The 214,100-nt window shown below is 38.9% G+C and carries 157 protein-coding genes, 6 tRNA genes and 4 pseudogenes; 108 read left to right on the top strand and 59 right to left on the bottom strand.

Annotation, left to right across the window (positions count from 1 at the left end; all coding sequences use genetic code 11):
• Positions 1 to 267: 267 nt before the first annotated feature.
• The 13 genes from ACYPZI_RS03045 to ACYPZI_RS02985 all read left to right on the top strand — a co-directional run bounded on the left by ACYPZI_RS03045 (position 268) and on the right by ACYPZI_RS02985 (position 11,326).
• Positions 268 to 340: transfer RNA gene (locus ACYPZI_RS03045), tRNA-Gly, on the top strand.
• A 33-nt stretch (positions 341 to 373) separates the two neighbouring features.
• Positions 374 to 457 (top strand) — tRNA-Leu (locus tag ACYPZI_RS03040).
• Positions 458 to 595: 138 nt separating this feature from the next.
• Positions 596 to 736: a hypothetical protein gene (locus ACYPZI_RS03035; RefSeq protein ID WP_459598461.1), complete on the top strand. Its 141-nt coding sequence runs from the start codon at positions 596 to 598 to the stop codon at positions 734 to 736.
• A 49-nt stretch (positions 737 to 785) separates the two neighbouring features.
• Positions 786 to 1,172 carry a DUF5053 domain-containing protein gene (locus ACYPZI_RS03030; RefSeq protein ID WP_459598459.1) on the top strand — a complete coding sequence of 129 codons (387 nt, stop codon included), beginning with the start codon at positions 786 to 788 and terminating at the stop codon, positions 1,170 to 1,172.
• Between the two features lie 364 nt (positions 1,173 to 1,536).
• Entirely contained in the window at positions 1,537 to 3,267 is a 1,731-nt protein-coding gene (locus tag ACYPZI_RS03025) for a phosphoenolpyruvate carboxykinase (RefSeq protein ID WP_459598457.1), read from the top strand.
• Positions 3,268 to 3,351: 84 nt separating this feature from the next.
• Positions 3,352 to 5,991 (top strand): phosphoenolpyruvate carboxylase, encoded by a 2,640-nt coding sequence (gene ppc, locus ACYPZI_RS03020; RefSeq protein WP_459598455.1) that lies wholly within the window; start codon positions 3,352 to 3,354, stop codon positions 5,989 to 5,991.
• Between the two features lie 550 nt (positions 5,992 to 6,541).
• Positions 6,542 to 7,159: an MFS transporter gene (locus tag ACYPZI_RS03015; protein ID WP_459598473.1), complete on the top strand. Its 618-nt coding sequence runs from the start codon at positions 6,542 to 6,544 to the stop codon at positions 7,157 to 7,159.
• A gap of 12 nt (positions 7,160 to 7,171) precedes the next feature.
• Positions 7,172 to 7,702 carry an MFS transporter gene (locus ACYPZI_RS03010; RefSeq protein WP_459598471.1) on the top strand — a complete coding sequence of 177 codons (531 nt, stop codon included), beginning with the start codon at positions 7,172 to 7,174 and terminating at the stop codon, positions 7,700 to 7,702.
• Between the two features lie 192 nt (positions 7,703 to 7,894).
• A complete protein-coding gene (hisA, locus tag ACYPZI_RS03005) occupies positions 7,895 to 8,626 on the top strand; it encodes a 1-(5-phosphoribosyl)-5-[(5-phosphoribosylamino)methylideneamino]imidazole-4-carboxamide isomerase (protein WP_459598453.1) in 732 nt (243 codons plus the stop codon).
• 61 nt (positions 8,627 to 8,687) lie between these two features.
• The gene (gene hisF / locus ACYPZI_RS03000) at positions 8,688 to 9,440 is read left to right on the top strand and encodes an imidazole glycerol phosphate synthase subunit HisF (RefSeq protein ID WP_459598451.1); all 753 of its coding nucleotides are present in this window, start codon (positions 8,688 to 8,690) and stop codon (positions 9,438 to 9,440) included.
• On the top strand, positions 9,437 to 10,033 hold the full coding sequence (gene hisIE, locus ACYPZI_RS02995) for a bifunctional phosphoribosyl-AMP cyclohydrolase/phosphoribosyl-ATP diphosphatase HisIE (protein WP_459598449.1): 597 nt from the start codon (positions 9,437 to 9,439) through the stop codon (positions 10,031 to 10,033). Before hisF ends, hisIE begins: the two co-directional genes overlap by 4 nt.
• A gap of 46 nt (positions 10,034 to 10,079) precedes the next feature.
• A complete protein-coding gene (locus ACYPZI_RS02990) occupies positions 10,080 to 10,769 on the top strand; it encodes a cell division ATP-binding protein FtsE (protein WP_459598447.1) in 690 nt (229 codons plus the stop codon).
• A gap of 29 nt (positions 10,770 to 10,798) precedes the next feature.
• A complete protein-coding gene (locus ACYPZI_RS02985) occupies positions 10,799 to 11,326 on the top strand; it encodes a GNAT family N-acetyltransferase (protein WP_459598445.1) in 528 nt (175 codons plus the stop codon).
• Positions 11,327 to 11,330: 4 nt separating this feature from the next.
• Here the strand turns inward: ACYPZI_RS02985 and ACYPZI_RS02980 are convergent, their stop codons facing one another.
• A complete protein-coding gene (locus tag ACYPZI_RS02980; RefSeq protein ID WP_459598443.1) occupies positions 11,331 to 11,924 on the bottom strand; it encodes a hypothetical protein in 594 nt (197 codons plus the stop codon).
• A 190-nt stretch (positions 11,925 to 12,114) separates the two neighbouring features.
• Here ACYPZI_RS02980 and ACYPZI_RS02975 point away from each other — a divergent pair, with 190 nt between their 5' ends.
• From ACYPZI_RS02975 to tpx, 3 genes are all read left to right on the top strand, one after another.
• Positions 12,115 to 12,750, top strand: a complete 636-nt coding sequence (locus ACYPZI_RS02975; RefSeq protein WP_459598441.1) for a peroxiredoxin — start codon at positions 12,115 to 12,117, stop codon at positions 12,748 to 12,750.
• Between the two features lie 176 nt (positions 12,751 to 12,926).
• Complete coding sequence (locus ACYPZI_RS02970) at positions 12,927 to 13,370, top strand: MarR family winged helix-turn-helix transcriptional regulator (protein WP_459598439.1); 444 nt, start codon at positions 12,927 to 12,929, stop codon at positions 13,368 to 13,370.
• 49 nt (positions 13,371 to 13,419) lie between these two features.
• Entirely contained in the window at positions 13,420 to 13,923 is a 504-nt protein-coding gene (gene tpx, locus ACYPZI_RS02965; protein ID WP_459598437.1) for a thiol peroxidase, read from the top strand.
• Between the two features lie 82 nt (positions 13,924 to 14,005).
• On the opposite strand, the gene fsa is transcribed toward tpx, so the two are convergent.
• The 4 genes from fsa to ACYPZI_RS02945 form a co-directional block, all read right to left on the bottom strand.
• The gene (fsa, locus tag ACYPZI_RS02960; protein ID WP_459598435.1) at positions 14,006 to 14,662 is read right to left on the bottom strand and encodes a fructose-6-phosphate aldolase; all 657 of its coding nucleotides are present in this window, start codon (positions 14,660 to 14,662) and stop codon (positions 14,006 to 14,008) included.
• Between the two features lie 382 nt (positions 14,663 to 15,044).
• Positions 15,045 to 15,413 carry a GntR family transcriptional regulator gene (locus tag ACYPZI_RS02955; RefSeq protein ID WP_459598433.1) on the bottom strand — a complete coding sequence of 123 codons (369 nt, stop codon included), beginning with the start codon at positions 15,411 to 15,413 and terminating at the stop codon, positions 15,045 to 15,047.
• A 4-nt stretch (positions 15,414 to 15,417) separates the two neighbouring features.
• A complete protein-coding gene (locus ACYPZI_RS02950; protein ID WP_459598431.1) occupies positions 15,418 to 16,170 on the bottom strand; it encodes a hypothetical protein in 753 nt (250 codons plus the stop codon).
• A 4-nt stretch (positions 16,171 to 16,174) separates the two neighbouring features.
• A complete protein-coding gene (locus ACYPZI_RS02945; protein ID WP_459598430.1) occupies positions 16,175 to 17,008 on the bottom strand; it encodes an ABC transporter ATP-binding protein in 834 nt (277 codons plus the stop codon).
• A gap of 259 nt (positions 17,009 to 17,267) precedes the next feature.
• Between ACYPZI_RS02945 and ACYPZI_RS02940 the strand changes: the two genes are divergently transcribed.
• Complete coding sequence (locus ACYPZI_RS02940) at positions 17,268 to 17,498, top strand: hypothetical protein (protein WP_459598428.1); 231 nt, start codon at positions 17,268 to 17,270, stop codon at positions 17,496 to 17,498.
• A 281-nt stretch (positions 17,499 to 17,779) separates the two neighbouring features.
• On the opposite strand, the gene ACYPZI_RS02935 is transcribed toward ACYPZI_RS02940, so the two are convergent.
• Entirely contained in the window at positions 17,780 to 18,364 is a 585-nt protein-coding gene (locus ACYPZI_RS02935; RefSeq protein WP_459598426.1) for an outer membrane beta-barrel protein, read from the bottom strand.
• A 584-nt stretch (positions 18,365 to 18,948) separates the two neighbouring features.
• On the opposite strand from ACYPZI_RS02935, the gene kbl reads away from it, so the two are divergent.
• From kbl to ACYPZI_RS02910, 5 genes are all read left to right on the top strand, one after another.
• Positions 18,949 to 20,145, top strand: coding sequence for a glycine C-acetyltransferase (gene kbl, locus ACYPZI_RS02930; RefSeq protein ID WP_459598424.1), 1,197 nt, complete (start codon positions 18,949 to 18,951; stop codon positions 20,143 to 20,145).
• Positions 20,146 to 20,244: 99 nt separating this feature from the next.
• Complete coding sequence (locus tag ACYPZI_RS02925; RefSeq protein ID WP_459598422.1) at positions 20,245 to 21,195, top strand: NAD-dependent epimerase/dehydratase family protein; 951 nt, start codon at positions 20,245 to 20,247, stop codon at positions 21,193 to 21,195.
• A gap of 229 nt (positions 21,196 to 21,424) precedes the next feature.
• Positions 21,425 to 24,076: a DNA gyrase/topoisomerase IV subunit A gene (locus tag ACYPZI_RS02920; RefSeq protein WP_459598469.1), complete on the top strand. Its 2,652-nt coding sequence runs from the start codon at positions 21,425 to 21,427 to the stop codon at positions 24,074 to 24,076.
• Complete coding sequence (locus tag ACYPZI_RS02915) at positions 24,024 to 24,938, top strand: DUF3316 domain-containing protein (RefSeq protein WP_459598420.1); 915 nt, start codon at positions 24,024 to 24,026, stop codon at positions 24,936 to 24,938. Before ACYPZI_RS02920 ends, ACYPZI_RS02915 begins: the two co-directional genes overlap by 53 nt.
• 819 nt (positions 24,939 to 25,757) lie before the next feature.
• A complete protein-coding gene (locus ACYPZI_RS02910) occupies positions 25,758 to 27,338 on the top strand; it encodes an NAD(P)/FAD-dependent oxidoreductase (RefSeq protein WP_459598418.1) in 1,581 nt (526 codons plus the stop codon).
• Positions 27,339 to 28,002: 664 nt separating this feature from the next.
• Here the strand turns inward: ACYPZI_RS02910 and ACYPZI_RS02905 are convergent.
• Positions 28,003 to 29,025, bottom strand: coding sequence for a threonine aldolase family protein (locus tag ACYPZI_RS02905; protein WP_459598416.1), 1,023 nt, complete (start codon positions 29,023 to 29,025; stop codon positions 28,003 to 28,005).
• Positions 29,026 to 29,791: 766 nt separating this feature from the next.
• Positions 29,792 to 31,444 (bottom strand): DUF6377 domain-containing protein, encoded by a 1,653-nt coding sequence (locus tag ACYPZI_RS02900; RefSeq protein WP_459598414.1) that lies wholly within the window; start codon positions 31,442 to 31,444, stop codon positions 29,792 to 29,794.
• A 249-nt stretch (positions 31,445 to 31,693) separates the two neighbouring features.
• Here ACYPZI_RS02900 and ACYPZI_RS02895 point away from each other — a divergent pair, with 249 nt between their 5' ends.
• The 10 genes from ACYPZI_RS02895 to ACYPZI_RS02850 all read left to right on the top strand — a co-directional run bounded on the left by ACYPZI_RS02895 (position 31,694) and on the right by ACYPZI_RS02850 (position 47,830).
• Entirely contained in the window at positions 31,694 to 32,881 is a 1,188-nt protein-coding gene (locus tag ACYPZI_RS02895) for a lactonase family protein (protein WP_459598412.1), read from the top strand.
• A gap of 417 nt (positions 32,882 to 33,298) precedes the next feature.
• Positions 33,299 to 36,358: a SusC/RagA family TonB-linked outer membrane protein gene (locus ACYPZI_RS02890; protein ID WP_459598410.1), complete on the top strand. Its 3,060-nt coding sequence runs from the start codon at positions 33,299 to 33,301 to the stop codon at positions 36,356 to 36,358.
• A gap of 13 nt (positions 36,359 to 36,371) precedes the next feature.
• On the top strand, positions 36,372 to 38,171 hold the full coding sequence (locus ACYPZI_RS02885) for a RagB/SusD family nutrient uptake outer membrane protein (RefSeq protein ID WP_459598409.1): 1,800 nt from the start codon (positions 36,372 to 36,374) through the stop codon (positions 38,169 to 38,171).
• A gap of 28 nt (positions 38,172 to 38,199) precedes the next feature.
• Positions 38,200 to 38,814: a hypothetical protein gene (locus ACYPZI_RS02880; RefSeq protein ID WP_459598407.1), complete on the top strand. Its 615-nt coding sequence runs from the start codon at positions 38,200 to 38,202 to the stop codon at positions 38,812 to 38,814.
• Positions 38,815 to 39,211: 397 nt separating this feature from the next.
• A complete protein-coding gene (locus ACYPZI_RS02875) occupies positions 39,212 to 41,521 on the top strand; it encodes an alginate lyase family protein (RefSeq protein WP_459598405.1) in 2,310 nt (769 codons plus the stop codon).
• Between the two features lie 228 nt (positions 41,522 to 41,749).
• A complete protein-coding gene (locus ACYPZI_RS02870; protein WP_459598403.1) occupies positions 41,750 to 42,976 on the top strand; it encodes a glycoside hydrolase family 88 protein in 1,227 nt (408 codons plus the stop codon).
• A 25-nt stretch (positions 42,977 to 43,001) separates the two neighbouring features.
• Complete coding sequence (locus ACYPZI_RS02865) at positions 43,002 to 45,467, top strand: glycoside hydrolase family 2 protein (protein ID WP_459598401.1); 2,466 nt, start codon at positions 43,002 to 43,004, stop codon at positions 45,465 to 45,467.
• A gap of 11 nt (positions 45,468 to 45,478) precedes the next feature.
• Positions 45,479 to 46,657, top strand: coding sequence for an alginate lyase family protein (locus tag ACYPZI_RS02860; RefSeq protein ID WP_459598399.1), 1,179 nt, complete (start codon positions 45,479 to 45,481; stop codon positions 46,655 to 46,657).
• 88 nt (positions 46,658 to 46,745) lie between these two features.
• Positions 46,746 to 47,006, top strand: a complete 261-nt coding sequence (locus ACYPZI_RS02855; RefSeq protein WP_459598397.1) for a type B 50S ribosomal protein L31 — start codon at positions 46,746 to 46,748, stop codon at positions 47,004 to 47,006.
• A gap of 158 nt (positions 47,007 to 47,164) precedes the next feature.
• Positions 47,165 to 47,830 carry a DUF2461 domain-containing protein gene (locus ACYPZI_RS02850; RefSeq protein ID WP_459598395.1) on the top strand — a complete coding sequence of 222 codons (666 nt, stop codon included), beginning with the start codon at positions 47,165 to 47,167 and terminating at the stop codon, positions 47,828 to 47,830.
• A 240-nt stretch (positions 47,831 to 48,070) separates the two neighbouring features.
• On the opposite strand, the gene lipA is transcribed toward ACYPZI_RS02850, so the two are convergent.
• Positions 48,071 to 48,916: a lipoyl synthase gene (gene lipA / locus ACYPZI_RS02845; RefSeq protein ID WP_459598467.1), complete on the bottom strand. Its 846-nt coding sequence runs from the start codon at positions 48,914 to 48,916 to the stop codon at positions 48,071 to 48,073.
• Positions 48,917 to 48,990: 74 nt separating this feature from the next.
• On the opposite strand from lipA, the gene ACYPZI_RS02840 reads away from it, so the two are divergent.
• A complete protein-coding gene (locus tag ACYPZI_RS02840) occupies positions 48,991 to 49,155 on the top strand; it encodes a hypothetical protein (protein WP_459598393.1) in 165 nt (54 codons plus the stop codon).
• 199 nt (positions 49,156 to 49,354) lie between these two features.
• A complete protein-coding gene (locus tag ACYPZI_RS02835) occupies positions 49,355 to 51,334 on the top strand; it encodes a DUF4954 family protein (protein WP_459598391.1) in 1,980 nt (659 codons plus the stop codon).
• A gap of 501 nt (positions 51,335 to 51,835) precedes the next feature.
• Here ACYPZI_RS02835 and ACYPZI_RS02830 read toward each other — a convergent pair.
• The 4 genes from ACYPZI_RS02830 to ACYPZI_RS02815 all read right to left on the bottom strand — a co-directional run bounded on the left by ACYPZI_RS02830 (position 51,836) and on the right by ACYPZI_RS02815 (position 54,634).
• A complete protein-coding gene (locus ACYPZI_RS02830; RefSeq protein WP_459598389.1) occupies positions 51,836 to 52,303 on the bottom strand; it encodes a MaoC family dehydratase in 468 nt (155 codons plus the stop codon).
• A 71-nt stretch (positions 52,304 to 52,374) separates the two neighbouring features.
• On the bottom strand, positions 52,375 to 54,105 hold the full coding sequence (locus ACYPZI_RS02825; RefSeq protein ID WP_459598387.1) for a S41 family peptidase: 1,731 nt from the start codon (positions 54,103 to 54,105) through the stop codon (positions 52,375 to 52,377).
• Between the two features lie 169 nt (positions 54,106 to 54,274).
• Positions 54,275 to 54,526, bottom strand: a complete 252-nt coding sequence (gene rpsT, locus ACYPZI_RS02820; RefSeq protein ID WP_459598385.1) for a 30S ribosomal protein S20 — start codon at positions 54,524 to 54,526, stop codon at positions 54,275 to 54,277.
• 36 nt (positions 54,527 to 54,562) lie between these two features.
• Positions 54,563 to 54,634, bottom strand: a tRNA-Glu gene (locus tag ACYPZI_RS02815).
• Between the two features lie 329 nt (positions 54,635 to 54,963).
• Between ACYPZI_RS02815 and ACYPZI_RS02810 the strand changes: the two genes are divergently transcribed.
• A complete protein-coding gene (locus tag ACYPZI_RS02810; RefSeq protein WP_459598383.1) occupies positions 54,964 to 56,556 on the top strand; it encodes a M23 family metallopeptidase in 1,593 nt (530 codons plus the stop codon).
• Here the strand turns inward: ACYPZI_RS02810 and ACYPZI_RS02805 are convergent.
• Both ACYPZI_RS02805 and ACYPZI_RS02800 read right to left on the bottom strand, forming a co-directional pair.
• On the bottom strand, positions 56,553 to 57,689 hold the full coding sequence (locus ACYPZI_RS02805) for an adenylyltransferase/cytidyltransferase family protein (protein WP_459598381.1): 1,137 nt from the start codon (positions 57,687 to 57,689) through the stop codon (positions 56,553 to 56,555). The genes ACYPZI_RS02810 and ACYPZI_RS02805 overlap by 4 nt on opposite strands.
• A 140-nt stretch (positions 57,690 to 57,829) precedes the next feature.
• Positions 57,830 to 58,126 (bottom strand): hypothetical protein, encoded by a 297-nt coding sequence (locus tag ACYPZI_RS02800; RefSeq protein ID WP_459598379.1) that lies wholly within the window; start codon positions 58,124 to 58,126, stop codon positions 57,830 to 57,832.
• A gap of 364 nt (positions 58,127 to 58,490) precedes the next feature.
• Between ACYPZI_RS02800 and ACYPZI_RS02795 the strand changes: the two genes are divergently transcribed.
• Positions 58,491 to 58,880: a hypothetical protein gene (locus ACYPZI_RS02795; RefSeq protein WP_459598377.1), complete on the top strand. Its 390-nt coding sequence runs from the start codon at positions 58,491 to 58,493 to the stop codon at positions 58,878 to 58,880.
• 70 nt (positions 58,881 to 58,950) lie between these two features.
• Here ACYPZI_RS02795 and ACYPZI_RS02790 read toward each other — a convergent pair whose 3' ends face one another.
• Positions 58,951 to 61,281 carry an OmpA family protein gene (locus ACYPZI_RS02790; protein WP_459598375.1) on the bottom strand — a complete coding sequence of 777 codons (2,331 nt, stop codon included), beginning with the start codon at positions 61,279 to 61,281 and terminating at the stop codon, positions 58,951 to 58,953.
• 257 nt (positions 61,282 to 61,538) lie between these two features.
• Here ACYPZI_RS02790 and ACYPZI_RS02785 point away from each other — a divergent pair, with 257 nt between their 5' ends.
• The 5 genes from ACYPZI_RS02785 to sucD all read left to right on the top strand — a co-directional run bounded on the left by ACYPZI_RS02785 (position 61,539) and on the right by sucD (position 67,242).
• A complete protein-coding gene (locus ACYPZI_RS02785) occupies positions 61,539 to 62,201 on the top strand; it encodes a B3/B4 domain-containing protein (protein ID WP_459598373.1) in 663 nt (220 codons plus the stop codon).
• 176 nt (positions 62,202 to 62,377) lie between these two features.
• Positions 62,378 to 63,841 (top strand): NAD(P)H-hydrate dehydratase, encoded by a 1,464-nt coding sequence (locus ACYPZI_RS02780; RefSeq protein ID WP_459598371.1) that lies wholly within the window; start codon positions 62,378 to 62,380, stop codon positions 63,839 to 63,841.
• Between the two features lie 147 nt (positions 63,842 to 63,988).
• Entirely contained in the window at positions 63,989 to 64,450 is a 462-nt protein-coding gene (gene tnpA, locus ACYPZI_RS02775; protein WP_459598369.1) for an IS200/IS605 family transposase, read from the top strand.
• 746 nt (positions 64,451 to 65,196) lie between these two features.
• Positions 65,197 to 66,330, top strand: a complete 1,134-nt coding sequence (gene sucC / locus ACYPZI_RS02770) for an ADP-forming succinate--CoA ligase subunit beta (protein ID WP_459598367.1) — start codon at positions 65,197 to 65,199, stop codon at positions 66,328 to 66,330.
• A 39-nt stretch (positions 66,331 to 66,369) separates the two neighbouring features.
• On the top strand, positions 66,370 to 67,242 hold the full coding sequence (gene sucD / locus ACYPZI_RS02765) for a succinate--CoA ligase subunit alpha (RefSeq protein WP_459598365.1): 873 nt from the start codon (positions 66,370 to 66,372) through the stop codon (positions 67,240 to 67,242).
• Between the two features lie 295 nt (positions 67,243 to 67,537).
• On the opposite strand, the gene ACYPZI_RS02760 is transcribed toward sucD, so the two are convergent.
• The 6 genes from ACYPZI_RS02760 to recR form a co-directional block, all read right to left on the bottom strand.
• A complete protein-coding gene (locus ACYPZI_RS02760) occupies positions 67,538 to 68,104 on the bottom strand; it encodes a pentapeptide repeat-containing protein (protein WP_459598363.1) in 567 nt (188 codons plus the stop codon).
• Positions 68,104 to 68,667 carry an L-threonylcarbamoyladenylate synthase gene (locus ACYPZI_RS02755; RefSeq protein ID WP_459598361.1) on the bottom strand — a complete coding sequence of 188 codons (564 nt, stop codon included), beginning with the start codon at positions 68,665 to 68,667 and terminating at the stop codon, positions 68,104 to 68,106. Before ACYPZI_RS02755 ends, ACYPZI_RS02760 begins: the two co-directional genes overlap by 1 nt.
• Positions 68,664 to 69,200, bottom strand: coding sequence for a GNAT family N-acetyltransferase (locus tag ACYPZI_RS02750; RefSeq protein ID WP_459598357.1), 537 nt, complete (start codon positions 69,198 to 69,200; stop codon positions 68,664 to 68,666). The genes ACYPZI_RS02755 and ACYPZI_RS02750 overlap by 4 nt, the downstream gene beginning before the upstream one ends.
• Before the next feature lie 204 nt (positions 69,201 to 69,404).
• The gene (locus ACYPZI_RS02745) at positions 69,405 to 69,860 is read right to left on the bottom strand and encodes a BT0820 family HAD-type phosphatase (RefSeq protein WP_459598355.1); all 456 of its coding nucleotides are present in this window, start codon (positions 69,858 to 69,860) and stop codon (positions 69,405 to 69,407) included.
• A 9-nt stretch (positions 69,861 to 69,869) separates the two neighbouring features.
• On the bottom strand, positions 69,870 to 70,307 hold the full coding sequence (locus tag ACYPZI_RS02740; RefSeq protein WP_459598353.1) for a hypothetical protein: 438 nt from the start codon (positions 70,305 to 70,307) through the stop codon (positions 69,870 to 69,872).
• A 36-nt stretch (positions 70,308 to 70,343) separates the two neighbouring features.
• Positions 70,344 to 70,967 (bottom strand): recombination mediator RecR, encoded by a 624-nt coding sequence (gene recR, locus ACYPZI_RS02735; RefSeq protein WP_459598351.1) that lies wholly within the window; start codon positions 70,965 to 70,967, stop codon positions 70,344 to 70,346.
• A 179-nt stretch (positions 70,968 to 71,146) separates the two neighbouring features.
• Here recR and ACYPZI_RS02730 point away from each other — a divergent pair, with 179 nt between their 5' ends.
• Together ACYPZI_RS02730 and ACYPZI_RS02725 are read left to right on the top strand one after the other, a co-directional pair.
• Positions 71,147 to 71,509 (top strand): BlaI/MecI/CopY family transcriptional regulator, encoded by a 363-nt coding sequence (locus tag ACYPZI_RS02730; RefSeq protein WP_459598349.1) that lies wholly within the window; start codon positions 71,147 to 71,149, stop codon positions 71,507 to 71,509.
• Positions 71,510 to 71,513: 4 nt separating this feature from the next.
• Positions 71,514 to 72,845 (top strand): annotated as a pseudogene (locus tag ACYPZI_RS02725) (M56 family metallopeptidase); the annotation flags it as partial.
• A gap of 324 nt (positions 72,846 to 73,169) precedes the next feature.
• On the opposite strand, the gene ACYPZI_RS02720 reads toward ACYPZI_RS02725, so the two are convergent.
• From ACYPZI_RS02720 to ACYPZI_RS02710, 3 genes are all read right to left on the bottom strand, one after another.
• The gene (locus ACYPZI_RS02720; protein WP_459598347.1) at positions 73,170 to 73,649 is read right to left on the bottom strand and encodes an LIC11966 family surface protein; all 480 of its coding nucleotides are present in this window, start codon (positions 73,647 to 73,649) and stop codon (positions 73,170 to 73,172) included.
• Between the two features lie 79 nt (positions 73,650 to 73,728).
• Positions 73,729 to 75,345 carry an ABC-F family ATP-binding cassette domain-containing protein gene (locus ACYPZI_RS02715; protein WP_459598345.1) on the bottom strand — a complete coding sequence of 539 codons (1,617 nt, stop codon included), beginning with the start codon at positions 75,343 to 75,345 and terminating at the stop codon, positions 73,729 to 73,731.
• A gap of 123 nt (positions 75,346 to 75,468) precedes the next feature.
• Entirely contained in the window at positions 75,469 to 76,299 is an 831-nt protein-coding gene (locus tag ACYPZI_RS02710) for a TerC family protein (protein ID WP_459598344.1), read from the bottom strand.
• 676 nt (positions 76,300 to 76,975) lie between these two features.
• On the opposite strand from ACYPZI_RS02710, the gene ACYPZI_RS02705 reads away from it, so the two are divergent.
• Positions 76,976 to 78,199, top strand: a complete 1,224-nt coding sequence (locus ACYPZI_RS02705) for an HD domain-containing protein (RefSeq protein ID WP_459598342.1) — start codon at positions 76,976 to 76,978, stop codon at positions 78,197 to 78,199.
• A 104-nt stretch (positions 78,200 to 78,303) separates the two neighbouring features.
• Here ACYPZI_RS02705 and ACYPZI_RS02700 read toward each other — a convergent pair whose 3' ends face one another.
• The 3 genes from ACYPZI_RS02700 to ACYPZI_RS02690 all read right to left on the bottom strand — a co-directional run bounded on the left by ACYPZI_RS02700 (position 78,304) and on the right by ACYPZI_RS02690 (position 82,162).
• Positions 78,304 to 78,495: a hypothetical protein gene (locus tag ACYPZI_RS02700; RefSeq protein ID WP_459598340.1), complete on the bottom strand. Its 192-nt coding sequence runs from the start codon at positions 78,493 to 78,495 to the stop codon at positions 78,304 to 78,306.
• A 1,041-nt stretch (positions 78,496 to 79,536) separates the two neighbouring features.
• Positions 79,537 to 79,607 (bottom strand) — tRNA-Gln (locus tag ACYPZI_RS02695).
• Positions 79,608 to 79,798: 191 nt separating this feature from the next.
• Entirely contained in the window at positions 79,799 to 82,162 is a 2,364-nt protein-coding gene (locus ACYPZI_RS02690; protein WP_459598338.1) for a glycoside hydrolase family 95 protein, read from the bottom strand.
• Positions 82,163 to 82,618: 456 nt separating this feature from the next.
• Here ACYPZI_RS02690 and ACYPZI_RS02685 point away from each other — a divergent pair, with 456 nt between their 5' ends.
• From ACYPZI_RS02685 to ACYPZI_RS02660, 6 genes are all read left to right on the top strand, one after another.
• Positions 82,619 to 84,991, top strand: a complete 2,373-nt coding sequence (locus tag ACYPZI_RS02685) for a cation:proton antiporter domain-containing protein (RefSeq protein ID WP_459598336.1) — start codon at positions 82,619 to 82,621, stop codon at positions 84,989 to 84,991.
• 911 nt (positions 84,992 to 85,902) lie between these two features.
• Positions 85,903 to 86,808, top strand: a complete 906-nt coding sequence (locus ACYPZI_RS02680; protein ID WP_459598335.1) for a sugar phosphate nucleotidyltransferase — start codon at positions 85,903 to 85,905, stop codon at positions 86,806 to 86,808.
• Between the two features lie 117 nt (positions 86,809 to 86,925).
• The gene (locus tag ACYPZI_RS02675; protein WP_459598333.1) at positions 86,926 to 87,924 is read left to right on the top strand and encodes a class II fructose-bisphosphate aldolase; all 999 of its coding nucleotides are present in this window, start codon (positions 86,926 to 86,928) and stop codon (positions 87,922 to 87,924) included.
• 153 nt (positions 87,925 to 88,077) lie between these two features.
• Positions 88,078 to 90,483: a family 20 glycosylhydrolase gene (locus ACYPZI_RS02670; protein WP_459598331.1), complete on the top strand. Its 2,406-nt coding sequence runs from the start codon at positions 88,078 to 88,080 to the stop codon at positions 90,481 to 90,483.
• Positions 90,484 to 90,752: 269 nt separating this feature from the next.
• Positions 90,753 to 91,976 carry a CinA family nicotinamide mononucleotide deamidase-related protein gene (locus ACYPZI_RS02665; RefSeq protein ID WP_459598330.1) on the top strand — a complete coding sequence of 408 codons (1,224 nt, stop codon included), beginning with the start codon at positions 90,753 to 90,755 and terminating at the stop codon, positions 91,974 to 91,976.
• A gap of 147 nt (positions 91,977 to 92,123) precedes the next feature.
• The gene (locus tag ACYPZI_RS02660) at positions 92,124 to 93,773 is read left to right on the top strand and encodes an LIC_10190 family membrane protein (RefSeq protein WP_459598328.1); all 1,650 of its coding nucleotides are present in this window, start codon (positions 92,124 to 92,126) and stop codon (positions 93,771 to 93,773) included.
• Positions 93,774 to 93,867: 94 nt separating this feature from the next.
• Here ACYPZI_RS02660 and ACYPZI_RS02655 read toward each other — a convergent pair whose 3' ends face one another.
• On the bottom strand, positions 93,868 to 94,593 hold the full coding sequence (locus tag ACYPZI_RS02655) for a YebC/PmpR family DNA-binding transcriptional regulator (protein ID WP_459598326.1): 726 nt from the start codon (positions 94,591 to 94,593) through the stop codon (positions 93,868 to 93,870).
• Between the two features lie 248 nt (positions 94,594 to 94,841).
• On the opposite strand from ACYPZI_RS02655, the gene ACYPZI_RS02650 reads away from it, so the two are divergent.
• From ACYPZI_RS02650 to ACYPZI_RS02640, 3 genes are all read left to right on the top strand, one after another.
• Positions 94,842 to 94,915: transfer RNA gene (locus ACYPZI_RS02650), tRNA-Arg, on the top strand.
• A gap of 975 nt (positions 94,916 to 95,890) precedes the next feature.
• Positions 95,891 to 99,622, top strand: coding sequence for a restriction endonuclease subunit S (locus tag ACYPZI_RS02645; protein ID WP_459598324.1), 3,732 nt, complete (start codon positions 95,891 to 95,893; stop codon positions 99,620 to 99,622).
• A 43-nt stretch (positions 99,623 to 99,665) separates the two neighbouring features.
• The gene (locus ACYPZI_RS02640; protein WP_459598322.1) at positions 99,666 to 100,370 is read left to right on the top strand and encodes a hypothetical protein; all 705 of its coding nucleotides are present in this window, start codon (positions 99,666 to 99,668) and stop codon (positions 100,368 to 100,370) included.
• 92 nt (positions 100,371 to 100,462) lie between these two features.
• Here the strand turns inward: ACYPZI_RS02640 and ACYPZI_RS02635 are convergent.
• Positions 100,463 to 100,546: transfer RNA gene (locus ACYPZI_RS02635), tRNA-Leu, on the bottom strand.
• 151 nt (positions 100,547 to 100,697) lie between these two features.
• On the opposite strand from ACYPZI_RS02635, the gene ACYPZI_RS02630 reads away from it, so the two are divergent.
• From ACYPZI_RS02630 to pdxH, 16 genes are all read left to right on the top strand, one after another.
• Positions 100,698 to 101,780 carry a mannose-1-phosphate guanylyltransferase gene (locus tag ACYPZI_RS02630; protein WP_459598320.1) on the top strand — a complete coding sequence of 361 codons (1,083 nt, stop codon included), beginning with the start codon at positions 100,698 to 100,700 and terminating at the stop codon, positions 101,778 to 101,780.
• Between the two features lie 15 nt (positions 101,781 to 101,795).
• Positions 101,796 to 103,214, top strand: a complete 1,419-nt coding sequence (ahcY, locus tag ACYPZI_RS02625; RefSeq protein WP_459598318.1) for an adenosylhomocysteinase — start codon at positions 101,796 to 101,798, stop codon at positions 103,212 to 103,214.
• Between the two features lie 200 nt (positions 103,215 to 103,414).
• Positions 103,415 to 103,966 carry a hypothetical protein gene (locus ACYPZI_RS02620; protein WP_459598316.1) on the top strand — a complete coding sequence of 184 codons (552 nt, stop codon included), beginning with the start codon at positions 103,415 to 103,417 and terminating at the stop codon, positions 103,964 to 103,966.
• Positions 103,967 to 104,177: 211 nt separating this feature from the next.
• Positions 104,178 to 105,107 (top strand): IS1595 family transposase, encoded by a 930-nt coding sequence (locus tag ACYPZI_RS02615; RefSeq protein ID WP_459598314.1) that lies wholly within the window; start codon positions 104,178 to 104,180, stop codon positions 105,105 to 105,107.
• Positions 105,097 to 105,453 (top strand): hypothetical protein, encoded by a 357-nt coding sequence (locus ACYPZI_RS02610; protein ID WP_459598312.1) that lies wholly within the window; start codon positions 105,097 to 105,099, stop codon positions 105,451 to 105,453. The genes ACYPZI_RS02615 and ACYPZI_RS02610 overlap by 11 nt, the downstream gene beginning before the upstream one ends.
• Before the next feature lie 131 nt (positions 105,454 to 105,584).
• Positions 105,585 to 106,130 (top strand): C40 family peptidase, encoded by a 546-nt coding sequence (locus ACYPZI_RS02605; RefSeq protein ID WP_459598310.1) that lies wholly within the window; start codon positions 105,585 to 105,587, stop codon positions 106,128 to 106,130.
• A gap of 96 nt (positions 106,131 to 106,226) precedes the next feature.
• Positions 106,227 to 106,985: a C40 family peptidase gene (locus tag ACYPZI_RS02600; RefSeq protein WP_459598308.1), complete on the top strand. Its 759-nt coding sequence runs from the start codon at positions 106,227 to 106,229 to the stop codon at positions 106,983 to 106,985.
• Positions 106,986 to 107,313: 328 nt separating this feature from the next.
• The gene (gene dapF / locus ACYPZI_RS02595) at positions 107,314 to 108,159 is read left to right on the top strand and encodes a diaminopimelate epimerase (protein WP_459598306.1); all 846 of its coding nucleotides are present in this window, start codon (positions 107,314 to 107,316) and stop codon (positions 108,157 to 108,159) included.
• A 119-nt stretch (positions 108,160 to 108,278) separates the two neighbouring features.
• Positions 108,279 to 109,511, top strand: coding sequence for an LL-diaminopimelate aminotransferase (locus tag ACYPZI_RS02590; protein WP_459598304.1), 1,233 nt, complete (start codon positions 108,279 to 108,281; stop codon positions 109,509 to 109,511).
• A 30-nt stretch (positions 109,512 to 109,541) separates the two neighbouring features.
• The gene (locus ACYPZI_RS02585; protein ID WP_459598302.1) at positions 109,542 to 111,719 is read left to right on the top strand and encodes a glutamine synthetase III family protein; all 2,178 of its coding nucleotides are present in this window, start codon (positions 109,542 to 109,544) and stop codon (positions 111,717 to 111,719) included.
• A gap of 198 nt (positions 111,720 to 111,917) precedes the next feature.
• The gene (locus ACYPZI_RS02580; protein ID WP_459598300.1) at positions 111,918 to 112,421 is read left to right on the top strand and encodes a hypothetical protein; all 504 of its coding nucleotides are present in this window, start codon (positions 111,918 to 111,920) and stop codon (positions 112,419 to 112,421) included.
• A 135-nt stretch (positions 112,422 to 112,556) separates the two neighbouring features.
• Entirely contained in the window at positions 112,557 to 112,868 is a 312-nt protein-coding gene (gene rplU / locus ACYPZI_RS02575) for a 50S ribosomal protein L21 (RefSeq protein WP_459598298.1), read from the top strand.
• 20 nt (positions 112,869 to 112,888) lie between these two features.
• On the top strand, positions 112,889 to 113,152 hold the full coding sequence (gene rpmA / locus ACYPZI_RS02570; RefSeq protein ID WP_459598296.1) for a 50S ribosomal protein L27: 264 nt from the start codon (positions 112,889 to 112,891) through the stop codon (positions 113,150 to 113,152).
• A 193-nt stretch (positions 113,153 to 113,345) separates the two neighbouring features.
• A complete protein-coding gene (locus tag ACYPZI_RS02565) occupies positions 113,346 to 113,846 on the top strand; it encodes a flavodoxin (protein ID WP_459598294.1) in 501 nt (166 codons plus the stop codon).
• Positions 113,847 to 113,859: 13 nt separating this feature from the next.
• Complete coding sequence (locus ACYPZI_RS02560; RefSeq protein WP_459598293.1) at positions 113,860 to 114,201, top strand: DUF2023 family protein; 342 nt, start codon at positions 113,860 to 113,862, stop codon at positions 114,199 to 114,201.
• Between the two features lie 95 nt (positions 114,202 to 114,296).
• The gene (pdxH, locus tag ACYPZI_RS02555; protein WP_459598291.1) at positions 114,297 to 114,935 is read left to right on the top strand and encodes a pyridoxamine 5'-phosphate oxidase; all 639 of its coding nucleotides are present in this window, start codon (positions 114,297 to 114,299) and stop codon (positions 114,933 to 114,935) included.
• 4 nt (positions 114,936 to 114,939) lie between these two features.
• Here the strand turns inward: pdxH and ACYPZI_RS02550 are convergent.
• A pseudogene (locus ACYPZI_RS02550) lies at positions 114,940 to 115,311 on the bottom strand (nicotinate phosphoribosyltransferase); the annotation flags it as partial.
• Between the two features lie 478 nt (positions 115,312 to 115,789).
• Here ACYPZI_RS02550 and yaaA point away from each other — a divergent pair.
• From yaaA to ACYPZI_RS02535, 3 genes are all read left to right on the top strand, one after another.
• Positions 115,790 to 116,551, top strand: coding sequence for a peroxide stress protein YaaA (gene yaaA / locus ACYPZI_RS02545; RefSeq protein WP_459598289.1), 762 nt, complete (start codon positions 115,790 to 115,792; stop codon positions 116,549 to 116,551).
• Positions 116,552 to 116,638: 87 nt separating this feature from the next.
• On the top strand, positions 116,639 to 117,385 hold the full coding sequence (gpmA, locus tag ACYPZI_RS02540; RefSeq protein WP_459598287.1) for a 2,3-diphosphoglycerate-dependent phosphoglycerate mutase: 747 nt from the start codon (positions 116,639 to 116,641) through the stop codon (positions 117,383 to 117,385).
• A gap of 110 nt (positions 117,386 to 117,495) precedes the next feature.
• On the top strand, positions 117,496 to 117,927 hold the full coding sequence (locus ACYPZI_RS02535) for a DUF2147 domain-containing protein (protein WP_459598285.1): 432 nt from the start codon (positions 117,496 to 117,498) through the stop codon (positions 117,925 to 117,927).
• A 62-nt stretch (positions 117,928 to 117,989) separates the two neighbouring features.
• Here the strand turns inward: ACYPZI_RS02535 and ACYPZI_RS02530 are convergent, their stop codons facing one another.
• From ACYPZI_RS02530 to proB, 5 genes are all read right to left on the bottom strand, one after another.
• The gene (locus ACYPZI_RS02530; protein ID WP_459598283.1) at positions 117,990 to 118,163 is read right to left on the bottom strand and encodes a hypothetical protein; all 174 of its coding nucleotides are present in this window, start codon (positions 118,161 to 118,163) and stop codon (positions 117,990 to 117,992) included.
• A 522-nt stretch (positions 118,164 to 118,685) separates the two neighbouring features.
• Positions 118,686 to 119,639: an N-acetylornithine carbamoyltransferase gene (locus tag ACYPZI_RS02525; RefSeq protein WP_459598281.1), complete on the bottom strand. Its 954-nt coding sequence runs from the start codon at positions 119,637 to 119,639 to the stop codon at positions 118,686 to 118,688.
• 70 nt (positions 119,640 to 119,709) lie between these two features.
• A complete protein-coding gene (locus ACYPZI_RS02520) occupies positions 119,710 to 119,892 on the bottom strand; it encodes a hypothetical protein (RefSeq protein ID WP_459598280.1) in 183 nt (60 codons plus the stop codon).
• Positions 119,889 to 121,142, bottom strand: coding sequence for a glutamate-5-semialdehyde dehydrogenase (locus tag ACYPZI_RS02515; protein ID WP_459598278.1), 1,254 nt, complete (start codon positions 121,140 to 121,142; stop codon positions 119,889 to 119,891). The genes ACYPZI_RS02520 and ACYPZI_RS02515 overlap by 4 nt, the downstream gene beginning before the upstream one ends.
• Before the next feature lie 50 nt (positions 121,143 to 121,192).
• A complete protein-coding gene (proB, locus tag ACYPZI_RS02510) occupies positions 121,193 to 122,269 on the bottom strand; it encodes a glutamate 5-kinase (protein ID WP_459598276.1) in 1,077 nt (358 codons plus the stop codon).
• A 733-nt stretch (positions 122,270 to 123,002) separates the two neighbouring features.
• Between proB and ACYPZI_RS02505 the strand changes: the two genes are divergently transcribed.
• Together ACYPZI_RS02505 and ACYPZI_RS02500 are read left to right on the top strand one after the other, a co-directional pair.
• A complete protein-coding gene (locus ACYPZI_RS02505; RefSeq protein ID WP_459598102.1) occupies positions 123,003 to 123,167 on the top strand; it encodes a hypothetical protein in 165 nt (54 codons plus the stop codon).
• 570 nt (positions 123,168 to 123,737) lie between these two features.
• The gene (locus ACYPZI_RS02500; protein ID WP_459598274.1) at positions 123,738 to 125,066 is read left to right on the top strand and encodes a deoxyguanosinetriphosphate triphosphohydrolase; all 1,329 of its coding nucleotides are present in this window, start codon (positions 123,738 to 123,740) and stop codon (positions 125,064 to 125,066) included.
• On the opposite strand, the gene ACYPZI_RS02495 is transcribed toward ACYPZI_RS02500, so the two are convergent.
• The 8 genes from ACYPZI_RS02495 to crcB all read right to left on the bottom strand — a co-directional run bounded on the left by ACYPZI_RS02495 (position 125,063) and on the right by crcB (position 138,622).
• Positions 125,063 to 126,244 carry a hypothetical protein gene (locus ACYPZI_RS02495; RefSeq protein ID WP_459598272.1) on the bottom strand — a complete coding sequence of 394 codons (1,182 nt, stop codon included), beginning with the start codon at positions 126,242 to 126,244 and terminating at the stop codon, positions 125,063 to 125,065. The two genes, ACYPZI_RS02500 and ACYPZI_RS02495, sit on opposite strands and share 4 nt — an antisense overlap.
• 7 nt (positions 126,245 to 126,251) lie before the next feature.
• Positions 126,252 to 127,790, bottom strand: coding sequence for an MBOAT family O-acyltransferase (locus ACYPZI_RS02490; protein WP_459598465.1), 1,539 nt, complete (start codon positions 127,788 to 127,790; stop codon positions 126,252 to 126,254).
• 17 nt (positions 127,791 to 127,807) lie between these two features.
• Positions 127,808 to 129,223 carry a LysM peptidoglycan-binding domain-containing protein gene (locus ACYPZI_RS02485; RefSeq protein ID WP_459598270.1) on the bottom strand — a complete coding sequence of 472 codons (1,416 nt, stop codon included), beginning with the start codon at positions 129,221 to 129,223 and terminating at the stop codon, positions 127,808 to 127,810.
• A 15-nt stretch (positions 129,224 to 129,238) separates the two neighbouring features.
• Positions 129,239 to 130,654, bottom strand: a complete 1,416-nt coding sequence (locus ACYPZI_RS02480; RefSeq protein WP_459598268.1) for a GDSL-type esterase/lipase family protein — start codon at positions 130,652 to 130,654, stop codon at positions 129,239 to 129,241.
• A 165-nt stretch (positions 130,655 to 130,819) separates the two neighbouring features.
• Positions 130,820 to 131,302, bottom strand: a complete 483-nt coding sequence (locus tag ACYPZI_RS02475) for a pyridoxamine 5'-phosphate oxidase family protein (RefSeq protein ID WP_459598266.1) — start codon at positions 131,300 to 131,302, stop codon at positions 130,820 to 130,822.
• A 119-nt stretch (positions 131,303 to 131,421) separates the two neighbouring features.
• A complete protein-coding gene (locus ACYPZI_RS02470) occupies positions 131,422 to 132,084 on the bottom strand; it encodes a murein L,D-transpeptidase catalytic domain-containing protein (protein ID WP_459598264.1) in 663 nt (220 codons plus the stop codon).
• Between the two features lie 193 nt (positions 132,085 to 132,277).
• Positions 132,278 to 138,184 carry an alpha-2-macroglobulin family protein gene (locus ACYPZI_RS02465; RefSeq protein ID WP_459598262.1) on the bottom strand — a complete coding sequence of 1,969 codons (5,907 nt, stop codon included), beginning with the start codon at positions 138,182 to 138,184 and terminating at the stop codon, positions 132,278 to 132,280.
• An 84-nt stretch (positions 138,185 to 138,268) separates the two neighbouring features.
• Positions 138,269 to 138,622 (bottom strand): fluoride efflux transporter CrcB, encoded by a 354-nt coding sequence (gene crcB, locus ACYPZI_RS02460; protein WP_459598260.1) that lies wholly within the window; start codon positions 138,620 to 138,622, stop codon positions 138,269 to 138,271.
• A gap of 170 nt (positions 138,623 to 138,792) precedes the next feature.
• On the opposite strand from crcB, the gene ACYPZI_RS02455 reads away from it, so the two are divergent.
• The gene (locus ACYPZI_RS02455; RefSeq protein ID WP_459598258.1) at positions 138,793 to 140,277 is read left to right on the top strand and encodes a DUF3943 domain-containing protein; all 1,485 of its coding nucleotides are present in this window, start codon (positions 138,793 to 138,795) and stop codon (positions 140,275 to 140,277) included.
• 187 nt (positions 140,278 to 140,464) lie between these two features.
• Positions 140,465 to 141,979: a BACON domain-containing protein gene (locus ACYPZI_RS02450; RefSeq protein ID WP_459598256.1), complete on the top strand. Its 1,515-nt coding sequence runs from the start codon at positions 140,465 to 140,467 to the stop codon at positions 141,977 to 141,979.
• A gap of 188 nt (positions 141,980 to 142,167) precedes the next feature.
• On the opposite strand, the pseudogene ACYPZI_RS02445 reads toward ACYPZI_RS02450, so the two are convergent.
• A pseudogene (locus tag ACYPZI_RS02445) lies at positions 142,168 to 142,377 on the bottom strand (transposase); the annotation flags it as partial.
• Between the two features lie 202 nt (positions 142,378 to 142,579).
• Between ACYPZI_RS02445 and ACYPZI_RS02440 the strand changes: the two are divergent.
• From ACYPZI_RS02440 to ACYPZI_RS02405, 8 genes are all read left to right on the top strand, one after another.
• Positions 142,580 to 143,179, top strand: coding sequence for a riboflavin synthase (locus tag ACYPZI_RS02440; protein WP_459598254.1), 600 nt, complete (start codon positions 142,580 to 142,582; stop codon positions 143,177 to 143,179).
• 4 nt (positions 143,180 to 143,183) lie between these two features.
• Entirely contained in the window at positions 143,184 to 143,735 is a 552-nt protein-coding gene (locus ACYPZI_RS02435) for a nitroreductase family protein (RefSeq protein ID WP_459598252.1), read from the top strand.
• Between the two features lies 1 nt (position 143,736).
• Positions 143,737 to 143,943 (top strand): DUF2238 domain-containing protein, encoded by a 207-nt coding sequence (locus tag ACYPZI_RS02430; protein ID WP_459598250.1) that lies wholly within the window; start codon positions 143,737 to 143,739, stop codon positions 143,941 to 143,943.
• Positions 143,943 to 144,872 (top strand): DMT family transporter, encoded by a 930-nt coding sequence (locus ACYPZI_RS02425; protein WP_459598249.1) that lies wholly within the window; start codon positions 143,943 to 143,945, stop codon positions 144,870 to 144,872. Before ACYPZI_RS02430 ends, ACYPZI_RS02425 begins: the two co-directional genes overlap by 1 nt.
• A gap of 125 nt (positions 144,873 to 144,997) precedes the next feature.
• Positions 144,998 to 145,378, top strand: a complete 381-nt coding sequence (locus tag ACYPZI_RS02420) for a VOC family protein (RefSeq protein ID WP_459598247.1) — start codon at positions 144,998 to 145,000, stop codon at positions 145,376 to 145,378.
• 120 nt (positions 145,379 to 145,498) lie between these two features.
• Positions 145,499 to 146,836: a hemolysin family protein gene (locus ACYPZI_RS02415; RefSeq protein WP_459598245.1), complete on the top strand. Its 1,338-nt coding sequence runs from the start codon at positions 145,499 to 145,501 to the stop codon at positions 146,834 to 146,836.
• Positions 146,837 to 146,845: 9 nt separating this feature from the next.
• Positions 146,846 to 147,976: a tRNA guanosine(34) transglycosylase Tgt gene (tgt, locus tag ACYPZI_RS02410; protein ID WP_459598243.1), complete on the top strand. Its 1,131-nt coding sequence runs from the start codon at positions 146,846 to 146,848 to the stop codon at positions 147,974 to 147,976.
• A 12-nt stretch (positions 147,977 to 147,988) separates the two neighbouring features.
• Positions 147,989 to 149,086, top strand: a complete 1,098-nt coding sequence (locus ACYPZI_RS02405) for an LptF/LptG family permease (RefSeq protein WP_459598241.1) — start codon at positions 147,989 to 147,991, stop codon at positions 149,084 to 149,086.
• 188 nt (positions 149,087 to 149,274) lie between these two features.
• On the opposite strand, the gene ACYPZI_RS02400 is transcribed toward ACYPZI_RS02405, so the two are convergent.
• Both ACYPZI_RS02400 and ACYPZI_RS02395 read right to left on the bottom strand, forming a co-directional pair.
• Entirely contained in the window at positions 149,275 to 151,107 is a 1,833-nt protein-coding gene (locus ACYPZI_RS02400; RefSeq protein ID WP_459598239.1) for a fibrobacter succinogenes major paralogous domain-containing protein, read from the bottom strand.
• Between the two features lie 273 nt (positions 151,108 to 151,380).
• Positions 151,381 to 152,778: a Gfo/Idh/MocA family protein gene (locus ACYPZI_RS02395; RefSeq protein ID WP_459598237.1), complete on the bottom strand. Its 1,398-nt coding sequence runs from the start codon at positions 152,776 to 152,778 to the stop codon at positions 151,381 to 151,383.
• 166 nt (positions 152,779 to 152,944) lie between these two features.
• Between ACYPZI_RS02395 and ACYPZI_RS02390 the strand changes: the two genes are divergently transcribed.
• The 3 genes from ACYPZI_RS02390 to ACYPZI_RS02380 all read left to right on the top strand — a co-directional run bounded on the left by ACYPZI_RS02390 (position 152,945) and on the right by ACYPZI_RS02380 (position 156,280).
• A complete protein-coding gene (locus ACYPZI_RS02390) occupies positions 152,945 to 154,042 on the top strand; it encodes a phosphotransferase enzyme family protein (RefSeq protein WP_459598235.1) in 1,098 nt (365 codons plus the stop codon).
• Between the two features lie 114 nt (positions 154,043 to 154,156).
• Positions 154,157 to 155,590: a PDZ domain-containing protein gene (locus ACYPZI_RS02385; RefSeq protein ID WP_459598233.1), complete on the top strand. Its 1,434-nt coding sequence runs from the start codon at positions 154,157 to 154,159 to the stop codon at positions 155,588 to 155,590.
• 57 nt (positions 155,591 to 155,647) lie between these two features.
• Complete coding sequence (locus tag ACYPZI_RS02380) at positions 155,648 to 156,280, top strand: hypothetical protein (RefSeq protein WP_459598231.1); 633 nt, start codon at positions 155,648 to 155,650, stop codon at positions 156,278 to 156,280.
• Positions 156,281 to 157,248: 968 nt separating this feature from the next.
• On the opposite strand, the gene ACYPZI_RS02375 is transcribed toward ACYPZI_RS02380, so the two are convergent.
• Positions 157,249 to 157,512, bottom strand: coding sequence for a plasmid mobilization protein (locus tag ACYPZI_RS02375; RefSeq protein WP_459598229.1), 264 nt, complete (start codon positions 157,510 to 157,512; stop codon positions 157,249 to 157,251).
• Positions 157,513 to 157,936: 424 nt separating this feature from the next.
• On the opposite strand from ACYPZI_RS02375, the gene ACYPZI_RS02370 reads away from it, so the two are divergent.
• From ACYPZI_RS02370 to ACYPZI_RS02315, 12 genes are all read left to right on the top strand, one after another.
• Complete coding sequence (locus tag ACYPZI_RS02370; RefSeq protein WP_459598463.1) at positions 157,937 to 158,149, top strand: DUF4372 domain-containing protein; 213 nt, start codon at positions 157,937 to 157,939, stop codon at positions 158,147 to 158,149.
• Positions 158,150 to 158,477: 328 nt separating this feature from the next.
• Positions 158,478 to 159,080: an RNA polymerase sigma factor gene (locus tag ACYPZI_RS02365; RefSeq protein ID WP_459598228.1), complete on the top strand. Its 603-nt coding sequence runs from the start codon at positions 158,478 to 158,480 to the stop codon at positions 159,078 to 159,080.
• A gap of 436 nt (positions 159,081 to 159,516) precedes the next feature.
• Positions 159,517 to 160,548: a FecR family protein gene (locus ACYPZI_RS02360; protein ID WP_459598226.1), complete on the top strand. Its 1,032-nt coding sequence runs from the start codon at positions 159,517 to 159,519 to the stop codon at positions 160,546 to 160,548.
• 192 nt (positions 160,549 to 160,740) lie between these two features.
• On the top strand, positions 160,741 to 164,142 hold the full coding sequence (locus ACYPZI_RS02355; RefSeq protein ID WP_459598224.1) for a SusC/RagA family TonB-linked outer membrane protein: 3,402 nt from the start codon (positions 160,741 to 160,743) through the stop codon (positions 164,140 to 164,142).
• 12 nt (positions 164,143 to 164,154) lie between these two features.
• The gene (locus ACYPZI_RS02350) at positions 164,155 to 165,669 is read left to right on the top strand and encodes a RagB/SusD family nutrient uptake outer membrane protein (RefSeq protein WP_459598222.1); all 1,515 of its coding nucleotides are present in this window, start codon (positions 164,155 to 164,157) and stop codon (positions 165,667 to 165,669) included.
• Positions 165,670 to 165,678: 9 nt separating this feature from the next.
• On the top strand, positions 165,679 to 166,503 hold the full coding sequence (locus ACYPZI_RS02345; protein ID WP_459598220.1) for a DUF4843 domain-containing protein: 825 nt from the start codon (positions 165,679 to 165,681) through the stop codon (positions 166,501 to 166,503).
• Between the two features lie 12 nt (positions 166,504 to 166,515).
• The gene (locus ACYPZI_RS02340; RefSeq protein ID WP_459598218.1) at positions 166,516 to 168,024 is read left to right on the top strand and encodes a PKD-like family lipoprotein; all 1,509 of its coding nucleotides are present in this window, start codon (positions 166,516 to 166,518) and stop codon (positions 168,022 to 168,024) included.
• A gap of 99 nt (positions 168,025 to 168,123) precedes the next feature.
• Positions 168,124 to 168,987 (top strand): peroxiredoxin family protein, encoded by an 864-nt coding sequence (locus ACYPZI_RS02335; protein WP_459598216.1) that lies wholly within the window; start codon positions 168,124 to 168,126, stop codon positions 168,985 to 168,987.
• Between the two features lie 73 nt (positions 168,988 to 169,060).
• Positions 169,061 to 171,595, top strand: a complete 2,535-nt coding sequence (locus tag ACYPZI_RS02330) for a zinc-dependent metalloprotease (RefSeq protein ID WP_459598214.1) — start codon at positions 169,061 to 169,063, stop codon at positions 171,593 to 171,595.
• 727 nt (positions 171,596 to 172,322) lie between these two features.
• Positions 172,323 to 173,642 (top strand): BNR repeat-containing protein, encoded by a 1,320-nt coding sequence (locus tag ACYPZI_RS02325; protein WP_459598212.1) that lies wholly within the window; start codon positions 172,323 to 172,325, stop codon positions 173,640 to 173,642.
• 111 nt (positions 173,643 to 173,753) lie between these two features.
• Positions 173,754 to 175,955: a GH92 family glycosyl hydrolase gene (locus tag ACYPZI_RS02320; protein WP_459598210.1), complete on the top strand. Its 2,202-nt coding sequence runs from the start codon at positions 173,754 to 173,756 to the stop codon at positions 175,953 to 175,955.
• 10 nt (positions 175,956 to 175,965) lie between these two features.
• On the top strand, positions 175,966 to 178,059 hold the full coding sequence (locus tag ACYPZI_RS02315; protein ID WP_459598208.1) for a right-handed parallel beta-helix repeat-containing protein: 2,094 nt from the start codon (positions 175,966 to 175,968) through the stop codon (positions 178,057 to 178,059).
• A gap of 162 nt (positions 178,060 to 178,221) precedes the next feature.
• On the opposite strand, the gene ACYPZI_RS02310 is transcribed toward ACYPZI_RS02315, so the two are convergent.
• Complete coding sequence (locus ACYPZI_RS02310; protein ID WP_459598206.1) at positions 178,222 to 179,109, bottom strand: AraC family transcriptional regulator; 888 nt, start codon at positions 179,107 to 179,109, stop codon at positions 178,222 to 178,224.
• 134 nt (positions 179,110 to 179,243) lie between these two features.
• Here ACYPZI_RS02310 and ACYPZI_RS02305 point away from each other — a divergent pair, with 134 nt between their 5' ends.
• The 9 genes from ACYPZI_RS02305 to ACYPZI_RS02265 all read left to right on the top strand — a co-directional run bounded on the left by ACYPZI_RS02305 (position 179,244) and on the right by ACYPZI_RS02265 (position 195,592).
• Entirely contained in the window at positions 179,244 to 180,620 is a 1,377-nt protein-coding gene (locus tag ACYPZI_RS02305) for a sugar porter family MFS transporter (RefSeq protein WP_459598204.1), read from the top strand.
• Between the two features lie 9 nt (positions 180,621 to 180,629).
• A complete protein-coding gene (locus ACYPZI_RS02300) occupies positions 180,630 to 183,935 on the top strand; it encodes a DUF5107 domain-containing protein (protein ID WP_459598202.1) in 3,306 nt (1,101 codons plus the stop codon).
• Complete coding sequence (locus tag ACYPZI_RS02295; protein WP_459598201.1) at positions 183,932 to 185,896, top strand: glycoside hydrolase family 97 protein; 1,965 nt, start codon at positions 183,932 to 183,934, stop codon at positions 185,894 to 185,896. Before ACYPZI_RS02300 ends, ACYPZI_RS02295 begins: the two co-directional genes overlap by 4 nt.
• Before the next feature lie 233 nt (positions 185,897 to 186,129).
• Positions 186,130 to 189,228, top strand: coding sequence for a SusC/RagA family TonB-linked outer membrane protein (locus tag ACYPZI_RS02290; protein WP_459598199.1), 3,099 nt, complete (start codon positions 186,130 to 186,132; stop codon positions 189,226 to 189,228).
• 32 nt (positions 189,229 to 189,260) lie between these two features.
• Positions 189,261 to 191,012 (top strand): RagB/SusD family nutrient uptake outer membrane protein, encoded by a 1,752-nt coding sequence (locus ACYPZI_RS02285; RefSeq protein WP_459598197.1) that lies wholly within the window; start codon positions 189,261 to 189,263, stop codon positions 191,010 to 191,012.
• Positions 191,013 to 191,041: 29 nt separating this feature from the next.
• Positions 191,042 to 191,443: a hypothetical protein gene (locus ACYPZI_RS02280; protein ID WP_459598195.1), complete on the top strand. Its 402-nt coding sequence runs from the start codon at positions 191,042 to 191,044 to the stop codon at positions 191,441 to 191,443.
• A 15-nt stretch (positions 191,444 to 191,458) separates the two neighbouring features.
• A complete protein-coding gene (locus ACYPZI_RS02275; RefSeq protein ID WP_459598193.1) occupies positions 191,459 to 192,448 on the top strand; it encodes a DUF4466 family protein in 990 nt (329 codons plus the stop codon).
• 86 nt (positions 192,449 to 192,534) lie between these two features.
• Positions 192,535 to 194,370, top strand: coding sequence for a glycoside hydrolase family 97 protein (locus tag ACYPZI_RS02270; RefSeq protein ID WP_459598191.1), 1,836 nt, complete (start codon positions 192,535 to 192,537; stop codon positions 194,368 to 194,370).
• A gap of 22 nt (positions 194,371 to 194,392) precedes the next feature.
• Positions 194,393 to 195,592 (top strand): glycoside hydrolase family 88 protein, encoded by a 1,200-nt coding sequence (locus ACYPZI_RS02265; RefSeq protein ID WP_459598189.1) that lies wholly within the window; start codon positions 194,393 to 194,395, stop codon positions 195,590 to 195,592.
• A 486-nt stretch (positions 195,593 to 196,078) separates the two neighbouring features.
• Here the strand turns inward: ACYPZI_RS02265 and ACYPZI_RS02260 are convergent, their stop codons facing one another.
• The 10 genes and pseudogenes from ACYPZI_RS02260 to ACYPZI_RS02215 form a co-directional block, all read right to left on the bottom strand.
• Positions 196,079 to 197,302: a SusE domain-containing protein gene (locus ACYPZI_RS02260; RefSeq protein ID WP_459598187.1), complete on the bottom strand. Its 1,224-nt coding sequence runs from the start codon at positions 197,300 to 197,302 to the stop codon at positions 196,079 to 196,081.
• Positions 197,303 to 197,326: 24 nt separating this feature from the next.
• The gene (locus tag ACYPZI_RS02255; RefSeq protein ID WP_459598185.1) at positions 197,327 to 199,051 is read right to left on the bottom strand and encodes a RagB/SusD family nutrient uptake outer membrane protein; all 1,725 of its coding nucleotides are present in this window, start codon (positions 199,049 to 199,051) and stop codon (positions 197,327 to 197,329) included.
• Between the two features lie 11 nt (positions 199,052 to 199,062).
• On the bottom strand, positions 199,063 to 202,149 hold the full coding sequence (locus tag ACYPZI_RS02250) for a SusC/RagA family TonB-linked outer membrane protein (protein WP_459598183.1): 3,087 nt from the start codon (positions 202,147 to 202,149) through the stop codon (positions 199,063 to 199,065).
• Between the two features lie 138 nt (positions 202,150 to 202,287).
• A complete protein-coding gene (locus tag ACYPZI_RS02245) occupies positions 202,288 to 205,044 on the bottom strand; it encodes an MGH1-like glycoside hydrolase domain-containing protein (protein WP_459598181.1) in 2,757 nt (918 codons plus the stop codon).
• Positions 205,045 to 205,076: 32 nt separating this feature from the next.
• Positions 205,077 to 206,450 (bottom strand): glycoside hydrolase family 28 protein, encoded by a 1,374-nt coding sequence (locus ACYPZI_RS02240; protein ID WP_459598179.1) that lies wholly within the window; start codon positions 206,448 to 206,450, stop codon positions 205,077 to 205,079.
• 2 nt (positions 206,451 to 206,452) lie between these two features.
• Positions 206,453 to 207,301, bottom strand: coding sequence for a TIM barrel protein (locus ACYPZI_RS02235; RefSeq protein WP_459598177.1), 849 nt, complete (start codon positions 207,299 to 207,301; stop codon positions 206,453 to 206,455).
• A gap of 12 nt (positions 207,302 to 207,313) precedes the next feature.
• Positions 207,314 to 208,885 (bottom strand): glycoside hydrolase family 28 protein, encoded by a 1,572-nt coding sequence (locus ACYPZI_RS02230; RefSeq protein WP_459598175.1) that lies wholly within the window; start codon positions 208,883 to 208,885, stop codon positions 207,314 to 207,316.
• Positions 208,886 to 209,030: 145 nt separating this feature from the next.
• Positions 209,031 to 213,095: a hybrid sensor histidine kinase/response regulator gene (locus tag ACYPZI_RS02225; RefSeq protein ID WP_459598173.1), complete on the bottom strand. Its 4,065-nt coding sequence runs from the start codon at positions 213,093 to 213,095 to the stop codon at positions 209,031 to 209,033.
• A gap of 480 nt (positions 213,096 to 213,575) precedes the next feature.
• Positions 213,576 to 213,662, bottom strand: a pseudogene (locus ACYPZI_RS02220) (DUF4134 family protein); the annotation flags it as partial.
• A gap of 13 nt (positions 213,663 to 213,675) precedes the next feature.
• On the bottom strand, positions 213,676 to 214,100 hold a 425-nt coding region (locus ACYPZI_RS02215; protein ID WP_459598171.1), incomplete at its 5' end, for a phage integrase SAM-like domain-containing protein.

The following is a 214,100-nucleotide window of genomic DNA, read 5'->3' as shown; positions in this document are numbered from 1 at the left end:
TATATGGCCCTGAACGGTAGCGGCGATGCAGGTATGGGTGGCACCGACCGTGTCTACGGTCACTCTGTACGGTGTATAGCAGAATAAAAGCGACCGTAGGGCGCGTGTCAGAGCAGATCATACTACGAGAGGCCGGAAGAAATTTCTTCCGGCCTCTCGTGCCATTGTAGTCCCTTTCTTTTTGTAAGAAAGATTTCGAATTGATGAAAAAATAGCGATCATTTTTTTGAAAATATAAAAATAGCCTTTATATTTGCACACTCAATTGCGAAAGTAGCTCAGTTGGTAGAGCACGACCTTGCCAAGGTCGGGGTCGCGGGTTCGAGTCCCGTCTTTCGCTCTGGATGTGACAATAGTCACATTTTTTGTTTTGGCGCACGTGGTGAAATTGGTAGACACGCTACTTTGAGGGGGTAGTTTCCGTAAGGATGTACGAGTTCGAGTCTCGTCGTGCGCACAAAGGCTTTCAAGAAATTGATGGCCTTTTTTTGTTTTGGTAGTTTGATAACCGGAATTTTTAAAAGATGAAATAGTTGTGTAATAACAATATTGTTATTATATTTACAGTGTCAAACAATGAGAGATATTTGAAATTATGAAGAAGAAAAAAAGGAAAGATTTTGAAAAAGATTTACTTTTCTATCTAAAGTACTTCAAGAAATTTCCCCCGGATTCACAAGACAAATTCCAACGAGAGATAGACAAGTTGGTAGAGTTGCTTAAAGAAATGGATTAAAAACAAAAGCCCTCTCAAAGAAAGAGAGAGCTTAAAAAAGTAAACGAAGATGAAGAATAATATCGAAGAATTGAAAGAAAAATTTCGTAATGCAAAAACGGAAAAGGATTTTGCCGAAATAGATAAGGAAATGAATATCCTTTCATCAAAAGACGGATTTGCCGAAAGTATGTTAGATTCTATCAGGGATACAAATAGCGAAATACAGGAAATTCTATTAAGGGAAAAATTGAAGGAAGTACTGCCCGTAATATCTGTATCACATTTGGCAAAAACATATTTCCACAAAACACCCCAATGGTTTTACCAGCGATTGAACGGAAATATAGTGAATGGCAAGCCTGCTAGTTTTACCAAGGATGAATTAAATGTGCTGAAAAATGCTTTAACAGATATTACTAATATAATACAGAAGTCGGTAACTCTTGTTGTTTGACACTACATTTGTTTCGATTTTATCCCCGGAATTAATCATGTTCCGGGGTTTCTTTTTATGCCTTTGATGTAAATCCCAAATTCCTAAGCAAAAGCAAAAATGATTAGTTACTAAGCATCTACAAAACAACAAAATAGGAAAAGCTTGTTTTGAATTTACATTTTATTATAAAATAAGTCATTAATTCATTTAATTGTATAGGTAAGTTTCCGTAAATTTGATGCTGCTAAATTCTCTGTATTATAAAGAGAAAGGATTTGCAATCTCCTGAATAGATTGTTGATAATTCAGGGGGTTGTAAGCGGTATCGCATAATTAGGATTTGAAGAGAAAAAATAATAATATATAACAAATTAAATTAAATATGTTACAAGAATTTACTCTAAGTGAAGGTAAAGCGATATTAAACTTCACTCTGAAGTTTTGCGACACTCGTCAGAAAATACTAAATAGTTTTGGCTTTCATCGGGTTATCGAGGTTTTTATTCAAAAGCTGAAAAAAGATGAAGTAATCATATACAACTACTATATAAAAGAATTTAAAACAGACGAAGAACTTCAAAAAACATTGATAGAGGCTTTCAAATTGCTTACTGTTTGCAATCCTGATGAAGTTCAGACTGTACATAACAAGTATGCTGTATTTTTTAACGACAAAGATTTATTCATCGAATTGATCGAATTATTATATACCTTCTGGCGCAAATTGGAACGTTATACTATTGTACACAATAGCAATATCGGAAGCGGGTTGCAAAGTGTGCGTTTTATGCAGGCGAACGAACTTTTCAATGAACTGGTTCTTTCTATATACCGCCGTGTAGAAGAAACGGTGATGGGTTATCAGCACAGGGTTTATCGTCAACTCACTGCCGGAGCCAATGCCGGACTTACCCTGAGCGATATAACATGGAACTGCCCGGTTGAATATAACGGATTGACTTCTATTCCATTTATAACATCCGTAACTTTCAGGCCTCCGTTTATATCTTATACAAAGAGAAATACACGTGATGGCATCTTTCAGGAACACAATACAAACCCGGTGGAAAATATAGTACTTAATGAAGATGACTGGTTCTTGTACCCGGCTAAGGTGGGAAATATGTTGACTTTCGTCTATTTCCATAAAGACTTTATGGTGCATGGACTCGCTTTGTCTAACTTGTTTGAGTTGGCAAAAGAAAGCGAATATATCGGTAAAAAGCCGGATATCATCTATGTATTTGGATATCCTGACGGACACGAAGAGAAACGCACATTCTATCACAAAGATAAAAAGAACAATATACTTATAGGATATGCTAACCATTGCGATGATATAGACTATTTCGGTTATATGAAAAAAATGCTGCTTACACTTCACAATGTGAAGCAGATGGAATATAATCATCTTCCGATACACGGAGCTATGGTAAACATATTGCTGAAGAATGGAAAAGAAGCGAATATTGTTATTATGGGAGACAGTGGCGCCGGTAAGTCTGAGAGCTTGGAAGCCTTCCGTACCTTGAACGAGAAATATATCAGGCATATGAGAATCATATTCGATGATATGGGATACCTGAAAAAAGAGGAAGATGGAACTATCAAAGGATATGGTACTGAGATTGGAGCGTTTGTACGCATTGATGATCTTGATCCTATGTATGCTTTTCAACAATTGGAAAGAGGGATATACACTAACCCCGATAAGATCAATGCCCGTATCACTATACCTGTAGCTACTTACGATATTATATCTAAAGGGTATAAGGTCGATTACTTCCTCTATGCTAATAATTACGACGAGGTAGACCAAAAATTGAAATTTATGGATGATCTCGACGAAGCTATCAAGGTGTTTGAGGCAGGAACTCGCAGGGCTAAAGGAACAACAACGGAGAAGGGGCTTGTGACATCTTATTTTGCTAACCCTTTCGGGCCTGTACAAGAAAAAGAGCTCGCAGGAAAACTTATTCGGGAATTTTTTACCGATATGAGTAAGAATGGTGTTAAAATAGGAGAGATGTATACATCATTGGCCGTAGAAGGGCATACTAAAGAAGGGCCTCGCATGGCGGCAGAAGAATTATTTACGTTGATAAATGATTAATGTATTAATATTTCTTATAAAGACAACTTTTAAATTAAGCCGGACGTTTATTTGTAATGAATAAACACGAATAAAAATAAAATAATGAATAAAATGCAACAATCATTGATGCATGCCAATATCAAGTTACTTGGCGATATGCTTGGGCAAACTATTAGCGACGCTAAGGGACAAGATATAGTAGACCTCGTTGAAACTATCCGTAGACTTTCAAAAGCTTCGCATTCAGGGGATATCGAAGCTCATAAGTTATTGGTGGAGGCATTGCAAAATCTTAAGGACGAAGAATTTTTGCCTGTAGCCCGTTCTTTCAACCAGTTTCTGAATTTGACAAATACGGCTGAGCAATATAATAGTGTTTCACCTCATGCGCGAGGATCTGAAAATCCTGTAAATTTCTCTGAAATATATCAGAAATTAAAAGCGGCTGGTCTGAGAGACGATCAAATAATAAATGAAATTGAGAATATTTCGATGGACTTAGTATTGACAGCCCATCCTACCGAAATAAACCGCCGCTCCTTAATCAATAATCTCAATCAGGTTGACCATTGTTTAGCTTTACTCGATCATGACGATTTGGCTGAATATAAGAAAGTGCAAATACTGCAAAGGTTGAGGCAACTGATTGCTCAATATTGGTATACAGACGAAATCAGGCAGAATCGTCCTACACCCAATGAAGAAGCAAAATGGGGATATGAAGTAGTCGAAAATAGTCTTTGGGTAGCTGTTCCTGCCTACTTGCGCGAACTTGATGAGCAAATAAACACTGTGTTGCCATACAAATTTCCTATAGATGCGCGCCCTATTCATTTTTCTTCATGGATGGGAGGCGACCGTGACGGTAATCCGAATGTAACAGCTAAAGTGACACATGATGTCCTTTTGGACAGTCGTAGAAGAGCTGCGAAAATGTTTTTGTCCGATATAGAAGTTTTGGTAAAAGAACTTTCTATGGCTACATGTACTTCCGAATTTAGAGACTATATTAAGAATTATGAAGTGCAGGAACCTTATCGTGAATTGATGAAGAAATTGCGGGCACAACTCCGTAAAACAATAACGTATCTGGATGAAAAAATAGAGGGCAAAAATTGTGAATTAGATGAAGATATACTGATTCACAACGATCAGTTGTGGAAACCTTTGCATGAATGCTATAAGTCATTGATTGCTTGCAAAATGGAAATGATAGCTAATGATAAGTTATTGGACACATTGCGCAGGGTTCGTTGTTTTGGCCTGACTTTGACCAAGTTGGATATCCGTCAGGAAAGTACAATACATACGGAAACATTATCCGAGATCACCAAATATTTAGGCTTGGGGGATTATGAAACATGGTCGGAGGAAGATAAACAGGCGTTTCTTATCAAGGAGCTTAACTCCAAACGGCCACTTGTTCCTAATAATTGGAATCCAAGTCCACAGACAAAAGAAGTGTTGGAAATATGCAGGGTAATCGCTGAAACTCCGGCAGGAGTGATACCTACCTATGTCATATCTATGACACGCACCCCTTCTGATATTCTTGCGGTATATTTGTTACTGAAAGAGGCCGAATGTCCATATACATTGCCTGTGACTCCTTTGTTTGAAACGCTCAATGACTTGAATAATGCGAATAGTATTATGCGACAGTTGTTTAGTATAAGCTGGTACAGAGGCGTAATAGAGAATAAGCAAATGATAATGATCGGATATTCCGATTCGGCAAAAGACGCAGGTTCTCTGGCTGCCGGATGGGCTCAATACCGGGCACAGGAAGCCTTGATCAAAACATGTCAGGATGCAGGAATTGCACTCACATTATTCCATGGGCGCGGGGGTACTGTCGGACGTGGCGGAGGTCCGGCTAAAGTCGCTTTATTTTCTCAACCTCCGGGTTCATTGAAAGATGGTTTGCGTGTAACAGAGCAAGGCGAAATGATACGATTCAAACTTGGATTACCGGATCTGGCTATCAGGACATTGTCGTTGTATGCCGATGCTATACTGGAAGCAAACCTGCTTCCACCTCCTGCCCCTAAACAAGAATGGCGCGATTTGATGGATGATCTTTCGGATATATCCTGCAATATATATCAGGGCTTGGTACATCGTGACCCTGATTTTATCCCGTATTTTTATCAGGCAACACCTGAAGCCGAATTGGCCCGGTTACCTCTTGGCTCACGTCCCGCAAAACGGCGTCCCACCGGTGGAATTGAAACTTTGCGCGCTATTCCCTGGATATTTGGCTGGACTCAAAACCGGATCATGTTACCGGCATGGCTTGGCGCAGGAGAGGCTTTGCAACAGGCTATTGATAACGGTAAGATGGATGTGCTGAAATCTATGTATAAAGATTGGCCGTTTTTCGGTACCCGCATTAGTATGCTCGAGATGGTGTATGCAAAAGCAGACCTTCGTATGTCTCAGTATTATGATGAAAGGCTTGTACAGAAAGATCTGCTAGGGCTAGGGCAGAAGATAAGGGAACAGCTTGAAAAGGATATTAATACCGTTCTTCAGATATCTCAAGATAAATATTTAATGGAAGGGCTACCAGAAATAGCTGAAAATATCGCAATGCGTAGTATTTATACGAATCCTTTAAACCTCTTGCAGGTAGAGTTACTTCACCGTACCAGAGCGGAAGGGGAACACTCGCAAGAGTTGGAACTGGCTTTGATGATAACTATTTCCGGTATTGCTGCCGGAATGCGTAATACCGGATGATGCCAGGTCTAGCCAAAAACGAAACATTGTCCGGCGTTAGTTTTATCTATAATAGACAATTTGAAAATGAGAAAATTAGCGAATTTGAAAATTTGAAAATGTGTGTGGAGTTTGTTACATTTTAGTTAAAAAGTTACGAGTAGACGAGATACGAGGTACGAGTTGTTGGCTGTTGACTGATAACTGTAGAAGTTTGTTACTTTTTAGTTAAATTCTGGTTTGTCATGCTGACGACAGGAAGCATCTCCTGTCTCTCGGGGATCGGGATCCTTCCCTGCGGTCAGGATGACAAAGAGGGTAGCCGCGCGAGCAAGGGCTAACGGCTAACAGCTAAAAAATAACTGTAGAAGTTTGTTACATTTTAGTTAAAAAGCAGAGGCCAAGGTAGTAGTTTGTTTACTGCTGACTGCTGACTGTAAGAGTTATCTTTGTTGATTAAACTATGCAGAAAAATAGCTTCTAATAATAAGGAAATTGAGAAAGAGTTTTCAAAAACTACTCAATATGCAATACTAAACCACTATGGATTGGAAATCCATAGTGGTTTAGTATTGCATCTATGCTGTGCGGGGCTTCCCGAACATTAACCGAATTTGTTCTTTTTCGCATCATGCAGGGTATGGCAGGAGCTATGATGACACCGGTAGGCAGACTGGCAGTGCTGAAGACAACGTCGAAAGAGAATCTGGTGGCGGCAATGGCTTATATTACATGGCCGGCTCTGGTTGCTCCCATATTAGGGCCTTTGATCGGAGGATACCTTACAACTTACTGGTCGTGGCATTGGATTTTTTACCTGAATATACCTATCAGTATTATTTGCGTATTGTTGGCTTGGTATCATATTCCTGAAGAAAAAGACGCGAAACCAATAAAGCGGCGATTCGATGCAGTGGGATTTGTATTAAGCGATTTGGCTCTGGCCGGATTTATGTATGGAGTAGAGCTCTTCAGCCGGTCCGAAATTCCCTTTTATATCCCTATCCTCATGCTTATAGCTAGTTTAGGGCTATTGGCTTTCAATGTCAGGTATTCCCGGCATATCTCCGATCCTCTGATTGACTATTCCATAGCAAGGATTCCTACTTATAAGGTTACAATCTTTACCGGTTCTGTATCGCGGATGGTAATAGGTGTCGCGCCTTATTTAGTCCCGTTAATGTTTTAGGAAGGCTTCGGACTGAATCCTTTCCAATCGGGTATGCTTTTTCTGGCGACGATGGCAGGCAATCTGGTTATGAAACCCGCCACTATATGGGTAATGCGACGCTACAATTTCCGCACGGTATTGATTGTCAACGGTGCGCTTATCGCTTTGTTTTCGTTCTTTACATCACTGCTTCTTCCTCAAACTCCTACCGTTATTATTGTGGCAGTCATGTTCTTATCGGGGATGTTCCGTTCCATGCAGTTCAGCGCTATTACTACTTTGGCCTTTGCCGATGTGCCGCAACCGAATATGACAGCCGCCAATACGTTGTATAGCACAATACAGCAAATGTCTATTGGTATGGGGATCGCTATCGGAGCCGTTTTCCTTCGTTTTTCAAATGTTATAAATGGAAGCACGGATCATTACTCTGTCGCAGATTTTCGTCCGGCTTTCATCTTTGTGGGGATATTAGGTTTTCTCTCCCTTTATGGGTTTACCAGACTGACGCCGGATGCAGGCGATGTAGTCAGGGTTAAAAAGCGGGATAGGAATGGATAAGGTGTTTTACAATATTTTTTCCATCACAATATAGTCATATCCATTTTTCCGGGAAGAAGTTACTGTTTCGTTATTATCATATTTATTATTTTCCAGAGGGCAAATAGATGATTTATATGTCAATGAAGAGAGTAAAGCCCGCCACTTTTGCTTATCTTTACGCGATTATCTTTTTGTAACGTTATTTTAATAATGATAGAAATTATCCCGGCAATAGACCTTATAGAAGGTAAATGTGTCCGCCTTTCGCAAGGAGATTACGAAGTAAAGAAAGTATATAACGAAGATCCTTTGGAAGTAGCGAAAATGTTTGAGTCGGCAGGACTTAAACGCTTACATCTGGTCGATCTTGATGGCGCTAAGGCAAAGCATATAGTTAACTATAATGTCTTACAGAAAATAGCCTCGCAAACTTCCCTGGTAATCGATTTCGGAGGTGGGGTACAGAGCGACAAAGATTTGGATATTGCTTTCAATGCCGGCGCGTCGATGATTACCGGCGGAAGTATTGCCGTAAGGAATAAAGATCTGTTTCTTAGCTGGGTAGCAAGATATGGCAGTGAAAAAATTATACTTGGGGCTGATTGTAAAGATCATAAAATAGCAGTTTCCGGCTGGCAGGAATCCACTTCGATAGATATTTTGCCGTTTTTGAATGAATATAGAAAAGATGGCCTGACGAAAGTTGTTTGCACGGACATCAGTAAGGACGGCATGTTGCAAGGGCCTTCTATCGATCTATATAAGGATATCCTATCGGCTTATCCGGATTTGTATCTGATAGCAAGCGGTGGCGTAAGCTGTTTTCAGGATATAGTAGATTTGGAGAATGCCGGACTTCCGGCGGTTATTTTGGGTAAAGCCATTTACGAGAATAGAGTAACACTGGAAGAATTAAGAATTAAGAATTATGAAGAATTATAAATATAATGCTATTCTTCGTTGCTATTCTTCATTCTTCATTTTTCATTCTTAATTAAAAAAGATGCTGGCAAAAAGAATAATACCGTGCCTTGATGTAAAAGATGGCAAAACCGTAAAAGGTATCAACTTCGTCAATTTCCGTGACGCGGGAGATCCCGTGAAATTAGGTGTTCAATATAGTGAGCAAGGAGCCGACGAGCTTGTTTTTCTCGATATTACAGCCTCATACGAAGAACGTAAGACCTTTACCGAATTAGTAAAGCGTATTGCCGCGAATATCAATATTCCGTTTACTATTGGTGGAGGTATCAATGAACTTTCGGATGTAGATCGCTTATTAAATGCCGGAGCTGATAAAATATCGGTCAACTCTACGGCTATAAGGAATCCGAAAATAATTGAAGATATTGCGAAAAATTTTGGTTCGCAGGTATGTGTTTGCGCAATAGATGCTAACTTTGAGGATGGTATTTGGTCGTGTTATACAAGTGGTGGACGAAATAAGACAGACAAAGAGCTATTCTCGTGGGCTAAGGAAGCTGAAAATCTCGGAGCCGGAGAAATTCTCTTTACCAGTATGAATCATGACGGAGTAAAAACCGGATATGCAAATGAAGCTTTGCGTCAATTGTCGGAGTCTTTGAATATACCCATTATCGCTTCGGGCGGAGCCGGATCGATGCAGCATTTCAGGGATGTATTTGTCGAAGGAAAAGCCGATGCCGCGTTGGCAGCCAGTGTGTTTCACTTCGGAGAAATAAAAATTAAGGGCTTGAAAGAATATTTGAAAGAACAAAATATAAATGTGAGATGAATCTTGACTTTGAAAAAGTGGGTGGACTGATCCCCGCGATCATACAGGATAGCGAAACCAATAAGGTATTGATGCTTGGTTACATGAATGAAGAAGCATTGCAGAAAACCCGGGATACAGGCAAAGTAACGTTTTATAGCAGGACTAAGCAGCGTCTATGGACAAAAGGGGAGGAGAGTGGTCATTTTTTGAATGTAGTCAGTATAAAGGATGATTGCGATCACGATACCCTGCTCATTAAAGTGAATCCTGTGGGGCCTGTTTGCCATACCGGAGCCGATACATGTTTTGATGAAGAGAATAAAGAAGATATTCTGTTTTTGAAGTACCTTCAACACTTTATTGAAAAGCGTTATAAAGAAATGCCCGAAGGTTCTTACACAACATCTTTGTTTCGGTCGGGTATAAACCGTATGGCGCAGAAAGTAGGAGAGGAAGCTCTGGAATCTGTTATAGAAGCCTGCAATGGTACAAACGACAGGTTGATATACGAATCGGCCGATATGCTTTACCACCTTATCGTGTTGCTGACATCTAAAGGCTTAAGTATAGAGGATTTAGCAAAAGAACTCCAAAAGAGGCATAAGAAATAGTTTTGCAGAATCGACCGTTGGCTATTAATTCTTTAAAGGAATAGTGATGGACAAAGAAAAAGAAGTAATTGTACAATATGAAGGCGTAGATCTCGGCCGCGACGGGAATACGATACTCAGTGATGTGAATATTTCTATCAGTGAGGGTGATTTTGTATATCTGATCGGAAAAGTAGGGTCGGGGAAAAGTACGTTTTTGAAGAGCATTTATCGTGAAATACCTTTTGAAAAAGGACGAGGACGTGTCTTTGACTATGAATTGGAGAATATAAAGAAAAAACAAATACCTTATTTGCGGCGTAAAGTTGGCATTGTATTTCAGGACTTTCAGCTTTTGACAGACCGTTCCGTGGAGAAAAACCTTGAGTTTGTACTTCGTGCCACCGGATGGAAGAATAAAGGTCTGATCGATATGCGTATCAATGAGGTGTTAACTCAAGTGGGTATGCAAAATAAGGGATATAAAATGCCCCATGAGCTTTCGGGCGGAGAACAACAACGTATTGTGATTGCACGTGCTTTGTTAAATTCTCCCGAAATAATTTTAGCGGACGAACCTACCGGAAATCTCGATCCGGAAATGGGACGCCAGATTGTGCAGCTGTTGCATGATATAGCCGGAGAGGGGACTGCTGTGGTAATGTCTACGCATAATTATGCCATTGTGCAAAAATATCCCGGCCGCATTGCTAAATGTGAAGATGGTTATTTGAAAGAAGTTAAACTGAGTAGTTAAGTTTGACCAACGATAAAACAGTAAGAAAAATGGAACTTAGAAATTTAGATTTGTCTGATATTGAAGAAGTATCATTTGTAGAGAACCTGTATATAGAGTCTTTTCCTCCGAGCGAACGCCGCCCGGTGCAAAAGATGTTGGAACTTTACGAAAACAATGATCTTTTCTTTATTGATGTGGCAATCGAAGATGGTAAATTAGTCGGTTTTCTTACCTATTGGGATATAGATAAATTTACATTCGCCGAACATTTTGCTATTGCGCCTGAGTTCCGGAACGGGGGGTACGGCCGTAAAGCCATGAAGTTGTTTCAAAATACGTCCAAGCCTATTATTTTAGAGGTCGAATTGCCTACTACCATATTGTCTGAACGTCGTATCGGGTTTTATCAACGTTTAGGGTATAAATTATGGGAAAGTGTACAGTATCAGCAACCTGCGTACCTCAGCGACGGGTTGGCTATCCCTATGAAGCTTATGACTTATGGGAATGTGAACGTCGAGCGTGACCTGATAGAAATAAGGAGTAAGATATACAGTATAGTATATAATACCTGAAAGATTATTTTTTTCTTGAATCGTATATCGATTTGCGAGAGAGCAGCTTAACCGGAAATTGAATAGAATCTCTTTTTCCGTATATATCCCCACATACAACATTTAGTGTATGGTCTCCTTCTACAGGATAATAAATTACAGGCACTTTTACTCCCGATTCATTGTTTTCCATTATTGATATAAAGTCCGGAATCGTGATAAGCCTGTTCATCCGGATAATTGTATCTGTCTTTCCAAATATGCCGGCGCCCACAGCAGTAAGTGTATCATTTATCTCTTTCTGACTTTCATTTATCAATTTATAGTATAAATCTACCTTATAGCCTGATAAAGCACGTTCTTTATTGGTAAAAAAACGACCTGACATATATATCACTTTGCCAACTACCAGAGTGTCTTGCCCTTCTTTTGTCAGTGTATCGTTTATTGTTATGCTGGTGTTTTGCCATTTTATTGTGTCATTAAAGTTGAAACGAATACTGAGACTGTCTATAACAGGGGGTATATTGTCGTTGTTATCTTCAGTTTTAGTGCATGACGAAAACCATATCATTGGTATAATGGTGAGGCTTATAAGTAGTAGGCATAGATTTTTCATTCTTGAAATTATTTTGAACAACAAATATAGTAAGTCTGAAATTATTATCCTAACAGGTTTTCAATAGAATGAATTTTATTACTTGGTGTATATAAATTGTATTGATATTTACATAATAAATATCTATTTGATTTATATTTTTAATATCTTTATATTTGTGTTAAAATTAATAATTATAAAAAATATTATCATGGCAGTATTAGTAGGGAAAAAGGCGCCTGTTTTTAATACAAGCGCAGTAGTAAACGGTAGTGAAATAGTGGAAAAGTTTTCTTTGGAGCAGTATAAAGGGGAAAAATATGTGGTATTTTTCTTTTATCCAGCCGATTTTACATTTGTTTGTCCAACCGAAATTATAGCATTTCAGGAAAAAATTGCTGAATTCGAATCACGTAATGTGGCTGTTGTCGGAGCCTCTACCGATTCGGCTTTCTCGCATTGGAAATGGCTTCAGACAGAACAAAACGATGGTGGTATCAAAGGTGTTAAATACCCATTGGTCTCAGATCAGTCACTGATGATTTCTTCAGCTTATGATGTCCTTGCCGGTTCATTTGACTATGACGACGAAGGTGAAGATATGTTTGTGGGCGCACCTCAGGCATATCGTGGGCTTTTCTTAATTGATAAGAGCGGTGTTGTTCGTCATCAGGTGGTAAATGATATGCCGTTAGGCCGTAGCGTTGATGAGATTTTACGTTTAATTGATGCTCTTCAGTTTACAGAAGAATACGGAGAAGTTTGTCCCGCTAATTGGAAAAAGGGAGATAAGGCTTTGAAAGCTACACAGGAAGGAATTTCTGATTATTTATCTCATAAACACTAAGGTCATCGTATCTTGGTATCGATGTGTTTGAGTTGATTTGGTTTTAAAAGAGATGCTATCTGGCATCTCTTTTTGTTTTCTTAATATTCTCTCTTTTTACTTTTTTAACTTAGATTATTGTTGATATTAGATTGTTATATTTAATTTTATACAATATAATTTTGTGATATTTAATTGTGGGTAAAAACTTAAAATTAGAAAATCAACTTTGTTTCCCGGTGTATGCCCTGTCGAGGCAAATAACAAACCTATACCGGCCTCATCTTGAGGAGTTCGGATTGACATATCCTCAGTACTTGGTATTATTGGTATTATGGGAAAGTAATACTGTCACAGTAAAACATTTAGGTGAATTGTTATGGCTCGATAGCGGTACTCTTACGCCATTACTGAAAAGGATGGAAATGAATGGATTAGTTGAGAGAAAACGTTCTTCTAAAGACGAGAGAATTGTAGATATACTGATTACAGATAAAGGGAAAAAGCTGGAAGCGCAAGCTGAGAAAATACCTTTGGCTATTAAGAAGGAATTGAAAATGAGTGATGAGCAATTGATCAAATTACGTAAAAAAATAAATAAAGTATTGAATATTGCAGGTAAGTGCGATGTTGAAGAGTAAGAACAATAAGAACAAATATATATTATTAAATAAATAAAATTAAAAAATTATGTCAACAGTAACATTTAAGGGAGATACTACAGTTAATGTAGGCGGGCAATTGCCGGCAGTGGGAGTCACCGCTCCGGATTTTACTCTGGTAAAGAAGGATTTATCGGAAGTGTCTTTGAAAGACCTTAAAGGGAAAAATGTAGTTCTTAATATTTTTCCAAGTATCGATACAGGTGTTTGTGCCGCGTCGGTTCGCAAGTTCAATAAAGAAGCCGCGGGCTTGCCTAATACAGTAGTGTTGGCTATATCAGCCGACCTTCCTTTTGCGGCAGGTCGTTTCTGTACTGCTGAAGGTATTGATAATGTCGAGCCTGCTTCTGTATTCAGAAACACTGAGTTCGCGAAAAGCTACGGAGTGCTTATGGCTGACGGCCCGTTGAAAGGTCTTTTGGCTCGTTCGGTGGTAGTGATCGATGCCGAAGGAAAAGTAAAATATACAGAATTGGTTCCGGAAATTACAACAGAACCTAATTACGATGCTGCAATATCTGCTATAAAATAATTTAGTTTAGTGTATAGAAATCAAATTGAAAAGGCTCTCGACCAATCGGTCGAGAGCCTTTTTCCTATTCATAGGCTTGTATTTATCCATTCACTTTCTTATAGTCTGCAAGGAAAGTTGCCAAACCACTGTCGGTCAGAGGGTGTTTTAGCAGTCCTTTGATGGCCGGCAGGGGGCATGTGGCTACATCGGCGCCTACCTCGATGCATTGTATAATATGCTGTGTACTACGTATAGAGGCGGCCAGAACCTGAGTATCCATATCGTAAGTGGAATACATGTCTACTATTTTACTGACAAGTTCTATGCCATCACTCGATATATCGTCGAGACGCCCTACAAAGGGAGATACATATGTTGCTCCGGCTTTGGCAGCTAATAGAGCCTGACCCACCGAAAATATCAATGTGCAATTTGTCCGTATACCTTTTTTGCTGAAATATTTAATAGCTTTTATTCCATCTTCGATACAAGGAACCTTTACTACGATATTCGGATGCAGGGCAGCCAGTTCTTTTCCTTCGCGTATCATGCCTTCGTAATCAGTTGCGATAACCTCGGCGCTTACGTCCCCGTCTACTATCTTGCATATATCAAGGTAATGTTTACGTTGATTGTCTATGCCTTTTATTCCTTCTTTAGCCATTAATGAAGGGTTCGTGGTAACTCCGTCCAATACGCCTAACTCATTTGCCTCACGGATCTGATCCAGATTGGCTGTGTCTATAAAGAATTTCATGTTGTTTTTATTTTATTATTTGAATAAGCTTTCGATACCTCTAATATCCGAAAATATTTCGATAAAAACAATAATAATATCAATAAGTAGTCGGTAGTCAGTAGTCGGTAGTCGGTAGTCAACAATCTTTGAATTTTTAAATTTTTAAATTTTTAAATTTTTAAATTCTTAAATCGAATTTATTTCAGAGCCGAACTGATTATTTCAGCTATCTGAATAATCATCACTACAAGACAAATAATAATTGCTGCTATCATAATTCCTAAAGTTTTATTTGCGTATTTTTTCATATGATAATAATTTTGATTTTAGTTGCCATATGGAACTCGCATGATTTTTATTATCATGGACTTTGGTGATTTGACAAAAATCATGCTTCGTTTCATTGTTGTTTCTCCTTATATTGTTCGTAATGCTTCACTATATCTTCGATACTTATATCGAGCAGGTTCATAGATTCGAATGTCACAGGCAGTATTTCGTCGAAAAACTCCTTTTTTTGCAGTATCGATATCTTTTTTCTTGCTTCCGGCGATACGTAATATCCCATACCCCTTTTCAGGTATATAATGTCTTCGGTTTGCATGTATTCAAATGCGCGCATTGCCGTATTCGGATTTACCTGTAATGTAAGTCCCAACTCCCGGACAGATGGTATACGGTTATCCTTAGCCCATTCGTTTGTCAGTATATTCTGGAAGCAAAAATCGACTATCTGCAAATATATTGGTTTGTTTGATTTAAAATTCATAAGTCTAAATTTCTCGTTCTCGTAACTTGATATAACTTAATACCCATAACCCCAAAGGGAAAATAAGCTTGATAATCCACAGGCATATATAGTAAGCAACAGTAGTGCCTGTTTCGATAAAGCTGTCGGTGGTTTGTTGATAAAACCCATTAAAATTCAGAATCTCAAATATATTTAAAGAATCTACAACTCCAATGATTTCGGGGTAGAACTGGCTTATAATCACTTTAGAGAGTATATATGCCAGCATAAACAGCACTGGTATTATAATACCAGACTTTACCAAACTCCTTTCCTTGAAATATATATACCCGAAAAAGAATACAGACTGGAATGCATATATAAAATGTATCCTTTCAGGGATATAGTCAGTACTGATTATTTCATCTAAAGTCTGTATCGGTGATATCTGATCAAGCAGTAATATAGTGCCAATAACTAGTATGGGTGTGATCACAACGGATTTGCACCACATTAATAGCCATTTTTCGAAATTAGAAGCAGGAGTTGATAAAAAAGAAACGGAGTTTGCTTTATTTAGATTTTTATTAATAAAAGGAACTCCACAAACTATCAGTCCGAGACCAAATATGGGTAAAAAATTTGTAAACTTGAATTCCCATGTTGAGTCCAACAGTTTTGCCACTATAAAGTAAACAACTAATCCCGTCACTATATATAAGAATGTCTTCCATGTGTATGTAAACTCTCTTCTTAAGAGATTGCCAAAGCATTTTATATTAAATATCGCGTCCATATGATTAGTCTTTAGCGTTAAACAATTCTTTCACTCTCCCTTTGTTCATCACTACAGCATTAAACAAGGCTTCTATATTTAAGCTGCTCTCTTCTTTGTACTTATTTTCCAAAACAGAAGTGTAACCGAGTATTGTTTGTTCGCAGTACAGGGTGTCGTCCGGTTTTTGTGTCGTATAAGAGAATAGTAGCTTTTCTGTAATCTCTGCTACCGAATTGTTCAGTAAAACCTGATTCCGGTCGAGGATGATGATGGGGTCGATTAAGTTTTCCAGATCACGTACCTGGTGGGTGGAGATTACAATACATTTGTCCTCGTCGAAGGCCGATGCAATTACTTTCCTGAATTGTGCTTTCGATGGAATGTCCAAACCATTGGTCGGTTCGTCCAGAAGAGTGATTGGCGTATTCAACGCGATAGCATATGCGATGATAGCCTTTTTCTTTTGTCCGAAAGATAATTCAGTTAACCGGAGATCATTTTCCAGATGAAAATCAGCGAGGTATGAGTTGAATTGTTCATCACTGAAGTTCGGGTAGAATGCCGAATTGACTTTCACATACTCCTTTATTGTAAGTGGAGGGAGTACAAATTCTTCCGGTAGATAATATAACTGATTCATCATCTTCGGATTTCTGGCAGATGAATCGAAACCGAGAACCTCGCATTTCCCCTCTTTGGCAAAGGACAATCCGCTGATAATATGCAGCAGGGTGGTTTTTCCTACACCATTTTCACCCAATAAACCATAGATGCCACCTTTCATTTGAAATGAAACATGGTCGAAGATTGGTTTGCTCTTTCTGTAATAGAATCTTAAATTTTCAATATTTACCATAGTGTAATAGTATATTAATACACTACAAATGTAAATAAAGATTTTTATTATGCAATAGTTGCAGATATTTTTTTTGAAAAATAATTTTAGCACAAGATAAGGATTCGATAAGTTATCTGTTTGGTTGCCGGTACGGATGAAAATCCGCTTTTTAATTGTTCGGTTATTTTCATTCTTTACTTCTGCGCGCAATCACAGATAGCTTGCGTTCTCAACATATGCTCATCACTGCCGCGCCCTGCCGGGCTTGTCCTTACTTTTGGCATTGCCCAAAAGTAAGCAAAAAGCTAGCGCTTCGTCCCTCGGCGACCCACAACCGGTTTGCCGGCTGAAAGTGACGAACGGGCTATCGCCCCGTCCCTTTCCACGCCGCCTGCACCGTGTGGGTGCCCCGCCTGCGGGACTAATGCGCGGGAGGCTGACGCACGACAAGAGCCTGCCTTGTCAAGCTTTAGCTGCGCCGTTAGCTTCAAGTACGGGGCACCCATAGGACGAAAAAGGCGTTAAAAACAAAAACGTGTCTGAGCTTATCAAATGATTCGTATATTACAAAACCCGGAGCGAGTTTTTTTGTTTAGCCTTTAAGTCCGTTATGGGTCGGACGTTGAAGCGGGGGCGCAAAAGCGTTTTTGGTTCCTTTTGCGGCTTTGGGCAAAAGGGACGCAAGCAATCTGTGATTGCGCGCAGTAGAAAATAACCGAACGTTTTTACACTACAGCAATAACTTTAACTGCTGATAGGCATAAATATGATGTGAAGTCGGTTATCCGATCAGAATCTGGCAAAAAGCCCGGCGCTTATTATCCCCTTATAGCCAAATCCGGCTTCAGCAAAGGCGCCTATGTTTCTACCCAGTTTAATGCCGATAGGCGAAATCTGAAAGTTGAAATGAGCATTGTTGTCGCTCTCATTTTTACTGTTATCGTTAGCCGTGTATTTCTGACTGTATATGGTGGCTCCCGCTCCCAGCAAGCCGTATAGGCTAAAACTGCCGGATCGTACATATTTATATTCGGCTTCGGCTGCAATGGTGTAGTAATTATTACTGAATTTTCCGATTTTATCTTTGTCAAAATATGCATCCGATTTTCCATTTTCATAGATAAATGTTCCTCCGGCTGCAAATCTGTCGGTTATACCATATTTATAACCCAGATGAAAAGCCCCTGTGTAGGACTTGTCAGACGAATAAGCGTTTTGGGTAAGGCCGGAAACAATTACATCCGCAAGGGCATCGACAAATTCACTGGTGGTTCCCAATCCGAAACCGACAGTAACCTCATGTTTCCCTTTCTGAGCTGTGGCTCCTATGGCTATAATGCTCAATAAAAAGACTGTTAAGAATATCTTTTTCATAACGAGTAATTTAAGAATTTATAATAGAGTTTATATCGAATAGATTGATATATAAGTAATGGAAAGTATTTATTACAACATAATTTTCGTTTTTGTCATGCTGAGGAACGAAGCATCTCCTGTCAGTTCCGCTTTTAAGGAACAAGATCCTTCGTGCCTCAGGATGACAAAGAGAATGTTGCATTAATTATCATAGATTACTTATTTAAAATTCAACCATAAATATAAAATATTATACACTTTATATTTATATAAATTTTGTTAAATATAACAGCGGAGGAGAAATTTAGTCCGAAGTCGTCTAGACTTTTTGTAAACTAGGCTTTTTTACTCATTTCTTATCCTCTTTGTCATGTTGAACGATAGTGAAACATCTCGAAAAGGAGATTTTTCGTTCCTCAAAATGACAAAAGAGGGTAAAAGTTGAAAAGTCTAGACGACTTCTTCGTATATAACCGAAATAGTCATAGTGTAACCTGATTATTCTGTATGCTCTATATCTTTTCCTTATATTAACAAAAAAATACGCCTTATTTCCTCTCTCTTCTTAACAATTTAGTACCTTTGCCGTAAATTTTTTAACCATGAATACTTATACAAAATTTCAAAAACATCTTCAAACAGAACTCGCTGATATACAGTCTGCCGGGTTGTACAAACAAGAACGCGTAATCGTTTCGCCACAAGGTGCGGCTATTCGTGTAAGCACAGGGCAGGAAGTTCTCAATTTCTGCGCAAATAATTATCTGGGCTTATCGGATAACCAGGAACTTATCCAGGCCGCCAAAGATGCGATGGATAGCCGTGGTTTTGGTATGTCTTCTGTTCGTTTTATCTGCGGAACGCAGGATATACATAAAGAATTGGAGGCTGCCATAGCAAAATTCTTCAAAACAGAAGATACAATTCTATATGCTGCATGCTTTGATGCTAACGGCGGGGTATTCGAGCCTTTACTGACAGACCAGGATGCTATTATCTCCGACTCATTGAATCATGCATCTATCATTGACGGGGTACGTCTTTGTAAAGCAGTTCGTTACCGTTATGCAAATGCAGATATGGCAGACCTGGAGAAGCAATTGAAGCTTGCTCAATCGCAACGTTTCCGTCTGATAGTTACCGATGGTGTATTCTCTATGGATGGCAATGTAACTCCGTTGGATAAGATATATGAGCTGGCTCAGAAATATGACGCGATGGTAATGATAGACGAATCTCACTCTGCCGGAGTAGTAGGAAAAACAGGTAAAGGAACGCCCGAATTATTTAATTTGGAGGGTAAGATAGATATTATCACAGGTACATTGGGTAAAGCATTTGGTGGCGCTATCGGAGGATTTACTACCGGAAGAAAAGAGATAATAGACATGCTTCGCCAGCGTTCCCGTCCGTATCTGTTTTCGAATTCGATACCGCCGTCTGTTGCAGGCGCAGGTATTAAGATGTTTGAAATGATGGAACGTAACAACGAACTTCAGGATACTTTGCATGAAAATACTGCTTATTTTGTAGAAAAAATGAAAGCCGCCGGATTCGATATTAAACCGACTCAGTCATCTATCTGCGCGGTAATGCTGTATGATGCTAAATTGTCGCAAGATATGGCTTCGAAGCTTCTTGACGAAGGCATATATGTAACAGGATTCTATTATCCGGTTGTACCGAAAGATCTTGCCCGCATTCGTGTGCAAATTTCGGCAGGACATAAAAAAGAACATCTGGATAAGTGTATCGCTGCATTTACCAAGATCGGAAAAGAATTAGGTGTTCTTAAGTAAGAAAATTCATATAGAATTTATGGTTGGATAGTTATTTTACGACTATAAGTTCCGGTTAAATTATATTGGGGAAAAATAAAAAACTAACAGATTTTTCAAATGAAAAACATTCTTATTGTAGGAAGTACGGGTCAGATAGGCTCGGAATTAAGTATCAAGTTACGCTCTATTTACGGCGACAGTAACGTTATATGCGGATATTACAAACCGCCTTATCCGGAGGGCTTTTTCGACTGGGGACCGACTGTAGAAATAGATGCAACAGATGTAAACCAAATAGCAGACGCCGTAAAAAAATATAAGATAGATACCATCTACAATCTGGCGGCTATTTTGTCGGCCACTGCCGAAAAAAATCCAAAACTTGGATGGGACGTAGGTGTAGGTAGCCTGATGAACTGCCTTGATGTGGCGCGTGAATTGAAGTGTGCAATGTTCACTCCAAGTTCTATAGGAGCATTTGGGCCGGACACACCAAAAGATAAAACTCCTCAGGATACTGTGCAAAGACCGAATACTGTATATGGGATAACCAAAGTTATGGGTGAGTTGCTAAGCGATTATTATTATACCCGCTGGGGAGTGGACACCCGCTCGGTTCGTTTTCCGGGTATTATTTCTAATCTGACTTTGCCTGGTGGCGGTACTACCGACTATGCTGTGGAAATCTATTATAAAGCAGTTAAAGGAGAGGACTTTACTTGTCCGGTAAAAGCGGGAACTTTCATGGATATGATGTATATGCCCGATGCGCTGAATGCGGCAGTACATATTATGGAAGCAGACCCGGCAAAACTCATACACCGCAATTCATTCAATATTGCTTCGATGAGCTTCGATCCGGAAATGATTTATACTGAGATCAAAAAGCATTATCCTGAATTTAAGATGAGTTATGATATTGATCCGTTGAAACAGGCAATAGCCGATTCTTGGCCAAACTCGCTTGATGATACTTGCGCCCGTCAGGAATGGGGGTGGAAACCTGAATACGACCTTCAGAAAATGACTGTGGATATGATCAACGTCCTTAAAGAGAAAAATCTGTAAAAAGCAGAATATAAAGATAATGAGGCGGTTTCATTTTGAAATCGCCTCATTTATCATTATGCGATTTATACCTTAGAAGCGTTGTTATACACGGTAATACCATTTTGAAATCACATCAAAAAAAACTAACTTTGAACAAGTTTTAAAATAGCTATTAAAAAATAGATAATAATATATGTTCCCTGAAGATATTATTGACGAACCGGAGGAAGTAGGTGACGAACCAATGATGGAAGATGAAGAGTCCGATAGTGGCGATTCCCATTCCGGTTATAAGCCTGTAAAAGAAGTAGCAGACGCTCAAACGCATCTTTCGGGTATGTTCCAGAATTGGTTCCTCGATTATGCATCCTATGTGATACTCGAACGTGCTGTGCCTCATATTGGAGATGGCTTGAAGCCTGTTCAGCGCCGTATCCTTCATTCTATGAAAAGGATGGATGACGGACGTTACAACAAGGTGGCGAACATCATAGGGCATACCATGCAATTTCATCCGCATGGAGATGCTTCGATCGGTGATGCTCTGGTGCAGCTTGGACAAAAAGACTTGCTTGTGGATTGTCAGGGAAACTGGGGAAATGTATTCACCGGGGATGGAGCGGCCGCGCCACGTTATATAGAAGCACGCCTGTCAAAATTTGCGCTCGAAGTGCTCTTCAATCCGAAGACTACCGAATGGAAGCCTTCATACGACGGACGTAACAAAGAGCCAATAACCCTGCCTGTGAAATTTCCACTCGTATTGGCACAGGGAGCAGAAGGTATTGCCGTAGGGCTTTCGTCAAAGATACTGCCTCACAATTTTAATGATCTTTGCGACGCGTCAATCGCATATTTGCAGGGAGAAGATTTTATATTTTATCCTGATTTTCAGACGGGAGGATATATCGATGTCAGTAAATATAATGACGGGGAGCGTGGAGGTTCGGTAAAAATACGCGCTAAAATCTCAAAGCTGGATAATAAAACGCTTGTTATCAGCGATATTCCATACGGAAGAACGTCGTCTTCTGTAGTGGAGTCTATTTTGAGAGCCAATGATAAAGGGAAGATCAAGATACGCAAGGTAGATGATATTACAGCCCAGAATGTTGAAATACATGTGCATCTGGCTCCGGGCGTTTCGTCCGATAAAACGATAGACGCCTTGTATGCATTTACCGATTGCGAAATAAGCATTTCTCCAAACTGTTGTGTGATAGAGGATAACAAACCTTATTTTCTTACTGTAAGCCATATATTGCGCGATACTACCGATAATACGCAACGATTGCTGCAACTGGAGCTCGAAATACAAAAGAAGGAACTCGAAGAAAGTCTTCATTTTTCATCTTTAGAAAAAATATTCATCGAAGAGCGTATTTATAAGGACAAAGAGTTTGAAAATGCCGCGAACATGGATGCCGCGGTAGATCATATAGACAAACGTTTGGCTAAATATGTTCATCTGTTTATACGCGAAGTAACCCGTGAGGATATACTGAAACTGATGGAGATAAAGATGGGGCGTATCCTCAAATTCAACTCCGACAAGGCGGACGAACTGATTGCCAGATACAAGGAAGAAATAGAAGAAATAAAGCATAATATCGAGAATATTGTAGATTACACTATCTCGTGGTATGTTATGCTTAAAGAAAAATACGGGAAGAACTATCCTCGCAGAACTGAAATCCGCAGTTTCGACACTATTGAAGCGACTAAAGTTGTAGAAGCGAACGAAAAGTTATATATCAACCGCGAAGAAGGATTTATCGGTACATCGTTAAAGAAAGACGAATATGTTTGTAACTGTTCTGATATCGATGATGTTATTATTTTCTATAAGGATGGTAAATATAAAATCGTAAAAGTAAGCGACAAGATGTTTGTCGGTAAAAATGTATTATATCTATACGTTTTCCGCCGCAATGATAAACGTACTATTTATAATGTGGTCTATCGTCATGGAAAGAACGGGCCGTCATATATCAAACGCTTTGCTGTAACGGGTATCACACGGGATAAGGAATATAATGTAACTCAGGGAACGGATGGCTCACGGATAACTTATTTTAGCGCTAATCCGAATGGTGAAGCGGAAACAATACGTGTGATATTGAAGCCGAAACCTCGCCAGAAAATATTAGTATTCGAGAAAGACTTTAGCGATATTGTCATCAAAGGACGTCAGTCGATGGGTAATATCCTCACTAAAGCAGAGATGCATAAAATATCATTGAAACAAAAAGGCGGTTCTACTTTAGGTGGCCGTAAAGTTTGGTTCGATCAGGATGTGCTGCGTCTCAACTACGATGGTCGCGGCAAATATCTGGGAGAATTCCAAAGCGATGATCAGATATTGGTAGTCAATCAGAATGGAGAGTTCTATACTTCGTCTTTCGATGTGACCAACCACTACGAATCCGGAATAATCTTTATCGAGAAATTCGATCCGAATAAGAATTGGACGGCTGTACTTTTCGATGCCGATCAGAAGTATATGTATCTGAAACGTTTTACATTCGAGGTATCGGCCAAAAAACAAAACTATTTGGGAGATAATCCGGAGTCGAAATTACAGATACTTACCGACACGGTTTATCCGCGTATACAGGTTACGTTTGGAGGGCGAGACAGTTATCGCGAAGGTTTGGAGATAGATGCCGAAGAATTTATTGCAGTAAAAGGATTTAAAGCAAAAGGTAAGCGTATCTCTACGTTCGAAATAGCAGAGATAAAGGAATTGGAACCGCTTCGTTTCCCGGAACCGGAAGAAGAGGAAGAAAATAAATTTGAGGTGCAGATAGACGATGATGATGACGTTCCGCTATCTGATATTTTAGATGAGATTACAGGACAACAATCATTGTTTAAGGATGAGGATAAAGAGGAATAGGCTACTGTATTTGTTTTTCAGTCTGTTTGTTTTGTGTAATTTATTTGCACAGAATAGGGTCGATACGGTTTATATCTATAAAGAAACCCCTCCGATGGTTGAGCATATTTTTCCCTATCCTCCAACCAACAACACCATTACAGCTTCCATTGGTTCGGCAAATATGTACGATACCTATTTATCTCCGTTGGAATATAAAGGTACATCCATACGCCTGATGTACGAGCAGATGCGCCGTACTACCTGGTTCAATTATCGTTTTTATAAACAACAGGTTTTCGAACTCGATCTGGCAAAGGGTGATAATCCCGCTAAAAATGCATCGGAATATTGGTTGTTGGCGAATTATCGCATTGGTGGGCATTACAGTCTGTACAGTACAGATGCTTTCCGTCTGGGGCTTGGCGGACTGTGGGATATCAATGCCGGAGTACTCTATAATGGACGGAACGGCAACAATCCCGCGTCGGCACGAGGATATACAAACTTAAACCTTTCCCTCATAGCTTCATATAAGTTTAAATGGTTTGCTGTACGTTGGCAACTCGATAGTCCGTTTATAGGGATGTTGTTTTCTCCTAATTACGGACAGTCGTATTACGAAATATCTTTGGGTAATTCTGTCGGAGTGGTCAATTTTGCATCGTTGCACAATCAACGCGCACTCAGTAGCTATCTGACAGTAGATGTCCCAATAAATAAATATACGATACGTGTAGGGTATCTGGGTTCGTGGTATCAGACCAAAGTGAATGACATTCATACTCATCATTATACAAATGGTTTTGTCATAGGCTTCCCGATAGAAGGGGTAAAGAGACCAAAAGAAAAAGCCCGTAATAACTATTGGAACGGTTATTGATTATATAAATTCGATTTAAAGATTTCAAAATTTAAAGATTTAAAGATTGTTGACTGTTCAAAAATTTATCTCTATGTAGGTACGAGGTACAAGATACGAGGTACGAGTTGTTTACTAACTACTAACTACTAACTACTGTTTACTGTAGAAGTTTGTTACATTTTAGTTAAAAAGTTACGAGTAGACGAGGTACGAGGTACGAGTTGTTGACTGATGACTGTCGCACGTCATTGCGAGGGTTCGCCCGAAGCAATCCATTAATAATCAATACTCTGGATTGCTTCACTCCGTTCGCAATGACGAAAAGGCCTTGCTTACTGATAACTGTTGACTGCTAACTGTAGAGGTTTGTTACTTTTTAGTTAAATTCCGGTTTGTCATGCTGACGACAGGAAGCATCTCCTGTTTCTCGGAGATCGGGATCCTTCCCTGCGGTCAGGATGACAAAGAGAGTAGCCGCGCGAGCAAGGGCTAACGGTTAAAAGCTATCGGCTAACAATTAAAAAATGAGTGTGACTTTTGTTACTTTTTAGTTAAAAAGTTACGAGTAGACGAGGTACGAGTTGTTGGCTGATGACTGCTAACTGTAGAAGTTTGTTACTTTTTAGTTAAAATTTCGAGTTACGAGTTGTTTACTGACTACTAACTACTAACTACTAACTACTAACTACTAACTACTGTTTACTGTAGAAGTTTGTTACATTTTAGTTAAAAAGTTACGAGTAGACGAGATACGAGGTACGAGTTGTTGACTGATGACTGATGACTGTTGACTGATGACTGCTAACTGTCCCGAAGTAATCCGGAAAAAATAATTTTATGCAAAAAGATATAGACTTACGCATTACGCCGGAGCAGGCATCTGATATTGAAGAAGTAAGGCGGATTTTTTCAACTACTGCAAGCATTCCGTTATCGGAAATCTCTTCAGTGCGTATCTTAAGACGTTCCATAGATGCCCGTCAACGAAATATATTCATTAACTTACGGGTAAGAGGATATATAAATGAGGAGCAAAACGATCCTGCATTTATAAGCACATTTTATTCCGATGTGAAAGATTGTCCTCAAGCCATTGTCGTAGGCGCCGGACCGGCCGGACTATTCGCTGCCTTACGGCTGATTGAACTCGGTGTTCGTCCGGTTGTTGTAGAACGTGGCAAGAATGTACGGGACCGTAAACGTGACACCGCTCTGATGAATCGGGAGCATGTAGTAAATCCGGAATCCAATTACTGCTTCGGAGAGGGTGGGGCAGGCGCTTATTCAGACGGTAAACTATATACCAGAAGTAAGAAACGGGGCAATGTGGAGAAAATACTGAACGTTTTTTGCCAGCATGGAGCCGATCCTTCTATCCTCATTGACGCTCATCCTCATATAGGTACGGATAAGCTGCCGGGTATTATAGAAAAAATGCGTGTGCAGATTATCGTTTCAGGCGGAGAAGTCCATTTCGAGACACGCATGGATAAGCTTATCATAGAGGATAATGAGGTTAAAGGTATAGAAACAAATACGGGAAAGACTTTTGGAGGGCCTGTTATCCTGGCGACCGGCCATTCGGCGCGTGATGTCTATTACATGCTGTATGATCAGAAAGTAAAGATCGAGGCTAAGGGATTAGCTATCGGCTTCCGTATCGAACACCCGTCACATCTTATCGACCAGATACAATACCATTGCAAAGAAGGCCGTGGGGAGTTTCTTCCGGCAGCAGAATATAGTTTTGTTGTGCAGTCGGGCGGTCGTGGTGTTTATTCCTTCTGTATGTGTCCGGGTGGAACAATAGTCCCTTCTGCCAGCGGTCCCAGGCAGGTCGTAGTCAATGGTATGTCGCCATCTAACAGGGGTTCGCGCTGGTCGAATTCCGGGGTTGTAGTGGAAATTCATCCTGAAGATTTTCCTGAATATGCTAAATACAATGAGTTGAGTTTACTCAAATTTGTAGAAGATATTGAAGAACAGGCATGGATACAAGGCGGTAAGACTCAGGTTGCTCCTGCTCAACGAATGTATGACTTCGTCAAAGGGCAGAAAAGTACGTCGTTACCCGAAACCTCCTATACGCCGGGTGTGGTATCGTCCTCCCTGCATGAATGGATGCCCGGATTTATATCTGCACGTTTACAGGATGTTTTCCAAAAAGTTGGGAGCAGTTATAAAGGATATTTGACTAACGATGCTATACTTCTCGCAGTTGAGAGCCGTACTTCTTCTCCTGTAAGGGTTATCCGAGATAAAGAGACTATGCAGCATATTGAAGTAGAAAATCTTTATCCATGCGGTGAAGGAGCCGGTTATGCAGGAGGAATCGTTTCTGCTGCTATGGATGGAGAACGTTGTGCTGAAGCTTTGGCTGAAAAGATAGGCGTCTTCCTGAAAAATAATCAATTGTAATTGTATGTATATCATAGAAATATACGTTTCCCTATTTAATTTATATAATTAAATAGCTTGGATATTGAAAGATATAACTAACTTTAAGCGAATTTTTATTAAGCAATTGCGATATGCAGAATATATCGCGATCAAAAATTTAAAAATTTTTCCCCAAAAAAAGTGAGTGTCGTGAGATACTCGCTTTTTTTAATTTTGTACGGTTTTATAATTTTGTCTTGGGGAATTATTAAGCTTGAGGCAAGAGTTTATGGGCTTTTTAGCATTCTATTCAGGATATAAAAGGTAAAAAAATCTATATGAGGCTAAGTCATTTTTAGATTAAATTGTTGTTTTACAGGTGTATAGTATATATCATGAAAAGAAAAATCTATATGCCCCAAAAAAGACTTGAAAAGGTTTAAATTCTTCCTTACCTTTGTTCTGCAAGCTAATTATTCAGGCTTAAATGAAGAGATTTTTATATTGAATTATTTAAAGAAATCAAATCTAAGGAGCCTCTGTTTTACAATCAATCAGATTTACTAATTTTGAGTAAACACGAATGTAGATAGAGTTCTGATAAAAATAAAATGAGTGTGTTTTCAACATAGGCAAAGTTGAAAAATTTTTTGGGAGGTATTGGGAGTGATTCTTAGTGCCTCTTTTCTTTTTATTATATATCCTATATTTGAGATAGATCCTCTATAAATCTATCGACCATCTCTTCCGGAGTAGCCCATGATGTTATCAGGCGGATGGAAGAATAATCCGGATCGATTATTTTCCATATTAAGAATCCATATTCTTGCTGTAATTTCTGTATAACCGGATTAGGTAATACAGGAAAGATTTGATTGGTATCTGAGTCTATAAGCATTGGATAACCGAATGATTTGAAAGCATTGGATAATTTTCCTGCCATAAGGTTTGCATGCCGTGCCAGATCAAATATCAGATTATTTCTCAGTAATTGATCGAATTGCACACCCATCGAACGCCCTTTTGCTGTCAGGGCTCCCCTTTGTTTCAAATGGTATTTGAAATCTTTTTTCAATTCAGGATTTACTATTACTACAGCCTCACCCAGCAAGGCTCCGCATTTAGTGCCGCCTATATAAAATATGTCTGTCAAAGCAGCTATATCAATTAATGTCAAGTCGTTCGAAGCCGCGGTTAATGCCATTGGAAGCCGTGCGCCATCCATGAACAGGATAAGATCGTTTACTTTGCAAAATTTTGATAAATCCGATAATTCCTGCTTGGTGTATACAGTTCCCAACTCTGTTGAATTAGAAATATAGACAGCGCGGGTGCGTACTACATGATGTCCTCTGGCTTTATTCAGGAAAGGTATGATATCTTCCGGACGTAGTTTCCCATCCTCCGAAGGAGCTGCTTCCACTTTGTGACCTGTCGCTTCTATTGCTCCCGTTTCGTTCACGTAGATATGCCCCGTCGTAGCAGCTACTACCGATTCGAAAGGCTTAAGAATAGAGGATAATACAGTAAGATTAGCCAATGTGCCTCCGGCTATCATATGTACATCTACGTCGGCCGCTGTTAGCTGTTTTATAATAGACTCCGCGTTTTTTGTATATTCATCGTCACCATATCCTGCTTGTTGTATAAAATTGTTGCCGGTCAGAGCTTCTAGTATCGAAGGGTGACATCCTTCGGCATAATCATTTGCAAAACTATATATCATATCTTGTTTATTTATATAAATTCTATTTGGCTTACGCCGATTTTAAATTTAAAGATTCAAAGATTCAAAGATTCAAAGATTCAAAGATTCAAAGATTTTGTATATCGGTATAATATAAACGTCTTTTGTGAACCAACGGTTAGCATAGCTAAATATTATTTATTGTAAACTATATATTTTAACTAAAAAGTAACAAACTTCTACAGTAAACAGTAGTTAGTAGTTAGTAGTTAGTAGTTAGTGAACAACTCGTAACTCGAAATTTTAACTAAAAAGTAACAAACTTCTACAGTTATCAGTCAGCAGTCAACAGTCAACAGTCAACAGCCAACAACTCGTACCTCGTATCTCGTCTACTCGTAACTTTTTAACTAAAATGTAACAAACTTCTACAGTAAACAGTAGTTAGTAGTTAGTAGTTAGTGAACAACTCGTAACTCGAAATTTTAACTAAAAAGTAACAAACTTCTACAGTTATCAGTCAACAACTCGTACCTCGTACCTCGTATCTCGTCTACTTGTAACTTTTTAACTAAAAAGTAACAAACTTCTACAGTAAACAGTAGTTAGTAGTTAGTAGTCAGTAGTTAGTCGCCAACTCATAACTCATAACTTTTTTTCAAAAAGTAACAAACTCCACATTCATTCGCTAATTCGCTAATTTTCTCATTCGCTAATTTTCAAATTGTCTATTATAGATAAAACTAACGCCGGACAATGTTTCACTCTTCGTTCTTCGATTCTTCACTTTTTTTTGCCCTGAGGGCTATCCGTTATTATTCGAATATGTCCCTATCTTTCTTACTGTGGTTTCGAAATCGTCTCGCGATATTTTTGTTTTGTTTTTTACTTTAGCCCTGTAATTATAGATTGTATTCACCGAATACCCCAGAAATTTCGCGATCATGGAGCTATCTTCCACACCGAGCCTGATGAGCGCGAAAATGCGCAATTCTGTATTTAACTCTCCTTTTTTAGGTGTGATTTTCTCGTCATCCATCAAAAGGTTATTGAATTCATCTACAAAATCGGGGTATATGTGTAAAAACATTTTGTCGAAATTAGAGAATAATTCTTCCAGTTCAGTTTCTTTCAGGTCGCTAGCTCTGGTCAGTTTTACTAATTCGGCCGTTTGTCCCCCCGATAATTTTTTGCCTACCATTTTACGATAATCGTCAAGCTTATCTATATATGTAGAACATAACCCCAGGAAGTATCCTATATATTTTTCCTTGATATGATTGGCCTCTGACAAATCTGTATTTGTATCGGTCAACTGTTCGTTCATCCTTTTACGGAGGCTGTTAAGGGAGTTCAACTGCTCGTTTATTTCTTTAATTTTTTTATTTGTAGCAAATTGTTTTTTCATTTGCCTGTATATGAAAATCAGGGCAAAAAGCAGCAAGAGCAATAAGGTTGTAATAAAAAAGAGGTAAAGGCGTAATTTTTGAGTCTGGATATCGTTCTGACTTTGGTAAGATCTATTGATAATTCCTTGTGTGCCGAAAATCTCAGATCGTCTCAGTTTGGTGTTGTAATCATTCGCATTTTCCTGCGAAAAGCGGATATATTTATAAGCCCGGTTTATATCTCCCTCTTCATATAAAATATTTGCAAGATTAGATAAGGCCGCGTTATCCTTATTGGACGTTTCGATGTCAGTAAGGGCAGAAAGAATTAGAAATTTTTTCTGCATAAAAACATCGTTTAGTTTCTGATAAATCTGAAATCTATGAAAGGCAACCAGTGCGTATTTAGGCATTCCAGGTTCGGTAAGGCGCAATCGTTTGTCGTTTAGGGCTAATGCTTCCTGCAATCTGTCCGCTCGTCTCAACAGAGTTTCTTCGAGCCTGAGATATTCTTCCGATTCAGGATTTAGTATATTCAAAAGAGAGTCTTGGTAAGCTTTATAAAGTGCTGCGTACTCCTTCCCCCTTCTTTTGTCTTGAGTATAAAAAGAGAGGCCGCTATATAAATATCTTTGGCATAGGTAATAATCTATGAGCTGAGATTTATCAAATTTTTCTCTGTCAATACTGCTTATTGCGTCCACTGCTTCTTTATATAACCCTAGTGAAGTAAATATGGAAGACAGCTCCATATTTGTTTCGTTTATTCTTTCTTTATCGTTTAGTGAATAAGCTATATCGAGGTTTTCGTTTAGATAATGTATTGTCGAATCTGCCATATATGAATAATATTCGGTAGCAAGTTGCCGATTAATCTGATATACGTTTTTTAAAGACATGCCTTTGTCCTGTTTATCTCTTTTCAGATTATTTAGCTTCCTTTCTTTGAATTCTATATATTGATGGTGATTCAGTATACTCTTATCTAACGCGTTTAAGAGGGAATCTAATTCGTTGCTAAATAGAAAAGATGAATATAAGCTGAGTAATAAAGTGAGAAATAATTTCATTTTTGAATGTGATTTTTTCTGATAAATGTGGTTAACTCTCATATATTCAATAGGGAAATGATACTCAATACAGTATTATTTTTACTCGAAATATACAGATATAAAAATAATAAGCCACACGGGTTTTTGGTAAAATTACAATATTTTCTTAAGGGAGCGCCTTTAGTATTAAAAATATTATACTTAAAGTAGTGCATGGAATAGATTTTTTACTTTCTTTTGTCCAAATTAATAATTAAATGGAATTGTATGAAATATATTTTTCTAATCATTGCTGTTACATTTTCTTTTTTCTCGTGTAATAATAAAAATACAAATAAAGCGATTGCGAACGCAAGTGATTCAACAAATATTCAGGCAGGAGAAGTAAATGACGATTCTAGTCTGTATCTGATAGTAGGAACATATACAACAGGTGAAAGTGAAGGTATATATGTGTACCAATTCGATACTGTATCCGGATATTCAACTTATAAAAGTAAAGCAAAAATAACGAATCCTTCTTATCTGGCTATCAGTAAAGATGAAAAATATGTTTATGCCGTCTCTGAAACAGGTGATGATAAAGCTTCGGCAAATGCGTTTGCCTTCGATAAGGAGAAAGGTGAATTATCACTATTGAATACTGAACCAACTAAAGGCGCCGACCCTTGTTATATCATTGTCGATAACGCGGGTAAACATGTTGTTACAGCTAACTACTCAGGAGGCAGCATTACCGTTTTTGAGGTAAAAGAAGATGGTTCGCTGGCGACAGCATCCCAATACATAAGCTTTACAGGTAGAGGAGTAGATCCGGATAGACAACAAAAACCTCATTTGCACTGTGTAACGTACTCTCCGGATGAGAAATATTTATTTGCAAACGATCTTGGTACCGATAAAATACATAAGTTTGATGTGAATCCCAATAAGCAGGGTAATTATCTGGATGCAGGTATACCGGCTGCTTTTAAAGTTGCTGACGGATCGGGTCCTCGACATTTGCAATTTCATCCGAATGGCAAATTCGCATATCTTATAAACGAAATATCCGGCGCGGTTATTGCATTTGACTATAATAGCCATACAGGAGATCTTATCCAAATACAGTCTATACAGGCCGATACTTTAAATGCTAAGGGTAGTGGCGACATTCATATAACCCCTGATGGTAGATTCCTATATGCGTCAAATCGATTGAAAGGCGATGGATTGGCTATCTTCTCCATAAACCAACATAATGGAATATTAACGAAGGTTGGATATCAGGAAACAGGGATTCATCCTCGTAACTTTGTAATCACTCCAAATGGTAAGTTTCTTCTTGTAGCCAGCAGGGATAATAATGTAATACAAGTATTTTTGATAGATAAAAATACAGGGCTGCTGGAAAATACGAATAAGGATATAGAATTGGATAAGCCTGTTTGCTTAAAATTCACTTCACTTCGATAGACATATTTTAATAAGCGACTTTTAATATAAATAATTCTAATCGCCCGTGTTTTATATTTTATTATAACATGGACGGTTTTATTTGTGTGCGAACACATATTTCTGTGTGTGCGCACACTCTGGTTTTGGTTTGTCCACTTTTTTTTTCGAATACTACGCTATTTAATTACTGATTTATTGTTGTTTATCTTTGTTTTATGTTTGTTAAAATCCACTATTTTTACACTTAGTGGAACAAGTGTTGATTTTATGATTAGTTTTGTTGTATCTGAATTGTAAAAATAGTTTTGCAAACATTTCACTAACTTAAATTTTTTAATACACATGAAAAGAAACCTATTTCGAAGGAGAATAGTTCATAGTCTCCTTGTGTGTCTCGCCCTTTTATGTTTTGACATAGGCCTATATGCTCAAAATGTGATTACAGTAGAGGGTGTGGTTGCAGATAAGAATACCAAAGAACCTCTTATCGGTGTGACTGTATCAGAAAAGGGAACGACCAATGGTACAATGAGCGATGTAGATGGGAATTTTACATTAAAAGCCAAACAAGGTGCAGTACTGGTATTCACAAGTATCGGCTATAAACCTGTAGAACATCCGGCTTCTTCCAAAATGAATGTTGTAATGGAAGAGGATTCCAAAACTTTGGATGATGTTGTGGTAGTGGGCTACGGAGTCCAGAAAAAAGTGAACCTGACAGGTGCTGTCGCTGCTATAGATGGTAAGGATATATCTGCCAGAGCTACTACCGATGTGCTTAGCGCCCTGCAAGGTCAAATGCCGGGTGTAACTGTCTTAAGAAGCAGTGGACAACCGGGATCGGAAACGAGCGGTATGCGCATACGTGGTTTTTCTTCTGTTAATGGGGTTAATGCCTTGGTTCTTATAGATGGAATAGAAGGCGATCTGAAGATGCTCAACTCGGAGGATATCGAGTCCGTCTCGGTGTTGAAAGATGCGGCGGCGGCTTCTATTTATGGATCACGCGCTGCCGGTGGGGTGATATTGGTAACAACAAAGAAAAGCGTTTCGCAAAAGCCGAAAATTTCTTATAACGGCTCATTCGGTATCAACCTGCCGGGCTATATGCCGCAACGTATGTCGCCTTGGGAAGAACAGGATTATATCAATCAGGCGCGAAATGCAGATAGGGGAGTTCCCGAACAAAATCCCGAACAAACATCTTGGGTAGGAAATCCTAATTTTAATTATTATCCGAACGGAGCGCGCTGGACATTCCATGGTAATACCAACTGGCTGGATGAAGGTACAAACGATTATACCACACAAACGACTCATTCGGTCGCGGTAAACGGCGGGCAAGGAAAGACTAATTACTATGTGTCGATGGGCTATTATACCAAGAACGGTATGTTGAAGTATAACTCGGATGATTATAGCCGTTATAATTTGCGTGCTACTTTGAGTACGGAAGTAAGTAAATATTTGGATGTCAAATTGTTGGTTTCTTATGAAAGAGGCGTGACTAACCAGAATCCGGTAGGTTCTACAACTATTTTGTCCCATTTATACAATGACCGTGGCCGTCAGGCTATTTATCTGCCGGAGGAGGATACTAATTATACGAACAATCCATATAGCGCCGATTTGCAGATGAATGTTATCGACGCTATGAAAAACGGAGGTAAAACTACTGGCGAAAACCAGTATTTTACAGGAAACGCGAATCTGCATGTTAAGAATTTGGTGAAAGGCCTGACTTTAGACCTCAACCTGTCGCGGAAGGCTGGATTCTATAGCTATGAAGGCGATTACAGTTATCGTCCGTCTATGGGCCGCAACGGAGCTTTCAGGGCCGGATACGATATTAACAATCCGAACCGTGTAGTCAAAACTAAAAACAATAGCTATCAGGATAAGCTGGAAACCCTGTTAAACTATAATGCCACTTTCGATAAGCATTCGTTGCATATACTGGCAGGCGCGTCTTACGAACAATACCTTAAAGACGAAATATCGGGTACAGCCCGTAACCTGTTATCAAACGACTTTTTCAGCTTCGGCTATTATGATAGTACTATAGCTGGAAATGCAGTGCTGAGCGACGCTATATCACCATGGAAAATGGGATCGTTTTTCGGCCGCGTAAACTATGATTTCGCAGGGCGTTATCTGTTTGAAGCCAATATCCGTTATGACGGCAGTTCACGCCTCGACCCGGACAAACGCTGGGGAGCTTTCCCTTCGTTCTCTGCCGGATGGCGTGTAAGCGAAGAATCGTTCTTCGAGTCGATGAGAAAGTATGTGGATAACCTTAAATTGCGTGGTTCATGGGGGCAATTGGGTAACAGTACGATATTTGACGGCAGGTATTATTCATATCTTGGTATAATCTCCAACAAAACAGATGATAGCGATACGAATATACTTAGCGTTATGGGAAATCCGGTTTACCATCAGAAAGATATGGTATCGAAGGGCATTACATGGGAGATTGTGACATCTACCAATTTAGGTATAGATCTTACCATATTGAGAAACAGGCTTAATCTGACCGCCGATTATTACTGGAAAACCAACGATAATATGTTGTCAAGGCCGCGTCCGGGCAATATTGTCGGATATCCTGCGACTCGTCTGGCCTATCAGAATGTAGGTACATTGAAAACCCATGGATGGGAAGTAACGGCGCAATGGCGCGACAAAATAGGTGAAGTGTCGTACAATGTCGGTTTCAATATTGATGACAGTCAGAATAAAGTAATCAGCTATACAGGAAGCACTGTTATTAGTAATGGTACCGTGGATATTCTCGAAGGCTACCCGCTTAACACTATATGGGGGTATAAAACCGATGGTTTCTGGAACAGCCGCGAAGAATATCTTGCATATAAGGCTGCTAACCCTGGTTACGAATCATTTAACGATGCAAAGGTAAGTGGAGGTGATACCCGTTATGTAGCACAGGGTAAAGCCGATCATACAATTGGCGTCGGTGGTGCGACTGTTGATAATCCGGGTGACCTTGTGTATATGGGTACTACCAACGGACGCTACAATTATGGTATTAATATCGGCGTGGAATGGAAAGGTTTCGATTTCTCCTGTTTCTTCCAGGGGGTAGGCAAACGTAATTTCGTTGTCAATTCCGCTACGCTTGCTCCATTGGGCAATTCATACGAAATGCCGTGGACTGTTAATCTGGATTACTGGACTGAAGACAATAAAGACGCTTATTTCGCAAGGCCGTACGAAGGGAATTCTTTCAATTACAATCCTGCCGACCGTTGGGTGCAGAATGGCGCGTATATAAGACTTAAGAATATACAGTTGGGATATAAAGTGCCCATTCCTGCGAAAATCGCGTCTCTGAGAGTATATGTTAATGGTACTGATGTATGGGAACATACCAACGCGCTGAAAGTGTTCGACCCTGAAGTCGGCAATAATAAAAATACCCAGTATTATCCATTCTTCCGTACATGGACAATGGGTGTTAATGTAACATTCTAAATAAACGAAAGAAATGAAAAATATATTATTTTTAAGCATCATATGCATAGCTGTTGTCTTCAACGGTTGTGATCTGGATGTTACACCGAAAACCGATTTTACGGACGATAATTTCTGGAAATCCGAAAACGACCTGAAAGGAGCCTGTAACCGTCTGTATGAACAACTCTCTTTTGCCGGGCATGACACACGTGCCGACGATCAGTTTGGTAAAAGTTCTAATGGTACCAGTGCCGGAAGCTGGTCTGTACCCGGGGAAAGTGGTGACTGGTCGGATCCATATGCACGGATCAGAACAGCCAACAATATTATCGAAAAAGGAGTTAATACTCCTATTACTGAGTCTATACGTAATAAATATTTGGGAGAAGCTTATTTCTTCCGCGCTTATTATTATTTCGATCTGGTATGTAAATACGGGGATGTTCCTCTAGTACTCAAGGTTTATGATAGTGCCACCGATCCTGATCTGAAAATGGGTCGTACACCGCGTGAAGAGGTAATCCGGCAGTGTTATTCCGATCTTGAATTTGCGGCGACTTATTTACCTACCCGCGCTGATTTGCAAGGTGTGGCTGATGAATTCGCCCGTCGTCGTGTAACACGTTCATCCGCGCTGGGTCTTATGGTTCGTATCGGATTGCATGAAGGTACAATGCAGAAAAACCATAATTTAGGTAGCGAAACGCAATGGAAAGCCCACCTGCAAAAAAGTATTGACGCTTACAATCTATTGAAAGCCGAAGGACATGAGCTTTACTCTGCCGGAGGAGCGGCTACTTCTTACCAGGCTTTATTCTTTGATGAAAATAACAGTACTAATAAGGAAATACTGTTTGCAAAGGCATATGGCCCTAATGGTGGTAGCGGTTCGGGTTATACCAACCATAGTTATTCCGGCGATTGTGAAGGCAGTTATGCTATTTCCCGCACGATGATCGATATGTATCTTTATGCCGATGGTCTCCCACGCGAAAAATCACCGCTGGTAGTTTCTCCGGAAACATCATTCAATAACGTATTCGGCTATGAGGCCGATGGTGTTACGGCTATTACCGGAGGTAAAGGAGCCCGTGATCCGCGGCTGACTATGAGTATCTGGCGCATCAACGATCCGCAGGATAATGCGACCACAACAATAGGTGATGCGAAAATAGGTTGGATTAACTCCGGTAAAGGAGCATATAAACCTTTCGATCCGCAGCGTCCGCTGGGCTATCAGCAGAAGAAATCGGCTTCGCAAGACCGCTGGGGTGCAAGCCGGGATTATACCGACAGGATTATTATCCGTTGGGGTGAGATGCTGATTTCTTATGCCGAAGCATTGTATGAACTGAATGGTAGTATTACGGATTCACAATTGGATGAAACAGTGAACGCATTGCGGGCACGTGTAGGATTTACTGCAAAGCTAACCAATAGTTTTGTTACAGCCAATGGGTTGAATATGCGCGATGAAATACGTCGTGAACGTACAGTCGAATTAATGGCAGAAAATAGGCGTTATGCTGATATTATTCGTTGGAAAATAGCTGAGACAGTGCTTCCTAAGGCTGTTATTGGTGCTAAATTTACAATAGATGAAGCATATAATGGAACTTCGCAGGGAGTAGATCCTAAATTTATAGAGTGGCTTACTAATAGTAGTGGACAAGTTTTCAATACTTTTGTATATAGCGAGCCGGGTGTACGTCTGATCGAGAGGGCCGATACCCGCCGATTCAATGTAGCTAAGGATTACTACTATCCGATCCCAGTATATGATATAGCGCAATCTGATGGAAATATAATACCGAATCCGGGTTGGCAGTAAAATAATAACAAGTTTAAAAAGTTAATCTATGAAAAAGATATTATTTATATGTGTAACGGCGCTTCTGTTTGGTATGACCGGTTGCGAGAAAGACAATATTTGGGGCGACGGGCTTCCTGAAATGGAGCATGTCTATTATATTAGTTTCTACAAAACGAATGTCAATACGGATGCGCTCAATTACGAGATTGCAGCGAACGGTGCAGCCCGTTGGCGAATTAATACAGGTACATGGGTGAATACAAATGAAGTGAACATAAGCAGCCCTATTCCGTTGCAATTTTATAGTGAACGGATTCGCTCTTATGACGCAGTAGCTTATTTTTGGGTGACAAATAATAGTGGTTCAACTCTTGTAGCAGGTACGGATTATAGTGTTATTACCGAAAGCGGTACCGTTATTACCCCTGATGCACAGGGCGCGTATGCTGTGACATGGCCGCAAGCCAAGAAGGGTGTGCAAAATATCAAGATTAAGAGACTTACTTCGGCCAAGGGAGTATTAAAGGTAAATACCTTCAATCCTGCTGTTGGTACACCTAATGCGAATGATATTGAAACCACTGTGAATAACAGAACAAACGACTATGAAGTGCGTTTACTGACATTCGATAATAATAAGGTAACAGTGACATTAAATTAAGAATGTTAACAGAATAATCATGCAAAGAGGCAGGACTGGATGTTGTGTCCTGCCTCTTTTTCTTAAACAAATAGACAATGAGGCCATCTTTTTTAAAAGCTACATTTCTTTTATTTCAGTTTCTATTTTTATCTGTAACTGCTTTTGCTCAACGTCAGGAGAAAACCATAAATGACGGATGGCGGTTTATGCGGCAAGATTAAGTTTACCGGTCGATCAGGCAAGGCATATATAAATGGGATAAAAATTCGAAAATTATAGTCAAAACCGGGCTGTAAGGCAATTCTATGTGACCGGTAAAGTCGTTTTGAACATTTTTTACAAATAATTGAGCAATTATAGCAAACAATTTTAACAATAGTATTTTAATTTTGTAACATATATAACCAACCAGACCATGAAAAAAATAATCTTATTCATCATGCTTTGTTTCACAATATCCGTAAACGCGCAATGGATGTGGAATACCGATAAGATGAATGAAATAAAAAACGATCTGCATTCGTTTACTTATTCTAACGCATACCGGAGCCTTATCGACGATGCTGAAAAAGCCCTGCAAAGAGGAACTTATTCTGTTACCTTTAAAGAAGGTTTAGCGCCGAGCGGAGATAAGCATGATTATGTGAGCCTGAGCCGTTATGTATGGCCCGATCCATCCAAGAAAGACGGGCTTCCATATATAACCCGGGACGGAGAATCAAATCCTGAGTTGGAAAAATATGATCGGAATCCTCTGGGAAATATGGCTGGTTCGGTAACTACTCTGTCGTTGGCATATTATTATAGTGGAGATGAGCGTTATGCCCGAAAAGCGGTGGATTTGTTGAGGGTATGGTTCCTCAATAAGGATACAAAAATGAATCCTCATCTGACTTATGCACAATTTGTACCTGGAGTAAACGACAATAAAGGCCGTCCATACGGATTGATCGATACATATTCGTTTGTAGATATGCTTAACGCTGTAAAACTGTTGGAGACGTCAAGTAATTATACATCCGAAGATAAAGAAGGATTACAACAATGGTTCAGCCGGCTCAAAGAATGGTGGCAGACCAGTGAACAGGCGATAGCTGAAAAAAACGGGACAAATAATCACGGACTTGCATATGATGTTCAGCTTGTTATGTATTCATTATTTTCAGGAGATAAAGAAACCGCTTTGAAAGTTATTGATGCATTTCCCAAAGTACGCTTGTTTGACCAAATTATGCCTGATGGCAGCCAGCCTCATGAATTAAGAAGGACACTTGCATACCACTACTCGGTATATAATCTATATTTTATGGTAGATATGGCCGCCATTGCAAAGAATCAAGGGATAGAAATCTATAAGATGCAATCAGCCGATGGCAGGTCGTTATATAAAGCGATTGACTTTCTGTCCCCATATTTGGGCAAGGACAAATCTTCCTGGCCATATAAGCAAATCAGTGGATGGGATGGCGCATTACAATCTTTATGTAAGGAATTGTACAGAGTGAGTACGATCGATCCTTCCCGTCAGGATTATTTGCAGCTATATAAAACTTATAGTAAGCAGGGCTTATCGGATCGTAACCGTTTACTTTATGGTGCAACAGACCCTATCGAAGAAGCTTTTACCTTTGCAGGAAAGCAATTCCAATATGCTTATACATGTGCTGATGATGTAATAGCTAAATCAAAAAATAAGGAAAAGGCTATTCCACGTACTATTAATAAAGATGGAAGTCTCCGCCTGGTCGATTCCCGCGATTGGTGTTCCGGGTTCTTTCCGGGTTCGCAATGGTTTATGTATGCCTATACCAAAGACGATAAATGGAAGGCGGCGGCAGACAAGTACAGTAAGATAATAGAAGAAGAGAAATTTGACCGCACATCTCATGACGTAGGTTTCAAAATGTTCAGTTCTTATGGAAATGGATATAAACTGACAGGTAATGAGTCTTATAAAGAAGTTGTAATTGAGTCGGCAAAAACATTGATCAAACGTTTCAGTGCAAAAACAGGGTTGATACGCTCATGGGATTTCAATCGTAAAGTTTGGCAATATCCTGTTATCATAGACAATATGATGAATCTTGAATTACTGTTCGAAGCCTCGAAATATACCGGAGATAAGATATATTATGATATTGCGGACAGACATGCCGAAACTACGTTGAAAAATCATTTTCGCGACGATTATTCATCGTTCCATGTAGTGGATTATGATACAATAACAGGAAAAGCACGTCTTAAGCAGACTCATCAGGGTTTTTCAGATCCATCGGCGTGGGCGCGCGGACAGGCGTGGGGATTATATGGTTTTACTATGGCATACAGATATACGCAAAAAGCCGGATATCTGAAACAGGCAGAAGGAATAGCCGGTTTTATGTTTACCTATCCTAATCTTCCCGAAGATATGATACCGTATTGGGATTATAATGATACAGCTATACCGAATGCGCCGAGAGACGCTTCTGCTGCTGCAATATCGGCATCGGCATTATACGAATTGGCTCGGTATATTCCTGAAAAGAAAGGTTTGTACATGAAGTGGGCTGATACTATCTTAGCTAATCTCATCCAATATTACGAGACAAAGGTTGGTACTAACTATGGATTTCTACTTCTTCATTCTACCGGGCACAAACCCGGCGGGGATGAAATAGATGTCCCTATCAGCTATGCCGATTATTATTTTCTGGAAGCATTACTCAGGCGAAATAAATTGTGAGATATGTTAGTATTTGAGGGTGTGTCAAAAATATTTTTCACTTTCTTTTTGTCATGTTGAGCGGAGTGAAACATCTCGTTTCTCAGGGTTGAGATCCTTCGTCGCACTCAGGATGACAAAGAGGGTAGCACATTGATAGTGCTGTTCTACTTTCGACACACCCTCTTCCCGCTACAATTTTATTTCTATAAACAAAATATTAAAACTTAAACCTAAATTATTTTTATCATGAAGTATCCGCTTATTATTTGCAGTCTGGTATTTTTATCATTTTTCTCATGTAAAAATCAGCAAAGTAATGAAGATCTTGTAAAAAAAGATTTTGATTTTGCTGCGTCACAGTTGGCTCTTGCAATGACAGAAGTAAATAAGGCTCTGGCTGAGGACAGTACTGCCGCAAGGAAGATGTTAGTCTCTCCCCGTACAATCGAGCCGGACGGCAAACTGAAGCTGGTTGCTTCCCGCGATTGGTGTTCAGGATTTTTCCCCGGTTCATTATGGTACATGTATGAGTATACGAAGGATAAAAAATGGGAAGACGCAGCCCGTAAATATACCGGCCCTTTGGAACGTGAAAAGACAAATGGCGGTACGCACGATATGGGATTCAAAGTATATTGCAGTTTTGGCAATGGATATCGTCTGACAAAGGACGAAAATTATAAAAACATTATGTTGGAAGCGGCTTATACGTTGATAACCAGATATAAACCCAATGCTAAGGTAATCCGTTCATGGGATCACAACGGGGGTAAATGGCAGAACCCTGTTATTATCGACAATATGATGAATCTCGAACTGCTTTTCTGGGCATTTAAAGAAAGCAAAGATTCAACATTTTACAATATAGCAGTTAATCATGCCCATACTACCATAAAAAATCATTTTCGTGAAGATTACGGTACATATCATGTGATCGATTATGATACAATCACAGGTGAAGTCCTTAAAAGAAATACGCATCAGGGATTTGCCGATGAGTCTACCTGGTCCAGAGGCGAGGCTTGGGCTATTTACGGTTATACAATGTGCTACCGCGAAACCAAACTTCCTGAATTTTTGGAGCAGGCAAAACATGTAGCGAATTTTATATTTACAAATGCGAACCTTCCCGAAGACCTTATCCCGTATTGGGACTACAATGCACCGCAAATACCGGACGAACCGCGTGATGTTTCGGCTGCGACAGTTACAGCTTCGGCTTTGTATGAATTAAGTACATACGATACGGAAAATGCCGCGAAATATAAAAAATGGGCGGATACTATACTCGAAAATCTGAGTAAGAACTATATGGCGAAACAGGGAGAAGACAGAGGATTCTTATTATTACACAGTGTAGGCTCCAAGCCTGGTAACTCTGAGGTGGATGTACCTTTGTCTTACGCTGATTATTACTTCCTTGAAGCATTGTTGAGGAAACAAACTCTCGGGCAAACAGGTAAATTGTTTTAATAAGACAAATCTTGAAGTTTAGACAATGAATAAATTATTCTATAAGATAATTTCAATCTGTATCTTTTCCGGTATTAGTTTGTCTGTTTTTTCACAGATAGACTATTCTCAAAAGGTAAGGTTGAATGACGGATGGGAGTTCCTCCGTGAGGACTTAGGCAGCATATGGGAATCGGTAAGGCCTGTGGCAAACAGTGATGCTCCCGAGGCTGTTCCTTTGTGGTCGAAAGTATCTCTGCCTCATTGCTTTAACGCGGAAGATGGCGTCGATCCGGACGTCAATTATTACGAAGGGCCGGGTTGGTATCGCACCATGCTGGACGTAAATAATCCCTATCCGAACGGACGTACTATCCTTGAGTTTGAAGGCGCCGGACAGAAAACGGATGTTTATATATTCACTCAAAAAGTAGGTAGCCATGTCGGTGGATATGATGAGTGGACGGTGGATATAACGGATGCGATTAACGATTTTTTGAAGAGTGGGGATGCAAAACGGTTCAACGGTAAAATACCATTGTCTGTCCGGTGCGATAATACACGGGATACTGAACTCATACCTTCGGATATGTCTGACTTTTCTATCTATGGAGGAATCTATCGTTATCTGAATCTGATTTATACTCCGGCAGTATCTTTTACCGGTATTCATACAAATGCTTCTGTAGACGAAAAAGGAAAGCTTGGAAATCTTAAGATAAGCGGACGTTTTTCTAATAAATCTACAGACAACTCTGCGTCTTTAAATATTAAGGTATTCGATCCAGAAGGCAAATTGGTAAAAGAAGAGAATAAAACGATATCAGGCTTTACCGGACAGGAACTTTTATCTGTTGATATAGCCAAGCCTTTGTTGTGGTCGCCTCAGTCCCCGAATCTTTACTCTTGTGAGCTGACTTTATCTTCTTCGTCGGGAACGATGACTTGTAAAGATGTTTTTGGTTTCAGATATTTTGAGTTCAAAGATAAGGGACCGTTTTACCTGAATGGAGAGCGTCTTCTACTCAAGGGCACACATCGTCACGAAGATCAAGCAGGTGTGGGCGCGGCTATGACCGAAGATCAGATTATACACGAAATGCAGCTGATGAAAGATATGGGCGTAAACTTCATTCGTTTAGGTCATTATCAGCAGTCTCGTATTGTTCTTGAGCAATGTGACAAACTCGGAATATTAGTCTGGGAAGAAATACCATGGTGCCGTGGCGGACTTGGGGGCGATGTATATAAGGAGCAAGCTCGCAGGATGCTGACCAATATGATTGAACAGCATCGCAATCACCCTTCGGTAATTCTTTGGGGATTGGGGAACGAAAATGACTGGCCGAACGATTTTCCTGAGTTTGATAAAGAAAAGATTCGTGGATTCATGAGCGAGTTGCATAATCTTTCTCATCAATTGGATAATACACGCCTGACCTGTATACGTCGTTGCGACTTTTGTAAAGATATTGTGGATGTATATTCTCCTTCTATATGGGCAGGATGGTACAGGGGCTTTTATACTCAGTACAAAGAATTTACCCGGATGGAAATGGAAAAAGTAAACCATTTTCTTCATGTAGAGTGGGGCGGAGACAGCCATGCCATGCGCCATGCCGAATACGATTATTCTGCAATAGAAAATAGTACTGATAAGGATGCGGCTTATGCCGGAATTGCTAAAGCATCGAAAGCAAAACAAGATTGGAGCGAATCATATATAACAGATATTATAGACTGGCACCTGAAAGAACAGGAAACTATGCCCTGGCTTACAGGAACAGCTTATTGGCCTTTCAAAGACTTTTCTACACCGTTGCGTCCTACCAACCCTGTGCCGTTTGTGAATCAAAAGGGAGTGGTCGGCCGTGATCTGGCATTGAAAGAGGTTTATTATGTATTCCAGTCATATTGGACAGACAGGCCGATGATACATATATACGGACATACCTGGCCTACACGTTGGGGTAAAGCCGATGAAGAAAAGATTGTAAAAGTTTATTCCAACTGTGATGAAGTCGAGTTTTTCCTGAATGGAAAAAGCTTAGGTAAAAAGAAACGTAATTCGCAGGATTTTCCCGCGGCAGGACTGCGCTGGAATACCTTGTTGCAAAGTGGGAAAAATACTGTGAAAGCAATCGGAACAAAAGGTACAGGTAAAGCTAAAGCCGTAGTAGAAGACGAAATAACTTTTGAGTACGAAACAAGATCATTTGGTAAACCTGCCGAAATAAAAGTAACGACATCAAAGGCTGATGATAATACTGTATGGGTAGAAGTTGAACTCCGGGATGCCAATGGTATAGTCTCTTTGGAGTCATCGGATTTTATTCGGTTCGAGTCTGCCGGTGATGGACGACTGATAAAGAATCAAGGTACATCTACGGGTTCGGACAAAGTGCAGGCTTACAATGGAAAAGCTAAAATAAAGTTGGAAAAGAATAAGGGCAAATCGGTTGTAGCGGTAAAAGTAGATGGATTGAAAACCGTTTTTGTTACTATCGAATAGGGAATATTGGAATGAAAGTGTTTTTAGGTTATTATATAGTTTTTCTCAGTCTATGTGTATTGCATGTCTCGTGTAATACACATATTGACTGGAATAAAAGTGCGGATATTGTTCTGCATGAAGTAATAAAGCAGAATGCTGCGTGGGCATTGGAACAAACTCCTCAGACAATCACAGATTTCAGATGCGAGCGCAGCGCAGGTGGTGTACATGATTTTTATTCCGAAGGAGATTATTGGTGGCCTGATCCGTCAAATCCTGATGGACCCTATATAAGAAAAGATGGAGAAACAAATCCTGAAAATTTTATAGCGCACCGGCAGGTGATGATTCGTTTTAGTAAGATAATAGGATCGTTGGCCTCGGCGTATGTTACAACAGGTGATGACAAATACGTACAAGCCGCTTTTAAGCACTTGAATGCATGGTTTGTAGATACCAACACTATGATGGCTCCTAATCTTCTTTATGCACAGGCTATTAAGGGGGTAAGCTTAGGCAGGGGTGTCGGTATAATAGACACAGTTCATTTGATGGAAGTTGCTCAGGGTGTTATTTGCATGCAAAACTCCAGATATGCAGATCCCGAAAGCCTGAAAGCCATAAAGCAATGGTTCTCGGACTATATAGAGTGGCTGACTACCCATAAGAATGGAATAGATGAAATGAATGCCAGGAATAATCACGGAACATGCTGGGTGATGCAGGTAGCTTCGTTTGCAAAACTTACGGGAAATGAAAATGTGTTGGAACTTTGCCGCAAACGCTATAAAGAAGTCTTATTGCCAACCCAGATGGCCGAGAATGGAAGCTTTCCCCTCGAGTTGGAACGGACAAAACCTTACGGATATGCACTGTTTAATCTGGATGCAATGGCAACCATATGCCGGATACTGTCTATCGAAAAAGATAATTTGTGGGAGTATACGGCAGATAAGGGGCAGAATATAAAGAAGGGTATTGAGTTTATGTATCCGTTCATCAAAGATAAATCGACCTGGACTTATCCGCAGGATGTGATGTACTGGAATGATTGGCCTGTAGCACAACCTGCTCTTATTTTCGGGGCTGTTGCATATAATAACAAATCATATTTCGATCTGTGGAAACGGTTGGATCATAATCCGGAGATAGGTGAAGTGGAGCGAAATTTGCCAATAAGGAATCCTTTGATATGGTTAAGAAATTAAGGAAAAATTCGGGATATTTTTTGCTTTAATAAGATAAAAGGGTTATCTTTGTCGGCTGAAAAAGAAAAAATAATTAAAAACTATTATAATGAAGAAAGGTATTCATCCAGAAAACTATCGTCCGGTTGCTTTCAAAGATATGTCTAATGATGAGGTGTTTATCTCACGTTCAACTATCAACGCCAGAGAAACTATCGAAATAGACGGCGTTACTTATCCACTGGTAAAACTTGAAATTACCAGTTCTTCACATCCTTTCTACACAGGTAAACAAAAACTTGTGGATACAGCGGGACGTGTTGATAAGTTCATGAGCCGTTATGCAAAACGTACTCAACCGAAAAAATAATAATTGAGTGTAGAAATTACGTGACTACGAAATAAAAGAGTCGACCAATAATATGGTTGGCTCTTTTTTTATAATTATCAGGATTGTAACAGTATATTCAAAAAATATCCGTTAAATTTATCAGGTTATTTATCTGGTTATTAATCAAGGAAATTATCATGCTGAAAGAAGAAACACTTAAATTTATTACAGAACTAAAACTGAATAACAATAGAGAATGGTTCGCGGAAAATAAAGCCGTATACGAAAAAGCCCGCGCTGATTTTGAACAACTGGTGGCGCAGATAATACAGGGAATAAATACTTTCGATCCTGAGTTAGGATACCTGGAACCCAAGAAGTGTATTTTCCGGATATACAGGGATGTAAGATTTTCGGAAGATAAATCTCCCTATAAAACACATTTCGGGGCAGTGTTTCGCCCTAGTGGATTGAATAAAACTTCGGGTTATTATTTTCATCTCGATCCGGATGAGGCTTTTGTATCCTGCGGACATTATATGCTGATGCCTGACCAATTAAAAAAGGTTAGAAGAGGTATTTATAGCGATTTTGAGATGTTCAGCTCTATCATTAATGATAAGAATTTTAAAAAGGAATTTGGCGATTTGTATAAGGATGATGATATGCTGAAACGTGTTCCTAACGGATTCGACAAAGATCATCCGGCTGCTGAATATATGAAACTCAAGCACTTTTATGTCCTAAAATCTCTATCCCGGAAACAATTATTGGATAAGGACTTAGCTAACTATGTGGTTGAGATGTATAAACAAATGTATCCTTTAAGCCAATTCTTAAATGACATTTTGTTAGAGGACTAATAGTTATCGGTTAATTACAACTTATTTTATCAAAAAAAACAGTTACACTGAGTACCACTGAGCAGACACTGAGGTTCACCGAGACTAAAAAAACTCAGTGTTTCTCTGTGTCTGCTCAGTGGTACTCCGTGTCATAAAATATATTTACCGACCTGATTATAAACTATTGAATTGATAAACAATAATATATGATATATTGAAATCTTCCGGCCACTCGTGAATGGAATGAGCCTTTTATTTTTATAAGCAATTTTCCGCATGATAAGAAGATCTGACCAAAGGGCCGCTTTCTACATATGCAAATCCTTTTTCTAAAGCAATTTCTTTGAATCGTTTAAATTCATCCGGATGTATGTAAGCCGAAACAGGCAGGTGTTTACGGCTTGGCTGTAAATACTGTCCTATGGTGAGTACAGAACAGTTTGCGGCTAAAAGATCATCCATTACTTGCAATATTTCTTCTGTTGTTTCTCCTAGACCGACCATTATTCCCGATTTTGACTTTAAACCATTTGCGGCGATACGATTCAATACCGACAGGCTTACATCATATTTGGCGGCGCTGCGAACTAGCGGGGTAAGCCTTTTGACTGTCTCCATATTATGTGAAATGACATTTGGCGCCGCTTGACAGACCATATCTACCAATTCCATTTTTCCCTGAAAGTCCGGTATAAGCACCTCTAAGGTGGTGCCGGGGTTTACCGATTTTATTCTTCGTATCGTCTCCACCCAGTGCGAAGCTCCTTGGTCGGGCAGATCATCCCTATCGACAGAGGTTACAACCGCATGTTTTAGTTTCATCAATTTTATCGATTCTGCTACATTCTGAGGCTCCCCGGGATCGAGAGACAAGGGCCTTCCCGTCTTCGTGTTGCAGAATTTGCATGAACGTGTGCAAATGTCTCCTCCGATCATGAATGTTGCTGTTCCGCGTCCCCAGCATTCGCCCATATTCGGACAACGTCCGCTTGAACAGATAGTATGTAGGTTGTGAGATTTTACGATGTTTTCAGTTTGAGAGAAGTTATCATTCCCTCCGAGTTTTATTTTCAGCCAATCAGGCTTTCTTACATGCTCCATTATATATGTTTAAAATACAAATATAAACCATCAAAGGTTAATAAATGTTCTATAATGGGTGAAAAAAGGCATAGTACATGACAAAAAATATTGCAAAATCTTATATTTCCCTTACAGGGCTCGGTTTCAGGGGATTTCGTTTTCCCACCCAAGGCGTTGTCATTGGGCTATATTATGTAGCCCCTTCAGGGCATCGTGGAAAGAAAAAGGCTGAAAGCCTGATATATTCCAGCCCGGGGTAACACCCCGGTGAGATGACAGACTAGGGAACCGTGCCCTGTAAGGGCAACATAATAAGTCTTTTAAATGTATATAAAATATTTTTTGTCATGTACTATGGAAAAAAGGTTATCTTTTATTTACTGTACAAATTTGTATAGAAAAAGATCTTTATTATTTTTGTTGTAATTTGAACCCTAGACCCCTATTTTAAAAAATTGTATGACTTATAGAAACTTAACTTCTCTTGAAATAGAGAAACTTACCCATCATGGCTGTATTGCCGAAAATTGGGATAATATAACTGTACACCGTGACTTTTCTCCCGAATATATAAAAGCTGTAACTTTCTCGGGAAAAATAAAACTCGGAGTTCTTGAAGAATCCTTTACTCTTCCCGGAGGATTGAAAAAACATTCCGGAATAAATCATGCTTGTTTCCATAATTGTGAAATTGGCGATAATGTATTAATCGAAAATGTTCAGAACTATATAGCGAATTACCGTATTGGCAATAATGTCAGAATACAGAATATACATCACCTTTATGTAGAGGGTGAATCTGCTTTTGGCAATGGTGTGGAGGTCTCGGTATTGAACGAAACAGGTGGGCGCGAAGTCTTGATTTATGATAAGCTTAGCGCTCATTTTGCTTATATTTTGTCGTTCTATCGTCATCGCCCTGCTTTAATTAAGAAAATGCAGGATATGGTGCGCAGTTATGCTGAGAAGCAGGCCTCCTCGATGGGAACAATAGGTGATGATGTTGCTATTGTGAATGCAGGGGCGATAAAGAATGTCAATATAGGGCATTGTGCTGAAATAGAAGGAGCCCGGCATCTTGAGAATGGAAGTATTAATAGTAATCGATATGCACCTGTTCATATAGGTTATAGCGTGATGGCATACGATTTTATAATCAGTTCAGGGTCCCGTGTCGAGGATGGAACAATGCTTACCCGTTGTTTTGTAGGTCAATCTTGCCAATTGGGACATACTTACTCGGCCAGCGATTCCTTGTTTTTTAGCAATTGCCAGGGTGAAAACGGCGAAGCTTGTGCTTTGTTCGCAGGGCCTTATACTGTTACACATCATAAGTCAACGCTGCTTATTGCCGGTATGTTTTCCTTTATGAATGCCGGTTCCGGATCGAACCAGAGTAATCATATGTACAAGTTGGGGCCTATACATCAGGGGATAGTTGAAAGAGGAGGGAAAACGACCAGTAATTCTTATGTTTTGTGGCCTGCGCGTATCGGGGCATTTTCATTAATCATGGGGCGCCATTATCATAATCCGGATACTTCGGATATGCCATTCTCTTATCTGATAGAAGATAAGAATGAATCGATACTGGTACCCGGTGTAAATCTCCGTAGTGTCGGCACAATCCGTGATGCTCAAAAATTCCCTAAACGTGATAAACGTAAGGACCCTGAGAAGTTCGATCAGATCAACTTTAATTTATTAAGCCCTTATACCGTTCAAAAAATGTTTAAGGCTATAGATATATTATCCGGCCTGCAAAATACCTGTGGCGAGACTTCAGCTTTCTATACATATCAGAGTTGCCGGATCAAAGGTACATCCCTTAAAAAGGGGATAGGCCTATACAAGATGGCTATTATCAAATTTCTGGGGAACTCTATTATTTCACGTTTGTCCAATTGTCCTTGTAGTAGCAATGAAGAAATCAGAAATTGTTTAAATCCTGATACATCTGTCGGATTAAACGAGTGGAGCGACATTGGAGGATTGTTAGCGCCACGGTCGGAAATCGACTCTCTGATAAATCATATCGAATCCGGTGATATATCTGATGTTGAGACAATCAATAATGTCTTTGTTCAGCTTCACAAAAGTTATTATTCATTGGAATGGACTTGGGCCTGGGATAAAATACAGCAATATTTTGGAGTTTCGTTACAATCGATTGTTGCTGAAGATATTATTTCTATTGTTAAAAGCTGGAATGAAGCAGTTGTAGATTTAGATAAGATGATATATGAAGATGCCAAGAAGGAGTTCTCCCTCTCTTCTCGTACCGGATTTGGTGTAGATGGTGACCGTTATCAGCAGAAAGTAGATTTTGATCAAGTCCGCGGCGTATTTGAAGAAAATGCATTTGTAAAAGCTATATTACAGCATATTGAAGCTAAGACCAAGCTTGGAGAAGAGCTTATAAACAGATTGAGCCAATAAGCATATTAACTTTTCCGGAGAAAGTTTGAATCATAAAAAAAGAGTCCGCGGTGTCACATCGCAGACTCTTTTATACTTTAACACAAACTTTACAAAACTACATACAAATATAACCGTATTAAATGTCAAATAGTTTAAGTATATTAGTTAAATATGCGTAACAATTCTTGCTTTTATAAAATAGTAACTGTTTCTTCATAGTACATGACAAAAAATATTTTACATATTTAAAAGGCTTATTATGTTGCCCTTGCAGGGCGCAGTTCCTTCGGTTGTCATCTCACCGGGGTGTTACCCCGGGCTGGAATATATCAGGCTTTCAGCCTGTTTATTTCCTTGATGCCCTGAAGGGGCTACATAATATAGCCCAATGGCAACGCCTTGGGTGGGAAAACGAAATCCCCTGAAACCGCGCCCTGTAAGGGCAATATAAGATTTTGCAATATTTTTGTCATGTACTATGCTGTTTCTTCATATGGAGCAGCTATTATTTTATGCAGGTTAGTTATTAAAGTGATATAAAAATATAACAGTCTCCTCCAACGCGCTTTTGGAAGAGTCTTTAATTTCCAACACAACTTTTAATTCTGCTTTTGCTATACCTCGAAGATTAACTAAGGATGCCAGTTTTACATTTAGGCGTACTTCGTTACCAGCAATCACGGGTTGATTAAATTTTAATTTTTCAATACCGTAGTTTATGAGCATTTTAATATTATTTACCTCGATTATCTGATCCCATAAGTAGGGGAGAATAGAGACCATCAGATAACCATGTGCAATGGTGCTCTTAAACGGACTTTCTTCTTTTGCCCTTTTTTCATCAACATGTATCCATTGATAATCCAAGGTTGCTTCGGCAAATTTATTGATGCGTTCTTGCGTGATTTTTAGATAATCGGAAACGCCGATCTCTTTGCCTACATATTGTTCAAAATCCTGATAGGAATTAATAATTACTTTGCTCATAAAAAGTTCGTTACAATTTCAGGATAAAAATACCCATATTGGCTGATATAACCAAATCTGATACTACCATTTTAATTTTCAACAGTCTCTTTTGTCTTATCCGGCGTCGAAAGAGTAACTTTATACAACTGTGGATCGCTCAATACTTCTATCGCTTTACTAACTTCTCTATCGTATTGCAGATCATATTTAGCAACACCTTTCTGATAATAGTATCTTCTGATTATCTCAGTGTTGATCAGCCGTGTGATAGGTTCTTTAAAGGTTTCCATGTCTCTGTCCAGATTTGGAACGAGCTTTGCTTCCAAGGCTTTAAATTCAGCTTCGGAGTACTTCATATAACCTTCAAATTCCATAACCTCCTTCAGGGAAGCTATTGATTTTTCGCTTATACGGTCATATTGAAAGTCTTTCGATTTGACAAATTCTTTGAAATTTTCATAATCCTGATCTGTAATGGAGAAATTTTCAGGACTGCCGATTGTCTTGTGTTTTTGCACCCAATTGTTTACCCAATCGAAGACGATATACTGGTTAGCCAGGTAAAATGTAATTGTAGGAGTTTTCAGTTCATCTAAAGTTATATCAGGAGTAACACCTCCACCATCTCTTACAGGTCTCCCCGCTTCGGTATAAAATACTGTAGTAAGGCTGTCCGGAATACGGCCTACGCTTCCATCGGCATTGCGATGCGAATAGTCGATTGCTTGTACGCATCTGCCACTAGGTATGTAGTATTTAGAGGTGGTGACTTTCAAACCTCCTCCATAAGGCATTTCACGAGGTGTTTGTACAAGTCCCTTGCCAAATGTACGTTCTCCTATCAGCACTGCTCTGTCCATATCTTGCAGCGATCCTGCCAGTATTTCCGAAGCTGAGGCTGAAGATCGGCTTGTCAATATAACTAACGGTATTTCAGTATCATTTGGTTCTAAGGTAGTACGGTATGTTCTATCCAGCTGCTTAAGTTTTCCTTTTGTAGATACTACTATCTTTCCTTTTGGCACGAACAGGTTCACTATTTGCACCGCCTCTTCCAGAATACCTCCTCCGTTTTGTCTCACATCGATGATTATCGATGTTGCTCCTTGTTTTTTTAAGTCAAGAAAAGCGCTTTTTATATCTGAAGATATTTTGTCTGTAAAAGTGGAAAAGTTGATATATCCGGTATTAGGACTTACCATTCCATAGTAAGGTATAATATCGATGGATATTTTTTCTCTGGTAATTTTCAGAGTTACAGGTTTCTTTTCACCCTGACGTTCTACGGTAACTTCGATCGTTGTTCCGGGTTGTCCTTTCAGGTTACTGCTAACATAGCTGTTTAGTGTAAGGCCATATGCTTCTCCATCTACTTTGTCGCATTTGGTCATATCTTTTCCATCTATGGATAATATCTTGTCCCCGGCTTTCAATCCGGCTTTCGCGGCGGGGCTGTTTTCGTATGGTTCTATAACTGTAACTCTATCGTCTTTGTACGAAATCACAGCGCCTACTCCTGCATACTCACCGGTAATTTGGGTGTTGAATTCCTTCATTTCTTCTTCGTTGAAGTACTCTGTATAAGGATCAAGAGTATTGAGCATATTATCCAATCCTGTACGTACGGTCTTACTTACATCGATACTGTCCACATAAAACATGTCTATTTCGCGTAGAGCCGAATTGAATATATCCAGGTTTTTGTTTATATCGAAGTAGCGTTGTTGCTGTTTGTTTTTATCGGGATTGCTTTGAGATTGGATTTGTCCTATTCCGGTGAGTAGAAACGTCAGAATAATTGCAGCTATTTTGTTATTCATTCTATGATATTCTTTATATATTACGCAAAGGAAATACTTTTTTGTTAATATGAGAAATCCGTATTATTATATATCTTGTATTTTTACTAAAAATAACGAAATAAACAAAGGCTAAACTTTTTTAAAGCCTAGCCTTTATCTGTTTTATAATGATTTATTAGTGTTTCTTTTACAAAGAATGTACGTGAGCAGCTAATTTTGATTTTAAATTGCCTGCTTTGTTTTTATGGATGACGTTCTTCTTCGCCAATCTGTCCAGCATAGAACATACTGACGGATATTGTTTTTGAGCTTCTTCCTTATCCGTTAATGCGCGGAATTTTTTTACGGCATTACGGGTAGTTTTAGCTACGTATCTGTTTCTCAAGCGTCTTACTTCGGCTTGTCTGATTCTTTTTTCTGCTGATTTGTGATTTGCCATGATGACTAATCCTTTTTTTGTTATTTATTATTTTCGTAGCCCATAGGGGAGTCGAACCCCTCTTTCAAGAATGAAAATCTTGCGTCCTAACCGATAGACGAATGGGCCATCTTGTGGATTGTTCTGTTTTTGCAGCTTTTATCCCTCGATTGCGGATGCAAAGGTAATCCATTTTTGATTATCTGCAAATATTTATAGTGGTTTTTTTAAGAATTCTTTATTCAGGTTTTAAATATAGTTGATTTTCAGGGATGTTTTATCTGTTATTTTTTGCCGTTTGTTTCTGCCTTTTGTTATAATGGAAAGAAACCATTATTTTTGTATTTACTAATAACACGAACCGGATGAGAAAAATTGTTATACTCCTATTTTACGCATGTTTATTTAGTCACATAATTGCGCAAGATCAATATAGGTCGCCTCTTGATATACCGGTTATGTTAAGCGCTAATTTTGGGGAACTGCGTCCAAATCATTTTCATTCCGGTATTGACCTGAAAACAGCGGGAGTAATAAATAAACCGGTTTATTCCATAGCTGACGGTTATATATCCCGCATATCTGTTTCTCCATCAGGCTATGGATTAGCTATATATGTAACACATGCTACCGGACAGACAAGTGTATATGGGCATTTGAATAAATACGCGTCGAAGGTAGCGGAGTATGTAAAAGCGAAACAATATGAACAGGAAAGTTTCAGCGTTGATTTGAAAGTAGAGAAAGATCTATTCCCTGTAAAAAAAGGCGATCTGATCGCATATAGTGGAAATTCCGGGTCTTCGGGTGGACCTCATGTCCACTTTGAAATAAGAGATACAGAAAGCCAAATGGCTGTTGATCCTTTAGTTTATTATAAAGATGTGATAGGGGATACGCAGCCACCTCATATAAAAGGTTTTGCCGTGTATCCTGTAAACGAAAAAGGCGCGGCCGATTTTAGTCGTGATCCCGCAAGAAGAAGTATATCTATAGAGAAGGGCGGAACATATGCACCTGTTAAAGATACCGTGGAGGTATGGGGTGTAATAGGCTTTGGCGTGTATGCCAACGATCGTATGAATGGTACCGGTAATATATACGGGGTGAAAAAAGTCCGTTTATTTTGTGATGGTGTAGAAATCTATTCTTCCGATATTTCGAGTGTCGATTTTAGCACAACGAGAATGATAAATAGTTTTATCGATTATGAATATTGGGTGAAGAAAAAGGATTTTTATCAAAAAATGTTTGTTGAACCGGGTAATAAATTGCAGATTTATAAGACTGTCAATAATGGATATGTAGATATAAAGGAAGAACGCTTATATAATCTTCGTTGCGAATTAGAAGATTTATATGGAAATCAGACTGTCTACGATTTTTATGTGAAAGGTAGGGAGCAGACTATTCCCCAAAAGAAAAGGTGTATGCAACAGATGAAATGGAATCAGGACAATAACTTCTCCGCCGGACGATTTTCCTTATCTATACTGAGAGGATACCTATATGATGATCTTTGTTTTATTCTGAAAAATAAACCGTCCGGGAAATATTTCTCGGATATATATCGTGTAAACGATGTGCATATCCCTTTACATAATTATTCTGAAATGTCTATTCCGCTGGAGAACGATACCGTAAGCAATAAGTCTCACTATGGTGTGGTTCGAATTGATGGCGCCAGGGAATCATGGATCGGAGGAACATATGAGAATGGAGTGTTGAAAGCCCGTATTCGTGATCTGGGCTATAGTTATGCTGTAAGTACAGATACTCAAGCGCCGGTAATAACTCCTGTACAGCCTGTCAGATGGGTGAAAAATGCGGAAATAAAGATTAAACTGTCAGATAATAAAAGTGGTATTCATTCGTATAGAGGCACCATAGATGGCAACTTCGTATTATTCACGAATGATGTAAAATCTTCTGTTTATATATACAAATTTGATGCAAAGAGACTGAAAAAAGGACAAAATCATAAACTGGTATTTACGGCTGTGGATGGAGCCGGAAATACCGGTAATTATGAGTATATGTTCAACTATTAATCAGGCTTTCGTATTCTTATTTGAATAGCATTTTCAATAGGAGTTTCGCTGACAAATATAAGATATCCGCCGCCGCCTGCGCCGCTGAGTTTCCAACCCATAGCTTGACCCTTGTATTTCTCTAAAGTATTGAGTATGTCGGCTGTCACCATATGAGGATACATGGTTATCTGTGCTTCAAAGCTTTCCTGTACTGATTTTCCAAACATTTGTAAGTCTTTGTCTTTGATAGCATTCCATGTATTTATGGCAGCATCGCTAAGTTTTTTCGCGTGCTCTGCTATAATATTTGTTTCACAAAGAACATCATAGTCATTATGACGAGGGTATAATGGTACAAGCCACAAATGTTTTTCTAACCAAACTAAAGTATCATTGTCAAGTATTCGTTCTATTTCAGATGGCCAGAATTCTCCGTTGTAATGCAGTTTGTTCAGTCCCGGAAGTACAATGCCTAACGCATCCTGCGAACCACTCACATATTTTGTTCCCGGAGGATTTTCATAGCAGAAAAGAGTTCTTGCCAATTTTTCTTTATCTCCTACCGGAATGTCTGTCTGCCACAGCTCTATTGCTTTTTTTCGCGAACTGGTAGACATACCGCTACGGTCATTAAACTCATAATCGGGCTCTATTGATATTGTGAGAACCGGGCCTGGGTATAAAGAACTAACATTGGGTTGGTCGAGCCATCCTCCGGCAAGATCGATGCGGTATGGTATCCGGCATTCCTCACGCAGCGCGGTAGTCGAACGTATAGGCAGATTGGCGTGAGGTATGCGTTGGCTTACCATATATTGTATATTTAACGTTTTACATAGCTGTTCTTTTAAGGCGCTGTGACCATCACTGTTTACAAAGAATATATCCGGCTTTAAAGTTTCAATTTCTTCAAGAAAATCTATAATGCCACTACCTCTGTTTATCCAGGCATCTTTCACAGACTTTAAGGCTTTTACCATATACAAGCGTTCTTGTTCGTTGTTTATGGTTTTTCGGGCTTTTAGTTCGTTGATTGTTTTGTCGGATCCTATTCCTACATATAACTCTCCGTATGTTGAGGCTTCCTCAAAAAATGCTACATGTCCACTATGTAACATATCATAGCATCCGCTTACAAATACTCTTTTCATGTTTTTTATAATATTTTAGTCCACAAATATAGCCTTTTATTCTTTAAGAGTAAATATTTGATCTTGTTTTACCATCAATTATTTATGTGAATCAGTAGTTGAAACGTTCAATTATTTTCATTATTTTCTACTGCGCGCAATCACAGATTGCTTGCGTCCCTCCCGTTTGGCGTAGGCGCGGCTAAAGCTTGACAAGGCAGCCGCTTGTCGTGCGTCAGCCTCCCGCGCATTAGTTCCGCAGGCGGGGAACCCACACGGAGCAGGCGGCGTAGAAAGGGACGGGGCGATAGCCCGTTCGTCCCTTTCAGACGGCAAACCGGTTGTGGGTCGCCGAGGGACGAAGCGCTAGCTTTTTGCTTACTTTTGGGCAATGCCAAAAGTAAGGGCAAGCCCGGTAGGGCGCGGCAGTGATGAGCATATGTTGAGAATATAAGCAATCTGTGATTGCGCGCAGAAGAAAATATTCGAACGTTTTTACACTACAGGAATAACTGTAACTGCTGATTGGCATTAAGTAATGGAAAGTATTTATTACAACATAATTTTCGTTTTTGTCATGCTGACGATAGGAAGCATCTCTTGTCAGTTCCGCTTTTAAGGAAAAGATCCTTCGTGCCTCAGGATGACAAAGAGAATGTTGCATTAATTATCATAGATTACTTATTAATAAATAAAGTAGTAATTTCTTTATTCCATTTTAAAAAGTATTTTTGTATAGCAGTTAACTTTATAAGATGGAAATTGTTTATAATACGATATAGCATATTTTGAATAGATATTATTTGTTTTTATACGACGAATATGGAACCGTATTCTCCATATATAAAAAAATATCTGAAAAAGATAGAAGCAGCAGGCTATTCGATAAATCCGAATGGAAGTCAATTGCATAAATCTATTGGTAACTATGAAGTGATAATAACAGATCTTACTGTAAAGAGTCTTTTTATGATAAAAACGGTATTGGTGTGGATCAAAAATACAGATACTAAAGTGATTGAAAAAGAGCAATTTTTCCGTCATGAAATAATGCCTCTTCCATTTTTCAAAATAGATGACTTTGCAAAAACTGTTATTGCTGACTTGAATGAATCGTGGGAAGAATTGCCGGATTCACAGGATAGCTTTGTAGCGAAAGATTTGGTACATGGTGTAAATATTAGTGATACAACTACCCTTAATCCTTATTAATTATGACTGTAAACTGAAAGAGCCCGACTAGGTTTGCATATAGTCAGGCTCTTTTGGTTTATAGCTTTTCTTATTGATTCTCAGGAATAATATCCTCTACAGTTGTTGCTAATCCGTTTATCCTTTGTTCTAAATTATATTTTCGGATTAACCCTGAAACTTCCGGGTCCAGAGGCGCCCGGTATACTTTGCCCGGATCCATTTCACATGCGTGCATTAAATGATCTATAGCTTCTTGATCTTTTCCGGAACGGATTGATAGTATCGTACGCAGATACTCGTTGTTTCCTGTTTCAGGCAAATTGTCCAATACTTCTTTAGCCTTGGCATTGTACCCCATACATATCAAGCACAAAGCTGTGTTATAGTCGGGGTAATCTGATAATATTTCCAATGCTTTCCAATACTCTCTGTCCTGTAATAGTTGTAGACCTTTTTCATAGTCAGGGCGTTCCTGTACATCTACCATTGTTTCCTCTGTCATATTCGGACGATGCATGTTAAATTCAAAGTCAGCCCTGCTCAACAAAGGGTAAATGAAATCGCGGATGGTTTTATAATCATCTGGGAAATCTTTTTTAATTTGTTTCTCTGTTTCATCCGGATGTATCGCGCTTCCCAGCATTCCTAATATCTGGGTCTTATTCATAATATCATTCCTTTGTTGGATTTGGCGAGCTAAAGTATTCCAGTCCTCTCCCGCGAACTGTATTTTAATAACATCTTCGGCATCCTTTATTTCACCTGAGAGAGATTTTACAAAATAGTTTTTTATAGATTTAGCCCGTTTTTCCGACAAAGTATAGTTATTGTCGTACGGACCATCTAATGCTGTAGTTACTCTTATAACGATACTATCCATCACGAACATGTTATCTTTGGTAAATGCTCTATACGTGTTTAGGACATTGTTTATTTCAGCTTTATTGTCGGCATAATTCAGATTGAAATCAAATTTATCCGGTGCGAATTTAGGATAAGCCGCCAGACGGTTGTATGCATCCCTGTGCAGCTTGGTTCTTTTGAAGATCAGCGAAGTATCGGCAAGCTGGGCTAACGAGGATATATAGTAAGAAATCGTATCGGCAGGAGGCATTACATATCTGCTACGATCCATTGCATCAACATGCGCATCCATTGTCAACCTTAGTTTTTTTAGTCCGACGGTTACAGGATGGTCTTGTTTGTATAAATAGACAAATGCTTTATTTGTTTCTATTATGGTATCCAGCCTCATGCCTTCTTCATATGGGAAAGGGATAAGTTCTTTTTCAACTTCCTCTTTGCGACTCGATTTCATCTCGTTTTCGGCTATAGCCTCAAACATATATCTGTTCGATGCGATTTCGATAGAATCAGCTTCGGTCATAACATTATTCATAATGTCGTCCAATGTGCGGCCTGCTTCATAAGCTTCACGAAACTTAGCAGGCAATTTCATGTAGTTGATTTTGAAATCCTCGTCGTCTAATACCAGGGATTGGGCATTTTTGTTGAACTTCTTCATATAGTGATCAAACAGGCCGAGAGTATCTTTACCCTTAGCCATATCCCTGATCACTTGTTCGCGGGCTTTACGCACGTATTCGTTATAGAATCTCTGACGGTAACCACTCAATTTTGCAAGTTGAGTTGCATCGAACTTACTTTTTTCGGTTTTCCATTTCTCGTATTCCATCTGTTTACTCCACTCCTTATAGTATTCTTCATAATACAAGTTTTGGCGATTTCGGATATCCTTATCTGTACCTGCCTTGTCAAAAAATACTTCGTCATACTGATCCTTGCCTATAATCGATTTCAGGTATTCGTCATAGTCTTTATAGTCCTGTTTTTGCTTAGCGTAAAAAGCCGGGCCTTTTAGAATAACATCCTTTAAGGGAATAATTGAATCATTATGGAGCAGTATTGGTGACAATGTCACCCTCCAGTTTTCGGAGAGAATTTCTTTTGGAACTCTCAATATAAAATCTACGTTAACACGACCATTGCGTTCAGGTGTAAAACGGGACTTTGCTGTAATGACTACCTCCGATAATTGTTGTACATCACTAAGACTGGTCGTTTTATTCGATTGTGTTTCTTCTGTTATTTTTTCGGGGTTTATATATGTTACTTCTTCCGATATAGTCGCAGAGCCCGCTCCAAGTTTGGACTTTTCCTGGAATGGCAATTCTATATTTGCCCGTTTCGACTGCATAAAAAGAGGTTTGACCATTGCTTCTTTTGGCGATTTTGACGAGTAAGAAAACGATGATCCAACGTCTTCTCCCCGGGAGGCTCTTATGTCGCGAACTGAGTTGGATGATTTACAGGAATACATTACCATTATGGCAAGTATACTTATTGGTATACATGCTAGTATAATCCGGGAAAGCGGATTAGGTATTTTTTTTTTCATAAGTTTGTATTTACGATCTCTGCCAATACTGTTGATCTTGTAAAGTTATTTTATTTGTTTTAGACAAAATCAATGCAAATATAATGATAATAGTGTAAATAAAAAGACCTCTCATTAATTTTTAGGTTTAATTATTAACCTAAGTATTAATGAGATCTGCTATTTGTAACGTAGAATAAGTATTATATGTTATTTATTGCTTGAAAACTAAATGTTAATATTAATTATTAACTTTGATGTATTATAAAAATTTAATAATGATATATATACAAGTCTCAGAAGATATAAAGAAAAATTGTCCTGATTTTACGGGTGCGGCTATCTTTGCCCAAGTGATTAATTCCGGTCATAGCGAGGAGCTATGGCGGCAGATCGATAACGAAATCGCATTATATAAAGCGACACATGAAATGGATGATGTAAAGAAAAACACGGCAATATCTGCCACCCGGCAAATCTATAAACGGTTAGGAAAGGACCCTAACCGCTACCGCCCTTCTGCGGAAGCATTATGTCGTCGGATCGTCAGAGAGTTGCCTCTATATCAGATTGATACTTTAGTCGACATCATAAACTTAGTTTCTATTCGTACGGGGTATTCTATCGGAGGTTTTGACGCGGAAAAAATAAAGGGTGACAGACTCGTTTTAGGAGTCGGTGTGCAGGATGAGCCTTATGAGGGTATCGGACGCGGCATGTTAAATATAGAAGGACTACCTGTTTACCGTGATGCCGAAGGTGGTATCGGTACCCCCACCAGTGACCATGAACGTACTAAGATAGACTTAGGAACCACCTGTTTTTTAGCTTTGATCAATGGTTATAGTGGAAAAGACGGTCTGTCTGACGCTGTGGTTTATATGCAATCTTTACTACGTGAATATGCGAATTCGGATGGTGGGACAGTCTTTTATTATTAAAGTAGTGAGTAGTGAGTAGTAAGTAGTAAGTAGTAAGTAGTGAGTAGTAAGTAGTGAGTAGTAAGTAGTAAGTAGTGAGTAGTGTACTAGAAATAATTGAATCTTTAAATCTTTAAATCTTTAAATTTTTAAATCCTTAAATCCTTAAATCTTTAAATCTTTAAAAACCTGATAAGATGAAAATATTAACGGGAACTCAAATTAAAGAGGCTGACCGGTATACAATAGAGAATGAGCCTATCGCCTCTATAGATCTTATGGAAAGGGCTTCCAATGCTATTTCTCATTGGATATCTGTCAATATAAATAAGCAATATCCGTTTTTATTCCTTATCGGAAAAGGGAATAATGGAGGAGATGGCTTGGCTGTAGCCCGTATTTTATCTCAAGAGGGTTATAATTGTTCCGTACTTTTGGCTTTTGATAACGCCGTTATGACGGATGAATGGAAAATAAATCTGGATCGTTTGCCCATGGAGGTAAAACCGGTAGGACCGGATTTTATATCAGCTGATACCATTATCGTAGATTCACTTTTGGGTACAGGAGTGACCGGAGAGGTAAAAGAACCGCTGCTGTCTGTCATTAATAAAATTAATTCATTGCCCAACAAGGTTATATCCATTGATTTGCCATCGGGTATGAAAAGTGAATTTGGGAATAAAAATCAAATAATAGTAAAATCGGATATAACCCTTACATTGGAATTTCCGAAACTAGCGATGTTACTGCCCGAAGCAGGAGGATTTTGTGGGAAAATAGAGATCTTGCCCATTGGGTTGAGTGCGGAATATCTGCGAAGATCCGGCTCTGCTTATACTTATATAACGAAAGAGTTTATCGATAATATAATACTCAGGCGGGATAAATTCGCCCATAAAGGTACTTATGGACATGCCTTGCTTATTTGTGGTTCCAGAGGAATGGCCGGTGCGGCTATATTATCTACCGGCGCAGCGCTCAGGTCGGGTTGTGGATTGGTAACAACGCATATACCCGCGGAAGAGCGATTTTCTGTACAGGCCGCTTACCCGTCCGCGCTTTTTAGTTTAGATGATGAATCTTGTTTCTCAGAATTACCGGATAATATATCTAAATATACGTCAGTAGGTATTGGCTGCGGTTTAGGGCAGTCGCACGATACCGAAGAGGCTTTTAAAAAGTTATTAAATGCTTTCTATAAACCGATGGTTATAGATGCCGACGCCTTGAATATAATATCTGAAAATTCGAAGATGAAACAAAGTATACCTAAAGGCTCTATCCTTACTCCTCATTTGGGCGAACTTACCCGTTTAGTAGGAGTGTGGCATAGCGAGGAAGAAAAAATAGCTTTGGTGCGTCGTCTGGCTTCCAACCTTAAATCGATTATTATAGTAAAAGGAGCGCATACGATGATCTGCCTGCCGGATGGAGAATGTTATTTCAACCCGACAGGAAATAGTGGAATGGCGAAAGGTGGGAGTGGCGATGTTCTGACGGGCTATATTACCGGATTGTTGGCAAGAGGGTATAATAGTTCTCACGCTGCGATTTTGGGTGTATATATTCATGGCTTAGCAGGAGACAGAGCCGCCGAAATCTATGGTATGGATGCTATGAACAGTAAAGACCTTATTGATAACTTGCATTACTGCTGATTTTTCGGCTGTTCAAGATTTATGTTAATTGAACGAACAGATAATACAATATGCGATTTGCCCGTTAGGGCATTCATATCAATAGAAAAAATGCACAACACAACAACGAATCCCCGTAGGGGATTCACAATTTAATACGTTGAAAATATGGCAAATACCTATACGCAAATTTACATTCATTACGTTTTCGCCGTTCAAAACCGGTTGGGTTTGATACAAAACCGTTGGCGAGACGAATTATACAAATACATGACCGGCACAATTACAAACAAAGAACATAAATTGCTCACAATCGGCGGAATGCCCGACCATGTTCACGCATTGGTAAGTATGTCGCCCAAACAGTCGCCGTCAGATTTGATGGCTGACGTAAAACGCAGTTCTTCGTTATGGATTAACGACAAGCGTTTGGTAATGGGTAATTTTTCGTGGCAAGAGGGTTTTGGCGCTTTCAGTTACGGTAAATCGCAAATTCACGATGTTGTAAATTATATAGAAACACAAGAACAGCACCATAAAAAACGGACATTTATGGAAGAGTACCTCGAATTTCTAAAATTATTTGAAATAGAATACGATGAACGGTATGTTTTTAAACCCATTGAATAACGTGAAACCTCTAACGAGGTATTATGTAAAAAGGGGTAGATTATCTTCTATTGATATGAAAATCCTAACGGATTATCAACGCTTTTTGCCCGTCAGGGCATTTATGTTAATCGAACGAACAGATAATACAATATGCGATTTGCCCGTTAGGGCATTCATATCAATAGAAAAAATGCACAACACAACAACAAATCCCCGTAGGGGATTCATACTTTAACAGGTTAAAAATATGGCAAATTAAACCCATTGAATAACGTGAAACCTCTAACGAGGTATTATGTAAAAGACGGTAAATTATTTTCTATTGATATGAATGCCCTGACGGGCAAGAAATTACCCCCGCCGGTGCGATTATGTAACCGTGACCCAGGAGTGGTCGGAAGATTTCAATATATCATATATTGTTGTTTATCAATTCAATAGTTTGTAATCAGGTCGGTAAATATATTTTATGACACTGAGTACCACTGAGCAGACACTGAGGTTAGCTGTCAGCTGTTAGCCGAAAACATTTTATCATTTTCAAATTCGCTCATTTTCAAATTTTCCCTTGTCCCTGCCCGTTTATTATATATCAGGGCAGCCACAAGGGATCGCCCCTACGACAATTGGTATTCGTCTATATAAATATTTTCTATAATGCATATCCTCAAAATATTTGAGTAAAAGGTGGTTTATTAGAAAACTTCCCTGTATTTTTAGCATAAAGATAGTTTCTAATACTCATTTGATTTTTTTTTACATTCATGAAGATACACGAATATCAAGCAAAAGATCTATTCTCGTCTTGGGGTATCCCTGTGAAAAAATATGTCCTGTGCTATCGAGCAGACGAGGCAGCAAAGGCATACGATGAAATAACAACAAAGTGTGTTGTGGTCAAAGCACAGGTTCTGACCGGAGGACGTGGTAAAGCAGGAGGCGTAAAGCTGGCTAAAACAAAAGATGAAGCATTACATCATGCGAAAAATATTTTAGGACTGACCATCAAAGACTTTCCCGTTACAAAAGTTATTGTAAGCGAGAGTGTCGATATAAAGGCAGAGTATTATGTGAGTTTTATTATCGACAGGAACTCAAAGGCAGTCGTATTAATGATGAGTGCCGAAGGGGGAATGGAGATAGAAGAAGTCGCCGCCGAAACACCCGGAAAAATACATAAGTTCGTTATCGATCCTATAATTGGATTGCCTGATTATCTGGCCCGTAGATACGCGTTTGTTTTGTTTGATAACATTGCTTATGTCAATCAGATGGCAGACATTCTGCAAAAATTATATAAGCTGTTTATAGATACGGATGCTTCCTTGGCGGAAATAAATCCGTTGGTTGTTACCAGTGCGGAAGAATTAGTTGCTGTAGATGCTAAAATGACATTTGACGATAATGCATTGTACCGTCAGCCGGATATACTATCGTTGTTCGAACCGACAGAAGATGAAAAGGTAGAAACGTATGCCAAAGAAAAAGGATTCAGTTTTGTTCATCTCGATGGAGAAATCGGTTGTATGGTCAATGGCGCCGGTCTGGCAATGGCTACTATGGATATGATAAAACTGTACGGCGGGACTCCTGCTAACTTTTTGGATATAGGGGGAAGCTCTAATCCGAATAAAGTTATAGATGCGATGAAATTGTTGTTGAAAGACCGAAAAGTGAAAGTTGTTCTGATTAACATATTCGGAGGTATTACTCGTTGCGATGATGTTGCTTCCGGTTTGCTAGCCGCTTTTCAGCAACTGGATACCGATATTCCTGTGATTGTCCGCCTGACCGGAACAAATGAAAAAGAAGGTCGCGAAATGCTGAAAGGGAGTCGCTTCAAGGTTGCCGAAACAATGGGTGAAGCAACACGTATGGCTGTAGAAGCTTCGAAGTAAAAATTTACAGCTCATATTCATAATTAAAAAATCAATAACATGAGTATACTTATAAATGAATCAACACGTTTGATCGTACAAGGAATTACCGGACGGGATGGTAGTTTTCATACAAAAAAGATGTTAGAATACGGTACTAACATTGTCGGAGGTACAACGCCGGGTAAGGGAGGGACCGAAATACTTGGAGTTCCCGTTTTCAATACCGTATACGAAGCCATAGAAAAAACACAAGCCAATACATCCATTATATTTGTTCCTGCCCGTTTTGCGGCTGATGCGATTATGGAGGCAGCCGATGCCGGAATAAAACTGATAATCTGCATATCGGAAGGTGTGCCTACTTTAGATGCCGTGAAAGCATATCGTTTTACCCAACTGAAAGGAGCTATGCTGATCGGCCCTAATTGTCCGGGACTAATGTCTCCTGATAAGTGCCTGGTCGGTATTCTTCCGGGACAGATATTCAGGAAAGGCAATATCGGTGTTATAAGCCGGAGCGGGACGCTTACCTATGAAGTGGTATATCACCTGACTGCTAATGGAATGGGACAATCGTCTGCCGTAGGAATGGGTGGTGATCCTGTTGTAGGCTTGTATTTTCGTGAGCTATTGCAGATGTTGCAGGATGATCCTGAAACAGACGCTATTGTTATGATAGGCGAAATAGGAGGTAATGCCGAAGAATTAGCCGCCGAATATATTAAGAATCATGTAACAAAACCTGTAGTGAGCTTCATTGCCGGACAATCAGCTCCTCCCGGGAAACAGATGGGGCATGCCGGAGCAATAATATCAAGCGGTTCGGGTACAGCTGCTGAAAAAATAGCAGCTTTGGAGGCGGCCGGAGTTCAGGTTGCAAAAGAACCATCGGAGATTCCGTATATATTGAAAGAAAAATTAGGAAAATAACGGTAAATGGCAGGAGTGGTCGGAAGATTTTATAGTATTAGCTATTAGTTAATTACAACTTATTTTATCAGAAAAAAACAGTTACACTGAGTACCACTGAGCAGACACTGAGGTTCACTGAGACTAAAAAAACTCAGTGTTTCTCCGTGTCTGCTCAGTGGTACTCAGTGTCATAAAATATATTTACCGACCTGATTACAAACTATCGAATTGATAAACAACAACATATGATATATTGAAATCTTCCGACCACTACTGGGTAAATGGCCCTTCTCTTTTCGAGAGGGGTTTCTTTTTATTCTTCGATAATAATATCGAACTGATGGAGAAGTCCGGCTAAACCATCTTTGGCAAAACGGGCTTTTTTGATACTGTTTTGACTTAAATCTATCGAATAGTTATAAGCAGATGTAAAATCAGTTTCCTGAATATTCGTATTGTAAAAAATAGCCTCGTTGAGGTCTGTGTTTATGAATTTAGATTGCTTTATATCTGCGTCGCCAAAATCTACACCCTTGAGGGACGAATCTTTAAAAATGGTTTTACTCATCTTCCGTTTCTCAAAAGAGCTGTAATCAAGCATACAGTTATCAAAACGTACTTCGAAGATAAAATCGTGACAATTATTGAACTTTACGCCTAGTATCTTACAGTTTCTGAACTCTGCATTGTTCAGGGTTGACTGGTTAAAGTCTGTCATAGATAAATTGCAGTTGATGAAGGTACAATCGGTGAAGTTGCAGGATGAAATCTTAGCTTCCGAAAAGTTACAGTTAGAGAAAGCGCAGCCTTCGAATACGTCTTTCGTTAATCCCGGCGAATAGGTAACTCCATCGAATATTTTATCTTCGAAAACAGGCATTATTCCCTTATTATCTTTATCTCTCCGCTCTTTCCGAGTTTTATAATACTGGATGCTTTGGCTTTAGCCGTATCATCCTGACGGTATTGAACAATATAATCGACACTGTTTTTTATTTCATCACTGATCTCGCTAAAATTGGTAGGGGAAGGTTCTCCGCTAATATTAGCCGATGTAGATACCAAAGCTTTGCGGAAACGGTTGCATAGCCCTTGCGAGAAAGTTTCTTTTGTTATTCTGATAGCCAGGCTGCCATCTTCGGCTATCAGATTAGATGCCACATTCCGTGCTTTATCGTATATAATAGTAAGAGGCTTGTCAGCCAATTCTATTAAGTCCCAGGCAACATCGGGCACATCTTCGATATAAAAATTCAGCTTTGCAGGACTGTCCAACAATGTGATTAAAGCCTTGCTGTCGGTACGCTTTTTAAGTTCATAAACCCGTCGAACAGCATCTTCATTGGTGGCGTCGCAACCAATTCCCCAGATAGTATCGGTAGGATAGAGGATCAAGCCTCCGGCCACCAACGTGTCAAAGGCTTTTTTTATATCTTCGTTCATTTGCTTTTGTTTATAAGCTGGCAAAGCTGCACATCTTCGAACCTCTCTCCGCGTTGTACCCAGTCTTTCAATATGCCGACATGTTTAAAATCCGCTTTTTCGAAGAGGCTGATACTTTTGGTATTGCTTAGCGATATATAGGCATATATTTGATGCAGGCGTAAAAAATTGAATGCATAATCTCTTGTCAGCTCCAATGCTTGGGTTGCGTATTGTTTTTTACGATAAATCTCATCGATCAATATTCCGATACCGGCTCTACGATTATGTGGATCGATATCATAGAGATCGATAGTCCCGATGGTAATATCTCCATTTTTATCTGTAAGGTCTATCATTAGCCGTAGTTGTTTGCTTTGATAGATATCCATCTCTATAGCATTATTGATATATTCACGCAATACCAGCTTCGAATAAGGAGCAAGAGTATTTCCGTGTATCCATAATTCTGTCGAATTTTCCCATTTATAGAGTATTTCCAGGTCTTCCGGCTCGACGGCTCGAAGGCTTAATTGTGAATTTTTTAAAAGCATATTGTAGTGTTGTTTTTAGAAACTGTTTAAATTTTATTCGTTCAGATTTTCAGAACTATTTTTAGAGTGATTTTTTCTTTTTTGAAGTGCGAATAGCGGGCTATTCAAACTGAAAAAAGGGAAAAATAAGATAAAAAGAGACTGAAAATGAACGAAGATAGTATTATAATAAAATATTCGTATAAAATTTAAACAGTTTCTTAATCAGTATTTGTCTTTTTCGAACATTTCTCCCAAACGGATGAAGAAATTCTTTTTTCTGCGGCGGATGCATTGATTTTCTCCGGACGACATCATTATCTTTTCGAAAGAATTTTCTCCTTTTTCTGTTGCTTTAATAGTATGGTAGATAACACCCCAATCGGGAAGCCCACCTAGATTGCGGTCGTCGATAAAAAGATCTGCATCAAGTTTTCGAGAGGCTTTTGAAGGATCTTCTTCCGGATGATTTCTATTGGCAGCATAAAATTTTACACCATTACTTTCGCAATAGGCCATTGCTTCTTGCAACAAACTCCCACTGCGTACCGACCACAAGAGAAGGGTGTGACCATCTTTTTGTAGCTGTTGTAAGGTTTCGATTGCAAAGGGAATAGGACGCCCTATCTTCGGATATTCGTGTTCTACGATTGTTCCGTCAAAATCTACTGCAATAATCATATTATAAGTTTAATCATTTTCTGACTTTTCATTTTGTAATGCTTGTCTGTTCGGATAACAAAAAAACAGTGCAAAGATAATCATTATTGTCAAATACATTGTATTGTGTGAATTATACAATTGGAAGCCTGTCAGGTTAAGTATAGCTACTATGTCGAATGTGATGAGACGTAAGTAGTAAGCTATTGTATATTTCTTAATAAATTTATCTTGGCTCAAACTTTTTATTTTCTGGTGATAAGAATGAAAAAGTTTCAACGATATTGGTATTATAGCCAATGTAAGAATGATCGCATACCTCTCAAAAGCAATGTTCGTTGTCGGAAAAGAAGCAAAGTCCGGCCCTTTGGCTTTGAGTACAAAGAGCAGAGCGATTGCCAGGAGAATGATATTTACCCAAAAAACTATTATTTGGAGGGTATGTGATTTTTTTATTTGATTACTCATTCATTCATTCATTCATTCATTCATTCGTTCGTTCGTTTATATTCTGTACGATTCGTTAAAAAGGGTACGGTTTAAAATAGATCGTCCTAATGTAACTTCATCCGCGTATTCTATTTCATCACCGATGGAAATACCGCGGGCAATCATCGAAACTTTTACATTGTATGGTGATAACTTCTTGTAAATATAGAAGTTAGTTGTGTCCCCTTCCATCGTAGTACTCAAAGCTAATATTACTTCGTTAATTCCTCCCGTAGATATACGTTCCACCAGGCTCTCTATCTCAAGATCGGCCGGGCCAATGCCATCGATAGGTGAAATAATTCCACCCAACACATGGTAGAGGCCTTTATACTGCATCGTGTTTTCGATAGCCATCACTTCTTTTATATTTTCTACGACACACACCGTGGCAGAGTCGCGGGATTTGTCCTGGCAGGTAGAGCACACCTCGTTGTCGCATATATTATGGCAGACCTTGCAGTATTTTACCTGATGTTTTAGTGATACGAGCGCTTGAGAAAAATTATCTACAGTAGCATCATCCTGCCGCAGCAAGTGCAGAATAAGGCGTAATGCCGTTTTTCTGCCTATACCCGGAAGCTTGGCAAATTCGTTTACCGCGTTCTCTAATAAGGCTGAAGGATACTTCTGGTTCATTATTATTAATTAAGGCCGTAAAGATAATAATTATTGAGAATTTTTCTCTCCATAGAGCGGTTAAAACTACATTAAATACGTTATCAGGATATATCAACTAATAAAAATAGTTTTTTAACTAAAAATATTAGTTTATAAACTAAATTATATAGTTATTTGTAGAAAAATATGATCGGATTATGAAAGACTTAACTGTAAGGGAAGAAGAATTAATGTGTTTCTTTTGGGAAAAAGGTCCTTTGTTTGTAAAAGAAATACTGAGTTTTTGCGATGAGCCCAAGCCTCATTTCAATACATTATCCACTATTGTGAGGGGATTGGAGGAAAAGGGTTTTCTGTCTCACAATACTTTTGGCAATACCTATCAATATTACCCGGTTGTATCTGAAAGCGATTTCAGGAAAGGCACACTAAAGGGTGTAATCAAGAAATATTTTAATAATTCGTATCTCAGTGCGGTATCGTCTTTGGTGCAGGAGGAGGATATTTCTTTGGAAGAGTTGAAGCAGTTGATAAAGGACGTGGAAAATTCTAACAAATAGTGCTATGGGTGATTTCTTTGTATATATATTAAAGTCGGCAGCCTGTCTGGTCGTATTTTATCTGTTCTTCCGTTTGTTGCTGAACAGGGATACATTCCATCGCTTTAATCGTATCGCGGTTCTTTGCATACTGGTTTTATCTGTTATTGTGCCATTTTGCAATATTCATATGGATACTCAGATTCAGGTAAATCAGGCTGTTGTTGAATTTCACCAGTTATTTGTCGAACCGGATAATGTTGCAACTGTTACTCAATCAGATAATTCCTTGACATGGATACACGGGGTGTTAATTGTTTATCTGGCGGGAATTATATTCTTCCTATTTCGGAATGTTTATTTTCTGCTATGTATGCGGCGTTTATTACAACAAGGCAGGGCGGAAAAACCGGATAGCAGGGTTAAGCTTGTGGTACACGATAAAATTATATCTCCATTCAGCTGGATGAATTACATTATAGTATCGGAGAATGATTTAAGGGAAAACGGCAAGGAAATAATGGCGCATGAAATGGCGCACGTGCGTAAACTCCATTCGATAGATATTTTGTTAGCCGATATTTGTATTGTCTTTCAATGGTTTAACCCGGCTATATGGCTTATTAAACAAGAGTTGCAGAATATACATGAGTACGAAGCGGACGAGTATGTGCTAAAAGAAGGTATCGATGCTAAACATTATCAATTATTATTAATAAAAAAAGCTGTCGGCAAAAGGCTCTACTCAATGGCCAACAGCTTTAATCACAGTAAACTTAAAAAACGTATAACCATGATGTCAAAACAAAAATCAAGCCCGTGGGCCAGATTGAAGTATCTTTATGTACTTCCGGTAACAGTAGTAGCAATAACAGCATTTGCCCGCCCCGAAATTTCCGGTCAATTGAACAAAATCGCAGAAGTCAAAGTTAGTGATTTTTCCGGAATGGCAAAAGTAAGTGATGCTGCAAAAAGTAATTTTTTAGTAAATGATACGACCGATGTATTTGAGTTCACAAAAACTCCTGTAAAAAAATCTGAAAAGGTTGAGGTCTCAAAGAAATCGTCTCTTCCTGCAAAAGAAGATGAGGTATTTGTTATGACAAATATTCCGATAAAAGAATCTGAAAAGGAATCTGTAACAAAGAGCGTAAGCGGTATTGTAAAAGACTCTTCAGGTAATCCGGTCGTTGGAGCTTCCGTCGTGATTGTTGGTACAAAAAGAGGTACCATCACTGATATGTATGGTAAGTTTGTATTAGATGTTCCCGATGATGCAACTCTTGCAATATCTATGATCGATATGAAAAGTGCGACAGTTAAAGTTGATAAATCGAATTATCTGACAATAACTTTGAATTCACAGAGTTCTGGTCAGAATTCTGGAGTTTCTTCAATCCCTTTTGAAAAAGAAGGTGACACAACTTTTATAAACTGGATAGCAAATAAAGCGCCTCTAATTGTTATAGATGGGAAGAAGGAACCAAACAATGCTTTAAAGAAACTCAACCCTAATAACATAAAAATAATTACAATATTGAAGGCAGATGAAGCTGTTAAGCTATATGGTGAAGAGGGACAAGAGGGAGCCGTTATTGTTACTACTAAATAATATATAGTCAAACAAAAACAGGCTGATCATTCCGGTCAGCCTGTCCTTTTTTAGAAGCTGAAATTGCAATTATTGCAATTTCATATTTTTTTCTTTCGCAAATTCTTTTTGAACGGCAAGTAAAGCTGCTTCTTTTTCAGTAACATCCTTTACAACATTGTTATACTCTTCATAAAAAGCAGTCGCTTGTTCTTCTGTCGGTTCATTTCCTAGAGAAGATGCTTTCTCTCCTAGAGTAATAATTTTTTTAGCAGATTCAAAATAATCGATAGCTGCTTCTTTAAACTTTTCGCCTCCCGAAGGAGTGTTCAGGCCTTTGATAACTTCGATACTTTTATCCAGTTTTGTTAAAAGGCTATCACTGACAGCTTTAATTTCTGCGAAAGAATTGTTTGTGGCAGCCTGACTCAGTTTATTGCTATAATCTTCTATAGCAGAAAACATCGACGTCTGTTCTTTAATAATCGAATCGTTGAATTTTACTGCATCTGCTCCGCATGATGTAAGAATCAACATCACAACAACTAACGAAAATAATACTTTTTTCATTTTTTTCATTTTTTAGTAGTTTTATAAAAGATTGACAATTAGCAATAAAGATAAGTAAAAAAACATCATATACAAATATTTAGGATGATAAAACTTTCTTTTTAGCCAAAAAGTCTTTTATACCGCCTATATGTTCCCTTACTTTTTTATCTGAAAATTCGAAAACTTTAGTTGCCAGCCCGTCTAAAAAATCTCTGTCATGCGATACTAAGATAACAGTACCATCGTAGTCTAACAGTGCATTTTTAAGGACTTCCTTAGTCTTTAGATCCAAATGGTTGGTAGGCTCGTCAAGGATCAAAAGGTTTACAGGTTCCAATAAAAGTTTTACCATTGCCAGGCGAGTACGTTCACCTCCTGATAGAACTTTCACCTTTTTCTCAGAATCTTCTTTGTTAAACATAAAGGCTCCTAAGATACTCCGTATTTGTGTTCGTATATCACCTTCGGCCACACGGTCTATAGTTTCAAATACAGTAAGTTCCTCGTCTAGTAGGTCTGCCTGGTTCTGTGCAAAATAGCCAATCTCGACATTGTGTCCCAGCATAATATCGCCATCGTACGTAGTTTCTCCCATAATGCATTTCACAAAGGTGGATTTTCCTTCGCCGTTTTTTCCTGCTAAAGCTATCTTCTCGCCACGTTCTATCATCAGATTCGTGTTTTCGAAGACAAGATAATCGTCGTATTTTTTTGTCACCATATCCACTGTCAGAGGATAATTTCCCGATCGTGTTGCAGGTTGAAAACGGATGCGTATCTGCGATTTGTCTTCCTCGTCTATCTCTACCCGTTCCATTTTTTCGAGTTGACGAACCCGGCTTTGTACCAGGACAGCCTTTGCTGCCTGTGCACGGAATCGCTCAATAAACTCTTCTATCTCTGCTATTTGCTTTTGCTGCGCTTCCCAAGCATGTATTTGTTGCAGGCGTCGCTCTTGTCGCAACTCTATATATTTAGAATAATTTACCTTGTAATCGTAGATACGTCCCATAGTCAGTTCTATGGTTCGTGTAGTAACAGCATCGATAAATGCCCGGTCGTGGGAAATGAGCACTACGGCTTTAGCCTGCGTATTAATAAATTCCTCGAGCCAGCCGATCGATTCTATATCCAAATGGTTAGTAGGTTCGTCCAATAACATGACATCAGGGTTTCTCAACAGCAGTTTTGCCAATTCGATCCGCATACGCCATCCTCCGCTGAATTCATTGGTCGCCCTGTCCAGATCGGTGCGTTTGAATCCCAGCCCCAGCAAGGCTTTTTCTACTTCTCCCTCAAAATTAATGCCTTCTACCATGGCCAAGTGCTCGTGCGCATGTGTAAAGTCATCTATCAATTTGGCATAGTCGTCCGACTCGTAGTCAGTCCGTGTTTCCAATTGCGTGTTCATATCTTCGATTTTTGCTTGTAAATCGAAAATATGAGAAAATGCGAGCGAAGCCTCTTCCCGCACGGTACGTTCGTCGGAAACCTTCATTACTTGCGGGAGGTATCCTACCGTAACGCCATCCGGCCCGGTAATGCTTCCTCTGTAATGGGTATTTACTCCGGCCAGGATCTTTAGCATGGTACTTTTGCCTGCGCCATTTTTGCCTACAAGAGCGATTTTATCTTTGTCGTTTATTATATAGCTAATATTATCGAACAAAATCCTGTCGCCTAACTCTACTTTGAGACTATCTATTATCAGCATTTACTTTTTTTATTTTGAAGCCGCAAAGGTAGATAAAATTAGTTATAAGTTATAAGTTATGAGTTACGAGTTGCTGCCGCTTTGCGCCAATTGGCACATTTTCAAATTGGCACATTTTCAAATTTATTCTTCTTCTTGATCTATCAATTGTGAGTCTTTAAGCTTTACAGGTTTTGACTTTTTCCTGAGCTTCATATTTAGAAATTCTACTAATAGAGAGAATGCAATGGCGAAATAGATATATCCTTTAGGAATTTCTCCTACAACAGAGCCTAATATAGACAGATTGGATAAGTGGGCTGCTTCTACGATCAACATTACTCCAATCAGAATAAGGAAGGAGAGTCCCAACATCTGTATAGTGGGATGCTCGTTGACAAATTTACTTACAGGGGCGGAGAATAGGAGCATAACCATTACAGCCAGAACAACTGCTGTCACCATGATCGTCATGGCTCCTGCATATCCAAATTCATTGAAACTGACAAGCCCTACAGCAGTAAGTACACTGTCGAAAGAGAAGACGATATCGAGCGCTACTATCTGTACAATAACGCTGATAAACCCGGTTTTAGATTTTCCATGTATTGCATCACTTTCACCTTCTAATTTGTGATGTATCTCTGTCACACTTTTGTATAAAAGGAATAGGCCTCCAACCAGTATTATTATACTTTGCCCTGATATGGAGCCGTCGATCCAGGATGTGTCGAAGCTTAGTATAGGTTGTGTCAGTTTCATTAGCCACGAAACGCAAAATAGCAATCCTATCCGAAAGAACATAGCAAGCAAAAGACCTGTTGTTCTCGCTTTAGGTTGGTCTTTGGCGGGTAATTTAGCGGAAATGATAGATAAAAACACAATATTATCTATCCCTAATACTATTTCAAGAAACGAAAGGGTTAATAAAGCTATCCACGCACTAGGAAGCAAAAATGTTTCAAAAATTTCCATGTTATACTTTTTGGGCAAATTTAAGAAAGAAATTTCTGAAAAAATAGTTATTTTGCTTTTTCTAAATACTCTTTTATGACAGAGTCCCTGTCGGTCTTAGTCAAACGAAATAGATGCTTTACTCGAGCCCATAGTTTTTTTAGTCGAGCCATTATAATTACTGCTACTTGTTGTCTTGTATTGAAATTTTAAAGGTAACTCTTTTATAATGAAAACCAAGAATAAGTAATCTAAAATACTTACTGTCGCATGTCATCCTGACCGTAGGGAAGGATCTCGACCCCAAAAAGAGACACGAGATGCTTCGTTCCTCAGCATGACAAATACGACAATAAATCGTATCATTTACTTATAAGCTTTTAAATTAGGGTAATCCCTTCAAAATAATACCAATGGGTTAATTGTTTATTAAATAGAAAGATACAGTTAAATAAACACTAAGCTGGATTGCTTCGGGACAAGCCCTCGCAATGACGAGAAAGCTTTACTGTGAACGTCATTGCGAGGAGGCGTTAGCCGACGAAGCAATCCAGTAATTTTAATGTAATCAATAGCTTCGATATTGTAAAAATCAGTATAATATGATATTTTGGATATTTTCGGGTTGCTCTGTTAAATTATTGTATTTTGAGTTCTTTCAAAAGTCTCTATCTTTGTTTACCTAAAATATTGTCAAATGGACAGAAAGAAAATAATCAATGATCCTGTGTTCGGATTTATTACTATACCCAGTAATTTTTTATATGACCTGATACAACATCCTATACTTCAAAGACTGAATCGTATAAAGCAAATGGGTCTGGCGTTCTTTGTATATCCCGGGGCGCAACATACACGGTTACATCATTCCATAGGGGCTATGTACCTGATGAATGAGGCTGTTAGTAATCTGAGGATGAAAGGCCATGAAATTACAAACGAAGAAGCGATTGGTGCAATGGCTTGCATCTTGTTACACGATGTGGGACATGGTCCATTTTCTCATGCCTTGGAACACACGCTTATAAATGGGATACATCATGAGGAGTTATCTCTGGCATTGATAAAATATCTTAATGAGGAGTTATCCGGACAATTGGATACTTGCCTTATGATTTTTCAGAACAAGTATTCCAAAAGATTTTTGCACCAGCTTGTAAGCGGGCAACTGGATGTTGACCGTCTTGATTATCTTAGGCGCGATAGCTTTTTTTCCGGTGTAACGGAAGGAAATATTGGTTCGGCACGTATCATAAAAATGTTGGATGTGCGTAACGATCGTTTGGTTGTAGAAGCAAAGGGGATTTATTCCATTGAAAATTTTCTTACATCCCGACGGTTGATGTATTGGCAGGTCTACTTGCATAAAACAGCTGTAGCTGCCGAAAAGATGCTAATAAAAGTATTGGCCCGGGCAAAAGAGCTTTCAAATGCAGGTACTAAGTTATTTGCATCACCGGCTCTACTTTATTTTCTGGAGAATAAAATAGATAAGAAGTATTATGAAAAAAATAAAGATGAGGTTTTAGCTCATTTTATTAAATTAGATGATAATGATATTTGGAGCGCCTTGAAGGTGTGGGCTGATAGCGATGATATTATTTTGTCCAAACTTAGTTCCGGGTTGGTAAATAGAAAATTATTCAAAATAGAAATAACTGCTCAACCCGCTGATCCGGCATATATTAGCAAGTATGTGGAAAAGTATGTGAAAGAGTTGGGCATAAGTGAATATGAAGCCTCTTATTTATACTCGTCCGATGTAATATATACGAATATGTATAACGAATTTGATGACAGTATTGATATTCTTTACAATGACGAAACAATAAAGGATATATCCGAAGCATCGGATATGTTGAATATCCAGCTTTTATCTAAAACGGTTGAAAAATATTATTTTTCTTATCTGAAATTATAGATTGTGCCTTGTCAGCCGGTCATAAAAAGAATATATGATTACGATAGTAAATAAATAATGCTGGTTCTGTTGACCTTTTTGTTTTGTATCAATACTTTAACTTGTTATATTGTTCTATACCCGGCTACAATTCCTTTGTCTATTAATAATTGAATAATATCATAATCCTTATTTGATTTCGCCCTTTTTCCCCGTGCCAAAGCATGCACTTTAAACGCACTACACCCAAATTGTCTTGCTATTTCTTTATATGTTCTTTTATTTTTACTGAACATATACAGTAAAAAATTTTTCATACTGAAGGCTGTAAAGTATTATCTAACCTAAAAACAACTCTAAAAACAACTGCTGTTACAAATATATTTTATTTTTTTGAAAAAAAAATAACTATTTTATAACTTTAACAGTTAAGGGTCTGTTCCTCAGTTTTTTTTAAGAAAAATTGGTATTGTCAAGATAAGCAGCTTTTCCCTGGTTATATATTATGTTGTTCCTACAGTTTTGTTATTCGATCGATATATCAGCTTCCATAAGCCTGACAATACTCTCTACTAATCTGTACGAAATAAGATTTAAAGATTCAAAGATTCAAAGATTTAATTATTTCCAGTATACTACTTACTACTTACTACTTACTACTTACTACTCACTACTGTATAGATAAATCCGGGATTATAACACTGAGTTACACAGAGAAGACACTGAGAAACACAGAGTTTTTTATAGATTCTCCGTGCGACTCCTTTTACCCCGTGTTTAAAAATTGAGCGCGGGGGAGATGTGTCAAAAGATAGAGTTTTCGTCATTGCGAGTCGGAACCCAATTTTTTGGGCACAATGGTATATGACAGAATGCTAAATCGCTACATTTTTGATATGTTGAATATATTTTCATTTCACTCATTATCAACAGTATATAAAAATATGTCATTGCGGGGAGACGTTAGCCGACGAAGCAATCCGGTAATTATAAGCAATAGCTTCAATATTATGAAAATCAACACAACGATATGCCCAATATTTTTTGTCATGTACTATGATAAAGTGTATTAAATAAGCGACGTTATGTAGTCTTATTTTTTATGACGTGCATTTGGTTTGGGTGCATGGATTGTGTTCCTGTATTGTGTCGTCTGTGAAGACCACACAATACGTTTTTTATATAGCGGCATTATTTCATCCCTCAGTTGCTTGCGCAGACGTCCCGTCTGTGTGTTGCGTAGCAAAGAAGACACGGACTGGAAGTCCGCGCCAGCAGGTGTTGTTGTTTCCAACTCTCCCTAAAACAAAAATAGCCGTATAACTTATTGTTATACAGCTGCTAATTTAGCGTTTCCGTTGTCTCACAAGGATTCGAACCTTGAACGACTGAACCAAAATCAGTTGTGTTACCATTACACCATGAGACAATACCTAAATACTTTATTTCAAAAGCAGTGCAAAAGTATATGAATTTTATTAATAAAACAAGAAAACCGGATGCGATTTTTATTTACATTGTAAAAGTGGTTGTATCCTAATGTTTTATTGACGCATTTTGTGTTGTAGGGGCGAACCTATGTGTCCACCAAATAAAACAGGCGCGTATATAGGTCTGCTCCTACTTGATCTTTATTTTTACTTTGTCGTTTTTCTTTAATGTCAGGTATAATTTTCCGTTCTCTATCCGGTAATTATTTGTTCCTGATATTTCCGGTTTTCCTTCAGGTAGTTTGACGATAAATTTATTATCAACATCAGCCTTTAAGTTTATATCCCGGATATTTCCGTTTTGCCAGTCAAAAGATACTTCTGCGCCCCCTCTTCCTTTCATTCCTTTTACGTTACCGTTTTTCCAACCTTCCGGAATGGAAGGAAGCAACTCAATAAAACCTTCGTGGCTTTGAAGAAGCATCTCACCTATTCCGGCAGAACCTCCGAAATTGCCATCAATCTGCATCGGTGGATGCGCACTGAACAGATTGGGATAGGTGCCCCAATTGTTTTTTGCCGGTTTTAGCAGGTCGCCAATAAGTTTATAAGCCCTGTTCCCGTCTTTGAGCCGTGCCCAGAAATTGATTTTCCATGCCATCGACCAACCTGTGGACTGGTCGCCACGCCTGTTGAGGCTTACTTTGGCAGCTTCCATCAGTTCGGGTGTTTTTTCGTATGTCATCTCATATCCGGGGTATAATCCGTAGAGTTGTGATACATGGCGGTGATGCGGTTCGCTTTCTTCATAGTCTTCGAGCCATTCCATTACTTGTCCGTATTTACCAATTGTAGTAGGGGCAAGGCGTTCTTTTTTTGAAGATATATTTTTGATCCATTTTTCATCTACATTCAACAAGTTGGCAGCACTTTCTACATTGGTAAATAATTCACGGATAATTTGGTTATCCATTGCAGATCCCGCGCAGATGCTTACTACATCCCCGTTCGGCATTTTATAAGCATTTTCGGGGGAAGTGGTCGGCGCTGTTACCAGATAGCCGTTGTTAGGGTCTTCTATCAGCATATCTTCGAAGAATTGGGCAGCACCTTTCATTGTCGGATATACGGATTTCAGGTATTCAATATCCTGTGTGTAGACATAATGTTCCCACAAATCCTGGCACATCCATGCTCCCGCCGTATTGGTCGCGCCCCATGACGGGTGTTCGCCCGGAGATGTGAATCCCCATACATTGCCGAGGATATGTGTGACCCATCCACGGCTGTTATAGTATATCTTCGCTGTTTTGCTTCCGGGTTCTGCCAGTGATTTCACATACTCTATAGTAGGCATATGCAATTCCGAAAGATTGAACATTTCAGCACCCCATAAATTCATTTGCAGGTTAATATTCATATGATAATCTCCGTTCCATGGCGTTTTTATCTGCGGAGCCCACAATCCTTGCAGGTTAGGCGGCAGATTTCCCGGGCGGGTAGATGATATCAGCAGATAACGTCCGTATTGCATATACAGGGCGGCAAGGTCGTAGTCTGTTTTGTCTGTCGCAAAGGCTTCTAATCGTTTATCAATCGGTAGCCCGGAATTTTTGTTTTTGTCTAAAGTAAGGTCTGCGCGGTTGAAAAGCCTTTGGTATGCTTCGATATGATTTTTCTTTAGTTTTTCATAATTATTACCTGCGTTATTCAACAAGCCGGATACCAGTCTTTCGTAGTTCGCGTTGTTGTAATCCGTAACCATAGAAACAAATAAAGTCACTTCGTCGGCATCTTCTACATTTATTTCCTTATTTGTGGTAGATAATTTACCTCCTTTGTTCGCTATCTTTACCATTCCCATATATTTCATTCCGGTATAACCTTCTCCGGCCCTCAACTGTCCGTAAATATATAGAATGTTCCCGCTGGCATAAGTCTCAAAGTTTTCATCACGTTGAAGTGAAACTTTAAGATTCAGCGCCTTCGTTTTATTTGCCGTGTATCTGATTAAGCCTATATCATCAGTAAAGGATGTAAAATATTCACGTTTATATTCAATGTTATTCTTAGTGAAAGATATAGTGGACAAGGCATTATTCATATCCAAAGCCCTTTTGTATTGAATCGGTTCGGATGATTCGGCATAGGTGAAGTCTATATATAGATTTGCGAAATTCTCAAACCTGCCGTAGTCTATACCTTGGCTGCCTTTTCCCTTGCAGGTAAAAGTTTTGTACATCAGTTCCTGGGCTTCTTTATTTCTTTTTTCAAATAATAGTTTCCTTATCTCGCCTAGATGTTTGTACGCATCGGGATTGTCCGCGTCCTGTTTGTTTCCCGACCACATGGATATTTCATTCAGTACGATCCGTTCATGTTCAATACCGCCCCACGGCATCATGCCGATGCGTCCGTTTCCCAGAGGGACAGATTCTTCCCAAATAGTAGCGGGTTTATCAAAATAGTATTGCCATTCGTTTTGTTTATCTTGTGCGAAAAGGTTTATTACTGAAAAAGTAAATAGGAAAAGGAAAATTTTGCCGAGTTTCATATTCTACCTGTTAATCATATAGTTTATACCTTGAATTTGTCCTTTTTCTATATGGTAATCATATCCTGATTTCGTAAGAACAATATCCGTTAATTTGTTCTCCGAAGGTAGGCAAATAAATCCGGTTGCTTTCTCTTTGTTTCCGTAAATTTTTAGTTCTATATCCGCATTAGTAGTCAAGTAGTTATAAGTAGTAAGTAGTGAGTGCTCAGAACTTAAAACTTAAAACTCAGAACTTTTTAACTTCCAAGTTGCTAAGCAACTGATAACTACTTGACTACTTTAACTACTGATTGACATTAATTTTCAGGTCATAAGAAAGTGTTTTTTTGTTCTGCCCCTCAACCGTATTGTTATTTTATTTTCATAACCCATTTTTTTTCGGTATTTTTAACCGCCCAAAAACGTCTCCGGAAAATACTTTCTAATAAAAACGAATAATAAATTTAAATATATATGGCTCATTTACCCGATTTTATAAGCGATCTGGCAATTATATTAATTACTGCCGGCATCATTACTATTATATTCAAATGGCTGAAACAACCTGTGGTATTAGGTTATATAGTAGCCGGATTTATAGCCGGTTTGCATTTTAAGAAATTTATAGAAAGTTCGGTTATCAAAATAAGCGGATTAGCGCCCGAAAAAGTAAATGAAGTCTTCAAAACCTTACCTGAAATATCCGATATGGCAAATGTAAGTATATGGGCCGAAATAGGTGTCATTTTCTTGCTTTTTGCATTAGGACTCGAATTTAGCTTTAAAAAGCTGATGGATGTGGGAGGCAAAGCATCCATCGCTACTCTGATCAATCTGGGGTCTATGATAATTGTCGGATATTTGACAGGGGAGCTGTTTATTGCCAATCTGGTTAACGATTGGACAACGATGGATAGTATTTATTTAGGATGTATGTTGTCTATGTCTTCTACCACTATTATAATCAAGGCATTCAATGATATGGGATTGCAAAAGAAAAAATTTGCAGGTATTGTATTTGGAATGCTCATTGTCGAAGATATTGCGGCTATCATCATGATGGTATTGCTGACTACTTTCGCTGCCAGTACGCGTTTCGAGAGTGGCGAGTTGGCCAATAGTGTGATCAAACTGCTGTTTTTTATGCTGATATGGTTTGTTGTAGGCATATATATGATACCTACCATGTTGAAAAAACTAAAAAAATATCTGAATGATGAGACCTTGCTGATTGTAGCGATCGGTCTTTGTCTGGGGATGGTATACTTTGCTACTGTTGTAGGATTTTCAGCCGCGTTGGGCGCTTTTATCATGGGTTCTATATTAGCCGAAACTGTAGAGTCAAAACACATTGAACATCTCATAGAACCGCTTAAAAATCTCTTTGGCGCGGTGTTTTTTGTTTCGGTAGGTATGATGATCGATCCTGCTGTTATTGCAGAATACGGGATATTGGTACTTATACTTACATTGGTTGTGTTGGTAGGACGTATAATGTTTGCAACTGTTGGTGTGTTGGCCTCCGGTGAAGGTCTTAAGGTTGCCATGCAATCAGGTTTCAGCTTGGCGCAAATAGGGGAATTTTCTTTTATTATTGCTACTCTTGGGGTAAGCCTTGGGGTGATAACGGAATCTCTATATCCGATCATAGTGGCAGTATCAGTGGTGACAACATTTACGACTCCGTATTGTATAAGGTGGGCTGAACCGGTATTTAACCGGGTGGAAAAACTTATACCCGGAAAATGGGAAAAACTAAAACTAGGATATACCGCGAATAGCTACAATACTGTAAATAAACAAAATGACTGGAATCGTTTGTTGAAAAGTATATTGAAACTGGTTGCTATATATACGGCGATCTGTATAGCAATACTCCTTGTTTTCCAGAATTTTATAAACCCTTATATCGTGGAATATGTACCGGGAAGTATTTGGGGGAATATACTGGCTGCTTTGATTACACTCACGCTGATGGCTCCATTCTTACGAGCTATTATGATGAAGAGGAACCGTTCCGAGGAATTTAAGAATCTATGGAAGGATAATCGTCTGAACAGGAGTGCATTAGTCTCACTCATTGTTTTCCGGATTATTCTATGCCTGGCCCTTATATTGCTCGTCCTCATTCCTTTGTTTCCGAGGTTGACAGTTTTGATGGTTATTATATCATTGGTCGTGGTAACTCTTATTATTTTCTCTCAAGGATTTAAGGCACAATCGCGAAGAATAGAAGCGCGCTTTCTTGAGAATCTGAACCTGAAACAGATATTGGATGAGAAAAAGGCCGCGATATTACCGACTGTTGCTAACGACCTTCGCTCTAAAAATATACATATAGAAGAGTTCGAAATATCCCAATCTTCACCTAATATAGGTTATTCGCTTAAAGAGTTGAACTTCAGACAACAAACAGGAGTAAATGTGATAACGATAATCAGAGGCAGTAAAAAGATAAATATCCCTGATGGCAATGAACGTCTTTATCCATTCGACAAACTGGTTGTTTCGGGATCGGACGAAGAAATGCAAAAGTTAGCTCAGTTTTTGGAAGATAAAAAAGCGCTGATATCCCAAATGGAGGAAGAGGCTCAACATCATATAAGCCTGTCCCAGTTTATTGTTGAACCGAAATGTTCGCTTATTGGTAAAACAATAGCAGAAGCAAACATACGAGAAAGAACCGAATGTATGATTATCGGTATAGACCGGAACGGTGAATCTATTATCAACGTAACACCTAATATTGTATTTCAGGAAGACGATGTTATCTGGCTGGCCGGAGAAAAGGACAGGCTAAATTCTTTTGAAGAGAATATCAGTATTCATATACCTCTAAAACTTTAAGCCATGATAGAAAGTTATGAATCGGCAACCATAAAAGTGAGAAGTGAAACATTGTCCGGCGTTAGTTTTATCTATAGATATAGTGATAATTAGCAAATTAGCAAATTAGCAAATTTGTAAATTAGCAAATGGCGCGAAGCGACAGTAACAGTCAACAGTCAACAGTTAACAATGGCGCGAAGCGACAAAGGCTATAAGCTAACGGCTAACAGCTAATGGCTAATTTACTGTAGAAGTTTGTTACTTTTTAGTTAAATTCTGGTTTGTCATGCTGACGACAGGAAGCATCTCCTGTCTCCCGGGGATCGGGATCCTTCCCTGCGGTCAGGATGACAAAGAGGGTAGCCGCACGAGCAAGGGGCTAATGGCTAATTGAGTGTGGAGTTTGTTACTTTTTAGTTAAAAAGTTACGAGTAGACGAGATACGAGGTACGAGGTACGAGGTACAAGTTGTTGACTGCTGACTGTCGCACGTCATTGCGAGGGTTTACCCGAAGCAATCCATTAATAATCAATACTCTGGATTGCTTCACTCCGTTCGCAATGACGAAAAGGTCGACTGTTTACTGACTACTAACTACTGTTTACTGTAGAAGTTTGTTACTTTTTAGTTAAATTCTGGTTTGTCATGCTGACGACAGGAAGCATCTCCTGTCTCCCGGGGATCGGGATTCTTCCCTGCGGTCAGGATGACAAAGAGGGTAGCCGCACGAGCAAGGGGCTAATGGCTAATTGAGTGTGGAGTTTGTTACTTTTTAGTTAAAAAGTTATGAGTAGACGAGATACGAGGTACGAGGTACAAGTTGTTGACTGATGATTGTAGACTGATAACTGTAGAAGTTTGTTACTTTTTAGTTAAAATGATTATCTTTACATCCGAAAACTAATCTAAAAACCAATTTATTTATATTATGAAACCAACCTTGTTTATACTTGCTGCCGGTATGGGAAGCCGTTATGGTGGTCTTAAACAAATGGACGGAATAGGACCCGGCGGTGAAACCATCATGGACTATTCTGTTTACGATGCTTTGAGAGCAGGATTCGGAAAGATCGTATTCGTTATCAGGGAATTTTTTGAAGAAGATTTCCGTAAAAAGATTGTTTCCAAATACGAAGGCCTTGTTCCGGTAGAAGTCGTTTTTCAGGAACTCGACAAATTGCCGGCAGGATTTGCAGTACACCCTGAAAGAGTAAAACCATGGGGGACGAACCATGCCGTGATGATGGGTAAAGACGTCATTAATGAGCCTTTTGCCGTAATCAATGCCGATGATTTCTATGGTCGTGAGAGCTATGCTATATTGGCAGAACAATTAAAGAAAATGGTAGGACAGGAAAACCATTATTGTATGGTGGGTTATCGTTTACATAATACCTTGTCGGAAAGTGGATCTGTAGCCAGAGGTGTTTGTACAACAGACGAAAAAGAATATTTGACAAGTGTGGTTGAACGTACGCATATCGAACGCGTCGATGGCGTTATTAAATATAAAGATGCCGAAAACTATTGGTACGATCTCGGTGAAAATACGCCTGTATCTATGAATATGTGGGGATTCACTCCGGACTATTTCGAGCATTCCGAAAAATACTTTATCAAGTTCCTCGAATTAAATCAGCACAACCTTAAATCTGAATATTTCATACCACTAATGGTAGACCACCTCATCACTACAAAAACGGCCGATGTGAAGGTATTGGATACACCATCGAAATGGTTCGGCGTTACATATGCCGAAGATAGACCGGGTGTTGTGGAGAAATTGCAGGATCTGGTGGATAAAGGAGAGTATCCTACACCTCTGTGGAAATGATAAATAGAAGGTTATTTTACCTTAATAAAGCAACCTTTTGTCGTATAAATTTGTTATTTTTGTAGAGTATTCAAGTGATATTAATAATCACATATAATCAATTATAAATTAAAAACAATGGTTAATTACAAAGACTTAGGATTAGTAAACACAAAGGAGATGTTTGCAAAAGCTGTAAAAGGCGGATATGCGATACCTGCGTTCAATGTTAATAACATGGAACAATTGCAAGCTATTGTACAAGCCGCTTCGGAAACAAAATCTCCGGTTATTGTACAAGCATCTAAAGGTGCGCGTCAATATGCCAATCCTATCTTATTGCGTTACATGCTACAGGGCGCTGTAGAATATGCAAAAAGCTTGGGATGGGAAAAACCTCAAATAGTTTTGCACTTAGATCACGGTGATACTTTCGAGACTTGCAAAGACTGTATCGATTCAGGATTCTCTTCTGTAATGATCGATGGTTCTCATCTTCCATACGAAGAGAACATCGCCCTTACTAAAAAAGTAGTAGAATACGCGCATCAATTTGACGTAACAGTTGAAGGAGAGCTTGGAGTATTGGCTGGTGTAGAAGATGAAGTATCTGCTGAACATCATACATATACTCAACCTGAAGAAGTTGTGGATTTCGCGACACGTACAGGTTGTGATTCATTGGCTATCTCTATCGGTACCTCTCACGGAGCTAACAAATTTACTCCTGAGCAATGTACAAGAGATGAAAACGGTCATCTGGTTCCGCCTCCATTGCGTTTCGACATCTTGGAAGAAGTAGAAAAAGAACTTCCGGGTTTCCCTATTGTTCTTCACGGAGCATCATCTGTTCCTCAAGAGCAAGTGGATACTATCAATAAATATGGCGGCGCGTTGAAAGATGCTATCGGCATTCCTGAAGAGCAACTTCGCAGAGCAGCAAAATCGGCGGTATGTAAGATCAATATCGACTCAGATAGCCGTCTTGCTTTGACAGCAGCTGTACGTGAAGTATTCGCTACTAAACCTGCTGAGTTCGACCCTCGTAAATATCTTGGACCAGCTCGTGACAATATGAAGAAACTATACAAGCACAAAATAGAAGCAGTGCTGGGTAGTGCGGGAAAAGCTGAGTAATCGGTTCCTATATAATAGAAAGGTTGCCAATATATTGGCAACCTTTTTTATTTGCCTTTAAATGTTAATTAACACTTAATTGATGATTATGAGACAAACGATCTTTATCTTTGTAGAAATAAGTCAAATATTAATCTTTAAATCGCTATGCTAATGAAAAGGCTAATTCCTTTATTTTTGCTAATAATAGTGGCTATGCTTATAACTTCGTGTGCCGGTACGGGACAACCTGTTCATAAACCGTATAATGAAGGTATAAATATTACGCCTATGCCACTTGAACTAACACAAAAAGCTGATACCTTCAAACTATCGAAGAGTGTTGTTTTTGTAGCTAATAATCCTGATGTGGAAAAAGTGGCATCATACTTTGCTACGAAGCTTAAAGTATCTACCGGGTATCCTTTCTCTGTAGTGAAAGATAAGCCCGCTGTGGATTATATCAATTTGGCCATTGCTCCTGATATACCGGTTAATGATGAAGGTTATTTGTTGGACGTAACAAGTAAAGGTATCGACATACAGGCAAAAACACCACAAGGATTGTTTTATGGTATGCAAACGGTGATGCAGCTCTTACCTGCTGAAGCAGAGAGCCATATCCCGGTGAAAAACATTGCTTGGAATGTACCGGCTGTGACTGTAAAAGATGAGCCTCGTTTTAAATATCGTGGAATGCATCTCGATGTTTGCCGCCATTTTGTCGATGTAGACTTCATTAAGAAGCAACTGGACGTATTGGCAATGTTTAAGATCAATAAATTTCACTGGCATCTGACGGAAGATCAAGGCTGGAGAATCGAAATAAAGAAGTATCCGAAGCTAACGCAGATGGGCTCTGTGCGTACAGAGGGTGAAGGAAATAAATATGGGCCTTACTACTATACACAAGAACAGGTCAAAGATATTGTAGCATATGCGAAAGAACGTTTCATCGAAGTAATTCCTGAAATAGAGCTGCCGGGACATGCCGTAGCCGCTTTGCATGCATATCCCGAATTGTCATGTACAGGTAAACCTATTGAAGTGAGAAACTACTGGGGAGTATCTAACGATGTGTTTTGTGCCGGAAATGACAGTGTATTCCAGTTCCTGGAAGATGTATTCGCAGAGGTGATACCTTTGTTTGAGAGTGATTATATACATATTGGTGGCGATGAGGCTCCGAAAAGTAGATGGGAAGTTTGTCCTAAATGCCAGGCTCGTATAAAGGAACTAGGATTGAAAGCAGAACAAGGTCACACCGCAGAGGCAAAGCTTCAAAGTTATTTTGTGCAACGCATCGAGAAGTTCTTGTTGAAGAATAATAAGAAAATGATAGGTTGGGACGAAATACTTGAAGGAGGATTAGCTCCATCGGCGACAGTGATGAGCTGGCGTGGAGAAGAGGGCGGTATTGCTTCTGCTAATATGGGGCACGATGTGATAATGACTCCCGGAAATTGGATGTACTTAGATAAGTATCAGGGTGACTCTAAACTTCTTCCTGTTACTATCGGCGGATTCCTGACACTAGAAAAAGTATATGGTTACGAACCTGTTCCTGATCAGATAGCAGCAGATAAGCAGCATCATATTTTAGGTGCGCAAACAAATGTATGGACTGAATACAAATATAATGGAGACGATATGGAACACGATATCTATCCGCGTGTAATTGCTTTGGCTGAACTAACCTGGACTCCTAAAGAGAAGAAAGACTATAAGGATTTTGAACGTCGTATCGAAAACCAGCGTGTGCGTCTGGATATGCATGGTGTCAATTATTATATTCCTGTACCGGAAGATAAAGGCTTTGCTAAAGTGGCCAATTGGGCAGGTGATTCTATTGCCGTACCACCTTCATGCAACTTCGCGGCATTTACCGATAAAGCTACTTTTGAGTTTAAAACCAGCGAGCCTGTAAAAATGGTGTATACAACAGATGGTAGCGAACCTCAAATTGCGTCGCAGGAGTATAAAGATGCATTGATATTCACTGAAAATACAACTTTAAAAATACGTTCAGTGTTATTGTCAGGTAAAATGGGGCCTGTTCGTACAATTACTATCGAAAAACAAACCTATGCGCCTGCTGCAAACAGGGAAGAAAGTACACAATCAGGACTGAAAGCCGAATATTATAAAGGTAGCTTCTTGAAAGTCGCAGATCTGGATGGTAAAACCCCTGACGAAACCGAACAGGTGGCTGCACCTCAGAATTCGAAATACAGAATAATGGATTACAAGGAAGTATATCCGGAAAACTTCTGTTCGACAGTGCTTACCGGTTATATCAATATTCCTGAAGATGGGGTATATTATTTTAATACAGATACTGAGTTTTGGATAGATGGTAAGCTATTAATATCTAATGAGAAAGACAATAAAGGTACAGCGCGGAGATTTTCTCGCAGCGATAAATCTGTAGCGTTGGCTAAAGGTTCTCATCCTGTAAAAATAGTCAGGATCGGCGCTACTTTTGGCGGTTGGCCTACTCAGTGGGATGTTGTTAGTCTTTCGATGCGTAAAGCTGACCAGCCTCAGTTCACATATTTAGATGCAACTTATTTTGAATAGTTCAGAGATATTTTTCATATAAGAAGAAACTCCGGCTTAATCTGCCGGAGTTTTTTATTGACGAAAGAAAATGAACTGCTTATCTTTGTATCAGGTATTAAGTAACAAAAAGAATTTATTGATACATTTTTGTCATCCTGAGTGAAACGAAGGATCCCAGCCTAAACAGGTACGAGATGCTTCCTTCGTCAGCATGACAAAGAGAAAGAAAAAATATATCATTAATATTTATAGAATACTTAAAGGTTAAATAAAGAAGTGAGGAAATAATGAAAGCAGCTATAGTGACAATCGGTGATGAAATACTCATTGGCCAGATTGTGGATACAAATTCAGCCTGGATGGCTCATAAACTTACATTGAGCGGATTCGAGGTTGAAGAAATGCAGTCGATAGGCGATAACGCCCGACAAATCAAAGATACGATAAATGACTTGTTTGAGCGTGTCGATGTCATTTTAATGACAGGAGGATTAGGACCCACTAAAGATGATATAACGAAGAAAACCTTGTGTGAGTATTTTGATACGACCCTTATTTTTGACGACTCGGTTCTGGATAATATATCCAATGTAATATCGCATTTTACTACTCTCAACGAACTTACCCGTAATCAGGCATATGTTCCTGAAGGGTGTACAGTGATCCAGAATAGGGTAGGGACAGCCCCTGTTACATGGTTCGATCATAAAGACAAGGTTTTGGTTTCGATGCCGGGAGTACCCTACGAAATGAGATATGTAATGGAGAATGAGATACTTCCGCGCTTACAGGAGAAGTACGATCCGGAAGCATATCTGAAAAGGGTATTTGTGGTAAAAGGATATACCGAATCAGGGTTGGCGCTACATCTTACCGAATTTGAGGATAATTTACCGGAAGGCTTTGGGCTGGCATATCTTCCTTCGCCGGGATTGGTTAAACTCCGCCTTTTCGTACGGGGAGAGCATCGTTTACCGGAATTGGAAGCTCAGGAACGAAAACTGAAAAATTTGCTGGGAGACGCCATTCTTGTAGAAAAGGATGTTACTGTAGAAAAGCTGTTAGGCGAACGCCTTTTTGAGAAAGGTTTAACTATTGGTACAGCCGAGAGTTGTACCGGTGGTAATATTGCGCATCTGATTACTTCAATCCCCGGATCATCGCGCTACTTTAAAGGTTCGGTCGTTTCGTATGCAAATGAAGAAAAAATCAATATCCTTCATGTATCGGAAAGTGCATTGGTACAACATGGGGCAGTTAGTGAGATTGTGGCTTTAGAGATGGCTAAAGGCGCTCAACGTGTGTTAAATGTGGACTGTTCGATCTCAACGACAGGGATTGCAGGGCCTGATGGGGGAACTGAGGAGAAACCGGTAGGTACAGTTTGGATATGTACTACTTATAAAGATTTACATACGGTTCGGAAGTATCAATTAGGAAAGTACAGGGAGGCCAATATAACAAGGGCTTCTAACCTTGCTATGCTTCAATTGATGGAGATGATGGGGTAAGAAAGTAACCGACGTGAAATGAATAATAAAGGGGCTGTAAAATTAACCTTACCGCCTTATGCTTAGCGCGTCTACCAATTTAATAACCAAACATATGATTTATTTTTTATCTTTACAAAATAAAAATCTCTTTTTAATACGTATTATATGCTTACAATCCTTGCCTTTTGGATTTTTATTCTATCAATTATAGTTCCGTGTGGTTCTTTTTTCACTGATTTGTACAATAAGCTATCTAAGGAGAATAAATACTATTCTTTTTTTGACACCTTTTGGCTAGGTCTATGCTTTTTAAGTATAATAGTTGTTTTACTCTCCCTGATTTTCCCAATTAACATTCATGTATTGGGCTGTATATTTTTCTGTACAACTTTATATACCTTTTTAAATAGAAGGTGCCGGAATATTTATAAAAAGTTATTTTTAGAAATTAAGAACCTGTCTTATTTTTCTTTGATAACTGTTTTTCTGACCCTGATAGTCATATTAATGTTTTCGTGTGCGCCTCCAAATTCCTATGATATGGAATTGTATCATCTACAAAGTATGATATGGAGCAATGAATATAGTGTGGTTCCGGGATTAGCAAATATTCATGGGCGTTTAGCATTCAATCCAAGTTCAATCCTCCTATCAACGCTATTCTCTTATCATCCTCAATACTATCCTGTATTCTTTCCTCTCAATGGATTATGCATGTGTGTATTAGTGGTATTTCTGCTTGTAAAAACCAGATTGATAAAGGATATAATTAAGCAGACTGTAATTATAATCACGATTTTCTTTGTATTATTCCTCTTTATGAAAGAACTTTCGTCTACAAGCACAGATATATTACCTGCTATAGTTATCATTTACCTTATTTATAGGTTTCTGTTAGATGAAAAAAAGGAAAATGAACTAATCTATTTTGCCTTACCATTGTTTTGTTGCACCTTAAAATTATCAACAATTCCTATTGCGATCCTATCTTTATTTGTTTTAGTCGTCTGTTTTAAGAGAAAAGAGTGGAGAAAGATTTTTATTTTGGGGACAATTGCTTGTCTTATTTTTATCCCTTGGTGTGCGCGCTATATAATACTATCGGGTTATTTAGTATATCCTTTCTCAAAAATAGACATTTTTAGTTTTGATTGGAAAGTCCCGATTAAAGAGGTTGCCAGAGAAGAACAAATCACCTACGCATGGGCCAGAATACCCGGAAGGCCTTATCAAGATGTTTTAAATATGTCGCTTAGTGACTGGGTTCCAATTTGGTTCAATGCGAAATATAACACAATTAAATATTTAATTTATCTTACAATATTATCACCATTAGTTATACTATTATCGCTATTTAATTTCAGAAAAAATATAAATCTTATTTTTATATGGCTTGTTGCCGTATTAGGGCTTGTATTTAATTTTATTACAGCTCCAGATCCCCGATTCAGCTTTGGCTTCTTTATTACGGTCATATTTCTTCCGTACTGTTCATTTTCTCTGAAATTTGAAAAAAAAATATATAGTCATTACTACAAGATATTTACCTGTATTATAATGATTTATTTTATTTCAATACAGTATCAGGCATTTAGTAGTAAAAGTGATTTAATTAAACCTTCCACATTAGATTACTCTACAAATGATGTAATATTTGATTTTTACTATTTAGATACTGTCAAGATATATAAACCTACTGAAGGAGATAGATGTTTTGATTACTGTATTCCATGTACGCCATATTTGAATAAGGGTTTGGAGCTGAGAGGGAAGTCATTACAAGACGGATTTAGAACAAACGAATTATTAGAATAGAAATAAATTATAAAAAAGCCGCCCTACTTTCATAAGTAAGGCGGACTAAAAACATGAACTAAAATCAAAAACTGTAACTTACAGTCTTTGATTTTTATTCTTCGATATCTTCTTTCATATTGTGGAAGACATTTTGAACGTCTTCGTCGTCTTCGAACTTATCCAGCAGCTTTTGTATTTGTTCTTGCTGCTCTTTGGTCAATTCTTTCAGATCATTTGGAATTCGTTCAAATTCCGCGCTGTGTATTTCAAACCCATTTTCTTCCAGATATTTCTGAATTTCAGAATATGACTTGAATTCGCCGTATAGTACTATGTCGTCTTCGTCATGTTCTAATTCGTCTACTCCGTAATCTATTAGTTCCAGTTCCAGATCTTCTATTGAAATACCTTCCTTTGGAGCTATTCTAAACACGCATTTATGGTCGAACAGAAACTCAAGGCTACCTGATGTACCTAAAGAACCATTATGTTTATTAAAGTAGCTACGGACATTGGCTACTGTACGGGTAGGGTTGTCTGTGGCTGTTTCTACAACTATTGCAATACCAAATGGACCATATCCTTCGTACACAACTTCTTTGTAATCGGCTTCATCTTTTGAAGTTGCTTTTTTTATCGCCCGTTCGACATTCTCTTTAGGCATGTTTTCCTTTTTTGCCTGCTGTATCAATACGCGAAGGCGAGGATTTGTATCCGGCTCTGGTCCGCCATCTTTCACCGCGATGGTTATCTGTTTGCCAAGTTTTGTAAATACGCGGGCCATATTGCCCCAACGTTTCATTTTAGTAGCTTTACGGTATTCAAATGCTCTTCCCATAGGTATTTATGTAATTATTTAAAATCTGATTTTCGTTATGCAAAAGTATAAAAAATATTACAAAGAGCGAATTTGTCCATGTATTTAAGATGGAATGAATATCTATTTATAAAAGAAAATAATCGGGCGGGAAATGGTACTATTAAACAGATGGTTATATATACAGTCTGAAAAAATGTGATAAAAGCTTCGAAATATATTTGCATAATTAGCAAAACTGTTTTACCTTTGCCACGCAATTAGCAAAAGGCCCCGTAGCTCAACTGAATAGAGTATCTGACTACGGATCAGAAGGTTCCAGGTTTGAATCCTGGCGGGGTCACTGCAAGATCAGAAAGTTGGCCACGACAAAAGGTCAAAACAAGACAAAATCTTCTAAATGACTAATTTAGGGGATTTTTTTATTCCCCTCTTTTGACAACAAACGACAGATTGATAAATATCCCTATTAAAGCACAAAATAGACCTGCTATAAAGAAGATGAATGAAAAATCAAGAAGTCTAGTCTTTTTGCTTACATTTGTTACAGTCAGAGGTAATTTGCTTGACTTTCAGCAATATGAGGAAATTTCGCAGGAAAAAGGCAACGGATAAGTAGATGGGAAAATACTGATATACACTTAGTTTCTCGTGCCTTCAAATAACTCTTTTGGCAAAGGTAAGCAAATAATCCGAATGACTCTAATTTTTATTGCATTATTTCCTATACTCCTCTCTAACTTTTTATGTTGCCTCGTAAAAGTTTTTGACAAACGTATTCCTTTCTAAAAAACTTCAATAAGAAAAATTCTTATTAATGAATACACTTGCATGCACTTTTCTTTCAGAAATGGAAAGACAAGGTTATGGTATTAGTGTCGACAATATGAGGAAGTGAATCCGAAGAAAAAGTAGCTTAAATACTATTCACTTAAAATTGTCCAACAAATAGTTGCAGGTTCACTATTTCCTCAGATAGAAGTAGTATATATATTAGAAATGAAAGTGAATTTATCTTATCAAATAAAGAAGCTTATCGGAAAATAACGTAGACAGGATTTGTTATGAGTAAAATAATTCAACAGCAGATGAAACATACTTTTAAAGTAAAAATTTATAAGACTGAGATTAACTGGTATGTGGATGTTCTCATAGAAATCATTGAGTTATTTACAATGGATTGGACTTTCTTTTTTCAAAAAAAAGAGTAAAGGCAACTATGTCAAACTTTTATTGTTATAAATTTTGAAATGTGACAGATTTTTATATGTAAATTCTTTTTAGAATGCTATCTTTGTCATAAATTAGATTATATCGTATGCAAATTAAAGACATAATATCCAATCTTGGATTTAATCCAAAAGAGGGGACAAGTGGTATATTTGAAAAAAAATACCCCACTTGTGATAATTATGCTATTGAGGTAGATATTCAGAATGAATGCATTATTTATGGAGATAAAATAATCTGTGAAAATAAAACAACACAGAATTTTTCTCAATCAGAAAATTTTGTTGTACTAGAGTGTGTAAACCGCCTATTAGAAAAAGGATATAAACCTCAAAATATAATTCTTGAAAAGACCTGGGGAGCGGGGCATGGTACATCCGGAAGGTTGGATATATGTGTTACTCGTGATGATGGTTCGGAATATCTGTTAATTGAATGTAAAACATTCGGAAAAGAATTTGATAAAGAATTTTCCCGAATGAGTAAAGACGGGGGGCAACTTTTTACATATTTCAAGTTTAGTAATAAAGCAGATGTTTTAATGCTTTATGCTTCTGAATTGAAAGGAAAGAAAATAATATATAAGAATGAAATAGTAAAGATCGAAGACGATTATCGTTCAGGAGATGTTAAAGATTTTTATGATAAATGGAATAAGTTAACTAAAGACAATGGTGTTTTTGATACATGGGTAAAGCCTTATTTCTTTGAAAGCAAGGCGCTAACTATTAATGAGCTTGAAGATATAAAGCAAGAAGATAGTAGCTTTATATTCAACCGTTTCCTTGAAATATTACGTCATAATGTTGTTTCAGATAAGCCCAATGCCTTCAATAAAATCTTCACACTGTTCTTATGTAAAATTTATGACGAAAAAAATAATGAAGGAACTAATAACGAATTAGGATTTCAATGGATAGAGGGTGTTGATGATGATATTTCTTTTCAGTTACGCTTGACAGACCTTTACAAAGAGGGAATGAGGGAGTTTTTAGAAAAGCGAGTAACAGACTTTTCAGAAGATGAATTTGAGCAGAAATATAAAAGTCTAGAAGATTCTGCACGAAAAGAGCTTTTAAAGGACTTCAAAAAAATTCGATTAGAAAAAAATAACGAATTTGCAATTAAAGAGGTTTATGACGAAAAGTCATTTAAGGAAAATGCAAAAGTAGTTAAGCAAGTTGTTGAATTGCTTCAAAAGTACAAAATACGATATGCAAAAAAGCAGCAATACCTTTCTGATTTCTTTGAATTATTGCTTACAACCGGACTTAAACAAGAGTCGGGTCAATTCTTTACTCCTGTACCTATAGCTCAATTCATTATCAAGAGTTTACCAATTGATAGTTTTGTTTCAACAAAGCTAAAAGAGGGTAAACGAGATGAATTATTACCTTATGTTATTGATTATGCAGCGGGTAGCGGTCATTTTATCACTGAAAGCATGCACGAAATTCAACGATTGTTGAATAAATTTGATTTGGCTGAGATTCGTGGTGATGCTAAAAAATTTGTAGAAACGGCACGAATAAGCCACTTTGATTGGGCATTAAGGTATATCTATGGAATAGAAAAAGATTATCGTTTAGTAAAAGTAGGTAAGGTTGGCTGTTATCTTCATGGTGATGGATTGGCAAATGTCATTCATTCTGATGGACTGGCAAACTTCGCCCATTCTGATTATAAGGGTAAACTTAAGAAAAATGATAAAGATTTCCGCCAAGAAAACAAACAGTTTGATATTGTAGTATCAAATCCTCCATATTCGGTTTCTGCATTTAAAAATGCAGCAAGAGAATATTATAAAGATGAAGACTTTGATTTATATAGCCGCCTAACAGATAATAGTTCAGAAATAGAATGTTTATTTATAGAACGTACAAAACAGCTATTGAAGGATGGTGGAGTAGCAGGTATAATTTTGCCAAGTTCGATATTGAGTAATACAGGCATATATACAAAAGCCCGTGAAGTTATACTTCAATATTTCGAAATTATTGGTATTACAGAACTAGGATCTAATACCTTTATGGCTACTGGGACAAATACTGTAGTTTTGTTTTTGAGAAGGCGTAACAACTATGAAAGTATTAATACTAAAAAATCGGTAGATACGTTCTTCACATCATTTAATGATGTGACTATTAATAATATTGAAAGTCCGGCATCTAAATATATAAGCTATGTATGGGAGAATCTTCCGTTTACTGATTATATCTCTTTAGCTAAAAGAACCCCAAGTAAAGCTGTTGAAGAGCATGAGATATATAAAGAATATCGCAAGAAAATAAAAGCAAAAGACGAAGCAGTATTTTGGAATACTGTTATAGATATTGAAAAGGAAAAGCTATATTATTTTATTCTTACTTATTCTCAAAAGGTTGTCTTAGTTAAGAGTGGAGAAAAAGATGACGAGAAACGCTTTTTAGGTTATGAATTTTCAAACCGTAGAGGAAATGAAGGCATACATCCTATCCAACGAGGTAAAACCATAGATGAATGCACTAGACTGTTTGATGCTGAAGTTTTTGATAATCCGAATAAGGCAAGTACATACATCTACAAAGCATATAATGGTAATTTCGAATTTGAGATTGATGAGTCACTAAAGAATAATATCTCTCGTGTAAATCTTGTCGATATGCTGACCTTTGACCGAGTGGATTTTGAGAAATCCATTTCTACGGCGATTAAAAAAAAAGTAGAAATAGAGAGCAGGTGGAAGTTGGTGAAAATTAGTGAATTATCCGAAAGTATAACTGCTGGTGGAGACCTGCCAAAAGATAGATTTTCAAAAGAAAGAACAGACCAGTTTTCTATCCCGATATATTCTAATGGGATAGACGCTGATGGATTATATGGATATACAGATGAAGCGAGAGTTTATAATAATTGTGTAACAGTTTCAGCTAGAGGCACTATTGGGTTTTCTAAAGAAAGAAAAAGGCCATTCGTTCCTATCGTACGTTTGCTTGTAATAGTCCCTAAAGCTGAACAAGCTATATCTAAATATTTAGAGGTTGTTCTTAACACAATAAAATTTGAACAATACGCATCAGCAACACCACAATTAACGGTGCCACAAATTTCTGATTATAAAATACCACTTCCTCCTAAAGATATACAAGAAAAAATTATTGCTGAAATAGAGAAGATTGAAGAACAAGAGAATAAAGCTAAACAAAAGAAAATTGAATTAAGAAATAATATTGAGCAACTGATATTAGACATATATGATAAAGACTATGTGAAAAAACGAATAGGAGATGTTCTTGTAGTAAATCCACCCAAGACCGAATTAAAGGATATTGATGATGCAACTATGATCTCCTTTGTGGAAATGGCATCTGTGAGTAATAAAGGCTACATTGAAACAAAAGTTGATAAAATCTTGAAGGATGTTAGAAAGGGTAGTTATACTTACTTTAAAGAGAATGATATAATAATTGCGAAAATAACTCCCTGCATGGAAAACGGGAAGTGTGCGTTAGCTACAGGCTTAAGAAATGGTATTGCCATGGGTAGTTCTGAATTTCATGTATTCAGGACTAATGAAGAAGTTGATCCAAAATATATTTTCAGTCTACTAAATCGTAAAACTATTCGGCAAGAAGCTGAAATTAACATGACTGGAGCTAGTGGGCACAGACGAGTTCCAATTAATTTTTATAAAAACATAAACATTCCTATTCCTAGTATCGCCGAACAAAAAAAAATAGTTGAAGAAATTGAGATACTAGAAAAGCAGATTACTAAGTCACAAGAAACAATCGACAGTAGTCCAGAATTGAAAAATGCTATATTGAGAAAATATTTATAATTAAAAGGAGGTCATATGATCTCCTTTTTTAGCTCTTTTAACTATGAAAAACCATCTCCCATTTGAGCCGAAATTTCCAGAGGTTGTCGATTGTCTTATTTCAGAGTACGATTGGTTGGAAATTCTTAAAAAGCAAAATAAATCTTATAATGACTTGCTTGATTATTTGATTGAGCTTGGGAAATATGCAAGTATTGATCCAAACGAGTGTTGTGATAGAGAAAGTACCAAAATCAGAACAATTTCTGAGAAGACCAGTATTTCTCCTTCAAAAGTTCGTAACTGGATTTTTAAGGTATATGATGATCTTTTTCATTTAAATATAAATGATCCGATGCTTTTTGCGAAAGAAGGCTGTTATCGTCACGAGCTTTCATTTAGTTCAACTTACGGTTCTTATAGAAATTTTAGCCTTTGGTTACCTTATAGACTAAATCTTTATGATGGCTTTACTTTTCCATTTATAAGAGCAAAAGTGAATTATGATTTTTTCTATGTAAACCGAATCTCGGTAAAGCATGGGTATGGCAAAATCATTATTGATACTGAACTTTGTGATGGATTATACAATAGTTATAGAGAGCTTATTTATGACAAAGCATATTTTCTAGATGTATTATCTTTAAACGACATTATGAATCTAACAGACTTTGATATTGATAAACTATTGAAAGAATATTCTCAAAAGTCACGAATTTCGTATGACTATCGTGAACAAAATTATGGTAGAAAAAAGAAATCTTTTTGATCTTTATCTAAAATGCGGACATGTTGCGGACACGAAGCTGAAAGCAAAAACGCTAAATCATTTATTTGCAATGATTTAGCGTTTGATTTCAGTACCCAGAGCCGGGATCGAACCGGCATGGAAGTGAATCCACTGGTGTTTGAGACCAGCGCGTCTACCAATTCCGCCATCTGGGCTTGTGAGGTGCAAAAGTAAACATATTTTTTATAATTCAAAGAGCCGAACTTAACTTTTTTAAAAAAGTCTTACTTATTTTTTACTGTTATTACGATCTTTTGTTTTGTTTGTATTTTCGGATAATGTAACTTTGTGTAAAATTTGAATGATATGGATAACAAAAACAACTATTGCGTTATTATGGGAGGTGGTATCGGTAGCCGATTTTGGCCTTTTAGCCGCGAAGCCAGACCTAAGCAATTCCTCGATTTTTTTGGTACAGGACGCTCCCTTTTGCAACTGACAGTTGATCGATTCAAGAAGATTCTTCCCGTAGAGAATATATATATTGTCACCAATAAGGAGTATGCCCAAATGGTGCTGGACGAATTACCTGAGCTTAAGCCTAATCAGGTGTTATTGGAGCCTATGCGCAGGAATACGGCGCCATGTATAGCGTTCGCTACATACCATATCAATTCGTTTGCGCCGGATGCAAATGTCGTTGTAGCACCATCTGACCATTTGATTCTAAAAGAAGATGAGTTCTTGAACATAATTCAGAATGCCTTTGCTTTTGTAGAAAAACATAAAACCTTACTTACACTGGGAATCCGTCCGAGCCGTCCCGAAACCGGTTATGGATATATTCAGATGAGCGAGAATAAAATTGACGGAGTACATAAGGTAAAGGTATTTACGGAGAAACCTAATATCGACTTAGCCAAGGTGTTCTTCGAAAGTGGAGAATTTCTTTGGAACTCAGGCCTTTTTATTTGGAATAATAAAGCAATATTGGATGCCTTTCATAAATATCTGCCGGAAATAACAAATCGTTTCGATCAGGGATTAAGCGTATTTGGAACTGAAAAAGAGAAGGCCTTTATTGACGAGAACTTTCCGTTTTGCCCTAATATTTCCATCGATTATGGTATTATAGAAAAGGCTGATAATGTATATGTGCAGGCAGCAGAATTCGGGTGGTCCGATTTGGGAACATGGGGTTCATTATATGAGATATCAGATAAGGATGAAGACGGCAACGCCTCTTTGATTGCTGAGACATTGTTTTTCGACAGTTCGGAAAATATTGTCACATTGCCATCCGGTAAATTAGCCGTTATTCAGGGACTTGAAGGATATATCGTAGCCGAAGCCGACGGTGTACTCCTTATATGTAAGAAAGATGAAGAACAACGTATTAAGCAATTTGTGACAGATGCCAAATTGAAATACGGAGAAAAGTATATTTAATAATTACAATAACAAATGTCTAAGGAACTTAAACCAAACTTGCCATACTTAGTGGCCGATATATCTTTGGCCGATTTCGGAAGAAAAGAAATCGATATAGCTGAGCATGAAATGCCCGGATTGATGGCTCTGCGTAAGAAATACGGAGCTTCGAAACCCTTGAAAGGAGCCCGTATTATGGGATCGCTCCATATGACCGTACAAACAGCCGTATTGATAGAAACACTTAAAGAGCTGGGAGCTGACATACGCTGGGTTAGTTGTAATATTTTCTCAACACAGGATCACGCGGCGGCAGCTATCGCAGCAACAGGGATTCCCGTTTTTGCATGGAAAGGTGAAACGTTGGAAGAATACTGGTGGTGTACAGAACAAGCCCTTTCGTTCCCGGGAGGAAAAGGCCCAAATCTGATTGTTGATGACGGCGGAGACGCTACGTTGCTGATTCATTGGGGATATAAAGCAGAAGAAAATACCGATTTCTTGAATCGTAAAGCAGGAAGTCATGAGGAGCAAGTGATTCTCGATACAATTTCACGTATATTGAAAGAAGACAGTAACCGTTGGCATCGTACAGTAGCTGATTGGAAAGGCGTTTCGGAAGAAACAACTACCGGAGTTCACCGCCTGTACCAGATGATGGAACGCGGCGAATTGCTTATCCCAGCTATCAATGTTAACGATTCGGTTACGAAGTCCAAATTCGACAATCTTTACGGTTGCCGCGAATCATTGGCCGATGGTATTAAACGCGCGACAGATGTGATGATTGCCGGTAAAGTGGTCGTGGTAGCAGGATATGGCGATGTGGGTAAAGGTTGTGCTCATTCCATGCGTTCCTACGGAGCCCGTGTTATTGTCACCGAAATAGATCCTATCTGCGCTTTACAGGCAGCGATGGAAGGCTTTGAAGTAACCACAATGGAAGAGGCTGTTAAAGAAGGAAATATTTTTGTAACCACAACCGGAAACAAAGATATTATTACCATCGAACATATGTCTCGCATGAAAGACCAGGCCATCGTATGTAATATAGGACATTTTGATAACGAAATACAGGTAGATAAACTGAAAGGTTTTCCAAGCATCAAGCACACGAATATAAAACCACAGGTAGATAAATACACCTTCCCCGATGGACATTCTATATTCTTGTTAGCTGAAGGCCGTTTAGTAAACTTAGGTTGCGCAACCGGACACCCTTCGTTTGTGATGAGTAATTCGTTCACCAATCAGACGTTAGCCCAGATAGAACTGTGGGTGAATGATTATGCCGTAAATGTTTACCGTCTGCCGAAACATTTGGATGAAGAGGTAGCCCGTCTACATTTGGATCAGATCGGAGTTAAGCTGACAAGGTTGAGCCAGGAGCAGGCCGATTACCTTGGGGTTCCGGTAGAAGGACCTTACAAGCCGGATCATTATAGATATTGATCATATTAAATTTCTATAAAAGCAGGATTTATACGAATAAAGGCTGTTCTTATGTTGCTTATATCCTCGCTCGCGCGGACATTTTGTCCGTGTGTTGCCCGAAAGGGCAAATCTCTTTTTGCTACGCAACACTCAGACGGGACGTCTGCGCGAGCGGGGGTTAATTTTGAAGAATTACTAAACTTAAAACAAACAATATTATGAAAGATGAACACAGAGAGTATTTAAAATGGCTAACAGAAACAACTAACAAGTATAGAGGGGAATTTGCAAATCAGGCAATTGTTATAGAGCAAATTATAGAAGAATTTCTCTCACATTATTTCATTTCAGATGTAAAAGAAGAGGAGAAAAGGTTGCACTTTCGCCAACTTATATTAGGTTCTATTGATGTAACTTTTAGTCAAAAAATAAACATGATTTCTGAAATAGGAAAGAAATTCTTACCATCAAATTTTGATAAATACAAACCATTATTTAGTAAAATAGATAAATTAAGAAAGAAAAGAAATGAATTTGCACACTCAAAGATAGATGGTCAAGAGAAAACTATTTTACTACATTATCAAGAAAGAGACAAACTCTATTTATTAAAACTTGATAAATACAAAATAAAACAAACAGTTTTTGAAATTAGCATATTAGAAAATCTACTTAAAGATTATTGGGATATAACAGTAGAATTAAACGATATGTTGAATGAATATTTAGTTTTCATAAAGGCTCTCCCGTCCGATATTTCCACTAAGTGACCATATTTAATTTATGTACAATGATTAGATATTGCATTCATTCAACAATAACATTATTCATTTAATAAATATGATGCAATATCTAAAAGTATCAATTCTTAAGCAAAATATTTTCATAAAAATGAGAATTATTTTACATTAATACTTGTTTTGGTGTAATTATATTCTTACCTTTACCATGTAATCATTAACAAAGTAAAGGTAGACCATTATGTTAGGACTTAATTTCAAATCACTGATACAATTAGTTAAAGTATTTAAGGATGAAAATACATGTATGGAACACCTTGAAAAACTTATTTGGAAGGATGGTGTAGTTTCTCCTTTTGACCCTACCTCTAAAGTATATAAGTGTGCAGGTCATAAATATAAATGCAAGAACTCAGGTCGATATTTTAATGTAAAAACCGATACTATATTTGATAGTACCAAAATTGAACTACAAAAATGGTTTATGGCTATTTGGTTAATCACTTCTCATAAAAAAGGTATATCATCTCATCAATTAGCTAAAGACATTGATGTAACTCAAAAGACTGCTTGGTTTATGTTACATAGAATGAGAAATTGTTTTAGCTTCGAAAATAACCATGAATTAGACAACGAAGTTGAAACTGATGAAACTTTTATTGGTGGAAAGAACAAGAACCGACATGCAAGCAAGAAAGTAGAAAATTCACAAGGTCGTTCTTGTAAAGATAAAACCCCTGTTGTGGGAATGGTTGAGAGAAATGGTAAACTTGTTGCTAAAAAAGTTAAGAGTACAAGTTCCGAACATTTAAGCCCCGAAATCATAAAGACAATAAAGAAAGCTGCAACCCTGTATACTGATGAGTGGTTAGGTTATAATGGTATGGATAGATTATACAACCATTTATTTGTAAAACATAATCAAAAGGAGTTTGTATCTGGCAAGATATATACGAATACAATAGAAGGCTTTTGGAGTATTTTAAAAAGAGGAATTGTAGGAATCTATCATTTTACATCAAAAAAACATTTACAATATTATGTAGATGAGTTTGTATTTAGATACAATACTCGTAACTTTGATTCAGAAATGTCAAGGTTCAATTATTTTTTAACATCAATATCCAATAAGTATTTACCCTATAAGAAATTGATTGCAAATGCAATATAATGTAGAAAGAATTTCAAAAATACAAATAGATGATAGACCTATCAATTGTTATATTACAACTGATGGTATTTACTATATTGGAGATGAGATAAAATATTTCCTTTCTGCGAAAAATGATACGATACCTATCACATTATCTTTGTTAGCAGGACATAAAGAGAGAAAGATAATAGGTTATCAATTAGAGGATGTTATCAATAATATGAAACCTAGATTCCTTAAGTATTTAGCTCAAATAGGTCTTACTCGTCTTATTGAAACAGGGAATGCACCTGAAGAAACAAGTCTATCAGAATTTGACCAAGCTCTTTTAAAGGTTATGAGATATAGACCCAATAAAGATTAGGCTAAAATAGTTTATGCAATAATAAATCCCTGAATTAAGATTAGACTAATTCAGGGATTTTTCTATATTTGTATTGATGATATGTATTTGGTGTAAATAGGTATATCGTTACCATATTTTATTTATGCATTATGTGTAAACTTTTGATTCGATATACAATCCTAATGCTGTCGGTGTTATTTGTAACCACATCATGTGGAACTCAGAAAACGGCAGGGAGATTGCTATACAATCCGGAAGAGGTGGCACAATTATCTGATAAATTAGGTGTTGAGTTGAATAACCTGAATAAAGATGATGATCGTAACATGCCGTTATACGCGGAGGTCTCGTTATGGCTGGGCGTACCTTACCGTTATGCCGGCTTGTCACGTAAGGGACTTGATTGTTCCGGGTTTACATATCTTATCTATCAGAAAGTGTACAATAAGAAACTGCCAAGGTCAACCGCTGATTTGGCCGGGATGAAGATGCATCGTGTATCGAAAGGAAATTTACAGGCAGGAGATCTTGTTTTTTTCTCGACATCGAAGAGTCACAGCCGGATTAACCATGTGGGAATTTATCTGAAAGACGGGCGTTTTATACATGCGTCAACATCCCGGGGAGTGATTGTCAGCCATTTGGATGAAGGTTATTATGATCGCACATGGAAAACCGGAGGACGTGTGAAATAGTTGAATAAAGACCTTAAAATATTATAAAAAATACAGTACGTTAGTATTTTATTTGATCGGATTGTATATTTTTATTCGGCTAAAAAATAAAACTGAATGAGAATATCCCCAAAATCATTAAGATTATCAACACTTTTGTTGTTGTTTTCAGTGGCAACAATGTCCATAGCGGCAACGCCTCTGAGAAAACAAAAACCAAATAAGAAAAAGGCAGTTACCAGTTCTGTAGCTCCTAAATCTTTAAAAGTTGTACAATCGACAAATAGTGTAGAGGTAACTACTGATGATGGAAATCAATTTTTACTTCCTAAGTATGAAAAGATATTTGAGGATCAACAGCCCGCATTCCCTACTTCTAATAAATTATTGACTGATGCCGGAGTTAATCTGACTCCGTCTTTGGAGCTAATGAAAGAAAAGATGCTTGAGCAGAAAGAAATGCAGGAACTTTCTTCCAGACTAGGCATCTCTATTACAGAGCCTGCGCATCTTGATCTTTACCGGGAGGTTGCTGATTGGCTGGGTACCCGATACCGCAGAGGAGGTATGAGTCGCGAGGCTGTCGATTGTTCCGGGTTTACCAATATTATATATAAAAATGTTTATGGGATGCAACTGGACAGGGTTAGCACAGCCATAGCGAAAAATGTAAAAGAGTCTGTATCCAAAGACGACTTGGAGCCAGGAGATATGGTATTCTTCTCCACTTTCAAAAAGAAATATATAAATCATGTGGGAGTATATATAGGTGACGGTAAGTTTATACATGCATCTATAAAGCAAGGAGTGATAGTAAGCTCGCTGGTTGAAGGGTATTACAGTAAGGCGTGGCGAAAAGGAGGACGAAATCTATAAAAGATATTAAGATAGAAAGGGAGATGCGCTTGCATCTCCTTTTTTTATTCGTAGACTCTTCACTTAAATAATTATTTGTAGCAAATAGGCCAATATAAATATTAAAGGGATGCCTTAAATAGATAAGTTCTTGACATTTGTCCGTCTTTTAAAGAACTATTTATCTATTTGTCTTGTTTTGCCAGATTGTATGAGACAAAAAGATTGTTTATTGAATTAATAATGAAAAAAATGTTACGTATTTCTTGCGAAATAAAATAATTTGCATGAAATTTGTACCGTGAAATAATAATATAACAAAAATCGAAAAAGTTACAATAATATTTGGATGAAGAATTTGAAATTTACAAAGATGCACGGAGCCGGCAACGATTATATCTATATGGATGGTATTTCGCAGCAGATAGATAATCCGTCGGAGTTAGCCGTAAAGCTTAGTAATCGTAATTTTGGTATAGGATCTGACGGATTGGTACTTATATTACCCTCAGAGATATGTGATTTTAGGATGCAAATGTTCAACTCTGACGGCTCGGAAGCCGAAATGTGTGGAAATGCATCGCGTTGCGTGGGTAAATATGTTTATGATAAAGGTTTGACAGCTAAAGATGAAATAACGCTGGAAACAGCGGCCGGTATTAAATATATCACCTTGCTGGAAGGTGATTCAAAATCACGTAGGGTAACGGTGGATATGGGTGAGCCTATTCTTGATCCCGAATTAATCCCTGTAAAAGCGATAGGAGAACCTGTATTGAATCTTCCACTAGATGTAGACGGAAAGATCTGGAAAATTACATGTGTGTCGATGGGAAATCCGCATGCTGTTATCTTTACAACAAATATAAAAGATTTTGATTTGCCTGCTATTGGTACTAAATTTGAGAAACATCCTGTTTTTCCTCGTAAAACAAATACGGAGTTTATAGAAGTAATTGACCGTCAAACATTGAATATGCGTGTCTGGGAGCGAGGCGCCGGAGAAACTCTGGCTTGCGGAACGGGTGCTTGTGCTGCTGCCGTCGCTGCGGTACTGAACGATCATTGCGATCGTAAGGTAAAAATTCACTTACTGGGGGGAGATCTTGAGATAGAATGGCGTAAAGAAAATAACCACGTATATATGACAGGGGAGGCCGTTACGGTATTTGAAGGAGAATTATTAGCAAATTAGTATATTGGCAAACTTGAAAATGAATTAAAAATAAAATAACTAAAAAGGAGAGAGCAATTTGATAACGTCTTGTAGTATTTGCAAATTTGCTAATCTTCAAATTCTCATATTAAAAATATATGGCATTAATAAACGAAAATTATACAAAACTTCCGGGGGGCTACCTTTTTTCAGATATAGCAAGAAAAGTGAGTGAGTTTAAAGCGGGCCATCCGGATGCAAATGTAATCCGCCTTGGAATCGGCGATGTAACCAAACCTCTTGCTCCGGCAGTTATTTCAGCTTTGCATAAAGCTGTCGATGAAATGGGAGAGGCTTCTACTTTCAGAGGGTATGGTCCCGAACAAGGATATGATTTCTTAGTAAATACAATTGTAGAAAATGATTATAAAGCAAGAGGATTAAATATAGCTGTCGACGAAATATTTGTAAGCGATGGATCGAAAAGCGATACCGGCAATATCGGCGATATTTTAGGCTTAGACAATATAGTAGCTGTTACCGACCCTGTATATCCTGTATATGTGGACACAAATGCCATGGCTGGCAGGGCTGGAGAGCTTTTGCCCGATGGTAAATGGAGCAAATTAGTATATGTGCCTTGTACGAGTGAAAACGATTTTATCCCATCGTTACCTACCGAAAAAGTAGATATCGTCTACCTCTGTTATCCTAATAATCCGACAGGAACCACTTTAACTAAAGACCAGCTAAAGGTTTGGGTCGATTGGGCTATTGAGAATAAAGTATTAATCCTTTTCGATAGTGCTTATGAAGCCTATATAACAGAAAGCGATGTGCCTCACAGTATTTATGAAATAGAAGGAGCCGGCCAGGTGGCGATTGAATTTCGAAGCTTCTCCAAGACGGCAGGATTTACCGGCACCCGTTGTGCCTATACCGTAATTCCTAAATCCGTGATGGGATATACAAAGTCAGGAGAAAAAGTTTCATTAAATAAATTATGGAACAGACGGCACACTACAAAGTTCAATGGTGTTCCGTATATAATACAACGTGCAGCTGAAGCATGTTATTCGGAAGAAGGGAAGGCCCAGGTAAAGGCTGTTGTTGATTACTATCTGAATAATGCGAAAATAATTCGTGAGGGGCTTGCCGGTCAAGGTCTGAAAGTCTATGGCGGAGTAAATTCTCCTTATATTTGGGTGAAAACACCGAACGGTATGACTTCGTGGAGATTTTTTGATTACTTATTGAATGATCTGAATATTGTAGGTACACCGGGTGTCGGTTTTGGTCCTAGCGGAGAAGGATATTTGCGTTTGACGGCTTTCGGTACATTAGAGAACACGAAAGAGGCAGTTGGACGTTTAAAAAAGATTATAATTTAGATTCTTATATAACTCATCAATAAATAGTTTATGACAAAGTTACGTTTTAAAGCAGTAGCATTAGCCTCGGAGCGAAAACCGCTGGAGGTAAAGAAACCGACAAGTAAAACATCGGAGTATTATGGTGAAAAGGTGTTTAATCGCAAAGCGATGACCCAATATCTTTCCAAAGAGACTTTTAAAGCTCTTAATGATGCTATCGATAAAGGACAATCTGTAAATCGTAATCTGGCAGAGCATGTTGCAGCCGGAATGCGTATGTGGGCTCTGGAAAATGGTGTGACACATTATACTCACTGGTTTCATCCACTGACAGATGGTACAGCTGAGAAACATGACGCGTTTGTTGAACATGATGGGAATGGTGGTTTGATAGAAGAATTTGAAGGAAAGCTTCTTGCTCAGCAAGAGCCTGATGCTTCCAGTTTCCCGTCAGGGGGTCTTCGCAACACCTTCGAGGCCCGTGGCTACTCAGCATGGGATCCTTCTTCTCCGGCATTTATTGTGGGAGATACATTGTGTATCCCAACTATATTTATCTCTTATACAGGTGAGGCGCTGGATTATAAAACACCTTTATTGAAGGCTCTGAATGCAGTGGATAAAGCGGCAACGGGTGTTGTTCAATATTTTAATGAGGATGTTAAAAAAATAATTTCTAATTTGGGTTGGGAGCAAGAATACTTCCTTGTAGATGAGGATTTGTTTATGGCACGTCCGGATTTAGCTTTGACGGGAAGAACATTGATGAGTCACGAGAGTTCTAAGAACCAACAGTTGGAAGACCATTATTTTGGTGCAATACCGGAACGCGTACAACGGTTTATGGAAGAATTGGAATATGAAGCATACGCCCTGGGTATTCCGGTAAAAACACGCCATAACGAGGTTGCGCCTAACCAATTTGAGTTAGCTCCTATATATGAAGAATGTAATCTGGCTGTGGATCACAACTTACTGGTTATGTCCGTGATGGATAAAGTAGCGCGTAAACATTCGTTCCGTGTATTGTTCCACGAAAAACCATTCAAAGGAATTAATGGGTCCGGCAAGCATAACAACTGGTCGCTTTGTACAAATACCGGCATTAATTTGATCTCTCCGGGGAAAGATACAGTTGAAAACTTACGCTTTATAACATTTATCGTAAACATTCTGGCTGCGGTTCATAAGAATAACGGTTTGCTGAAGGCTTCTATTTCTTCGGCTACCAATGGTCATCGACTTGGAGCGAATGAAGCTCCTCCTGCAATTATATCTGTATTCTTGGGTACACAGGTAAGTGATGTTCTTGATAAATTCGAGAAGAGTTCCGTGCGAGATGCGATTGTTGTCGATAACAAGAAACAAATCAGTCTTGGTGTAGGACAAATTCCTGAGATTCTATTAGATAATACAGACCGTAACCGTACCTCTCCGTTTGCTTTTACGGGTAACCGTTTCGAATTCCGTGCTGTAGGTTCGTCGGCTAACTGTGCTTCTGCTATGACAGCATTGAATGCTGCGGTTGCAGAACAATTATTTGTGTTTAAAGAAGAAGTAGATACTTTGATAAAAGGTGGAAAGTCAAAAGAGGAAGCTTTATATGAAGTGTTGAAAAAATATATTAAGGAATCTCGTCATATTCGCTTTAATGGGAATGGATACAGTGACGAATGGAAAGTTGAAGCAAACAAGCGTAAGTTGGATTGCGAAACAAGCATTCCTCTGATTTACGATAGTTATACTTCAAAGCAAAGTATTAAAACCTTTGCTGGTATTTTGTCAGAAGTTGAACTTCACGCGCGTAATGAGGTAAAATGGGAGATTTATGCTAAAAAGATACAGATAGAGTCTCGTGTATTGGGCGATTTGGCTCTCAATCATATTATTCCGGTAGCTATCTCATACCAGTCTATACTATTGACCAATGTGTCTAAGCTAAAGGAAGTATCTGATAACTATAAGGAATTGGGTGCAGAGCAACTACGTTTGATAGAAAAGATTTCTACCCATGTGAATGCAATTAATGCTAAGGTGCATGAAATGATCGATACTCGTAAAATAGCTAATAATATTGAAAGTGAACGTGAGAAAGCTCTTGCTTATCATGACAATGTAGCTCCTTATCTGGATGGGATACGCTACCATATAGATAAACTGGAATTGATTGTTGATAACGAAATGTGGCCACTGGCTAAGTACAGAGAGCTGTTATTTATTCGCTAATCAGATACTTACAATAATAACAAAAGTTCCGGTTTAAGATCGGGACTTTTGTTTTATCCGTGACTCTGTTTTGAAAAAGAAAATTGCAATAATTTTATGAGATATTCGTTTTTATTAAGTACTAATTATCTTAAAATATCGTTTTGCCGAAGCTTGTGCTATTAAATTATATATCTTTGCAGAACAAACATATTGCAAATGAAAACAATACAAATTCTTATTCCTTTATTTATATGCTTTTTAATAATCTCTTGCAGTGATGGAGATAATAAAATAGATCCGATAAACGGAACATGGCATACTTTTGAAAGAACTGTTAGGCTGAGTTCAGATACAAAAAGCTCTGATGCCGAATATTTGGAGGAAAGGATTAATATTTATTATGCAGGAGAACTGAACGATTATGATATTACAAAATATTATGACAACGAGCTATTGAAAGTGGTGACTACTTTAAAAACAGACCCTGGCAAGCCGGTAAGCGAATCAGAATCGTCGTACAAAATAGAAGGAGACACCATTACCATAAATGATAAAATATACGGTGCGGTGAAATATGAATGCGTTATTACAAATAAGATATTAACATTGTACGGTACTTTAGACTTTAAAAGGATTACTGATATCGCGTATCAGCTAGGAATAATGATCTCTATCCCGCAAGACATAAAAGGAACAATAAAAATTAAGGATTATCGATAATCTTTCTTCCAAAAAAGATTTGATTTTTTCGCAGCATTGTATTATCTTTGCAACCCGATTGCTAATAGGCTGATAAGAAACCGTATAAAAAATAATGGTTCGCCTCAGGCACATAACCTGTAAATTATAAAACAGATGTACGTAATTGTAGATATTCAGGGACAACAAATGAAGGTTGAAAAAGACCAAACATTGTTTGTTCACAGAATCAACGCAGAAAATGGCTCTCAGGTAGAGTTTGAAAAAGTATTGTTAGTTGACAAAGATGGAGCTGTAACTGTAGGTGCTCCGACTGTAGAAGGTGCAAAAGTTGTGCTAGAAGTTGTATCTCAGGCAAAAGGAGATAAAGTTCTTGTTTTCCACAAGAAAAGAAGAAAAGGACACCGCAAATTAAACGGTCACCGTCAACAATTCTCGGAAGTTATAGTAAAAGAAATTATTGCTTAATCAGTTAAAAACAGAAGAAAATGGCACACAAGAAAGGTGTAGGTAGTTCGAAAAACGGCCGTGAATCGGAAAGTAAACGATTAGGCGTTAAAATATTTGGTGGAGAAATCGTTAAAGCAGGAAATATTATAGTTCGTCAGAGAGGTACAACTCACCATCCGGGCGAAAACGTAGGTATAGGTAAAGACCATACTTTGTTTGCTTTGGTAGACGGTGTAGTATCGTTCCGCAAAAAGAAAAATGACAGATCGTTTGTATCTGTTCTTCCACAAGCAGAAGCTTAAGAATACAGTTTATATATATGAAAGCGAATTGATTTTTTCAATTCGCTTTTTTGTTTTTGTTCATTCCAATAGACATTTACCTATATATAATTAATATTTAATGTAAATATCATTATTATTCGGTATTGTCTGTAGTTCCAAGTTGTTATTTCTTTGTGTATAGAAATTTATAACAAAAACAAAGTTTATAATTATGTCAAGAATAGGAATATATTACGGTTCTACAACAGGCAATACGCAAGATGTTGCAGATGCGATTGCTAAAAAGCTGGGAGTAGAAAAAGCCGACCTGCATGATGTGGCTAAAGCAAAGGCTGACTATTCGGCTTATGATGTTGTCCTTTTTGGGACTTCTACTTTGGGTTTAGGCGATTTGCAGGATGATTGGGAATACTACATTGATAAAGTAAAAGGAGCTGATCTTACAGGTAAAAAAGTGGCTCTGTTCGGGTGTGGAGATTCTTCATCTTATAGCGATACATTTTGCGATGGAGTAGGTAAGGTATATGATGTTGTCAAAGATAAAGGATGCCAACTGATTGGTAAAGTTAGCGCCGAAGGCTATACTTACGATAGTTCCGAAGCCTATGTTGACGGTCGATTTGTAGGATTGCTTATCGATAATGATAATGAGCCCGACCTGACAGATGAACGGATATCCGGATGGATAGAAGAATTGAAGAAAGAAATATAATCATATTTATAATATGAACGTTTTTCATCATCTCATTTACGAATACAAAAAAGGAGTCCGTAGTATGATGCTATGTACCCTTACCTCCGACATGGAGGAAAAAGCCCGGAAAAAGCTGGATAAAAATGGGATAAATTATAGGATACAGCGTTTGAAAAACGGAAATATAAATGTCTTTTTCGGGAAAGAGGAATGTCTGTTGGTTGCCAATAGAATATGTGGAGATAAACCTTTGAATTTATTAACCCCCGAACAGGACTTCATACTTGGTATATTGCTTGGATATAGTGTTAGCGAGCAATGCAACAGGTATTTTAAGAAAGAAAAGAAAGCAAATGTGATTTGTTTGACATAACTTTCTATTGATAGTTTTTTTAGTTGATCCAGATCCTTATAGACGTGATGTCTGTGAGGATTTTTTATTTATATTTGAATTCTAAAATTGATGCTATGGCTGATCTGTTTGATATACGCAGGGACTTTACCTTGAAAGTATTAGATGAAAGTGATCTTTTGCCTGATCCTGTGGAGTTATTTAAGCGTTGGCTAAATGAAGCAATATCTGTAAAAGCGATGGAGCCTAATGCGATGAATTTGGCGACAGCGGATAAGGAAGGAAGACCCTCATCCAGAATAGTGTTGTTAAAACAAATCAAACCTGAAGGTTTTGTGTTTTTCACTAATTATGAAAGTAGAAAAGCTAAACAAATAGAGGATAATAAACATTGTGCGTTAAATTTTGTATGGCACGAACTCGAAAGACAAGTGCGGGTAGAAGGTATAGTTGAAAAAGTACCCGACAAGGAGTCTGATTTATATTTTGAAATGAGACCGGCGAAGAGTAAACTCGGAGCATGGGCTTCATCTCAAAGCAAAGTAATTCCGAACCGGGAATATCTGGAACAGCTTATGGTCGATTTCTCCTCTAAATTTAAAGGAGCAGAAATACCCCGTCCCGAAAATTGGGGAGGATATATATTAAAGCCCCATTTAATAGAGTTTTGGCAAGGAAGATCCGACAGATTGCATGATAGGATACAATATTTACTGACAAAAAATGGCTGGCAAACAGAACGTTTGGCTCCTTAAAGGCTTATTCCAATCCCAGAGTTTGCAAACTTAACTTTATCTCCCTTTCATCGCCGGTATGTTTACCTGAAACATCAGATAGTTTGACCGCTTTCAAAAATTCCTTGTCTTTTTTATCGGGTTTTACGTCTGTCAATTTTATAACGATATTCAGCGGTTTTGCTCCTACATCATTCGAAAAGAATGTGCCTATACCGTATGTATCATGTATGCGTCCGGCAACATGGTCTTTGATTTGCTTTATAGAATCAAGATTTAAGGAATCGCTAAATACGAGGGTTTTTGAGATTGGTTGAATACGGTTCTTTTCGTAAAATTCTATGGATTTATCTGCAAAACACAAAGGGTCTCCGCTATCGTGCCGTACTCCATCAAATAATTTAGCCTGCTTGTTGCTTTTCCACTCCCGTCAAAAAAATTCACATCAAATTTTTCCATTGATAAATCTATTCCGTATACTTGCATAATATATTATTTATTATGCTCCGCACCAAAGTGGCTAAAATCGTGATAATGGGTCCTGCCCTAAATACTCTCTGGCTTTTACCCTGGTAATCTGCTGTACTTAATATGAAGATTAGATCCTGTCTTTTTCTAATTAAAAGTTAATGCAGCAGATGGAGCTTTTTTATCCAGGAAAGATATTCAATTTGGAGTTTCCTTTATCTTTCTTTTTTATAAAATACAAACTAACGATTTTTAATTTTTCATTCTTCACTTTTTTGATGCGGTTGCCCTAACTATAACCGGATTAAATGGATTTGCTTATCTTTGTAGATATCAATACTCATATCTGCTATCCAAACAATAATTAGATTTAGTTGTTGAGAATGTAGTAAATAAAATTTCAGGCTATGATAATAATAATGTCGCCGGCAAAGTTACAAAACTTTGACACTCCGGCTCCGGTAAAAGAGTCTACCACCCCACTCTACCCCAAAGAGGCAAAAATGCTATATAAGTCATTAGAGGCGCTCCCGGCAAGTGATATATCATCGTTGATGAGTATAAATCCTCAACTTGCCCACAATGTATATCAATATATCCATGCTTTCCCGTTAAGCAGGACACCGCAAAAACAAGCAATCTTTGCATACAATGGTATTGCCTATCAGGGGCTCGATGCTCAAAGCTTTACAAAGGAGGATATGGACTTTGCTCAAAACCATTTGGTACATATATCCGGGCTATATGGGATATTACGTCCGCTAGACCTTATTAAACCATATCGACTGGAAATGCAAATACCTGTAGTTAATAATAAAGGGAAAAACCTGTATGACTTTTGGAGCGATACAATAAGTAAAAATCTGGCTAAAAGGATGAAAGCCGATGATAAAACGCTCATCAATCTGGCTTCGAAAGAATATGCAAAGGCTGTAAATCAGAAGTTATTACCAAAAGATAGCAAGATCATAACACCAATATTTAAACAGCATACAGACAAAGGCTATAAGCAGATCGTTGTATATGCTAAAAAAGCCCGGGGTATGATGGCACGTTTTATTATTCAAAATAAACTGACAGAGATAGAACATCTAAAAGCCTTTGACACGGAAGGATATACTTTTGCCCCTCAGCTGTCGGATGGTAGAGAGTGGGTATTTGTCAGATAACTAACAACGTTTGCGACTTGTAACTTGCAAGTATTTTAAATATCTTTGCATTACAATAAAAGTAACAATTAAAACAAGTAAATAAAGATGAAAAAGGTAGTATTAATTCGCCACGGGGAAAGTGTTTGGAATAAAGAAAACCGCTTTACCGGATGGACCAACGTAGACCTTTCGGAACAAGGATTACAGGAAGCTGTAAAAGCAGGGCAGCTATTGAAAAAAGAAGGTTTCAAATTTACACTTGCTTACACTTCATACCTCAAAAGAGCGGTAAAAACGTTGAATAACATCCTCGACCAAATGGATTTGGACTGGATACCTGTAGAAAAATCATGGCGTTTGAACGAGAAGCATTATGGAATGCTTCAAGGCTTGAATAAGGCCGAAACCGCGGAAAAATACGGTGACGAACAAGTCCTTGTTTGGAGACGCAGTTATGATGTTCCACCGGCGCCGCTTGATCCTACAGATCCTCGTTCGGCTTCCCAAGATCCTCGTTACAATGATGTTCCTAAAGCATTCATTCCGGAAACTGAGGCTTTGAAAGAAACAGTAGAGCGCATCCTCCCATATTGGCTGGAGGTAATCTATCCATCGTTGATGTGTCATGATGAAATCGTTGTGGCAGCTCATGGAAACAGCTTGCGCGGTATTATCAAATATCTGAAAGGAATTTCGGACGAAGATATCGTGAGCCTAAACTTACCAACCGCTGTGCCTTATGTTTTTGAGTTCGACGATAATCTTAATCTTGTAAAAGATTATTTCTTAGGAGATCCGGAAGAAATCAAAAAATTGATGGATGCCGTGGCTAATCAAGGAAAGAAGAAATAATTATATAGAAAACAATATAATAAGTAAAACTAAAGAGGCTGTCCCTAAAGTTTGGTTCAGCCTCTATTGTATTTGAATGACAGATTTTTAATTATAAATAAATTCTATATATGAAAAAGATAAAGATACTTTTTTTATTTGCTTTTTTGTCCGGAAGTATTTCTATTTGCGCTCAAAGTGTCACCGGCAAATGGAAAACATTTGATGACAAGACAGGAGATGCTAAATCAATCGTAGAAATTACAGAAAAAGACGGTAAAATCTATGGTAAAATAATAGAGATACTCAACCCTAGTAAGAAGAATGATAAGTGCACTAATTGCCCCGATCAGGATAAAAACAAACCCCTGCAAGGATTAACCATTATAAAAGGTTTAGAGAAGGATGGTAAAGAATATTCCGATGGGAAAATACTAGACCCCGTTTCTGGTAAATTATATAAATGTACCATCTCTTTGGACGGTAACGACAAGCTCAAGGTACGTGGATATGTAGGAATATCAGCTTTTGGTAGGACACAAACATGGAGCAGAGTAAAATAAAAGATTTTTTATCCTAAGCTATAAATCGGAAGTTACCTCTGAATAGCAAAAAAGGATTGAGATTAAAACATTATAATCAATCTCCAGTTTACACTTCTATTTCCATGCAGGGGCATCTTGTTTCCTCTGGAAACGGATAGAGTCGCTGTTTCTAGTGTTCCCATAACTTTCCAAACTCCACTTTTAGGGCATTTCTCGCCTGTACGGGCAGTCATACCAAGACGGGGCTTCATCATAATTATTATCTGTTTTTAATTTTCCAGCAACAAAAGTACGATATTTTTTATATATACCTTAGTATTATATGTCTGCACATTAAGATAAGGGAGAGATAGTTTCTTTATTTTGGGAGTTGATTTTTAAAACAAACCCCGTGTAATATATTAATTTACACGGGATTTTAAAATTGATCTGTGCGATAAGGTATCAGATTATCGAACGCTTATAGAGGACTTTATAAAAGTTATTGAGTTTATGAAGTATATTAATTTTATGGGATTAGTTCGGTAACAAGTTCAGGCTTTTTTGAGGAGATAACCATTTCCATAAGTATGCACTATACTTCACATTTAGCACCTTAAATATTTTTCATTAACTATTTACAATTTCCCCAGTACTTATATATTTAGTTATATATAGATTGTACGATAGTGTACCTAAAAATAATAGAAGTCAAATTTTAAAGTAATGACCAATGACAAAAAAAGAAGGCATCTCGCTTTTGAGACACATCCTTTTTCATATTCTTATAGTAAAAATTACAAATTCTCCAGCATTCTTTTTATTACTGTCTGAGCCGAAATTTCGCGGTTTGCAGCTTCCGGTATTACAATAGATTGCGGGCTTTCTATTACGTCATCGCTAACAATCATATTACGGCGAACAGGCAGGCAGTGCATAAAGTAAGCATTGTTAGTCAAAGCCATCTTTCCGGTTGTTACTGTCCATGAAGTATCTTTGCTCAATATCTTTCCATAATTAGGATCTGCATAAGCTGCCCAGTTCTTCGCATATACGAAATCTGCTCCTGCCAGAGCTTTATCTTGATCGTATTCTATCTTTGCTCCACGAATAAACTTAGAGTCCAGTTCATAGCCTTTCGGATGTGTGATAACAAAGTCAACATCGGCTTCATTCATAAAGTCAGCAAACGAATTTGGAACAGCCTGAGGCAAAGCTTTCGGATGTGGCGCCCACGTAAGAACCACTTTCGGTCGAGCTGATTTCTTGTATTCTTCTATTGTTATCAGATCGGCAAAAGCCTGTAAAGGGTGGCCTGTAGCTGCCTCCATACTGAATACAGGTTTACCGGAATACCGGATAAACTGATTCAATATTTTTTCCTGATAATCATCTTCTTTATTTTCAAATTGGGCAAAGGCGCGTACTCCTATAATATCGCAGTAGCTACCCATCACAGGAATAGCTTCCAGAATATGCTCCGATTTGTCACCGTCCATAATTACACCTCGTTCAGTCTCTAGTTTCCAAGCCCCTTGATTAATATCCAGTACCATTGTATTCATGCCCAGATTCATTCCGGCTTTTTGTGTGCTCAACCGGGTTCGCAGGCTAGAGTTGAAGAATACCATCAGCAGAGTTCTGTTTTCGCCAAGATGCTTGTATGCATACCGGTTCTTCTTTATTTCAAGAGCCTCTTTCACCGCGGCGTTTAAGTCGCCCAGATCTTTTACATTCGTGTACGTTCTCATTATAAGAATATTTTTTGTTATTTATTTCTTGATTGCAAAGATAATAAAGAAAAGAACGGATAGAATAAGGTTATTCTTCCGTATAGTTCTTTTTGTCCCGTTTCCGGTTGTATGTCTTTTTGCTTTGATGTATGTTGGTGATTCGTTTCCATCCTGCCGAGCGAGATAGTTCTTCTTCTCTGTTAGCCTTCTTTACTGCTTTTATATAATCTTCTATTTTGATTTTTCCGTCAGTTTTTTTCTTTTTTTTCATGATCTTATTTGTCCGTCTCCTTCTATAATCCATTTATAAGTACAAAGCTCTTCCAGAGCCATAGGGCCGCGAGCGTGCATCTTTTGCGTACTGATACCTATTTCTGCCCCAAGCCCGAATTGTGCCCCGTCGGTAAACGATGTCGGTGCATTGGTGTAAATACAAGCAGCATCCACTAGCCGTTCAAACAGTTTTGTGGCTTCTTTGTCTTCACTGATGATAGCCTCACTATGTTTCGAACTGTAAGTGGATATATGATTGATGGCTTCTTCTATATTCGATACGGTCTTTACAGCCATTTTGTAATCCAGAAACTCTGTCCCGAAACTCTCTTTATCTGCTTTTTTCAACAGATCGTAAGGGTAATATTGGAACAGTGCTTCATAAGCCGCATTGTCAGCATATATAATGACATCTTTTTTCGCCAGGTCTTCACACAAGTAATTCAGATCATCCAATCTGTCTTTATCGATAATAAGACAATCCAAAGAGTTGCATACACTTACCTTGCGGGTCTTGGCATTGGTAATTATATCCCGTCCTTTTTTTGTATCTCCTTCTTTATGGAAATAAGTATGGCAAACACCCGCACCTGTTTCGATAACCGGAATATGTGAGTTTTTCCGTACATATTCTATAAGTTCCGAACCGCCTCGAGGTATGATAAGATCGACATATTCGCGGGCTTTAAGTAGTTCGCTTGTTGCCGCCCGTCCATTTGGCAACAGGGTGCACACATTAGGATTTACACCATTCTCGTCAAGAACTTTGCGTATAATATCAGTAATAGCTTCATTGGAAAAACGGGCATCGGAGCCCCCTTTCAGGATGCATGCATTGCCTGATTTCAAGCATAGGGAAAAGACATCGAAGCAAACATTTGGCCTTGCTTCGAAAATAATTCCTATAACGCCGAAAGGAACAGTTATTTTAGAAATATTAAGTCCGTTTGGCAAAATCTTATGCATTACTGTTTTTCCTACGGGATAGGGTAGGGAGGCAACGTTACGCATGTCCTTTACGATATCTTTTATCCGGTTTTCGTTTAATAGCAACCTGTCGTATTTCGGATTGCCCGGATCCATTCGTTGCAAATCTTTCTGATTTTCTGCCAGGATATAATGAATCTTAGACTCGGTCTCTTTGGCAATAGCCTCCAGTATTGCGTTTATCTCTGTTTCTTCTAACAAGTTAAGGCTTTTACTTGCCTCTGCCACGAGTTGAAATGTGGGCTGGTGATAGTCATCCATTTTTGTTTATATCTAAATCTATTTAAATAAAGGCGAAAGTTAATGATTATTTATTTCCCGATATACATATAGTCATAATGTATGATGGGTTTATTATTGCTCTTTCCTATTATTTCCCTTGCTTTTTCACTATTATATGAGGTTCGACCAATACCGATTTGTTTACCGGCTTCGTCCATAATGCGTACTATATCATCAGCATCAAAATTACCGGTAATTTTTGTAACGCCTATGGGCAGCAAGCTTACAGCCTTGTCTCCAAGTAAAACTTCTCTTGCGTTAGTATTTACATGTATCTCGCCTTTGGTGAATCCATCAGAGTGAGCGATCCATTTCTTAACGCTCGTAGCTCCTTTCTTGGAAGGAACAAAATGCGTAGAGATAACATCTTTTCCTCTGATTAAATCGACCAGTATGTTGTCTCTGCGACCGTTGGCAATGATTACTTCTATACCTTCTTCGGCAGCTTTGCGGGCAACGTTATACTTTGTTGTCATGCCTCCGCGTCCGGTAGATGATTTGGAAGACCGGATCGAGTTCTCAATATTATCCTTCTGTATATCGATTTCACGGTATATCTGCGATCCCGGCTTGTCGGGTGCATCGCTGAATATTCCGTCGATATTGCTGAGTATAATCAGCTTTTTGCTGTCCATCATTGCCGCAACAAGACCCGAAAGTTCATCGTTATCTGTAAACATAAGCTCATTAACCGAAATAGCATCGTTTTCGTTTACTATTGGGATAACTTTATTCTCGAGCATCACGGTCATACAATTCCGCTGATTGAGATAGTGACGGCGTGTTGCGAAATCCTCTTTTGTCACTAATATTTGTCCGCAGATAATGCCATGTTGGCGAAACAGGTCAGAATACCGGTTGATTAGTTTTACTTGTCCGATGGAAGAATATAGTTGGCGTGCGGATATTATGTCGAGTCTGGCTTTAGCCTTTATCTCGGTCTTCCCCGAAGCTACAGCGCCGGACGAGACGAGTATTACCTCCACATTGCTTTTATGCAGTTCGGCAATCTGATCTACCAAAGCCGACATGCGGGTAACATCGAGCGTTCCGTCTTTACGGGTAAGTATCTGACTGCCTACTTTTACTATAATGCGCTCTTTCATAGAAAAATATTAGTGAAAGCGCAAAGTTATAATTTTATTCTTACTAAAATAGGACTAAAAATAGAAAAATGATATTATATACTAGGGCAACCGCGTCAAAAAAGTGAAGAATTAAGAATGGCGCAAAGCGATGAAAGCGAAGAACGAAGAGTGAAACATTGTCCGGCGTTAGTTTTATCTATAGATATAGTGATAATTTGATAATTTGAAAATTAGCGAATTTGAGAATGAGTGTGGAGTTTGTTACTTTTTAGTTAAAAAGTTACGAGTAGACGAGATACGAGGTACGAGTTGTTGGCTGATGACTGTTGACTGATGACTGATGACTGTAGAAGTTTGTTACTTTTTAGTTAAAAAAGTTACGAGTAGACGAGGTACAAGGTACAAGTTGTTGACTGACTACTGATGACTGATGACTGATGACTGCTAACTGCTGACTGTAGTCGAGATCCTTCCCTGCGGTCAGGATGACAAAGAGGATAGCCGCGCGAGCAAGGGCTAACGGCTAAAAAATAACTGTAGAGTTTGTTACATTTTAGTTAAAAAGATACGAGTAGACGAGATACGAGGTACAAGTTGTTGACTGATGACTGTCGCACGTCATTGCGAGGGTTTACCCGAAGCAATCCATTAATAATCAATACTCTGGATTGCTTCACTCCGTTCGCAATGACGAAAAGGCCGACTGTTTACTGTTTACTGTTGACTACTGAGTGTGGAGTTTGCATAGTACATGACAAAAAATATTACAAAATCTTATATTGCCCTTACAGGGCGCGGTTTCAGGGGATTTCGTTTTCCCACCCAAGGCGTTGCCATTGGGCTATATTATGTAGCCCCTTCAGGGCATCAAGGAAAGAAACAGGCTGAAAGCCTGATATATTCCAGCCCGGGGTAACACCCCGGAGAGATGACAACCGAAGGAAGTGTGCCCTGTAAGGGCAACATAATAAGCCTTTTAAATATATATAAAATATTTTTTGTCATGTACTATGGGAAAATGTTACTTTTTAGTTAAAAAGATACGAGTAGACGAGATACGAGGTACAAGTTGTTGACTGACTACTAACTACTGACTACTGACTACTGCTAAAGGTAGAAGTTTGTTACTTTTTAGTTAAAAAGTCATGAGTTACGAGTTGTTCACTGTTGACTGATAACTGCTAACTGCTGACTGTAGTCGGGATCCTTCCCTGCGGTCAGGATGACAAAGAGGGTAGCCGCGCGAGCAAGGGGCTAACGGCTAAAAAATAACTGTAGAGTTTGTTACATTTTAGTTAAAAAGATACGAGTAGACGAGATACGAGATACAAGTTGTTGACTGATGACTGTTGACTGATGACTGTAGAAGTTTGTTACATTTTAGTTAAAATGAAAGGTAGGGGTCAAAATTTTGATGCGGTTGCCCTGATTATATACAGGCTTATGCTAAAAAAGATTACCTTTGTTTACATCTATAATACTATATATGAACTGGAAGCAACTCTTATCAACTAAACGTTTCGGAATGGAAAAATACCATGATGAGAAGCATCATGACCGTACCGATTTTCAACGTGATTACGACAGATTGATATTCTCATCCCCATTTCGAAGATTGCAGAACAAAACGCAGGTTTTTCCTTTGCCCGGAAGCATTTTTGTGCATAACAGGTTGACACATAGTATCGAGGTGTCGAGCGTTGGCCGTTCTCTGGGGGTTATAGCCGGTCGGGAATTGAGAAAAAAATATCCGGATCTGGACGCTGCCTTGGAAGAGATAAGCTCGATAGTTGCGGCAGGTTGTCTTGCTCACGATCTGGGAAATCCTCCCTTCGGGCATTCGGGAGAGACGGCTATCACAAGTTATTTTGCCGAAGGAAACGGCAAACATCTGAAAGAGGGAATAGAAAAGGAAGGCGGTCGATGGGAAGACTTTACCAATTTTGAAGGAAATGCCAATTCTATACGCTTACTCATCCATCAGTTTAATGGCAGGCGTCCCGGTGGTTTTGTTATGACATATTCCATGCTTGCTTCTATTGTAAAATATCCTTATTCATCTATTGCTACAAATGGTAAAGGCAAATTCGGATTCTTTCAGGCCGAAGAACAGGATTTCAAAAGAATAGCCGATGAACTGGGAATGTTGCCGGTGCAAGATTCGCCGTTGAAATATGCCCGTCATCCTTTGGTATACCTGGTGGAAGCGGCTGACGATATCTGTTATAAAATAATGGATCTGGAAGATGCGCATAAGCTGGGATTGCTTTCAACAGAGCAGACCATAGGGCTTTTTATGAACTTCTTCACAGAAGACAGGCAGGCTAAGATGTATAAAACAATGGAAGTGGTAAGCGATATAAACGAACAAATCGCTTATCTGCGTTCCAGTGTGATCGGTTTGCTTGTTGATGAATGCGTCCGCGTATTTATAGATAAAGAAGAACAAATACTGAGCGGTAATTTCGAAGGTGCGCTTATTAAACATATATCATCCCTTCCCGATAAGGCCTATCAGGAAGCCACCAATATCAGCTATAAGAAAATATATAAAACAAAGGATGTGGTAGATATCGAACTGGCGGGACACCGGATTATCGGGTTCCTGTTGGATACATTTATCGCGGCTATCGAAAATCCCGATGCAAAATATTCTAAATTGATTTTAAGCCGTATTCCCGAACAATATGAGACAGATGCACCTATGCTATATCAACGCATTTTATCCATATTGGATTTTATTTCCGGAATGACGGATGTGTACGCCCTCGATTTATACCGGAAAATTACGGGAATGAGCTTACCCACTGTTTAGTCGATCAGTATGTATGCCCTGTATTTGTTATGCTCTTTTACAGGACATAAAGACAAGTATCCTTTACTTACTTTTCCATTTTGAAATTCGACAGGATATTGTTGTTGCATACTCCTGTGCTGTCCGTATATATTCCCTTCTTCAGGATTGAAATCGATATAAAACCTGCCATGCGAAGTTGGAGTTATATAGTTTTCAAACAATCTCAGGGTAAGGTATCCCATATTGAAACGCATATTTATCTCTACACAAGGATGCAGCTTGTATTCGCCTTCATCTGTATATATCATCATATCCACGCCTATACATCCTTTGTATAACCGGGCATATCTCTCTTTCAATGCAGATGCCAGGACTTGCTTCACTTTGTCGAGTAAATCTTCGGGAATATATTGTATCAGTTCCTTTTCTATATTTTGCTGAGAGGCTATATAATTCGATTCGTAGGCTCCTTTACTATTTGTCGCAAACAGAGAATATCCCGCGAATTGGATAGTACCTTCTCCATCAGACAGGAACTCCATAGCAAAGTCTGTTTCTTTATCCACAACCCGTTCAACAGAAACAGAGCCTTGTTTTTTCAATATTCCGTGCAGTATCTGGTTCTCTGTCCGGGTTAGTCCGCCGGTTGGCAACCAAAGGAGGCCTCTTCCCGAAGATGAATACGGAGCTTTAGCCAACAATTGTTCCGATGAAAGCCTGACAGCATTATCTATTTCTTTTAATTCTGTATAAAACTGAGGTGTAATAGAATCTTGTATTTGAGATATTTGTCTTATTATCACCGAAAGACATTCTTTAGCGTTTAATCTGCTGTTGAGAATTTTATACTCGTTATGCCATTCCGGGATATTTAGACCGGCTTGATATTCCTTATTTAGCATATCGAAAAAATGAATGGCTTGCGGCGATATTCCCCACAAAGAAACATCTGCATTCTGACGTTCCGTGAGTTCACTTTCTGTTATGGCCTGCGGAAGATCGCGGATCTTTTTATTAAGGAACGAAAAATAACTGCTTGGTTCCGCTACCAGTACAAGGTCTTCTTTATTGCCATACCAAGCCGGGAGATAGGCTAATTCCCGTTGCATGATAGCAACATTTGCAGGAACTGTGTAATATGGAGAGCCATTGTGAACAGCCGTTTCGTGTCCCGGATTGAAATAATGAATCTTCATATGGTTGTCAAAACTGGAAGTAGATGAACGGCTGCGGGCCGCTCGAAGCAGTAGCGAATATTGTCCAGAATACCAATCCGGCTATTGCGGCTTTTACTACTAACGGAGTATTGTTAAATCCGGCTTTGACCGAATTTACAAACTTCTCCGGTAGAAAATGCATTATATAACCTATTACCAACAGGATGAATACATTTTTATATCCTGCAAGTATTGTCAGCCATTCATTTGGGGAAAATGAAAGTTTACCGATGTTTAATATTACATTTCCTGCCGATTCGAAACTATCGGCGCGGAAAAATATCCAACAGAATGCTACAAAGTGAAACGTAAACAATATGCAGATAATACGGGTAAAACGGTTATCGGGTACTTTGATAAATTGCTTGAAGAAGCGCTCTACGCCAAGAATACCGCCGTGTAGTCCGCCCCACATAACGAATTTCCACGAAGCGCCATGCCAAAGCCCGCCTATGAGCATAGTCAGAAATAAATTGATATACGTTCTTATTTTTCCTTTACGGTTTCCTCCTAAAGATATATACAGATAGTCGCGTAACCATGACGATAAAGATATGTGCCAACGGCGCCAAAATTCAGTAATGGACTGAGATTTATATGGTGTCAGGAAGTTCGGCGGTATACGGAATCCCATCAATAATGAGAGGCCGATAGCTATATCCGAATAGCCCGAGAAGTCACAATATATCTGGAGGGTATATCCATATACAGCCATCAGGTTCTCAAATGCTGTATAGCTCATGGGGGAGTCGAATACCCTGTCAACAAAGTTGGTGGATATGTAGTCCGAGATTATGGCTTTTTTAATTAATCCTATTAGTATCAGGAATATGGCAGCGCTTGCATCCTCTTTGGTAAGGTGCAGCTTATTTTTCATTTGAGGCAGGAAATCCTTTGCCCTGATAATAGGTCCTGCTACCAACTTAGGAAAAAACGTGATATAGAAACAGAAATCCAATAGCGAACCGGCAGGTTTCATTTGTTTGCGATACAAATCGACAGCATAGCTGATGGCTTCGAAGACAAAGAAAGATATTCCGATGGGTAATATTATATTATGCAAAGCAAAATCGCCATGGAAAAGAGCATTCAGATTTTGAATAAAGAAGTTGGTGTATTTGAAATAGGCCAGCATCAGCAGATTGCCTGCTATGATCAGTATTAACAGAAACTTTTGAGCCGATCGCTTTTCGGTGTAATACATCTTATTAGCCAGCAAATGCGTGACGACCGCGCAGATGACCAGTAATATGAAATAGTTTAAATTAAAGTGGAAGCCGAACAGATTGATCGCGATCGTATCGCCTCCGGCCAGATAATAAAAATATAAAGAGAAGGCAATCAGATACCACTTTCTGAAATGATCATGTTTAGCGCCGGCAACATAAATGATATAAAAAACAAGAAAGAATCCCAAGAAAAAAGCACTATTGAAAAGTAACCGGTTCTCGGGGTTGAATACAAATATATGTCCGAACTCCTGTATCAGATCGTCTATGTAATCAGGTAAGTATATGTTGCTGATTTTGTCTAATAATTCTTTCAATTCTTCGTACTTTTAAAATAGTTGTATGCGTCAATAAAGTCTGATGAAAATAACTGCCCTTGCGCTTCATATCCTTGTGTTGTGTAATGGACATTGTCGCGGGCTATCATCTTCGAATATTCTCCACGTGGCCTTATACCGGATTCTCCACCCATACGAGAGAAAAGATCCCATACGGGTAGGTTAGTCAATCCCATTAGGGCTATACTGTATGATGCTACATAAGGGTTGGTGCGCCGGCGCGGGAATAATGACGGTGGCGGAGTCATAACCAAAATTGTAGCTTTGCTATTCAGTTTTTTTATGTTATTTACAAATTCGGCTAACTGGTATGTATATTCTGTGTCGGAAAGCTTTCCGTATGATTCGTTTGTCCCAAAAGACAGAATAATAAGATCAGGCTCCAAAAGGGGGAGTTGCTTAAAGAAAAGCGGATATTTATTGTAGTCTGACATTTTTGCCCCATTTACTCCAATTGCGTGGTATATTACACCCGGTTTGTCGTTTTCGATAACAAATCCGTTGAGGTTATACATTGCACTCTTTTTGTCGGGTAGTATTGTGATTCTGTCCAGTAAAGAATCGCTGGTGTATGAAGAGCAATATGGTCTGGTTGCCAGATCTACAAAATCAAGTTCTTCTTCTTTTATATTTGTCTCGCGGGTTACGGCTTTCACTACTTTAGCCTTTCCTTTCCCGGGTATTTTAAGTCTTTGTTTTGGTTTTATGAGATTAGACTTCATTCCGTTAGCGGATTTTATCTGATTTATCGTTACTCCATATTTCCGGCTTATAACAGACAGGCTTTCACCACTTTTTACTGTGTGATATTTTATAGCCGTGCCACTCGATATTCCCGATGTGCTCCCTCCTGATACCTCCAGAGCATCGGCTGTCACCGACATCCTGTAATGGGCTTGCTCATCCGGATATATGATTTTTATACGATTAAACTCGTATTCTTCACGAGCAGATAGTTGCAGCATAAAATCCTGAGACGAAGTGTAAAGGGCAATTCCGCTTAATCCTACGCCAACATCGGCTATCGGTGAAATATTCTTAAGGCTTTCCCATGGCGCATTACTGACATATTTGACATAGTAAGTTCCGTTGGTTCTGACCAAGCTGTATGGGAATGTAAAACCAAATCCTCCGTTCCCGAATTTCTCTTGTAAAGCCATTCTGATGGTGTTTGTAAAAAAATCGGCTTGAATATGTGAATCTCCGATGTGCACAATGTTTATTTTGCCTTTTTTATTTTTTTCCAGATTGTAGAGCTTTTCAAATATCGGTGATAGTAACGGCTGGTTAGCAAATATACTTCCCCTGCTATCTTCTTTACTTTGTGCCGTCAAAGGCATTATCGTTGATAGAAGAAAGCAAACAGGCAGTAATTTTTTCAATAACATCATCGGCAAAGTCTTTTCTTACTCTTGTTTAGTTTTATACTTGGCATAGCCCTTGTTTATCTCTCCGTAAATTAGTTTTGCTATTTTTCTCGATCCGGCCATATTGAAATGGGTGTAGTCTTTATTGGCCATCTTATATTCATCCACCCATTTTACCATCGATCCGTTTCCTCCCATCAGATTATACAGGGAAATATAGCCACAACCTGTTTTACGGGCATAGTTACGTTGTGCATTTGCTAAAGGGACTACAGCCGGGGCAGTCTGCATTGTCTGATCTATCTTTGATGCTTTATCGGCCGTAGAGATAATTAGTATATCGGCGTTAGGAAAGCATTGACGCAGATTTGCTACAACTGTTGTCATACTTTTTTCGTACCAACTGTAATTCAGCGAACCGTAGCCAAGTACATTTGCTCCGTACTGAAGAATGATAAGGTCATAATTTAGCACTTTATCAAAAGCATTCATCAATGATGGGTTCAAAATAGAGAGTGGTAATCCCGAATTTCCCCGCATAGAAAAATTGTCGACATGAACACCTTTTCCATCATCGAAGTTGAAACCATAAATTGGTATTGAATCCGTTTTGTGAAAATCGACTTGTAATGATTTAACATCCTGAGATATAACACTAAGTGTGTTCAGAAGATTGTTAGGTGTAAGCGATTTGTTCAATACAGAATCCTTGTTTGCTTTAACAGATATATAAGCATGTTCGTTGTGCGAACGTCCATAAAATAATACGGGATTGTTTAGATCTGTAGAATGTTTTTGAGACTGAGCTTTATATCTCACCCAATACGTCTGGTTAGGATCATCTTTCGCAAAGAATACTTGTCCGTCTATTCCGAACGGACTGGTTGGTTTCTTTATTTTCAAGAATGATTGAACGGTCCAGTTTTTTGAATATTGGTGCGATATGGAACCCCGGGATAGAGCTGATAGAGAGGATATGGCTACAAAGCCGACTCCACGGCCACCATAGTTTTCCTGAAACTCGCTGCGAACATCTTGTACAATGAAGTCCCCGTCGTTCATCGAATCTCCGAAATATCCGATGCGTACTGTTCCCGATTCTTCTTTTTCTAATTTATGCAGTTTTGCATAAAAGCGTACTAAATTTTGGTATCCGTCGCCTTCGATTGATGGATCTATACTTTCATCGATGCTTACTCCTTCTGCATGAACCGAATCCGGCTCTACTGTAGGGTTGTTTTCTACAATATCCAACGTGTCATTTATTGCATTGATCATCATGCTGTCTACAAGGATATTTTCTGTCGCTGCTACTTGCTCAGGAAATAAGCGGTTTGGCAATACGGCTTTCAGTACCAGAAAGCACGTTGTGGAGACTATAATAAATAGAATAACCTTTCCGAAATAAGAATTATTGGGTGCACTCACAATCTGTAAATTAAAGGAATATTTCATCTTTAAAATATAATTCTTGTAAAGATTTGCAAAGCTAGTTACTTTCTTTGTAAATATATATGTGGAGATAAATATTTTAGTCGTTTTGTTTTGTTTTTATTATTTAACTTCACGACCGGAATAACATTTTCAAGATAGTATGTTCTTTTTGATATAATAGAATGATTATGAATACCTGGCTTTGGCTGTGATATGCTCTATTTCTATTTTGAAGACTGCTGTCCTGTCCCAAGACTTGTCCATATATTTCTCTCCGATTTCTTCAAATCCGGGTGAATACTTCTTTACAAGTAATCGTAAGGCTTTTCGTTTTTCATCATCATTCAACTGAGTATTGGCTGTGCCGAATATAATTACACTTTCATACAGTGTGGTAAACTGTTCGGCAATGGGTTTAGTGATGCCAATAATGCAAAAAGAAACCTTATCATTCTTTGCTATTGCATCTAGTTTGTGCCCTTCGGGAGCGCAGTGAAAATAGAGGCTGTTTGCCCACTCATCATAAGCATAGCTTAAAGGTATACCATAAGGATAACCATTCTCGCCTGTTCCGAGGCTGAGGAATCCATATTCCGATTCATTCAATAGTGCGCTTATCCGGTTTTTATCTTCGAGTACTCTGTTTTGTCTTCTTACTTCTCTAAACATGGGAGTTAAAATATATGATAAAAAAATATAAGTACCTCATCATAGCTACATTATAGCAAATAGGACACAAAAGTAAGAAATAATCGAAACTTTGGAAAGGTCTCGGTATATTCATCAATTTAAATATACACCCACAACAATATTGGTTTCTTTACATTCTTTACATTCTTTAGCAACGTATCTACTTGACGCATTATCTCGTTGTTTATTACAGGACAGCCCTGACTCCATCCCAAAGGTAAGTGGTTTGGGTAAATTTCATGATCCGGAACGGGGGTATGTGAATGCAATACTACCCAGCGCTTGAACGCATTACTATTAGTCTTGTCGAAGCCATGCATCTTGTAATGGACATTTATTCCATACTGACTATACGAACGAACCCCCATTTTGTATTTGCCCAATGACGAACAATAGCTTCCTTCTACATTACTGAACACCGGTTTTGCCTGTGTGCTTTTCATCCCGTAACCATGACAGCACAAACTTTCATACTTGATGGTATCTTTCACAAAGTCCCACACGAAAAAACGATTTTTTCCCGAATGGATACTGAAATCGACCAGAAAACAATATTCGGTGTTCAGCCCTTTTTGTTTACAAAATGCCTTAGCTGTATCTGCTTTGGCTTTCAGGCGCGATAGGAGGGCCTGCTTCTCAACTATCTCTTTATTTTCCTTCGTGGCTTGTTCCTGCTTTTGATTTTCTTTATTACCGGCATTGCACATGATAAAAGTAAGAGATAATATCAGGATGATAAATGAGTGTTGTATTTTATCCATAGTTGTGACAGTTTGTAGGATATAAGTAATCTAAATATTTATTGTCGCATGTCATCCTGACCATAGGGAAGGATCTTGTTTGATAGAGGAGATGCTTCCCTATGGTCAGCATGACAAAACGCGGCGACAAATTTTATACAGAACTTAAAACTGCTATCCCATAGTTTATTTTACGGGATAGCAGTTGATAAGATTATTTCTCTTTTACAGTGACTTTTATGCCCTGTGTATGCGATGCAAACTCAGGTGCATACATACACTGGATCGTTGTAATACCATTGGCATATTCTCCGGTACGGTTTACATATACCGGATATTCGAGCACGTACGTGCCTTTTGGCAGGCGGTCGAAATAGAAGTTAGTCGATGCGTCTTTTGTCGATTGGTAATAGATCAGGCTGTTAGCCCATCTGATACCTGAAATTACCTGTTGAGGCTCGAAGCATGAAGCCCGCATATCTTTCAGGTGTACAAATTCCATATCCCTGTCTGCTTTTATGGTCAATCGTACAATTACTTTATCACCTATCGTCAATGCATTTTCCTCTGTGACTTGCGCCAGCCCTTTGCCCGAAGCATCAACTGTTTCTTTGAATAACTGTTTCTCTATATTCAGATCGCCTTTTTGCGCCGTGATCTTGTCCAGACTTTCATAATATTGCCAATATAATCCTCCAAAAGCAGGGTCGGAACCGGAAGTTTTTATCTCTACTTTGGCCATATCTTTATTTATCTCTGATTTATCCCAGCTCTGTTTAAAGTAGCCTGTTCCCAATTCTTTTTTCTCAGGCTCGACTTTTTGTCCACCCACTTTTATTGTTGCCGGAGATGTTTCTCCGGTAAACCAGTCGGAACCTGTACTTAGCAGGGCACTAATGGCATCGATGGATGCGTGGGTTGTTTCCCATACCTGTGTGCGTTTTTGGTTGAGAAGCCAGCGTTTCATCTGATTCATCTCTTCATTGGTAGAATCTGCTTCTTTCAGTGCATCCATAATGAATGTGTGGATACTAACCGCCGACATGGATAAAAACACATTGCCACGGCTATTCGCCCAATACATACCGAGTTTGTCTTTTACAGCGTTTTCTTTGATAGACTTTACGATCTGGTTAGCTGTTGTTTTGTCCCCGTTCCGTTTTAGAACCATAGACAACAGGGCACGTTCATACATATTCAGCTTCGTCCAGTTCTTAGCTGCAATGCCGGTGTAGAAGCGTTCTGCTTCACGGGCTTCTTTACTAACAGGTATATCGCGGTAGAACGAACGTACATAAGCAAATTCGATCTGGTTGGTAGAAACATAGGTTGTCTTTTCCCAGTCTTTATTATATTTTTTCAGGTTCTTGAAGTCCTCATCTATTCCTTTGTCTATAAACTTCAACGCATTCATCTGCATTGTTTTTATTTGCGCGGAATATTCCACCTGTCCTACCTGTTGCAGTTTTGCATATCCGTAAAGAATATATTGCGAGATAGAACGGCTGGGATACAGACCTTTGTACCACGACCATGCATTTTCTTTGTTGTCCATTAGTTCGGCTAATTTCCGTGTAGCGGCATCGGTCAGTTGTTTTGTATTATTCAGGTCGAACAACAAGGATAGCCGTTGCATTTGTTCTGTTTCATCCTTGGCATCCAGCACCCACGGCGTTTCTTCTAAAAGGACAGATTTCAATTCTTCGTCTTTTTGCAGCTTAGAAGCCAATGTTTGCTTGTCTGCTCCTTGTTTTTGCCATGCCTGTATCATTGCCGATACCTTAGGATATTGGCGGACGATGGACGAACCCAATGTATTCACATAGTAACTTGCAAACCAGTTTACCGCATTTTCGTTTGTCGGGTTACTCATAGTTGGTAATGCTTGTACGGCGTACCATGCAGGATTGGAGGCGTATTCCAAAGTCAGGCGATAATTATTTATTGTGGAGGAGTTATTTTGTTGCAATTTGTCCATCGTAAATGTGCTTGTTCCCGCTTTGCGAATGTCTATCGGCATGCTTTCTGTTACGAGCATACGATTCGACAATATGGCTAAAACGTGTTGCTCTCCATCGCTGAAAGTAGCATTTTGGGCAACTATGCGGCAGCCCAACAATTCTATATCGTTTGGCACATCGAATGTCCAGTTAGCCGAAGTTGACGCATCTTTTTCTATTGAGAATGATTGTTTCGGGTTCGGTATGTTCAGATCAATAACTTTATCGGTTACGGGATCGAAGAACTCGATATGTACTTCTCCTGAAATAGTTCCTTCCGACAGGTTCGATATCTTTGTAGAAATATTCGTCTTATCTCCCTGGCGGATAAAGCGAGGCATATTTGGCGTCACCATCAATTCTTTGCGAGTCACCACCATCTGTTCTAATGTGCCTGCACGTGCGCCCTTATCGTGTGCCAATGCACGGAAACGCCATGTAGTATTGCTTTCCGGCGCGGTAAACGAAATAAGTGTTTCTCCTTTTTCGTTTGTCCGCAATTGAGGGTAGAAAAAGGCTGTCTCGTTAAAGTTTTGGCGGATTTGAGGGGTAGAAGTACCTCCATCCATCTGGATTTCTGTCACAGCTTGTGGAGTAGCCATATTTGACATGACGCTGTCATTCAAGACTTCGGCTTTAGCAACTGATTTATCCATAGAGGATACCCCTCGTAGTCTTATGTTACTTACAGCCCCAACGGCGAAAGCTCCAACATAGCCTTTACTTCTGCCTACAGATAACATCCTGTCTTTGTAAGAATAATCGGGTAAATATCCGAACCAATTGATCCGGTCGAAAGTCAAAGACGGTACTTTTAAGGGTTCAATTCTTTTTCCAATAACAAACCATTTGTCTCCAACATAAGAATAGCTTTGTTGAAAATCCATCGGATATAAATACACCTTGTGGATATACGGACGGTTCAGTGCCCAAGCGGTATAAGGATATAATTTATCCAGAGATGTGTCGTACATGGAGGCTAATAATTCAGCTTTTACAGGCTTATTATCCTTGTCTTTAATACTTATCGTCCATGTTTCTTCTTGTCCCGGACGAAGCTTGTCGCGGAATACTTCGAGTTTAATATTCAGGTTGGTATCTGTGGTTTTTTGTTCATTTTTCAACAAAATATTCTCTGTCGAAGATACGCCATCCGATACAGAGGTAAACGACATATATACTTCATCTCCATATTCGGATTTGTACATTACGTAAATCTTCTGATTCTCTTCACTGAATTTTACATAGCGGCGTTCGAATATTTTGTCATTATTGAATAACTGATACAGAATATACCTGTCTTTTTCGCTGGTTCCGTAGATCACTTCCACCGGTTTGTTTCCAAAAATTGTATTCTTCCTGACTATCCATTCGTCTGTTTTTAAAGGAGGCTTTTTATCGCCGTAGGAATAGATAACAAAGTCTTTCTTTTCTGTAATATCATTCCCTGTATTGTCTTTTGCAGTTACTTGCAGCTGATATTTACCCGAAGTCAGGGTTTGCAATCTGTTCTTTAGGCTGGTTTGCTCACCTGTCTTGAATGTGCCGTCAAGAACTTTGTTTTGAATAGCATTGCTGTCATTTAATGCATATACAGAGTATGTCCCTGTTGTTTCTATATCAGTTCCCTGCAGGTTTTTGGCAGCAATGTTCAATTTGTAATCTTCGGATTTTTCCATTTGTTCAGGTATTTCCAAGTCGATTACCATCGATACATTCCCTACGTTGAGGCTGTAATTATTCGATTGTGTTTCACCATTTACATCGGTTACGGTTGCTGTTACGTTAAAAGTATAAATTTGCCTGTCGTTGTAATGGCGCAAGAAACTATTATGCCTGTCGCCGGATTCCGGAGTAAATATGATTTCAAACGAACCGTCGTCATTTGTTTTTACTGTTCCGTCGGTGAAATGCGAGCCCCTGCTTGATCTCCAGAACCAGAAATTGAACTGTTGGCGGGTAATGGTATATTTTACACCGGCATCTTGCAGGCTTATCCCTGAAAAGTTCTTAGCATAGCCTTTTAGCTTTACTTCCTCCCCGAATGTATACGTTTTTTCTACCTTATCGAAAGTGACTTCGAATGTAGGGCGTTTGTATTCTTCTACCGTAAAGTAATTTGTATTTCCATTTACCTCGATATGGTATGAACCGGTCAATCCTGTTGCAGGCAAAGTAAATTCTCCGGCAATAGAGCCATATTCGTTGCTAGTGATATTTTTTTGTGATACAATCTCATTATTCCGGTTATACAGTTTTGCTGTGTAATATTTATTGGTTATTGGCTTAGAGTCGCTGTCTAAAACAATAGCTTTGAAATAAACGGTTTGCCCCGGCCTGTAAATGCCCCTGTCTGTAAAAATAGAGGTTGCTGTAAGCCCGTAATTTGTTGTAGGTTCGGAATTTGTCCAACGGTAGTTGTAGTTGCTATTTATAGTTCCTCTTTCCTGATAAATATCTTTCCCATATTCTACCTGATAGTGATAGTCCGCTATATTGTAACGCCAATTGTCTTTCGGTTTGTTAGTATCTTTATAGACGGCAAATCCCAGATCATTGGTCTTTAAAGTAGCCCGTAATTGATTCTTGTTTTTATTATCGTCGCTTGAATATACTTTAATTGTAGCTCCTTCTATGGGTTTGCCCGAAAGCCTGTCAACAACAAATATTTCATACTCATCTTTATTAGAGCTACGGGTAAATGTTGTAAGAGAAGATACAACAAAGTCGAGCTTGTTGGTGTCCTGCTTTTTTACAGATGGCTTTTCCAGCATATCGGCGGAATATGTGCTGAAGCAATAACTACCGACAGGCAGAGAGCCTATGCTTAGCGATAGAGTGTCGGTGTTGTATGTTTGTTTAGATTTGAGATCGGGGTTGAAACTCTTTATCAAACTATATTTTCCATTTTCTACCCGGTATAGCTTGAATACAGGTTTTGGAGTCAAAGCCTGCGTATTTTTATAAATAACAGATAGTTGTATCTGAGTATCGGGATACATCACTGTTTGTGCCGGGTTAATTCTCAGAGACGGATCTTCCAATGCTTGTAACTGGTTTCTTAGAGAGTTGATTCTTGCATATTTAGGATATTTCTGTATTCCTTTTTTTAGCCAAGTATATTTTTCTTCATTAATTTTCCTCGGATCTCCCTCGTTATATGGATAGGAATTAACGATCTTGTCTATTATTTCTATCGACGTCTCATCTTTTTCGTATAATTTTTCCAAACGGATATATGCATCCTGAATTTCTTGCGCAGACAATGTACCGGAACGACTTCTTAGAAATTCTGCCTTGTCTATTTCCGTAAAGATCAAAGTGGGTATCAGATTCCTGTCTGACAAGTCTTTCATGTATTGCTGATAATACAGCCATACTATTTGTTTTTTATCGATTCCGGCGTCGATATTCAGTTTTATATATTCGCCGGCAGGTAGAATAAGTTGCTCTGCTTTTAGTCCTGTGGATGAAATATCAAACTCTTCATTTCCTATATCTATAGCGCTTTTGGCTATCGTAATAGCTCTATCCATCAGAAAATCGTACAGGGTAGGGTAATATTTCGTTCCGTCCGCGCCTATCAGGATAATATCATCGTACTCTTTGGTCGTATGTTTTTTTAGTTCGGCGACTTCTTTTATAGAAAAGTTGAGGTTTTCAATTATCTTATTGTTGAATATATTACTGCTCCACTCATCCATATCTTCGGGAACGAGGTCAACCAACTTTGTGCGCCGGTTAATATTCCATGGGTCAGAATTATAGGAATCCAGATATAGCTCAGCCAGCATAGAATATAGCAGAGCTTTCTCACTAGGGTTAGTGGCCTGATCTGCCAATACTTGCAGGCCGGTGAAGATCCCTTTGTTGTCATTATTATCTATTTGCCGTTTATACTTATTCTTGTATATCAGGGCCTTTATCACTTGCATATTGTTTTTGTCAGCTATAGCCTTTTCAAGAATTGTATTAACAGTCTGAATAGCCGATTGAGGCAGATCGTTTCGCTCATGTGCTGCCACCTGTTTCCATTCGGCTTCGTATTTATTATTGGATGTTTGTGCCATCATATAGATACTCAATAAAAAGAATAGCCCGGTTAATAAATGCTTTTTCATATTGTTGTATATTTTCTTTACTTATTATAGACGGTTTGAGAAGAATATTTTCACACGGTTATATGTTAATATTCTAAAAAGAGATCATTTTGTAATATACATACCCAGCCATACAGCGCCGATACCCAGAACACAACTCCCCAGGGTATAGAGCAGGGCAGGCAATATCTGATTGTTATTGAACAATGTTAAGGTTTCGCTTGCAAATGTAGAAAACGTGGTGAATCCGCCGCAGAATCCGGTAATAAGTAGAAAACGCATACTGTTTGAGGTCGGAATCAGATTGATAAATAATCCGATGCAAAAACAGCCTATGATATTGATAGCAAAAGTGGCCAATGGAAAAGAATCGGCCTTAACCATAAAGACAGATGTAAGATAGCGTAAAATACTACCCACTGCTCCTCCGGCTCCTACCAATAAAATTTGTTTTATCATATCCACAAATTTACTGTTTATTTTCAGATTAAGGAATATGCGATATTAAAATTATGAATCCCATTATAAAACATAACTATGGATATTTTGTTTATTGTAGTAGGATAAGGTTATCGCCTTTTATTCTTTATATTTGTCGCTCTAATGTTAAAAAAATATATCTTTTTCCGATGTTCAGAAAACTTATATTTATTGTCATACTGTTTATATCAGCAGTGTATGTCTACCCTCAGTTTGCTATACGTAAATCGGTAGTTCCGCCCAAACCGGCAGATTCGCTGGATATTTCCTATTATTCTAAAAAAAACGGATGGGGAGCTGCTACACAGGTGTTTTCCATCAATATGGGTTTATGGGCGTTTAACCGTTATGTCGGTAACAAAGATTATGCCTATATCGATATGAAGACTATCAAGAAAAACTTGACTCATGGTTGGGTATGGGATAACGATGATATGGGAAATAATATGTTCTTACACCCGTATCATGGTAGTTTGTATTTTAATTCTGCCAGGGCTAGAGGTTATAACTATTGGGAATCAGGACTTTTCTCATTGGGTGGAAGCGCTATCTGGGAACTCTTTATGGAAAACGAATATCCTTCTTTCAATGATATAATAGCTACTCCCGTGGGAGGACTGGCATTGGGCGAAACATTATATCGCACGTCCGACCTCGTATTGGATGACAGGCGTGTGGGAGCCAATCGTTTCGGGCGCGAGTTGGCCGGGTTTCTTATCTCCCCAATGCGCGGACTGACACGTATTATAAATGGAGATGCATGGAGAGTACGTCCTGCTACAGGTAAACAATTTGGAATACCTGATGTGGCTGTAGAAATAGCAACAGGTGTTAGAGCTTTAGAACTGAAAGGTGAAATATTGGACAAAGGGGTAGGGGCAGCTATAGATATTAATATCGAATACGGAGACCGTTTTGCCGGCGAAAATGAGAAACCATACGATTATTTCATATTTAAGAGTAATGTGAACATACACGGTTCTCAACCCTTGCTGAGCCAGTTGAATATAACCGGACGTCTTTATGTGACAAACCTCATAGATACTAAGAAAGACTTTCTTAGCCTTGGTTTTTATCAGCATTTCGATTACTACGATTCGGATACGATCTCTGATGTCTCAAATAAAATTCCGTATAAATTTTGTACTCCCGCGTCTTTCGGCGCCGGACTTATATATAAGAGCAATCGGACGAAAAACTTCAGTTTTAATGCATACGCCCATGCTAATCTGGTATTGATGGGTGCATCTCTTAGCGATCATTATGTGGTGGATATGCGTAACTATAATCTGGCGAGCGGTTTTAGCTTTCAATCCGGGTTTAACTGGGCATACAAAGATAAATTCAGCATATCGGGAACATACGAATCTTATCGTATGTTTACATGGAGAGGTTATCCGAAAGATATTGACTGGGAAAATATAGACGTTCACGAGTTCGATTATCAGGGAGATAAATCACAGGCGGTTCTGCATGCAACAAGCCTGAGAGCAGATTTGAAAGTCAGTAAGCATTTGTATTTATCAGGTATTTATTACAATTATATTCGTGATACTAACTACAAATACTTTCCCGATGTTTTTTCAAAGACATCAGAAGGCCGGTTGATGCTGACATATAAGTTTTCTCAGTGAAATAGCAATTATTTTGTGATGTAAATTAAGACTAAAATTTGGCTGTTTAGTCCTAACTGAATTAATTATTTAATTGTAAATTTGTAAGTGCTCTACTGGGTTTATTGCAGACTTAGATTCGCACATGCTTAACTATCTGGTTTAATGCGCGAGATGAAAAAACTAATATTATACAGCTAAGATACTCATGAAAAATAAACTATTCCTATTTCTAATTAGCTTGATTCTTATATCATGTGACAACGATGATAAAGAAAAGTTTTCTATCGAACTAGACAAAAATTCAGTTGTGATTGACACGAAAGGCGGACAAGAGTCAGTAAAGCTCGTGGCAAGCGGAGAGTGGTCTATCACAGATGTACCCGAATGGATATCAGTTAGTCTTTCCTCTGGAGATTACGATGCAGAGATAATGATTGTCGTTACAGAAAATGTAGAATTAGAACGGCGAAAAGCTACCTTAGTATTTGCATGTGGTGATGCAGTTAAGACTCTTGAGGTAGAGCAGTTGGGTGTCTATGATATGGATCCCTTCATAGAGTTTAGTAAAAATTCTTTATCAATAGGTATCATAGGGGATGAGCAAAAAATAAAATTAACAACTAACAGACCTTGGACGATTAAGGATGTGCCTACTTGGCTTACTGTTCATCCTATGTCGGGAGATAAGTCCGCAGAGATAACTATTTCAGTAGCTGAGAATAAAGAACCGATAGGAAGGGGGGCAAGTCTTACTTTCATTGGCGCAGCGAAAAGTGAAATTTTGAATATCAGTCAGTTTGGTCTTAAAGATGTTATATGGACTCCTTCTCTACCAATATTTTCTTTGAAATATGTTAGTTTTACAGGAGCATTGGATAGCTACGACATAAACGTTTTCAATCTGTTTGTAAATCCTGATATTAAGAATAAAATATATTTAGGCAACTTGCTTAGCTATAATGCTGGTTCAGTTACAAATATTCCTGAGTTTACAGGTTATACATTTAACCCGATTACTATCTCAACGTCAGCTATAGCAAGTGGTATAAAATCGAAAACCTATGTACCTTCGTTGAATGAACAGAATGCGTATGCCCAAGAAATAATAAATAAGAAACCGACTCAAAATCTATCTTTTATTTCTGATAATGGAACAATTGAATTTTATACTTATAGGCGATTGTATACCTTAGGCATCGCTAATATGGGAGTAAAGCTAGATGAAGTAGTATCGGGTTCTTCCTATAAAACAGAGAAAATGACAAAGAAATATGGATTGATATTCTCTTTCAAACAAACATGTTTCAGTCTTGATATGGATATTCTGAGCCAATTGATTAAAGAAGAGCTCAAAGAAGTAGACAAAAACAAAGGTGTGGCCTATGTTAGTTCAGTATATTATGGTAGGGTAGGTCTTTTAATTGTAGAGTCAGATACTTATTTCGGGGATGTTAAGTCAGCTATAAATAAAGTAATATCAGGACAGTCTTTATCGGCAGAAGAAAGTCGTCTTATCGATACCTCCGATATTAGTTATGTTTATTTCAATAATGATAATCAGGCACAAATAAAGAAAGGCCATATGGATGCAGTGAATGCATATAAAGATACTCTCGCGAAGAATGATTTCAGTAATGTTTATCCGATAGGTTTTAATTTATCTAGCCTTATAGATCACTCCATAGCTACTATTTCATACTCGTTTAAAGTTTCGAAGTGATTGTGTCAAAAATAAGAATATGAAAAAGGATGTGTCTCAAAAGCGAGATGCCTTCTTTTTTTGTCAGCAGTGTCGATTCCTCTTATATTTGAGATGATATGATGATTAGTTCTTTTGTTATTCATAAATAGTCTACAAAGGGACAGTATTTTAGTCAAAAGTCGATTAAAGACAGCAGTATTCGTCCATTTTCTCAAGTTATGAGCAATAGGCACCAGAGTAAACTCTAATTTCACCTTCTGTAATCCTCTTAACCTTAACCTGTTGAACTGATGATTGTGTTTTATCTGGGCAAATACCGCTTCGGGTTCTATACAACGCTTACCGCGATGGTAAATCCCCTGTTCGGATAAGAGACGTTCCCTTGCTTTCTTTTTATATTCATTCAATTTGCAGTTTAGTTTTAAGCATTTACAACCATTTATTCATTTTTTATAAAAGTACAATAATCGACGGGAATATAAAATACTTCATTATTGAATTCAGTAAAATCAATCCCCGTAGGAGAAAACGAGCATAGGAAATCATTCTCATCGAAATTCTTAAAAGGATAAAATTAATGCGTAACTTTGTACCTATAATATAAAAACAAAAATAATTATGTTTTCAGGTATAGTTGAAGAAGCAGCAACAGTAGTTTCGTTGCGTAAAGAAGCAGAAAATCTGCATCTGACAATGAAATGTTCATTCACTCACGAATTGAAAATAGACCAAAGTGTAGCACACAACGGGGTTTGTTTGACCGTTGTAAACATTGACGATGACAAATACACAGTAACAGCAATAAAAGAGACTCTCGAACGCTCCAACCTCGGATTGCTACAAGTAGGCGACAAAGTGAATCTCGAACGCAGTATGTTGATGAACGGACGTCTCGACGGACACATTGTACAAGGCCATGTAGACCAGACTGCCAAATGTGTGGAGATACGTGAAGCTGACGGCAGCTGGTATTTTAAGTTTGAGTACGAGTTTGACCGCGAAATGGCGAAAAAAGGATATCTGACCGTAGATAAAGGTTCGGTAACAGTTAACGGTGTCAGCCTTACCGTAGTTGTTCCTACAAACAATACATTCGAAGTAGCTATTATCCCATACACATACGAGCATACAAATTTCCATCAGATAAAAGTAGGAAGTGTAATAAATATTGAGTTTGATATTATTGGCAAATATATTAGCCGCATCACTCAGCTTTGATTTTATGGAAAAAGATTTTTACGAATTAGTAAAAAGACGGCAAAGTACCCGTGCATATGATACCAGCCGTGGTGTAGACCGCGAGATTATAGCGCGTATACTGGAGGCTGCACGCCTGGCTCCGTCTGCATGTAATGCACAACCTTGGCACTTTATCGTGGTAGACGAACCCGAATTGAAAAATAAGGTAGCCGATGCGGCATCTGCCCGCTTATTGGGAATGAACCACTTTACTAAACAAGCTCCCGTACACATCATTGTCGTAGAAGAAAAAGTTAACATCAGTTCGGGTATAGGCGGAATAGTTAAAGATAAACACTTTGCATTCCTCGATATTGGCATTGCTGCTACACATATTTGCCTGGCAGCCAAAGCCGAAGGACTGGGCAGTTGTATGCTCGGATGGTTTGCCGAGTCGAAAATGAAAAAGCTTTTAAATATACCAGACAACAGGCGGGTAGTGCTGGATATAATTATCGGATATCCGGCTCAGCCTTTACGCGAAAAGAAACGAAAATCTATAGAAGAAGTTGTATCCTACAACACATACAAATAGTATGGAGAAAAAATATTGCTTTTTCCTCACTATATTTTTTGCTGTTGCCATATGGTCGGGAGATGGAGCTGAAGATTTTTTAGGTATGCAAGGTTACGAGTGGGATACCCAGTCGGATATGTTCTGCGCTATGACAGGAGCTATATGTATGCTCGTTTTCTTCTCGAAACTTCAAAACAAACAAATAAACCAAATCAGTAAAAAATAATGGGAAAGAAACAACAAGGGAATCTTATAATGGTAGTCGTTATATTGATTTTCGGATTGAATATACCCATCAATAAATACTTGTTTGCAGAAGGGCTTCTTACGCCCGTCGCTATGACAGCCTTACGCATGTCGTTTGGGGCATTGGCCTTTTGGTTCGTTTCACTGTTTTTACCAAAAGAAAAGGTAGAAAAGAAAGACCTGCTGATGCTACTGGCCGGAGGATTATGCGGTATGATGTTCAATCAGGGATTGTTTGCCTATGGACTAGGCCTGACATCACCGGTTGATGCCTCTATCATAACAACCAGCAGTCCGCTATTTGCCATGATTATAGCTGCCATCGTACTCAAAGAGCCTATTACGTGGATGAAAGCCGGCGGGGTATTTGTCGGGGCTGCGGGAGCTATATTTTTGGTTTACTCGAGTCATCATGGAGATATTGAACAAGGAGCAAGCATGCTCGGTAATATGGCTATTGCAGGAGCGCAGTTCTTTTATGCGTTTTATCTGGTCATTACACGTCCGTTGTCTGAGAAATACTCGTCTGTAACCATGATGAAATGGATGTTTTTATTTGCATGCATGGCAGCATTACCTTTCAGCTATGGAGAAGTATTCAATGCCCCTCTATTCCGGCAGACAGACATAACACCGTTTTTACTTATATCATTTACCTTGATTGGGGCCACATTTATAGCCTATTTATTAATCCCGTTTGCCCAAAGAAGAATCAGACCGACTACCATATCAATGTACAATAATATGCAACCGTTGATAGCTTCGGCTGTCGCCATTTATATGGGAATGGATAAATTCACAATAGAGAAACTAATTGCCGCTATCTTTATATTCGGAGGGGTATATCTGGTAACTAAAAGCAAGTCCAGAGCTGATATGGAAGTAGCTATACAGAATAGTAGTAAGTAGTAAGTAGTAAGTAGTAAGTAGTCAAGAATCTTTAAATATTTAAATTTGCCAGGCGAGTGATAACTCCTTTGACTACTGATTGATATTTCGTATATTTGTATTTCACTTAAGAGTTAATAAGAATTATGGAAATAAAAGGAAGATTCGATCATTTTAATATCAACGTTACCGATCTCGATAGAAGTATCGCATTTTACGAAAAAGCATTAGGGCTGAAAGAAGTCAGACGTAAGGAGTCATCTACAGGCGCTTTTACACTTGTTTACCTGGGTGATGGCGAAACGTCTTTCTCCCTGGAGTTGACATGGTTAAAAGATCATCCACAAGCCTACGAACTTGGCGAAAACGAAAGCCATCTATGCATCAGGGTAGATGGGGACTATGATAAGATCAGGGAGTTTCACAGAGAAATGGGCTGTATTTGTTACGAAAATCACGACATGGGTCTCTATTTCATTAACGACCCCGACGACTATTGGATTGAAATATTACGCCTTAAACGATAATATGCTACTCATTTGACAATTAAGATGAAAAAGATAATATAAAATAGGATAGATTTTTTCGTTTTTATTTAACGGATATACTTTTATATTATCTTTGCACTATTATCATTCATATAGAATATGGACATATTTCTCTCGGTACTCGTTACTTTCTTTTTTGTTTTTCTAAACGGTTTTTTTGTCGCCGCTGAGTTCGCTATTGTCAAAGTAAGATCTTCTCAATTAGAACTAAAGGCTCAAGCCGGAAGTAAAACAGCAATCTTATCGAAACATATTGTCACACATTTAGATTCATATCTGGCTGCGACTCAATTTGGTATCACATTATCCAGTTTGGCTTTAGGGTGGATAGGCGAACCTGTGGTCTCTAAAATAATAAGGGATGCTTTAGGCCTGTTCGATCTGACAATTTCCCCCACTCTACTTTCTACCATATCCCTGATTTCCGCATTTGCAATTATCACCATATTACATATTGTATTGGGTGAACTCGCTCCTAAATCGTTAGCCATCCAACGTTCGGAGCAAACCACAATGGCTGTAGCCTATCCGCTACATGGTTTCTATTGGATTTGCCGCCCATTTATATGGGTATTGAACGGCGTTGCCAATTTCGTAATAAAAGCAATAGGCTTGCATGTTGTTTCGGAGCAAGAAGTATACAGTAGCGATGAGTTACGCTATCTGGTCGATCAGGCAAAAGAAAGCGGAACGGTAGATAGCGCCGAATTTGACATAATACAAAACGCATTCGATTTTTCAGAACGAACTGCGCGTCAGATTATGGTACCACGCACGCAAGTAGTATCTATAGATGCTAACGACTATGACGAAAAAACGCTGGAATTTGTTATAGAAGAAGGTTATTCACGTATTCCGTGTTACGAAGACAGTATCGACAATGTTATAGGAGTTGTCCACCTCAAAGATATTTTGAAAAAGATGCGCGTTAGCGGATCGGTAGACATACGCTCTATTGTCCGCCCTGTTTCTTTTACTCCTGAGACAAAACGCATTGGTCAGTTGCTTAAAGAGTTTCAGGTAAAACATCAGCAAATAGCAATGGTGTTGAACGAATATGGCGGTGTAGAGGGAATCATCACAATGGAAGATATACTTGAAGAACTTGTCGGCGAAATACAAGATGAATACGATAACGAGATCCCGTTTGTAGAACAGACCGGAGAGAATATCTATTCTGTGATAGCAACCGCTGCCATATCTGATATTAACGATGAGTTGCCACATCCGATTGACAAAGATAAACAATACGACACTCTGGCCGGATATTTAATAGATAAGTTTGGCCGGATACCAAATACCCACGATAAGCTGGAAGCTGAAGATTATCAATTTACGGTTCTGAAAAAGAATAAAACTTCTATTGTAATTGTACAGCTAAAAGACTTAGTATCTACCGAAAGTGAAGATAACGAGCAAAAAACCAGTCAGATCTGATAAAAAGAAATGGATTTTAAACTTCAATATACCGATGGCCTGTCAAAAGCCCGTGCGGGGCTTATTACAACAGACCACGGACAAATAGAAACTCCTATTTTCATGCCGGTGGGAACACAAGGCGCTGTAAAAGCTGTCCATATGACCGAGCTGGAAAATGATATAAAAGCCCGGATTATCCTGGGGAATACCTATCATTTATATTTACGTCCGGGATTGGAAATTTTGCAACAAGCCGGAGGACTTCACAAGTTTAACAGCTGGAATAAACCGATACTGACCGATAGTGGAGGTTTTCAGGTTTTTTCTTTAGCTGAAAACCGCAAATTAACAGAAGAAGGCGCAATATTCCGTTCACATATCGATGGATCGAAACATATATTCACGCCCGAATCGGTAATGGACATCGAGCGTACCATAGGCGCCGATATAATGATGGCTTTCGATGAATGCACGCCGGGTGATGCCGATTATGCTTATGCGAAAAAGTCATTAGACCTGACAGAAAGATGGCTGGACAGGTGCGTTAAACGATTCAATGAAACAGAATGCGAATATGGCTACAAACAGGCCTTATTCCCTATCGTGCAGGGTTGCGTCTATCCCGATCTCCGGATAAGAGCTGCCGAAAATGTAGCATCTAAAGGTGCGGACGGCAATGCGATCGGAGGCCTTGCCGTAGGCGAACCTACCGAAAAAATGTATGAAATGATTGAGATAGTGAACGAAATTCTGCCTGCCGGCAAGCCTCGCTATCTGATGGGTGTAGGCACTCCGGTCAATATACTGGAAGCTATAGAACGTGGGGTAGATATGTTCGATTGTATTATGCCTACCCGCAATGGACGCAATGGGCAAATTTTTACCCGTGACGGAATAATGAATATGCGAAACAAGAAATGGGCAACCGATTTTTCTCCAATAGAAGAAAACGGCGCATCATATGTCGATACTTTATATACAAAAGCATATCTTCGTCATCTGTTTATTACGAATGAAATACTGGCATTACAAATAGCATCGATCCATAATCTGGCATTCTATTTATGGCTGGTAACGGAAGCCCGACGGCACATTATTGCCGGAGACTTTACAATATGGAAGAAAGGTATGATTGAAAACGTGTCGAAACGATTATAATTCCGGATGAATATGAAAATACTGTCGATACTGGATAAGTACATAATAAAGAAATTTTTGGGAACATATCTATTCTCAATTATGCTTATCATATCCATTTCGGTAGTTTTCGACATCAACGAACGTCTCGATAAGTTTTTAACGAACAATGCACCGTTAAAGGCCATCGTATTTCAATACTACCTGAATTTTATTCCTTACTATACGAATCTCTTCAGCGCTTTATTTGTTTTTATTGCCGTCATATTCTTCACGTCGAAGTTAGCCGATAACTCTGAGGTTATAGCTATGCTATCGAATGGGATGAGTTTTAAACGTCTGATGAAACCCTATATGATTTCGGCAGCAGTTATTGCTGTTGCTTCTTTCATCCTGAGCAGCTTTATCATTCCCCCTGCCAATGATTCCCGGATTAAATTTCAGAATAAATATATAAAAAACAAGGAAGTTGTTTCTGCAAACCAGATACAGATGCGCATAGATGAAGGCGTAATTTTATATATAGAGAGCTATCGGAATCAAACGAAGCAAGGTAGCAACCTATCGCTTGACAAATTTGAAGGTAAAGAATTAAAATCGCGCCTTACCGCGAGAAGTATTGAATACGATTCGGGCTATCATTGGGTACTGAAGAACTATAATATCCGCGAGTTCAAAGGGATGAAAGAAGTTATTACCAATGGGGCCAGCCTGGATACTACCTTAAATGTTGTGCCAAGTGATTTTCTGGTTTCGGTAAACGACTTTGAGCAAATGACCACACCTCAGCTATACAAATATATCGAGAGGCAAAGATCTAAAGGGATTGCCAGTGTAGGGAATGTAAGCATTACCCAGTTCGAGATAGAATTTCACAAACGTTTTGCTTCCATGTTTTCGGCATTTATATTGACTATCATAGGAGCATCTTTATCCGCGAGGAAAATAAAAGGGGGGATGGGGCTTAACATAGGAATAGGACTGGCTTTAAGCGTAACATACATCATGTTTCAGACAGTCAGTTCCTCATTTGCTATCTCAGGAACAATGCCGGCATGGTTGGCCGTATGGATGCCCAATATAGTCTTTATATTCATTGCAGCATACCTCTATACTAAAGCTCCAAATTAATCCCATTGATTTAGCTTGTTCAACTTGAACATAAATAGAAGATCAAGCTCTGGGAGCTATCACAAACAACTTACAAGACTCATTACTCAACAAAAGAGGCTCTTATAAGCACGAGAGGCCGGAAGAAATTTCTTCCGGTCCCTCGTATGTATAATCTGCCCTGTCGGGCACGCGCCCTGCGGATGCTTTTATTCTGCAACACACCGTACTGAGTGCCCGAGTGCACGGCTGTAGCTGTTTGCCGGATAAATTTGGGCACTGCCGAAAGAGTTTAAGTAAATGGCATACACCAAGGTATTATAAACCGTACTACTCCAGTAGTCACCGCGGACGTCAACGTTGTTCAGCGTACCTGTATTGTTGCTCCGCGTGCCAGCGGCCGGCAAATATAATGACGAGCCTACCTTATAACCGTCAGTTGTCCAAGTCCATATATTAGGTGACGTCATACTGGTAAATATAGAAGCCCATTGTTTCTGGCTAGGCACTTTCCATCCCGGAGGACATGGGTCGTTAGCAACAACTTTATCCACGTCTTCGTCTTGATTACCATCGCCCCAAAGGTTATCTTTTTGTGTCTGACGCCAGTCGGCTCTGTATATACCATCGTTTTTTATAAATTTATGATAAGCGTCAGAGCTGCTAGAAACCTGCAAATCATTGGCATCCAGATCAGCGTCCGGAACGGCGCCGTTTTCTTGCGAGTCATCGTTAGTCGGATACCTATCGCTGTTACGTTTCTCATGGCCATCAGCCACACGTCCCCACTGATAAAGGTCACCCTTAATATCCCCACCGACATCATCACCGTTCGATTTATAAGTAAACGGATCGAGCATAAAATTAGCCCCGAGGTTATAGCACAGGAAGTTCTTCCAGTCGCCGGATGTGTTGAATGCCCCGCAGCAATTGCAATCCTGAAGGCTGATAGTCAACTCGACAGCACGTTCTGTTCCCGCTCCATTTGCCTTGTCATTGTAAATGGCGTACAATTTGGGCTGAACAGCCTGGTCGCGGGTCTTATTTAACAAGGTTGTCATCAGCTCCGGTTTGTAAATCACTACGGCTTTGCAAGCTGTATTGGCTGCTATGTTTCCGCTATAGTCTGCGTTGTCTTTCGCGGTCATACTTACGATAGCCTCTAAGGAAGCATCCTCCATATAAGTGAACCGCACATTCGATACGGTAGCCGACGGGGTAAAGGTGTACACCTGCCTACCCGAGTAAAGCCAGGTAGCACTCGGATCTGGATCTATCTTCACCGGCGTCCCGTCTGTGGCATCCTGTTCTTGTATTTGCGCAAAATTGGTACTATAAGGCCGACGGGCGGTCAGTTTGCCGTAATCGTCGTTGTTGTTACCCTGCGCGATATCGAAGATGGTTCTGCCGGTGAACTTGACGGTGACACTGCCGGGAACAGTGCTTACAACCGATACTATCGCCGGAGTTGAAGTCGCATCCGAGCAGGCATTTATCGCCTTAACGGTATAGGAATAGGTACCGGCTGCATTGTTCACGCTTTGCGGCACAGTGTATGTATTATCAGTTGTTGTCTCAACCTTCGAACCACCCAGGTACCATTCGTATGAGGTTGCCGTTCCTCCTGTCGCTGTAGCAGTCAGGGTGACGGCAGTGGTTGTTCCCTGGGGGATGGTTGTACCGCCACTGATCGATACGGCTGTTATCTCGTTGCATCCATCACAGAGGGAAATCCATTTCAGGGTGTTCCAGTATTCCATACAGCCGGTGTCGGTATTGTAGATGACAAGCCCCGGAGCGTTCGCCAACTCGGCGGCGGTGATTGTGTTTCCTAAAAAGTAGTCACGCCAGGCGTTACGCTCAATGGTCGTCAGTTGCGGCATGCGCAACCCGCCTTTTGTATTGGCGGTGGAAACCTCCAGTACCGAAAAACTCTCGGGTTTTTTATTCTCGCCTATAGTCACCTGCCCATAGGCCGGCATCGACAATAACGCTAGCAGTATACAGACCGGCAGTAGGATTTTCATTTTCTTTAGTTTCATAAAGCTTTGTTTTTGTGTAAATTATTAATCAGTTATCAGGTCTTTTCGTCATTGCGAGCCGGAACCCAATTTTTTGGGCACAATGTGTATATGACAGAATGCTAAATCGCTACATTTTTGATATGTTGAATATATTTTCATTTCGCTCATTATCAACAGTATATAAAAATCTGTCATTGGTAACGAAACGGACATATTCACTGATAACTGTTTACTGTTTACTGTTCACTGTTTACTGTTTACTGTTCACTGATTACTTACTACTGATTAACATTATTGTGCAAACTTCAATCCATCTAATTTATTCCATGCACCGCGAGTAAAATCAGGTATCTCGACAGGCGCAGAATTATTATCCAATGAAATCTCTGTTAATGGTATTAAACAACACCAATCAGCAAGGTCGTATACATCCATATCAACAGGCAGTCCTTTTTGCAAACAGTAGATCAAACGATAGTCCATGATAAAATCCATACCTCCGTGTCCACCAACTTCTTCGGCTTTTTCGATAAGTGTCTTCTTATCGTCAAACATAGCTTTTGTTATTGGGTGCTGATATTTATCCATCAGAGACTTTCTCAGATTATTCGGTACAAAGCTGTGTGCATTCAAGTTCTCATGATTGCCGGCAACTTCCGGATCGATTTCTCCACCGTCAAGAGCATAGCCTTCTATCGGATATTTATTGGCAAAGCCTTTTGTCCCTGTCAATTGATACATACGGTTATATGGGCGTGGAGACGTTACATTATGTTCTACCAATATTGTTTTTCCTTTCTCTGTTCTGATCAGAGTACTTGTATGGTCACCATTGCGGAAATCTTTCACCTCTTCACCTGTATGCTCCTTTATAAATGCAGGATTACCCACGGCTCTTGTATCTACCGATACAAGGAAATTCATCTTATCGCCGCGATGAATATTCATTGCCTGACATACAGGGCCAATACCATGTGTAGGATACAGGTCGCCACGGTGCTTTCTATTGTAGTCCATGCGCCAGTTATTCCAATATTGGTTCCAATACGGCTGAAGGCCATGAATATAAGCTCCTTCTCCATGAAGAACCTCACCTAACAGACCTTGTTGAACCATGTTTAATGTAGTTAGTTCAAATTTGTCGTATCCGCAATTTTCAAGAGGCACACAATGTAAACGCTTTTGTTCAGCTAAATTGATTAGCTCCCAAATTTCGTCCATATTCATAGCCGATGGCACTTCGATAGCTACATGCTTACCATCCTTCAATGCCTGAATACCTATCTGAGCATGGTGCAACCAGTCAGTAGCTACATAAACAAGGTCTACGTTCGGCAATTTTGTTACTTGGCGCCAGATTTCTGTATCTCCATAAAATTCTTTTGCTTTAGGGAAACCACGCTTCACCAACATGTCATTTACCTTACTTGTGTTCTTTTCCAATACGTCGCATAAGGCTATAATTTCTACTCCGGGAATATGTGTCATCCGTTGTACAGCACCCGGTCCACGCATACCTAATCCAATAAATGCGACCCGGACTGTCGGTATAGGAGCTGTCCTCAGTTCTAAAGCGTCTTTTTGCCCTGCCGGACGAGTTGGTACTGGTGTTTTTATCACTTGTTGCGACCATAAAGCCAGCGAACCCAGAAAAAAAACACTCAATAACAATAACGTAGTTCTTTTCATGATGATTTAAATAGTTTTTAGGTTTTTAGATTATAATAGTTTTATTTAAACTCAGAAATTATATACTTTTACAAAGTAAACAATTAAATCTATCTTGATTTCCCATAACATTGTAAAAAATATTCCAAATTGTAAACATTTTATAAAATTAACCATAAAACACGACATGAAAGAGACCTTATTGGAAATTAGTAAAAACTTCGCTTTCGAAGGTATAGTAAAAGAAATACGCCCATTGGGTGAAGGTTTAATAAATGATACTTTTCTGGTAGAAACAGAAGGGCAATCACCAAACTACATCCTGCAAAGAAAAAATAAAAACATATTCAAAGACGTACCTGCTATGATGGAAAACATCTATAAGGTAACCTCGCACTTAAAGAAAAAAATAATCGCACAAGGAGGCGACCCGTTGAGAGAAGCTCTTACTGTAACCCCTACTATAGACGGACAATTACACTTTAAAGATCAGGAAGATCAGTATTGGGCTGCATGCTTGTGCATAGAAGATACAATCACATACGAATATGCCGATTCTCCGGCTCTGGCCTCACAAGGAGGTAAAGGTATCGGTAAATTTCAGGCGATGCTGGCTGACATGAAAGAACCATTAGCTGATATCCTCCCGGGATTTCACAATATGCGTTTCCGTTTCCGGCAATGGGATGAAGTATTGAAAAAAGATCCGGTAGGCAGAAAAGCCGAAGTGCAGGCGGAAATTGACTGGATAGAAAGCCGTCGAGAAGAGATGTTGGCTCTTTGGGCAAAAGCCGAATCGGGAGAAATACCTACACGGGTAACTCATAACGATACCAAAATAAGCAATATCCTCTTCGACAAACAAGGCAATGTGCTCTGTGTTATCGATTTGGATACCGTTCTTAGCAGTATCGTATTAAACGACTATGGCGATGCGATCCGTTCATATACCAATGCAGGAAAAGAGGACGATGAGAATCTTGACAATGTATATATCAAGATGGATATATTTGAAGGATATACTTCCGGATACCTGTCGGAAACCATTTCGTTTATCACCCCTGCCGAAATAGAGAATCTTGCCTTCTCCGCAAAATATATCACATTTGAACAAGTATTGCGCTTCCTGATGGATTATATCGATGGTGATAATTATTATAAAGTGAAAAACGAAAAACATAATCTTGTCCGTACACATGCACAATACAAGTTGTTGCAATCGATGGAAGAAAACTATGGTAAGATGTGCCAAATAGTAAATGATCTTGTAAAAAAATTGCGATAAGGATTTAGTTAAATATTTGAAGTAGCATAGCTATTTTTTATAGCTATGCTATTTTTATAAGATATTATACTCATAAAATATTTTATCTTTGCACTGGATTTTAGATTCTATTAAATGAGAAAAATATTCTTGGTGTTCCTACTCCTGATGGTTTCTTTATATATTAAACCACAGGGATATACAAAGAATTGTTACTATGGTTTTACCTTTGAAGTAAGCAGAAATTCAAACTGGGGATACGGCGAACTTGTAATAACAAGTGTAGAGCCATATTCTCCTGCCGAAAAAATAGGGATCAAAGTAGGCGACATCATTATGGAAATTAATGGTAAAGCAACCTATTTGCGAGACAATCAAACCATAGCCAACTGGTTATTCAGCGATATGTACACTCCGGAGGTAAAATTTACTATTCGCAATATGAATACTTACTTCAAGGAATATACTTTGGAGAGGAAATGCATAACAGTAAACTCGGTGAGTGAGCGGGAACTATCCAATATATTCTCGTTTTACAGCCTGGAAAATACCAATCAAAGAAGCTTTACCCTGCCTTTATCTGTAGAACCACGCAAAGATGTGGATTTTACAGATTATCATAGTTATGATTTCTATAATCCCGGAGATGAAGTACCTGCCATAGACAAGCAAATCACAGCACTGGTAGAAAAAGAACTACAATCAAAAGGTCTGGTTCGTAACACAGAAGACCCTGACATAGTAGTGCAGATATATTATACTTATGAGCCCAATCCTCGATTTACAGGGTTGAACAATCCCAACTACAGGCCGGGTTCATGGAGGTTTAACACCGAAAAACAACAAATGGCGCTATTGCCGATCTTTGATGCAAAAGACCCGAAAGCCAAAACCGCCGCACAATTTACCGTTGATTTCGGATTCAGCTTCTATGACAGAAAATACATCGACACCGAGAAACTTACTCAAATATGGGATTGTAATATCAAAGACTATCTTTCGGCAAATTATTCTCTCGAAGATTATGTAAAACTACATACCCCACTCATGCTAAAACAATTTCCATATTCAGTAAAGAAAAGTGAAGCAAAATATACAGTGGAATTTAATAAATATAATTATACAGGAATTTATTTCGACGCAGACAATCTGATAACAGTGAACGATGTCGATCCCAATTCCCCTGCATTTATTGCAGGAATACGCCCCGGCTATCTTATCCGGAAAATAAATGACAAGAAATTTAATCAAACAAAAGAAGATTTATCCGCCAGCTATAAAAACTTCATTACCGAAACGATGGTACTGAGAGATCCTACTACACGATTCGTCAATGCCGAAGGCTTTAGTGAATGTATGTTCTGGAATGTAGCATATTACCCTGAAATAATCAAAGAATTCAACAAGCCGGAATATCTCGCGAACTTTTCGTACCTGTATGGTTTCGAAAAATATATAAATCCTAAAAATGATAACCGCCTTACGATAGAAGCATGGGATGGCTTGCGTAGACGTGTGTTCACCGTAACGCCTGAAATACGCAAATCATTATCTGTAAGGATATTATAAACAAAAACATATATAAATATTTTTGAACCATCGTTGTTGCCTAAAAAAAATACGGATATGAAAATAAAATTACCGACAAAAAGAATTACAAAATACTTGCGGGATTTTTCAATCGTTGTGGCCGGTATTGCCGTTACGTTATCCCTAAACAGCTGGATAACCGGCCTGAATGAAAAAAAAGACACTATCCTTTATCTGAATGCGATAAAACTGGAACTGGAAGAAAATTTCAAAGATATAGATAACGATGTTATTCCAAGCATGGAAAAATCAACAAATTACGCCCGGTACTTATTGTCGCATGATAAGAAATCACTGAATCAGGACACAATACAAAATTACAAGTATGTGTACCACAATATCCTCATACATACATACAAGTCGAATGCTTTTGAGATGTTCAAAACGTCTGGAAACATGCGGTTTATAAAGGACAAAGAGGTACTGCGATCTATATGGGAGGCATATTCCGATATGGAACAGTTGAAACTCGTACTCGATATGTATTTCCAACAGAAAAAGGAAGAAGGATTTAAAGAATACCTATTGGAAATGGAAGGAACACCGGTCTCCATACCTATGTATAATTTCTATATGAGTGAATTCGACCTTGAAGTGTTAAGAATATGCAACAATGCATCGGAAAAATTAAAAGCCATATCCATAAAATTAAATAAAAAGGTCTTCTGACATCATATTCGCCGGAGCAAACCATGAAAAATTTATTTCTGTCATTTCACGCGTTTGCAGGAGCAGACTTGTGTGTTTACCCGGAAAGCAGGCGAACACGCAGGTTCGCCCCTACAATTTTAACTAAAAAGTAACAAACTTCTACAGTCATCAGCCAACAACTCGTACCTCGTATCTCGTCTACTCGTAGCTATTTCCAAAAAGTAACAAACTCCACACTCATTTTTTAGCTGTTAGCCGTTAGCCGTTAGCCCTTGCTCGCGCGGCTACCCTCTTTGTCATCCTGACCGCAGGGAAGGATCCCGATCCCCGAGAGACAGGAGATGCTTCCTGTCGTCAGCATGACAAACCAGAATTTAACTAAAAAGTAACAAACTCCACAGTCAGTAGTCAACAGTTATCAGTAAGCAAGGCCTTTTCGTCATTGCGAACGGAGTGAAGCAATCCAGAGTATTGATTATTAATGGATTGCTTCGGGCGAACCCTCGCAATGACGTGCGACAGTCATCAGTCAACAACTCGTACCTCGTATCTCGTCTACTCGTAACTTTTTAACTAAAATGTAACAAACTCCACACTCAATTAGCCATTAGCTGTTAGCCTATAGCCTTTGCCGCTTTGCGCCATTGTTGACTGTTGACTGTTATTGTCGCTTCGCGCCATTTTCAAATTTTAACTACACTTCGTTCCGTTGAACGTTGTTTCAAATTCGCTAATTTGCTAATTGTCTATTATAGATAAAACTAGCGACGATTCTTCACTTTTTTGAGAGTTGCCCTGATAGTATATCGCTTATTTTAAGTATTTTAAATGCGAATATATTGATGACTGGTTATAATTGACGCTTAATATTTAACAAGTGGCAAATCTATATGTCTTTTTTAAACTTATACCGATAAATCAAATACAAAAAATGGTTCTTTTTGTCGGTTAAATCTTTTTTCGGCAAAGAGATCGTCCTGATTTTTTCAATTGATAACGCTTCCGAACAGCATGCTTTTGATAAATTTTGACATTTCATTCATTCCCGATTGAAGGAATAAGGACATAAACCTGACGTTTTCGTCATCGTTTAATTTAATGCCGCAACACACACTTGTGGCCGGAATTATTTTGGGTGTCAGGTAAGAGTTGTAATAAATAAATGATACAGGAAGCACAGGTTGCAGTAAATAAATAATGCAGGCAATATGTATTGCAAGCCATAAGCCCGGCAATCGATACATAGTCATTATGATAAATATATAATGCGCGGAACACGGCAGTGACAGGACGCGGTAATTGTTTGAAGCATGAAATACGGGTTGCAATAAATATTGCTGAAAACAAGTGTTGCAGGAAGGCCATATTTCATGAAGTAAATACGTCAGGAAATATTTACGTCAAAAAGTATTGCCTCAGAAACTTAACGACTATGGATTGAAAATCCATAGGTTAGATTACGAATATAATTCGTGTGAGTGTCGACTATAAGTCGATTGAGAGATGAACTGAAAGTTCTTTGGTATGCACAATAATATGATAAATACAACCTCATCAATATTGATCGAATATCAATACTAAAACTCTCAACAGAATATGACTAACATAGAGATATTTAAATGTTTATAGAAGCTGAAAGCCTTGCACTGAAGGGCATAGTTTTAACTAGCGAACCTGAAAAATAAATATAAAGGCAATAACCGAGTGAAAACCTTTAGCTGTCGTGAACATTTCTATGTAATGAGTTTAGCACAACTCACTTACAGGGAAAGCCTGAGGAATATCGAAGCCTGTTTAAAAGTGCTTTCAAACAAATTATACCATAGCGGTATAAAACAGGCAGTATCAAAATCAACATTAGCGGAGGCTAATGAGAATAGGGACTAGCGCATTTATGCAGACTTTGCACAAATCCTGATAAAGGATGCGCGAAAGCTGTATAAAACAGACAATGATTTTTTACTTGATATTGACAACATGTCTTATGCTTTGGACAGCACTACCATTACATATTCCTGATTTTATGCCGATGCGATATATATTTGTCCAGCCGCTTTCTTATCGCTACAAATAGAAACCGTTCTTTGCACCAGCCTTTACTCTGTTTACACGCCGAATAGATATTTGAACAAAAAGAATAAATATTTTCCCATGAAAAACTTTGGCTATTCTTTTGAAAATTTAGTATTTTTGTTAATGAAAGTTTAACAAAAAAATGAAAGATAAAAAACGCGACACGGACAATCCTGATATATTTTTTGTAAAAAAAGATTCAGATGAAGAAACTTTCACTTCGCTCTTTTATGATTATAAAGATAAAATATATGGATTCTTTTTAGGGCTGACCCGGTCTCCGGCAAAAGCAGAAGATATGGTTCAGGAAATTTTTATGAAAATATGGCAAAAACGCGACAAACTTATACAAATCAGAAATATAAACGCTTATATCTATCATATCGCTCAAAATTATGCTATTGACCAACTCAGGAAAAAGAGCAATGATATCCTATTTTCTTTAGATGATTATAAAGGGAAAGAGGATACGGACACTTCAACTCAAACACCTCTCGAATCTTTAATAAACAAAGAACTAAGCAATGCCATAGCATATGCTATTGGGAAATTACCCTCTCAGCAAAGGAAAGTGTTTAACTTCCACTGTATAGATGGTTTGTCCCATGCCGAAATCGCGGACAAAATGAACATCTCCGTTTCTACTGTCCAAAACCACATGAGACAGGCGCTCATCAATATACGGATGTATGTATCGGATAATTATCCGATTTTATTATTATGCATGTATCTATCTATATTTTGATTTATAGCCATAACAACATAATAACCTGACCGCCGCCAGCAACCTTAAACTTTTACATTTTCACTTCCGTTCTTAATCAATACATTTTTCTCATACAGACATTATTAGCAATATTTTTTATTTACTTTACAAAACAACAAAAAAATATTGTTTAAGACAGCATTTGTAAGCAATTTTATCTATATCCTTGTCATTATAACTCATTAACAAAACATTTAATAGCAAAATTTCAAAAAAAACAACAACCGACTAGGTGCTTTTTTATATTTATTCGTCTTATATATTAAAGTGTGGTAATTCTTATCAAAAGAATCCCATATAGCGATTAGAACCATATATCCACATTACAATATAAAAAGCTGTATATAAGCTATCTGAAACAAAAGTATTCTTTTCTGTTGAAGAAGCATATTTTCATTAATTAACAATATATTGGATGATGAAAAAATATATATTCAAAGACTTACTGCGTAGTTACCTCCATGGAACGTATAGTAACGAAGATAAAGCTAAACTGGCCGATATGACCCGTTTCTTTACGGACAACCAACTGAGAAAAATCCTGTGGAATGTCTGGAACGAGTACGAGCCGGCAGAACACCTGTCGGACAAGCGGTCTAAAGAAATTCTGTCATCTATCCTTATTTCCGGATCGAAAGTTTCTACGATTACCCAACCTAAACGAAAAAGACTGTGGTTTCGTGTAGCTTCTGTGGCTGTCCTGCTAATCATTTTAGCCGGATTAGGCAATTATATGCTAAACCGGGATATACCTCCACAAGAGAATACTATTGTTTTGAAAGTCATGCATACACCAATGGATGAACCGGTTTCATATGTCCGGAATATTATGTTACCGGACGGTTCGCAAATCGTATTACAAGCCAACAGTACAGTCGAACTGGCTTCCGGTTTTGGAGCAGAAAGAAGAGAAATACGATTGGTTGGAGAGGCCTTTTTCGACATTAAATACAATACAGGAAAACCTTTTATCATATATAGCGGCGAACTGAAAACAACCGTATTGGGTACATCTTTCAATATCAAGGCATGGCCTGACGATGACCGTATCAGGGTAACTGTAACACGGGGAAAAGTCAGGGTGGAAAATACTAAACAAGTGTTAGCTAATCTATCGTTAAACGAAGAAATAGAATACAATAAAACAAAATTGGCGGGAAAAAAACTTATAGTTGACGAACAAGGCACAAAAGACGTGGTGGATTGGACAAAACAAGAGATGGAGTTTAATGGGATGAGTATAAAGGATATTGCTGTCGTATTGAGTAAACGGTACAATGTAGACATAGAAATTCGGGGCAGTAAGTTGACCAATACATTAATCGTAGCCTCATTCAGAGGGACGGAATCTTTGGAAAGCGTATTGGATATCCTATGCGTCATCAATTCGGCGACAAACTACATCATTGAAGGTAATAAAGTAACTATATATCAAATAGAACAATAAAAGTAAATATCGGATAAATCACACAAAAGCAATAGCTATACTATGATACATATGAATTCATCTTAAATTCCGGTAATATATAAAGGAACAATAATAAAAACCCTTCGATGATGGGGATTATACGAAGGGTTTTTTAGGGTTAAAACAAATTACTATTAGTTAATATTTTTCATTATAACCAATCACAAAGATATGAAAAGAAAACGACATTATATTCTTTGCATTGTGACGTTCATGCTATTGGTGTTATGCGGCTTTAATGCGTCTGCGCAATCGTTGCAAACGAAGATAGTGCTTGAACTGAAAAACCAACCGCTGAAAGACGGATTGGATCAGGTTGGAAAATTATCCGGTTTCAGGATGAATTATTCACTGACCCTTATTTCCGCATACAAGAACATTACCTTGCTAAAGTCGGAACGTACCGTTGATAATACATTGAAGGCATTACTGGTAAACACGAACCTGACCTATAGTGTAAGCAACGATAAGATTTTGATTATAGCCAAGCCGGAAACCACGGAGAACACAAAAACAGTTCAGCCTGAATCCCGGCAAGATCCGGAAACAAACAATGTTGTAATGACAGGTGTCATTACAGACATGGATAATAATCCGTTGCCAAGCGTATCCGTTCAGGTGAAGAACACAGGTCTGGCTGTACTTTCTAATGCTAACGGAGAATATTCCATTACAATACCCCAAGGCACAGAAACTAATCCGGTATTGATTTTCTCCTTTATCGGAATGAAACCGCAAGAAGTAAGGTATACAGGCAAAAACCTGAACATCGTAATGGAAGATACGGTAAATGTATTGGAGGATGTTATTATAACAGGGATTTCGACAAAAAAGAAAAACAGTTATACCGGGGCAGTAAGTGTAATTACCAATGAAGAGCTGCAATTGTTTCGCGGACGAAATATTTTTACAACATTGAGCAACATCGACCCATCTTTTAATGTGATCGAAAACAATGTTTGGGGCGCTGACCCAAACCGTTTACCGGAAATACAAATCCGTGGAACAGGAAACCTTCCCTCAATCAATCAGTTACAGGAACAAACCTCCACCGCGCTCAATACGCCTCTGATTATATTAAACGGCTTTGAAACCAACTTACAGCGTATGATGGACCTCAACGACCAGGAGATTTCATCCATATCCATATTGAAAGACGGCGCAGCTACGGCATTATATGGTTCGCGGGGGGCAAACGGTATTATCGTTATTACGACCAAAGAACCGGAGATAGGAAAGCTGAGATTATCGTTAAGGAGCGAAATGTCTCTGAACTTACCCGATTTAAGCAGCTATCATTTACTGAATTCCCGTGATAAATTGAAACTTGAGGAGATGTCGGGTTATTATGAAAATGCACTGAGAACACCGGCTCAAAACATTGCTCTTCAGCAATATTACAACGAAGTATTGGCAGAAGTAGCCAAAGGGGTCAATACCGATTGGCTGGCCAAACCTTTACATAACAGTATTGACCAGAACCACTACCTGAAATTAGAAGGTGGCGATCGTTCTTTTCAATACGCAATTAAAGCACAATATAACGACCGGCAAGGTGTTATGAAAGAATCAGGAAGAAAAGTATTTAACGGGGGTATTGATTTGACCTATAAGCATCAGCGCCTGACTTTCCGAAACTCCCTGATGATCGGACATACAAATCAGGAGGAATCCCCCTATGGGTCATTCTCCCAGTATGCGGAATTAAACCCGTATTGGAAACCGTATGATAATCAAGGGCATCTGGTTCGCTTTTTTACTCCATACAGTGACGTCTACTGGGGGCAAACAGGCAATCCCCGTTATAACGGCGCATGGACTAATCCGATGTACAATGCCACATTGAATACCTACAATAAGTCGGATTATACTGATATTACCAATAATTTTGCCATCGAATGGAAACCGTTGAGCGAATTATTCTTCAGGGGGTCTATTGCCATCGGAAGCAATACAAGTAATCATGATGTTTTTAAACCGGCCGACCATTCCGACTTTGCCGGATATACTGATGAGGACCTGTTTAGAAAAGGAAGTTATGCATATTCCAATGGAAAAAACTTCAATTATCAGGTAAATTTCTCCGTCAACTTTTCCAAGGTTTACGCAGAGAAACATTCGCTTTACGCGATGGCAAATGTAGATGTAACTCAAAACCAGGGACGGAGTTACAGTTTCCTTGCGGAAGGGTTCCCCGATGAATCGATAGACTTTTTGGGAATGGCTCTCCAGTACCAGAAAGACGGGAGTCCCGGCGGTTTAGAATCTACTACCCGCAGAATCGGTGTATTGGGAAATGCGAATTATATTTACGACAATCGTTATATGCTCGATTTTTCCTACCGTATGGATGGAGCTTCCCAATACGGAACCAACCGTCGTTTTGCACCGTTCTGGTCTGTTGGAGCAGGATGGAACCTCCACAACGAAGCCATTATCCGTGACAATTTGAAGTTTGTGAACCGCCTGAAAATACGTGGTTCTATCGGGACAACCGGCTCACAGGACTTTGCCGCTTATATGGCACTGGCCACATACAGGTACTATACCGACCGTCGCTACAATATATGGACAGGGGCTTACCAGGTTGCCTTAGGCAATAAGGATTTGCAGTGGCAGGTACGAAAAAAATACAACCTTGGGCTGGAAACGGATATATTTAATAGCCGTCTGAGGCTGGAAGCTGATATCTATAAAGAAAAAACATCGAACCTGTTATCCGATCTGGAATTGCCATATTCCAACGGATTCAGTACCTACACCGAAAATGTGGGCAATCTGGAGAGCCGCGGTTTTGAATTATCCGCTACTGTTTTTCTGATACAGGATTTGAAACGTGGGATATCGTGGTCCGTGAGAGGCATGGTTGCCCATGATAAGGACAAAATCGTGAAGTTATCGGAAGCGATGAAGGCCGCTAATGAAAAGTTGGCTTTGCTTGGAGGTTCCAGCCCGAACAAGATACTTCGCGAAGGAGATTCGCCAAGTACCATTTATGTGGTACAATCTTTGGGTATAGACCCGAGTACAGGGCGGGAACTGTATCTGACTAAAGAAGGTGAAGTGACTTATACATGGAATGCGCGCGACAGGATTGCCGTAGGAAACAGCCGGCCTAAATACAGGGGAAGTTTCAGCTCAATGTTCCGTTATAAAGACTTTACACTGAATGTTTCGTTTGGCTACCAGTGGGGAGGCCAGTTATACAACCAGACATTGCGGGATAAGGTGGAAGTTACCAACAAACTGATGAACGTGGACGAAAGGGTATTTACCGACCGGTGGAAACAGCCGGGCGACAAGGTTTTCTTCAGGGGTATAAACGATTATGACTACACCATGTCTGAGGCCACCTCCCGCTTTGTTCAGAACGAAAATACGTTGATTTGCCAGAACGCAACCCTTATGTATGAGATACGCGCGAAAAAATGGCTGGATATGCTGGGCGTACAAAATATGCAAGTATCCGCCAGTACAGGCGAGTTATTCTATATATCTTCTGTTAAGCGGGAACGCGGCACGAATTATCCGTTTACCCGCCAATTGATAATGTCTCTATCCTTAATGTTCTAAACAATAAAACGTATGAAAAAATATATAGTTGTAATAATATGGCTGCTTGGCAGCCTGTTGTACACAGGATGTAACGATTGGCTGGACGTAACGCCGGTAGATCAAAATCCGAAAAATAAATTATTTACAACCCAGAAAGGTTTCCGGAGCGCGCTTACCGGCGCATATATTCGTCTGAACGAAGAACGTGTATATGGAGGTGCGTTGATATGGAACGATGTTGAATATATGGCTTGTAATTGGTATAATACTTCGACAAACAATACCATACTGGCAGAATTATTAAATTGTAATTATAACAATGGTAATGTCAGGAGCAGGATGGACGGTATCTATGAAAATCTCTATAAAGTAATAGCCGATGTGAATAGTATCCTGGAGGAAATTGATGTACAACAGGCAGTATTCTCCGATGGCAATTACGAAATGATAAAAGGCGAAGCTCTTGCGATAAGGGCGTTCTGCCATTTCGATGTTCTACGCCTGTTTGGGCCAATGCCGATAAACGTAGGTGAAGGCGGGTTGCTGCCTTACGTAAAAACCGTTACCAAAGAGGTACACCCGGCGCTTACTTATAAGGATTATACGCAAGCTATTATAAGCGATTTGGACGAAGCGGAAATATTGCTGAAAAAAGTCGACCCGATCCTTACTTTTTCTATCGCCGATATGGCAATGAATGACCTGGATAAAGGAGATTTTACAACGGAGGATGATTATATCGCCGTTCGCCAGATACGGATGAATTACTATGCTGTACTGGCGATCAAAGCCCGCGTATATATGTGGTTATCCGCACAGGATGGATCCATGAAAGCCAATGGCGCCAGGTATGCGCAAATGGTAATCGACGCCAAGGATCATAACGGAACACCGACTTTCCGTCTGGGAACAGATGCTGACCGCGTAGCACAGGATTATACAATGTCGCCCGAACACATTATGGCATTGAGTGTCTACGACCTGACGAACAAAGCCAACAACCTTTTTGGCGAAACCGGTTCGCTTGCCCGTTACGATTTCTCGGTACAAGATGGTTTTTATTATCTGAATAATTTGTTTCCGGTAGCTGAACGGGTATCCGATATCCGCTGGAACGGGATGTGGAGCTATAAAACTCTTTCAGGTAAAACAAGCGAAGTGATGTATAAGAAATACATTCAAAACGTAAACGAATATGCGCGGGTTCTCCAGGTTCCTTTGCTGAGGTTAAGTGAAATGTATCTGATTCTTACCGAATGCGCCGAAACCAAAGCCACTGCCGAAACATCCTATAAATACTATTGCGGACAGAAAGGGATTCCTTTTACCGCGTTTTCCGATTCGGATTGGGAAACAGACCGGCGCAACAAGATGGTCAGGGAATATTGCCGCGAATTTTACGCGGAAGGGCAATCGTTCTTTACTTATAAACGCTACAATGTAACTACCCTGCCGTCTAGTTGGACTTACACATCTTTTTTGGGTAGCGCGGCAAAATATGTTGTTCCCAAACCATTGCGTGAAATAGAATACCACAATAAATAACTTACTATTATGAAGAAACTTATATATATACCGGTCATCATTATACTGATAGCCACGGGATGCTCGGAAACAGAGTACCTGTCGTATGCCGGGGCTGACCGTATACAGATGAGTGACACCGTGACAACGAATTTCACCTTTGTGTACGAGCTGTCCTCCGTAACCGTCGATACCGTATACATCAGGGTGAATACCATCGGGAATGTGGCAAACCACGACCGCGAAGTAAAATTGATACAGGTACCCGAATACAGTATCACATATGAGAGAGATCCCGTAACAGGAAATATAACAGATACCATCGAAACCGAATTACCGAACAAGGCTGTTCCGGGTCAACACTATGTGGACTTTTCCGATGCTTCCCTAAAAAAAATGTACGTGATAAAAGCGAATGAAGTAACAGCGTTGATTCCGGTCGTCCTGCTTCGCGACGCCAGCCTGAAGGATGCCAGTTTCCGACTGCGGGTACAATTGGACGAATCGGCCGAATTCGGATTAGGCGAGTTAAAAGCCCGTGCCAAAACTATCATATTCTCCGACCGGTTAGAACGTTTCTATTCGTGGCGGGTAGACAATTACCAAGCCGCGGCTTATGGTACATTGGGTAATTACAGTACCGTCAAGCACCAGTTTATGATAAATGTAATCGGCGAAGTGATCGATGAAGCCTGGTGGCAGGAGGTCAGCGCTGTCCAGGCTCAGGCTCATTACAGGAATCTACTCAAAGAAGCTCTGAATAAGTATAACAATGACCCTGTTAATATAGCAAACGGTACAGCGCCATTGCGTGAAACAAACAATCCCGGCAGCGCCTTGGTTACGTTTCCTTAATGAAGTTTAAAGATGAAATTTAGATTAATTACAGGTATGAAAAAAACATATAACTTATTACTAATAATCGCCTTGTTTCCTATCATGTTACACTCGTGCTTTGAAGACAGGAGCGATGATGGAACGGACGATCTTTTACCGGTTTTAGTTTCCGGTCTGGATAATCAATACGAAGTATACTCTTATCGGGACATATTGAGGATCGACCCGACAGTGCAAAACGAGAATCGCTACGAATTTTGCTGGCTCGTTTATTCCACCAAATACAACCCGAACGAACCGGCATTACCGAAGGCAGATACCCTGTCTTTTACAAAGAATTTGGATTATGAAGTATTTCTTGAACCGGGGCAATACATTCTTATATTTAATGTCCAGGATAAAGAAACAAAGGTAACCACTAAAATTACATCCGATTTATTTGTTTCCACCCTGAATATGAAGGGCTGGTATCTTCTTATTACAGAGAATAATAAAACAGATTTCGATTTTATATACAGCGGGGGCCGGATTGACAAGTGGATAAAGTCATACAACGGGGAAAGCCTCGACGGTAATGCCATAAAAGCGATTTTTTCGCCACAGATGAAACCCACGCCTACATCTTCCAATACATATAATACGTTTTTTGTCATTTCCGATAAAGATGCAGGTATTTACCGGATAGACAACGGATTAAAAGAAATGGGATATAATGATATGTTTTTTACGGCGCCTGACAATAAAAAGCCGGAAACCATATTGCAACCGACTTCTACGATGTATTCCATTCTTATTAATGACGGTAAGATGTATGTTTTAAATAAAGGGGGGCGTTTCGCGCATCCTCCGGTTTCTACATATAAGTTATCGCCGATTGCGGCTGTGGGTGCGATGCCCCTCCTGTTTGACGAAAATTCGAAGTCGATAGTTTTAGTCGACGGCGTTAATTTCCAAGTCATGCGTTCTCTAGGATCCGATTTGACTAATATGAATGCCGATATAGTCTGGATAGCCTCGTATATTAATGTTCGAAGCCAGGCTATAGCCTTGCTGCTTGTCAGGAAAGCCGATGGTTCGGGTACTATATTCAAGTTTAATGTGCTTTTCCAATACTTGTACGCTTATGGTAGTGGCACGCCCATTATTGAAAGTACAAAAGATTTCAGTCCATCACATGGCCTTATGAACGCCGATAAAATAGCAGGCAACTGTGAATATGACTATATTTATTATGCTAAAAATAATAATATATACCAGACCGATATAAATTCAGCTCCTGAAAAACTGTTGTTTACACTACCTGCGGGGGAGACTATTACCTGTATGCAGCATGTAAGGTTTCCTGATTCGTCTGCCGCGTCGACAGTTAACTATTTTGTTATAGCAACTACTGCCAATGGAAAATACAAGGTAAGATTTTATGACATTAGCACCATTGGCGAACTGGCTCCGTCATCATCTATGTCTGATATCGATGGAGATGGAAGTGTCGCATGTATCAATTACCTAGAACAAGGAAACGGTTCCAGGATATATTAAAAACAAGCGCCCAAAGTGCATGTTAAAAATGTTCTTGTTGTTGAGATATACTTCATATTCCCGGCATTAATATATTTAATAATGAAAATAATAGGTAAAATGAATAAACTTATACTGATTCTTGCGTTAATGTTCCTCTGGGTAATATGCGTTTCGGCTTCAGAACCTGATTCGACAGTTTTGGCAAAACAGCAGTCCGAGTTGTCTGCTGCTTTGCGGGAAAGCGACAAAAAGTTGTCGGACTGCCAACAGGCTTATTACGATGCCCAAAAGAATAAGGTAAAATATGATACTATCGGTCTGGCCCAATGGCGGTACGAAATGAAACTACTGAAGGATGAACGGAAAACGAAAGAGATCGCATTCATCAAATCGCATCCGGATTACTACGTCAGTATCAAAGCCCTTAATGATGTCATCGGACATTTACCTGATGACATACGGGTTTGTGATCAATTATTCAACGGACTGGATAAATCCGTGCGGGAGAGTCCGGAGGGGCTTAAGACCCGGGAAGTGATAGATCGCTTCCTGCGGGTTGCCGTTGGTGCGCTAGCTCCTGAATTCACGGCGAATGACACCATTGGTAAACCTGTCAGTCTCAATAATTTTAGAGGAAAATATCTACTGCTCGATTTTTGGGCAAGCTGGTGTGTCCCCTGCCGGGAGGAAAATCCTGTTATAGTAAAAGCATATCACCTGTTCAAAGACAAAAATTTCGAGATTCTTTCCGTGTCGCTCGATCAATCCGGCAAATACGACGCGTGGTTGAAAGCTATTCACGACGATGGGTTGGTATGGACACACGTTTCGGATTTGAAATATTGGGATAGCAAAGTAGCCCAGACGTACAGCATTCGCTCTATTCCGCAAAACTTCCTGTTAGACCCGCAAGGTAAAATCATCGCTATTAACATGCGTGGAACGGCGTTAATTAAAAAACTGGAAGAATTACTGAAATGAGCGGTTATTAATCCCGAATTTATAATTTTAGATTAACTATTTTATTGATAATTATAATCATATACATTAAACAATGATAAAATTGAAAATTCTGTTTATACTTTTATTCATAAACGGACTATCCCTTTCTGCACAACAGCAAACTGTATTACCGGCAGATACGGCAAAAAAAGAAACCGTAAAACCGGTAGAAACAAAGCCTAACAACCAGCCGAAACCCTATAAAGAGGTCATTACGGACAAAGCGATAACGAAGCATGGCCTACTGGATGTACACCGGATAGATGACAGGTTCTTCATGGAAATACCGGACACATTGTTAGGCCGCGACATATTGGTCGTGAATCGTATAGCGAAAGCGGCAGCAGGGATTCGTCCACAAATACATGTTTATGCAGGCGACCAGATAGGAGAAAACGTCATTCGCTTTGAACGCGGACCATCCAACAAGGTATTTATCCGTAGAATGATTTTTACCGAGAACTCGGCAGACAGTACAGCAAACGGAATGTACCGTTCGGTGGTCAGATCGAATATACAACCGATATCGGCATCCTTTGCCATTAAGGCTTTCGGCGGTGACAGCCTGAAAATCAAAACGTCTGTTATCGACGTTACCGACTTCCTGCAAACTGAAAATGAAATTTTTTATTTTAATTCGACAGTAAAAAAAAGCCTTTCGATCGGAGCTGTCCAAAACGATATGTCATATATCAACGATATTTGTCCCTACCCGGCTAATGTGGAAATACGTACGGTACGGTCGTACTCGAAAGTATCGACCGACCCTAACGCCGGCGTATCAACACTGCCTATTACCTACGAGTTGAACAGTTCGCTGTTATTGCTGCCCGAGACCCCCATGAGGCCGCGGTATGCCGATGCCCGTGTAGGATTCTTTTCCAGAGGTTTTTATGATTTTGACAGCAATCCCCAGGGGGTAAAAGAGAAAGCATTCATTACCCGCTGGCGTCTGGAACCTAAGGCCGAAGATCGTGCCAAATATTTGCGTGGCGAACTGGTGGAGCCGAAAAATCCAATCGTCTATTACATCGATCCCGCCACACCAAAAAAATGGGCGCCTTATTTGATCGCCGGAGTGAACGACTGGCAGGAAGCATTTGAACAAGCCGGATTCAAGAATGCCATAAAAGCATTGCCTGCACCTGAAAATGACTCGACATGGAGTATTGCCGACGCCCGTCACAGCATGATTGTTTATAAACCTTCGGCTATAGCTAACGCAAGCGGGCCGCATGTGCATGATCCCCGCAGCGGAGAAATTATGGAGACTCATATCAACTGGTACCATAATATCATGCAATTATTACGTAACTGGTATATGATACAAGCCGGGGCTATCGATTCACGGGCTAATACCATGCAGTTCGACGACGAATTGATGGGCCAGCTGATTCGTTTCGTATCCTCACACGAAGTGGGGCACACATTGGGCTTGAGGCATAATTACGGTTCAAGTTCAACTGTACCTGTTGAAAAGCTACGTGATAAAAACTGGGTGGAAAAACACGGGCATACACCTTCTATTATGGACTATGCACGCTTCAACTACGTAGCGCAACCTGAAGACAAGATAGGTGAAAAAGGAATATTCCCCCGTATTGGCGACTATGATAAATGGGCGATAGAATGGGGATACAGGTGGTTTCCCCAATTTAAAACACCCGAAGATGAAGAACCCTACCTAAACCGGTGGATTATTAAGCAGTTGAAGAGTGACAAGCGATATTTCTTCGGCGGTGAATACGAAAGTACCGATCCGCGTTCGCAAAGCGAAGACTTGGGAGACGACCCTATCCTTGCAAGTTCTTATGGATTGAAAAACCTGCAACGTATATTGCCCCGGTTGAAAGATTGGACGCGCATGGAAAACGAAGGTTATGAAAACTGGCAGGCAATGTACATCGAATTGCTTAAGCAATACAGGCTTTACATGGCGCATGTGCTTAAATTGATCGGTGGCAAATATGCCACATACAAAAGTATAGAACAGGATGGAGCAATCTATGAACCGGTAGAATATGAGAAACAAAAAGCCGCAATGAAGTTCCTCGCTGAAAATCTTTTCGAAACGCCCCGATGGTTGCTTAGCGATACGATTGGTTCGTACATGGCTTTAAATCCGGCAATATATATCGGCTCTGCCCAATATGCCGCATTAGTGCGTTTACAGGGATCGGATATTCTGTTAGGGTTCACAAAAAACCAGGCCAAAGGAGATAAAGGGTATGGAATCTCTGAATTTCTGAATGACCTTAAACAAGCGATATGGACAGAAATCTATACACATAAACCTATCGATATTTACCGGCGCGACCTACAAAAGCTATACATCGACAATACATTCAAATCTTTTAAGTCTGTGAATGAAATTGTCGGGGCAAATAACGGAAATGGGTTGATACTATACATAAATCCCGACCCTACCCGTTCGGACGTTTCCAGTATTATCCGTGCTCACCTGCTTTCTCTTTGCGACGATATAAATAAAGAAATTATACGAACGGACGATGAATTGACAAAATATCATTTACAGGACATCGTAAGCCGTATTAAGAAAGGATTAGATGTAGAAGAAAAAAAATAATAGCTGATGAATAACCTGTAAATAATATAGCTTAACAGCCCTTACTTGCGATAAGTAAGGGCTGTCTTTTAATCACAGATCCTCGAAATATTTACAATAATAGTCGGTATGCTCTGCTTGCAGGGACCACCCTATAAGGCAGAACCTACAGCCTAGCATGGCTTTATCTATTGCTAAGCATTATGGGCTAGTGTCTTTTTTACATCTAACGGAAAACAGCATAGCTCGGTATCCAGCACCCCGAAATACACCGCTCCTTTCAGGGCTAAAACTTCTCATCCAAGTGTAATCCCCATCCAGATATATATCCCTTTCTTATACAGGCTGGAGTTATAGTTTACAATGTCGCTTGTTCCCATTGCAGCTATTTTTCTCTTTTTTCTTTCTTTTCCAGTTTCCTCCTCTTTCTATTTTCACTAAAACACCAGAGTATAGTACTTCAAGTATAGTAGCGAGACAGATATAGCTGCAAGTGTCGGTTGATAACAACTCATGTCTTTATTGTTCTACCAATTGATAACAAATTACTCCATTAAAAATGTATGTTTTGAAGTGCCGAATACTTAAGCCTTAAATAATAATATTGTCTATCTATTATTTTTTTTATCTATTTATAGATTGTTCGGGCAGGAGTAAATTTGCATCGGATAAAAGAATGTGATAGGAATATATATGTGATGTGAATGAAGATTTTCTTAGGTATATAACTTAAATACATTAAATTAATATGAAAAAGAGTACACTGATTCTTTACTTACTGCTATTTTCAACTTTCTCATTATTTGCTCAAACGGCGAAAAAAGAAATTATTGTAGCGCCGGTTCTTTCGGATTTTCCTGTTGCCTATTGTCTGTTGACCCATGGTGATAAACAGTTTGTAGCTTATTATGCTCCTGATCATCAGATGATAGTGGCATCCCGTAATATTAGCGAAGATACATGGATTTATCAAACTTTACCTTCAAAAATAGGGTGGGATGGTCATAATTCCATTGCAATGAAGGTGGATAGCGACAATCAGATTCATTTGAGTGGGAATATGCATGTAGATACTCTGATGTATCTTAGAACTACCACACCATTGGATATTACTTCTTTTAAAGAAATTCATTATATGACGGGTAAGAATGAAACGAAAGTGACTTATCCGGCTTTTATGACAGGCCCGGAAAACGCTTTTATCTATCATTACAGAGACGGGGGCAGTGGTAATGGAAATGAAATATTCAATGTGTATGATGTGAAGACGCAGACATGGAGTCAACTTCTTGATAAACCTTTGACGGATGGAAAGAACCTTCGAAATGCTTATATGACTGGCCCGGGTTTGGGGCCTGATGGCTATTATCACTTGGTTTGGGTTTGGCGGGATTCATACCGTTGCGAGACAAATAATCATCTTTCTTATGCCCGTAGCCGTAATCTGAAAGATTGGGAGAGTGTGGATGGTAAACGAGTAAAGCTTCCGATAACGATTGAACAGAAAGAGCTGTGGGTGGATCCAGTCCCGGTAGAAGGCGGCCTTATCAACGGAGGGCCACTCGCCGGATTTGATAATAAAAACCATTTGCTTATCACTTATTCTAAATTTGATAAAAACGGAAATAATCAAGCTTATATCGCCCGTGTCAATCAAGGTAAATGGGAAATAAAACAAATCAGTAATTGGAATTACAGATGGTACTTTTCGGGTGGAGGTGGTATTCCTTTTGAAATTGTCATAAAGGGAGCTCAGAAGTATGGGAATAATCTGGTGAAGATAAATTATGATCATATTAAATACGGAGAAGGGTATTGGCTGGTTGATGAAAATACATTAAAAGCAGTTAAGGATGTGGTTGTTAAGTCTCCGCTAGAAAAGAAAAAGGCTGAAGACAAACCTGCATCATCTATGGTCAAAAAGATATCTAATGATTGTGGTAAAGGTTGTAAAGGAAAAAAATTCCATCTGGAATGGGAAACTTTACCTCAAAACCGTGATACGATGCGAGTAGGGGTACATGTTGAACCTGCCATACTGAAAGTTATAGAGGAAACTGTTCAGTAAAAGCCCAAGAACCAATAGTCGTTATGTAAGTAATCCGTCATTGACAAATTTCAATTAATGACAGGTTTGAATAGAAATAGTAATTTAAAGATCATATAAACTAAAATACGTATGAATAAGCAATTGTGTAGTTTCCTTCTGTCAATAATCTTGATTTCGTGTTCCGTGGAGCAACGTCCGGATTATACTCAGTATGTCAATCCGTTAATAGGTAATGCTGATAATGGCCATACATTTCCGGGTGCCTGTGTACCTTTTGGTCTGGTGCAAGTGAGTCCTGAGTCAGGTACTGGCTCTTGGAGATACTGTTCTGGATTTAATTATGATGATGATTATATCGATGGTTTTGCGCAAACCCATCTGAATGGTACGGGATTGCCCGACTTGGGTGATGTTCTCCTGTTGCCTTTCTGTAACGAATTACCGGATAATGCTTATAAAAGCAGCTATGATAAAGATACTCAAAAAGCGTCTGCCGGTTATTATGCTGTAAACTTAACGGATGCCAATGTGGATGTGGAGCTTACCGCAACTGCTCATACATCTTTCCATAAGTATGTGTTTAAAGACGGTAATCCTCGTATCTTGCTCGATCTGCAAAGAGGGCTGGTCAATAGTTCGGAACGATTGAAAACGCATGTTCTGAATGCCAATATTTCAATGCCGGATGCTTATACCATTATGGGGCATAATGAGGTAACGGAATGGGTGCAAAGACAGTATTTTTATGTAATCAAGTTTGATAAACCTTATACCGTAAAGGAAGAATTCCCAATACAGGAAGGTGAAAAGGGCAAGCGCCTTATTCTCTCATTTGATGGTGGCAAAGAAGAGGTCGTACAAGTAAAAATCGCCCTGTCTTCGGTTAGTATGGACGGGGCTCTTACATCATTGGAAAAAGAAAATCCGAACTGGAGTTTTGAAGGTGTAAGACAGAAAGCTGTTGACCAGTGGAATGAATTATTGTCCCGTGCCCGGGTTGATGGTACAGACGAAGAAAAGGTGAACTTTTATACCTCCATGTATCATTTATTCATTCAGCCTAATAATATAGCCGATTTGGATGGTAAGTACAGAGGAGCGGATGACAATGTTTATATTTCACCTACCGGTGTTTATTATTCAACTCTCTCTTTGTGGGATACTTATCGTGCTGCACATCCTTTATATACTATTCTGGCTCCCGAAAGAGTGGATGGTATGATACAAACGATGATCGATCATTATAAAGTCAAGGGAGCTCTTCCTATTTGGGCCTTGTGGGGAAAAGAAAATTATTGTATGATTGGCAATCATTCTATTCCGGTTATTGTAGATGCTTATCTGAAAGGCTTTAAAGGATTTAATGCAGAAGATGCTTATGAAGCGATTAAAGGTTCTTCCATGGCCAGTCATCTGAATTCAGATTGGGAGGTTTATAATAAATATGGCTATTATCCATTTGATATTATTGAAACAGAATCCATATCCAGGACACTTGAATCCGGTTTTGATGACTACTGTGTGGCACAAATGGCAAAAGTTTTGGGTAAAACTGGAGATTATGAATACTTTAAAAAACGATCTGAGTTTTATAAAAACTTGTTTAATTCGCAGACCAATTTAATGAGAGGTAAGGATTCTAAAGGCAATTGGCGTACTCCCTTTAATCCGTTCTTGTTATCCCATGCTTCTACTTCCGGAGGCGATTATACAGAAGGGAATGCATGGCAATATACTTGGCACGTACAACACGACGTACAAGGCTTAATCGATCTGATGGGAGGTAACGGCAATTTTGTTACTAAACTCGATTCGTTGTTCTATCTGGATGAACGAATTGAGGGAGGCGGATTTGTATCGGATGTTACCGGATTGATAGGTCAGTATGCACATGGAAACGAACCCAGCCATCATGTGGCCTATCTTTATAACTACGCTGGCAGAAAGGACAAAACACAAGCGCTTATCAGAGAAATCTTTGATCGTTTTTATTTGCCGAAACCGGATGGCCTGTGTGGAAATGATGACTGTGGACAAATGTCTGCCTGGTATTTATTCTCGGCTATGGGCTTTTATCCGGTAAATCCGGCCGGAGGAGAATATGCATTGGGTGCGCCACAGGTGAGCAAGGTCGTTTTGACACTCCCTGGTAACAAAACTTTCACGATGGAAGCCAAAGGGCTTTCTAAAGAAAACAAGTATGTGAAGTCTGTTGCGTTGAATGGAAAGACTGTAGAAGGTTTGTCTATACATCACAAAGACATTATGGACGGCGGTACGTTGGTATTTACAATGACAGATCAACCTGATAACAAAGACACTAACCAATAATCTTTAGAAAATGAAACTATATATAAAGTATCTTTTTTTTGTTACTTGCTTTCTCTTTGGGGAAATGTCAGGTTTTGCACAATCTTTCATTCATCCGGGGATAGATATGAATAAACAAGACCTGGAATATATGAGGGGGCAGGTTCTGGAGGAAAAAGAACCATGGAAAAAATCTTTTGATTTTTTGAAAGAAAATGTACCTTCTGATTTTCAGTTTACATCTTATGCCCATGTCATTAGCGGCCCGTTTGCAAAACCGGATGTAGGAGGAAATGAACTTTCAAGATGTTCCAGAATGGCTTATAGCTATGCTGTATTATGGTACATTACGAAAGATGAAAGTTATGCACGGAAAGCCATAGAGATTATCGATGGTTGGTCTTCCAAACTGCGTAGTTTTGACGAAAACAACGCTAAATTGTTGGTGGCGCTTACTGGCTATGAGTTTTGTAATGCGGCAGAAATTCTCCGTTATAGTTATCCAGGTTGGACAGAAAAAAATACAGAGAGCATGACACATCTTATGATGTCTGTTTATTTTCCTGTTATCCGCTATTATTTTGCAGATGCCAATGGTAATTGGGATGGCGCTATTATGCATACGTTGATATCTATAGCTGTCTTTACAGATAATAAAGAGTTGTTTGATAATGTGGTTTACCATTATCTTCATGCACCGGCCAATGGTAGCCTTGTGAAGTATATTTATCCTAGCGGCCAATGTCAGGAAACATGCAGAGATCAGGGACATGTACAAATGGGATTGTATGAGTTTTTCGGTACAGCCCGTATTGCTCATACTCAAGGAGTCGACTTATTAAGTGCGGCCGACAACCGTTTAGCCTTGGGATTGGAATATACAGCCAAATGGGTGATTGGGGGAGATGTATTTGCCTATGGTGTTCCTGCCGAAAGGGAAAGATATAGATATCGTGGCGGGTTCGAATTCTGTCTGGATTATTATACTTCCAAAGGAATAGATATGCCCAATTTGCGCGAACTTATCAGCCGTACTACCGTAAACAGGCTGGACAACGCACTCTGGAAGCTGACTTCTTATTGTGTGAAGTTGTATAAAACTACTCCGGCCCTGCAAGAACTGAAGCCCAGCCGGATAGCTTATATGGCCGGTGCTAAAGGTCAAAGTGAACCAAATACCATGAAAGATGTGGTAATCATACAGACTAATCAGGATTTACAATCGGTACTGAACTCGCATGCCGGTTCGGGAAAAACATTATTATTGCGTAAAGGAGAATATCGGTTGAAAGAATCTTTGATGATTCCATCAGGTATCCATTTGCGTGGAGAAGGCCTGAACACAGTACTGATTTGTGAATCCGCTGTTCGTACAGCTGCCATTATGTTAAAAGATTTGGATGCCCATGACATTACCATCGAGAATCTGGTATTGGATGGAGCTTGGGAACATGATGCCGGTTCCGACCCCAATACAGGAAGATTTCAGCGTACAGGGCGCCTCAGCAATACCCTAACCGGAATTTCGTTTAGGGGAGAGGCGGGGCACGATTTGCGGAATGTGATATTCAAAGATTTGACAGTCATTAATTTTTCTCGCTCCGGAGTTTATCTTTCGGATGTACAAGGAGTAGAAATAGACAGGTGTAACTTTTCGGATAATGGTTCGCATGTGGTACCAGGTCCAAGATTGCAACACAACTTGTTGATTCATCATTCCCAAGGTATCCGGATCAGGAACTCAAGATTTGATACCTCTTTGCGCGGGTGCGGTATTTTGGCGGAACATTGTCAAAACATCTATATTGAAGCATGTGAAGTGGCCAGGAACGGCTGGCATGGTATTATGATGGCAGAGTGTCAGGATGGGGTTACCGAAGGTTGCCTGATAGAAGGAAATGACGGTTGTGGATTTTATGGTGATTATTTTTACAGCGGATCGAAAAATCTTTCCGTAAAGAATAATAAGATCCAGTACAATAATGAGTATGCTGTCAAGTGTTTTGCTGTCACAGGTTTATCTATAGGAAACAATGTATATAGATGGAATGGGGCTGAAGATAAACAGGAATATGTGTCTTCAAGAAAGAAGTTGCAATTAGAAAATTTATATAGCGATAAATAACATTAAGAAACTGTTTAAATTTATGACTATCGGCAATTATACCATCCGATGAATAAAAAGAGCATAAAAAAGTTGCTGAGAATTATTTGTCAGGGTACCCAATAACTTTTTTCGCTAAAATTTAAACAGTTTCTAAGTCCGTCATCTAAGTCGAAATTAGTATTATCCTTTTTTCATTTGTTTATATTGCCTCGGAGACATTCCCATAATCTTATGAAAGAGCCGGGAAAAATAATAGCAATCTTCTACTCCTATTTTGTAACAAACCTGGTTGATTTTTATGTCGGAGAAATCCAGTAATTGACATGCATATTGGATCTTTAGTTGATTGAAATAGGCTAAAGGTGCATATCCGGTGTATTTGCTGAATAATGCTGAAAAATGTGATACAGAATATCCGGTGTGTGCAGCGATTTCGTGCAAGGTTAATTTCTTTTCAATACTTTCATTCATAAAATGAATAGCAGCAGTTACAATATTTTGATCGTCGGATGTTTTAGGTATAGCGCTACGATATTGTTGCAAATAGCGTACTGAACCTAAATAGTGATAAAAAGTAGAACAGGCATAAAGCAAACTTTCGTGGCTATATCCCATATTTAAAGTCTGTAGAATTTCCTCAAACATATTCGTACGATCAGTAATTCGCGAATGAATATTGGGATTTATTTCGATAGGATGGATGCATTGCTTGGCAAAATGGGGCGCAAGTTTACCTTTAAAATGTATCCAATAGATTGTCCATGGATTTTTCTCATTGGCTCCGTACGAATGCGCATGTCCGGCAGGCAATATAAAGTATTGATTAGCAGATACTTGATATTCTTTACCTAGTGTTTTATACCACCCTTCTCCATCCGTACAATATATGAGTATATATTGTGAAATCGGATCTTTTCTTTCCCGGAAATGATGATTAGCTTTCGGATAATAGCCTATATCTGTAATATGTAAAATGGCTGAAATGGGATCATCTTCCATCTCTCGAATGATGGCAGGAGGGAGCACAATGGCACGTTCCCCGCGAAAACCGTCTTTAAGTTTCGGCATAATGTTAGATCTTAAGAATAACAAGTGGTAAAGATATAATTAGTTTCGGAAAATAATCCATCTTTATTCTTTTTTATCTATTTTTTATCTTTAAAAAATGAGTTTTTTTTGTATAAAATAATCATCAGAATACTATGAAAAAAAAATTATTTACGTATTTGCTTATGATATGCTTGGTATCAGCTATGGGAGGACTGCTTTTCGGCTACGACTGGGTTGTCATTGGTGGAGCTAAAATCTTTTATGAACCTTTCTTTTCTCTGGAAGAATCAGTCGTCATGCGTGGATGGGCTATGAGTAGCGCTTTGATCGGCTGCTTGGTTGGAGCTTTGCTATCGGGAGTTTGGAGCGACCGTTACGGACGTAAGAAGATGCTGATTATTGCTTCCTTTCTTTTTACAGTCGCGGCTATAGGAACTGGGGCAGTGGATAGTTTTGGATGGTTTGTATGTTGGCGAATTGTAGGCGGTTTTGGAATAGGTATTGCTTCTATTATATCTCCTATCTATATTGCTGAGGTTTCTCCCGCAGCCGTTCGTGGAAAGTTTGTTTCTTTATATCAGTTGACCATTGTGATTGGAATCCTGATGGCGCAGCTTGTTAATTGGGCCTTGGGAGAATATTACACAAAAGGCGCCAATGAATTAAATACTGAGAGTGTAGAATGGGCATGGCGTTGGATGTTTTGGGCGGGATTGGTTCCTGCATGTATCTTTTTTATTCTTTCCTCTATTATTCCTGAGAGCCCTCGTTGGTTAGCGGCCAATGGACGTTTGGCCGAAGCAGAAAAAATTTTGGATAAAATAGGTGGGAGAGCCTATACACAACAGACACTAAGTGAATTGAAACAAGTAGCTAAAGAAAAACAGGAAAAGGTTAAATGGAGTGAGTTGTTACACCCAAATGTGCGTAATGTATTGATTATTGGTATTGTTTTAGCTGTTTTTCAGCAGTGGTGCGGTATAAACGTCATTTTTAATTATGCGCATGAAATTTTTTCTGCAGCGGGGTATGCAGTGTCCGATGTATTGATGAATATTGTGATAACGGGCGTTACGAATGTGATCTTTACATTTGTGGCTATTTATACTGTCGATCGTTTGGGACGCCGTGCATTAATGTTTATTGGATCAATAGGTTTAGCCCTTATTTATCTGGCGCTTGGCGGTTGTTATTGGCTGGGCTTGAGCGGTTGGCCCATGTTATTGCTGGTATTATTGGCCATTGCTTGTTATTCAATGTCATTAGCGCCGGTAATATGGGTCGTACTTTCCGAAATTTTCCCTGTTCGCATCAGAGGTATGGCCATGGCTCTCTCTACTTTCTTTTTATGGGTCGCCTGTTTTCTGCTAACATATACTTTTCCTCTTCTGAATGAAACAATTGGTGTGTCGGGCACTTTTGGGTTGTACGGAGCGATATGCTTTTTAGGCTTCCTGTTTATCCGCAAAAAACTTCCTGAGACCAAAGGGAAAACATTGGAGGAATTAGAAAAAGAACTTACAAAATAAGTATTATATATGATTGAAAAAGTGAAAGTTTGGGAAGAAGATATACTGATTCCTACCTATGCTGTCGGTCAACCGGAAAAGAATCCAATATTTCTGGAGAAACGTGTTTATCAGGGAAGCAGTGGCGCCGTTTATCCTTATCCTGTTATTGAGAAAATTGAAGATAAGTGTGAGGAAAGAACATATCATGCTGTTTTTCTGGAAAATGAATACCTGAAAATTATGATATTGCCCGAATTGGGTGGCCGTGTACAAATGGCTTATGACAAGATAAAGCAACGGCATTTTGTTTATTATAACCATGTCATTAAGCCTGCATTGGTTGGACTGACTGGACCGTGGATTTCGGGAGGAATAGAGTTTAACTGGCCTCAACATCACCGTCCCAGTACATTTATGCCTATCGATTTTTCTATCGAGAGATGTGGCGACGGTACGGCGATTGTATGGGTAAGTGAACGGGAGCGCATGTTTCATCAAAAAGGAATGGCAGGGTTTACTTTGCGTCCCGGACGAGCTGTTCTCGAAATTCAGGGAAAACTATACAATCCTACTCCTGTGCCTCAAACATTTTTATGGTGGGCAAATCCTGCGGTTGCTGTGAATGATTTCTATCAATCCGTATTCCCTGCCGATGTAAATGCTGTGTTCGATCATGGAAAACGTGATGTTTCCCGTTATCCCATTGCCACAGGAATCTATTACAAAATGGATTATTCGGCAGGAGTGGATATTTCACGTTATAAAAACATCCCTGTTCCTACCTCCTATATGGCTATTCATTCCGACTATGATTTTATAGGTGGATATGAAAATGATACCTGTGCGGGCTTGTTACATGTGGCAGATCATCACGTGTCACCGGGCAAGAAACAATGGACATGGGGAAATGGGGATTTCGGGAAAGCATGGGATCATAATTTAACGGATCAGGATGGGCCGTATATCGAACTAATGACAGGAATATATACGGATAATCAACCCGATTTCTCTTGGTTACAGCCTTATGAAGAGAAGACCTTTACTCAATATTTTATGCCTTATCGTGAATTGGGGATGGTAAAGAATGCTTCGGCCGATTTTCTGATGAACATGGAATTCGAGGGAGATAGCGCCTGCCTGAAAGTCTTTGCTACGTCTGAGCAGCATGATGTACATGTTGTAGTGTCAAAAGCCAGTAAAGTGATATGGGACATGGTGTGTGATATCACTCCGGAAAAGATTTTAGAAAAAAAAGTACCCATATCTGATTTTAAGGATATGGAAGTAACTATTCTTAATAAACAAAAAAATAAGTTGTTGTCATGGAAATCAGGCCCGGATACATTGAAAGAAATTCCAGAACCGGCAAAAGCTGCTCTCGATCCGGAAAATATTTCCAGTATAGAACAGCTTTACTTGACAGGTTTGCATTTGGAACAATACCGTCATGCCACTTATTCGCCTATAGGTTACTATCAGGAAGCGCTTCGCCGGGAACCAAACGATATACGTAATAATAATGCGATGGGATTATGGCTCATTCGTAAAGGCCAGTTTGCTAAAGCAGAAAAATATTTGAGACGAGCTGTCAGCACTTTAACCGAACGTAATCCTAATCCGTATGATGGAGAACCCTTATATAATCTGGGACTTTCTTTGAAATATCAGGGTAAGTCGGATGAGGCCTATGATGTATTTTATAAAGCATGTTGGAATGCAGCCTGGCAAGATGCCGGATATTTTTCTTTAGCACAAATCTCAGTAGCCCGTGGTGATTGGTCCAATGCGTTGAATGAGGTGAACAAGTCTTTAATTCGTAACAGTCATAATGCACAGGCATTGCACCTTAAAACGCTTATATCACGACGTTTGCAACATAAGGAGGAAGCACTGTTACTAATACGCGAATCACTACTTATCGATCCTTTTAATTTTGGTTGTAAGTTTGAAGAATATCTTTTGAAAGGAGAAGAAGAGGTATGGCTGACTTTATCTGCACTGATGCGTAACGACGCTCATAATTACGAGGAACTTGCTTTAGACTATGCATCTGCCGGATGTTGGAATGAGGCTTTACTGGTGGCTGATAAAGCGATTGCATTACCTGTATCAGGGCAGACGTTACTTCATTATTATAAGTGCTGGTTCTTATATGAATTAGGTCGTTATGAAGATGCCCGGAAGGCTTTGGAACTGGCAGAAAGCCAACCAGCGGATGGTTGTTTCCCGAATGCTTTGGAAGCTATTTTGGCGTTCAACGTAGTAATAGGCTTGGGTAAGGCCCCGAAAGCTTGGTATTATTGGGGAAACTTATGGTACGACAAACGTCAATATGCTGATGCAATTGAGGCTTGGGAAACTTCATTGGCATTGGACAGAACGTTTCCTACCGTAAGACGTAATTTAGCCTTGGCTTATTTCAACAAACTCCATCGTTCGGAAGAAGCCGTTAAACTGTTAGAAAGTGCTTTCGACCTGGACACAACAGATGGACGTATATTGATGGAATTAGATCAGCTATATAAGTGCCTGAACCGTCCGCATGCAGAATGTCTCGCTTTTTTGGAAAAGTACAAGGAGTTAACTTTCTCTCGGGATGATTTGTATCTTGATTATGTAACTTTATTGAATCAGTTGGGACGTTATAAAGAGGGAATGTCTTTACTTGATGCTCATAAGTTTCATCCTTGGGAAGGTGGTGAAGGCAAGGTGTCGGCGCAGTACCGGATCGTACGTTTGGAATTAGCCAAACAGAAGATACAGCAAGGAGATTATACATATGCTTTGAAGTTAGTAGAGGAATGTTATCTCTATCCATCCCATCTGGGAGAAGGAAAGCTGTATGGAGCACAAGAAAATGATATAAACTACTATAAAGGTTGTATCATGGAGGCTATGGGGCGTACAGAAGAGGCTAAAGAATTTTTTATTCTTGCCAGTCAGGGTAGTAGTCAACTGGTTCCGGCTATGTATTATAATGATCAGAAACCGGATATGATATTCTATCAGGGTTTAGCGTTACGCAAATTAGGGCGCGAGGAGGAAGCTCGTGAGAGATTTAATAGTTTGATAGCGTATGGTGAAAAACATGTATTCGACGAATTCAAAATAGATTATTTTGCCGTTTCTTTACCCGATCTGCAAATATGGGAAAGGGATATGAATACGAAGAATCATGTCCATTGCAATTATTTAATGGCACTGGGACATCTGGGATTGGGATATTTGGATAAAGCAGAAAAATATTTTTCAATAGCTGCTGATCTGGATAATAATCATCAGGGAGTACAGATACACCGAATTCTTTCTAAATATAAAAATGAAGTTCTATGAAAAACGTAAGAATATTTTTGATTTTATTGATTTCTATTATATCCTTGACTATTCAAGGTAAGGAAGTGGAAAGTGCTTCACCGGATGGAAGCCTCAAAGTGAGAATTACGGTTAAAGAGCAGATAACTATGCAAGTTTTTCAGGATAAAATACTCTTGTTTGAGGTGAAAGGTATTTGCTTGATTACTGATAAAGGGATGATTCCTGTTAAAAAGGCGGATATTACTTCTGTTAAGCGCTCAAGCGTAAACAGGATGATCATACCTGAAATAAGAGAAAAGAAAGCGAAGATTCCTGAAAAATACAATGAATTACTACTGAATTTAAGCGATAAAACCAGATTGCAATTCCGTATATTTAATGATGGAGTAGCATATCGCCTTATCACCGAAGAAAAAGGAGAATTAGTTATACGTAACGAGTTTGCTGAGTTTGTGTTTGATGAAACATCTATACTCACATTGCAGGAAGATGCCAGGATGAATAGCGATTATGAAGCTCCATACGTCACTAAAAAGATCAAAGAGGTAAAAGCGGGAACAACAGGAAATTGTCCGGCATTAGTGAAAACACCTTCCGGAACAAACATCTTGTTTATGGAGTCGGATGTGGTAGATTATCCTTGTTTATGGTTGAGAAAAGGAGAACAAAACCTGGAGGCTCATTTTTGGGAATATCCTAAAACCTATAATGAAAACGGTAGTTCATTTAATAGAAGACGTATTCTGACGACAGAAGATTATATTGCCAAAACACAAGGGACACGTGAATTCCCCTGGCGTGTATTTGCAATAGGTAAAAATGATATGGATTTGCTAACCAACCAACTGGTGTATATTTTGGCTCCCGAATGCAAGATAGAGGATACTTCTTGGATAAAACCCGGTTGGGTAACATTCGACTGGTGGGCTCGCAGGGGTTTGTATAATGTAGATTTTAAGGCTGGAATCAATACGGCAACCGCAAAATACATGATTGACTTTGCCTCCGACTTTGGTATTCCTTATTTCTTATTTGATGATGGATGGACTCATCAGGAGGACTTAACCTGCCCCATCGACGGATTGGATATGAAAGAAGTGGTAGATTATGCTACATCCAAGAATGTCGGTGTGATGCTATGGGTTACTTATGATCTTATTGACAACCAAATGGATAAAGCCTTGAAAAAATTCTCCGAGTGGGGAATAAAAGGCTTGAAGATTGATTTTATAAATCGTTCGGACCAGAAAGTATGTAATTTCTATTGGAAAGCTGCGGAGCAGGCCGCGCGTTATAAGATGGTACTGGATTTTCATGGAGCGTACCGGCCTGACGGTATGCGGCGCGCCTATCCTAATGTCCTGACACGCGAAGCTCTTATCGAATTTGAACAGAGTGGTGGTAAATACGAAGATAATCCGGACCACCATTGTACGATGCCTTTTATCAGGAATGTGGCCGGCCCCATGGATTATATTCCTGGCACGATGAATAATGCAACCCAGAAACTGTTCAGATTCAATCCTGATACCCCCATGGGGCAGGGAACACGAGCTCATTCCATGGCTTTGGCTGTCATTACAGAAAGTCCGATGCAAATGTTGCCCGATCCTCAATCAGATTATTACCGCGAAGAAGAGTGCGCCCGCTTTCTGACGAATATTCCAGTTGAATGGGACGAGATCATTCCTTTACAAGGAAAGATTGGAGATTATATCGCACTGAGTCGTCGAAATGGCGAGAGTTGGTATGTAGCTGCCATTACCGATTGGACACCTCGTACATTAGAACTTGATTTTGATTTTTTGCCGGAAGGGAAAAATTATACAATGGAAATCTTTGCTGATGGTATGAATGCTGATAAAAGAGCTATTGATTATAAAAGAAAGATTAGCCGGGTGAAAAAAGGAGATCGTATCACAGTTGATATGGTGTCTGGCGGCGGCTGGGTATCCAGGATATATGAGTCCTCAAAATAATAATATTGTCTATCTTTTATTTTTGTCTATTTGCACAGGCTGTTATACAGAATACATTTACATATCAAAATATGCTTCAGAAATATACAATGGATATTAATTGAATAAAGTTCTATCTTATACATTCTTGCAACATTAAGTGTTTGTAAAAGAACTATTTAATTAGATATTGTATATAACTCTATTATATATAATCATAAAAACCATGTTAAATAATTAAATCTAATTTGCTTATGAGTCGGAAAAGAAAACTAAAGATTGGACGGAGATTGATTTCTGTATTCTTTTTCTCGTTTGTATTTACTATTGCTACAATGGGGCAAAGTGTTCAGGTAACTGGAGTGGTGGTTGAAAAATCTACGGGCGAACCCATAGTCGGAGCCTCTGTTACTCACAAAGAAACCAAAGGTGCTACTATGACGGATATCGATGGAGGATTTACATTGAAAGCGGATATAAACAGCACGTTGGAAGTTCGCTTTATCGGGTATCAGCCTTACATTTTGAAAGTAGAAAATGCAGGGCCTTATCGCATTGAGCTTAAGGATGATAATCAGAATTTAGACGAAGTCGTCGTCGTAGGTTATGGAACTCAGAAGAAGGTGAACCTTACTGGCGCTGTCAGTTCTGTGAAGATGGGCGAAGAAATCTATAGCAGAACCATTACCAACGTTTCTTCTGCCTTGTCAGGATTGGTTCCTGGATTATCCACACAACAAACTTCCGGTATGGCCGGTAGTAACAATTCAAAATTGTTAATACGTGGTTTGGGTACGGTTAATAATGCCGACCCGTTGATTGTGGTTGACGGTATGCCCGATGTAGACATCAACCGCATCGATATGCATGACATCGAAAGCATTTCTGTATTGAAAGATGCCTCTTCTGCGGCTGTTTATGGTTCTCGTGCAGCCAATGGGGTCATTTTGATTACCACTAAAACGGGTAAAGGGTCCGGTAAACTTAGCATTGACTATACGGGTTCTGTGGCATTTGCCAATCCTATCAAGTTCTATGATTCAATGACTAACTATCCAAAAAACTTAACGATGCACCAATGGGCAGCGTATGCGGGACGTACCACTTCCAGCTTTGGAGATGGAACGATAGACGAATGGTTGTCAATGAGTATGATTGATCCTATCCGCTTTCCAAATACCGATCAGATGGATTGGGTAACCAGACAAGCCATGGTGCAATCTCATAATATATCAGCTTCGGGCTCCACTGACAAGACTAATTTCTACCTTTCAGTAGGTTATCTGGATGAAGCCGGATATATGATCAATAATGACAATACGCGTTATAATTTCCGTATGAATTTTGATTATAAAATCCGTAAGAATGTTAGAGTAGGCGCAAGAATGGATGGGCAGTGGAACAACCAGACCTATCCTCACGATCAGGGGCTGCTTAGTTACAACGGTGCAGACATGATTTTGTCGATGGCTATTCCGGGATTATTGCCTTATAATTATGAGACAGGGCAATATGGTGGGTATATGGCCGAAGGAGAGCCGACTAATATTTATAACCTGTATGCCAATTATACTGTTTATCACAACCTGAAAGAAAGACAGGAATTCAATGGAAACGTTTTTGGCGAATGGGACATCATCAAAGGACTGACAGCCCGGTTGGATTTTGGTCTGAGGTATTATAACCAGTTTATTAAAAGCTATTCCGGTTATCCGGGAATGAGTTTGTACAATTTCCAGACAGGGAATCCTACCAATGTGTTCATAGAGCAAAGTGCAGGGGTTACAGATGCCCTTAACCAAGGTTATAAAAAACTGACCCAGGCTTCTTTAAGATATGACAAAACTTTTGGCGAGCGCCATAAAGTGGCGGCATTGTTCAGCTACAATGAAGAATATTGGTTCAACCGTACCATGGGAGCCGGGCGTAACGACCGTATACACCCAAGTATTGTAGAAGTGAATGGAGCGTTGGATAGAACGCAGCTTACCAGAGGTACTTCCGATGAAGAAGCACTCCGTTCCTACGTTGGTCGCGCCAATTATTCTTTCCGTGATCGTTATCTGGCAGAGGTAAACTTCCGTGTGGATGGTTCTTCCAAGTTCTTGCCGGGACATCAATATGGTTTCTTCCCTTCCGGTTCATTGGGATGGCGCTTTACTGAAGAAGAGTTTCTTGAACCACTGAAGAAATATATATCTTCCGGTAAACTCAGATTCTCTTTAGGTACATTAGGTAATAATTCCGGTGTAGGCAAGTATGAACAAAAAGAGACGTTGGCAACAACCAATTATCCGTTGAATGGGAATAATCTGGTGACAGGTTTTTCCGTCAATAAAATGATTAACAAAGATTTCACCTGGGAAAAGACGCGTGTTTCCAATCTGGGAATCGATTTGGGCTTCTTTAATAACAAATTGGCAATGGAGATCGATTTATATGACCGGTTGACTACAGGCATGATCCGTCCCTCCAATTTGTCTACTATACTTACCGGATATTCTGCACCGCGTGTAAATATGGGTAATCTTAGAAATAGAGGTATTGAAGTAAACACGAGATGGATGTCTTCCATTAACAAGTTTAATTATGGAGCCTCTTTCAATTTTTCTTATAACAGAGATCGTCTGGAAAAGTGGAATGAGCCTCTGAATGCAGGCAACGTATATATTGATATGCCGTACGAATTTGTTTATACGATGCTTTCTACCGGTATAGCACAGTCATGGGAAGATATATACAATGCTCCTTATCACGGCAACAACAACATGTCACCCGGCGATTTACTCTATGCCGATTTGAATGGTGACGGCCAGATAACAGCTGCAGATAAAAAAGCATATCCTGCCCTGAATATGAACCGCCCGACAGCTAATTACGGCTTGAATCTGTATGCAGCATGGAAGGGATTTGATATTAATATGTTGTTCCAGGGTACTACCGGGAGAAAAAGCTATTGGATGAATAGGATGAATACGGTCTATGTTGGAGCCAATCGCTATGCCTTCCAGGAGTGGCATTGGAATGACACCTGGAATCTGACAAACCGGGATGCTTGGTTGCCTCGTATGGTCAGTGGGAATACGCCCCGATCGATGGAGCAATCTTCTTTCTGGTTGGAAAGTATGGATTACATGCGTATGAAGAATCTTCAAGTGGGTTATACTTTTCCCAAGAAATTTATAAATCGTATGGGGCTTGAGAAGATCCGGCTTTATTTCTCTGCCGAGAATCTCTTCACAGTAACCGGATGGGATGGTGTGGATCCTGAAAAAGCTACGGTAAGTGGAATCGGGGAAGATCCGTACCCAATTATGAAGACATTTTCTATAGGTGTTAATATTGGAATTTAAAAAAGGTTTGAATTATGAAAAAGTATAGAATTATGAAAAAGTATATATATGGCATAATAGGCAGCATTTTAATGTCTTTTTCAACTTCATCATGTGTAGATTTAGATTTTAGTCCGACAGTAGATTTGTCTTCCGACTTATTTTGGACGACAACCGCTGATGCGACTTCCGCCTTAAACGGAGTCTATAACGCAACACGCACTTTCTTTCACAGAACGTATGGATGGGATGGCGGAAGTGATGTCATGTGGGGAGATAATATCCCTAACCACAACTTAAAGCCAAACTCAGGCATCGGTTCAACTGTTGATGCGCATTGGAGAAATGGATATCAAGTCATTAATCGTGCAAACTCTACCCTGGAGCATGTCGAAGAGATGTTGAACAAATACCCGGAGGCAAATACGCAGAAAGAATTAAAGCGCGTTAAGGGCGAATTGTATTTCCTGCGGGCTATTGTTTATTTTCGTTTAATGGATTTGTGGGGAGATATACCTTTTTATACGCATGTATTGAATGGAAATACCGAAGCATATTCTCTGGTCAGAACACCGAGAAAAGACATTAAAGATCAAATCCTTGCAGATCTGGATTTTGCCAAAGAAAATGTCCCCATTACAGTAGCTGCCTCTGAAAGAGGACGTGCTACACGGGCTTCTGTTTATGGGTTTAGTGGCAAAATAAAACTTTATTGGGCTTGTTGGATGAAGAATGATAACAAGCAGAGTGAAGCTACAGAGTATTATAGAGCAGCTGCTACAGACTTCGCGGAAGTAATGAAACCGGAATATGGTCTTAAGTTGTTTAGAAACGGCGAACCAGGAACAGCGGAAAACCCTAATTATTTGGATTTGTTTGATGGCAGAAATGAATACAATGAAGAGGTGATTTTCGCAACCAGTAATGCGGGGCCAAACCTCTCAGGTGTAGGCGATCCTTATGTGTACGACTTTGGAACACGTAGCACCGGCAATGGTGGAGCCAATGCTGTTCCTAACTTACGTTTAATGGACAGGTACCAGTTGTTGTCAACAGGTGATTATGCAGACCCGTTGGTGGTAGACAATGACGTAAAAGATCCTGTAGTAAGGGCGGCACTGCCTAATGGAGCTTGTAATCCGGCTTCGTATGTAGGACGCGATTATAGAATACGTTCTTGTATGTGGGATGGACAAACAATGCCCCGCATGTCTGTAGACGGCCTGACTGTCGGCCCCGATATCTTGATATTCAAATATAACTCCAATGATAATGTGACTTATATCAATGCACAAGGTCCGCGTACCGGATTTATTTTCCGCAAATATGTGCGTACGTATGCATTTGGAGGCCGTGAATCGGGACAGCAGGATACGTATCTGATGCGTTTACCGGATCTTTGGCTGATGTATTGTGAAGCAGTAAATGAAGTAAATAATGGCCCTACTAGCGAACTCTTCTCCTTGATTGACAAAATACGCTACAGAGGGGCTTTACCTTCATTGGATCGTAACAAGTTTGCTACAAAAGAAACATTCTTTAAAGCGATAGAACAAGAACGCATAGTTGAGCTGATTGCCGAAGGACACCGTTTCTTCGATATTCGCCGTTGGAAAATGGTCGAAAAACTCTGGCCTGCACCGGATGGTTTTCGCTTGACAAGCACATGGGGAGAATATGATTGGTACCGGGATGAGTTCAAGAATGCAGAAGATAGAGACTACCAACGTTTCTATATTTTCAAAATTCCTCAAAGTGAAATCAATCAGAATCCTAATCTCATTCAAAACGATTGCTGGTTATAATTTGAATAATGAACTTAATACACAAAATCATGAAATTTAGAATAATCTTTATTAGCATAATAGCGGCACTCTCTTTGAATGCATGTGGTGATTACCCTATTGATGATAATGGTTTACTGATAACAGACAAGCATGCATGCTATATGAGTTCCTTCAGTCTTGTTGGTACTGACAATCAAACAGTTTTGCTCGAACAGCCAACAGTGGCAAATGGCCTTATTGATACGCTCCAATGTACGGTGACTGCAGTTGCGAAATACGGTACGAATCTTAAAAAAGTAAAACCGTATTGCGGTATAACGGACGATATTACGGTAGCGCCGGCTATGGGACAGTGGATTGATTTTACAGAGCCGAAGCAATACACACTCGTCTCAGGAGACCGTAAGGTGAGAAAGACATATACGATAACAGTAACGGTACAAAAATAATAACTTGAACTAATTATGAAACGAATAATAATATTGAGCTTATTAAGCCTGGCTTTTCTGGGTTTTACCAGATGCTCTGATGATGATAATACAACTTTGAAGAACGATTTGATCAAAAAAAGCGTAGCCCCTTTGGTTGTAGGAGAAAAAATCGAATTCTCTTATGCGGCAGGGACTACAGATAGCAAATTGCAAAGTTTTAAAGTAGTAGCTTCCGCTCCAGGTGCAGGAGGAACTAATTTTGAGCCTTATACTTGGCAGACAAAAAATAAGGTGGAGATTTCGACAGTGGTAGCAAGTAATTGTGAAACAAATGGAGCTGTATCCACAGCAGAGATTATTGACTCTCAGGCTACTACTTTGCGCTATTATTATGTAGTGCCTGCCGAGTTGAAAGGGAAACAGGTGTCCTTTGTTTTTTCGGCAACATCGAAAGATGGAAAAACAGCGACCTACGAAACGCCTTCTTATGCCGTATCGTCCATGGATATGAAGAAGTTAATAGAACTTAGTGGAGAAGATACAGGCGCACGCTACTTCTCTATAGAAGATATGAAAGCATATACGCTGGATGAAATAAACAGTGGAAATCTGATGAGTAAAATCGATTTTATTTATGCGTTTGCTACCACTAAAACAGTAAGTGGAAATCAATATACGTATAAACATGCATTTTTCGCTCCTGGTGCAACCATGTATTACCCCGACGGTTTTTCTCTTCCTTCCGGTTTGGCTTCAAAGGAAACGTTGATGGATAAGAAATTGTATGTATGGGATGGACAATTGAAAGATGATAGCCATAATACGATCTACGTAGACGATTTAGATTTGCAGAAAGTTACTTTCGACAATTCCACATCCGGCATTTTGGATTTGAAAGCAGAAGGAGGTATATTCATGAAAACTGCTGATGGAAAACAGGTTGCTTATATTTATATCAACTCTGTGAACGATGCATCTAAGAAGATCGTTATTGGAATCAAGAAGTTAAGTAGCACAAAATAACCTGTTTATGTTAGAGCTCATACAATTTTATTGATAATGAGAATCAATAGTAATATGTATGAGCTCATCGTAAAATATTTATGATTATGAAAAAATTATATCCGTTGTTTTTTGTGATGCTCTTTGCAGTCAACACATTATATGCTAATTATACATTGAAATCTCCTGATGGCAATTTGGTATTTAATTTATTTGCGAATAATGGGAACCTTACATACGATATCTTCTATCAACAAACAAAGGTAATTCTTCCCTCCGAATTAGGTATTACCGCTTGGGAGAATAATCTGGAAATTGAAAAAGTGGAGACTGAATCTGTCGATGAGGTGTGGAGACCTGTTTACGGAGAGAGGGCCGAAGTCAAAAATCACTATAACCAAGCTATATATATAATAAAAAAGGATGGTACTGCGAACCGCTTACATTTAATTGTGCGTGCGTATGATACAGGAGTCGCTTTTCGTTATCACTATGAAGGTACGAATCAAAACTTATGTATCAATTCGGAAAAAACCAGTTTTATAGTACCTGAAAATACATATTGCTGGTATGCTCCCTACGCGCAGGCAATACATACCCGTATGTTGGTCGAAAACTGGCCGGGAGAAGCTGAGCGTCCGTTGACGTTGCAACTGGAAAATGGATTATATGCCAGCTTGCTCGAAGCTGAAATGGTGAATTATAGCAGAACTAAGTTCTTTGTCAAAGGAGGAGAGAAGAATATCATCCGATGCAAAATGTATGATCCCGTAGAAGATTTTATCCCTTTCACTACTCCTTGGCGTGCAATTATGGTAGCAAAGCAGCCTATAGATTTACTGGAACATAATGATTTGATTCTGAACTTAAATAACTCTTGTCAAGTTAGAAATACTAATTGGATTAAGCCGGGAACAGTTATCAGGTGCGTCTCTTTTTCTATGGAGGGCGTTAAGAAAACGATTGATTTGGCAGCAGAAAGAAATATTCAGTATATTCATTTTGATTCGGGCTGGTATGGGCCTGAAATATCAAAAAAGTCTGATCCCAGAGTAGCCCAACACGGTTTGGATATACCTAAAATCGTTAAATATGCCAATTCAAAAGGAGTAGGGTTATGGCTATATGTTAATCAGCGTGCTTTAACCGAGCATTTAGATGAAATTCTGCCCCTATATGAGTCTTGGGGAGTAGCCGGAATAAAATTCGGATTCGTCCATGTAGGATCGTATAAATGGACAACATGGCTCCATAGCGCTGTGGCGAAATGTGCCAAACATCATTTAATGGTGGATATCCATGATGAATACCGACCAACGGGCTTTAGCCGTACCTATCCCAATCTGCTTACTCAGGAAGGAGTAAGAGGAAATGAAGAATTTCCGGATGGTATAAATAATACGACTTTACCTTTTACCCGATTTCTGGCAGGTGCAGCCGATTGTACGGTTTGCTATTATCATCGCAAGGGGATAAAGTCAAATCTGAAGATAAACGCTCGCTCCTTATTAAACACTTCCTGTCACCAAATGGCGCTTTCTGTTATAAACTACAGTCCGTTACAATTCTTATATTGGTATGACTCTCCCGATGATTTCCAAAATGAACCGGAATTACCATTTTTTGACCATTTGCCAACGACCTGGGACGATACTAAAGTAGTGGAAGGAAGTATCGGAGAATATGTGTCCATCGCCCGTAAGAAAGACAATGTCTGGTATGTAGGTTCTATCACGAATAATGAAGAACGTAAATTTGAATTTCCGTTGAATTTTTTGGATGCTAATAAAAAGTATGAATTGACACTTTATATGGATGGTGGCAAAGAAGTGAATACACGTACTCATGTGGCTATACAGCAAAAGGCTGTTACCGCAAAGACTGTTTTGAAGTTAAATTTATTACCTCGGGGAGGTTGTGCTATGATCATTTGCGAAAAATAAATTGGGTAATATAAAAGAAGCGATGAATAAAATTTTAGGTTATATATTGATTAGTGTTTTATGCCTTTCCTGTAATAATAAAAGTTTCGATACCGATAGAGCGTTGATCTATTGTATTAATCAGATAGATTCTTCTTTAAAAGTATTGAAGAGGCATGATGTCATGCCACGTAATATTTTGAATGACACATCCTCCAAAGATTGGGCATGTACTACTATTCATGATTGGACTAGCGGTTTTTGGCCGGGAATATTATGGTATGCATACGAATATTCTAAGGATAAACAATTGTTGGCAGATGCGGAAAAATATTCGAAAGCATTATATCCTGTCCTTGATCAAAAGATAACTCATCATGATTGGGGGTTTATGATGTATTGTAGTTTAGGCAATGGGTATCGGCTGACAGGAAATCCGGAATATAAGCAGATGTTGTTACAGACGGCAGATTCATTGGCTATTTTATACAACCCCAAGGTCGGTACCATTAACTCCTGGCCTATTCAATGTGAAAAGATGGAGTGGCCCCATAATACGATTATCGATAATATGCTGAATCTGGAACTTCTGTTTTGGGCTTCAAAAAATGGCGGCGGGCAGAAGTTCTATGATATGGCAAAAAGTCATGCAGAAGTTACTATGAGAAACCAGTTCCGCGATGATTATAGTACATACCATGTGGTTGTGTATGATACAATTTCCGGTTCACCTATTAAACAAATAACCCATCAGGGATATGCAGATTCTTCTATGTGGGCTCGTGGACAAGGTTGGGCTATTTATGGCTTTACTATGTGCTATAGAGAAACAGGAAATAAAGATTTCTTAGAAACAGCTCGAAAGGCCACAGCTATTTATTTGAAAAAGTTGCCTGAGGATAAGGTACCTTATTGGGATTTTGATGATCCTGCCATTCCTAATGCGCCACGTGACGCTTCTGCCGCTGCACTTGTAGCCTCTGCTTTGTTGGAGTTATCGCAATATGTTGAAAAAGGAGAGTCTCAATATTATATGGATGAGGCAACTGAGATGTTACAATCTTTGTCGTCAGAGCAATATCAGAGTCGAGAAAAGAATCACGCATTCTTACTGCATTCTACGGGACATAAACCGCATAAGTCTGAAATTGATGCTTCTATCATTTATGCTGATTATTATTATATAGAAGCTTTGATAAGATTGAAAAAGATAAGTGAAGGGAAGAACTTATTTGATAAATAAGACATAAGGAATCAATAATAATTAATTTTATTTTGCACATCCTTATTCGTCTTGGCAGAGAGGTCTGAATGAATATACAAATGGACTGATCAGGCAATATATCATAAAAGGTGCTGATTTTGATCACTATGATGATAATTTTATAAGGCTGATACAAAATAAGATAAACAGTAGACCAAGAGAAATACTCTGTTTTCAGACACCTTCTAAAATATTTTATGCATCTTTGAACTAAATTGTCGCATTGGGTACTTGATTCTGCGTTACGACAATCAAAGTCAATATGCCTCACAACAATAGTTCCTACACGAAAACTATGCTAATCACGAATAAGCACAAACTTATTGAAAAGCTATTTGATAATGATTTTTGGAATTGGGTGTCGCAATGACAAAGTCAAGAGGGAGAGTGAAATCACAGTGTGAAGCACCCTCCCTTATTAACTTAACAGATTGGCAATTAAATCTACCAATATGCAAACATTGATTATTCTGTACTCGGTATCAATTCAAAACGTTGCGGATAGCATTGCATATATACTTTGATATCATAATAGCCCTCTGGAGCAATAAAATTGATATTTCCTCCACCTGGAGTAATGTTTCCAACCTGCATATTATCTTTCATAGAATTAGAGTCCTTGATTCCTATATTCGCAGCGTTTGTCCATGTACCTTGTATAAAATTGGCTCTTAGTTTAAACTGGAATTTACCGGTCAATTGCACACCATTGGCATCAGTCTGGTATTCGGGTATATATATCTTCTTCGCCTCCCATACTTTTCCCTCAGGATTGTATGTCAACAGAGCCCCTGTCCCAGCCTTAGGATTCTGGTTCGACATCGAATTGGCCCACTCCGTATAATTCATATTGCGCTGGCCGGCAACGAAGAAATCATTATAGAACTTATAGAGTTTAAATGTCTTTGAAGTTTCGGTAATATCTACAATCATCCTGTAGAATCCAGGTCCGTCAAAAATCTCTTCCCCGTTAGCGCCCGGCATAAACGAGCCTGGAGCAATCGCAGCACCTCCCGCTGCAATATTGACAGATGTTGCAGGAGTGAATCCTCCTGGCAATCCCCATTGCACTTCCGGTGCGATTTCTTCAATAAGTTTTATACCTTGATCGAGTTTAGATAAATATACATATCCTTCATATTTTCCATTCCAATTCGGAGAATACAATACTTCGGCAGTTTCCATATCAAAATTATTATAGTCGCCGACAACATAGAGCAGGTCCGGATCGGTAGAAAAAGTTGTAGCATTAAATTCTACACTATTAGATATTAAAGGACTGTAAGCTGCACTAATGGAAGCATTAACACGCATAACAAAATCGGTAGGGCGGCGTTTTACGGCTCCGGCGGCTAATAGAGTCGCATTCAGGTCTTTTATTTTTACCCCATATTTGGTTTGATTTGTCGTACCCAATGTGACAAAAGTTAAGTCACCCTCATTTTTTACTGCAACTTGCACTTCATATGAAATTGCAGCACCATACCCAAAGTCTGCCGGAGTCCAGCGCAAAGTATCCATCATGTTCTCGGCATCTGCTTTATCAAGAATAAATGCACCGTCGAAACTAACTGTCCACGAACTGGATACATATTTATCGGGATTCAAAGATACACTGTTATCATCTCCACACGATACAAAACATAAAAGAGATGCTATAAATATTATTGGAAATATAAATCTTTTCATATTCAACTTATTTAAAGAATATTATTATTGTGCACTTCCATAGCCTGGATTTTGTACTAAATTAGGATTTGCTCCTATGTCTTTAGCCGGGATTGGAAATAATTCTCTATATTTAGGAACTGCGGATCCTGGAAATGTTCCGTTTTTAAACTCCCATGTATAATCGTTTCCAGCATACCTATCGAACCGGATAAGGTCTGTGCGGCGAAAAGCTTCCCAATGTAATTCCCGCGAGCGTTCAGAAAATATGTAGTTCAGATCGAATGTAGTTAGATCATCTGCCTTAATATTTGCCCGGTCTCTGAGTTCGTTCAATTTTTCGAGGGCAAGGGCTTCTGTACTGGTACCTCCTGATTTTCTGGCTACAGCTTCTGCATAGTTGAGATATGCCTCTGCTAAACGCATCAGAGGATAATCAAGGCTCGGATATTCTGTCAAAGCAATCGTATTACCACTCTCATCAACATAGTATGGTGGTATGCCTTTGCGGGTCAAGTTAGTCCATTTATACGAAGGCCAACCATAGATAAAGGTGCTGGATCCTGCATTCAACGACATTGGCAGATGACAGGTATGGGTAAAGAAGATCGCACGATTGTCCCGTTCGTTTGCTTTCTTACCTAATGTACCATTTGCATCGTCGATAACTTCATTGACTCCTTTAAGTAAATCATCAATTTCAGGGTAAAAATGACGAACAAAGGAAAGTGTTGCCCGTGAACCTTTAAAGCTTTTGGATGAACCGCTTGTAACGGTAAAATTAGGGTCGTTAGGGCCACGGGAACCTGCTACTAAGAATTGAGTTGCATATGACTGAGTCCACCGTCCGTCAAAGTTAATAGTAAAGATCATTTCCTTACGGGCATCCATATTTTCTCCATTGTCAGCCATAAATAATTCTGCATAATTTGGACACAGTCCATATCCGGCATTCATCACATTCTTTGCATATTTGACGCATTCGTCATACTTCGGCGTTTGTATGTATGTCTCCGCATTCAGGTAAAGACGGGACAGCAGTAGCCATACCGCAGCCTTATCTGCACGGCCATACTCATTCTGACGAGGTGCAATCATATCCGAGTCATTATCCAGACCTATTAATTCGCTCTCTACATAACGAAACAGATCGGAACGTGAAATCTGAGGCGGAAGGTAAGCTCCAATAGGATCGTCTTCGGTAACAAAAGGCACATTCCCAAACATATCCATCGCATGATAATACATCATCGCCCTCAAAAAGCGTGCTTCTGCCCGATACGATTGTATTTTTGCCTTGAGGTCAGCGTCAACTCCCCTGTCGCTAAGTTTACCATCTGTGGTTTGTTTCAAGTAATCGTTACACATTGTAATTGTAAACAACAGGCGATAGTATAACCCTGCAATAATAGGATTATCTTCCGTAGTATAAGTATTATACGAAAGTTCGGGACAGCCAGGATCAGACTGAGTAAATGTAACTTCGTCGGTCGTAAATTCCTGCATATACCAGAATGTACGCAAAAAAGGAGAAGTACCGGCATCGACTCCGACAATTTCAGCGCTGGCCGGCCCGTTCTGGCCGGACAGCCCCAATGCTGCATATAACTTTGCCAAACCCTGCATATAACTTTCAGGAGTCGAATATGCCTTGTCCGGCGTATAAAGGTTCGGATCGATCGGAGTAGTATCCAAATCACCGAAACAGGATGAGAATGAAAGTATTATTGATAGAAATACTATCGGTAATGCTAAATATTTAAGTTTCATAATTCAATTTTTTAGAAGTTAAGACTTAAACCAAGAACATATATACGAGGGCGCGGCCAAGCATTATTGTCGATACCGCTACTTATTTCCGGATCGGAACCACTATATTTTGTTATTATAAATGGATTTTGAGCTGTAGCGGATATACGGCCCGATAATTTCGTTTTGAATAGTTTCGAAAACGAATATCCCAATGTTATATTATCTATTTTCAGGAAGGATGCATTTTCGAGAAATAAATCACTCTTTGCCTGCGAAACAGAAATCGGCAAACGGAATTTAGATGTCTCCACTACATACTGGGGAACATTGCGCACTGTTTGCCCGTTGCTAAATGTATAATCGGCTGAGGAACGCGCTGAATTATAATCATTGAACACCCAGTTGCCAATGCTACCATGGGTATTGAATCCGAAATCCCATTGTTTGTAGTTGAACAACATATTGAACCCGAAGAATACATCAGGACGGGATTTGTGTTTTCTTACAAGATCTTTATTATCAATTATCCCATTTCCATCCTGGTCTACGAATGCGTTTTGCACAGGATCTCCATGCTCATTGTAAACCTGCTCGTATACATAGAATGTATTAGGAGCATGCCCGACACTATTAATCTGGATATTATTGCCTGTACCCATGCTTATGCCTCCTGTCGGAACACCGACGTAATCAGGATTATGGATAGCTGTCAGTTTTGTAATATCAGACTTTACCCATGTTGCGTTAGCTGATATTTCCCATGAAAAATCCTTGGTGGAGACTGGCACAGCATTAACATTGAATTCAAGCCCTTTGAAATCCATATTCCCAATATTGGCAACCATTTCATTAATAAAATTAGAGCCTGCCGGAATGGCTATATTATTCAACAGATCATACGTTTCTTTATAAAACGCATCTACACTACCCGACAGCCTGTTGTTATAAAATCCCCAATCCAGGCCGACGTTCCATGTCCTTGTGGATTCCCACTTAATATTTTCATTATACTTCTCAGGCTTCAATAATTGATAGAAATTATCACCAATCTGGTACTGTGATGTAGATGTGATGGTGGAAAGATCGTAAGTAGCTATATAAGGATAATAGTCTGAACTTATATTTTGTTGTCCTGTAACGCCATAACTAGCTCTGAATTTGAGGTTGCTTAACCTGTCGAATTGTTTGAAAAACTCTTCATCATTTATTCTCCATGCTAATGCTACCGAAGGAAATAGTCCCCAACGATTGTCTTTGTGGAAACGTGAAGTACCGTCATTACGCAAAGTAAATGTCAAAAGATACTTATCCATAAAGGTGTAATTCAAACGACTGAATAGGGAAATCAGATAGTATTCTTTAGGGGATGTGTTTTCTGAGATGAATACCGACTCATAGCCCGGCATCTGGTTCGAATATGTCCAACTCTCATCATTCCTCTTAAAATGTTGCCATGAGTATCCTCCCATTATATCTATTTTACTTTTTATTGGCTGAATATCTTTTACATAATTCAAGTAAAAGTCAAACAGGTAATTTTCACGCTTCGCCTTCGTATCAGTATAACGTCCTTGGCCCGGAGGTAGAATGGCATCGGTATATGAACTGTATGAACCCAAATAATTTCCTTTATTGCCTTCATTGTGCGTATAGTCATAGCCAATATTCATATTAGCGCGAAGTTCGGGTAAGAAATGGAACGAATAGTCGAGTTGTAGATTGCCCAAAGTTCTGAATACATCTGTGTGATCCCAACTGCCGGAAAGACGTGATACAGGATTTTCAGAACCGTTACGGTTAATGGATCCATCCGGGTTTATCCATTGGAAAAATCCATCATATCTATCTTTATTGATTGATCCATCCGGATTATATGTGTAAATAGGTTTTGTAGGGTCGAATGCTGCTGCTGAATTTATCACTCCATCAGAAACATACTTATTCTTATTCTCCATTGCCTTTAAGTTCACGTTTACACTTAAATGTTTGTTGAAGAACTTCGGAGTAAAATTAACGGCTTGAGTAAAACGCTGAAAATTAGATCCTTTCAATGTCCCGTTTTGATCCGTATATCCGACCGACAGTCTGAAAGGGGACTTCTCCCCGCCGCCCGATACGCTTACATTCTGGTCGGTAGATAATCCTGTTCTGAATATTTGATCTTGCCAGTCAGTATTATAATAACCAATAGTACCATCTGCATAAGCATAGTTTATAGCTCGGTGGGCTGCTGTGCCGGCAGGCGTACTTATAGGATAGTATTCGTCCATATAGTCACGGAATTGTCCTGGACTTAATACTGGCACTTTTCCCGAATTGACGCTGGCACTGTATGTGCTGTTGTAATTAATCTTTAGCTTTTTAGCGCCACCCTTTTTTGTTGTAATAATAATAACCCCATTGGAAGCACGCGAACCGTAAATAGCAGTAGCGGAAGCATCTTTTAATACACTGAATGATTCTATATCTTCTGGATTGATAGCTCCTAATACGTTCGACATACCTACCCCGGCATCATCAGAAGTTGTAACACCATCAATAACAATCAAAGGCGAATTACTTGCCGAAAGTGAAGAACCGTCGCGGATACGGATAGTTGTACCCGACCCGGGTTGCCCACTACCCGGCACAATCAATAATCCCGGCACTTTACCTACCAGCATATCCTGAGGAGTAGTTGTTACCCCTTTGTTCAAATCACTTGCTTTTAATGTCGATACCGAACCTGTTGCATCCTTTTTGGTTACTTGCCCATAACCAATGACTACGATCTCTTCAAGTTGTTGATCATCTTCTTGCATTCTTACATTCAATACTTTATTGCTTCCGACATTCACTGTTTGTGTCACATAGCCCATGTATGAAAATGTAAGTTGTCCGTTTACAGCTACATTTATCGAATATTTACCATCCACATCTGTTACTGCGGTACTTTTACCATCCACTTCTTTCACATACGCTCCAATAAGCGGTTCACCGTCACTATCAAAAACTGTACCACTTACAGCATATCTGGTATTTCCCTGTGGATTAGTTTGTTGTCCTGATATAGTCCCTGACAGGCATAATAGAATGCAAATCAGACTATAAATAATAATTAATTTAGAATTTTCCATAGATTATGATTCCTGTATTAAAAAATTAATAATCATGCCTTACTTTTGTTCATGAGAATTTCTCATAAAACAGTGATAAATAATTCTACATAGTTTTTCATAAATAGATTGGTTTTTAATGAATTATATCTTGTCCGTTTATTTTAAATTTTCAATACTAATATTTAGCCTTCCCGTTTTGTTATCTGCCGGAAAAGTTATTTCCAACATACCCGGATAACAGGATTGAGCTTTTAGCGGTTTCTCTTTAAATCGCACAGTATATTTGTAATCCGGATTCATAATGACAATCATTGTCCTTTTGTGAGGTACGGTAGAATCATCGAAAGAAATTTTAGCTTCATAACTTGAAAAATTTTCATTGAACCGATCGTCATTGATCCAGATTTCAAATCCTGTTGAAACTTTTCCTGTCTTATAATATGCAGCATACCAATTAAGTAAAGGAGATGAAAGCCCTGAGAATTGATGCCATCCGGCTCCTCTGCCTGATGAAATAATAAAATGTTCGAAAGTATGATAGCTTTCTGCACATTCTTTCTGCCATGTATTCAGAGCAGTAGTTGCAACCTTGTATGCTTCCTGTCCTTTTCCGTTATCAAGCAAGGCCTTCCACATTACCCACTGATGAGGAAACCAGACCGCGCCGTTCCAGTAACCATCCGCTCGATAATATGAGGCAGATTTATCTACAGTAGAGATGCCCAAATCTGTCCATAGTTCATCAGGTGAGAACAAATGACTGATAAGCCTTTCATTTTGTTCCGGCGTGCAAATACCAGAAACGAAAGGCGAAACCCCATCTAGGCCCATGTTAAAGTTGGAACCATCTTTATATCGGAATTTATCTTTCGGTTGTCCGTTTTCATTGTGTACTACGTAGCTAAAATAGCCAGTTTCATTATCCCATGAATAATTTTGAAGTGCTGACGAAAGCTTTTGAATTACCTGATCGTAATATTTAAGATCTGTCTTTATATCTAATTCTTTTGCAGCCAACCTTAATATTTTCGCTGCACGAAGGTAATAGGCAGAAGTCACTACTGGCGTTACAAACGGATATTGCGGCTTGTCATCGCGAAGAGCCTGTTGTGGTGGATAATCATCCCATCCACCCGAATTATAGAAATAATCCCAGGTGCGCAACAATCCAGAACCTTTCATTTGTGTGGTTGAATAAGTATTAGTTCCTACCATAAAATCGAAATATTGTTTCAAGCGAGGATATAAATACTCCAAAGATTGATTCGATAGTCCATTATTCCACAAATCAAAATATGCAAACATCTGTATTGGCAATGGAGTGCCATGATGAATAAATGCCGATTCGCTATCAACCGGAGTTGTATAAGCTTTTACTGCTTCAAAGGCTTTCTGTCTGTCAATATCAATTAGTCCTAAGGAAATAAATCCCAGATCCCATGTATAAAGACTGTTCCAATTCATGCCGGGAGTGAAATGCCTGATATATTGTTGTTGGGTATATACCGGATAAACTATATTAGACAATAATGTGGCTTGCAACAATTGCTGACTAAAACTATACTTTTCTGCTTCAGGTAGATAATTATTATTCCGGCTTACCGATGTATTTTTCACTTCTGAAATTATCTTATCAGGAGATACATGGAAACTCTGCAATTGTTCAGATACCTGCTCTTTGTTTCCGGTACAAATCAGGCTATATAATGTTTGTCCGGAATTCGGGGACATTACTATCGGACGAAGGAAAGCATTTGTATAATGCCATTGTTTATTACCTACCAATATCCTGGCAACATGGTCATGCACTTTCCTGCGGAAAAACGATTCCAATTCATTATTCAAAATTTCACGGATTTCCGATTCTTTAAAGTTCCATGCTACTCCATAGTAATTCTTACATTCCGGATATTTAAGTATAAAGTCTTGTTGTCCTTTCCCTCTTTCGATAGACGGAGTAAAAGGAATATTTCGTGGTTTTATATTCAGAGAATCAATGTCCTGCGCTTTTCCGATAAAAAACCCATCTAATTGAACAGGGCTGTTTCCTTCCGAAATAAGTTCAAGTATATAATCTTCTGGTTTATCGCATGCATAAGGAACTTTTAGTACTTCAAAATCGCCTGTGTCTTCAAATATCAATTGATCTTTGATAAGTCCATTTGACTGAAATACAGCATTCTTCCCTTTATTTACTTTATATCGGAATAAAATAATCCCGTTCTCATATCCTTCCCTAATATTGATATTATAAGCTACCTTGTCTCCCTTATCTTTACCAAAACCTTTGTCCAATACAGAACCGTCGAGAGACAAGGTAGTTCGTTCTTCGTTTCTGTTCCAACCATCATATACTAAAGCGTATTGAGGTGTTTTGATAGCTGGTTCATTAACGGAGTAATCAATAGCATTATACCATTTCAGATGCTCTGTTCCCAAAGCCTCGACCAGGGGTTCATGTTCAGGATAATCAATATAAGCAATGTTGTTTAATACAAGATTCTGATTTATTGCAGTATTATTTACACAATGGATTTCTACTAATGTTCGGGAATCATCCAATATATGGTAAGTTACATCTACATATACTTTATCTTTCCATTCCAGTTCATATCGGTAAGTGATACGATTCATTTCCGGATTTATCTTCCATGGATAATAAGATGATTCGAAAAGAACATGGGGAACCAACTGGCGATTCCTGTAATATCCCGGCATTACCGAAAAATCAAACCGCATCCCTCTCTTTATATTCGGAATGTGCGATATTCCAGCATAGCGTTTCGAATATGGCCCCCAGGAATATAGCGATGGGATGTCATGGTTATTATCAAGATCAAAGCTTGTTTTCTCCTGACCCATAGCCGGCAACACAGACAGATATACTAATATAATCCAATAAAATCTTTTCATCGTTACATTCGTTGTTTATATTTCTCAGTTTTTTAAAGCACCTTAAGGCTGACCAATTCTTTCACTTCCGGTTTCTCTGGTAATTTCTTTCCGTTAACCTTTACATTCCTGAATGTTATGTCAAGTCCGTTTTCGAAGCAGTATGGGATAGGTACATTGCCAATCGTGATGTTCTTCAATTCGATATTCCTTATCGGCTGCTCTTTAAATCCTGCCATGTATATGCCACACTCTTCGATGTATTTGCAAGTCACTTCTTCTATCCGAAAATTCCTGAACAGCGTAGGATTGAAGCCTGAACGCTCTCCCTTATAATTGGGTTCGAAACGGATTAACGCTGTGCGTACCGAATCGGCTTGTATGTTGCGCACATATACATTTTCGATATACGCCCCCCTATCAAGATTTGATTTGAAATAGATTGCGTTCGACGACATCGGAATGGTAATGTTTTCAATGAAAATATTACGTACTCCTCCGGCGATTTCGCTGCCAATACATACTCCATTAATCTTGGAAAAGAAAGAACAGTTGCGGATAACGATATTTTCGGTAGGCTGGCCTATACGCCAGGCATCGTTGTCTCGTCCCGATTTGATGGCGATGGCATCGTCACCCGTGATAAATGTACAATCCTCGATAAGCATATTGCGGCACGATTCGGGGTCGCAACCATCGTTGTTGTAGTTGTAGCTATCTACGGTTACGCCACGTACAATCACATTGTTGCAAAAGATAGGATGAATTACCCAGAACGGTGAATCTTTGATAGTTATCCCTTCGATACGCACATTGGCACAGCCGTAAGGCTCTATAAATCCGGGACGAAGTTTGAATCCTTCGCCGAATACCCGGCGGTATACAGGAATATTATCGCGTCCCATTTTCCTGAGCATTTCCTGTTCTACTTTTTGTTTATGATTCCACGGAGAAAACTTTCTGGAACCGTTTCCGTTGATGATTCCTTTACCTGTCAGAGCTATGTTTTGCACATGATAAGCATATACAAGAGGAGAATAGTTGAATAATTCGGTACCTTCCCAACGGGTGATAACAGCAGGCAGGTAGTCATTTTCATTGATGCTGAAATTGATAACAGCGCCTTCTTCTAAATGGACATTTACATTACTTTTAAAGACCAAAGCTCCGTTCATATAATAGTTGCCGGCAGGTACTATTACTTTGCCTCCTCCGTTATCGCTGCATAGAGTCATGGCCTTATCAAAAGCGTCTTTGCATGGTGTTTTGTCATCGCCTATTGCCCCAAAATCGGTGATTATATACTCCTTGTCCGGAAATGTCACAGGATCGAGCCCGGCAACAATTTCAGCAGCTTTATCCCATGGTGATTGAGCATATGTAAATACTGCAATAAGGCCAAGAAAGAAAAATAAGGTTCGTTTCATTATTATTTATCCTTTAAAATGTTCATACTTTGTTTAATTATCTTCTCAAGATCTAATTCCACTCTGTCTAACTCCAATCCTATATAGCCTTTGTATCCTGTTTTTTGTATTTCGTTTACTAATTTGTTATAATCAAATTTGTCTTCTTTATTTAAAATATTCCTTTTCGGATATGCCGCTATATGATAATGAGATATGTAAGGATGGTATTTCTTTATATCATCAAATATATCGCGTCCCATATCCTGCATATGCCATACATCATACAATAGCTTGAAGTTAGGAGAGTTCAGTTTCTTACATAAAGAAACAGCCCATTCCATATTATCGCACTGATAGTATTTAAAGCGTTGTTTAGTAAAAATCTCATCAGTATCCTGAGTACTTATTAATTCCATAGATAAGGTAATCCCGTTTTTTTCAGCAACTTCAAGTATTGGTTTCATTACTTGGACACATACGTCCAATGCTTCATCATCGTTCAAATCTGTATTTATACCCGAATAGCAAACTATTTGTTTTATTCCTTTTTCTTGTAATTTCGGCAATAGACAGGTATATCTGTCAATTAATTCCTTATGCCATCTTTTGTCGCAAAATCCTCTTTCTATACCTAAATCAGCGCCGTCAGCCATCGCTATTTGCAGCCCGCTTTTTAAAACTATATCCCATTTGAGCGTATCCACCATTTCCAATGCAGCAACATGGTTGCCTTTTGCCATCTGACACAATAGTTCGGTCTGAGTACGGAAACTCCATTTTACTAATGAAACTTTTATATTATTCTGCCCAGAAATATGCGCTGCAAAACAGAAAAGAAAAATAATTATAATGGAAAGCCTATTTTTCATAATACTATATTGTTATTCATTAGAAACCAGATTCCCAGCAGATTTTATTATACTTTTGGTGTTTTCATCACATAACCGGCCAACTTTGCTGAAGTCGTTACCTATAAATTTTATTTCAGAGGAATTCCCTTCATTTTCTATAAATAAAGGCAGTGTGCAATCAGAAGTGAACCGGCTAACCAAAAGATTATTTACCTGCCTTACCTTGATATAAGCCGATTCACTCTCATGTGAGACTGTGTTGACACCGTCTATAACAATGTTGTTACAATCATCGAGGCAGATTGCGTGCCTATCGTCATTAGCATTTAAATTGAATTGTATATTGGAGAATGTGATGTGGTTGGCATGCCGTACATAAAAGCCGTAAGAAGGCAAATCTGCCCCGAATATTTTATTTTCAGGATAGCTTTTGTTTTTTTCCGGGATTTCCCGTGTTGTATGCCCTTTCTGTCCTCCTCCCGGACAATTAAGTATGATATTGCTCAATTTTACATTCTCTACATAATATCCCGGTATTCCTGTAATGGAACAGGTCATCAGGCTATTTGCCGTAGCCGTTACATTACTGATCGAAATATCTTTCATAATTCCAGCAGGCGGATTCCTTCGCTCTGCATAACGAATGAAAATGGGAGTTAGCGTATTATACATCGTTATATTGTCGATGACTACCTGTTCGAATATACCTCCATCTACCAATTCTAATGCTATGCCGGAATTATTTACGTAGTTATCGGTTACTCCGGGTATCGTATATTTCTTATAGTCGAAATAGTCATTCTGCGATGGCCGTTTAATTATACAGTTAGAGATAGCGATATTCTTAAATCCACCAGCCGATACAGTTCCAAATTTTATGGCATTACAATTGCTGGATACAATACAATTGGTGATAGCGATATTCTCACATGGACGTCCTTTAGTGTGGCTTTTTATACATATAGCATCATCTACACAGTCTATGATACAATCTGAGACCGTAATATTACGACCATCCAGATCAATACCGTCATTATTGAAATAGGTCGGCGATTTAATAGTTATGCCATGTATCTGGACATGTTCGCAATCATGAATGCGCAACGTCCAAAAAGAAGCGTTCAAAAAACTGGCATCCTGTATCTTTACTTCCGTACATTCTTCAAAATTGGCAACATATATCCTGTTTGGCGAGTTAGGCCCTTCATGGAAAACGTGATGACCTCCATTTGCATCTATTGTTCCTGTTCCCATAATGCCTATGCGATGGGCTTTTTCGGCATGAACCAATCCTTTTCGGTGTTCTGTCAGTTGAGGATAATCTTTCAGGTTCGGACTGCCTTTTATTGTTGCTCCTCTTTCAAGATAGAGCATCACATTATCTTTTAAGAATAGTGTACCGCTAATATATAGCCCTGTGGGAATATATACTGTGCCGCCACCGTTATTATGACATATATCTATTGCTTTTTGAATTGAGGTGGTATTCAGAAATGCTGTATCTGATTTCGCTCCATAATCTATAATATTATATATACTGTTTGTGCAATATATATTTTCTATATAAATAGAAAACAGGGTTAGTATCAGTAATTTTTTCATAGTAATATGATTTGGTTAATATGTGCTCTGTCATCATTAACAAAGATAGATTTGTCTCTACCAAGACGGTTGAAATTATGTTACATGAATTGATACAAATGATACAAAAACCTTGTATCATAGTTAAAATCAACACAGGAATAGATTATTTCTTTTGTTTGTAATCAGACGGTGATTGCCCGTAACTTTGTTTAAAGCAGCGTGTGAAATACGACAAACTGTTGAACCCTACCTGATAGCATACTTCCGATACGGATACCCCTTCCTGCCTGAGCAGGTCGGCGGCGACTTTCAATCTTACGTTTAATATAAACTGGCTGGGAGACAAATTTGTCAGGTATTTCAATTTGCGATACAGATGCACGCGGCTCACCCCAATTTTTTTACCGAAGTCTTCTATTGTCAATTCAGGATTGGAGAGATTGCTACGCAGGTAATCGTAGCACTTTTGTAAAAATTGTTCATCATAATCGGTAACCTCCACATTCATATCTTTCGGACTGATACGTTTCTGGAACGATTGCCGCAAGCGGTCATTATTTTCTAATAAATTTTGTATCCGTGCTAAAAGGATGTCATATTTGAAAGGCTTGGGTATATATTCGTTTGCCCCGGAATAAAACCCTTCCTTTATGTGTTCGTCAGATGTTTGCGCTGTGAGTAGTATTACAGGAATATGGTTTATCTCTATTGTGCTTTTTATTATCCTGCATAGTTCCTTCCCGTCCATTACCGGCATCATTACATCGCTGATAACCATGTCTATTTCTTTTTTATGAATAATATCCAATGCTTCTTTACCATTGGAGCAGTCAAAGACATTATATTCTGCAAGTAATTTTCCTTTTAAATATGTCCTGATTTCTTCATTGTCTTCTACCAGGAGCAATGTTCTTAATTCCGTATCAGCTTTCGGAAAAACAAGAGGGGATTCCATTTTTCGAACGGCAACGGGACTGAAAATCACCTGGTATTCATCTCCTGCAGATTCGTCCAATTCATCTTTCAGGTGGTCTTTACCTATCGGTATCAGTAACTTGAAAACGATGCCTTGGCCTTCTGCATTTTCTACCCAGATATCGCTATGATGCAAGCGCATAATCATCCTGTTCAGGCTGAGGCCTATTCCCGTTCCCTGTATATTACTGGCATTCTTCAAGCGGTAGAATGGCTCGAACAGCTTTTCCAGTTTGCTTTCGGGGATAGTGTCGCCTTCATTGAATATGCTGACAAGGACAGCCTGTTCTACCATATGGTCAACCCGCTCCCGGTATGTACTGCCGTTAAGGATTATAACTTCCGCATTCAGCTCTATGATGCTTTCTTCATAAGAATACTTAAATGCATTCATCAATACATTATAGAATACTTTTTCCAGTAATTGCGGATTGTACCACAAAATGAGATTTTCTTTCGGCAGATTTACTTTTAAAGGATGATTTTTTATTTCAGAAAGTTCTTTAAAAGTCAAAACAATATCTTCTATAAAAGGAATCAATAATTGCTCGGAAGCATTAAGTTCCATTCGTCCTTCATCGTGTTTGCGGAAATCCATTAGCTGATCCACGAGAGTAGATATTTTATCTACATTGCTTTCTATTCTGACTAGAGTATTATTGTTTGAAGTTTCTGATTTTTTCAACAAATCGCTTAATGACACTGAAATAAAAGTGAGAGGCGTACGTATCTCGTGAGAAAAATTTGTGAACAGGTCTAACCGGAATTTATGCATCTTTTCCATATTCTTCTTCTCCACGTTTTTCAGTTTCAGATTATGTTCTAAATTAATTTTTATTCTCTGATAATAGAAAACCAAGCCTAATATGCCTACAATCACCGTCGTATAAATCAGATATGCCCACCATGAAAACCAAGGAGCAGGTTTGACAATAATAGTCAACAGATTTTCAGGTTCAGACCAGATTTCACTATTGTTACAAGCGCTGATCATGAAACGATACTCTCCTGCCGTCAGATTGTTATATGTCACCTGTCGTTGTTTACTTGTGGTATTCCAGTCATTATCAACTCCCTCCAGTTTATATCGGTATTGATTTTTCTCCGGATATATATAGTTGAGGGCAGCAAAATGAAAAGTAAGGTTTTGCTGGTTGTATTTTAATTCAATAATGCGATTTTGCAATACATCTTTGCGCACGAACGTATCTACCGGCTGATTGTGTATAAGAAAGTCGGTAAGCACTACCTTTGGAGGAGTTTTGTTGATGTGCATCAGGCTCTGAGGATTTACTTCAACCATACCATTACTTCCTCCAAAGTAAAGTAAGTTGTCTTTTGAAAATAAAGACGACATGGATTTTACATGCTGAAGAGGAAAATTATTCTTAATATCGTATTTCACAAAGCGGTTATTCTGTTCATTGTAATACGATATTTCGTTGAAAGAGCTAATCCATATGCGGCCATCGTTATCTTCCAGAATACTGCAAATATTGTCGTTTATATCATTATTGCTGTAATTGAATAATTGTTTGATATTGCCATGGTAATCCATGCAAATCAGCCCCTGTCCGAAAGTCCCTATCCAGATACGGTTTTGGCTGTCTTTGAAAATGTAACTTATCGACAAATCCTGCCTTCCTGCAATAGGTATAGGAGTATAATCTGCTTTAGATATATCATAACGAAAAAGCCCGTTGTTGCGGGTACCAACCCAGAGTTCATTGTCCGATGCCTGGTGTATGAAATAAATATCTCTTACTTTATTTTTTGCATCAGACGGTAAGCGGTTGGTGAAAATTTCTGTCTCATCATCGAAGAGGCAAATACCTCCCGGCGCTCCGTTATACCCTATCCAGAGACGCCCCTGATTGTCCTTAAATCCATAATTTATTCTGTTTCCCGGTGTTCTGCCTATGTGGGAAGAAGTGTAGTATTGCTTTATAACAGCTTTCTTTTTCAGATCGAATAGGAAAATGCCATGTGAATCGGTGCCTATCCACAATATGTTATCGCTGATCAATAGCGGTTTACATTCTGTAAGGGATATGCCCGACTCATATATTTCGTAGTATTGCTGTTTCTTGTTTTTAATGTTATAATAAGTTATACCAACGCCTGAACTACCTAGCCAAAGTCCGTCTCCGTCCTGAATGACAGGACCGATAATACCGGTAGATTTCTCCCTGTCTCTTCTTATGGATATGTGGTTGAATTGATTAATATATTCCGAATAGTAAAATAATCCCATGTAATACGAGCCTATCCATATGGTGCCATTATTGTTTTTATATGCGTTTGTAAGCATCAATTCATTACTGTTTTCTCCTAAAATATTTACGGAATAGCCTGACCCTGTTTTTATCAGTTTGCTGTTTTTCTTATTATAAAAAAAGACCCCTTTCTTCTTACTTATCAGCCACAATAGACTATCTTGTTCGATTATGCTGACTACCCCATAATCGTCAGTCATATTAATATTTCCAAATTCAAGTATAGAGATTGTTTTTTCTGGTTTGTTCATTTTACCTAGGAGGCCCATGTGACAGCCAATCCAGATATTACCATCAGAGTCGGGGAATACAGAGTAGACATTATAATTGACATCGTCCGGAGATAAGAGAACTCTGTATATCTGTTTACCTTGCTTATTGCAGATATACAATCCGGTATGCGTGCCAATGTATATTTCGTCTTCGGAGATAGCTCCTATTGTGTTGACTAATTGCGAGAACGCAATATTGCTTTCCAAATCGATAAATTCTTTCCTCTCTGTATTATAAAGAGCTACTCCCGATTCTGTGCCAATCCACATATTTTGACTCGTTTTGTCAAAAAAAAGGTCATTTATTTTATTGTTTTTCAGTTCGGGATACGAACTCAGGAGAAAAGAAACCACATGGCGGGTCGCAGGGTCTATCATGTTAAGGCCGTTGTCTGTACCCGCCCATATATTTTTGTCATTGTCTTCGGAGATGCAACGGACTTTACTATTTGATAATGATTCCCGGCCCAGCGATTCCCGGTAAATAATATAGTTGCTGCCATCGTAGCGCGACAGTCCATCCTTTGTGGCAAACCACATATATCCTTCCGAATCCTGGAATATCTTCTGCACGGTGTTATGAGGCAGTCCTTCCGTGATATTGATATTCTCGAAAGACAAGTTGCTTTCTATTATCTGACCCAATAAACTATTGGCATATAATAGAAGAAAAAGGATAAGTGTAATTTGGTGGAGTATTCGCATCAATAAAAGGTACTGTATCGTTGACTTAATTTTTAATAGTAAAGATATATAATAGAGTTTATATTTAATAAGAGATTATTCTATTTATTTACAGATGTTTATACATAGTTGATTTTTTAACCACAGAGTTGCACCGAGTTAAATATCACGGAGTTACACCGTGATACACCGTGAACCATAACTCCATGCAACTCTGTGGTTAATTTATTGTTTATGAAATCCATAAATCTTTATTCTATATAATATCTAATGTTTTAGTTAAAAAGATATTTTTTAACTTAGAAGTCGTCTTAACAAATTTAAATTAATCAAGACGACTTCGTATTGTATATAATACAAAGCAGAATGAGAAGTGCCTTTTTCATTTAGCTACAAGATTCTTATGTTACTGATAAAAGTACATATAAATTTGATATAATAATCAGCATTGAGATAATTAAGTCCATACTATTGTATCTTTTATTTTCAATCAAAGGGGGCCTAGAGGAAGAATGATCTCAGGATGGTTGCCGCTACGATCAGGAAGATACAGGCTCCGAACCTGCTGGTAGCCATCTTGGTCGTATCGACGAAAAAACATTCAATGAACTGCTGTTCCGGCTGGAAATGTTTGTTGGGAAGGTAACGGCACTTTGGGAGCAATTGGAAAAAAGGAACTGAAAAACAAATCCCGTACCAGTTCGAGCCTTTTCTTGAGCGGAGTGTCCATGATAGCCCTTATCTCGTCCTTATCCAGGTAGCCCGCATCCGTTTCTTCTGCTGCAATCTCATAGCCGCTGAACGGGTCATGGGTCAGCCACCGGTTGTTAATGGCTATGCTTATCATCCTGCGGAGCGGCATCATATAAAGCCAGATGCTATTGTGCGCCAGTTTCGGAACGGTAGCAAGGTAAAGCTCAAAGTCGGTGATAAAGGCCGGGGCAAGCTCTATCAATGCTATATCTGTACGGTTATACCGCTTTTTAATAAACGCTTCCAGGTGCAGGTAAACATCCTTGTATTTCT

The sequence above is a fragment of the Dysgonomonas reticulitermitis genome (assembly GCF_054601275.1).
The sequence above is the reverse complement of the archived record's forward strand: the minus strand, read 5'-3'. Positions and strand labels throughout refer to the sequence as shown.

Bases quoted from the DNA above. Each gene is read 5' to 3' on its own strand.
- ACYPZI_RS02945 (WP_459598430.1), bottom strand. From the start codon at position 17,008: ATGGTAAATATTGAAAATTTAAGATTCTATTACAGAAAGAGCAAACCA.
- ACYPZI_RS02495 (WP_459598272.1), bottom strand. From the start codon at position 126,244: ATGAAGATTCATTATTTCAATCCGGGACACGAAACGGCTGTTCACAAT.
- ACYPZI_RS02885 (WP_459598409.1), top strand. From the start codon at position 36,372: ATGAAAAATATATTATTTTTAAGCATCATATGCATAGCTGTTGTCTTC.
- ACYPZI_RS02955 (WP_459598433.1), bottom strand. From the start codon at position 15,413: ATGAATTTTAAATCAAACAAACCAATATATTTGCAGATAGTCGATTTT.
- ACYPZI_RS02345 (WP_459598220.1), top strand. From the start codon at position 165,679: ATGAAGAAACTTATATATATACCGGTCATCATTATACTGATAGCCACG.
- ACYPZI_RS02810 (WP_459598383.1), top strand. From the start codon at position 54,964: ATGTTAAGCGCTAATTTTGGGGAACTGCGTCCAAATCATTTTCATTCC.
- ACYPZI_RS02805 (WP_459598381.1), bottom strand. From the start codon at position 57,689: ATGAAAAGAGTATTTGTAAGCGGATGCTATGATATGTTACATAGTGGA.
- ACYPZI_RS02780 (WP_459598371.1), top strand. From the start codon at position 62,378: ATGAAAATATTAACGGGAACTCAAATTAAAGAGGCTGACCGGTATACA.
- ACYPZI_RS02830 (WP_459598389.1), bottom strand. From the start codon at position 52,303: ATGAGCAAAGTAATTATTAATTCCTATCAGGATTTTGAACAATATGTA.
- hisA (WP_459598453.1), top strand. From the start codon at position 7,895: ATGATAGAAATTATCCCGGCAATAGACCTTATAGAAGGTAAATGTGTC.
- ACYPZI_RS02835 (WP_459598391.1), top strand. From the start codon at position 49,355: ATGACTTATAGAAACTTAACTTCTCTTGAAATAGAGAAACTTACCCAT.
- ACYPZI_RS02260 (WP_459598187.1), bottom strand. From the start codon at position 197,302: ATGAAAAGATTTATATTTCCAATAATATTTATAGCATCTCTTTTATGT.
- ACYPZI_RS02465 (WP_459598262.1), bottom strand. From the start codon at position 138,184: ATGAAAAAGCATTTATTAACCGGGCTATTCTTTTTATTGAGTATCTAT.
- ACYPZI_RS02640 (WP_459598322.1), top strand. From the start codon at position 99,666: ATGAAAAACCATCTCCCATTTGAGCCGAAATTTCCAGAGGTTGTCGAT.
- rplU (WP_459598298.1), top strand. From the start codon at position 112,557: ATGTACGTAATTGTAGATATTCAGGGACAACAAATGAAGGTTGAAAAA.
- ACYPZI_RS02365 (WP_459598228.1), top strand. From the start codon at position 158,478: ATGAAAGATAAAAAACGCGACACGGACAATCCTGATATATTTTTTGTA.
- hisF (WP_459598451.1), top strand. From the start codon at position 8,688: ATGCTGGCAAAAAGAATAATACCGTGCCTTGATGTAAAAGATGGCAAA.
- ACYPZI_RS02505 (WP_459598102.1), top strand. From the start codon at position 123,003: ATGACAAAAAATATTACAAAATCTTATATTGCCCTTACAGGGCGCGGT.
- ACYPZI_RS02795 (WP_459598377.1), top strand. From the start codon at position 58,491: ATGGAACCGTATTCTCCATATATAAAAAAATATCTGAAAAAGATAGAA.
- ACYPZI_RS02515 (WP_459598278.1), bottom strand. From the start codon at position 121,142: ATGGATGACTATCACCAGCCCACATTTCAACTCGTGGCAGAGGCAAGT.
- ACYPZI_RS02415 (WP_459598245.1), top strand. From the start codon at position 145,499: ATGGACATATTTCTCTCGGTACTCGTTACTTTCTTTTTTGTTTTTCTA.
- ACYPZI_RS02905 (WP_459598416.1), bottom strand. From the start codon at position 29,025: ATGATATATAGTTTTGCAAATGATTATGCCGAAGGATGTCACCCTTCG.
- ACYPZI_RS02485 (WP_459598270.1), bottom strand. From the start codon at position 129,223: ATGATGTTATTGAAAAAATTACTGCCTGTTTGCTTTCTTCTATCAACG.
- ACYPZI_RS02720 (WP_459598347.1), bottom strand. From the start codon at position 73,649: ATGAAAAAAGTATTATTTTCGTTAGTTGTTGTGATGTTGATTCTTACA.
- sucD (WP_459598365.1), top strand. From the start codon at position 66,370: ATGAGTATACTTATAAATGAATCAACACGTTTGATCGTACAAGGAATT.
- yaaA (WP_459598289.1), top strand. From the start codon at position 115,790: ATGATAATAATAATGTCGCCGGCAAAGTTACAAAACTTTGACACTCCG.
- ACYPZI_RS02320 (WP_459598210.1), top strand. From the start codon at position 173,754: ATGAATAAGCAATTGTGTAGTTTCCTTCTGTCAATAATCTTGATTTCG.
- ACYPZI_RS02610 (WP_459598312.1), top strand. From the start codon at position 105,097: ATGCAATATAATGTAGAAAGAATTTCAAAAATACAAATAGATGATAGA.
- ACYPZI_RS02335 (WP_459598216.1), top strand. From the start codon at position 168,124: ATGAATAAACTTATACTGATTCTTGCGTTAATGTTCCTCTGGGTAATA.
- ACYPZI_RS02310 (WP_459598206.1), bottom strand. From the start codon at position 179,109: ATGCCGAAACTTAAAGACGGTTTTCGCGGGGAACGTGCCATTGTGCTC.
- ACYPZI_RS02270 (WP_459598191.1), top strand. From the start codon at position 192,535: ATGAAAAAATTATATCCGTTGTTTTTTGTGATGCTCTTTGCAGTCAAC.
- ACYPZI_RS02305 (WP_459598204.1), top strand. From the start codon at position 179,244: ATGAAAAAAAAATTATTTACGTATTTGCTTATGATATGCTTGGTATCA.
- ACYPZI_RS02245 (WP_459598181.1), bottom strand. From the start codon at position 205,044: ATGAAAAGATTTTATTGGATTATATTAGTATATCTGTCTGTGTTGCCG.
- ACYPZI_RS02530 (WP_459598283.1), bottom strand. From the start codon at position 118,163: ATGATGAAGCCCCGTCTTGGTATGACTGCCCGTACAGGCGAGAAATGC.
- ACYPZI_RS02315 (WP_459598208.1), top strand. From the start codon at position 175,966: ATGAAACTATATATAAAGTATCTTTTTTTTGTTACTTGCTTTCTCTTT.
- ACYPZI_RS02715 (WP_459598345.1), bottom strand. From the start codon at position 75,345: ATGCTGATAATAGATAGTCTCAAAGTAGAGTTAGGCGACAGGATTTTG.
- ACYPZI_RS03025 (WP_459598457.1), top strand. From the start codon at position 1,537: ATGTTACAAGAATTTACTCTAAGTGAAGGTAAAGCGATATTAAACTTC.
- ACYPZI_RS02690 (WP_459598338.1), bottom strand. From the start codon at position 82,162: ATGAAACTCGGCAAAATTTTCCTTTTCCTATTTACTTTTTCAGTAATA.
- ACYPZI_RS02615 (WP_459598314.1), top strand. From the start codon at position 104,178: ATGTTAGGACTTAATTTCAAATCACTGATACAATTAGTTAAAGTATTT.
- ACYPZI_RS02605 (WP_459598310.1), top strand. From the start codon at position 105,585: ATGTGTAAACTTTTGATTCGATATACAATCCTAATGCTGTCGGTGTTA.
- ACYPZI_RS02285 (WP_459598197.1), top strand. From the start codon at position 189,261: ATGAAAAAGTATATATATGGCATAATAGGCAGCATTTTAATGTCTTTT.
- ACYPZI_RS02840 (WP_459598393.1), top strand. From the start codon at position 48,991: ATGACAAAAAATATTGCAAAATCTTATATTTCCCTTACAGGGCTCGGT.
- ACYPZI_RS02745 (WP_459598355.1), bottom strand. From the start codon at position 69,860: ATGATTATTGCAGTAGATTTTGACGGAACAATCGTAGAACACGAATAT.
- ACYPZI_RS02350 (WP_459598222.1), top strand. From the start codon at position 164,155: ATGAAAAAATATATAGTTGTAATAATATGGCTGCTTGGCAGCCTGTTG.
- gpmA (WP_459598287.1), top strand. From the start codon at position 116,639: ATGAAAAAGGTAGTATTAATTCGCCACGGGGAAAGTGTTTGGAATAAA.
- ACYPZI_RS02585 (WP_459598302.1), top strand. From the start codon at position 109,542: ATGACAAAGTTACGTTTTAAAGCAGTAGCATTAGCCTCGGAGCGAAAA.
- ACYPZI_RS02590 (WP_459598304.1), top strand. From the start codon at position 108,279: ATGGCATTAATAAACGAAAATTATACAAAACTTCCGGGGGGCTACCTT.
- ACYPZI_RS02330 (WP_459598214.1), top strand. From the start codon at position 169,061: ATGATAAAATTGAAAATTCTGTTTATACTTTTATTCATAAACGGACTA.
- ACYPZI_RS02620 (WP_459598316.1), top strand. From the start codon at position 103,415: ATGAAAGATGAACACAGAGAGTATTTAAAATGGCTAACAGAAACAACT.
- ACYPZI_RS02980 (WP_459598443.1), bottom strand. From the start codon at position 11,924: ATGAAAAATCTATGCCTACTACTTATAAGCCTCACCATTATACCAATG.
- ACYPZI_RS02680 (WP_459598335.1), top strand. From the start codon at position 85,903: ATGAAACCAACCTTGTTTATACTTGCTGCCGGTATGGGAAGCCGTTAT.
- ACYPZI_RS02600 (WP_459598308.1), top strand. From the start codon at position 106,227: ATGAGAATATCCCCAAAATCATTAAGATTATCAACACTTTTGTTGTTG.
- ACYPZI_RS02895 (WP_459598412.1), top strand. From the start codon at position 31,694: ATGAAATATATTTTTCTAATCATTGCTGTTACATTTTCTTTTTTCTCG.
- ACYPZI_RS02265 (WP_459598189.1), top strand. From the start codon at position 194,393: ATGAATAAAATTTTAGGTTATATATTGATTAGTGTTTTATGCCTTTCC.
- ACYPZI_RS02665 (WP_459598330.1), top strand. From the start codon at position 90,753: ATGAAAGCAGCTATAGTGACAATCGGTGATGAAATACTCATTGGCCAG.
- ACYPZI_RS02255 (WP_459598185.1), bottom strand. From the start codon at position 199,051: ATGAAACTTAAATATTTAGCATTACCGATAGTATTTCTATCAATAATA.
- ACYPZI_RS02355 (WP_459598224.1), top strand. From the start codon at position 160,741: ATGAAAAGAAAACGACATTATATTCTTTGCATTGTGACGTTCATGCTA.
- ACYPZI_RS02450 (WP_459598256.1), top strand. From the start codon at position 140,465: ATGAAAAATAAACTATTCCTATTTCTAATTAGCTTGATTCTTATATCA.
- ACYPZI_RS02915 (WP_459598420.1), top strand. From the start codon at position 24,024: ATGAGATTACAGGACAACAATCATTGTTTAAGGATGAGGATAAAGAGG.
- ACYPZI_RS02660 (WP_459598328.1), top strand. From the start codon at position 92,124: ATGCTTACAATCCTTGCCTTTTGGATTTTTATTCTATCAATTATAGTT.
- ACYPZI_RS02225 (WP_459598173.1), bottom strand. From the start codon at position 213,095: ATGCGAATACTCCACCAAATTACACTTATCCTTTTTCTTCTATTATAT.
- ACYPZI_RS02405 (WP_459598241.1), top strand. From the start codon at position 147,989: ATGAAAATACTGTCGATACTGGATAAGTACATAATAAAGAAATTTTTG.
- ACYPZI_RS02740 (WP_459598353.1), bottom strand. From the start codon at position 70,307: ATGAGTAATCAAATAAAAAAATCACATACCCTCCAAATAATAGTTTTT.
- ACYPZI_RS02685 (WP_459598336.1), top strand. From the start codon at position 82,619: ATGGCTCATTTACCCGATTTTATAAGCGATCTGGCAATTATATTAATT.
- ACYPZI_RS02630 (WP_459598320.1), top strand. From the start codon at position 100,698: ATGGATAACAAAAACAACTATTGCGTTATTATGGGAGGTGGTATCGGT.
- ACYPZI_RS02655 (WP_459598326.1), bottom strand. From the start codon at position 94,593: ATGGGAAGAGCATTTGAATACCGTAAAGCTACTAAAATGAAACGTTGG.
- ACYPZI_RS02920 (WP_459598469.1), top strand. From the start codon at position 21,425: ATGGAAGATGAAGAGTCCGATAGTGGCGATTCCCATTCCGGTTATAAG.
- tnpA (WP_459598369.1), top strand. From the start codon at position 63,989: ATGGCAAATACCTATACGCAAATTTACATTCATTACGTTTTCGCCGTT.
- ACYPZI_RS02700 (WP_459598340.1), bottom strand. From the start codon at position 78,495: ATGAAAAATTTTTTACTGTATATGTTCAGTAAAAATAAAAGAACATAT.
- ACYPZI_RS02925 (WP_459598422.1), top strand. From the start codon at position 20,245: ATGAAAAACATTCTTATTGTAGGAAGTACGGGTCAGATAGGCTCGGAA.
- ACYPZI_RS02880 (WP_459598407.1), top strand. From the start codon at position 38,200: ATGAAAAAGATATTATTTATATGTGTAACGGCGCTTCTGTTTGGTATG.
- ACYPZI_RS02645 (WP_459598324.1), top strand. From the start codon at position 95,891: ATGCAAATTAAAGACATAATATCCAATCTTGGATTTAATCCAAAAGAG.
- ACYPZI_RS02325 (WP_459598212.1), top strand. From the start codon at position 172,323: ATGAAAAAGAGTACACTGATTCTTTACTTACTGCTATTTTCAACTTTC.
- ACYPZI_RS02710 (WP_459598344.1), bottom strand. From the start codon at position 76,299: ATGGAAATTTTTGAAACATTTTTGCTTCCTAGTGCGTGGATAGCTTTA.
- recR (WP_459598351.1), bottom strand. From the start codon at position 70,967: ATGAACCAGAAGTATCCTTCAGCCTTATTAGAGAACGCGGTAAACGAA.
- ACYPZI_RS02855 (WP_459598397.1), top strand. From the start codon at position 46,746: ATGAAGAAAGGTATTCATCCAGAAAACTATCGTCCGGTTGCTTTCAAA.
- ACYPZI_RS02535 (WP_459598285.1), top strand. From the start codon at position 117,496: ATGAAAAAGATAAAGATACTTTTTTTATTTGCTTTTTTGTCCGGAAGT.
- ACYPZI_RS02235 (WP_459598177.1), bottom strand. From the start codon at position 207,301: ATGAAAAATAGGCTTTCCATTATAATTATTTTTCTTTTCTGTTTTGCA.
- ACYPZI_RS02755 (WP_459598361.1), bottom strand. From the start codon at position 68,667: ATGAACGAAGATATAAAAAAAGCCTTTGACACGTTGGTGGCCGGAGGC.
- ACYPZI_RS02675 (WP_459598333.1), top strand. From the start codon at position 86,926: ATGGTTAATTACAAAGACTTAGGATTAGTAAACACAAAGGAGATGTTT.
- ACYPZI_RS02860 (WP_459598399.1), top strand. From the start codon at position 45,479: ATGAAAGTGTTTTTAGGTTATTATATAGTTTTTCTCAGTCTATGTGTA.
- tpx (WP_459598437.1), top strand. From the start codon at position 13,420: ATGTCAACAGTAACATTTAAGGGAGATACTACAGTTAATGTAGGCGGG.
- ACYPZI_RS02480 (WP_459598268.1), bottom strand. From the start codon at position 130,654: ATGAAATATTCCTTTAATTTACAGATTGTGAGTGCACCCAATAATTCT.
- ACYPZI_RS02420 (WP_459598247.1), top strand. From the start codon at position 144,998: ATGGAAATAAAAGGAAGATTCGATCATTTTAATATCAACGTTACCGAT.
- ACYPZI_RS02985 (WP_459598445.1), top strand. From the start codon at position 10,799: ATGGAACTTAGAAATTTAGATTTGTCTGATATTGAAGAAGTATCATTT.
- ACYPZI_RS02950 (WP_459598431.1), bottom strand. From the start codon at position 16,170: ATGGACGCGATATTTAATATAAAATGCTTTGGCAATCTCTTAAGAAGA.
- ACYPZI_RS03035 (WP_459598461.1), top strand. From the start codon at position 596: ATGAAGAAGAAAAAAAGGAAAGATTTTGAAAAAGATTTACTTTTCTAT.
- ahcY (WP_459598318.1), top strand. From the start codon at position 101,796: ATGTCTAAGGAACTTAAACCAAACTTGCCATACTTAGTGGCCGATATA.
- ACYPZI_RS02870 (WP_459598403.1), top strand. From the start codon at position 41,750: ATGAAGTATCCGCTTATTATTTGCAGTCTGGTATTTTTATCATTTTTC.
- ACYPZI_RS02435 (WP_459598252.1), top strand. From the start codon at position 143,184: ATGGAAAAAGATTTTTACGAATTAGTAAAAAGACGGCAAAGTACCCGT.
- rpmA (WP_459598296.1), top strand. From the start codon at position 112,889: ATGGCACACAAGAAAGGTGTAGGTAGTTCGAAAAACGGCCGTGAATCG.
- ACYPZI_RS02785 (WP_459598373.1), top strand. From the start codon at position 61,539: ATGATATATATACAAGTCTCAGAAGATATAAAGAAAAATTGTCCTGAT.
- ACYPZI_RS02705 (WP_459598342.1), top strand. From the start codon at position 76,976: ATGGACAGAAAGAAAATAATCAATGATCCTGTGTTCGGATTTATTACT.
- ACYPZI_RS02875 (WP_459598405.1), top strand. From the start codon at position 39,212: ATGAAAAAAATAATCTTATTCATCATGCTTTGTTTCACAATATCCGTA.
- tgt (WP_459598243.1), top strand. From the start codon at position 146,846: ATGGATTTTAAACTTCAATATACCGATGGCCTGTCAAAAGCCCGTGCG.
- ACYPZI_RS02360 (WP_459598226.1), top strand. From the start codon at position 159,517: ATGATGAAAAAATATATATTCAAAGACTTACTGCGTAGTTACCTCCAT.
- ACYPZI_RS02280 (WP_459598195.1), top strand. From the start codon at position 191,042: ATGAAATTTAGAATAATCTTTATTAGCATAATAGCGGCACTCTCTTTG.
- ACYPZI_RS02240 (WP_459598179.1), bottom strand. From the start codon at position 206,450: ATGAAACGAACCTTATTTTTCTTTCTTGGCCTTATTGCAGTATTTACA.
- ACYPZI_RS02525 (WP_459598281.1), bottom strand. From the start codon at position 119,639: ATGAGAACGTACACGAATGTAAAAGATCTGGGCGACTTAAACGCCGCG.
- crcB (WP_459598260.1), bottom strand. From the start codon at position 138,622: ATGATAAAACAAATTTTATTGGTAGGAGCCGGAGGAGCAGTGGGTAGT.
- ACYPZI_RS02580 (WP_459598300.1), top strand. From the start codon at position 111,918: ATGAAAACAATACAAATTCTTATTCCTTTATTTATATGCTTTTTAATA.
- ACYPZI_RS02750 (WP_459598357.1), bottom strand. From the start codon at position 69,200: ATGCTTTTAAAAAATTCACAATTAAGCCTTCGAGCCGTCGAGCCGGAA.
- hisIE (WP_459598449.1), top strand. From the start codon at position 9,437: ATGAATCTTGACTTTGAAAAAGTGGGTGGACTGATCCCCGCGATCATA.
- ACYPZI_RS02565 (WP_459598294.1), top strand. From the start codon at position 113,346: ATGTCAAGAATAGGAATATATTACGGTTCTACAACAGGCAATACGCAA.
- ACYPZI_RS02390 (WP_459598235.1), top strand. From the start codon at position 152,945: ATGAAAGAGACCTTATTGGAAATTAGTAAAAACTTCGCTTTCGAAGGT.
- ACYPZI_RS02380 (WP_459598231.1), top strand. From the start codon at position 155,648: ATGAAAATAAAATTACCGACAAAAAGAATTACAAAATACTTGCGGGAT.
- ACYPZI_RS02790 (WP_459598375.1), bottom strand. From the start codon at position 61,281: ATGAAAAAAAAAATACCTAATCCGCTTTCCCGGATTATACTAGCATGT.
- ACYPZI_RS02900 (WP_459598414.1), bottom strand. From the start codon at position 31,444: ATGAAATTATTTCTCACTTTATTACTCAGCTTATATTCATCTTTTCTA.
- ACYPZI_RS03030 (WP_459598459.1), top strand. From the start codon at position 786: ATGAAGAATAATATCGAAGAATTGAAAGAAAAATTTCGTAATGCAAAA.
- sucC (WP_459598367.1), top strand. From the start codon at position 65,197: ATGAAGATACACGAATATCAAGCAAAAGATCTATTCTCGTCTTGGGGT.
- ACYPZI_RS02275 (WP_459598193.1), top strand. From the start codon at position 191,459: ATGAAACGAATAATAATATTGAGCTTATTAAGCCTGGCTTTTCTGGGT.
- proB (WP_459598276.1), bottom strand. From the start codon at position 122,269: ATGAAAGAGCGCATTATAGTAAAAGTAGGCAGTCAGATACTTACCCGT.
- ACYPZI_RS02400 (WP_459598239.1), bottom strand. From the start codon at position 151,107: ATGAAACTAAAGAAAATGAAAATCCTACTGCCGGTCTGTATACTGCTA.
- ACYPZI_RS02440 (WP_459598254.1), top strand. From the start codon at position 142,580: ATGTTTTCAGGTATAGTTGAAGAAGCAGCAACAGTAGTTTCGTTGCGT.
- ACYPZI_RS02425 (WP_459598249.1), top strand. From the start codon at position 143,943: ATGGGAAAGAAACAACAAGGGAATCTTATAATGGTAGTCGTTATATTG.
- rpsT (WP_459598385.1), bottom strand. From the start codon at position 54,526: ATGGCAAATCACAAATCAGCAGAAAAAAGAATCAGACAAGCCGAAGTA.
- ACYPZI_RS02455 (WP_459598258.1), top strand. From the start codon at position 138,793: ATGTTCAGAAAACTTATATTTATTGTCATACTGTTTATATCAGCAGTG.
- ACYPZI_RS02865 (WP_459598401.1), top strand. From the start codon at position 43,002: ATGAATAAATTATTCTATAAGATAATTTCAATCTGTATCTTTTCCGGT.
- ACYPZI_RS02230 (WP_459598175.1), bottom strand. From the start codon at position 208,885: ATGAAAAAATTACTGATACTAACCCTGTTTTCTATTTATATAGAAAAT.
- ACYPZI_RS02825 (WP_459598387.1), bottom strand. From the start codon at position 54,105: ATGAATAACAAAATAGCTGCAATTATTCTGACGTTTCTACTCACCGGA.
- ACYPZI_RS02560 (WP_459598293.1), top strand. From the start codon at position 113,860: ATGAACGTTTTTCATCATCTCATTTACGAATACAAAAAAGGAGTCCGT.
- ACYPZI_RS02375 (WP_459598229.1), bottom strand. From the start codon at position 157,512: ATGACTATGTATCGATTGCCGGGCTTATGGCTTGCAATACATATTGCC.
- ACYPZI_RS02850 (WP_459598395.1), top strand. From the start codon at position 47,165: ATGCTGAAAGAAGAAACACTTAAATTTATTACAGAACTAAAACTGAAT.
- ACYPZI_RS02520 (WP_459598280.1), bottom strand. From the start codon at position 119,892: ATGAAAAAAAAGAAAAAAACTGACGGAAAAATCAAAATAGAAGATTAT.
- ACYPZI_RS02910 (WP_459598418.1), top strand. From the start codon at position 25,758: ATGCAAAAAGATATAGACTTACGCATTACGCCGGAGCAGGCATCTGAT.
- ACYPZI_RS02990 (WP_459598447.1), top strand. From the start codon at position 10,080: ATGGACAAAGAAAAAGAAGTAATTGTACAATATGAAGGCGTAGATCTC.
- kbl (WP_459598424.1), top strand. From the start codon at position 18,949: ATGAATACTTATACAAAATTTCAAAAACATCTTCAAACAGAACTCGCT.
- ACYPZI_RS02250 (WP_459598183.1), bottom strand. From the start codon at position 202,149: ATGGAAAATTCTAAATTAATTATTATTTATAGTCTGATTTGCATTCTA.
- ACYPZI_RS02385 (WP_459598233.1), top strand. From the start codon at position 154,157: ATGAGAAAAATATTCTTGGTGTTCCTACTCCTGATGGTTTCTTTATAT.
- ACYPZI_RS02670 (WP_459598331.1), top strand. From the start codon at position 88,078: ATGAAAAGGCTAATTCCTTTATTTTTGCTAATAATAGTGGCTATGCTT.
- ACYPZI_RS02340 (WP_459598218.1), top strand. From the start codon at position 166,516: ATGAAATTTAGATTAATTACAGGTATGAAAAAAACATATAACTTATTA.
- ACYPZI_RS02730 (WP_459598349.1), top strand. From the start codon at position 71,147: ATGAAAGACTTAACTGTAAGGGAAGAAGAATTAATGTGTTTCTTTTGG.
- ACYPZI_RS02300 (WP_459598202.1), top strand. From the start codon at position 180,630: ATGATTGAAAAAGTGAAAGTTTGGGAAGAAGATATACTGATTCCTACC.
- fsa (WP_459598435.1), bottom strand. From the start codon at position 14,662: ATGAAATTCTTTATAGACACAGCCAATCTGGATCAGATCCGTGAGGCA.
- ACYPZI_RS02975 (WP_459598441.1), top strand. From the start codon at position 12,115: ATGGCAGTATTAGTAGGGAAAAAGGCGCCTGTTTTTAATACAAGCGCA.
- pdxH (WP_459598291.1), top strand. From the start codon at position 114,297: ATGGCTGATCTGTTTGATATACGCAGGGACTTTACCTTGAAAGTATTA.
- ACYPZI_RS02470 (WP_459598264.1), bottom strand. From the start codon at position 132,084: ATGGATAAAATACAACACTCATTTATCATCCTGATATTATCTCTTACT.
- ACYPZI_RS02290 (WP_459598199.1), top strand. From the start codon at position 186,130: ATGAGTCGGAAAAGAAAACTAAAGATTGGACGGAGATTGATTTCTGTA.
- ACYPZI_RS02935 (WP_459598426.1), bottom strand. From the start codon at position 18,364: ATGAAAAAGATATTCTTAACAGTCTTTTTATTGAGCATTATAGCCATA.
- ppc (WP_459598455.1), top strand. From the start codon at position 3,352: ATGAATAAAATGCAACAATCATTGATGCATGCCAATATCAAGTTACTT.
- ACYPZI_RS02295 (WP_459598201.1), top strand. From the start codon at position 183,932: ATGAAAAACGTAAGAATATTTTTGATTTTATTGATTTCTATTATATCC.
- ACYPZI_RS02760 (WP_459598363.1), bottom strand. From the start codon at position 68,104: ATGCCTGTTTTCGAAGATAAAATATTCGATGGAGTTACCTATTCGCCG.
- ACYPZI_RS02500 (WP_459598274.1), top strand. From the start codon at position 123,738: ATGAACTGGAAGCAACTCTTATCAACTAAACGTTTCGGAATGGAAAAA.
- dapF (WP_459598306.1), top strand. From the start codon at position 107,314: ATGAAGAATTTGAAATTTACAAAGATGCACGGAGCCGGCAACGATTAT.
- ACYPZI_RS02430 (WP_459598250.1), top strand. From the start codon at position 143,737: ATGGAGAAAAAATATTGCTTTTTCCTCACTATATTTTTTGCTGTTGCC.
- ACYPZI_RS02475 (WP_459598266.1), bottom strand. From the start codon at position 131,302: ATGTTTAGAGAAGTAAGAAGACAAAACAGAGTACTCGAAGATAAAAAC.
- ACYPZI_RS02395 (WP_459598237.1), bottom strand. From the start codon at position 152,778: ATGAAAAGAACTACGTTATTGTTATTGAGTGTTTTTTTTCTGGGTTCG.